The 228,974-nt window shown below is 62.1% G+C and carries 196 protein-coding genes, 1 tRNA gene, 5 pseudogenes and 1 riboswitch (2 of these 203 running past the window's edge); of the genes and pseudogenes, 117 read left to right on the top strand and 85 right to left on the bottom strand.

The genetic code is table 11. The features are described from left to right. The 4 genes from xerD to thrC all read left to right on the top strand — a co-directional run. Positions 1-24, top strand: the end of a protein-coding gene (gene xerD, locus VCJ09_RS18380; protein ID WP_079202954.1) for a site-specific tyrosine recombinase XerD. Its footprint begins 873 nt before the window's first position; the window shows 24 of its 897 coding nt (coding positions 874-897); the start codon falls outside the window, past its left edge; it ends in the stop codon at positions 22-24. A 92-nt stretch (positions 25-116) separates the two neighbouring features. After that, positions 117-842 (top strand): thioredoxin fold domain-containing protein, encoded by a 726-nt coding sequence (locus VCJ09_RS18375; RefSeq protein ID WP_324731536.1) that lies wholly within the window; start codon positions 117-119, stop codon positions 840-842. 119 nt (positions 843-961) lie between these two features. Continuing rightward, positions 962-2,266: a homoserine dehydrogenase gene (locus VCJ09_RS18370; RefSeq protein ID WP_324731535.1), complete on the top strand. Its 1,305-nt coding sequence runs from the start codon at positions 962-964 to the stop codon at positions 2,264-2,266. An 80-nt stretch (positions 2,267-2,346) separates the two neighbouring features. Beyond that, positions 2,347-3,771, top strand: a complete 1,425-nt coding sequence (thrC, locus tag VCJ09_RS18365) for a threonine synthase (protein ID WP_324731534.1) — start codon at positions 2,347-2,349, stop codon at positions 3,769-3,771. A gap of 82 nt (positions 3,772-3,853) precedes the next feature. Here thrC and VCJ09_RS18360 read toward each other — a convergent pair whose 3' ends face one another. Further along, positions 3,854-4,117, bottom strand: coding sequence for a hypothetical protein (locus tag VCJ09_RS18360; RefSeq protein ID WP_324731533.1), 264 nt, complete (start codon positions 4,115-4,117; stop codon positions 3,854-3,856). A gap of 20 nt (positions 4,118-4,137) precedes the next feature. Further along, the gene (locus tag VCJ09_RS18355; RefSeq protein ID WP_324731532.1) at positions 4,138-5,337 is read right to left on the bottom strand and encodes a CaiB/BaiF CoA transferase family protein; all 1,200 of its coding nucleotides are present in this window, start codon (positions 5,335-5,337) and stop codon (positions 4,138-4,140) included. Between the two features lie 97 nt (positions 5,338-5,434). On the opposite strand from VCJ09_RS18355, the gene VCJ09_RS18350 reads away from it, so the two are divergent. Next, positions 5,435-5,974, top strand: coding sequence for a YaeQ family protein (locus tag VCJ09_RS18350; protein ID WP_324731531.1), 540 nt, complete (start codon positions 5,435-5,437; stop codon positions 5,972-5,974). A 157-nt stretch (positions 5,975-6,131) separates the two neighbouring features. Then, complete coding sequence (gene recJ, locus VCJ09_RS18345) at positions 6,132-7,844, top strand: single-stranded-DNA-specific exonuclease RecJ (protein WP_324731530.1); 1,713 nt, start codon at positions 6,132-6,134, stop codon at positions 7,842-7,844. 3 nt (positions 7,845-7,847) lie between these two features. Here recJ and VCJ09_RS18340 read toward each other — a convergent pair whose 3' ends face one another. The 9 genes and pseudogenes from VCJ09_RS18340 to VCJ09_RS24980 all read right to left on the bottom strand — a co-directional run bounded on the left by VCJ09_RS18340 (position 7,848) and on the right by VCJ09_RS24980 (position 16,057). Continuing rightward, positions 7,848-8,519, bottom strand: a complete 672-nt coding sequence (locus tag VCJ09_RS18340) for a transglutaminase-like cysteine peptidase (RefSeq protein ID WP_324731529.1) — start codon at positions 8,517-8,519, stop codon at positions 7,848-7,850. Between the two features lie 235 nt (positions 8,520-8,754). Beyond that, positions 8,755-9,231: an ester cyclase gene (locus VCJ09_RS18335; RefSeq protein ID WP_324731528.1), complete on the bottom strand. Its 477-nt coding sequence runs from the start codon at positions 9,229-9,231 to the stop codon at positions 8,755-8,757. A gap of 62 nt (positions 9,232-9,293) precedes the next feature. Further along, complete coding sequence (locus VCJ09_RS18330; protein WP_324731527.1) at positions 9,294-10,718, bottom strand: gamma-aminobutyraldehyde dehydrogenase; 1,425 nt, start codon at positions 10,716-10,718, stop codon at positions 9,294-9,296. 46 nt (positions 10,719-10,764) lie between these two features. Further along, complete coding sequence (locus tag VCJ09_RS18325) at positions 10,765-11,589, bottom strand: ABC transporter permease (RefSeq protein ID WP_324731526.1); 825 nt, start codon at positions 11,587-11,589, stop codon at positions 10,765-10,767. Beyond that, a complete protein-coding gene (locus tag VCJ09_RS18320; RefSeq protein WP_407692980.1) occupies positions 11,579-12,517 on the bottom strand; it encodes an ABC transporter permease in 939 nt (312 codons plus the stop codon). Before VCJ09_RS18320 ends, VCJ09_RS18325 begins: the two co-directional genes overlap by 11 nt. Positions 12,518-12,530: 13 nt before the next feature. Beyond that, complete coding sequence (locus VCJ09_RS18315; RefSeq protein ID WP_324731524.1) at positions 12,531-13,574, bottom strand: ABC transporter ATP-binding protein; 1,044 nt, start codon at positions 13,572-13,574, stop codon at positions 12,531-12,533. 394 nt (positions 13,575-13,968) lie between these two features. Continuing rightward, positions 13,969-15,120, bottom strand: a complete 1,152-nt coding sequence (gene ydcS / locus VCJ09_RS18310) for a putative ABC transporter substrate-binding protein YdcS (protein WP_079202940.1) — start codon at positions 15,118-15,120, stop codon at positions 13,969-13,971. Positions 15,121-15,208: 88 nt separating this feature from the next. After that, positions 15,209-15,858 (bottom strand): annotated as a pseudogene (locus VCJ09_RS18305) (aldehyde dehydrogenase family protein); the annotation flags it as partial. Next, entirely contained in the window at positions 15,752-16,057 is a 306-nt protein-coding gene (locus VCJ09_RS24980; RefSeq protein ID WP_456107305.1) for an aldehyde dehydrogenase family protein, read from the bottom strand. The pseudogene VCJ09_RS18305 and the gene VCJ09_RS24980, both read right to left, overlap by 107 nt. A gap of 160 nt (positions 16,058-16,217) precedes the next feature. Here VCJ09_RS24980 and VCJ09_RS18300 point away from each other — a divergent pair, with 160 nt between their 5' ends. From VCJ09_RS18300 to VCJ09_RS18235, 14 genes and pseudogenes are all read left to right on the top strand, one after another. Continuing rightward, the gene (locus VCJ09_RS18300; RefSeq protein ID WP_324731523.1) at positions 16,218-16,946 is read left to right on the top strand and encodes a tellurite resistance TerB family protein; all 729 of its coding nucleotides are present in this window, start codon (positions 16,218-16,220) and stop codon (positions 16,944-16,946) included. Between the two features lie 301 nt (positions 16,947-17,247). Further along, positions 17,248-18,909 (top strand): GMC family oxidoreductase, encoded by a 1,662-nt coding sequence (locus VCJ09_RS18295; RefSeq protein ID WP_324731522.1) that lies wholly within the window; start codon positions 17,248-17,250, stop codon positions 18,907-18,909. A 116-nt stretch (positions 18,910-19,025) separates the two neighbouring features. Continuing rightward, a protein-coding gene (prfB, locus tag VCJ09_RS18290; protein ID WP_324731521.1) for a peptide chain release factor 2 occupies positions 19,026-20,121 on the top strand; the annotation gives its coding sequence in 2 pieces (ribosomal slippage) (positions 19,026-19,097 and positions 19,099-20,121; 1,095 coding nt in all). 136 nt (positions 20,122-20,257) lie between these two features. Continuing rightward, the gene (lysS, locus tag VCJ09_RS18285) at positions 20,258-21,760 is read left to right on the top strand and encodes a lysine--tRNA ligase (protein ID WP_324731520.1); all 1,503 of its coding nucleotides are present in this window, start codon (positions 20,258-20,260) and stop codon (positions 21,758-21,760) included. A gap of 112 nt (positions 21,761-21,872) precedes the next feature. Further along, a complete protein-coding gene (locus VCJ09_RS18280) occupies positions 21,873-22,586 on the top strand; it encodes a TetR/AcrR family transcriptional regulator (protein ID WP_324731519.1) in 714 nt (237 codons plus the stop codon). Positions 22,587-22,659: 73 nt separating this feature from the next. Further along, positions 22,660-23,211, top strand: a complete 552-nt coding sequence (locus VCJ09_RS18275) for a hypothetical protein (protein WP_324731518.1) — start codon at positions 22,660-22,662, stop codon at positions 23,209-23,211. A gap of 29 nt (positions 23,212-23,240) precedes the next feature. Then, complete coding sequence (locus VCJ09_RS18270; protein WP_324731517.1) at positions 23,241-24,536, top strand: flavohemoglobin expression-modulating QEGLA motif protein; 1,296 nt, start codon at positions 23,241-23,243, stop codon at positions 24,534-24,536. A 194-nt stretch (positions 24,537-24,730) separates the two neighbouring features. Next, positions 24,731-25,477 carry a TIGR00266 family protein gene (locus tag VCJ09_RS18265; protein ID WP_324731516.1) on the top strand — a complete coding sequence of 249 codons (747 nt, stop codon included), beginning with the start codon at positions 24,731-24,733 and terminating at the stop codon, positions 25,475-25,477. 145 nt (positions 25,478-25,622) lie between these two features. Beyond that, positions 25,623-25,943: a hypothetical protein gene (locus tag VCJ09_RS18260; protein ID WP_079202934.1), complete on the top strand. Its 321-nt coding sequence runs from the start codon at positions 25,623-25,625 to the stop codon at positions 25,941-25,943. An 88-nt stretch (positions 25,944-26,031) separates the two neighbouring features. Then, a complete protein-coding gene (locus VCJ09_RS18255; RefSeq protein WP_324731515.1) occupies positions 26,032-26,361 on the top strand; it encodes a transposase in 330 nt (109 codons plus the stop codon). A gap of 273 nt (positions 26,362-26,634) precedes the next feature. Continuing rightward, positions 26,635-27,420, top strand: a complete 786-nt coding sequence (locus VCJ09_RS18250) for a PP2C family protein-serine/threonine phosphatase (RefSeq protein ID WP_324731514.1) — start codon at positions 26,635-26,637, stop codon at positions 27,418-27,420. A gap of 23 nt (positions 27,421-27,443) precedes the next feature. Beyond that, positions 27,444-28,976 carry a serine/threonine-protein kinase gene (locus VCJ09_RS18245; RefSeq protein WP_324731513.1) on the top strand — a complete coding sequence of 511 codons (1,533 nt, stop codon included), beginning with the start codon at positions 27,444-27,446 and terminating at the stop codon, positions 28,974-28,976. 278 nt (positions 28,977-29,254) lie between these two features. Next, positions 29,255-30,106, top strand: coding sequence for an FHA domain-containing protein (locus VCJ09_RS18240; RefSeq protein ID WP_324731512.1), 852 nt, complete (start codon positions 29,255-29,257; stop codon positions 30,104-30,106). A gap of 120 nt (positions 30,107-30,226) precedes the next feature. Continuing rightward, positions 30,227-30,610: pseudogene (locus VCJ09_RS18235) on the top strand (transposase); the annotation flags it as partial. A gap of 297 nt (positions 30,611-30,907) precedes the next feature. On the opposite strand, the gene VCJ09_RS18230 reads toward VCJ09_RS18235, so the two are convergent. Then, complete coding sequence (locus VCJ09_RS18230; protein WP_324731511.1) at positions 30,908-31,111, bottom strand: hypothetical protein; 204 nt, start codon at positions 31,109-31,111, stop codon at positions 30,908-30,910. Positions 31,112-31,293: 182 nt separating this feature from the next. On the opposite strand from VCJ09_RS18230, the gene VCJ09_RS18225 reads away from it, so the two are divergent. The 4 genes from VCJ09_RS18225 (at position 31,294) to VCJ09_RS18210 (ending at position 38,862) form a co-directional block, all read left to right on the top strand. Further along, on the top strand, positions 31,294-31,938 hold the full coding sequence (locus VCJ09_RS18225) for an MBL fold metallo-hydrolase (protein WP_324731510.1): 645 nt from the start codon (positions 31,294-31,296) through the stop codon (positions 31,936-31,938). A 113-nt stretch (positions 31,939-32,051) separates the two neighbouring features. Beyond that, on the top strand, positions 32,052-32,708 hold the full coding sequence (locus VCJ09_RS18220) for an OmpA family protein (protein WP_324731509.1): 657 nt from the start codon (positions 32,052-32,054) through the stop codon (positions 32,706-32,708). A gap of 180 nt (positions 32,709-32,888) precedes the next feature. Continuing rightward, positions 32,889-36,659, top strand: coding sequence for a CHASE domain-containing protein (locus tag VCJ09_RS18215; protein WP_324731508.1), 3,771 nt, complete (start codon positions 32,889-32,891; stop codon positions 36,657-36,659). Positions 36,660-36,708: 49 nt separating this feature from the next. Beyond that, positions 36,709-38,862 carry an EAL domain-containing response regulator gene (locus tag VCJ09_RS18210; RefSeq protein WP_324731507.1) on the top strand — a complete coding sequence of 718 codons (2,154 nt, stop codon included), beginning with the start codon at positions 36,709-36,711 and terminating at the stop codon, positions 38,860-38,862. 21 nt (positions 38,863-38,883) lie between these two features. On the opposite strand, the gene VCJ09_RS18205 is transcribed toward VCJ09_RS18210, so the two are convergent. The 4 genes from VCJ09_RS18205 to VCJ09_RS18190 all read right to left on the bottom strand — a co-directional run bounded on the left by VCJ09_RS18205 (position 38,884) and on the right by VCJ09_RS18190 (position 43,801). After that, positions 38,884-39,792, bottom strand: coding sequence for an acyltransferase (locus VCJ09_RS18205; RefSeq protein ID WP_324731506.1), 909 nt, complete (start codon positions 39,790-39,792; stop codon positions 38,884-38,886). A gap of 248 nt (positions 39,793-40,040) precedes the next feature. Next, a complete protein-coding gene (gene pta, locus VCJ09_RS18200; RefSeq protein WP_324731505.1) occupies positions 40,041-42,134 on the bottom strand; it encodes a phosphate acetyltransferase in 2,094 nt (697 codons plus the stop codon). Between the two features lie 149 nt (positions 42,135-42,283). Continuing rightward, entirely contained in the window at positions 42,284-43,471 is a 1,188-nt protein-coding gene (locus VCJ09_RS18195; RefSeq protein WP_324731504.1) for an acetate kinase, read from the bottom strand. Beyond that, on the bottom strand, positions 43,472-43,801 hold the full coding sequence (locus VCJ09_RS18190; RefSeq protein WP_324731503.1) for a DUF3565 domain-containing protein: 330 nt from the start codon (positions 43,799-43,801) through the stop codon (positions 43,472-43,474). It abuts the gene before it with no gap. Between VCJ09_RS18190 and VCJ09_RS18185 the strand changes: the two genes are divergently transcribed. From VCJ09_RS18185 to VCJ09_RS18170, 4 genes are all read left to right on the top strand, one after another. Next, positions 43,800-44,285 carry an FKBP-type peptidyl-prolyl cis-trans isomerase gene (locus VCJ09_RS18185; RefSeq protein WP_079202919.1) on the top strand — a complete coding sequence of 162 codons (486 nt, stop codon included), beginning with the start codon at positions 43,800-43,802 and terminating at the stop codon, positions 44,283-44,285. The genes VCJ09_RS18190 and VCJ09_RS18185 overlap by 2 nt on opposite strands. A gap of 152 nt (positions 44,286-44,437) precedes the next feature. Further along, on the top strand, positions 44,438-44,920 hold the full coding sequence (locus VCJ09_RS18180; RefSeq protein WP_324731502.1) for a glutathione peroxidase: 483 nt from the start codon (positions 44,438-44,440) through the stop codon (positions 44,918-44,920). 181 nt (positions 44,921-45,101) lie between these two features. Beyond that, a complete protein-coding gene (locus VCJ09_RS18175) occupies positions 45,102-45,695 on the top strand; it encodes a TetR/AcrR family transcriptional regulator (protein WP_324731501.1) in 594 nt (197 codons plus the stop codon). 213 nt (positions 45,696-45,908) lie between these two features. Continuing rightward, a complete protein-coding gene (locus tag VCJ09_RS18170; RefSeq protein WP_324731500.1) occupies positions 45,909-47,018 on the top strand; it encodes an NADH:flavin oxidoreductase in 1,110 nt (369 codons plus the stop codon). A 430-nt stretch (positions 47,019-47,448) separates the two neighbouring features. On the opposite strand, the gene VCJ09_RS18165 is transcribed toward VCJ09_RS18170, so the two are convergent. Both VCJ09_RS18165 and bsrA read right to left on the bottom strand, forming a co-directional pair. Further along, positions 47,449-48,654: a glycosyltransferase family 4 protein gene (locus VCJ09_RS18165; protein WP_324734686.1), complete on the bottom strand. Its 1,206-nt coding sequence runs from the start codon at positions 48,652-48,654 to the stop codon at positions 47,449-47,451. A 160-nt stretch (positions 48,655-48,814) separates the two neighbouring features. Further along, on the bottom strand, positions 48,815-49,717 hold the full coding sequence (bsrA, locus tag VCJ09_RS18160) for a LysR family transcriptional regulator BsrA (RefSeq protein WP_324731499.1): 903 nt from the start codon (positions 49,715-49,717) through the stop codon (positions 48,815-48,817). Between the two features lie 83 nt (positions 49,718-49,800). On the opposite strand from bsrA, the gene VCJ09_RS18155 reads away from it, so the two are divergent. Beyond that, positions 49,801-50,919, top strand: a complete 1,119-nt coding sequence (locus VCJ09_RS18155; RefSeq protein ID WP_324731498.1) for a sterol desaturase/SRPBCC family protein — start codon at positions 49,801-49,803, stop codon at positions 50,917-50,919. Between the two features lie 7 nt (positions 50,920-50,926). On the opposite strand, the gene cysZ is transcribed toward VCJ09_RS18155, so the two are convergent. Further along, entirely contained in the window at positions 50,927-51,679 is a 753-nt protein-coding gene (cysZ, locus tag VCJ09_RS18150; RefSeq protein ID WP_324731497.1) for a sulfate transporter CysZ, read from the bottom strand. A 265-nt stretch (positions 51,680-51,944) separates the two neighbouring features. Here cysZ and trxB point away from each other — a divergent pair, with 265 nt between their 5' ends. Beyond that, on the top strand, positions 51,945-52,892 hold the full coding sequence (trxB, locus tag VCJ09_RS18145; protein ID WP_324731496.1) for a thioredoxin-disulfide reductase: 948 nt from the start codon (positions 51,945-51,947) through the stop codon (positions 52,890-52,892). A 158-nt stretch (positions 52,893-53,050) separates the two neighbouring features. Here the strand turns inward: trxB and VCJ09_RS18140 are convergent, their stop codons facing one another. The 5 genes from VCJ09_RS18140 to folM form a co-directional block, all read right to left on the bottom strand. Beyond that, positions 53,051-53,392, bottom strand: coding sequence for a HopJ type III effector protein (locus tag VCJ09_RS18140; RefSeq protein WP_324731495.1), 342 nt, complete (start codon positions 53,390-53,392; stop codon positions 53,051-53,053). After that, positions 53,389-53,694, bottom strand: a complete 306-nt coding sequence (locus tag VCJ09_RS18135) for a DUF1244 domain-containing protein (RefSeq protein WP_324731494.1) — start codon at positions 53,692-53,694, stop codon at positions 53,389-53,391. Before VCJ09_RS18135 ends, VCJ09_RS18140 begins: the two co-directional genes overlap by 4 nt. A 156-nt stretch (positions 53,695-53,850) precedes the next feature. Then, positions 53,851-54,222, bottom strand: coding sequence for a dihydroneopterin triphosphate 2'-epimerase (gene folX / locus VCJ09_RS18130; RefSeq protein ID WP_079202904.1), 372 nt, complete (start codon positions 54,220-54,222; stop codon positions 53,851-53,853). A 2-nt stretch (positions 54,223-54,224) separates the two neighbouring features. After that, the gene (gene folE, locus VCJ09_RS18125) at positions 54,225-54,785 is read right to left on the bottom strand and encodes a GTP cyclohydrolase I FolE (RefSeq protein WP_324731493.1); all 561 of its coding nucleotides are present in this window, start codon (positions 54,783-54,785) and stop codon (positions 54,225-54,227) included. Between the two features lie 23 nt (positions 54,786-54,808). Then, a complete protein-coding gene (gene folM, locus VCJ09_RS18120; RefSeq protein WP_324731491.1) occupies positions 54,809-55,519 on the bottom strand; it encodes a dihydromonapterin reductase in 711 nt (236 codons plus the stop codon). Positions 55,520-55,799: 280 nt separating this feature from the next. Between folM and VCJ09_RS18115 the strand changes: the two genes are divergently transcribed. Continuing rightward, entirely contained in the window at positions 55,800-55,979 is a 180-nt protein-coding gene (locus VCJ09_RS18115) for a hypothetical protein (protein WP_324731490.1), read from the top strand. 55 nt (positions 55,980-56,034) lie between these two features. On the opposite strand, the gene VCJ09_RS18110 is transcribed toward VCJ09_RS18115, so the two are convergent. Beyond that, positions 56,035-56,481: a thiol-disulfide oxidoreductase DCC family protein gene (locus VCJ09_RS18110; protein WP_324731489.1), complete on the bottom strand. Its 447-nt coding sequence runs from the start codon at positions 56,479-56,481 to the stop codon at positions 56,035-56,037. A gap of 90 nt (positions 56,482-56,571) precedes the next feature. Between VCJ09_RS18110 and VCJ09_RS18105 the strand changes: the two genes are divergently transcribed. Next, positions 56,572-57,525: a MerR family transcriptional regulator gene (locus VCJ09_RS18105; protein WP_324731488.1), complete on the top strand. Its 954-nt coding sequence runs from the start codon at positions 56,572-56,574 to the stop codon at positions 57,523-57,525. A gap of 253 nt (positions 57,526-57,778) precedes the next feature. Here the strand turns inward: VCJ09_RS18105 and VCJ09_RS18100 are convergent, their stop codons facing one another. Beyond that, a complete protein-coding gene (locus tag VCJ09_RS18100; RefSeq protein ID WP_324731487.1) occupies positions 57,779-58,393 on the bottom strand; it encodes a PilZ domain-containing protein in 615 nt (204 codons plus the stop codon). A gap of 56 nt (positions 58,394-58,449) precedes the next feature. Beyond that, positions 58,450-58,908, bottom strand: coding sequence for a PAS domain-containing protein (locus VCJ09_RS18095; RefSeq protein ID WP_324731486.1), 459 nt, complete (start codon positions 58,906-58,908; stop codon positions 58,450-58,452). Positions 58,909-59,020: 112 nt separating this feature from the next. Between VCJ09_RS18095 and VCJ09_RS18090 the strand changes: the two genes are divergently transcribed. From VCJ09_RS18090 to VCJ09_RS18065, 6 genes are all read left to right on the top strand, one after another. Then, a complete protein-coding gene (locus VCJ09_RS18090) occupies positions 59,021-59,473 on the top strand; it encodes a flavodoxin (RefSeq protein WP_324731485.1) in 453 nt (150 codons plus the stop codon). A 296-nt stretch (positions 59,474-59,769) separates the two neighbouring features. Further along, the gene (locus VCJ09_RS18085; RefSeq protein ID WP_324731484.1) at positions 59,770-60,552 is read left to right on the top strand and encodes a class II aldolase/adducin family protein; all 783 of its coding nucleotides are present in this window, start codon (positions 59,770-59,772) and stop codon (positions 60,550-60,552) included. After that, the gene (locus VCJ09_RS18080; protein ID WP_324731483.1) at positions 60,549-61,460 is read left to right on the top strand and encodes an alpha/beta fold hydrolase; all 912 of its coding nucleotides are present in this window, start codon (positions 60,549-60,551) and stop codon (positions 61,458-61,460) included. Before VCJ09_RS18085 ends, VCJ09_RS18080 begins: the two co-directional genes overlap by 4 nt. Next, positions 61,438-61,968: a DUF1569 domain-containing protein gene (locus VCJ09_RS18075; RefSeq protein ID WP_324731482.1), complete on the top strand. Its 531-nt coding sequence runs from the start codon at positions 61,438-61,440 to the stop codon at positions 61,966-61,968. Before VCJ09_RS18080 ends, VCJ09_RS18075 begins: the two co-directional genes overlap by 23 nt. A 109-nt stretch (positions 61,969-62,077) precedes the next feature. Beyond that, complete coding sequence (locus VCJ09_RS18070) at positions 62,078-62,989, top strand: SDR family oxidoreductase (RefSeq protein WP_324731481.1); 912 nt, start codon at positions 62,078-62,080, stop codon at positions 62,987-62,989. A gap of 206 nt (positions 62,990-63,195) precedes the next feature. Further along, on the top strand, positions 63,196-63,963 hold the full coding sequence (locus tag VCJ09_RS18065) for a crotonase/enoyl-CoA hydratase family protein (protein WP_324731480.1): 768 nt from the start codon (positions 63,196-63,198) through the stop codon (positions 63,961-63,963). 64 nt (positions 63,964-64,027) lie between these two features. On the opposite strand, the gene VCJ09_RS18060 is transcribed toward VCJ09_RS18065, so the two are convergent. From VCJ09_RS18060 to VCJ09_RS18050, 3 genes are all read right to left on the bottom strand, one after another. Continuing rightward, positions 64,028-65,566 carry a sigma-54-dependent transcriptional regulator gene (locus VCJ09_RS18060; protein WP_079202891.1) on the bottom strand — a complete coding sequence of 513 codons (1,539 nt, stop codon included), beginning with the start codon at positions 65,564-65,566 and terminating at the stop codon, positions 64,028-64,030. Between the two features lie 114 nt (positions 65,567-65,680). Next, positions 65,681-65,986: an I78 family peptidase inhibitor gene (locus VCJ09_RS18055; RefSeq protein WP_324731478.1), complete on the bottom strand. Its 306-nt coding sequence runs from the start codon at positions 65,984-65,986 to the stop codon at positions 65,681-65,683. 48 nt (positions 65,987-66,034) lie between these two features. Further along, positions 66,035-66,946 (bottom strand): EamA family transporter, encoded by a 912-nt coding sequence (locus tag VCJ09_RS18050; protein ID WP_324731477.1) that lies wholly within the window; start codon positions 66,944-66,946, stop codon positions 66,035-66,037. 259 nt (positions 66,947-67,205) lie between these two features. Between VCJ09_RS18050 and VCJ09_RS18045 the strand changes: the two genes are divergently transcribed. From VCJ09_RS18045 to VCJ09_RS18035, 3 genes are all read left to right on the top strand, one after another. Continuing rightward, entirely contained in the window at positions 67,206-67,865 is a 660-nt protein-coding gene (locus tag VCJ09_RS18045; protein WP_324731476.1) for a hypothetical protein, read from the top strand. Between the two features lie 697 nt (positions 67,866-68,562). Next, positions 68,563-69,906, top strand: a complete 1,344-nt coding sequence (locus tag VCJ09_RS18040) for a short-chain fatty acid transporter (RefSeq protein ID WP_324731475.1) — start codon at positions 68,563-68,565, stop codon at positions 69,904-69,906. A 221-nt stretch (positions 69,907-70,127) separates the two neighbouring features. Then, positions 70,128-70,475 carry a DOPA 4,5-dioxygenase family protein gene (locus VCJ09_RS18035; protein ID WP_324731474.1) on the top strand — a complete coding sequence of 116 codons (348 nt, stop codon included), beginning with the start codon at positions 70,128-70,130 and terminating at the stop codon, positions 70,473-70,475. Positions 70,476-70,686: 211 nt separating this feature from the next. Here the strand turns inward: VCJ09_RS18035 and VCJ09_RS18030 are convergent, their stop codons facing one another. The 6 genes from VCJ09_RS18030 to VCJ09_RS18005 all read right to left on the bottom strand — a co-directional run bounded on the left by VCJ09_RS18030 (position 70,687) and on the right by VCJ09_RS18005 (position 76,965). Then, entirely contained in the window at positions 70,687-72,393 is a 1,707-nt protein-coding gene (locus VCJ09_RS18030) for a phosphoethanolamine transferase (protein ID WP_324731473.1), read from the bottom strand. A 216-nt stretch (positions 72,394-72,609) separates the two neighbouring features. Continuing rightward, positions 72,610-73,368 (bottom strand): COG4705 family protein, encoded by a 759-nt coding sequence (locus VCJ09_RS18025; protein ID WP_324731472.1) that lies wholly within the window; start codon positions 73,366-73,368, stop codon positions 72,610-72,612. Between the two features lie 327 nt (positions 73,369-73,695). Continuing rightward, entirely contained in the window at positions 73,696-74,412 is a 717-nt protein-coding gene (locus VCJ09_RS18020) for an LrgB family protein (RefSeq protein WP_324734685.1), read from the bottom strand. Beyond that, positions 74,412-74,774, bottom strand: coding sequence for a CidA/LrgA family protein (locus VCJ09_RS18015; protein ID WP_324731471.1), 363 nt, complete (start codon positions 74,772-74,774; stop codon positions 74,412-74,414). The genes VCJ09_RS18020 and VCJ09_RS18015 overlap by 1 nt, the downstream gene beginning before the upstream one ends. Then, positions 74,771-75,298: a DUF934 domain-containing protein gene (locus tag VCJ09_RS18010; RefSeq protein ID WP_324731470.1), complete on the bottom strand. Its 528-nt coding sequence runs from the start codon at positions 75,296-75,298 to the stop codon at positions 74,771-74,773. Before VCJ09_RS18010 ends, VCJ09_RS18015 begins: the two co-directional genes overlap by 4 nt. Beyond that, the gene (locus VCJ09_RS18005) at positions 75,295-76,965 is read right to left on the bottom strand and encodes a nitrite/sulfite reductase (RefSeq protein WP_324731469.1); all 1,671 of its coding nucleotides are present in this window, start codon (positions 76,963-76,965) and stop codon (positions 75,295-75,297) included. The genes VCJ09_RS18010 and VCJ09_RS18005 overlap by 4 nt, the downstream gene beginning before the upstream one ends. Positions 76,966-77,273: 308 nt before the next feature. On the opposite strand from VCJ09_RS18005, the gene ccoG reads away from it, so the two are divergent. Together ccoG and mapR are read left to right on the top strand one after the other, a co-directional pair. Then, positions 77,274-78,680, top strand: coding sequence for a cytochrome c oxidase accessory protein CcoG (gene ccoG, locus VCJ09_RS18000; RefSeq protein ID WP_324731468.1), 1,407 nt, complete (start codon positions 77,274-77,276; stop codon positions 78,678-78,680). A gap of 71 nt (positions 78,681-78,751) precedes the next feature. Beyond that, positions 78,752-80,161, top strand: a complete 1,410-nt coding sequence (gene mapR, locus VCJ09_RS17995; RefSeq protein ID WP_324734684.1) for a GntR family transcriptional regulator MpaR — start codon at positions 78,752-78,754, stop codon at positions 80,159-80,161. Positions 80,162-80,388: 227 nt separating this feature from the next. Here mapR and VCJ09_RS17990 read toward each other — a convergent pair. The 5 genes from VCJ09_RS17990 to VCJ09_RS17970 all read right to left on the bottom strand — a co-directional run bounded on the left by VCJ09_RS17990 (position 80,389) and on the right by VCJ09_RS17970 (position 84,229). Beyond that, positions 80,389-80,462 (bottom strand) — tRNA-Gly (locus tag VCJ09_RS17990). A gap of 94 nt (positions 80,463-80,556) precedes the next feature. Then, entirely contained in the window at positions 80,557-81,441 is an 885-nt protein-coding gene (locus tag VCJ09_RS17985) for an alpha/beta fold hydrolase (RefSeq protein WP_324731467.1), read from the bottom strand. A 402-nt stretch (positions 81,442-81,843) separates the two neighbouring features. Beyond that, the gene (locus VCJ09_RS17980) at positions 81,844-82,545 is read right to left on the bottom strand and encodes a pseudouridine synthase (RefSeq protein ID WP_324731466.1); all 702 of its coding nucleotides are present in this window, start codon (positions 82,543-82,545) and stop codon (positions 81,844-81,846) included. Between the two features lie 2 nt (positions 82,546-82,547). Beyond that, on the bottom strand, positions 82,548-82,760 hold the full coding sequence (locus VCJ09_RS17975; protein WP_324731465.1) for a cysteine-rich CWC family protein: 213 nt from the start codon (positions 82,758-82,760) through the stop codon (positions 82,548-82,550). Next, positions 82,757-84,229 (bottom strand): sensor domain-containing diguanylate cyclase, encoded by a 1,473-nt coding sequence (locus VCJ09_RS17970; protein ID WP_324731464.1) that lies wholly within the window; start codon positions 84,227-84,229, stop codon positions 82,757-82,759. Before VCJ09_RS17970 ends, VCJ09_RS17975 begins: the two co-directional genes overlap by 4 nt. Positions 84,230-84,471: 242 nt before the next feature. Here VCJ09_RS17970 and VCJ09_RS17965 point away from each other — a divergent pair, with 242 nt between their 5' ends. Beyond that, complete coding sequence (locus tag VCJ09_RS17965) at positions 84,472-85,131, top strand: class I SAM-dependent methyltransferase (RefSeq protein WP_324731463.1); 660 nt, start codon at positions 84,472-84,474, stop codon at positions 85,129-85,131. On the opposite strand, the pseudogene VCJ09_RS24890 reads toward VCJ09_RS17965, so the two are convergent. Both VCJ09_RS24890 and VCJ09_RS24975 read right to left on the bottom strand, forming a co-directional pair. Further along, positions 85,131-85,286, bottom strand: a pseudogene (locus tag VCJ09_RS24890) (allophanate hydrolase-related protein); the annotation flags it as partial. The gene VCJ09_RS17965 and the pseudogene VCJ09_RS24890 sit on opposite strands and share 1 nt — an antisense overlap. Further along, a pseudogene (locus VCJ09_RS24975) lies at positions 85,281-85,421 on the bottom strand (putative urea ABC transporter substrate-binding protein); the annotation flags it as partial. The pseudogenes VCJ09_RS24975 and VCJ09_RS24890, both read right to left, overlap by 6 nt. Before the next feature lie 66 nt (positions 85,422-85,487). Then, positions 85,488-85,586: riboswitch (guanidine-I (ykkC/yxkD leader) on the bottom strand. Positions 85,587-86,253: 667 nt separating this feature from the next. On the opposite strand from VCJ09_RS24975, the gene VCJ09_RS17950 reads away from it, so the two are divergent. The 3 genes from VCJ09_RS17950 to lapD all read left to right on the top strand — a co-directional run bounded on the left by VCJ09_RS17950 (position 86,254) and on the right by lapD (position 89,722). Further along, positions 86,254-86,742 carry a hypothetical protein gene (locus tag VCJ09_RS17950; RefSeq protein ID WP_324731462.1) on the top strand — a complete coding sequence of 163 codons (489 nt, stop codon included), beginning with the start codon at positions 86,254-86,256 and terminating at the stop codon, positions 86,740-86,742. A 384-nt stretch (positions 86,743-87,126) separates the two neighbouring features. Continuing rightward, a complete protein-coding gene (gene lapG / locus VCJ09_RS17945) occupies positions 87,127-87,765 on the top strand; it encodes a cysteine protease LapG (protein WP_371915453.1) in 639 nt (212 codons plus the stop codon). A 22-nt stretch (positions 87,766-87,787) separates the two neighbouring features. Continuing rightward, entirely contained in the window at positions 87,788-89,722 is a 1,935-nt protein-coding gene (gene lapD / locus VCJ09_RS17940) for a cyclic di-GMP receptor LapD (RefSeq protein ID WP_324731461.1), read from the top strand. Positions 89,723-89,962: 240 nt separating this feature from the next. On the opposite strand, the gene VCJ09_RS17935 is transcribed toward lapD, so the two are convergent. From VCJ09_RS17935 to VCJ09_RS17920, 4 genes are all read right to left on the bottom strand, one after another. Next, positions 89,963-90,301: a tryptophan synthase subunit beta gene (locus VCJ09_RS17935; RefSeq protein WP_324731460.1), complete on the bottom strand. Its 339-nt coding sequence runs from the start codon at positions 90,299-90,301 to the stop codon at positions 89,963-89,965. A 72-nt stretch (positions 90,302-90,373) separates the two neighbouring features. Beyond that, positions 90,374-97,279: a Calx-beta domain-containing protein gene (locus VCJ09_RS17930; protein WP_324731459.1), complete on the bottom strand. Its 6,906-nt coding sequence runs from the start codon at positions 97,277-97,279 to the stop codon at positions 90,374-90,376. Positions 97,280-97,393: 114 nt separating this feature from the next. Next, positions 97,394-97,639: a hypothetical protein gene (locus tag VCJ09_RS17925; RefSeq protein WP_324731458.1), complete on the bottom strand. Its 246-nt coding sequence runs from the start codon at positions 97,637-97,639 to the stop codon at positions 97,394-97,396. Between the two features lie 90 nt (positions 97,640-97,729). Next, complete coding sequence (locus tag VCJ09_RS17920) at positions 97,730-107,989, bottom strand: Calx-beta domain-containing protein (RefSeq protein ID WP_324731457.1); 10,260 nt, start codon at positions 107,987-107,989, stop codon at positions 97,730-97,732. Between the two features lie 351 nt (positions 107,990-108,340). On the opposite strand from VCJ09_RS17920, the gene VCJ09_RS17915 reads away from it, so the two are divergent. Genes VCJ09_RS17915 through VCJ09_RS17905 form a run of 3 tightly spaced genes read left to right on the top strand, consistent with a single transcriptional unit; the run spans position 108,341 to position 113,237 of the window. Next, positions 108,341-109,684, top strand: coding sequence for a TolC family outer membrane protein (locus VCJ09_RS17915; protein WP_324731456.1), 1,344 nt, complete (start codon positions 108,341-108,343; stop codon positions 109,682-109,684). 33 nt (positions 109,685-109,717) lie between these two features. Then, on the top strand, positions 109,718-111,874 hold the full coding sequence (locus VCJ09_RS17910) for a type I secretion system permease/ATPase (protein ID WP_324731455.1): 2,157 nt from the start codon (positions 109,718-109,720) through the stop codon (positions 111,872-111,874). Between the two features lie 58 nt (positions 111,875-111,932). Continuing rightward, the gene (locus VCJ09_RS17905; RefSeq protein ID WP_324734683.1) at positions 111,933-113,237 is read left to right on the top strand and encodes an HlyD family type I secretion periplasmic adaptor subunit; all 1,305 of its coding nucleotides are present in this window, start codon (positions 111,933-111,935) and stop codon (positions 113,235-113,237) included. A gap of 206 nt (positions 113,238-113,443) precedes the next feature. Here the strand turns inward: VCJ09_RS17905 and mmsB are convergent, their stop codons facing one another. The 6 genes from mmsB to VCJ09_RS17875 form a co-directional block, all read right to left on the bottom strand. Next, positions 113,444-114,442 (bottom strand): 3-hydroxyisobutyrate dehydrogenase, encoded by a 999-nt coding sequence (gene mmsB, locus VCJ09_RS17900; RefSeq protein ID WP_324731454.1) that lies wholly within the window; start codon positions 114,440-114,442, stop codon positions 113,444-113,446. 84 nt (positions 114,443-114,526) lie between these two features. Beyond that, the gene (locus tag VCJ09_RS17895; RefSeq protein WP_324731453.1) at positions 114,527-115,630 is read right to left on the bottom strand and encodes an enoyl-CoA hydratase/isomerase family protein; all 1,104 of its coding nucleotides are present in this window, start codon (positions 115,628-115,630) and stop codon (positions 114,527-114,529) included. 45 nt (positions 115,631-115,675) lie between these two features. After that, positions 115,676-116,494, bottom strand: coding sequence for an enoyl-CoA hydratase (locus VCJ09_RS17890; protein ID WP_324731452.1), 819 nt, complete (start codon positions 116,492-116,494; stop codon positions 115,676-115,678). Positions 116,495-116,573: 79 nt separating this feature from the next. Continuing rightward, a complete protein-coding gene (locus tag VCJ09_RS17885; protein ID WP_324731450.1) occupies positions 116,574-117,740 on the bottom strand; it encodes an acyl-CoA dehydrogenase family protein in 1,167 nt (388 codons plus the stop codon). Positions 117,741-117,746: 6 nt separating this feature from the next. Continuing rightward, a complete protein-coding gene (locus VCJ09_RS17880) occupies positions 117,747-118,994 on the bottom strand; it encodes a substrate-binding protein (RefSeq protein WP_324731449.1) in 1,248 nt (415 codons plus the stop codon). A 101-nt stretch (positions 118,995-119,095) separates the two neighbouring features. Further along, entirely contained in the window at positions 119,096-120,589 is a 1,494-nt protein-coding gene (locus tag VCJ09_RS17875; protein WP_324731448.1) for a CoA-acylating methylmalonate-semialdehyde dehydrogenase, read from the bottom strand. 129 nt (positions 120,590-120,718) lie between these two features. Between VCJ09_RS17875 and VCJ09_RS17870 the strand changes: the two genes are divergently transcribed. Then, entirely contained in the window at positions 120,719-121,600 is an 882-nt protein-coding gene (locus VCJ09_RS17870) for an AraC family transcriptional regulator (protein WP_324731447.1), read from the top strand. 37 nt (positions 121,601-121,637) lie between these two features. Here VCJ09_RS17870 and VCJ09_RS17865 read toward each other — a convergent pair whose 3' ends face one another. Next, positions 121,638-122,051 carry a PaaI family thioesterase gene (locus VCJ09_RS17865; RefSeq protein ID WP_324731446.1) on the bottom strand — a complete coding sequence of 138 codons (414 nt, stop codon included), beginning with the start codon at positions 122,049-122,051 and terminating at the stop codon, positions 121,638-121,640. Positions 122,052-122,212: 161 nt separating this feature from the next. Between VCJ09_RS17865 and ung the strand changes: the two genes are divergently transcribed. Further along, positions 122,213-122,905 carry a uracil-DNA glycosylase gene (gene ung / locus VCJ09_RS17860; RefSeq protein WP_324731445.1) on the top strand — a complete coding sequence of 231 codons (693 nt, stop codon included), beginning with the start codon at positions 122,213-122,215 and terminating at the stop codon, positions 122,903-122,905. Here ung and VCJ09_RS17855 read toward each other — a convergent pair. The 6 genes from VCJ09_RS17855 to VCJ09_RS17830 form a co-directional block, all read right to left on the bottom strand. Next, positions 122,877-123,773, bottom strand: coding sequence for a DUF6279 family lipoprotein (locus VCJ09_RS17855; protein WP_324731444.1), 897 nt, complete (start codon positions 123,771-123,773; stop codon positions 122,877-122,879). The genes ung and VCJ09_RS17855 overlap by 29 nt on opposite strands. A gap of 177 nt (positions 123,774-123,950) precedes the next feature. Then, the gene (locus tag VCJ09_RS17850; protein ID WP_324731443.1) at positions 123,951-124,982 is read right to left on the bottom strand and encodes an AbrB family transcriptional regulator; all 1,032 of its coding nucleotides are present in this window, start codon (positions 124,980-124,982) and stop codon (positions 123,951-123,953) included. After that, positions 124,975-126,483: a tripartite tricarboxylate transporter permease gene (locus VCJ09_RS17845; protein WP_324731442.1), complete on the bottom strand. Its 1,509-nt coding sequence runs from the start codon at positions 126,481-126,483 to the stop codon at positions 124,975-124,977. The genes VCJ09_RS17850 and VCJ09_RS17845 overlap by 8 nt, the downstream gene beginning before the upstream one ends. Positions 126,484-126,485: 2 nt before the next feature. Further along, positions 126,486-126,929 (bottom strand): tripartite tricarboxylate transporter TctB family protein, encoded by a 444-nt coding sequence (locus VCJ09_RS17840; protein WP_324731441.1) that lies wholly within the window; start codon positions 126,927-126,929, stop codon positions 126,486-126,488. A 102-nt stretch (positions 126,930-127,031) separates the two neighbouring features. Next, positions 127,032-128,012 (bottom strand): Bug family tripartite tricarboxylate transporter substrate binding protein, encoded by a 981-nt coding sequence (locus tag VCJ09_RS17835; RefSeq protein WP_079202853.1) that lies wholly within the window; start codon positions 128,010-128,012, stop codon positions 127,032-127,034. A 29-nt stretch (positions 128,013-128,041) separates the two neighbouring features. Next, positions 128,042-129,310, bottom strand: coding sequence for an OprD family porin (locus VCJ09_RS17830; RefSeq protein ID WP_407692979.1), 1,269 nt, complete (start codon positions 129,308-129,310; stop codon positions 128,042-128,044). Positions 129,311-129,558: 248 nt separating this feature from the next. On the opposite strand from VCJ09_RS17830, the gene VCJ09_RS17825 reads away from it, so the two are divergent. Together VCJ09_RS17825 and VCJ09_RS17820 are read left to right on the top strand one after the other, a co-directional pair. After that, entirely contained in the window at positions 129,559-130,230 is a 672-nt protein-coding gene (locus VCJ09_RS17825; RefSeq protein WP_324731437.1) for a response regulator, read from the top strand. Positions 130,231-130,246: 16 nt separating this feature from the next. Next, entirely contained in the window at positions 130,247-131,638 is a 1,392-nt protein-coding gene (locus tag VCJ09_RS17820; protein WP_324731436.1) for a sensor histidine kinase, read from the top strand. A 69-nt stretch (positions 131,639-131,707) separates the two neighbouring features. Here VCJ09_RS17820 and VCJ09_RS17815 read toward each other — a convergent pair whose 3' ends face one another. Together VCJ09_RS17815 and ygfZ are read right to left on the bottom strand one after the other, a co-directional pair. After that, the gene (locus VCJ09_RS17815) at positions 131,708-132,544 is read right to left on the bottom strand and encodes an HDOD domain-containing protein (protein ID WP_079202851.1); all 837 of its coding nucleotides are present in this window, start codon (positions 132,542-132,544) and stop codon (positions 131,708-131,710) included. A gap of 41 nt (positions 132,545-132,585) precedes the next feature. Further along, a complete protein-coding gene (ygfZ, locus tag VCJ09_RS17810) occupies positions 132,586-133,527 on the bottom strand; it encodes a CAF17-like 4Fe-4S cluster assembly/insertion protein YgfZ (RefSeq protein ID WP_324731435.1) in 942 nt (313 codons plus the stop codon). A gap of 200 nt (positions 133,528-133,727) precedes the next feature. Here ygfZ and VCJ09_RS17805 point away from each other — a divergent pair, with 200 nt between their 5' ends. Both VCJ09_RS17805 and VCJ09_RS17800 read left to right on the top strand, forming a co-directional pair. Beyond that, entirely contained in the window at positions 133,728-133,982 is a 255-nt protein-coding gene (locus VCJ09_RS17805) for an FAD assembly factor SdhE (RefSeq protein WP_324731434.1), read from the top strand. Further along, a complete protein-coding gene (locus VCJ09_RS17800; RefSeq protein ID WP_079202848.1) occupies positions 133,966-134,418 on the top strand; it encodes a protein YgfX in 453 nt (150 codons plus the stop codon). The genes VCJ09_RS17805 and VCJ09_RS17800 overlap by 17 nt, the downstream gene beginning before the upstream one ends. Here the strand turns inward: VCJ09_RS17800 and nadB are convergent. After that, on the bottom strand, positions 134,387-136,003 hold the full coding sequence (gene nadB, locus VCJ09_RS17795; protein ID WP_324731433.1) for an L-aspartate oxidase: 1,617 nt from the start codon (positions 136,001-136,003) through the stop codon (positions 134,387-134,389). The genes VCJ09_RS17800 and nadB overlap by 32 nt on opposite strands. 379 nt (positions 136,004-136,382) lie before the next feature. On the opposite strand from nadB, the gene rpoE reads away from it, so the two are divergent. The 12 genes from rpoE (at position 136,383) to pdxJ (ending at position 146,888) form a co-directional block, all read left to right on the top strand. Further along, entirely contained in the window at positions 136,383-136,964 is a 582-nt protein-coding gene (rpoE, locus tag VCJ09_RS17790; RefSeq protein WP_079202846.1) for an RNA polymerase sigma factor RpoE, read from the top strand. Positions 136,965-136,994: 30 nt separating this feature from the next. After that, positions 136,995-137,588 carry a sigma-E factor negative regulatory protein gene (locus VCJ09_RS17785; RefSeq protein WP_324731432.1) on the top strand — a complete coding sequence of 198 codons (594 nt, stop codon included), beginning with the start codon at positions 136,995-136,997 and terminating at the stop codon, positions 137,586-137,588. Positions 137,589-137,596: 8 nt separating this feature from the next. Then, complete coding sequence (locus tag VCJ09_RS17780; RefSeq protein ID WP_324731431.1) at positions 137,597-138,550, top strand: MucB/RseB C-terminal domain-containing protein; 954 nt, start codon at positions 137,597-137,599, stop codon at positions 138,548-138,550. Continuing rightward, positions 138,547-139,002 carry a SoxR reducing system RseC family protein gene (locus VCJ09_RS17775; RefSeq protein ID WP_324731429.1) on the top strand — a complete coding sequence of 152 codons (456 nt, stop codon included), beginning with the start codon at positions 138,547-138,549 and terminating at the stop codon, positions 139,000-139,002. Before VCJ09_RS17780 ends, VCJ09_RS17775 begins: the two co-directional genes overlap by 4 nt. Positions 139,003-139,038: 36 nt before the next feature. Beyond that, the gene (locus tag VCJ09_RS17770) at positions 139,039-140,466 is read left to right on the top strand and encodes a DegQ family serine endoprotease (RefSeq protein WP_324731428.1); all 1,428 of its coding nucleotides are present in this window, start codon (positions 139,039-139,041) and stop codon (positions 140,464-140,466) included. Positions 140,467-140,686: 220 nt separating this feature from the next. Further along, positions 140,687-142,486 carry a translation elongation factor 4 gene (gene lepA, locus VCJ09_RS17765; RefSeq protein WP_324731427.1) on the top strand — a complete coding sequence of 600 codons (1,800 nt, stop codon included), beginning with the start codon at positions 140,687-140,689 and terminating at the stop codon, positions 142,484-142,486. 5 nt (positions 142,487-142,491) lie between these two features. After that, complete coding sequence (gene lepB, locus VCJ09_RS17760) at positions 142,492-143,346, top strand: signal peptidase I (RefSeq protein ID WP_324731426.1); 855 nt, start codon at positions 142,492-142,494, stop codon at positions 143,344-143,346. Between the two features lie 98 nt (positions 143,347-143,444). After that, complete coding sequence (locus tag VCJ09_RS17755) at positions 143,445-143,822, top strand: DUF4845 domain-containing protein (protein WP_324731425.1); 378 nt, start codon at positions 143,445-143,447, stop codon at positions 143,820-143,822. Continuing rightward, positions 143,819-144,508 (top strand): ribonuclease III, encoded by a 690-nt coding sequence (gene rnc / locus VCJ09_RS17750; protein ID WP_324731424.1) that lies wholly within the window; start codon positions 143,819-143,821, stop codon positions 144,506-144,508. Before VCJ09_RS17755 ends, rnc begins: the two co-directional genes overlap by 4 nt. Then, positions 144,501-145,403, top strand: coding sequence for a GTPase Era (gene era, locus VCJ09_RS17745; protein ID WP_324731423.1), 903 nt, complete (start codon positions 144,501-144,503; stop codon positions 145,401-145,403). Before rnc ends, era begins: the two co-directional genes overlap by 8 nt. Positions 145,404-145,453: 50 nt before the next feature. Continuing rightward, positions 145,454-146,152, top strand: coding sequence for a DNA repair protein RecO (recO, locus tag VCJ09_RS17740; RefSeq protein WP_324731422.1), 699 nt, complete (start codon positions 145,454-145,456; stop codon positions 146,150-146,152). Next, positions 146,145-146,888 carry a pyridoxine 5'-phosphate synthase gene (pdxJ, locus tag VCJ09_RS17735; protein ID WP_324731420.1) on the top strand — a complete coding sequence of 248 codons (744 nt, stop codon included), beginning with the start codon at positions 146,145-146,147 and terminating at the stop codon, positions 146,886-146,888. The genes recO and pdxJ overlap by 8 nt, the downstream gene beginning before the upstream one ends. Before the next feature lie 147 nt (positions 146,889-147,035). Here the strand turns inward: pdxJ and cmoB are convergent, their stop codons facing one another. Then, positions 147,036-148,004, bottom strand: coding sequence for a tRNA 5-methoxyuridine(34)/uridine 5-oxyacetic acid(34) synthase CmoB (gene cmoB / locus VCJ09_RS17730; protein ID WP_324731419.1), 969 nt, complete (start codon positions 148,002-148,004; stop codon positions 147,036-147,038). After that, the gene (gene cmoA, locus VCJ09_RS17725; protein ID WP_324731418.1) at positions 148,001-148,777 is read right to left on the bottom strand and encodes a carboxy-S-adenosyl-L-methionine synthase CmoA; all 777 of its coding nucleotides are present in this window, start codon (positions 148,775-148,777) and stop codon (positions 148,001-148,003) included. The genes cmoB and cmoA overlap by 4 nt, the downstream gene beginning before the upstream one ends. Positions 148,778-149,086: 309 nt before the next feature. Here cmoA and VCJ09_RS17720 point away from each other — a divergent pair, with 309 nt between their 5' ends. Both VCJ09_RS17720 and VCJ09_RS17715 read left to right on the top strand, forming a co-directional pair. After that, positions 149,087-149,431 carry a c-type cytochrome gene (locus VCJ09_RS17720; RefSeq protein WP_324731417.1) on the top strand — a complete coding sequence of 115 codons (345 nt, stop codon included), beginning with the start codon at positions 149,087-149,089 and terminating at the stop codon, positions 149,429-149,431. 28 nt (positions 149,432-149,459) lie between these two features. Continuing rightward, positions 149,460-150,722 (top strand): FAD/NAD(P)-binding oxidoreductase, encoded by a 1,263-nt coding sequence (locus tag VCJ09_RS17715; RefSeq protein ID WP_324731416.1) that lies wholly within the window; start codon positions 149,460-149,462, stop codon positions 150,720-150,722. Positions 150,723-150,857: 135 nt separating this feature from the next. Here VCJ09_RS17715 and VCJ09_RS17710 read toward each other — a convergent pair whose 3' ends face one another. The 4 genes from VCJ09_RS17710 to VCJ09_RS17695 all read right to left on the bottom strand — a co-directional run bounded on the left by VCJ09_RS17710 (position 150,858) and on the right by VCJ09_RS17695 (position 155,448). Continuing rightward, complete coding sequence (locus VCJ09_RS17710) at positions 150,858-151,430, bottom strand: hypothetical protein (RefSeq protein WP_324731415.1); 573 nt, start codon at positions 151,428-151,430, stop codon at positions 150,858-150,860. Positions 151,431-151,590: 160 nt separating this feature from the next. Continuing rightward, entirely contained in the window at positions 151,591-151,983 is a 393-nt protein-coding gene (locus VCJ09_RS17705) for a protease inhibitor I42 family protein (RefSeq protein ID WP_324731414.1), read from the bottom strand. 279 nt (positions 151,984-152,262) lie between these two features. Next, a complete protein-coding gene (gene lon, locus VCJ09_RS17700; protein ID WP_324731413.1) occupies positions 152,263-154,674 on the bottom strand; it encodes an endopeptidase La in 2,412 nt (803 codons plus the stop codon). A 57-nt stretch (positions 154,675-154,731) separates the two neighbouring features. Beyond that, complete coding sequence (locus tag VCJ09_RS17695; protein ID WP_324731412.1) at positions 154,732-155,448, bottom strand: hypothetical protein; 717 nt, start codon at positions 155,446-155,448, stop codon at positions 154,732-154,734. A gap of 292 nt (positions 155,449-155,740) precedes the next feature. Here VCJ09_RS17695 and VCJ09_RS17690 point away from each other — a divergent pair, with 292 nt between their 5' ends. The 7 genes from VCJ09_RS17690 (at position 155,741) to VCJ09_RS17660 (ending at position 163,549) form a co-directional block, all read left to right on the top strand. After that, positions 155,741-156,493 carry an AraC family transcriptional regulator gene (locus VCJ09_RS17690; RefSeq protein WP_079202826.1) on the top strand — a complete coding sequence of 251 codons (753 nt, stop codon included), beginning with the start codon at positions 155,741-155,743 and terminating at the stop codon, positions 156,491-156,493. A gap of 157 nt (positions 156,494-156,650) precedes the next feature. Then, entirely contained in the window at positions 156,651-157,343 is a 693-nt protein-coding gene (locus VCJ09_RS17685; protein WP_324731411.1) for a methylamine utilization protein, read from the top strand. Beyond that, positions 157,330-159,672 carry a bifunctional diguanylate cyclase/phosphodiesterase gene (locus VCJ09_RS17680; RefSeq protein ID WP_407693051.1) on the top strand — a complete coding sequence of 781 codons (2,343 nt, stop codon included), beginning with the start codon at positions 157,330-157,332 and terminating at the stop codon, positions 159,670-159,672. The genes VCJ09_RS17685 and VCJ09_RS17680 overlap by 14 nt, the downstream gene beginning before the upstream one ends. 4 nt (positions 159,673-159,676) lie before the next feature. Continuing rightward, positions 159,677-160,537, top strand: coding sequence for a DUF3034 family protein (locus VCJ09_RS17675; RefSeq protein ID WP_324731409.1), 861 nt, complete (start codon positions 159,677-159,679; stop codon positions 160,535-160,537). Between the two features lie 2 nt (positions 160,538-160,539). Beyond that, positions 160,540-160,959 carry a group I truncated hemoglobin gene (locus VCJ09_RS17670; RefSeq protein ID WP_324731408.1) on the top strand — a complete coding sequence of 140 codons (420 nt, stop codon included), beginning with the start codon at positions 160,540-160,542 and terminating at the stop codon, positions 160,957-160,959. Positions 160,960-161,193: 234 nt separating this feature from the next. Next, entirely contained in the window at positions 161,194-162,534 is a 1,341-nt protein-coding gene (gene gdhA / locus VCJ09_RS17665) for an NADP-specific glutamate dehydrogenase (protein ID WP_324731407.1), read from the top strand. 268 nt (positions 162,535-162,802) lie between these two features. Beyond that, positions 162,803-163,549, top strand: a complete 747-nt coding sequence (locus tag VCJ09_RS17660) for a Crp/Fnr family transcriptional regulator (protein WP_324731406.1) — start codon at positions 162,803-162,805, stop codon at positions 163,547-163,549. Positions 163,550-163,667: 118 nt separating this feature from the next. Here VCJ09_RS17660 and VCJ09_RS17655 read toward each other — a convergent pair whose 3' ends face one another. From VCJ09_RS17655 to VCJ09_RS17640, 4 genes are all read right to left on the bottom strand, one after another. Next, positions 163,668-164,945: an EAL domain-containing protein gene (locus VCJ09_RS17655; protein WP_324731405.1), complete on the bottom strand. Its 1,278-nt coding sequence runs from the start codon at positions 164,943-164,945 to the stop codon at positions 163,668-163,670. A gap of 10 nt (positions 164,946-164,955) precedes the next feature. After that, complete coding sequence (locus VCJ09_RS17650; protein ID WP_324731404.1) at positions 164,956-165,810, bottom strand: nitrate- and nitrite sensing domain-containing protein; 855 nt, start codon at positions 165,808-165,810, stop codon at positions 164,956-164,958. Continuing rightward, positions 165,807-166,862 carry a methyl-accepting chemotaxis protein gene (locus VCJ09_RS17645; protein WP_407693050.1) on the bottom strand — a complete coding sequence of 352 codons (1,056 nt, stop codon included), beginning with the start codon at positions 166,860-166,862 and terminating at the stop codon, positions 165,807-165,809. The genes VCJ09_RS17650 and VCJ09_RS17645 overlap by 4 nt, the downstream gene beginning before the upstream one ends. Positions 166,863-167,503: 641 nt before the next feature. Further along, positions 167,504-168,190 (bottom strand): TIGR04211 family SH3 domain-containing protein, encoded by a 687-nt coding sequence (locus VCJ09_RS17640; RefSeq protein WP_324731402.1) that lies wholly within the window; start codon positions 168,188-168,190, stop codon positions 167,504-167,506. 400 nt (positions 168,191-168,590) lie between these two features. Here VCJ09_RS17640 and VCJ09_RS24885 point away from each other — a divergent pair, with 400 nt between their 5' ends. The 11 genes from VCJ09_RS24885 (at position 168,591) to VCJ09_RS17585 (ending at position 176,559) form a co-directional block, all read left to right on the top strand. Continuing rightward, positions 168,591-168,860 carry a GGDEF domain-containing protein gene (locus VCJ09_RS24885; protein ID WP_407692978.1) on the top strand — a complete coding sequence of 90 codons (270 nt, stop codon included), beginning with the start codon at positions 168,591-168,593 and terminating at the stop codon, positions 168,858-168,860. Between the two features lie 225 nt (positions 168,861-169,085). Then, positions 169,086-169,445: a hypothetical protein gene (locus VCJ09_RS17630; protein WP_324731400.1), complete on the top strand. Its 360-nt coding sequence runs from the start codon at positions 169,086-169,088 to the stop codon at positions 169,443-169,445. A 119-nt stretch (positions 169,446-169,564) separates the two neighbouring features. Further along, the gene (locus tag VCJ09_RS17625; RefSeq protein WP_324731399.1) at positions 169,565-170,191 is read left to right on the top strand and encodes a hypothetical protein; all 627 of its coding nucleotides are present in this window, start codon (positions 169,565-169,567) and stop codon (positions 170,189-170,191) included. 79 nt (positions 170,192-170,270) lie between these two features. Next, positions 170,271-171,032: an abortive infection system antitoxin AbiGi family protein gene (locus VCJ09_RS17620; RefSeq protein ID WP_324731398.1), complete on the top strand. Its 762-nt coding sequence runs from the start codon at positions 170,271-170,273 to the stop codon at positions 171,030-171,032. Between the two features lie 120 nt (positions 171,033-171,152). Beyond that, the gene (locus tag VCJ09_RS17615; protein WP_324731397.1) at positions 171,153-171,461 is read left to right on the top strand and encodes a chorismate mutase; all 309 of its coding nucleotides are present in this window, start codon (positions 171,153-171,155) and stop codon (positions 171,459-171,461) included. A 172-nt stretch (positions 171,462-171,633) separates the two neighbouring features. Then, positions 171,634-172,905, top strand: a complete 1,272-nt coding sequence (locus tag VCJ09_RS17610; protein WP_324734620.1) for an IS4 family transposase — start codon at positions 171,634-171,636, stop codon at positions 172,903-172,905. Between the two features lie 277 nt (positions 172,906-173,182). Further along, positions 173,183-173,656, top strand: a complete 474-nt coding sequence (locus VCJ09_RS17605) for a P-loop NTPase family protein (protein ID WP_324731396.1) — start codon at positions 173,183-173,185, stop codon at positions 173,654-173,656. Between the two features lie 120 nt (positions 173,657-173,776). Then, positions 173,777-174,559 (top strand): class I SAM-dependent methyltransferase, encoded by a 783-nt coding sequence (locus tag VCJ09_RS17600; RefSeq protein WP_324731395.1) that lies wholly within the window; start codon positions 173,777-173,779, stop codon positions 174,557-174,559. Positions 174,560-174,870: 311 nt separating this feature from the next. Next, positions 174,871-175,443, top strand: coding sequence for a GNAT family N-acetyltransferase (locus VCJ09_RS17595; protein WP_324731393.1), 573 nt, complete (start codon positions 174,871-174,873; stop codon positions 175,441-175,443). Between the two features lie 124 nt (positions 175,444-175,567). Then, positions 175,568-176,011: a GNAT family N-acetyltransferase gene (locus VCJ09_RS17590; RefSeq protein ID WP_324731392.1), complete on the top strand. Its 444-nt coding sequence runs from the start codon at positions 175,568-175,570 to the stop codon at positions 176,009-176,011. Positions 176,012-176,142: 131 nt separating this feature from the next. Next, positions 176,143-176,559 carry a GFA family protein gene (locus tag VCJ09_RS17585; protein ID WP_324731391.1) on the top strand — a complete coding sequence of 139 codons (417 nt, stop codon included), beginning with the start codon at positions 176,143-176,145 and terminating at the stop codon, positions 176,557-176,559. Positions 176,560-176,881: 322 nt separating this feature from the next. On the opposite strand, the gene ampC is transcribed toward VCJ09_RS17585, so the two are convergent. Then, complete coding sequence (gene ampC, locus VCJ09_RS17580) at positions 176,882-178,033, bottom strand: class C beta-lactamase (RefSeq protein WP_324731390.1); 1,152 nt, start codon at positions 178,031-178,033, stop codon at positions 176,882-176,884. Positions 178,034-179,047: 1,014 nt separating this feature from the next. Here ampC and VCJ09_RS17575 point away from each other — a divergent pair. The 5 genes from VCJ09_RS17575 to putP all read left to right on the top strand — a co-directional run bounded on the left by VCJ09_RS17575 (position 179,048) and on the right by putP (position 187,501). Continuing rightward, positions 179,048-181,645 (top strand): putative bifunctional diguanylate cyclase/phosphodiesterase, encoded by a 2,598-nt coding sequence (locus VCJ09_RS17575; protein WP_324731389.1) that lies wholly within the window; start codon positions 179,048-179,050, stop codon positions 181,643-181,645. Between the two features lie 221 nt (positions 181,646-181,866). Next, positions 181,867-182,145, top strand: a complete 279-nt coding sequence (locus tag VCJ09_RS17570) for a hypothetical protein (RefSeq protein ID WP_324731388.1) — start codon at positions 181,867-181,869, stop codon at positions 182,143-182,145. A 61-nt stretch (positions 182,146-182,206) separates the two neighbouring features. Beyond that, positions 182,207-182,410, top strand: coding sequence for a DUF2905 family protein (locus VCJ09_RS17565; RefSeq protein WP_324731387.1), 204 nt, complete (start codon positions 182,207-182,209; stop codon positions 182,408-182,410). 272 nt (positions 182,411-182,682) lie between these two features. Continuing rightward, positions 182,683-185,862, top strand: a complete 3,180-nt coding sequence (gene putA / locus VCJ09_RS17560; RefSeq protein WP_324731386.1) for a bifunctional proline dehydrogenase/L-glutamate gamma-semialdehyde dehydrogenase PutA — start codon at positions 182,683-182,685, stop codon at positions 185,860-185,862. 154 nt (positions 185,863-186,016) lie between these two features. Continuing rightward, positions 186,017-187,501 (top strand): sodium/proline symporter PutP, encoded by a 1,485-nt coding sequence (putP, locus tag VCJ09_RS17555; RefSeq protein WP_324731385.1) that lies wholly within the window; start codon positions 186,017-186,019, stop codon positions 187,499-187,501. Between the two features lie 232 nt (positions 187,502-187,733). On the opposite strand, the gene VCJ09_RS17550 is transcribed toward putP, so the two are convergent. Then, positions 187,734-187,877: a hypothetical protein gene (locus tag VCJ09_RS17550; protein ID WP_324731384.1), complete on the bottom strand. Its 144-nt coding sequence runs from the start codon at positions 187,875-187,877 to the stop codon at positions 187,734-187,736. On the opposite strand from VCJ09_RS17550, the gene VCJ09_RS17545 reads away from it, so the two are divergent. From VCJ09_RS17545 to VCJ09_RS17475, 15 genes and pseudogenes are all read left to right on the top strand, one after another. Further along, positions 187,876-188,166, top strand: a complete 291-nt coding sequence (locus VCJ09_RS17545; protein ID WP_079202810.1) for a GYD domain-containing protein — start codon at positions 187,876-187,878, stop codon at positions 188,164-188,166. The genes VCJ09_RS17550 and VCJ09_RS17545 overlap by 2 nt on opposite strands. Positions 188,167-188,414: 248 nt before the next feature. Then, complete coding sequence (locus VCJ09_RS17540; RefSeq protein ID WP_324731383.1) at positions 188,415-189,554, top strand: 2OG-Fe(II) oxygenase; 1,140 nt, start codon at positions 188,415-188,417, stop codon at positions 189,552-189,554. A 115-nt stretch (positions 189,555-189,669) separates the two neighbouring features. Continuing rightward, the gene (locus tag VCJ09_RS17535) at positions 189,670-190,605 is read left to right on the top strand and encodes a LysR substrate-binding domain-containing protein (protein WP_324731382.1); all 936 of its coding nucleotides are present in this window, start codon (positions 189,670-189,672) and stop codon (positions 190,603-190,605) included. Positions 190,606-191,355: 750 nt separating this feature from the next. Then, positions 191,356-192,546 carry an aromatic ring-hydroxylating oxygenase subunit alpha gene (locus tag VCJ09_RS17530; protein WP_324731381.1) on the top strand — a complete coding sequence of 397 codons (1,191 nt, stop codon included), beginning with the start codon at positions 191,356-191,358 and terminating at the stop codon, positions 192,544-192,546. Between the two features lie 10 nt (positions 192,547-192,556). Further along, positions 192,557-194,002: an aldehyde dehydrogenase family protein gene (locus VCJ09_RS17525; RefSeq protein WP_324731380.1), complete on the top strand. Its 1,446-nt coding sequence runs from the start codon at positions 192,557-192,559 to the stop codon at positions 194,000-194,002. A 5-nt stretch (positions 194,003-194,007) separates the two neighbouring features. Then, positions 194,008-194,172, top strand: a pseudogene (locus VCJ09_RS17520) (rubredoxin); the annotation flags it as partial. Continuing rightward, positions 194,161-195,423, top strand: coding sequence for an FAD-dependent oxidoreductase (locus VCJ09_RS17515; RefSeq protein ID WP_324734682.1), 1,263 nt, complete (start codon positions 194,161-194,163; stop codon positions 195,421-195,423). The pseudogene VCJ09_RS17520 and the gene VCJ09_RS17515, both read left to right, overlap by 12 nt. Positions 195,424-195,433: 10 nt before the next feature. After that, positions 195,434-196,762, top strand: coding sequence for an NAD(P)/FAD-dependent oxidoreductase (locus VCJ09_RS17510; protein WP_324731379.1), 1,329 nt, complete (start codon positions 195,434-195,436; stop codon positions 196,760-196,762). Further along, on the top strand, positions 196,759-197,130 hold the full coding sequence (locus VCJ09_RS17505) for an ethanolamine utilization protein EutQ (protein WP_324731378.1): 372 nt from the start codon (positions 196,759-196,761) through the stop codon (positions 197,128-197,130). The genes VCJ09_RS17510 and VCJ09_RS17505 overlap by 4 nt, the downstream gene beginning before the upstream one ends. A gap of 242 nt (positions 197,131-197,372) precedes the next feature. Next, the gene (locus tag VCJ09_RS17500; protein ID WP_324731377.1) at positions 197,373-198,671 is read left to right on the top strand and encodes an MFS transporter; all 1,299 of its coding nucleotides are present in this window, start codon (positions 197,373-197,375) and stop codon (positions 198,669-198,671) included. A gap of 47 nt (positions 198,672-198,718) precedes the next feature. Continuing rightward, on the top strand, positions 198,719-199,966 hold the full coding sequence (locus VCJ09_RS17495) for a M24 family metallopeptidase (RefSeq protein WP_324731376.1): 1,248 nt from the start codon (positions 198,719-198,721) through the stop codon (positions 199,964-199,966). Positions 199,967-200,294: 328 nt separating this feature from the next. Beyond that, a complete protein-coding gene (locus VCJ09_RS17490; RefSeq protein WP_324731374.1) occupies positions 200,295-201,848 on the top strand; it encodes a BCCT family transporter in 1,554 nt (517 codons plus the stop codon). Positions 201,849-202,676: 828 nt separating this feature from the next. Continuing rightward, positions 202,677-204,311, top strand: a complete 1,635-nt coding sequence (locus VCJ09_RS17485; RefSeq protein WP_324731373.1) for a BCCT family transporter — start codon at positions 202,677-202,679, stop codon at positions 204,309-204,311. Positions 204,312-204,421: 110 nt separating this feature from the next. Beyond that, entirely contained in the window at positions 204,422-204,985 is a 564-nt protein-coding gene (locus VCJ09_RS17480) for a cysteine dioxygenase family protein (RefSeq protein WP_324731372.1), read from the top strand. A 138-nt stretch (positions 204,986-205,123) separates the two neighbouring features. Continuing rightward, positions 205,124-205,345, top strand: a complete 222-nt coding sequence (locus VCJ09_RS17475) for a VF530 family protein (protein ID WP_324731371.1) — start codon at positions 205,124-205,126, stop codon at positions 205,343-205,345. 163 nt (positions 205,346-205,508) lie between these two features. Here the strand turns inward: VCJ09_RS17475 and VCJ09_RS17470 are convergent, their stop codons facing one another. After that, positions 205,509-208,616: a transglycosylase domain-containing protein gene (locus VCJ09_RS17470; protein WP_324731370.1), complete on the bottom strand. Its 3,108-nt coding sequence runs from the start codon at positions 208,614-208,616 to the stop codon at positions 205,509-205,511. A gap of 207 nt (positions 208,617-208,823) precedes the next feature. Between VCJ09_RS17470 and VCJ09_RS17465 the strand changes: the two genes are divergently transcribed. From VCJ09_RS17465 to VCJ09_RS17450, 4 genes are all read left to right on the top strand, one after another. Next, positions 208,824-209,555, top strand: a complete 732-nt coding sequence (locus VCJ09_RS17465) for a class I SAM-dependent methyltransferase (RefSeq protein WP_324731369.1) — start codon at positions 208,824-208,826, stop codon at positions 209,553-209,555. A 248-nt stretch (positions 209,556-209,803) separates the two neighbouring features. Further along, the gene (locus VCJ09_RS17460; protein WP_324731368.1) at positions 209,804-210,634 is read left to right on the top strand and encodes an aldo/keto reductase; all 831 of its coding nucleotides are present in this window, start codon (positions 209,804-209,806) and stop codon (positions 210,632-210,634) included. 165 nt (positions 210,635-210,799) lie between these two features. Further along, a complete protein-coding gene (locus tag VCJ09_RS17455) occupies positions 210,800-211,285 on the top strand; it encodes a hypothetical protein (RefSeq protein WP_324731367.1) in 486 nt (161 codons plus the stop codon). After that, a complete protein-coding gene (locus VCJ09_RS17450) occupies positions 211,285-212,637 on the top strand; it encodes a GAF domain-containing protein (RefSeq protein WP_324731366.1) in 1,353 nt (450 codons plus the stop codon). Before VCJ09_RS17455 ends, VCJ09_RS17450 begins: the two co-directional genes overlap by 1 nt. Here VCJ09_RS17450 and VCJ09_RS17445 read toward each other — a convergent pair whose 3' ends face one another. The 6 genes from VCJ09_RS17445 to VCJ09_RS17420 form a co-directional block, all read right to left on the bottom strand. Beyond that, complete coding sequence (locus VCJ09_RS17445) at positions 212,638-213,009, bottom strand: hypothetical protein (protein ID WP_324731365.1); 372 nt, start codon at positions 213,007-213,009, stop codon at positions 212,638-212,640. Between the two features lie 204 nt (positions 213,010-213,213). After that, positions 213,214-213,543 (bottom strand): DHCW motif cupin fold protein, encoded by a 330-nt coding sequence (locus tag VCJ09_RS17440; RefSeq protein ID WP_324731364.1) that lies wholly within the window; start codon positions 213,541-213,543, stop codon positions 213,214-213,216. A gap of 22 nt (positions 213,544-213,565) precedes the next feature. Then, positions 213,566-216,709 (bottom strand): efflux RND transporter permease subunit, encoded by a 3,144-nt coding sequence (locus tag VCJ09_RS17435; RefSeq protein WP_324731363.1) that lies wholly within the window; start codon positions 216,707-216,709, stop codon positions 213,566-213,568. A gap of 1 nt (position 216,710) precedes the next feature. After that, positions 216,711-217,793 (bottom strand): efflux RND transporter periplasmic adaptor subunit, encoded by a 1,083-nt coding sequence (locus tag VCJ09_RS17430; RefSeq protein WP_324731362.1) that lies wholly within the window; start codon positions 217,791-217,793, stop codon positions 216,711-216,713. A gap of 6 nt (positions 217,794-217,799) precedes the next feature. Then, a complete protein-coding gene (locus tag VCJ09_RS17425) occupies positions 217,800-218,456 on the bottom strand; it encodes a TetR/AcrR family transcriptional regulator (RefSeq protein ID WP_324731361.1) in 657 nt (218 codons plus the stop codon). A gap of 294 nt (positions 218,457-218,750) precedes the next feature. After that, positions 218,751-219,404: a peroxiredoxin gene (locus VCJ09_RS17420; RefSeq protein WP_324731360.1), complete on the bottom strand. Its 654-nt coding sequence runs from the start codon at positions 219,402-219,404 to the stop codon at positions 218,751-218,753. Positions 219,405-219,649: 245 nt separating this feature from the next. Between VCJ09_RS17420 and VCJ09_RS17415 the strand changes: the two genes are divergently transcribed. The 5 genes from VCJ09_RS17415 (at position 219,650) to VCJ09_RS17395 (ending at position 226,953) form a co-directional block, all read left to right on the top strand. Continuing rightward, entirely contained in the window at positions 219,650-219,979 is a 330-nt protein-coding gene (locus VCJ09_RS17415) for a hypothetical protein (RefSeq protein ID WP_324731359.1), read from the top strand. Positions 219,980-220,074: 95 nt separating this feature from the next. Further along, on the top strand, positions 220,075-221,325 hold the full coding sequence (locus VCJ09_RS17410; RefSeq protein ID WP_324731358.1) for a TolC family protein: 1,251 nt from the start codon (positions 220,075-220,077) through the stop codon (positions 221,323-221,325). Next, a complete protein-coding gene (locus VCJ09_RS17405; RefSeq protein WP_324731357.1) occupies positions 221,322-222,860 on the top strand; it encodes an efflux RND transporter periplasmic adaptor subunit in 1,539 nt (512 codons plus the stop codon). Before VCJ09_RS17410 ends, VCJ09_RS17405 begins: the two co-directional genes overlap by 4 nt. Continuing rightward, positions 222,857-226,015 (top strand): efflux RND transporter permease subunit, encoded by a 3,159-nt coding sequence (locus VCJ09_RS17400; protein WP_324731356.1) that lies wholly within the window; start codon positions 222,857-222,859, stop codon positions 226,013-226,015. The genes VCJ09_RS17405 and VCJ09_RS17400 overlap by 4 nt, the downstream gene beginning before the upstream one ends. Continuing rightward, the gene (locus VCJ09_RS17395) at positions 226,012-226,953 is read left to right on the top strand and encodes a F510_1955 family glycosylhydrolase (protein ID WP_324731355.1); all 942 of its coding nucleotides are present in this window, start codon (positions 226,012-226,014) and stop codon (positions 226,951-226,953) included. Before VCJ09_RS17400 ends, VCJ09_RS17395 begins: the two co-directional genes overlap by 4 nt. Positions 226,954-227,231: 278 nt before the next feature. On the opposite strand, the gene VCJ09_RS17390 is transcribed toward VCJ09_RS17395, so the two are convergent. The 3 genes from VCJ09_RS17390 to metR all read right to left on the bottom strand — a co-directional run. Next, complete coding sequence (locus VCJ09_RS17390; protein WP_324731354.1) at positions 227,232-227,648, bottom strand: hypothetical protein; 417 nt, start codon at positions 227,646-227,648, stop codon at positions 227,232-227,234. A 218-nt stretch (positions 227,649-227,866) separates the two neighbouring features. Next, positions 227,867-228,265 carry a hypothetical protein gene (locus VCJ09_RS17385; protein WP_324731353.1) on the bottom strand — a complete coding sequence of 133 codons (399 nt, stop codon included), beginning with the start codon at positions 228,263-228,265 and terminating at the stop codon, positions 227,867-227,869. 331 nt (positions 228,266-228,596) lie between these two features. Continuing rightward, a protein-coding gene (gene metR, locus VCJ09_RS17380) for a transcriptional regulator MetR (protein ID WP_324731352.1) crosses the window boundary here: on the bottom strand, positions 228,597-228,974 show its 3' end. 540 nt of this gene lie beyond the right edge of the window; the window shows 378 of its 918 coding nt (coding positions 541-918); its start codon lies off the right edge, out of view; it ends in the stop codon at positions 228,597-228,599.

Here is a 228,974-nt window from a genome sequence, read left to right as displayed (position 1 = left end):
GCCCAACACCACCCAAGGGGCTGAGGTGGCCGTCCGACCTGCTGTGGTCTGCCTTTGCGGGCATCTATGGTAGGCTGTTGCAACCTTCGTTTGTCCTACGCTCGTTAGGAGTATCCATGCGCGTGACCCGTATTTTTGCAGCCGTGGCCCTCGGCTTGGCCAGCAGTTTGAGCTTGGCCGCCGACCCTGATCTGGTGATCCGCAAGAGCCTGCAGGCTATCCAGCCAGACCTGCCAATCGAAGCGATTGCCGAGAGTCAGATGCCCGGTCTGTATCAGATTCAGCTCAAGGGCGGCCGCCAGTTGTATGCCAGCGCCGACGGCCAGTTCCTCATGCAGGGCTATCTGTTCCAAATCAAGGGCGGCAAGGCGGTCAACCTGACCGAGCAGCATGAAACCCAGGCTATTGGTAAAGAAATAAACGGCATTCCGACCAAGGAAATGGTGATCTTCGCGGCGAAGCAGCCCAAGACCCACATCACCGTGTTCACCGACACCGATTGCGGTTACTGCCAGAAGCTGCACAGCGAAGTCCCGGAACTCAATCGCCTGGGCGTCGAGGTGCGTTACGTGGCGTTTCCGCGCCAGGGATTGGAGAGTCCGGCCTATAAGGAACTGGTCAGCGTCTGGTGTGCCAAGGACCGCCAGGCGGCGATGAACCTGGCCAAGACGCGCCAGGAGGTACCCGCTGCCGAATGTGACAATCCGGTGGCCAAGCAGTATGCCCTGGGGCAGATGATCGGGGTCAATGGCACACCGGCGATCGTCTTGGCCAATGGCAAGTTGATACCCGGTTACCAGCCAGCGGCGCAATTGTCCAAGCTGGCGCTCGAAGCCGAGTGATTGTGGGCCTCGGCCCGATTGACTAATAAACAGCCGCTTCGTAAGGTGCGGCTCTTTTTTCTTTTCTGCGGCCGGAGCTAGCTCCGGCCGTTTTACGCAGTGCAGATGGGGAGTTCAGTGTGAAACCGGTCAAAGTAGGCATCTGTGGGCTCGGTACCGTCGGTGGCGGTACCTTCAACGTGCTCAAGCGCAACGCCGAGGAAATCGCGCGGCGTGCCGGGCGTGATATTGAAGTGGCGCAAATTGCGCTGCGTTCGCAGAACCCGCAGTGCGACATTACCGGTACCCCCATTACCCACGATGTATTCGAGCTGGTCGACAATCCCGAGATCGAGATCGTCATCGAGCTGATCGGGGGCTATACGCTGGCCCGTGAGCTGGTGCTCAAGGCCATCGACAACGGCAAGCACGTGGTCACCGCAAACAAGGCGCTGATCGCCGTGCATGGCAATGAGATCTTCGCCCGGGCGCGCGAGAAGGGCGTGATAGTCGCGTTCGAGGCTGCGGTGGCGGGTGGCATCCCGGTGATCAAGGCGATTCGCGAGGGGCTGGCAGCCAATCGCATCAACTGGTTGGCCGGGATCATCAACGGCACCGGCAACTTCATCCTCAGCGAAATGCGCGAGAAAGGCCGGGCGTTCGACGACGTGCTCAAAGAGGCGCAGGCGCTCGGCTATGCCGAAGCCGATCCGACCTTCGACGTCGAAGGCATCGATGCGGCGCACAAGCTGACCATCCTCGCCTCCATCGCCTTCGGCATTCCGCTGCAATTCGACAAGGCCTACACCGAAGGCATCACCAAGCTGACCACGGCTGACGTGGGCTATGCCGAAGCCCTGGGTTATCGCATCAAGCACCTGGGCGTGGCGCGTCGTACCGACGCCGGTATCGAACTGCGGGTGCACCCGACATTGATCCCGGCCGATCGCCTGATCGCCAACGTCAATGGCGTGATGAACGCGGTGATGGTCAATGGCGACGCGGCGGGCTCGAGCCTGTATTACGGCGCTGGCGCCGGCATGGAGCCGACCGCTTCCTCGGTCATCGCCGACCTGGTCGACGTGGTGCGCGCCCTGACCACCGACCCGACCAATCGTGTGCCGCACCTGGCCTTCCAGCCGGATTCGTTGTCCGATCACCCGATTCTGCCGATCGCGGCGTGCGAGAGTGCCTACTACCTGCGCATTCAGGCCAAGGACCATCCCGGCGTGCTGGCTCAGGTGGCGAGCATCCTGTCGCAGCGTGGGATCAACATCGAGTCGATCATGCAGAAGGAAGTCGAAGAACACGACGGCCTGGTGCCGATGATTCTGGTGACCCATCGGGTGGTCGAGGCGCGTATCGATGAGGCGCTGGCCGCCTTGGAGGCGCTGGACGATGTCGTTGGCAAAGTCATGCGCATCCGCGTCGAACAGTTGAACTAACCCGCAGCAAGCCGCCCGCGCAGCAGGCGCGTGCGGCTTACCGCTTGAAGCTTGCAGCTCAAACCGAAGGTTTGCCAACCATGCGCTATATCAGTACCCGCGGCCAGGCACCGGCCCTGAATTTCGAAGACGTTCTGCTGGCTGGCCTGGCCAGTGATGGCGGTCTCTACGTACCGGAAAACCTGCCACGCTTTACCCAGGAAGAAATCGCCTCCTGGGCCGGCTTGCCCTACCACGAACTGGCCTTCCGGGTGATGCGTCCGTTCGTGACCGGCAGCATTCCGGATGCCGATTTCAAGAAGATTCTTGAAGAGACCTACGCGGCCGGCCCAGATGGCGTGTTCGCCCACGGCGCGGTGGCGCCACTGCGTCAGCTGAATGGCAACGAGTGGGTGCTCGAACTGTTCCACGGCCCGACCCTGGCGTTCAAGGACTTCGCCCTGCAGTTACTCGGTCGTTTGCTCGACTATGTGTTGGCCAAGCGCAACGAGCGCGTGGTGATCATGGGGGCTACCTCGGGTGACACCGGTTCGGCGGCCATCGAAGGCTGCAAGGCCTGCGACAACGTCGACATCTTCATCCTCCATCCGCATAACCGGGTGTCCGAAGTGCAGCGCCGGCAGATGACCACCACTCTCGGCGAGAACATCCACAACATCGCCGTGGAAGGCAACTTCGACGACTGCCAGGAGATGGTCAAGGATAGCTTCGCCGACCAGAGCTTCCTCAAGGGCACGCGTCTGGTGGCGGTCAACTCGATCAACTGGGCGCGGATCATGGCCCAGATCGTCTACTACTTTCACGCCGCCCTGCAGCTCGGCGGTCCGGCGCGCTCCATTGCGTTCTCGGTGCCGACTGGCAACTTCGGCGATATCTTCGCCGGCTACCTGGCGCGCAACATGGGCCTGCCGATCAGTCAGCTGATCGTCGCGACCAACCGCAACGACATTCTCCATCGCTTCATGAGCGGTAATCAGTACGTCAAGGGCGACCTGTACCCGACACTGTCGCCGTCCATGGACATCATGGTTTCGTCGAACTTCGAACGCCTGCTGTTCGACCTGCACGGGCGCAACGGTGCGGCGATTGCCGGGCTGATGAGCAACTTCAAGCAGGGTGGCGGTTTCAGCGTGGAAGAAGAGCGTTGGACCGAGGCGCGCAAGTTGTTCGACTCGTTGGCGGTAGACGACCGGACGACCTGCGAAACCATCGCCGACGTGTTCGCCGAGTGCGGTGAGCTGCTCGATCCGCACACCGCCATTGGCGTGCGTGCGGCCCGTGAATGTCGGCGCAGTCTGGCCACGCCCATGGTCATCCTGGGGACTGCACACCCGGTGAAGTTCCCCGAGGCGGTGGAGCAGGCCGGCGTCGGCCAGGCTCCGGCGTTGCCACCGCATCTGGCTGATCTGTTCGAGCGCGAAGAGCGCTGCACGGTGCTGGCCAATGACCTGAAAACGGTGCAGGGTTTTGTCACCCAGCACGGCAATCGCGGCAAGCCACTGTAACGGTGCGCGCGATTGGGCCAAGGCCGGTTACCGCAAGGTGCCGGCCTTTTTCGTGGGTGTGAGATCTGGGCGCGCTGCTGTCTCAGCCGGCCAGCAGCAAGTAGGTCAGCGCCATGAGCACGATCAGGCCCAGCCAGATCAGGGCGTTGAGCTTGCTGTGAATCAGTATTCCAGGGCCGCGCAGGCGGATCTGCGGGTTTTCCTCCAGGTAGCGGTGGATCCGTTTTTCGGCTTCTTGCGCGCTTATCCCCTGGCGTACCTGCAGCAGTTCGATGGCCTCCTCGCGCCTGTCCTGGCGCAAAACCAGCAGCACGTCCTCGGGCAGTGCGGGTTCATCGGCAAGCATGGCTCTGCTCCTGGGCTGATTCAGATGGCGCCGTTGCGGCGCAGTTCGGTAACAGCTGCATGGCTATAGCCTAGCGCAGCGAGGATCTGCTCGGTGTGTTCGCCCAGTTGCGGGCCTGTCCACTCGACGCCGCCCGGGGTGTCGGACAGCTTGGGCACTATGCCGGGCATCTTGAATGGCGTGCCGTCCGGCAGCTTGGCGCTGAGGAGCATCTCGCGGGCGAGGTATTGCGGGTCGTTGAACATGTCCTCGGCGCTGAAGATGCGACTGGCCGGTACTTCGGCCTGGTTCAGCGTGGCCAGTACCTGCTCCAGCGGCAGTCCGCCGACCCAGCGGTCGATGACCCCGTACAGCTCGTCGCGGCGGGCGTCGCGGCCGTCGTTGCTGGCCAGGCTCGGGTCTTCGGCCAGGTCATGGCGGTCGATGGCCTGCATGAAGCGTTTGAAGATCGCATCGCCGTTGGCGCCGATCTGGATGTGCTTGCCATCGCTGCTGGTGTGGATCGAGGACGGCGTGATGCCGGGCATGATATTGCCGCTGCGCTCGCGAATGAAGCCGAACACGTCGAACTCCGGCACCATCGACTCCATCATGGCGAAGATCGCTTCATACAGCGCCACATCCACCACCTGGCCCTGGCCGCCGTTGACCTCGCGGTGACGCAGGGCCATCAGCGCACCGATCACACCCCACAGGGCGGCAATCGAATCGCCGATGGAAATGCCGGTGCGCACCGGCGGCCGATCCTCGAAGCCGGTGATATAACGCAGCCCGCCCATGGCTTCGCCCACCGCGCCGAAGCCCGGCTGATCCTTCATCGGACCGCTCTGGCCAAAGCCGGACAGGCGCACCATCACCAGCTTGGGGTTGAGCGCATGCAACACCTCCCAGCCCAGGCCGAGTTTTTCCAGCACCCCGGGGCGAAAGTTCTCGATCAGGATGTCGGCCTCGCCGAGCAGCTTCTTCAGCACTTCCAGGCCTTGCTCGTGCTTGAGGTTGAGGGTGATCGAGCGCTTGTTGCGCGCCTGCACGAACCACCACAGCGATGTGCCTTCGTAGAGCTTGCGCCACTTGCGCAAGGGATCGCCGCCATCGGGCGACTCGACCTTGATCACCTCGGCACCGAATTCGGCGCAGATACGCGCGGCGAAGGGGCCAGCAATCAGGCTGCCGAGTTCGATCACTTTCAGGCCGGTGAGGGGTTTGCTGGGCAGTTGCATGGCGCTTCCATCTATCAGGCGGTGGTCGTGACTCTAACGTGAGCGGGCGGCATCGGGTAGACTTGCTGGCTTATTTGCCCAGCCAAGAAGCCCGCCAATGGCCCTGCCGTCAACCACCTACAAGATCGATCTGAACCTTACCGACATCGACCGCAGCGTCTATCAAAGCCTGCGCTTCACCGTGGCCAAGCACCCGTCGGAAACCGAAGAGCGCCTGGCCGCGCGGCTGATTGGCTATGCGTTGTTCTATGACGAGCAACTGGCTTTCGGCCGTGGCCTGTCGGACGTGGATGAGCCGGCGCTGTGGGAAAAGAGCCTGGACGACCGTGTGCTGCACTGGATCGAAGTCGGTCAACCCGATAGCGATCGCATCACCTGGTGTTCGCGACGCACCGAGAAGTTCAGCCTGGTGGCCTACGGCAACTTGCGCGTGTGGCAGGCCAAGGTGCTCGCGCCGGTGCGCAGCCTGAAGAACATCAACGTGGTGGCGCTGGATCAGGAGGCGCTGGCCAGCCTGGCGCTGGACATGCCGCGGGCGCTGAGCTGGAGCGTGATGATCAGCGACGGCGAGTTGTTCGTCACCGATGAGCGCGGTCAGCATGAAGTGCCGATCGAGTGGCTGATTGGCGAACGCTGAAGCGCTTGTATTGTTGCCGCGACCCTGACCGCGATGAGTGTGCCCACGCACCAGCGTGGGAACACAGCCGATGGCTCCGCGCCAGGCCGTAGGGCGGGTGCAACCCGCCACCTTTTGAATCCGGCGGGTTGCACCCGCCCTACAAGATAAAGCCACCATGCGTATCGAAGCCCGACCGTTACCCGCCATCTTGCCCGATCTGGGTAATCTGCCGCCGTTGTTGACCCGTTTGTATGCCGCTCGTGGCGTGCAATCGGTGGCCGAACTGGACAAGGGCCTGGCACGGCTGATCCCTTACCAGCAGTTGAAGGGCATCGAGGCGGCGGTCGAGTTGCTGGTGCAAGCCCTGGAGCAAGGCCAGCGGATGCTGATCGTCGGTGACTTCGATGCCGATGGTGCCACTGCCAGCACGGTTGGCATGCTTGGTTTGCGCATGCTCGGCGCGGCCCATGTCGACTACCTGGTGCCGAACCGCTTCGAGTACGGCTACGGCCTGACTCCGGAAATCGTTGCAGTGGCGCTGCAGCGCCAACCGCAGTTGTTGATTACCGTGGACAACGGCATTTCCAGCGTCGAGGGCGTGGCGGCGGCCAAGGCGGCGGGACTGATGGTGCTGGTCACCGATCATCACTTGCCCGGCGCCGAGCTGCCGGCAGCGGATGCGATCGTCAATCCCAACCAACTGGGCTGCGAGTTCCCGAGCAAGGCGATGGCCGGGGTCGGGGTGATTTTCTACGTGCTGCTGGCGCTGCGTGCGCGGTTGCGCGAGCTGAACTGGTTCAGTGCGCAGCGCCCGGAGCCGAATCTGGCCGAGCTGCTCGACCTGGTGGCGTTGGGCAGCGTCGCCGACGTGGTGCCGCTGGACGCCAATAACCGCATCCTCGTGCATCAGGGCCTGGCGCGGATTCGTGCCGGCCGCGCACGGCCGGGCTTGCGCGCAATTCTCGACGTGGCCGGGCGTCAAGCGGAGCGTATTACCTCCACGGATCTGGGGTTTATCATCGGCCCGCGCCTGAATGCAGCGGGACGGCTGGATGACATGAGCCTGGGGATCGAATGCCTGCTTTGTGAAGATGAAGCGCTGGCCCGCGACATGGCAGTGGAGCTGGATCAGCTCAACCAGGACCGCAAAGCCATCGAGCAGGGCATGCAGCGCGAGGCCTTGGCCCAGCTCAAGGATCTGCCGCTGGAAGACATGCCATTCGGTCTGTGCCTGTTCGACGCGGATTGGCACCAGGGTGTGATCGGTATCCTCGCCTCGCGCCTGAAAGAGCGTTACCACCGGCCGACCATTGCCTTTGCCGATGCCGGCGCCGGTGTACTCAAAGGGTCGGCGCGCTCAGTGGCGGGCTTTCATATCCGCGATGCCCTGGATGCCGTCGCGGCCAAGCATCCGCAGCTGATCAGCAAGTTCGGCGGGCACGCCATGGCGGCGGGTTTGTCGCTGCCTGAAGCCAACTTCGGTGCCTTTGCCGTGGCCTTCGATGCCGAGGTGCGGCGTCAGCTTGACGAAGACGACCTGACCGGGCGCCTGCTGTCCGATGGCGCCTTGTCAGTGGAAGAGTTTCATCTACCCCTGGCCAAGGAACTGCGCAATGCCGGGCCCTGGGGCCAGCATTTTCCCGAGCCGCTGTTCCACGGGGTGTTTCAGGTGGTCCAGCAGCGCCTGGTCGGTGACAAACACCTCAAGTTGGTGCTGAAGACCGAGTGCGGCGGCCAGACCCTGGATGGCATCGCCTTCAACATCGACCGCGAGGTCTGGCCCAATCCCACCGTGCGCTGGGTCGAGCTGGCCTACAAACTGGACGTCAACGAGTACCGTGGCCGGGAAAGCGTGCAGCTGATGGTGGCGCACCTGGCGCCGCGTTGACGATCAGCTCTGGTTTGCCCGCAGGCGCGCTTCATCGGCGATGACTCGCTCGCTGACATCGCTCCAGCGTGAGAGCGACTGCGGCGATTGCCCGGATTTTTGCTGCGGCGCCTTGGCCAGGAAGACCCCGTGGTTATTGAAGGCATACACCGGCAGCAGGTCGCGGCGTTCGTCGGCCAGCTTGATCTGCGGGTCGAGGTTGTCGAGGATCAGTGGCTGCGCCGTCTGACTCGGGTAGTAGGCCAGCACCATATGCGCCTGGTTGAGCGCCAGGGCCTTGACGAAGGTCAGGCGCAGTTTCTCGCTGGGCACGCCCATCTCTACCAGGCTGAAGTACTTGCCGATGGCGAAGTCTTCGCAGTCGCCGCGGCCGCGTGACAGGGTCTGCAGCGGCGTCGCCCAGTATTCGTCCGCGCCCCATATTTCGCGATCGGTCCCGTAGCTCACCGCGCGATTGATGAAGTCGTTGACCGTTTGCAGCTTGCTGCGCTCGTCCAAGACGCCGCCCTGCTCGATCAGGCTGCGCCAGCTGCTCAGCCGTGCCTGCTCGATGGCCTGAGTCAGGGCGCGGACTTCTGTCTGGTCAGCGCCAAGGCAGTGGCTGCCAGCCATGCTCAGCAGGGTTGTCAGGGCAATGGGCAACGTGCGGGCGAGGGTGACTGAAAGTCGGGGCATGGTTGGGGCTGTCTGCGCTGGACTGTTGAGCCATCCATAGCCTTAATCGAGGTTTACTCGATTTGGCCGCCATCCTACCGACGTCAATTAGTGAGCGCATAGAGGCAGTGTGTGATGGAAAACACTATTTGAGGATTTCCCCCAGATTAAGCGACGAACTGCATGGGGGTGGTGTTGGCGGGGGGAGGTCGTTGCGCAGGTGGCGCCGCCGGCTCGGGCCGGCGGCGCGGTGGCCTTACCAGCCCAACTGCTTGTTGAAACCGAGGGCGTCGTAGTAGTCGCCCTGGTAGGCGATCTTGCCGTCCTTGATACGGATGAAACTGACCCCCTCGAAGCTCAGCGGCTTGCCGGTGGCCGGGGTGTCGGGGCCCCAGGCGCCGCTGTTGGTGCCGCTGAAGAGCCACTGAAAGGCGATGCCATCGGCGCCGACGATCGGCGCGCTGGTCATCTTCCAGCTCAGGTCCGGCACCGCGCCGATGAATACCTTGATCACATTGTCGCGCGCCGCCGCTTTGCCGTTCTGCGGGGTGCCGACGGTGGCATCGAAGTACACCGCGTCCTCGGCCAGGAAAGTTGCGGCCAGGTCGGCGTCGTGGGCGTTCCAGGCGGCCATGTAGCTATCGACTATGGTCTTGGCGTCATCCGCTGCCTGAACCAGCCCGGCAGCGGCGAACAGCAGGAAGAAACTGATACTGCGCAGTACGGTTTTCATGGTTGGTGCTCCAGCTCAGGATGAGTGGCCCGGCATGGGCCGCCCGGTTTTTTTACCAACTGCTAATGCTTGAACATGATGTGACGCACGGCGGTGTAATCCTCCAGCCCGTACATCGACATGTCCTTGCCGTAGCCGGACAGCTTCATCCCGCCGTGGGGCATTTCGCTGACCAGCATGAAGTGCGTGTTGACCCAGGTGCAGCCGTACTGCAGGCGTGCGGCGAGGCGGTGGGCGCGGCCGACGTCCTGGGTCCAGACCGAGGAGGCCAGGCCATAGTCGGAATCGTTGGCCCAGGCCAGCGCCTGCACTTCGTCATCGAACGGGGTGACCGAGACCACCGGGCCGAACACTTCGCGGCGCACTATCTCGTCGTCCTGGCGGGCACCGGCGAGTACCGTGGGTTGATAGAAGAAGCCGGGGCCGGCGACCGCCTTGCCGCCGGTAACCACCTCGATATGGCCCAGCGCGGCCGCGCGTTCGACGAAGCCGCTGGCGCGGTCGCGGTGCTCGGCGGTGATCAGTGGGCCCAGCTCGGTGGCCGGGTCGTGCTGCAGGCCATGCCTGATACTGCCGACCGCGGCGCCCAGTTCGGCGACGAACTTGTCGTAGATGCCTTTCTGCGCATAGATGCGGCAGGCGGCGGTGCAGTCTTGCCCGGCGTTGTAGAAGCCGAAGGTGCGGATGCCTGCCACCGCGGCTGCGATATCGGCGTCGTCGAAGATCAGCACCGGCGCCTTGCCGCCCAGTTCCATGTGCAGGCGCTTCACCGAGCTGGCGGTGCTGGAGATGATGTTGGCACCGGTGGCTACCGAACCGGTCAGCGACACCATGCGCACCAGGGGATGGGTCACCAGTGGGCTGCCGACACTCTGGCCGCAGCCGAAGACGATGTTGACCACGCCGGCCGGGAAGATCTCGGCGAGAAACTCGGCCAGCTTCAGCGCAGTCAGCGGGGTCTGCTCGGACGGCTTGAGCACCACGGTGTTGCCGGCGGCCAGGGCCGGGGCGAGCTTCCAGGCGGCCATCATCAGCGGGTAGTTCCAGGGCGCGATGGACGCCACCACGCCGATCGGGTCGCGGCGGATCATCGAGGTGTGACCCGGTAGGTATTCGCCGGCGGCGCTGCCCTGGAGGCAACGGCTGGCGCCGGCGAAGAAGCGGAATACGTCGGCGATGGCCGGGATCTCGTCGTTCAGCGCGGCGGCATAGGGCTTGCCGCAGTTGTTCGATTCCAGTTCGGCCAGTTCCTCGGCATGCGCCTCGATCTTGTCGGCCAGGCGCAGCAGCAACCGCGCACGGTCTTTCGGTGTGGTCTGCGACCAGCCGTCGAAGGCGGCATCGGCGGCACGTACGGCGGCGTCCACCTGATCGCTGCTGGCCTCGTTGATCTGCAGCAGCGGAGCGCCGAGCGCCGGGTTGAGCACCGCCAGGCTGGCGCCTTCACCAGCGACCAGTCGGCCATTGATCAGCAGTTTGCTTTGCATTGCGCAATCCTCCGGTTGGGGCTTCTACGAATTAACGGCAGCGGGCTTACTTGCCGCCGCTGCCGGCCACGCTCTCACCGCCCTTGGTCAGGTAGTAAGCGCCAAGGATCGGCAGCATGGTCGCCAGCATCACCGACATCGCTACCACGTTGGTGACCGGTACATCGCGCGGGCGACTGAGCTGGTTGAGCAGCCACAGCGGCAGGGTGCGTTCGTGACCGGCGGTGAAAGTGGTGACGATGATCTCGTCGAACGACAGGGCGAACGCCAGCATGCCGCCAGCCAGCAGGGCCGAGCCGAGGTTGGGCAGGATGATGTAGCGGAAGGTCTGCCAGCCGTCGGCGCCGAGGTCCATCGAGGCCTCGATCAGGCTGTAGGAGGTGCGGCGAAAGCGCGCGATCACGTTGTTGTAGACGATCACCACGCAGAAAGTGGCGTGGCCGACGACGATGGTGAAGATCCCCGGCTGGATATCCAGGGTCTTGAACGCCGCCAGTAGGGCTAGGCCGGTGACGATGCCGGGCAGGGCGATCGGCAGGATTAGCAGCAGCGAGATGCCTTCCTTGCCGAAGAAGTCGCGGCGGTACAGCGCGGCGGCGGCCAGAGTGCCGAGCAGCAGGGCGATCAGGGTGGCCAGGCAGGCGATCTGCAACGACAGCTTGATCGACTCAAGCACATCGTCCCGGGCGAAGGCCACGCTGAACCAGTGCAGGGTGAAGCCCTGGGGCGGGAAGCTGAAGGCGGCCTCCTCGGTGTTGAAGGCGTAGATGAAGATGATCAGGATCGGGAAGTGCAGGAACAGCAATCCCGCCCAGGCCGCCAGCTTGAGGCCCCAGGAAGCCCGCTCTGACGAGGGAGTATTAGAGTGCATCGAAGGCCCCCAGGCGTTTGACGATGGACAGGTAGATGGCGATCAGCACGATCGGCACCAGGGTGAAGGCGGCGGCCATCGGCATGTTGCCGACCGCGCCCTGCTGCACATAGACCATGCTGCCGATGAAGAAGCCGGGCGGGCCGACCAGCTGCGGCACGATGAAGTCGCCCAGGGTCAGCGAGAAGGTGAAGATCGAACCGGCGGCGATGCCCGGGATCGACAGCGGCAGGATCACCTGCACGAAGGTCTGCCAGGGCCGTGCGCCGAGGTCGGCGGAGGCCTGCAGCAGCGACGGCGGCAGGCGTTCCAGGGCGGCCTGGATCGGCAGGATCATGAACGGCAGCCAGATATAGACGAACACCAGGAAGCGGCCCAGGTGCGAGGTCGACAGGGTGCTGCCGCCGACCCCGGGAATGTTCAGGATCAGCTGCAGCACCGGCGCCAGGCCGAGCTGGTCGACAAACCACTGGGCCACCCCGCCTTTGGCCAGCAGCAGGGTCCAGGCGTAAGCCTTGACGATGTAGCTGGCCCACATCGGCATCATCACCGCGATATAGAAGAACGCCTTGGTCTTGCCCGTGGTGTGACGCGCCATGTAGTAGGCGATGGGGAAAGCCAGCAGGGCGCTGGCCAGCGATACGGCGATGGCCATGCTCAGGGTGCGCAGGATGATGTCGTAGTTGGCTGGCCGGAACAGCGCGGTCAGGTTGTCCAGGGTCAGCTCCGGGGTCACCGTCATGCTGTAGTCGTCGAAGGTGTACAGGCCTTGCCAGAGCAGGGTCAGCAGCGAGCCGAAGTAGATCGCGCCGAACCATAGCAGCGGCGGCACCAGCAGCAGCGCCAGGTACAGGTTGGGCTTGCGGTACAGCAGGTTGGACAGGCGGTGCAGGGGGCCATGGGCCGGCTGCCGGGTCCGGGATTTCAACGACGCCTGCATCTCAGTGACCCTCACTCGTCGCGCCGTCCTGCAGGGCGACCATGGCCGCCCGGGCCCAGCGCGCGGTCACGGCCTGGCCCGGCTGGAAAGCCGAGGTGCCGGCCTGCCACTGATCGTTGGCCTGGCTGATGCTGAGGTTCTGGCCGTTATCCAGCTGGATTTCATAGCGGGTGGCCGCGCCCTGGTACTGGATGTCGAGCAGCAGGCCGCTGACTTCCACCTCGCCGCTGGTGGCCGCCTGGTCGTCGGCGAAGCGAATGTGCTCGGGGCGGATCGAGCAGGCCAGGGCCTGGCCGGTCAGGCGTTTGGCCAGCTCGCCGCGCAGCACGTTGGAGGTGCCGACGAACTCGGCGACGAACGCGGTCGCCGGCTTCATGTACAGGTTGCGCGGGCTGTCGACCTGCTCGATGCGACCCTGGTTGAACACCGCGACACGGTCGGACATCGACAGCGCCTCGGTCTGGTCGTGGGTGACGAAGATGAAGGTGATGCCGAGCTGGCGTTGCAGCTTCTTCAGTTCGCCCTGCATCTGCTCGCGCAGCTTGAGGTCGAGTGCGCCGAGCGGTTCATCCAGCAGCAGCACCCGTGGCCGGTTGACCAGGGCGCGGGCCAGGGCGACGCGCTGGCGCTGGCCGCCGGACAGTTGCGCCGGCTTGCGCGCGCCGTAGCCGTCCAGGGCGACCAGGGCCAGGGTCTCTTCGGCACGGGCGTAGCGCTCGCTCTTGCCCACGCCCTTGACCTTGAGGCCGTAGGCGACGTTGTCCAGCACGTTCATGTGCGGGAACAGTGCGTAGTCCTGGAACACCGTGTTGACGTCGCGCTGATAGGGCGCCAGGCCCACGGCCTCCTCGCCATGGATGCGGATGCTGCCGGTGCTGGGCTGCTCGAAACCGGCGATCAGGCGCAGGCAGGTGGTCTTGCCCGAGCCCGAGGGGCCGAGCAGGGAGAAAAACTCACCATCCTGGATGTCGATGGACACCCGGTCGACGGCCTTGACCTCGCCGAACACGCGCGACACACCGGTGAATTGCACTGCAAGGGTCATAGCAAAAGCTCCAGAAGAAAAAACCATCCATCCCGCCCTGGCTGCCGGGCTTTGCCGATACGACGGGGCAGGGTGGATGTGTCACGGTGAAATCAATTGCTCGGGATGCGCGGCTGGATAAGGCTTTAGCCAGCCGCCATCAGATCGCTCCCCGTGTGTGGCTCACGCCGAAGCTCCGTGAGCGAGCGGTTCGTGGGCAAGGTGTCCCGCAGTCGTAGGGTGGATGACGCTTTATCCATCCACCATTGCGTCGTCGATCCGCCGAAACCGCCGACTCTGCAGCTCGTAGGATGGCTGAGCCCGCGATACCCGTCGTCTTACGGGCGGCACTCAAGCACCGATGGGTATCGTTTCACTCAACCCATCCTACGAAGCCAGGCAATCACTGCCTGTCTTAGCGGCCGCCCATGATCGCAATGTAGTCCTGGGTCCAGCGGCTGTAGGGCACGTACTTGCCGCCCTCGGCCTGCGGGGTCTTCCAGAAGGCGATCTGCTCGAACTTGTCGAAGCCATTGGTCTTGCAGCCTTCGGCGCCGAGCAGTTCATTACCCTGGCAGGCGGCGGGTACCGCCGGCAGGGAGCCGAACCAGGAGGCCAGGTCGCCTTGCACCTTGGGCTCCAGCGACCAGTTCATCCACTTGTAGGCGCAGTTCGGGTGCTTGGCCTCGGCGTGCAGCATGGTGGTGTCGGCCCAGCCAGTGGCGCCCTCTACCGGCACCACTGAGGCGATTTGCTGGCTTTCCGCCTGCAGGGCGTTGACCTGGTACGGCCAGGAGCCGGAGGCGATCACCCCTTCGTTCTTGAAGTCGCTCATCTGCACCGTGGCGTCGTGCCAGTAACGGTGGATCAGCTCATGTTGCTGGCGCAGCAGGGCCAGGGTGGCGGCGTACTGCGCCTCGTTGAGCAGGTAGGGGTCGTCGATCCCCAGCTCGGGCTTGGTCGCCTTGAGGTAGAGCGCCGCGTCGGCGATGTAGATCGGGCCGTCATAGGCTTGGACCCGGCCCTCGTTGCTCTTGCCATCGGGCAGGGTCTGCTTCTCGAACACTACCTTCCAGCTGGTCGGCGCCTCTTTGAACACGCTGCTGTTGTACATCAGCACGTTCGGTCCCCATTGATAGGGGGTGCCGTAATGCTGGCCGGCGACGGTGTGCCAAGGTGCGTCCTTGAGGCGCTCGTCGAGCGACTTCCAGTTGGGAATCAGGTCGATATTGATCGGCTGTACGCGCTTGCCGGCGACCAGGCGCAGCGAGGCGTCGCCCGAGGCGGTGACTAGGTCGTAGCCGCCCTTGGCCATCAGGCTGACCATTTCGTCGGAGGTGGCGGCGGTCTTGACGTTGACCATGCAGCCGGTCTGCTGCTCGAAACCAGTGACCCAGTCGTAGCCCTTGTCGGTCTCGCCGCGCTCGATATAACCGGGCCAGGCGACGATATCCAGGCGCCCTTCGCCGGCACCGACCGCCATCAGCGGCTCGGCGGCTTGCAGGCTGGCGCTGGCCAGCAGTGCGCTGGTCAGCGCACTCAACAAAGCGGTTTTTTGCACGAACATTGGAATTCCCTCTTGTCTATTGTTGGGTTCGGGACAGTTGCACGTCGCGTTGCTCGCCCTTGCGGGGCTGGTTGTTGCTACTACCTGCTCAATCCAGTTGCTCGCCGTGGCGAGCCATGCTGTGGCGCACCACGCTGTAGTCCTGCCACGAATCGCTGAACAGACCCTTGCCGTGGCCGGAGCGCTTGAGGCCGCATGGGGCATCGCGCTGACCAGCATGAAGTGACTGATGATCCAGGTGCTGCCGTACTGCAGACGCGCGGCGACCTGCATGGCCTTGTCCAGATTGTCGGCCCACAGCGAAGTCGCCAGGCCGTATGCGGAGTCGTTGGCCCAGTCCACTGCGGTAACCAGTTCGTCGAAACGGGTGACGGTGACCACCGCGCGAACACCTCGCGCTGGCTGTCTGCAGCCGGCGAGCAGGGTCGGCTGGTAATAGAAATCGGGGCCGGAATACACGGCGGCGCCGGTGACGCGCTCGATATGCGGTTGACCAAGGGTGCGCTCGACGAAACGGGCCTCTCGCTCGCGCTGGCGCGCACTGATCAGCGGGCCGATCTCGTTGTCCGCGTCCGTCTGGCGGGCAAAGCGTACGTTGCTCACGGCATCACCCAGCTCCGCGACTAAACGGTCATGGATACTTGTTTGAGCATAGATGCGGCAGGCCGCAGTGCAATCCTGGCCAGCGTTGTAATAGCCATAGGTGCGCACGCCTTCGACCACCGCTTGCAGGCGGGCGGGCGAGTAGATCGGCGTGCTGTTCGATGGCGGCGGCGATGCCGAGGAGGATCAGCGAGCGCTGCTGCGCGGTGGTCCGCGACCCGCGGGGAAATGCCCGGTGTGCTGCAAGGATGGCGGCCTCGACCGGCTTGCTTGAGGCTTTGGCGATGCGGGCGAGGACTTCGCCGTTGGCCGGGTTGAGGATCGCTTCCCCCACGCCTACCGGCGAGCAGTTGGCCGTCGATCAATAATTCACGGAGTGCGGCTCGCAAGGTTGCGTTGCGGCAACATCTCGACGCAATCCGCCCGCCAGGGCCGGAATTTCCCGTTTAGTCTGGCGGTCTTATTTGCACCTTTGTTACCCAGGAGACTTGTCGATGAATACCCGTGGATTGCTCGATCAGCTACTCAAATCCGGTCAGGACCTGCTGCAAAACAAGGCTGGGCAAAACCCCGGCAAGGGTTCCGCCGCCGGTGGTTTGGGTGGTTTGTTGTCAGGTGGTGGTGCCGGCGGTCTGGGCAGTCTGCTATCCGGAGCGGGGGGCGGCGCATTGGCTGGCGGTGCCATGGGTTTGCTGCTGGGCAACAAGAGTGCGCGCAAGTTGGGCGGCAAGGCGCTGACCTATGGCGGCCTGGCCGCGCTCGGGGTGATCGCCTACAAGGCCTATGGCAATTGGCAGGCGCAGCAGGCGCAAGCGCTGCAAGGCGAACCGCAAACCCTCGATCGCTTGCCGGCGGCGCAGGCCGAGGTGCACAGCCAGGGCATTCTCAAGGCGCTGGTGGCCGCTGCCAAGGCGGATGGGCATGTCGATGCGCGTGAGCGCCAGCTCATCGAAGGCGAACTGGTCAAGTTGACCAATGACGCCGAGCTGCAGCGCTGGCTAGAGGCCGAGCTGAACAAGCCGCTGGATCCGGCCGACGTGGCGCGCGCGGCGACCAGCCCGGAAATGGCCGCCGAGATGTATATCGCCAGCGTACTGATGGTCGATGAGGAGCACTTCATGGAGCGCGCCTACCTGGAGGAGCTGGCCCGTCAGCTCAAGCTCGATCCGGCGCTGAAAAGCCAGTTGGAAGCCCAGGTGCGCGTGGAGCTGAACGCCGGCTGACGTTCGGCCTGCTGCCCGGTTGCAATCCGGGGCCGCGCATCGCCCAGGCGCTCCATCCCTGGATTGCATTCGGGTGACCAACGCTGGGCAGGGTGGATGACGCCTTTTTCATCCGCCCTCGCTGTTAGTGGATGGGTAACGCGTCGTCCGCCGCTGTCACAGAGCTTGCACAGGTGCATAGGATTTACCGGCCCGGTTGCCATTCACGCGTCTATCTCAGACCAAATGATCATTCTGCCGCGCGGCCCAAGCGGCTAGGCTGGTGCTCATTGGCATCTACACGAGCATGACGAGGGCAGCGATGCAGCAACTCGAGGACAGCTACGATTACCTGATCGTCGGGGCCGGCCCGGCCGGCTGCCTGTTGGCCAATCGCCTGTCTGCCGATCCTGCGGTACGGGTGTTGTTGCTGGAGGCCGGCGGGCGTGACAACTATCCGTGGATCCATATTCCGGTCGGTTACCTGTATTGCATCGGCAACCCGCGCACCGACTGGTGCTATTCCACCGAGGCCGAACCCGGCCTGAACGGCCGCGCGCTGAACTATCCGCGCGGCCGGGTGCTGGGCGGCAGCTCGTCGATCAACGGCATGATCTACATGCGCGGCCAGGCCCGCGACTACGATGCTTGGGCGGCGGCCGGCAATCCCGGCTGGGCCTGGGACGATGTCTTGCCGCTGTTCAAACGTACGGAGAACCATTTCGCCGGCAGCAGCGCGGTGCACGGCGCGGCAGGCGAGTGGCGGGTCGAACGCCAGCGCCTGTCCTGGCAGGTGCTGGAAGCCTTCCGTCAGGCCGCGGGGCAGAGCGGTATCGCCAGCATCGAAGATTTCAACGCGGGCGATAACGAAGGTTGCAGCTATTTCCAGGTCAATCAGCGCCGTGGCGTACGCTGGAACGCGGCGAAAGCCTTCCTCCGCGATATTCGTCAACGGCCCAATCTGCGCGTACTGACGGGTGCCGAGGTGCAGCGGGTGGTGCTCGCCGAGGGCCGCGCCGATGCATTGAGTCTGCGCTGGCAAGGGCACGAACGGCTGATCCGGGCGCGCCGCGAGATCATCCTGTGTGCCGGCTCGATCGGTACGCCGGCACTGCTGCAGCGTTCGGGTATCGGTCCGCGGCCGTTATTGCAGCGCCTGGGCATCGGCGTGCAGCACGAGCTGGCCGGCGTGGGCGAGAACCTGCAGGATCACCTGCAGTTACGCCTGATCTACCGGGTCAGCGGCGTGCCGACCCTCAATCAGATCGCCGGCAGCCTGTGGGGCAAGCTGGGCATGGGGCTGGAGTACTTGTTCAAGCGCAGCGGTCCGCTGGCCATGGCGCCGAGCCAGTTGGGCGCGTTTGCCCGGTCCAGTGCCGAGCAGGCGTCGGCCAACCTGGAATACCACGTGCAGCCGCTGTCGCTGGAGCGTTTCGGCGAGCCGCTGCATGACTTTCCGGCCTTCACCGCCTCGGTGTGCAACCTGCGTCCGCACAGCCGTGGCAAGGTCGAAATACGTTCGCTGGACGTCGCGCAGGCGCCGTTGATTCAACCCAACTACCTGAGTGACCAGCGTGACTTGCAGGTGGCGGCCGATGCCATCCGCCTGACTCGACGCATCGTCGCCGCGCCGGCGCTGGCGGCCTTCAAGCCCGAGGAATACAAGCCGGGGCCGAGTTACCAGAGCCAGGAGGATTTGCAGCGGGCTGCGGGGGAGATCGGTACCACGATTTTCCATCCGGTCGGCACCTGCAAGATGGGCTCGGGACGCGCTGCGGTGGTCGATGCGCAGCTGCGCGTGCATGGTGTGCCGGGGCTGCGTATCGCCGATGCCTCGATCATGCCGAACATCGTCTCGGGCAACACCTGTTCGCCGGTGCTGATGATCGCCGAGAAAGCCGCGCAGTTGATTCTCGAACCGCAATCTTGGCCGGGCCAGGAGGTTAGCCTGGCGCGGCCCGTGGGCGAGGGCGTTGCCGGCTGAGCGCCCGCTGGTCTGCCGCCTGGCCAATCCCGGCCGCGTGCGGGCTGCCAGAGCTAGTGCGACTACGGTATACTCGCCGGCTTTTCCGAAAGTTTTACCTGCGAGTGCCGCCAGCCATGGAAATCAACCCGATCCTGAATAGCCTCAAGGACCTGTCCGAGCGCACCCAGACTATTCGGGGGTATCTTTGACTACGATCAAAAGCATGATCGTCTAGTTGAAGTAAATCGCGAACTCGAAGACCCGAACGTCTGGAACAACCCCGAATACGCCCAGAATCTGGGGCGTGAGCGCGCCGCTCTGGCGTTGATCGTCGACACTATCGACGACCTCGACGGCAACCTGGTCGACTCCCGCGACCTGCTGCAGATGGCTGCCGAAGAAGAAGACCAGGGCGCCGTCGACGATGTCGCGGCCGAGGTCGAGCGCCTGCGCGGCATCCTCGAGAAGATGGAATTTCGCCGCATGTTCAGCGGCGAGATGGACGCCAACAACGCCTACCTGGACATCCAGGCCGGCTCCGGCGGCACCGAAGCCCAGGACTGGGCCAACATCTTGCTGCGCATGTACCTGCGCTGGGCCGACAAGCGCGGTTTCGACGCCACCATCATGGAACTGTCGGCCGGTGAAGTCGCCGGGATCAAGGGCGCCACCCTGCACATCAAGGGCGAGTACGCCTTCGGCTGGCTGCGCACCGAGATCGGTGTGCACCGCCTGGTGCGCAAGAGTCCGTTCGACTCCGGCAACCGTCGTCACACCTCGTTCTCGGCCGTGTTCGTCTCGCCGGAAATCGATGACAACATCGAAATCGACATCAACCCCTCGGACCTGCGCATCGACACCTACCGTTCTTCGGGCGCCGGCGGTCAGCACGTCAACACCACCGACTCGGCGGTGCGGATTACCCACGTGCCGAGCAATACCGTGGTCTGTTGCCAGAACGAACGCTCGCAGCACGCCAACAAAGACACCGCGATGAAGATGTTGCGGGCGCGTCTGTACGAGCAGGAAGTGCAGAAGCGCAATGCTGCCTCGCAAGCCCTGGAAGACACCAAGTCGGACATCGGCTGGGGGCATCAGATTCGCTCCTACGTGCTCGATCAGTCGCGGATCAAGGATCTGCGCACCAATATCGAGCGTAGCGACTGCGTCAACGTGCTCGACGGCGATATTGACGAGTACCTGGTGGCCAGCCTGAAACAGGGGCTTTAACCACACGTAATGTAGGTTGGGCCGGTCAGGCCCAACGAGCGGCGCTGCATTTGCGTAGGAGGCCGGCCCATTGGCCGGATGTTGAGCATCGCTGCGCTCAGCACCACCCTACGATTACCAGGAAAGACCAGAGACCATGAGCGACCAACAACTCGACCAGCACGAACTGCAACAGGAAGAAAACAAGCTGATTGCCCAGCGCAAGGAAAAGCTTGCCGCCGCGCGTGAGCAGGGCAACGCCTTCCCCAACGATTTCCGTCGCGACAGCTACTGCGCGGACTTGCAGAAACAGTACGTCGATAAGACCAAGGAAGAGCTGGCCGACGCCGCTATTCCGGTCAAAGTCGCTGGTCGCATCATGCTCAACCGCGGCTCCTTCATGGTCATTCAGGACATGAGCGGGCGCATCCAGGTGTACGTCAACCGCAAGACCCTGGCGGAAGAAAAACTGGCCGAGGTGAAAACCTGGGACCTGGGCGACATCATCGCCGCCGAAGGCACCCTGGCGCGTTCCGGCAAGGGTGACCTGTATGTCGAAATGACCCAGGTGCGTCTGCTGACCAAGTCGCTGCGCCCGCTGCCGGACAAGCACCACGGCCTGACCGATACCGAAACCCGCTATCGCCAGCGCTATGTCGACCTGATCGTCAACGAGGAGGTGCGCGACACCTTCCGCGTGCGCTCCCAGGTGATCGCCCATATCCGTACCTTCCTCATGCAGCGCGACTTCCTCGAAGTGGAAACGCCGATGCTGCAGACCATTCCGGGCGGCGCCGCGGCCAAGCCGTTTGAAACCCACCACAATGCCCTGGATCTGCAGATGTTCCTGCGCATCGCCCCGGAGCTGTACCTCAAGCGCCTGGTGGTTGGCGGTTTCGAGCGAGTGTTCGAGATCAACCGCAACTTCCGTAATGAAGGCGTTTCGACCCGGCACAACCCCGAGTTCACCATGCTCGAGTTCTACCAGGCCTACGCCGATTACGAAGACATGATGGACCTCACCGAGGAGCTGTTCCGCGAGTTGGCGCAGCTGGTGCTGGGTTCGACCGACGTGCCCTACGGCGAGAAGCTGTTCCATTTCGGCGAGCCGTTCGCACGCCTGTCGCTGTTCGACTCGATCCTCAAGTACAACCCGCAAATCAGTGCCGAAGATCTGCGCGATATCGACAAGGCGCGGGCCATCGCCGAGACCGTCGGCGCCGACGTGAAGGGCTACGAAGGCCTGGGCAAGCTGCAAACCATGATTTTCGAAGAGTTGGTCGAGCACAAGCTGGAGCAACCGACCTTTATCACCCAATACCCGTTCGAAGTGTCGCCGCTGGCCCGGCGCAACGATGCAGACCCCAGCGTCACCGACCGTTTCGAGCTGTTTATCGGCGGCCGTGAAATCGCCAACGCCTATTCCGAGTTGAACGACGCGGAAGACCAGGCCGAACGCTTCCAGGCCCAGGTGGCCGACAAGGACGCCGGCGACGACGAAGCCATGCACTACGATGCCGATTTCGTCCGCGCCCTGGAGTACGGCATGCCGCCGACCGCCGGTGAAGGTATCGGTATCGACCGCCTGGTGATGCTGCTGACCAATGCGCCGTCGATTCGCGATGTGATCCTCTTCCCGCACATGCGCCCGCAGGCGTGAAGCCAAGCCGCCCTCGGGCGGCTTTTTGTTGCCTGGCGCTGAAATTATTCTGCGCAATACTGCCTAACACGAGATGTCGCTGTTTCTTAGTGCGCGCGAGGACTGTCCAGCCGTGAGTTCCACCCCTGCCCAAGATAGCGCCACCCGTGTGGCCAATGCCGTTGCCCAGAGTGTGCAGTACCAGGGCCGCAAAACCAGCCGGCAGGGCAGCGAGCAGCGTCGTCAGGCGATTCTCGATGCCGCCATGGCCATCATCGTGCGCGATGGCGTGCGCGCCGTACGCCATCGCGCGGTCGCCGCCGAAGCCGGGGTGCCGCTGTCGGCCACCACCTATTACTTCAAGGATATCGATGACCTGATCACCGATACCTTCGCCCAGTTCGTTGAGCGCAGCGCTGCCTACATGGCCAAATTCTGGAGCAGCACCGAGGGTGTGTTGCAGGAGTTGCTCGGCGCGCTCGATGGCAGCGTGCAGGCACGCCAGCACCTGGCAGACGAGATTGCCCGCTTGGCGCTGGAGTACGTGCGCCATCAGCTGCTTAGCCGGCGCGACCATTTGCTCGCCGAGCAGGCCTTCAAGCAGGAAGCCTTGCTCAATCCGCGCTTGCACGAGTTGGTGCGTGCCCATCGGCAGATTCTCTTGCAGGGCGTCAGCCAATTTTGCCAGGTGTTGGGTTCAGCGCAGCCCGAGCAGGATGCCAAGCTGTTGACGGCGATTATTGGCTGGATGGAGTATCAGGGCCTGCTCGATGGGCTCGAGCAGTTGGATAATGAGGACATGTTGGCCATTCTTAAACGGTATATGCATGTAGTGTTGGCACTCTGAGTAGCGCCCTGCGGCCGGGGCTCTCAAGGATTATCTGCAGGCGTGGTCGAATTGTTTTCACAAGGAGAGCGAAATGAATGCCTGGCGCGTAGCGATTGCCTTGTCCTTGCTGCTGTTGAGCGGCTGTCTGGTGACCTTCAACGACCCGATTCCAGCCAACGAAGCGGCGCCCATCCCTCTGCTCGGCGAATGGTCGCGCAAGGACGAATGGGGTGAGCGCTACTATCTGGACATTACCCGTGCCGGCTCCAGCCTCTACGAGGCCAGAACCTACAAGGGCAGCCCGGACAACCTCGATAGCCTGGAAAAATACGGTTTCACCGTGGCCCATCATGGCCGGCGCTGGTATCTGTCGGCCGGTCTGCCGCAAAACTTGGGTGGCAACTTCGCCATCGCCGGTTTCGAACTGACCGTCGACAATGAGTTGGTGATCCACACCCTGGATGTCGAGCGCATTGTGCAGGAGCTTGAGGCAGGCACGTTGCAAGGCAAGTCAGTCGATACGCAGCAGGGTGAGGGGGTATTGATTACCAGCCCACTGGATGCCGTATTCGCCTATCTCGACGACCAGGCCAATTCGGATGTATTTATCGAGGTCGCGCGCTTTCAGCGCGTCGGTCCATAGTTAGTTAATGAGCAAATAATGAGGGAGCGATGAACAGTCTCACTGGGTTGGACGACTATCAGCTTACCGTGCGGGCGTTGTCCGACCGGATTGTCGAGGCGCAGACGCCGATTCGTGTGCTGGATGCGGTGAAGTGGGACGACAGCATTCGCGAGGGTTTTCTCAAGCACAAAGGCAAGAAACTGCCTGCGGTAGATCGTGCCTATTACGACAGCCGGCCGTTGGCCTTCGATGCAGCGGCGAAGAAGCTGGAGTTCCAGAATATCGAGCGCGACGTCACCCGCCAGTTGGGCCAATTCAACCCGGTCGGGCAGATCATGCGGCGCATGTGCCGCGAGTACCGCATGGTCATTCGCATGCTTGAGGCGCGCGGCACCGAGGACTTCGGCCTGATCTCGCAGGAACTCTACGGCGCGGCGTCGGATGCCTTCCATGCCGGTGACCCGACCCTGTCCGACCTGGGCCTGATGTTTTCCGGCTACCTGAATAACATCGACAAGCGTGGCGACCTCGAGGACGAGCCGAAAGACCTCACCGCCAAGCAGGCCGTCGACCTGCTGCAACATCGTCTGAACAAGGTGTTTGGCGAGGCAGAAGACACCATTCGGGTGTTCGAGTCCGATGGCATCCTCGCCGACGCCGCTGCCGGTGCCGATTACATCAAGATTCGCGCCGATGCGATGTTCAACCAGCGTGACGTCAAGGCCTTGGAGGTGCATGAAGGACTGGTGCATGTGGCGACCACCCTGAATGGCCTGAATCAGCCGGTGTGCACCTTCCTGGCCAAGGGCCCGCCATCCTCTACTGTGACCCAGGAAGGCCTGGCGATTCTGATGGAGGTGATTACCTTCGCCTCCTACCCGACCCGTCTGCGCAAGCTGACCAACCGCACGCGCGGCATCCACATGGCCGAGGAGGGTGCGGACTTTCTCCAGGTGTTCGAGTTCTACCGCGAACAGGGCTTCAGTCTGGAGGAGGGCTACAGCAATGCCAGTCGGGTGTTCCGTGGCTCGACCCCGACCGGGCTGCCGTTCACCAAGGATCTGTCCTATCTGAAGGGCTTCATCATGGTCTACAACTACATCCAGTTGGCCGTGCGCAAGGGCAAGCTGGAGCAGATACCGCTGTTGTTTTGCGGCAAGACCACCCTGGAAGACATGCGCACCCTGCGTAAGTTGGTCGACGAGGGCCTGGTGGTAGCACCGAAATACCTGCCCGAACAGTTCCGCGACCTCAACTCGCTGTCGGCCTGGATGTGCTTCTCCAACTTCCTCAATCACCTGAGTCTCGACCGGATTGAAGCCGACTACGCCAACATCCTCTGAAAGCTGCTGCGGGCTTCGCGCATCATGCTGCGTTGAAGATGCGGCCGGAAATGCTCATTTACAGCAGTAAACTCCGCTTTCCGGCCTCATCTTCGCCTTGCCTGCTCTTCGCTCGCGACGCTTTCAGGTCATGCGATAGGGTAGCCCGATTAACACCCAGGACAGCGCCTAAGCGAACTGCCAGGAGCCTTTGCATGCCCAGCCATCAACTCGACTACGAAATTCTCGGCGCCTCGGCGCAGAGTGTGGAAATCATCCTCGACCCCGGTGAGACAGTGATCGCCGAAGCCGGGGTGATGAACTACATGACTGACGGCGTGCGCTTCGAGACGCGCATGGGCGATGGCGCGGCGAGCGGGGTGCTGGGCAAGTTGTGGAGCGCCGGCAAGCGCATGCTCACCGGCGAATCGCTGTTCATGACGCATTTCTCCAATGCCGGCAAAACCCAGGCGCGGGTCGCCTTTGCTGCGCCATATCCGGGCACCGTGGTGCCGATCAAGTTGGCCGAGCACGGCGGCAGCCTGATCTGCCAGAAAGACGCCTTTCTCTGCGCCGCTTACGGCACCGCTGTCGGTATCAGTTTCAACAAGCGCCTGGGCGCCGGCTTCTTCGGCGGCGAGGGCTTCATCCTGCAAAAGCTCGAGGGCGACGGTCTGGCCTTCGTGCATGCCGGCGGCACGGTGATCCGTAAGGAGCTGAACAACCAGACCCTGCGCCTCGACACCGGTTGTCTGGTGGCCTTTACCAGTGGTATCGATTACGACATCGCCCTGGCCGGCGGGCTGAAAAGCATGTTGTTCGGCGGCGAGGGCATCGTCCTGGCGACTCTGAAAGGCACTGGCACGGTCTGGGTACAGAGCCTGCCATTCTCGCGCCTGGCCGAGCGCATCTACGAGGCGACCTTCAAAGCCCGTGAGCAAGTGCGCGCCGACGGTAAATGATCGCCACTTTGCAACGGCTTGGGTTTGTATCAAGCTGCGCCGCCTGTCGCTACTGTCAGTGTCACTTCGTAGCTCGCCTGTCAGCCAGCCATCTGGTTGGCTAGGCGATTATTTTTGCTGAAACGTCCAACCTCGAGAGTCTGTAATGAGTGAACTGAACCCCATCCCCCTGATCCTCACCGGTATCGGCAGCATCTGCGCCACGGTGGCGGTCCTCGGCTACTACGGCTACCTGCACTTCGCCCAGCCGGAGGATGCATTGCTGCTCTCCGACTACACCATGCTCAAGACCGTTCCCGGCGAGGACTACAAGGTCTCGCTCAAACCGGCCAACCAGGTGGCGCAGTGCGTAGATGGCGTCGTGGTGCTGTTCGACCTGGAACAGAAAGGCCTCAGTGGCGTGCTGGTCGATCAGCGCAAGCGGGCCGTACGCTGCGTGGCCGAAGATGCTCCGCTTGTGGAGTGAGCCTGCGCCGGTATGAAGGCGCTACGCACAGCCTGACAGCATCGACTTGCCGGACGAGATTAAGCGTCGGCAAGAACGATTGCTCGCCATGGACGCAGCGAAGGCCAAGATCGAGGCCCTGCCCGCGTGCGCTTGGAACAGGAGCATGCCGCCTACCGGGAGAAACTGGCTAAGCGTGCGGCGCGTACGGCACGCTTCGGCAAGAAACCTGGCGGCAAGCCGCCACTATGCCCTGCGCAAACAGACGGTTGAGCCGGTGTTTGGCATCATCAAGTTGGTCATGGGCTTTCGTCAGTTTCTGCTGCGGGGCAAGGGCAAGGTGAGCGGCGAATGGCGCCTGGTTTGCCTGGCCTGGAACCTGAAGCGCATGGCTGTTTGGCGCAAAAAAACACGTCACTTGTTGGCAAAAACTAGCTAAATTAACTTGTTTTAATGAGTTCACTGGCAATAAATACCTGTAACTATCCAAGTGGTTAGACGAATTATTTCGTCTTCGCTATTGATGCCCTGCCCATGAATTCAAGCCCGCCAGGCTGCTAGGCTTATGCTTAATCTGGGTGAATATCTGTTCATGGGGGAGTGGGGCGGTCGATGACTGCAGCGAACCCTGAGGGTATTGTGCGCACTGTCGCAAGCACCTCTACGCTGTATGTCACGCAGCCCTCCAGATTCTTAAGAAGTAGGCAGGTCGATGACGCAAATTGGAGAACCTCTGGTGTACGCGGCGCAGACTGTCGTTGGCCAGGTACGAGGGCACAATGAAGATGCGCTGTTGTGCTGTCCCGAGTTGGCTCTATGGGCGGTCGCCGATGGCATGGGTGGCCATCTACGCGGTGAAGTGGCCAGTGCTTTGGCGCTGCAAACGCTACGTACCGCCTGTGCCGAAGGGCAGGATTTGGTGACCGCCGTACATGCGGCGAATTGCGCCATCCTCGCCGCTGCCGAGGGCGATGCCGATTGCCGCGGAATGGGCACTACCCTGGTCGCCGTGCGCTTTTCGGGGGCCGATTTCGAGATTGTTTGGGTTGGCGACAGTCGCGCCTATCGCGTCGATGCCGACTGCATTCGCTACTTGAGCCGTGATCACAGCTGGGTGCAGTCGATGATCGATGCCGGCGAAATGAGCGTCGAAGAGGCACGCAGCCATCCTCAGCGTAATGTCATTTTCCAGTGCCTGGGGCGCGACCATCAGGTCATCGAAATCGGACAGGCGCGGGGCAGTCTAGGGCCGCATGAGCTGTTGTTGCTGTGCAGCGATGGGCTGACCGGGGAGTTGACCGACCCGCAAATCCAGCAAGTGTGTGCTAGCGCCAACAGTCTCGACGAACTGGTGGAGCAGCTGATTGCCCAGGCCAACCAAATGGGTGGGCGTGACAATATCTCTTGCATCGTACTCGGGCGCGCCTCGGTCGAACCGGTGGCTGCGGCACAGCCGCGCGGGTTTCTCAGTAAATTATTCAAACCCCTAACGAAGTAATCACTCGGTGTGCGTTGACCCAGATGAATGAAAACTTGATTGAGATTCCTGGCTATAGCATGCATGGCCGCCTGGGAAAGGGCGGAATGGCCGAGGTTTACCTGGCCACCCAGCTCTCGTTGCACCGCAAGGTCGCGGTGAAAGTGTTGCTCAGCGCCCACGACGAGGCGTTCAGTCAGCGCTTCATCAAGGAAGGCCACATAGTGGCCGGCCTGCATCACCCCTCAATCATCACCATCCATGACATCGACATGCTCGCCGATGGCCGTTACTACCTGGCGATGGAGTTCGTCTCCGGCGGCGACCTGGCGCAGCACAAGGGTGAAGTATTCGCGCCGTACCGTGCGTTGCAGATAGTCCGCCAGATCGCCAGCGGTCTGGCCGTGGTGCATGACCATGGCTTGGTGCACCGCGACATCAAACCGGCCAACATCCTCTTTCGTGATGACGGCACCGCGGTGATCAGCGACTTTGGCGTGGCCAAGGAAGTGACGCTGGATCACGACCTCACTCAGTTCGGTATCGCGGTCGGTAGCCCAGCGTACAGCAGCCCGGAACAGGCCCAGTGCTTGGCACTGGATGCCCGTAGTGACATTTACAGTCTTGGCGTAATCCTGCTGGAGATGCTCACTGGTACTAACCTTTATCGCGGCGCTAGCTACACCCAGACCGTGATGAATCACGTGCAGATGGAACTACCCAATCTACCGGTGCATCTGCAGAGTTATCAATGGTTGCTCGAACGCATGCTGGCCAAGAACCCGGACGAACGCTTTATGGACTGCCGGGTATTGCTCGCCAGTTTGGACGAGTTGCAGGAGTATGACCCGGATAGCACCCGCATTGGCCCTGGGCTCAAGTTGGATCAGGCCCATGCCCGCAAGGGTACGAGTGTACGACGCAACGTTCTGCCCTGGGCGCTGCTTGGCGTCCTATTGTTGAGTGGGGCTGGGTGGGCCGGTTACTACGGTTACCAACACATGCAAATCGCCGACTTTATCGCTCAAGCCGAACAGCGCTTGGGCGAAGGCAAGCTGCTCGAGCCGCCGCAGAATAACGCCGATTACTACTACCGCCAGGCGTTGTTGCTCGATCACGGCAACGTTCAAGCCCTTGAGGGCTTGAAGCGGGTGTTACAGGCGCGAATCGACGGTTACCTGGAGCGCGCTGAGCAGCGCCTTGTGGAAGACCGGCTATGGTTGCCAGAGGATGACAGTGCGACGTTCTATTTTCGCCAAGTGTTGGCTTGGCAGCCGGACAACCTATTGGCTCTGGCGGGTATTAATCGCATTGCGCAGCGCTTTATCGAGCAGAGCCAACGGGCCTATGGGCGACGCGAATACAGAATGGCCTTGGAATACATCAAACAAGGGCTGGAAGTGGAGCCGGCCAATGAAGCCCTGCTAAAACTCTATGATGCTCATGAGCGCCGCGTACAGTTGGCCCAGGCGCCGCGGGTGCCGGCCAGCAAGCCCGCAGCGCGAGCAACGAGTTCGCAAAAACAAACCACGCAGAACCCGATCAAGCGACTGTGGAACAATATCTTCAACAAGTGAATGTGGTGAGACTCATAGTCCGCTGACAGTGACTAGTGGCCTGTACGGTTAGGGGGTTAACTCGAGTTCGGAGGGTTGAGGTTCCGAGACCCAGCGCTGCGACGAGCCATAGTGGGCTATGGCGAGGAGCGGCAACGTAGTATTGGGGCCTCAAACGCCGACATAGACTCATTGAACTAGCCATACAGGCCACTAGCACCGGCCTTGGGCGACAGTGACATGCGTTAATGGGTTGCGTTTTTTGGCTTTGCGACACTTACACAAGGTAAGCGCCAAACATGCTCAGGATTCATTTCAGCGACAATCGCCAAGCGCCGATCTGGCTGGTCGACGAGCGTCTGACCATCGGTCAGGATGGTCGTAACAACCTGGTTCTGGCCGATGCCGGCATTAGCTCTTTCCATGCCGAGATTCGCCAGGACCACGGTTATTACTACCTCACCGACTGCGGCAGCCAGGCGGGCACCTTCGTCAACGACGAGCGTATTAGCGCCCGCTACCAGATTCGCACCAACGACTGCGTACGTCTGGGTACTGTGGAGCTGTTGTTCGTTGACCCGACCAAGAGCAAGGTGAAAACCGGTGTCAGTGCGCGCTGGTTCTTGCAGGTCGCCAAGGGTGAGCATGAGGGCAAGAAGTTTCACGTCAACGGCTCGATGACATTCGGCCGCTCGTCAAAGTGTGAGCTGTGCTTTAGCGACATGGAGCTGTCGCGTCGGCATTGTGAGTTCTTCCTCAAGGATGATGTGCTGGAGGTTAAGGATCTGGCCTCGGCCAACGGCGTACTGGTCAACCAGCAGAAGGTCGCTATGGCTGTCTTGCAGCCAGGCGATCAACTGAAAATGGGCTCGGTGACGCTGTTGGTCATCGGACCCAAGACCGCAGTCGCGCAAGCCGAGGATGAAGATGCCACGGTCTTTATGCGCGCCATTGACCTGCCCCAACCGGGTAACAGCAAACCCCAGGTCAGCCATGCGGGTGCCAGGAATCCGCTACGTGCTGCCGTCCCGCTCAGCCCAGGGCCGGCTGCGGTGCCGCGAAACCAAGGCTTTAGTCGGCGGTTGTTAGGTGTCGTGGCGGTTTTATTAGCCGGCGTGGTAGCGACGCTGGCACTCAAGACGTTGTTCTGATCACAGTCAAATCTGCGCATAGTTAGCCCGGATCTTTCATAGACAGAGGCGGGTCTCGTTTAACTTTTTGATATAAAAGGAGTTGTTCGAATAACGTTTCGTCCGAAGCTTAACCGAGACATGCGTGATTCTACCCCGGGCCAGCTGCGTTTTCCTGCCATCGCCAGTTTTGAAGGCGGCGCGCGCTCGAGTGATTTTGGCCCATTGCGGCTACGCGGCACCGAACCGCAGTGTGGGCTGATCGGCCGCCTGGCTGAAGCGATCCATGATGGCCGGTATCCGTCCTCCATCGAGCACAGCGTCGTCGACCTGCCGCGCCAACGGATCTATCAAAGTGCCTGCGGCTATGTCGATGGCAATGACGCCAACAGCCTGCGCCGCGACCCTGTGTTCAAGTTGGCGCTGGGGCGTGCGCCGTTGGACGAAGTCACTGCGCTGGCCTCGGGTGCGACCTTCTTGCGCCTGGAGAACAGCCTCAGCTGCCAGGGCATCTACCGGCTGGCCCCGGTAGAGTTCGAAACGCAACATTTATTGAGCTTGGAAAGTGTCTAGGAAATCGGGGGGGATTCAAGTCGTGGACGCGCAGGTCGAGCAGGACGCTGTCTTCTGCACGTTGCCGCTCAATGTTTTTTTGTGACACGCGCTTGACGCTTAGGTGTGCGCTCATGCCTTGTTCGTATGCAGCCCTGGCGTAGTCCACGGCATCGGCAAAACTCTTTACGAGCAATGGTTAATACGTGGGAGATCAGTGCTAGCTCGCGGCGGACGGTGGCGGCTGCCATGCCTTGTGCAAGGCCCTCGTCACGGTAAACCGGCATATCGGCTGCCTCGGCAGATGGCGAGTGCACGACAGGCCGGTGGGTGACGGAGCAGGGCAGTGAGGCGCGACAGCTCGGCGGCGTTGCTGCGCCTATTGCAGGTGATTTCGCGAGAGTAGCGTTCGCTGGCTTCGCCGAAGGTGGTGGTTTCGACTTCGCTGCGATTGACGAACGAGCCCTGATCCATTTCCCGCTCGATCATTGTCGCCCAGATTTTTCCCTCTGCCTGGGTATTGAATGTGCGGGTCTGTTGGGGCCACCCTTTACGCCTGATTTGGGCGTGCCACTGGTAAGGGCCTTTCTTCCTGAGCGTCGCCATCTTCAATCGCACTGTGCCAAAATTGTGCCATCAACCCTGCAGGAGTACCCATGGACGCCACAAAGACCGCGCTAATCCGCGAAACCTTCCCCGTCGGGCCTTTGCAGTGCAACTGCACGATCATCGGTGACCCCGTGACCAAGAAGGCGATCGTGGTCGATCCCGGTGGCAATCCCGAGCTGATCATGGCGCGTCTGGAGGCCCATGGCCTCAAAGTGGTGAGCATCATCCACACCCATGCTCATCTGGATCATTTCCTCGCCTCCGGGCAGATGAAGGAGAAGACCGGCGCGACCCTGCACCTGCATAAGGAAGATCAGTTCCTCTGGGATAGCCTGGAAATGCAATGCCGCATGTTCGGCGTGCCCTATGTGCCGGTGCCCGCGCCAGATCAGTGGTTGGTCGACGATCAGGCGCTGGACTGCGGTTGCGGTGTGGCGCTGCACACGCCGGGGCATACACCGGGGTCGATGAGTTTCTGGTTCCCCCAGGACAAGTTGCTGATCGCCGGTGATACCTTGTTCCGTCGGGGTATCGGTCGTACCGATCTGTGGGGCGGCGACTACGCCACGATCGAACGCTCGATCAAGCAGCGCCTGTACAGTCTTGACGAGGACGCCACCGTGATTACCGGACATGGGGCGCAGACCCGGTTGGGCGATGAAATGCGCGAGAACCCATTCGTGCGGGCATGATTGGCAATTCATCGTGGCAGATCTTGCTAAGCTGGTGAGGAACTTAAGGTCAGATCCGATTTCGAAAACTCCGATCAAGATCTGTCACAACACGCAATAACAAAGGAATAACCATGACTAAATGGCGCAATCTGGCATTTGCAGCAGCGGGCATTACCCTTCTGGCTGGCTGTACCACCAATCCTTACACCGGCGAACGTGAAGCCGGTAAAGCCGGGATCTACGGCGGTATAGGTGCTGTAACCGGCGCGGTAATTGGTGCCGCCACTTCGAGCAAGAAAGACCGGGGCAAAGGCGCGCTGATTGGCGCGGCAGTGGGTGGCGCCGCAGGCGGTGGCTATGGTTATTACGCCGACACGCAAGAAGCCAAGTTGCGCCAGACCCTGCAAGGCACTGGTGTGCAGGTGCAGCGCAATGGCGATGATCTGAAGTTGATCATGCCGGGCAATATCACCTTCGCCAGCAACTCGTCGGATGTTTCCAGCAGTTTCTACGCGACCCTCAATTCGCTGGTCACAGTCTTCAAGGAGTTCGACAAGAACGGCATCGACATCGTCGGCCACACCGACAGCACCGGTTCGCTAGAACTGAATCAGAATCTGTCGAATCGCCGCGCGCAAAGCGTCGCGTCGTACCTGACCAGTAACGGCGTGCCAGCACAGCGGATTTCGTCCTACGGTGCCGGGCCGAACCAGCCGATCGCCAGCAACGCCAGCGATGCCGGCCGCGCGCAGAATCGCCGCGTCGAGATCAATTTGCGCCCGCAGTAAGCCACTCTCGTCCCCAACAAGCCTGTTGCGCTGGTGGCTTGTTGGGGACGCCACCTAGTAAATCTCTGCTGGCACAAGGCCGGTTCTCCAATTTCTGACTACTATGCTCTCGAGGGCTTTGAAAGCCTCCGCGAGGGGCAGCGGTGTGGCTGCCCGTTATGGATATAACGTGGAACGCTCATGGATGACAGATCTAGTACTATTTCCCAAAAATACCGACTGCCGCTCGGGGTCACCCTGGCGTTATTGTTGGGGTTCGGCGCACTGAGCGTCTGGTTGTGGCAGAGTTTAGAAGCCCGTTACCAGGAGGGTGTTCAGCAACGATTTCAGCTCGAGGCGCAAGATATCGGGCAGCGGGTGGTTACCCGCATGCGTGGCTATGAAATGGTCTTGCGTGGCATGTCCGGTCTACTGCTCGGCAGTGAGAGTGTCTCGTATCAGGAGTGGGAGCGGGCAGTCGATCAGCTGCAGTTGCAGGATCGCTATCCCGGCATGCAGGCGCTGGGTTGGGCGCGCTACCTGAAGCAGGAGCAGCTCGACGATTTCCTGGCTGGCGTCCAGTCAGCCGGGCGTAGCGACTACCGGGTGTTTCCTCCCGATCCGCGTGATGAGTATGTGCTGATCAATTACATCAGTCCGCACGACTGGCGCAATCGTCGAGCCCTGGGCTATGACATGTTCAGCGAATCCGTGCGCCGGGCAGCGATTGAACAAGCTCTGAGTAGTGGTGCCGCGGCCCTGACAGCGCCGCTCACCCTCAAGCAGGAAACCGAGGCGGATGTGCAGGGCGGGGTGATGCTGTACCTGCCGGTGTTTCAGGCGGGTATGCCGTTGAGCAGCGTGGAGGAACGCCGCGCGGCATTACTTGGCTTTGTCTACGGGGCGTTTCGTAGCCACGACCTGATGGCGGGGATTCTCGGACCACAGAGTCGCCTATTCGATATCACGATCAAGGACTTGTCCGCGCTGGACACCGATCTGCTGAGTGCCAATCAGCCGGCCGCCGCGTTGCCGTCACGTCTGCGGCAGACCCTTGAGTTGCCACTGTTCGGGCGAACTTGGGTGCTGGAGGTAGGCAGCACCGCAGATTACGAAGCGGCCATGGGTAGTCGAAGCCGGACCTTCAGCTTGTGGATGGGGCTGATTGCCAGCGGCTTGTTGGCGCTATTGATCGGCGGTTACCTGTACCTGCGCGAGCGCGAGTTGAATGCTAACCGGTTGGCGACCCGACAATTAGGTGAGCGCGAAGAACGTTTCCGCCTGCTGATCGAGCAACTGCCGGTCGCGACCCTGCTCTGCAATGCCGAAGGGCGCATCGAAATGGCTAACCGCAGCGCCGCTGAGCTGCTTGAGTGCCCAGCCGCAGCCCTGATGGGTGAGCGAGTGCGGCGCTTCCTGCCAAAGCTGGATGACTTCGGCGAGCTGGCAGCTAAAGGCGATAGCCCGCTGTTGGGCAATGATTATGAGGCGCGTCGAGACAGTGGCATCAGTGTGCCCGTGACGCTGAGTTTGAGTGTGTTGGCAGAGTCGAAGGGGGCCACTTACGTACTCAATTTGATCGACTTGAGGGCACGTAAAAGTGCCGAAGAACGCTTTCGTCTAGTGGTTGAGGCGTCGCCCAACTCGATTGTCCTGATTGACAGTGCTGGGCAGATTGCCATGGTCAACCAGCAGACCGAGCAGATGTTCGGCTATACGCGTCAGGCGCTGCTTGGTCAGCCGGTGGAAAAACTTGTACCGCAAGAACAGCGCGAGGCGCATGTGGGGGTCCGCCGCGGCTACCAGGACGACCCCGAGCGGCGGCGCATGGGCAGCAACCGCGAGCTGTTCGGCCAACACCGCGATGGTCGTTTGATTCCTCTTGAGGTGAGACTTTCGCCGATCCGTAGTGGCGAGGAAGCGCTGGTGCAGGCGGTGATTATTGACATCAGTGAGCGCAAGGCCGCGGAGCAACGCCTACGCGACCAGGCCGAGCAGTTGACCCTGGCCAGCCGCTACAAGTCCGAATTTTTGGCCAACATGTCGCATGAATTGCGCACCCCACTCAACAGCATCCTGATCCTCAGCGATCAACTGCGTCTGAACCGCGGCGCCACTCTCACGGAGAAGCAGGTCAAGCACGCCGACATTGTCCACCGCGCCGGCAGCGATCTGCTGCAGTTGATCAACAGCATCCTCGATTTGGCCAAAGTCGAGTCCGGACACATCGACCTCAAGCTGGAGCCGCTGAATCTGCAGGAACTACTGGTAGAGCTGGATGCCAGCATGCGGCCTCTGGCCGAGCTCAAGGGCTTGCGCCTGCACTCCACGCTGGGGGCCGAGGTGCCACGGGTGGTGCACACAGACCGTGCGCGGTTGCAGCAGATTCTGCGTAATTTGCTGTCCAATGCCTTCAAGTTTACCGAGCAGGGTGAAGTGAACCTGACAGTCACCTGCGAGCCAGGCGGTGGTGACGAGCCGAGCATGCAGTTGCTCTTCAGCGTACGCGATACCGGTATCGGCATCGCAGCCGAACAGCATGAGCAGATTTTTCAGGCGTTTCAGCAAATCGACGGTTCCACCAGTCGCCGTTTTGGCGGTACCGGGCTGGGGCTGGCGATCACCCGGCAGTTGGTGCAGGCCATGGGCGGCGAGATGAGCCTGCAAAGTGCGCCCGCGCAAGGTTCCTGCTTCATCCTGCGTCTGCCGGTGCGCGTGGAGGCGCCGGTCGAGGGCGCTGGCGCTACTGAACCCGCGCAGCGAAGCGGCGTGGGGCCGGCGGTTCTCATCATCGAAGATGATCCCAACTTCGCTACGGTGATCATCGAGGCGGCGCATGCCCATGGTTTCACCAGCGTGCATTGCCGTACGGGCTTGCAAGCGCTCAAGTTGCTGGAGGAGGAGCCTTTCAGCGCAGTGATCCTGGATATCCTGCTCCCGGATATCAGTGGCTGGCAGCTGTTTCGCCGTTTGCGCGGCCAGGCCAGCAACCGCAGTACGCCGGTGAACATCATTTCCTGCGTGCCGCAGCCGGTCGGCTGGAATGATGACGGTACCCACTACCTGGTTAAACCCATCGATCGCGAGGACCTTGAGCAGGTCTTCATCGAGCTGCAGGGCAGCGCCCGACCCTTGGCCCAGACGCTGCTGCTGGTGGAGGACGTCGAGGTTGAGCGCGAGCATTACCGTGAGCACCTGCAACAGCTGGGGTTTGCCGTGATCACCTGCAGCACCGGCGAGGAAGCCTGCGCTGCCTATGCTGCAGGACAATTCGCGGCCCTGGTGATCGATCTCGACCTGCCCGATCAGGATGGTTTCGAGCTGTTGGATAGCCTGGACCGTCAGCGCCCGCTGAATGGTACTCGGGTGGTGATCAATACCGGTGTGGACGTTGCGCAACAGGCGCTGCAGCGGCTCAGGCGTTATTCCGCAGTGGTGGTGCGCAAGCACGGTGAGGATATGCGGGAGCTGGGACTGGCCGTGCAGGGCTTCCTTGGCAGTGTGCGCGATCCCGTCCAGGGCCCGCTTGTACAGTCGCTCAGCCAGCCGCTGGCGGGGCGGAGAGTGTTGCTGGTGGATGACGATGTACGCAATGTCTACGCCATGACTGCGTTGCTCGATGAGGTTGGGATCAAGAGCAGCTCGGCCAAGGATGGACTGGAGGCCATCGAGCGTTACCCGCAAGAGCCTTTCGACCTGATCCTGATGGATATGGCCATGCCTAATATGGACGGTTACACCGCAACTCGCCTGCTCAAGCAGGAGCATCACTGCAGCATCCCGATCATCGCCCTGACTGCCCATGCGATGAAGGGCGATCGGGACAAATGCATCGCCGCCGGCGCCGATGATTATCTGGCCAAGCCGATCAGCCGCGATGAGCTGCTCGGCACACTGCTGCACTGGCTAAGTAGCAGCGAAGTGCCGTTTAGAGCGTCCGCCGCTGCTGCATTGCTTGATGATCGGCCCTGATCGGCTGGGGCTCATGCAGGCACAGGTTGTTCACCCCAAGGAGTGGTACATGGCTCAGGCGCAGATTAAAGCCGCACGAAGAACTCAGGTCCTTCTGGTGGTGGATGATCGTCCGGAAAACCTCGTGGCAATGGAGGCGCTGCTGGAGGAGGGCGATTGGCAGTTACGTTGCGTCAGCTCCGGTGAGGCCGCCTTGCAATGCATGCTGGAGGAGCATGTCGGATTGGTGCTCCTGGATGTGCAGATGCCGTATATGGATGGCTTCGAAGTAGCGCGGTTGATGCGTGGCAACCCGCGGACACGCTTCACGCCGATTATCTTTGTCTCGGCCATCTCGCAAACCCAGGATGCCGTGCTCCAGGGCTACGCTACTGGTGCGGTGGATTTCATGCTGAAACCCTTCGAGCCGCAGGTGCTGCGTCAGAAGATTCACTCCCTGCTCGGCCTTGAGCGCAATCGCAGCGATCTCTTGCAGCTGACCCAGCAATTGGATAGTGCGCGGGCCTTCAATGCCTCGGTGCTGGATAATGCCGCAGAGGGTATCGTGGTGGTCGGCGAAACGGGCCTGATCAGTTTTGCCAACCCTGCAATGGCGCAGATGCTGCACTGCTCGGTGAGTGATCTGGAAGGCACTGCGATGCTGTCCTGGCTGCTGACCCCCGAGGTCGATTGCGCCTGGGGCGAGTCGGCGTTCTATCAGGCCTGGCGGCGCCAGGAAACCTACCGCCTGCACGACGCGAGCCTCCGCCTGCACACTGGTGAAGGCGTGCCGGTGGCCCTGTCCTGCTCTCCTTTACCTCGACTGCAGAAGGCCATGGTGATCATTGCCCTGGACATGTCGGTCGTGCGCAATCTGCATAATCAGCTGGAGTCATTGGCGATCACCGATGCCTTGACCGGGTTGATCAACCGACGTGGCTTTTACCTGGCCATGGAGTCAGCACTCTCACGCAGCAAACGCAGTGGTCGTGGTATGGCGGTGCTCTATCTCGATCTGGACGGTTTCAAGCGCATCAACGACTCGCTCGGTCATGACGCGGGCGACCAGGTGCTGCGGCTGGTCGGCGAGCAATTGAAAGTCAGCCTGCGGCCCTACGACACGCTGGCGCGCATGGGCGGTGATGAATTTACCGTGTTAATTGATGGTCTGGGCCACCCCGAAGATGCAGCACGGATAGCCGAGAAGTTGATCGAGCAGGTTTCGGTGCGACATAACCTGAATGGGGTTGAGTTCACCCTCGGTGCCAGCGTGGGGATTGCCTGCTTCCCCGAGTGCGGGCAGACCGTGGACGAATTATTGCAGGCTGCGGACATGGCGATGTACGAGGCCAAGCGTGCGGGGCGCCAACAGTACCGGTTTTTCCTGCCGGAAATGAATGGGCGGGCGCGTTCCCGGTTGATGCTCGAGGAGGGTTTGCGCACGGCGATCGAGCACGATGATTTTCGCTTGGTCTATCAACCGCAGGTGTATCTCGACAGCGGACGCTTGCGCGGCTTCGAGGGATTGCTGCGCTGGGAGCATCCGGTCGCCGGTACCGTGGGCCCCAGCGTGTTTATTCCGTTGCTGGAGGAAACCCGTCTGATCAACCGTCTGGGCGGCTGGATTTTTCGCCAGGGGGCCCAGCAGCGCAGCAGCATGAGCCAGTGTTTTGCCCATGAATTGGTGCTCAGCCTGAATGTCAGCCCCGTTCAGTTCGGCATGCCCCAGTTGGTCGATGACTTGCGTCGGGTGTTGCAAGAACATCACTTGGAACCGACGCAGCTGGAGGTCGAGGTCACCGAAAGCGCGTTGATGCAGGATGTGGCGGCCACCCAGAAGCAGCTGCAGCAGTTGCGCACGCTGGGCGTGAAGGTCGCCATCGACGACTTCGGTACCGGCTATTCATCCTTGGCCTACCTGCGCCACTTCGAGCTGGACACCCTGAAGATCGACCGGCTGTTTATCGCCAATATGCTCGACTCTCCGCGCGATGCGGCCGTGGTCAGCACCATCATCGATCTGGGCCGGCATCTGGGCCTGGAAGTCATCGCCGAGGGGGTGGAAACCATGGCCCAGCGCGACTGGCTGGTGGCTCACCAGTGCGCCATCATGCAGGGGTTCCTGGTTGCGCCAGGGTTGTCTGCCGCGCAAGCGCAGCAATTCCCCGAGCAACTGGACTGGTCAGCGCTGCCGTTACCATTCAGTCAACCGCCCGCTGCATAAGCGTGCCCTTGTACGGTTGAGCTACTGGGGCGTGGCGTACTGCCGATGCAAATCTGCCAGAGTGGCGTCTTTCTCCTGCCACAGCTGATTGATCCATTGCTGGAACGCCAGGCGGTAGGCCTCGTCGGAGAGGTAATCCTTGCCGAGGAACTCCTGGGGAATGTCCTGGCGCTGGTAACGAATCACCACCTTGGGCACTTCACCGCAGAGAAAGGCCCAAAAACCCGGGTTGCCGGCAGGGTAGTGGATGGTGATGTTCACTATGGACTTGAGCTGGCTGCCCATGGCGTCCAGGACGTAGGCGATTCCGCCAGCTTTAGGCTTGAGCAGGTAACGGAAAGGTGAGTTTTGCTGATCATGCTTGGCCTGGGTAAATCGGGTGCCTTCGAGGAAGTTGAACACGGCCACCGGTACGTCACGGAATTTTTCGCAGGCCTTGCGCGTGGTCAGGGTGTCCTGGCCTTTCTTCTCCGGATGTTTGGCCAGATAGGTTTTTGAGTAGCGCTTCATGAAAGGGAAATCCAGCGCCCACCAGCACAGACCAATCACCGGTACCCAGATCAACTCCTGCTTGAGGAAGAATTTGAAAAACGGCATGCGCCGGTTCAGCGTGTGTTGCAGTGCGAGGATATCGACCCAGCTCTGGTGATTGCTGGTGACCAGGTACCAGCCGTCATACTTCAGTTGCTCGCGGCCCTGCAGGTCCCACTGGGTTTTTTGGGTCAGCCACATCCAGCCGCTGTTGCAGGAAATCCAGGCTTCCGCCACCCAGTTGAGCACCCGATTACAGGTTTTGCGCACCGGCTTGAACGGTAAGCACAGCTTGACCAGTGCGGCGATAAACAGAAACCAGCACCAGATCAGGGTATTTACGAAGAGCAACAGGGCCGCAAGGGTGCCGCGTACGCGGCTAGGCAGAAAGGACAGCATGGGGGCGGGCGCCTTCGGCAAAGAGGCGATAGGATCGCCTCGAATCGGGGGGATACCCGCTTTTTTGATCGGCGCGGGCTTGTTTGGAGGCCGATGTTAACGATTGCCAGCTGAACTGCAAGGCCCGCTACCGCCGCATCGAACGGTGCTTTGCAGCGCATGGGCCCTTGGCACAACACCAATGGCCATGCCGGGTCTGGCGTTTTTGGGGATGCTGATCTCGCCTGTTACGATGACTAATCGGCGTGTTAATTGGCCAAATTCGCCGCCTGAATCGCCGTCAGAGCGATGGTGTAGACGATGTCGTCGACCAGCGCGCCGCGCGACAGGTCGTTGACCGGCTTGCGCAGCCCTTGCAGCATGGGGCCGACGCTGATGCAGTTGGCGCTGCGCTGCACCGCCTTGTAGGTGGTGTTGCCGGTATTCAGGTCGGGGAACACGAAGACCGTAGCACGACCGGCCACTGGGCTGTTGGGTGCCTTCTGCCGGCCAACGCTGTCGATCGCGGCGGCGTCGTACTGCAGGGGGCCGTCGAGCAGCAGGTCCGGGTTTAGCAGTCTGGCCAGACGCGTGGCCTCGCGGACTTTCTCGACTTCCTCGCCGGTGCCCGAGTCGCCGGTGGAGTAGCTGAGCATGGCCACCCGCGGTTCGATGCCGAAGGCTACGGCCGAAGCGGCGCTTTGCACGGCGATCTCCGCCAGCTGCGCCGCACTCGGGTCCGGGTTGACCGCGCAATCGCCGTAGACCAGCACCTGATCCGGCAGCAGCATGAAGAACACCGAAGACACCAGGTTGTAGCCCGGCGCGGTCTTGATCAGCTGCAAGGCCGGGCGAATGGTGTTGGCTGTGGTGTGGATGGCGCCCGAGACCAGGCCGTCGACCTCGTCCAGCGCCAGCATCATGGTGCCGAGCACCACGTTGTCCTCCAGTTGCGCCAAGGCCATGGGCGCATTGAGGCCCTTGCCCTTGCGCAGTTCGATCATGGACTCGACATAACGCTCGCGGATCAGGTCCGGGTCGAGGATTTCCAGTCCCGGCGGCAGCTCGATGCCTTGGGCCTGGGCCACGGCGTGCACGTCTTCCGGCTTGGCCAGCAGTACGCAGCGGGCGATGCCGCGCGCCTGACAGATGGCGGCCGCCTTGATCGTGCGCGGCTCGCTGCCCTCCGGCAGGACGATGCGCTTGTCCGCGGCCTTGGCGCGCTGCACCAGTTGATAGCGGAACGCCGATGGCGACAGGCGCAGCTCCCGTGGGGTGCCGCAGCGGGTGCGCAGCCAGTCGTGGTCGACATGGCTGGCGACGAAGTCGGCGACCTTCTGGGCGCGCTCCTTGTCGTCCACCGGGATTTCCTTGTTCAAGCGGTTGAGGTCGGTGGCGGTGTCGTAGGAACCGGTGCGTACCGTCATCACCGGCAGGCCGCTTTGCAGGGCGCCACGGCACAGTTCCATGATCCGCGGGTCGGGCGCGAAGTCGCTGCACAGCAGCAAGCCGGCCAGCGGCATACCGTTCATTGCCGCCAGGCTGGCGGCGAGGATGATGTCGTCGCGATCGCCAGGGGTCACCACCAGGGTGCCGGGCTTGAGCAGTTGCACGGTGTTGGCCACGGCGCGGGCGCAGAGCATGATCCTGAGCATGCGTCGTTGTTCATAGTCGCCGGCGTTGAGCACGCGGGCGCCGAGCAGGTCGGCGATGTCGCGGGTGCGCGGGGCGTTCAGCTCGTCGTGCCAGGGAATGCAGCCGAGCAGGCGGAAGTCGTCGCTCTTGAGCAACGGCGAGTGTTCCTTCAAGCGCTCGCAGAAGGCTTCGATGCCATCTTCGCTGCGCACCTTGTTGATGATGACTCCGAGCACTTTCGGGTCTCGCGGGCCACCGAACAGTTGCGCCTGAATTTCTACCCGGTCGCACAGTTCACTCAAGCTCTCCTGCTCCGGTGCCGAGACCAGAACCACCTCGGCATCCAGGCTCTTGGCCAAGTGAAAGTTGACCCGCGCCGCGTAGCTGGCCTGGCGGGTCGGCACCATGCCTTCGACGATGATCACATCTTTGCCGGCGGCGGCCTGGTGATACAGGCTGATGATTTCTTCGAGCAGTTCATCCAGTTGACCGTCGCCGAGCATGCGCTCGACATGCGCCAGGGCCAGCGGCTTGGGCGAGTGCAGACCGTGGGTGCGGGCGATCAGTTCGCTGGAACGCTCCGGGCCGGCATCGCCCTGGTGGGGCTGGGCGATCGGCTTGAAGAAGCCAACCTTGAGACCGGCGCGCTCCAGGCCACCAACCAGGCCGAGGCTGATCGAGGTGAGGCCGACGCCAAAGCCGGTGGGCGAGATAAAGAAGGTGTGCATGAAGTCTCCAATCGTGTTGGGCGAGCGCTTACAGATAGGTGGGCGCTGAGCAGCAGGCGCTGTTGGTCGTGGCCGGGGCGGGGCTGGGGAGGGCGCAGGTTGGGCTTCGTCGCTGCGCTCATCAATCCTACCTGCCCGGGCATAAGCATTCAGTTATCGAGCAGGGCCAGGGTGTCCAGGGCAATCTGCCGTTCTTCGTTGGTCGGCACCACCAGCACACGCGGGTGGCCATAGGCCTGGATCGAGCCCGCAGCGCCGCGGATGGTGCGGGCGTTGGCCTCCTTGTCCAGGGCCAGGTTGAACAGTTTGAGGTGGGCCACGGTCTTGCTGCGGATCAATGGCGAGTTCTCGCCGATGCCGCCGGTGAAGATCAGCCCGTCCAGCTGCGGCAGGGCGCAGCTCATGGCAGCGAGCGATTTGGCCAGGCGGTAGCAGAACACCTCGATGGCCAGGGTGGCGCCAGCATGGCCCTGTTCGCGGGCCTGCTCAAGGCTGCGCATGTCGTTAGACAGCCCGGAAAGGCCGAGCAGGCCGCTTTCCTTGTTCAGCAACTGGTCGATGCGCTCCAGGCTCCAGCCCAGGGTGCGAGCCAGGTGGCTGTGCAGGTTGGGGTCGACATCGCCGCTGCGCGTACCCATCACCAGGCCTTCCAACGGGGTCAAGCCCATGCTGGTGTCACGGCTCTGACCGTTGACGATGGCGCAGGTCGAGCAGCCGTTGCCCAGGTGGGCCACCAGCCAGCTGCTATCGCCGGCCATCAATCCGGCCAATTCGGCCGCGCGATGGCTGACGTAACGGTGGCTGGTGCCGTGGAAGCCATAACGGCGCACGCCGTGCTCATGGTAGAGGTTGTCCGGCAGGGCATAACGAAACGCATATTCGGGCAGGGTCTGGTGGAAGGCGGTGTCGAATACCGCGACCTGAGGCAGGCCGGGGAACAGACTGGTCGCCGCCTCAATGCCCAGCAGATTGGCCGGGTTGTGCAGCGGCGCCAGCGGCGCGGTGGCGCGGATGGCCTGCAGGACGGATTCGTCCAGACGGCTGGCGCGGGTGAAACGTTCGCCGCCATGCACCACCCGATGCCCGATACCGTGCAGCTTGCCGCCCGCGGCGTCCTGCGCCAGCGGCAGTAACTGGGCCAACGCGGCGCGGTGAAGGCCGTAGGGGATCGGCAGGCTGTCCTTCTCGCCGCCGCGCTGCCAGTGCAGCACCGCGTCATGGCTGCCGAGGCGTTCGGCCAAGCCGTTGAGGGTAAATTGCGAGTGGGCTTCATTGACCAGGGCGAACTTGATCGACGAGCTGCCGCAGTTGATTACCAGGATATTGCGTGCCGGCATTTACCGCTCCTTGTCTGTATCGCTCGGGTTGGCGGCGTCGGGTTTGACAGCTGCCGTGCACCAGCCGCAGGCAAACGGCTGGCCCAGGCGGGTAATACGTTGTTTGGCGTCGAGCACCCAAGCGCGATTTTGCCAGGGCGGCTGATGGCGTAGGTGCTGAGTATGGCCACACGACAAGATTGCCAGCCAATGACCATCGGCGTCCTGACCAAAGTCAATCAGTCGCACCAAGGCCGCGTCCATCCGTCCGTCAGGGCTGGGTTCGCTTTCGCGCGCACCCTTGGTTAAACTTGTCCGTTCTTTATTTCTATGCAAAAGGTCTCGCCCCATGCTGATCGCCCCCAATAAGGCTGTCTCTATCGACTATACCCTGACCAACGATGCCGGTGAGGTGATCGATAGCTCCGCTGGCGGCGCGCCGCTGGTTTACCTGCAAGGCGCCGGCAACATCATCGCCGGTCTGGAAAAAGCCCTGCTCGGCAAGCAGGCCGGTGACGAACTGGATGTCTCCGTCGAGCCGGAAGATGCCTATGGCGAGTACAGCGCCGAGCTGGTCGCGACCCTCAATCGCACCATGTTCGAAGGCGTCGACGAACTGGAAGTCGGCATGCAGTTCCATGCATCCGGCCCGGACGGCAGCATGCAGATCGTCACCGTCCGCGACTTGGACGGCGACGACGTGATCGTCGACGGCAACCACCCGCTGGCCGGTCAGCGCCTGAACTTCAAGGTCAAAGTGATCGAAGTGCGTGACGCCAGTGAAGAAGAAGTTGCGCATGGTCACGTGCATGGCGAAGGTGGTCATCAGCATTGATCCACGGCCGCAATGTCGAGCGCGCAATACGACTTATGGTCGTAGCAACTGCGCCACCGACTGCTAAGCTGAGTTAAAAAGAAAGGCGCCTTCTATAGAGGCGCCTTTTTTGTCCTTTGCCGGTAATTTGAAGCGTTCCCAAGGAGCTAGTCATGAGTGCTTTTCACGACCTCAAGCTGCGTGCGTTGGATGGCCAGGAACTGCCGCTGGCGCCATTCAAGGGGCAGCTTGTGCTGGTGGTCAACGTCGCCTCCAAGTGCGGCCTGACTCCGCAGTACGCCGGGCTGGAAAAACTCCACCGGCAATACCACGCGCAAGGTTTTACCGTGCTCGGCCTGCCGTGCAACCAGTTCGCCGAACAAGAGCCCGATAGTGAAGAGGCCATTCGCGAGTTTTGCAGCCTGAACTATGGGGTGACCTTCCCTCTGGGCAGCAAAATTGAAGTCAATGGTCATGATCGTCATCCGCTGTACCGACTGCTGGCGGGTGAGGGCGCGGAGTTCCCCGGTGACATCAGCTGGAATTTCGAGAAGTTCCTGGTTGGTCAGGACGGCCGGGTGCTGGCGCGCTTCTCGCCACGCACAGTGCCGGATGACCCCGCCTTGATCCAGGCCATCGAAAAAGCCCTGAGCTGAAAAGCCTCACGCTCCCTCGCTTGGATAAGCGCTAGCGCAATTCGGGAGCGCTTTCCCGGATTGCGCCGCGTCCAGTGGCTTATCCGGCTACAGACTGTCCCTTCTTCCTCCGTTGTAAGCACTTATCACGCCAATCAATAGTGCTGGGCGGGGCGAGACGACCGGTCATATCCTTGCCGGCATGAACGCAAACCAACGACTCGACAAGCGTGACCTGATCCTCGCCAAAGGCGCCGAGGTGATGACCCGTCGCGGTTATCACGGCGCTGGCGTGCAAGAAATCGTGCAGGCCGCCGGCGTGCCCAAGGGCTCTTTCTACCACTACTTCGCCAGCAAGGAAGAGTTCGCCCTGCAGGCCTTGCAGCAGGTGTATGGCCCGCGTTTGCAGCGTTATAGCCAGGCGTTGGCGAATTCGGCGTTGAGCCCGCGCGCGCGCATCGTCGGTTACTACAGTGAGTTGGTGGAGCACTTTGCCCAGCAGGAAAAGCTCGAATACCACTGCTTTATCGGCAGCCTGAGTTTCGAGATGGCCGAACTGTCGCCAGCCCTTGGGGCCGAGGTCGACGCCATTTTGCAGCGTTCTGCGGACATGTTGCAGGCCTGCCTGCAGCAGGCGCAGGGCGCGGGCGAGCTGGCCGCCAATGAGGATTGCCGCAGCCTGGCGAGCTTTATCACCAGCGCCTGGCAGGGCGCCCTGACGCGCCTGAAGGTAGCGAACAATACCTGTGCCCTCGAAGACTTCATGCAGCGCTTGCAATTGTTGTTGCGGGCCTGATTTTTTAAAAAACCGTAGAACCTATTCAAAGGCCCGCGAGCTAGAGCCAGGCAGGGCGAAATCGGGCGAGGAAGCGGATTGGACTCGCACGCGAGTTTACGACTGTAAATGAGCATTCCGAGCTCGGTTTCAACGCAGCATGGCCGACGCGCAGCAGGCTTTGAGCAGGTTCTTGATGAGACGACCGGTCGTTTGGCCGGCAGAGGAACGACGATGAACGATCCGGTAAAAGCCTTGTTTCAACCCTTCAGCCTGGGCGCGCTGGAGCTGCCGACCCGTGTGGTGATGGCGCCCATGACCCGTTCCTTTTCGCCGGGCGGCGTACCTGACAGCAAGGTAATCGAGTACTACCGTCGCCGCGCCGCCGGTGGTGTGGGCCTGATCGTCACCGAGGGCACCACCGTCGGCCACAAGGCCGCCAACGGTTACCCCAATGTGCCGCGTTTCTACGGCGACGACGCCTTGGCTGGCTGGCAGAAAGTAGTCGAAGCGGTGCATGCCGAAGGTGGCAAGATCGTGCCGCAGTTGTGGCACGTGGGGAGTGTGCGCAAGCTCGGCACCGAGCCGGACGCTGCCGTGCCGGGTTATGGCCCGAGTGAGAAAGTCAAGGACGGCAATGTCGTGGTGCACGGCATGACCCAGGACGATATCCAGGAAGTTATCGCCGCCTTCGCCCAGGCCGCCAAGGATGCCCAGCGCATCGGCATGGACGGCGTGGAAATCCACGGCGCCCACGGTTACCTGGTCGATCAGTTCTTCTGGGAAGGCAGTAACCAGCGTACCGACGAATACGGCGGCGACCTGGCGCAGCGCTCGCGCTTTGCCATCGAGCTGGTCCAGGCTGTACGTGCGGCAGTCGGTCCGGACTTCCCAATCATCTTTCGCTTCTCGCAGTGGAAGCAGCAGGATTACAGCGCGCGTCTGGTGGAAACTCCGGAGGCTCTGGAAGCCTTTCTCAAGCCACTCAGCGATGCTGGTGTGGATATCTTCCATTGTTCGACCCGGCGTTTCTGGGAGCCGGAGTTCGATGGTTCGCAGCTGAACCTGGCCGGCTGGACGCGCAAGCTCACCGGCAAGCCGACCATCACCGTCGGCAGCGTCGGCCTGGACGGCGAGTTCCTGCAGTTCATGGTCAACACCGACAAGATCGCCGAGCCGGCCAGCCTGGAAAACCTGCTGGAGCGCCTGAACAACCAGGAGTTCGACCTGGTTGCCGTGGGCCGCGCCCTGCTGGTCGACCCGGATTGGGCACTCAAGGTGCGCGAAGGCCGCGAGCAGGACATCCTGCCTTTCAGCCGCGCCGCCCTGACCACGCTGGCCTGATTCATGCTTTAGGTGTGCGCCGCACAACGGCGCAACGCTCTCTCAGCCCCGGCATATCGGGGCTTTTTTTCGCCTTGCAGAAAGTCAGGGGTAGCGGCGCAAGCTAGCCGCCACCTGGTGGCCTGATCGGGCACCCTTGTCGTAGGCGGGGGACGCTCAGTCATTCAACCGCGAACTGCTCGCGGCGCAGCCAAAGCTTCGCGCCTGAAGCGTAACGCCGCCCAGCCGCTCCTACGGTGCGGGTGCGCTCTGCTTGATCGTACCTACGCTCCGCGTGAGCATGCCGCCAGAGACGCCCCGCGTCTCAGGACGACGGACGTAGAGCGTCCAGAGCAGTGTTGCCACGCAGAGCGTGGCAACACTGGGGCTTTTAGTTTGATGAGGCTGCGGGGAAAGAGATGGGCGTGAGGGCTGGGGTGTGCCGGTGGCCTTATTCCCTCTCGTAACACTCGGCGGGCAATTCGACGGTCAGCCGCAGGGCGGCGCGCAGGTACTGCTCGAATAGCTCGACTCTGCTCTCCCAGCCTTGTCGCGAGGCGTGTTGCCGGGCATTCAGGCGCACCCGGCGCAGGCTTTCCGGTTCTTCCAGCAGCCAGCTGGCGGCTTCGATAAAGCCCTGCTCATCTCCCGCCACGGCCAGGGCCCCGTTATGGCCGTGGCGGATATGTTGCGCCGCCGCAGCCTGGTCGAATGCGACCACGGCAAGGCCCGAGGCGAGGGCTTCGAGCACCACGTTGCCGAAGGTTTCCGAGAGGCTGGGAAATACCAAAAGGTCGCCCGAGGCGTAGTGCGCAGCTAGTGCTTCGCCGCGCTGCAGGCCGCAGAACACCGCCTCTGGCAGCTGCTGTTGCAGACTGGCGCGCTGCGGTCCGTCGCCGACCAGAATCAGTTTCAGGCGTTGCTGCGGGTGGGCCTGTTGCAGGGCGCGAAAGCTTTTAACCAAGAGCGCCAGGTTCTTCTCTGCTGCCAGGCGGCCGACATGCAGGATGGCGATATCGCTCTCGGCCAGACCCCAGCTCATGCGCAGGCTATTGCAACGTTTGGCGGGGTGGAACAGCTGACCATCGACGCCGCGGGCGAGCAACTCCAGGCGCTCGAAACCGCGGCGTTGCAGCTCGATCAGCTGGCTGGTGCTGGGTACCAGGGTCATCTGCGAGCGGTTGTGGAACCAGCGCAGGTAGTTGGTCAGGGCGCGGGTCAGCAGGGCGATGCCGTAATGCCCGGTGTACTGCTGGAAGTTGCTGTGAAAACCGCTGACCACCGGAATCTGCAGGCGCCGTGCGGCGCGCAGGGCGGACAGTCCGAGCGGGCCTTCGGTGGCGATGTACAGCACATCCGGGCGCTGCCTTTTCCAGCGTCGCAGTAGCTTGTGCAGTGACGACTGGCCCCACTGCAAGCCGGGGTAGCCGGGCAGCGACCAGCCGCGGGTCAGCAGTAACTGGTCGTCGCTGTTGCGGCCGTCATCGCTGCTCTGCCGTGGGCGCACCAGTTGCAGGCGATGGCCGCGTGCGCGCAAGCCATCGACCAGGCGGTCGAGAATATTGGCTACGCCGTTGATTTCCGGGGTGAAGGTTTCCGTGATCAGTGCGATAGAGAGCGGTGGTGTGTTCATGGCAGCAGTCTCGGCTGTTGCCATGTAGTGCATGTGACAATCTGATTGCTGTTTTGTGACGGCGTTTTCGCCGCGATCAAGTAGGCGCTTACGACGTAATCCGTAGGATCATTGCCTTGCGCTGGTGCTGGGCAAGGCACACCTTTGTGCGCCGCCGGTGTGCAAGATTTCCACGGCTCAGCTGCTAGCTGAGCAGGTCACTCAATTGTTGCCGCAGCCAGCGCTGTGCCGGGTCGAGTTCCTGTTGCCGGTGCCAGATCAGACTGATCTGGACGGGCGGCATGTCGAAGGGCAGGGGCGCCATCTGCAAGGCGTATACGGGCGCGAATGCCTCGGCCAGCCGTTTCGGCACGGTGCCGAGCAGGTCTGTTCGGCCAATGATCGCCGGGATAGGCAGGTAGTTGGGCAGATGCAGCGCCGTCTGGCGACGCACCCTGGCTGAGCCGAGCACGATTTCCAGGGGCGAGCCGCGCCCGGCACGTGGTAGCACCGACACGTGTCGGGCGCTCTGGTAGTCATCCCGACTCAGTCCGCCGGCGAAGGCGGGGTGACCGACGCGGCCGATCACCACCAGCTGTTCTTCCTGTAGGGGGCTGTAGTTCAGATCGGGGGCATCGAAGTGCAGGTAGTCGATGGCCATGTCCAGCGTGCCGCTTTCCAGGCGCTGGATCAGCGTGTCCGCATCATCAGGCTGTACATGAATTTCCACGCGCGGCGCCAACTTGGCCAGGCGCTCGAGCAGCAGCGGCAGCAGGGCAGCCTGGGCATAGTCGTTCAGCGACAGGCTGAAGCTGTGCTCGCTCTGCGGGTCGAAACGCTCCTGGGGCCCCAAGCCACTTTGCAGCAGGCGCAGGGCCTGGCGCACCGGCACGTACAGCACCTGGGCGCGGGCGGTAGGCGTCATGCCTCGTGCGGTGCGCTGGAACAGCTCCTCGCCGAGCTGCTGGCGTAGGCGCGACAGGGCGTTGCTCACCGTTGACTGGCTCAGGTGCAGGCGCTGTGCGGCGCGGGTCAGATTCTGCTCCTGCATCAGGGCGTCGAACACCAGCAGCAGGTTGAGGTCGATCTGGCGTAAATTCGTAACCACGGATAATGCTCTTTTATAATATCCATTATAAAAATAATCAGGCGCCGCATAGACTCCTGTCAACCACCACCGGAGTTACTGCCATGAGCCACAACAACAATGCCCAGGCGTTCCGCATTCGCTACCGGAGCGATATTCATCCGCGGTACAACCCCTGGCTGCATGCCGTCTTCGTCCTCGTCTACGGCGCCGCCTGCCTGTCATTCCTGTGGCGCTCCCTGGATCAGGTGGCCGTCTGGCAATGGCTGCTGGTGCCGCTGACCCTGGTGTTCTTCAGTTGGGGCGAATATATGGTGCACAAGCACCTGGGGCATCACAAGACTCGCTTCGGCAAGCTCTTCTACAAGCGCCATACCGGCGACCACCACAGCTTTTTCGTCGAGGGCCAGATGCGCTACGAGACGCCGCGCGACTGGCGGGTAATCCTGTTTCCCGCCTGGCTGATCGTGCTCTACAGCCTGCCGCTGTTCGGCGCCTGGTGGTTGCTGGCGCGAATCGACGGCAACCTGGCCGCGCTGGTCGTTGGCAGCATGCTGTCCGGCTACCTGGCTTATGAGGTGATGCACGCGTGCGAACACCTGCCTGCCGAACATCCGCTCTCGCACCTGCCTGGGATTTCCCAGATGCGCCGGCTGCATGCGCTGCATCACCGCCGCGACCTGATGCATAGCCACAACTTCGGCATCGTCCATCCGCTGATGGACTGGCTGTACGGGACCTTGCATTGGCAGCCGCTACCCGTCTGCGAGCAGGTGCGCATGCAGCATGCGGTGTACATCGAACGGCCGGCCAATGCGGTGCTGGCTTATGCCGCCACGCCGACGCACTGGCCCGAATGGCATCCGTCGTCCCTGCGTATCGAGGGGCGTGACGGCGTGCTGGTGACCGGTGACGGTTTCGAGGAGGACATCCATGCAGGCCGCCGCTTCGGTCACCTGCGCTGGGAAGTGCTCGATCATCAGGCCGGCCGGCGCTGGCAGGCCAGGGCCTGGGGCGATCAGGGTTTGGAACTGCTGGTGACCTACGAGTGCCAAGCGGAGCACGGTGGCACCCGCTTCGTGCGGACTCTGGATTACGGCTTTCGTGGCCTCGGGATGCAGTTGGTCAATCGCCTGCTGCTACGCCGGCGCATCGAGCAGGAGTCTGAGCGCTCCCTGCAGGCGCTGCGCGAAGTGGTCGAGCGCCGCTTGCCCGCAAGTTGATGAGCGTTCAGCGGGCGGGCGTCAGTGCCCGTTCGCCACCTTCGCGCACCCAGAACAGGGTGGCGCCGGCCACCGCCGCCGGCATCATCAGGATATTGACTCCGGGAATCAGCAGCATCGCGTAGGTGATGCCACCGAACCCCAGGCTCTGCCAGCGCTTCTCGCGCAGCCAGGCGAGCATGTCCGGCCAGCTCATCTTGTTGTTATCCGCCGGGTAGTCGATGTATTGGATGGCCATCATCCACACGCCGAACAGCAGCCACAGCGGCGCGGCGACCAGGTTGACCACCGGGATGAAGGTGAGGATCAGCAGGCCGATGGCGCGCGGCAGGAAGTACCCCAATTTGCGCATCTCACGGCCCAGGGTGCGCGGCACCATGGCCAGCAGTTCGGCCCAACTGAAGGGCGGCAGGGTGTCTTCGCCGCGCACCACCACTTCGACCTTCTCGGCGAGAAAGCCGTTGAACGGTGCGGCGATGATATTGGCCAGCATGGTGAAGGTGAAGAACACCATCAGCAGCACCAGCACCACGAACAGTGGCCAGAGGATGTACTCGAGGAAGCTCAGCCAACTTGGCAGGCTTGGCATAAAGGCATCGACCCAACCGCTGAACTGCTGCACGGCAAAACCGACCAAGGCAACGAAGAGGATCAGGTTGATCGCCAACGGCAGCAACACGAACAGCCGCAAACCCGGGCTCAGCACCAGTTTCAGGCCATCTCTGAGGTATTGCGGGCCGGATAGTACAGGAGCAGGCATGGGGTTCTCCGCGAGGTGAAAGTCGCGCCGACCTTACCGGCTTTGTCCGGTAGGGGAAAGCCCGCCGCTGTCGGCGCGAGGCGCCATAGGGATTCACTATGCATGGAATTGGCAAAGGGTATTTCCTCGATTGCCAGCACCTGCGTAGCCTGCGCATCAGTTCAACGATTGGTTGATTTTGGGGCCTGTGCTTTAGAGCACTATTCAAGTGTCTGGAGCCCCCCTTTTTTCATTCGCCCGGCTCAGTGTCCGGCAGGAGTCTTCTATGTCTGCAACACGTCATGCTCGAGTGATCATCCTGGGTTCCGGTCCTGCCGGTTACAGCGCCGCCGTCTATGCCGCGCGGGCCAACCTCAAGCCGTTGCTGATCACCGGCATGCAGGCTGGTGGCCAGTTGACCACCACCACCGAGGTCGACAACTGGCCGGGCGACGTGCATGGCCTGACCGGCCCGGCGTTGATGCAACGCATGCAGGAGCACGCCGAGCGTTTCGAGACCGAGATTGTCTTCGACCACATCAACGCGGTGGACCTGGCTGGCAAACCGTTCACCCTGGTCGGCGACAGTGCCACCTACAGTTGCGATGCACTGATCATCGCCACCGGCGCCAGCGCCCGCTACCTCGGCCTGCCGAGCGAGGAAACGTTCATGGGCAAGGGCGTTTCGGCGTGCGCCACTTGCGATGGTTTCTTCTATCGCAACCGTGACGTCGCGGTGGTCGGCGGCGGCAATACCGCGGTGGAGGAGGCGCTGTACCTGGCCAATATCGCCAGCAAGGTAACCCTGGTGCATCGTCGCGAAACCTTCCGCGCCGAGAAGATCCTGCAGGACAAACTGCAGGCGCGGATCGCCGAGGGCAAGATCGTGCTCAAGCTCAACGCCGAGGTCGACGAAGTGCTGGGCGACAACATGGGCGTCACCGGCGTGCGCCTGAAGAACAACGACGGCAGCAGCACGGAGTTGAAGGTCGATGGTTTGTTCGTCGCCATCGGCCACACGCCCAACACCTCGCTGTTCGATAGCCAGTTGGCGCTGAAGGATGGATATCTGGTGGTCAGCGGCGGTCGCGACGGCAATGCCACCGCCACCAGCGTGCCGGGCGTATTCGCCGCCGGCGACGTCGCCGACCATGTCTACCGCCAGGCGATTACCTCGGCCGGCGCCGGCTGCATGGCGGCCCTGGATGTGGAACGTTTCCTCGACGGTCAGTAAGCGTCGCGGTCGCCCATAGCCCGACGCGGGCGCTGCACTAGCTGTAGGCGGGTCGCCCCGGCGCGATGCTTTTGGTTTTTGTGGCGGCCCGGCGATCCCCCGCATGGCCGCGGGGCGCGCCGCTTACAACGAGTCGTTGTGCTGCGGGGGGGCTCTGCTCAGGCCTTGCGCTTGAGTGGCGGCTGGTCGAAGCGCACGCCGGCGAGGCCGGTAGTCATCAGTGCGCGGATGTTGCCGTGGTCGTTGCCATCCGGGGTGGCGAGCACGCTGCGGTAGTGTTCGCCGAAGCAGCGCAGGGCATCTTCCAGGCTGAAGCCTTCGAGCAGGGCCATGCCGAGGGTCTTGCAGGAGCCTTCATTCTGTCCGGCTGGGTTTTCCATCGCGCCATTGCGGAAGGCGCTCGGCTGGTAATCATAGTGCTCAGCGATAAATGCCAGGGTCTCGGCAAAGGCGAACTCGTCGCCATGCAGGTGGGCGCGGAAATCGTGCAGGGCGCTCATGCATTGTTGCCTTTATCGCTGGCCTTTCTGAATGCAGCCTGCTGTTCGGCGCTGGCCTCCTGCTGGTATTTGTTTTTCCACTCGCTGTATGGCATGCCGTAGATTTCTTCGCGCGCCTGGTCCGGGTTGAGCGCAACGCCGATGTCATCAGCCGCGGCCTTGTACCATTTGGACAGGCAATTACGGCAGAAACCGGTGAGGTTCATCATGTCGATGTTCTGCACATCGGGGCGGCTGCGCAGGTGTTGCAGCAGGCTGCGGAAGGCGGCTGCTTCGAGTTCCAGGCGTTCTTGATCGGTCATGGTGATGTTCTCAGAGGCGGGCAGGGCTTCTGTCGGGCGCGGGCGGCGACGCCGACAGACTGGCTGACTAACGAGTCGGGGATGATAAAAGCCCCGCCGCCCTGCGGCAATGCCTGGGCGGCTGGTTGGTCGAGCCTTTGCAGGGTAATCCGCCGTTCAGCGGTGGCCGGCTAGGGTGATCGATACCGACTCGGCAAAGCGCAGGGCGTGGGGTTTGTCCACTTCCACTTCAGCGTAGCGCACGGCCGTCTGCTGCATCACCAGGTCGAGAATTTCCTGGGTCAGGCGTTCGAGCAGGGCGAAGCGATTGTCTTCGACGTGCTGGATGATCGCCTTGGTGATGGTGCGGTAGTTCAGAGCGTGATCGATATCGTTGTCGCGTACCGCCTCGTTTGCCGGGTAGAGGATGGTCAGGTTGATCAGCACATCCTGCTTGTTGTTGATTTCCTCTTCCTTGATTCCGATGAAGGTTCGCAGACGCAGATCCTTGACCCGAATTCGCGCCATTCCAGGCTCCAGTCGTGGCATAGCTAGTTGCTCCGTCCAATCAGTTGCAGGAACTCGTGGCGGGTATTGTATGACTCGCGGAAGGCGCCGAGCATCACCGAGGTGCTCATGACCGAGTTCTGCTTCTCGACGCCACGCATCATCATGCACATGTGCTTGGCTTCGATCACCACGGCGACGCCGGCGGCGTTGGTGACCTGTTGCACGGCGTCGGCGATCTGCCGGGTCAGGTTTTCCTGGATTTGCAGGCGCCGCGCGTACATGTCGACGATCCGCGCGACTTTCGACAGCCCCAGCACCTTGCCGGTGGGGATGTAGGCAACATGTGCCTTGCCGATAAACGGCAGCAGATGGTGCTCGCACAGGGAATAGAGCTCGACGTCCTTGACGATCACCATTTCGTCATTGTCGGAGGCGAACAGCGCGCCGTTGACCACCTCTTCCAGGCTTTTCTGGTAGCCGTTACACAGATATTGCATGGCCTTGGCCGCGCGTTTCGGGGTGTCCAGCAGACCTTCGCGCTCAGGGTCTTCACCTACGCCGAGGAGGATTTGGCGATAGTGATCAGGCAGTTCTTGGTTCATGGGTGCAATCCTCGAGGCGCGCCTCACTTGAGATGGCGGCCGCCGTTTACGGTAAGGGTGGTGCCAGTGACGTAGGGGTTGTCCAGCAGGTAGCGCAAACTTTGGTAGATCACCTGGGGACCGGGTTCGATGCCCAGTACCGATTTCTCCAGGGTTTTTGCCCGGTAGGCCGCGTCATCCTCGGGGTTGAACATGATCAGTGCCGGGGCGATGCCGTTGACCTTGATCTGGGGGGCGAGTTTGGCGGCGAACGAGAGCGTGAGGCTGTCCAGGCCGGCCTTGCTGGCGCAGTAGGCCGGGCGCTTGGCGCTGCCTTTGCGGGCCACATCGTCACTGATATGGATGATGTCGGCCGGGACCGAGCGCTGCAGCAATTCCGCGCAATGCAGGTTGATCAGATAGGGCGCCAGCATGTGCACGTTGAACAGCTGATGGAATATTGTCGCCTCTGCGCCGGGCGTTTCGACCAGCCAGTCGGAGGCGTTGTGGACGATGGCCCGCAGGCTGTCGGTGTGGCTTTTCAACTCGGCGATAAAGGCGAGAATCCCCGCTTCGCTGGAAAAGTCCGCCTGGATGGCCAGCGCTCCGCGCGCGCGCAGATGCTTGATGCCCTCGCGCTCACTGCGGTAGGTGGCGATCAGCTGATGACCGTCATCGAGCAGGCGCTCGGCACAATACAGACCGACTCGTTGACTGGCGCCAGTGATCAGGACGGGTGATGCGCTAGCGCTCATGATGGACTCAGCTGATGGGATAGTGGGTTCAGCGACGTGACGGCGGGATACCTGACCAGTAAGGCGCTTCGCGACTGAACCAGTGACAAAGTTATACCAGCTGCAAGTTTTGTACAACCATGCGGGCTGTATGGTTACTGTCGGCTTGATCGCTTTATACCTGTTCTGCTGGGCTGTGTCGCGCAGGTGCAAAAGTTTAAGCGTCGTAAAACTTGATTTTGTCCTGTACAGGATAAGTTTATATGTACAGGTTTTCGGGGTGATTTTGAGCCTGTGACAATTGCGTATTGCGCAGCTGTGGCGGCAGGCCGAGCGGGTCGAGGTATTTGCCGTGCGTTACAGTGGTTATGCCGTGCAGGTGATTGCGGCGGGTGGCCGCGTACAGGCTTCATTGCCGGTGTCCACCTCTGGCCTTGGTTGCCTGCGCTGCTGTGGTGTGCGGCGGGTTGCGCAGTCATGACGAGATCAGCGGCCGTCCTGGTCGGCAGGTGCCCGATATCGGCTTGCTCATTCAGTTATAGGCGTGCGCCGGGCGTGAGGTCCGGGCGCTGATCGGCGTTGCATTGCCCACGCTGACAGCGGTTGCCTGCCTGCGGATGCGGTAGCCAGGCCAATTGCGGGCGCAACACGCAGAATAGCCAGTAACCCAGCTCAAAAACGGGGCGCAGCGACCGCCAGGTCAGGGGTGTCGCCCAGCGGCCAAGTCCCGTCGCGCGCCAGCTCCAGAGCGTGGCGTCGAGGCCGGTAACCCACTGGCCATCGGCGAAGCGGGCGTGCAGCCTGTTTGTCAGGGTAGTGCTGTCAATGCCGACGCTGTCTGCTTGGAAGCCTGCGCTGCTGATATCGATCAACAGCAAGCGTTGCTCGTTGGCATGCCGGCTCAGTAACTGGATCTCCTGGGCGCACAGCGGGCAGTCGCCATCGTAGTAAAGGGTCAGTGGCCAGCGCGGAGCATGAGGCATGGTCAAGTTATCCGTGTAGGGCTCGTAAAATGTAGGTCGGTGTCAGCTGAGTTACAATGCCGGCAACATTGTTGCGGTGATACCTCTCTCATGTCCGATCTCGTTGGTGGCTTGTCCCTCGATTCGAGTGCCCTCAAGCAGGAAGAGCTGTTTCCTATCCGCGAGGTATCCCGCTTGACCGGAGTCAATCCGGTGACCTTGCGGGCCTGGGAGCGACGTTACGGATTGATCCAGCCGACGCGCACCGACAGCGGGCATCGCCTCTACTCGCAGGCGGACATCGAGTCTGTGCGCAGCATTCTGGCGTGGATCGAGCGCGGGGTGTCGGTCAGTAAGGTCGGCAAGATTCTGGCGAAAAACATTTCGACCCGATCGGCCAGCACACCGGTCTATGAAGAAGTCACCTGTGGCGAGTGGGCGGAATGGCAGGCTCAACTGCGCCGCGCGATCAGTGCCTTTGACGACGTCAGGCTCGATCGCTTGTACGGCCAGGTGTTTTCCAGCTACCCGCTGCCGGTGGTGTTCCAGGACATTCTGATGCCGCTCTGGCAGGAATTGCTGCTGAGCCAGGACGAGTTCGGGCAGGCCAGCGAGTGGTTGTTCTTCGATACCTTCCTGCGCGCGCGCACCTTGCAGCGCCTGCAGATCTTGCGCACCCAGGCCGAGGAGCGGGTCTTGCTGGCGGCCTTGCCGGGTCACTGCCGCGAATTGGAGTTGCTGGTCACCGGTCTGCTGCTGAGCGGTTCGCAGGTGTCGGTCAGTGTGCTGGGATTGGGTCAGCCGTTGGAAGAGCTGGCCCTGGTCTGTGAGCGCATGCAGCCGCAGGCGTTGGTGCTGTTCACCAATCTGCCCCCCAGTGACGACTTGCCACGCGTGCTGGCGCGCCTGGCGCTGGCGCTGGATTGTCCGCTGGTGTTGGCGGGGGATGGCGCCGAGCTCGCCGAAGATAGCCTGAGCGGCTCGCCGATAGCCTGCCTGGGTAACGAGGGTCGCCTGATGCAGCGCCGTTTGCAGCAGTTCCTCGCCGGGCATCTGGATACCTGACAACCACTTCACGTCCTGCATACCTGCATAGGCTGCCGTGCGCCGAGTGCTGGGGCTATGCCGGTCGCAACCTTACTGCTGAATGCCGTGTATGCGCTCAACCCGCGCGGCCCGACCTACCCGGCCCGACCTACGCGGCCCGGCCCATACACGCTTTGGCCGCGCGGATCAGCGTCAGCACGAATGGCTGACTTGCAGGCGAAGTTACTTACACCCTGGGCAGGGGGATAAGGCAAGGAGGCGCGATCGCCCGCTAGCCCTGGCTGACCTGGGGGTGGAGGGCGCGGTGCTGCTGGAAAATAAACTGCTGCAAGCGCTCGCTGCCGCGTTTGTCGAGCGGGTCGAGTTGATAGGCCAGCAGCCCGCCAGCGGTTTTACGTACCAGGCTGCCTTCAATGGCAATCGGTTTCTGGCCGGCCAGCGGCAGAATCAGGTTGAAGTGCTCGGGCGTGGCACGCTTGGCGCGAAGTTCGATCAGCAGCCCGTTGAGCGACAGTTCGTGTACCCACAGGTCGCTGGGTTTGGCATTGCGCTGGCGCAGTACAACGGGTGGGTCCAGCGGCAGGCGCCAGGCACGGTTGGCCGGGCCGTCTTCGAAAATCTGCGGAGTGCCCAGCTCAAGATGCTGAACCTGTTGCGCGTCTTCGACCAGGTGCGCGGTAAACGTCAGACGCTGATTGGCGACGTGTGCCTCAATGGTCAGTTGCTCCTTGGCTGCACAGTAGGCGAGCAACTCTTGGAGCTGAGCGCCGGCATCGACCAGCAAGCTTGGCGCGGGAGCGGGCTTGCGCTGGCTTGGCGCAGGCTTGGTATGTAGGTGCTGGATAAAGTCCAGTTCAGCCTGGGTGAGCAATGGCTGTTCTTGCATGGTCGAACTCTGCGCGAAGGCTTGAACCCTTTAAGACAGCATAGTTCGCTATTGGTTTATACCAGTGGTCGGTCTTTTAGCTGTGCCAGTGCCGCGCGCACAGTCGCCAGTTCGGTTTCCAGTTCCTTGACCCGTTCCTGGGTTTGTACTTGCTCGGTGACATTTTTCTGGATGCCGATGAAGTAGGTCAGCTGATCAGCTTCGTTGAACACCGGGGTGATCGACAGTTCGTTCCAGAAGGCGCTGCCGTCCTTGCGGTAATTGCGGATGATCTGCCGGCAGGGTTGGCGGGTGTTCACCGCTTCGCGGATGACGGCCAGACCAGGCTGGTCACGGTCGCTGGCCTGCAGGAAGCGGCAATCCTGATAGAGGATCTCTTCGCTGGCATAACCGGTGAGCCTTTCAAAGGCGGGGTTGGCATAGATGAGGATGTTGTCATCGCCCTCTTGCTCGGCAACCACAATGCCGTCGTTCGAGGCGTCGATCACCAGTTGCAGCAGTTTGGCGTTGATCATGAGGTGATTCCTGGGCTCTGTCTGCTGCATTCTAAAACATCCGGCCGCGCTGTCTACTTGCGGCATAATGCCCGCCGTTTCAGACTGTGTTCTGCATGTTTCGGAGTTATTTATGAAAGTCGCCATCCTTTCCGGTTCGGTCTATGGCACTGCCGAGGAAGTCGCCCGGCATGCCGAGCAACTGTTGAAAAATGCCGGTTTCGACGCCTGGCACAACCCGCGCGCCAGCCTGGCCGATGTCCAGGCGTTTGCCCCCGAAGCCTTTCTGGCGGTGACCTCGACCACCGGCATGGGCGAGCTGCCGGATAACCTGCAGCCTTTGTATTTCGCCATCCGCGATCATCTGCCCGCGTGGAGCGGCCTGCCCGGCGGGGTGATTGCCCTGGGTGACTCCAGCTACGGCGACACCTTCTGTGGTGGTGGCGAGCTGGTTCGCGAGTTGTACGCCGAACTGGGTATTCGCGAGGTGCAGCCGATGTTGCGTCTGGACAGCAGCGAAAGCGTCACTCCGGAAAGCGACGCCGAGCCTTGGCTGGCCGAGTTCATGGCAACGCTGCAGGCCTGATGCAGTCCGCGCGCATGCGTTGATCGGCTCTGCGCAAAAGCTGGCGGGTTGTCGCTTCGCTCCGAACGGATCGCCGCCCGAGCCGCCCTACCCGCAGGCAGTACGCCGTGGATAGTCGGCGCGGGGCGAAAAAAGCGGTGGATTGTCGCTGCGCTCTAAGCGGAACACCGCCTGGATCGCCCTGTAGCAAACAAGGCTCGCTCGGTCACTAAGCTGGCTGCCAGGGCAACTCACGTTTGCCGCATCTCTCGCTAGACTCCTTGGCACTGATAACAACAAGTGCCGAGGTGTATGCCATGACCGCTGCTCAAGTTCTGCCGACTCCGAACCTCAAGGACCAGGTGTCCGCCGCCGAATGGCAGACCCGCGTCGATCTGGCTGCCTGCTACCGGCTGATCGCCCTGTATGGCTGGGACGACCTGATATTCACCCACATCTCGGCCAAGGTGCCGGGCAGCGACGAGTTCCTGATCAACCCCTTCGGCCTGATGTTCCATGAGATCAGCGCCTCCAGCCTGGTGAAGATCGACCTGGCCGGCAACAAGCTGATGGACAGTCCCTTCAATATCAATCCGGCCGGCTACACCATCCATAGCGCCGTGCACGAGGTGCGCCACGACGTGGCCTGCGTGCTGCACATCCACACGGCCGCCGGGATCGCCGTGTCGGCACAGAAGCAAGGCCTGCTGCCGCTGTCGCAGCAGTCGTTGTTCGTTCTCTCCAGCCTGGCCTATCACGGCTACGAGGGGGTGGCGCTGAACCACGACGAGAAGGCCCGACTGCAGGCCGATCTGGGCGACAAGAACTTTATGATCCTGCCCAATCACGGCCTGCTCAGCGCCGCCGGCAGCATCGCCGATGCCTTCCTGATGATGTTCACCCTGCAGCGCGCCTGCGAAATCCAGGTGATGGCGCAGAGTGGCGGCGCCGAGTTGATCCACATCCCCCAGCAGATTCTCGATGGCGCCAAGGCGATGCTCGCCGGGGTGATGAGAAGTCCGCAGGGCATGGGCGGCGCGCTGCCCTGGCCGGCCCTGCTGCGCAAGCTCGACCAGCAGATGCCGGGCTATGCCGAATGACTGCACTGCCCGGCATTGCCCTGGCGGATTGGCGCGCCGAGGGCCTGCCCTTCGAGTTTCGCGGCCATGCCATGCGCTATTGGACGGCGGGCGCGGCAACCGCCGAGCCCTTGCTGCTGATCCATGGCTTTCCCACCGCCAGTTGGGATTGGCACTACCTGTGGACGCCGCTGAGCCAGGATTACCGCCTGATCGCCTGCGACATGCTCGGTTTCGGTGATTCGGCCAAACCGCGCGGGCATGCTTACAGCCTGCTGGAGCAGGCCGACCTGCAGCAGGCGCTGCTGGCGCACCTGGGCATTCAGGCGCCGGTGCATGTGCTGGCGCATGACTATGGCGACAGCGTCGCCCAGGAATTGCTCGCAAGGCACCATGAGAGCCGCCTACAGCTGGCCAGTTGCGTGTTCCTCAATGGTGGCCTGTTTCCGGAAACCCATCACCCGGTGCTGGTGCAGAAACTCCTGCTCAGCCCCATCGGGGCGTTGATCGGTCGGCTGTTCAGTCGGCAGAAGCTGGCGGCCAGTTTCGCCAAGGTGTTCGGTCCGCAGACCCAGCCGAGTGTCGATGAGTTGGATGACTTCTGGAGCCTGATCAGCCACAACGATGGGCCCGGTGTGATGCACCGGCTGATTCGCTATATGCCTGAGCGCCGGGTGCAGCGTGAGCGCTGGGTCAAGGCCATGCAGCGTGGCGGGGTGCCGTTGCGGTTGATCGACGGCGCTGCCGACCCGATCTCCGGGGCGCATATGCTGGCACGTTACCGCGAACTGATCCCGGCGCCCGACACTGTGTTGCTTGACGGCATCGGCCATTACCCGCAAACCGAGGCGCCGGCCTTGGTCTTGCAACACTATCTGGCCTTTCGCCAGGCTTTGGCTTGCCGTAATGAACAGACGACAGCTGGTTAAATTCGCGGCATTGACTGGCGTGGCGGGCGTCGGGGCAGGCTACTGGGCTTTGCCGGCCGGCGAAGCGCCAGGGCCGCTCAGCTTGCAAGGCGCGCAGCAGCTAGTGAGCGGTCTGCGGGATAAGCAGCTGGTCAGCCTCAAGGGCTGGAGCCCGGCCGAGGTGTTCAACCACTGCGCGCAAAGCATCGAGTCTTCCATCAGCGGTTACCCCGAACTTAAGCCCGCCTGGTTCCGCCATAGCGTCGGGCCGCTGGCGTTCAGTGTATTCGCCGCGCGTGGGGCCATGCGTCACCCACTGGATGAGGCCATTCCTGGCGCTGCGCCGCTGAGCGAACCGGCCACCCAGGTGCTGGCGCTGGAGCGGCTGCAGCAGGCGTTCGCCGACTTCGCCAGCTACCAGGGCGAGTTGCAGCCGCACTTTGCCTACGGCGTTCTGAGCCATGCCGACTATGCCCAGGCCCATGTGCTGCACCTATATAACCACCTGAGTTTGATCCGGAGGGCTTAATCATCCCGCAGCCTTATCGAGCACCATTCAGCTGTGGGCGTCTTTATTGTGACCAGCACGCGCCTGCTGGACACTTGGATCATTGCCAACCTGCCAAGGAGCTCACTTCATGAGCGAAGCCATTAGTTTTCAAGACCAAGTCGTGATCGTCACCGGTGCCGGTGGTGGCCTGGGTCGCGCCCATGCCCTGCTGTTTGCCAAACATGGCGCCAAGGTGGTGGTCAATGATCTCGGTGGTAGCACGCATGGCGAAGGCGCCAACGCATCGGCCGCCGCCAAGGTGGTCGAGGAAATCCGCGCCGCCGGCGGCACCGCGGTGGCCAATCATGACTCGGTGACCGATGGCGAGAAGATCGTTCAGCACGCCCTGGAGGCCTTTGGCCGTATCGATGTGGTGGTCAACAACGCCGGCATCCTGCGTGACAAGACCTTCCACAAGATGGACGACGCCGACTGGGATCTGGTCTACAAGGTCCACGTCGAGGGCGCCTACAAGGTGACCCGCGCCGCCTGGCCGCACATGCGCGAGCAGGGTTATGGCCGGGTGATCTTCACCGCCTCCACTTCCGGCATCTACGGCAACTTCGGCCAGGCCAACTACGGCATGGCCAAGCTCGGTCTGTATGGCCTGACCCGCACCCTGGCCATCGAAGGGCGCAAGAACAACATCCTGGTCAACGCCATCGCCCCCACTGGCGGTACGCGCATGACCGAAGGGCTGATCCCGCCGCAGATATTCGAGCAACTCAAGCCCGAACTGGTCAGCCCGCTGGTGGTTTACCTGGCTAGCCAGGCCTGCGCAGAAACCTCTGGCCTGTTCGAGGTCGGCGGCGGCTGGATCGGCAAGACGCGCTGGGAGCGCAGCCTGGGCACCGGATTCGACCCGCGTGCCGGCTTCAGCCCGGAAGACGTGGCCGATCATTGGCAGCAAATCTGCGACTTCGACGACGCGGTGCACCCGGCCGACACCATCGAGGCCTTGCAGGCGATGATGAAGCATTTGCAGCAATACACCTCCTGATCGCGGCAGCCTGGCGGGGGATTCGGCCAAAGGGCTGATTTTCCTCACGCGGAGTTCTAAGGTGAAGGCCGGCTAAATGCCGGCCTTTGGCATTTAGGAACGCGGGAGCGACGCCTCAGTCCCGTGCCCGCTAAAAGTGGCCATGGCTAAGCGCATCGCGGGCGTGGCCCGCGCCTATGGTTTTCCTTGAAAACGGAGATTTGTTCATGAGCGTTATCGTCGAGAACAACGGCCCGGTCACCACCCTGATCATCGACCGTGCGCCGGTGCGTAACGCCGTCGACCGGCCGACCGCCGAGGCCTTGGCCGCGGCGTTGCGTGCATTCGAGGCGGACCCGCAGGCGCGGGTCGCCGTGCTTACCGGCGCTGGTGGGACCTTCTGCGCCGGTGCCGATCTGGGCGCGGTGGCTGCAGGCGGCGCGCGCGCCAATCGCCTGGAGCCTGAGGGCGACGGCCCCATGGGCCCGAGCCGCATGCAACTGAGCAAACCGCTGATCGCCGCCATCGAAGGCCATGCGGTGGCCGGCGGCCTGGAACTGGCGCTGCTCGCCGACCTGCGGGTGATGGCCGATGACGCCGTGCTCGGGGTGTTCTGCCGACGCTTCGGCGTGCCGCTGATCGACGGCGGCACCGTGCGCCTGCCACGGATCATCGGCCAGGGCCGCGCGTTGGACCTGATCCTCACCGGCCGTGCGGTATTGGCCGAGGAAGCGCTGGCCATCGGCCTGGTCAACCGTGTCGTTCCGACCGGTACGGCATTGGCCGCCGCCCAGCAACTGGCCCTGCAGATCGCCGACTTCCCGCAGCACTGCCTGCTGGCCGACCGCGCCAGCGCCTATGCGCAGTGGAACCTGCCCTTCGAGGCAGCCATCGCCAACGAATTTCGCGGCGGCCTGGCCGTGGTCGACAGCGGCGAAATCCAGGCCGGCGCGCAGCGTTTCAAGGCGGGGCAGGGCCGTCACGGCGCGTTCTGATGCTCGTACCCGTGGGAGCGGCCGGGCGGCGCTCCGCTTTAGCCGCGAAGGGCTTACTCAACCCTCAACTCTTGCCGGAAATCCCGTACTTGCGCAGGCGCATGGCGATGGCACTGTGCGAGGTGTGCAGGCGCGCCGCCAGTTGTCGGCTGGAGGGGTGGCTGAGGTAGAGCTTTTCCAGCAGGGCTTTCTCGAAACCGGCCACGGCAGCTTCCAGGCTGACGATATCGCCTTCGAGCAGTTGGGGGGCTACGGCGGTGCTGGCGATGTCCAGATCGTCGATCTGCACCAGATTGCTTTCGCAGATGGCGGCGGCGCGGAAGATCACGTTCTGCAGCTGGCGCACGTTACCCGGCCAGCGGTTGCCAAGCAGTGCCGGGTAGGTGTCTGGCGCCAGACGGCAGGGCAGGCGTTGAATCTGCTTGCAGGCATGCTGCATGAAATGCCGGGCCAGCAGCAGGATGTCCTGGCCGCGTTCGCGCAGGGGTGGCACTTCCAGGTTGAGCACATTGAGGCGGTAGAACAGGTCTTCGCGGAAAGCGCCTTCGCTGACCATTTTTTCCAGGTCGCGGTGGGTCGCGCTGAGGATGCGTATATTGACCTTGACCTCACGCTCGCCACCGACCCGGCGGAAGGTGCCGTCACTGAGAAAACGCAGCAGTTTGGCCTGCAGGTAAGGCGACATCTCGCCGATTTCATCGAGAAACACCGTGCCCTGGTTGGCCAGTTCCAGTAGCCCCGGTTTGCCGCCGCGTTGGGCCCCGGTAAAGGCCCCGGGGGCATAGCCGAACAGCTCGCTTTCGGCGAGGTTTTCCGGCAAGGCCGCGCAGTTCAGCGCCAGGAAGGGCGCTGAACTGCGCGCGCTGATGGCGTGGCAGCCACGCGCCACCAGCTCCTTGCCGGTGCCGGTTTCGCCCTGGATCAACAGCGGCGCATCGAGGCTGGCGACGCGCAGGGCACGGGTCTTCAAGGTGCGGATCGGCAGCGACTCGCCGAGCAGTGAGTCGAAGCTTTCGACATGGTCGTGGTGCAGGGCCGCCAGCCGTGCACCGATGCGGCTTGGCTCATACAGGGTCAGCAAGGCGCCAGCGAGGCGGCGCTGCCCGCTATCGACGGCTTCACTGATCGGTGTGGCGTCCAGCAGCAGCGCCTGGCCGTTGAGGGTGACTTCGCGCAGCGGCAGGCGGAATTGCTGCTCCAGCAGGGCATGCAGCAAGGCCGGATCGACGAACAGTTCACCGAGCGACAGCCCTTCCACGTCACGTCCACACAGGGCGATCAGCGCCGGATTGGCCAGCAGCACACTGCCTGCGCCATCCACCGCCAGCACCGGGTCGGTCATCGCCGCGAGCAGTGCGTCGAGCTGCAGGCGCCGGCGCTGGCCGGGGAGGATGTCGACGATGGTCACCGCCTGCACGCCACGCACCTTGAACAGGGCCTCGCGCAGCTCGTCGAGCACCGCGGCGCTCAGGGTCGGCGCGTCGATGTAGACGTTCGGCGGCACCATTTCCACCGCATCCAGGTTGAGATTGCGTCCACCGAGCAGGGCCAGGACTTCCTGGGTGATACCAACGCGGTCGATAAAGCTGACGTGGATGCGCATACGGGCGGGGAACCGGCTCGATTACAGGTGCAGCAGTATGCCCGGTCTGGATGGCTTAGTTAACCGAGCGAAGGTTTCACGGTTGCGCGTGGCCGGCAGGCGCGGGTCAGCCGCTCAACCGCAGCGGATGTGCTGGATCACCTCGGCCTCGTCGATCTCGATGTTCAGCCGTTGCGGGTCATGCTCCATGCTCACGGCATCGCCGGGCGCCAGCACTCGCACGCGTTGCGCCCCGGTCTGTTGGCGCGCGCGCTCGATCCGCTCGGCGGTGGCCTGCTTGCCGAGCATGCCCGGCACCGCTTCGGCTTTGCAGCCGTGACTTGGCTTGCCGGACCCCGGCGCGTCGGGCGTAGCGGTGGAGCTGCAGCCGGTCAGGACTGCGAGCAAGGTCAGGCTGGCGGTGATCTGTTTGAACAGCATGCGGTGTTCCTCCGTGTCGGTGTGTGCCGCTGGCGCCGAGTCGAGCGCTTATCCGTGTTTACGATAGGTCAGCAGGACGATGCCGCCGACCACTATGGCGCCGCCAATGATCTGCGTCTGGTTGAGCATCTGGCCGAGGATCAGCCAGCCCAGCAGCAGGGTTGCCACCGGCTCGATATTCATCACCGGGGTGTTGCGCGCCATGTCCAGGCGCGGCATGTAGATGAACAGCAGAGAAAAACCGGTGCAGTAGAGCAGGGCCAGCACGCCCAGGGCGATCCAGCCGGTGGTGCTCGTGGGTGACTGAAAACCGCCAGGGATCAGGTCGGCGATGCCTGCCGTGAGCGTTGCGGCGAACACTACCAGCATGGTCAACATGCTGCGCAGCGAACCGCGTAGGCCCGACAGTTTGTGTTCGGTCACCCACAGCGCGCTGGCGAAGGCGCAGGCGGCAGAAAACGCCAGACCGATGCCGAGCAGCCAGTCGCTGCCGACCTTGTCATGGCTGCTCAAGCGGGCTGGCACGTCGAGGGCGAACAGCAGGCCGAAGAGGATCATGGCCATCAGCAGGGCCGTGCGTCTGGTCGGCGGCGAACCTCCGAGCGCCCAGGTGAGCAAGGCCAGGAGAATCGGGAAGATATTCGCCACCAGCAACGCCAGGGCCACCGGTATTCGCGCCACCGCCGAATACAGGCAGAGGCTCTGCACCGTAATCAGTAACCCTAGCAGCAACTGCCAAGGCCAGGTTCCGGGCCCCGGACGCAGGGTCTGCCGTTGCCACAGCACCAAGGCCGTGAGCGCCAGCAGTGTCACCCCGGAGCGGCAGAGCACCGCCAGCAGCACCCCGGCATCTTGGTCGAAGGCGATACGCGCGGCGATATGGTTGCCAGCGAGAATGCAGGCGAGAAAGGCCAGCAGCAGTACGGCGAGGTGGCGGGGAAACGGCGTAGGGGAAGACATAAGCGCGCGGACAGTTCCTGGGCAGATTCGGCGCGAAACTCCGCGCCCGGGACAGGGTACAGCAGCCGCCGAGCAGCCGGTCGGGGTTGTGCCGGGGTCTTCGCGCCAGTGAGCTAGCTCCGCACCAGAAGCCATGACCGCCAGCATGGGCCGACGGATGGTGGCGTGCGAGTTGAGCACCGTCATTTGTGCTCATCTAGGCTTCAGCCTGTTAACCACACCTTGGTTTGGGGGAACCGATTTCGCAGGAGACACGCACATGCACACGATGACTCGCACACTCGTCCTACCGGCGGCCCTGTTGGCCTTGGCCTGCAGCTTCGCTAGTCAGGCCGAGCAAGCCGACATGACCTTCTTCGTCACCAGCGAGGGATCGGGCCAGGGCGCCAACTTCGGCGGCCTGGAGGGTGCCGACGCGCACTGCCTGAAGCTGGCCGGTGTCGCCGGGGCCGGCCAGCACACCTGGCACGCCTACCTCAGCGCCAGCGCCAGCGAAGGGGCGGCGTCGGTCAACGCTCGTGATCGCATCGGCAGCGGCCCCTGGCAAAACGCCAAGGGGGTGGTCATCGCCAAGGATGTCGCACAACTGCATGGCGACAACCAGCTGACCAAGGACACCGCCCTGGACGAGCACGGCGCGCCGATCAAGGGGCGTGGTGACACGCCGAACATGCACGACATCCTCACCGGCTCCCAGGCCGACGGCACGGCGTTCGCCGCGGGCGAGGATAATACCTGCGGCAACTGGACCAGCAATGGCGAAGGCTCTGCCCAGGTCGGCCACCATGACCGCATGGGCTTGAGCGACGATGCGGCGTCGCGCTCATGGAACTCCTCGCACCCCTCGCGCGGCTGCAGCGACGAAGGCCTGAAGGGTACCGGCGGGGCGGGGCTGCTGTACTGCTTTGCCGTGGACTGAGGCGGATGCCAGCGGGCCGGCACTAGGGTGCTGGCCTGCTGGCATGTTGTGCTGCTGGCGGGACGAGCAGTGCAGCGTTGAGCAGAGGCGGATGTGCTGCGCTTGAATCGACCCAGGGCATGGGACGAAAAAGCGGGCACTCTGGCGCGTGTTGTCCACCCGGCGCTACTCGCACGTTCGGGTAGGGGAAACGCGGCGGCACGCTCTGGCCTATGCATAGTAGGGCTAATTGGCTAGGCCTTAGTTAAGGCCGCGTAACCCACCAAGCGGTTGTCGGCTTACCTCCTTTGGTGGGTTACGGCGCAACCGGCTACGCACCAGCCAATAGCCTGCAGTCATGCGCCTAACCCACCCTACGAATCATCGTCCCTCACGCAACGCCTAGCCGGCATGCACGTTTCAACACGTAACGGGGACATAGCCTTAGTCAAAGGGGCACGCCTGGATGCGTCTGTTAGGTACAGCCGGTCTAGGGTGATTCATTTGCATTCCAAATCAATGGCCAGAAAAAACAAACTAAAGGGATCAACCCGTCGGTGCGACACTCCGGCGCGAATACAGTGCCTGCCTAGCCTGACTCCGGCCGCACGCAACGTGTCGAGCACATCTCCATGGAGGAGCTGATCGTCAGTGTTCAGGCGTGCGTTTCGTCATCCGCCTCATGCCCATAAGCTCACAATAAGAATCGGAGTTGTTGATGTTCAATAAAGTGATAGGCCTTAGTGTGGGCCTGGTGCAACGCTATCTCCCTTCGCCCTTCGTGTTTTCAGCCATCTTGACCTTGATCGTGCTGGTGGCGGGGATGGTCTCCACTCAACAGACCTTGCCGGCCATGGTGCAGCACTGGAGTGGCGGTTTCTGGTCGCTGCTGGCGTTCGCCATGCAGATGAGCCTGATCTTCGTGACGGGCCACGCGCTGGCTAGCGCCCCCATCGTCAATCGGCAATTGGATCGCCTGGCCGGCCTGGCACGCACCCCTGGTCAGGCGGTGGTATTGGTGACCCTGGTTGCCCTGGTGGGCTGCTGGATCAACTGGGGCTTCGGCCTGGTGATCGGCGCCGTATTTGCCCGGGCCTTGGCGCGCAAGGTCGTCGGAGTCGACTACCCGCTGCTGGTGGCCTCGGCGTATTCAGGTTTTCTCATCTGGCATGGCGGCCTGTCGGGCTCGATTCCATTGTCGATGGCAACCGGTGGGGCCGATCTGGCCCGCATTACCGCAGGGGTTATCACCGAGCCCGTGGGGGTCATGCAAAGCCTGTTTATGCCGATCAACCTGACGATCATCGCCTTGCTGGTGATTGGTTTGCCGCTGCTCAATCGGGCCATGCACCCACGCAGCAATGCCAAAGTGGCCGACCCGGCCCTGCTGGTCGATACCAGCGACGAGCTGCCGCAGCGTGCTACTCCCGCGCAACGGTTGGATGACAGCCGCATTCTCGGTCTGGCCCTCGTGGCGATTGCCGGCGTGTATCTGTTCAACCACTTCAGTAGCAAGGGCTTTGTCCTGGGCCTGGATGTAGTCATCGCGATCTTCCTGTTCTGCGGCCTGCTGCTGCACGGAACGCCCGAGCGCTACATGCGCGCCGTGGAAAAGAGTGTGCGTGGCATCGGCGGTATCGTGCTGCTGTTTCCCTTCTACGCGGGGATCATGGGCATGATGATGGGCGTCAATGCCGAGGGGATTTCGCTCGGCCGGCAGATCACCGAACAGTTCATTGCCTGGGCATCGGCGGATACCCTGCCGGTGTTCGCCTTCCTCAGCGCCGGTGTGGTGAACGTGTTCGTGCCATCGGGTGGCGGCCAATGGGCCGTACAAGGACCGATCATGCTGCCGGCTGCTCAGGCGCTGGGCGTGTCGCCCTCGGTGACGGCCATGGCGATTGCCTGGGGTGATGCCTGGACCAACATGATCCAACCCTTCTGGGCACTGCCCCTGCTCGGTATCGTCGGCCTCGGCGCCCGCGACATCATGGGTTACTGCCTGATCACGCTGCTGTATTCCGGCATAGTGATCTCGGGGGTCTTTTACCTGATGGCCTAAGCGCAGACGGGTTGTGTTCTGAATACTGAAAAGCCCCGGATGTAAGTCCGGGGCTTTTCTTTGTGCAGGGTTTTGCAGTGCTGCCTGACGCAACCTCAATGCAGAGGAACGTCTTGTCGCTTATCGACAGGGCAGATGCCGGGATTAACCTGGAGCGCAGCAGAGAAGCCCGGCAGCCTGCTAGGCTGGCGGTTCGTTATGCGACCCGGCGAGACTCGACCATGACCAAGCGCCCCAGCAATAGCTACTCCCAGTACCATGCCCACGTTTACTTCGATGAACAGTCGCTGCCGTTGGCCACCTCGATCTGTGAGCAGGTTGGCGAGCTGTTCGCAGTCAAGGTCGGGCGTATTCATCAACGCCTGGTCGGCCCGCATCCGCGCTGGAGCTGCCAGCTGTCGTTCGACCATGTGCAGTTCGATCGACTGCTGCCTTGGCTGGAGGCCAACCGTCAGGGGTTGTCCGTCCTGGTGCATGGTGTAACCGGCGATGATCTGGCCGACCACACCCGCCACGCGGCGTGGCTGGGCGAAGAGTTGGCGCTGGACCTGACCATGTTCAAGACCTGAGTTAACCCGGTTCGCGGGACACTGCAGTGGCCGCCAGTCGAGATGTCGTAGCGCGCACCCATGCAGCCGCGTTAATCAATGGCGGCGCCTGTGAAGGCCCGCCCGGCCTGCGCCCCGAATATCACGCAGATTACTATGGCGGCTACTTTCGCGACCCCGATGGCAACAAACTCGGTGTGTGTTGCCATGAGCCCGCGCACGCGTAGCGCAGTCAATTTATGCTCTTGGTCAGCACACCACTGTCCACCGACGCGGTGTTCTGTGGCAGGCACTGGCGGAACAGGTCACGCTCGGGCTGGTACGCCGAGGTACGCACATCCATCAGGCCGAGGATCGAGTGGAACAGGTTGTCGTGCGAATAAGCGACGCCCTGATGCTTGGCCAGGCAGCTGGCTTGAATGCCCGAGCGTTGTTCCAGCCCAGCCGATAACCAGACAATCATCGGCACATGGGTTTGCTCGCTCGGCGCCATGGCGTAAGGCAAGCCATGCAAGTAGAGACCATTCTCGCCCAGCGACTCACCGTGATCGGACATATAGAGCATGGCCGTGTCGAAACGCGCGGCGTTGCCCTTGAGCAATTCGATGGTTTGCGCCAGCACATGGTCGGTGTAGGTCAGGGAGTTGTCGTAGGCATTGACGATGCTTTCGGCCGAGCAGCGGTCGAGCTGGTTGTCCTGGCACACCGGGGTGAATTTCTCGAACGCCGCCGGGTAACGCTTGAAGTACGCCGGGCCATGGCTGCCTTTCATGTGCAGCACCACCACGGCATCGTGATCGAGCGTGTCCAGGTAGGTTTGCAGGCCGCTGAGCAGCACCTCGTCGTGGCACTCATTGCCCTCGCACAGGTCGGGAATCTGCAGGTGCGAGACGTCGTCGGTCGGCACGCGGTCGCACGCCCCCTTGCAACCGGAATTGTTATCACGCCACAACACCGCGACCCCGGCGCGCTGCAACACATCCATCAGGCCCTCGCGGTTCTTGGCCATCGAGTCCTGATAGTTGTCGTGGCCGACATCGAGGAACATGCAGGGCACCGATATCGCGGTGGCGGTGCCGCAGGAGCTGGCATTGCTGAAGCTGATGACAGCCTGCTTGGCCAGCTCCGGGTTGGTCGGGCGGGCGTAACCATTGAGCGAGAAGTTCACCGCCCGCGCGGTTTCCCCGACGACCAGGATCGTCAGCTTGGGCTTAACGGCACCGCCCACCTGCTTGAGCTGGTGAGCATCGGCGCCGACCACCTGTAGCTTGGTCGGGGTCGCGAACTGACGTTTGCTATAGCCATGTACCGCCGCCGCCACGTTGGACGGGGTCAGCAACAGACGCAGCTCATGGTGATTGCGCAGCAGCGAGGCGTACGACTGATAGTTGCTCATCGCGATGCCGCCCAGGCAGGCCAAGGCCAGCACCATGCTCGCCAACTTGAAGCCCAGCTCACGCGCCCAGGGTCGGGTGAGCAGGCGTACCCGGCTGACGACCAGTGCGGGTACTACGCCAAGAACCAACACCCAGCCGAGCATGCCCCAGCTGAACAGGTCCATGGCCTCGGCACTGTCGGTCTGCAGCACGTTGGTCAGCATGTTGTAGTCGATGACGATGCCGTAGCTGCTCATGAAGAAACTGGCCGCCGCCGACACCAGCAGCAGCACCCCGAGGATGGCCTTGGTCAACCGCCCCCAAGTCAGCAGGCTGAGCAACAGGTACAGCCACAGCCAAACCAGCACGGGCAAGGTGATCAGGAACAGGCTGTTGTCATTGCTCCAGCCGCCAACACCGTGCCAGACATCCCGCCAGAAGGGGATGTTCATGCTCAGCATCAGCCACAGCGCCACCAACAGGGTCAGCACGTTGCGGCTGATGGCGAAGGTCCACGTGGCGGAGCCTTCGGGTTTTTCGGTTGACTGAGGGATTTTTCGCACAACGGCCTCTATAGCGTAGGTCGAGAGAATGTTGGGCAGCCTAAGGAGCGCGATGTGAAAGGCCTGTCGGGGCTATGTGAAGAATTCGTTGGCCAATTGCAGGGCCGCAGGCTCATACGCAAAACGCCGCCCTAGAGGGCGGCGTTCGATCGCGCGCAATGCGGCTGGAGCGGCCAGCGACTCAAATAGCGAGTCGCTCGGCCCTCACCTCTGGCGTCAGGCCGAGACGGGTTCGGCAATAGCGTTTGCGTTGCGGTTTTGACTGCGCATGGCGAAGACCACCAGCGCCAGCAGAACCGCCGCGAGAATCGCCGAGGAACCGACGGTGCCGAAATCCAGGCCACCCTGGTCATGGGTTTTGGTGAGGAAGTCGCCGAGGGTCGCGCCGAACGGGCGAGTCAACACGAAGGCGAGCCAGAACAGCGCCACCGCCGAAATTCGCGTGTAGTACCTGGCCAGCGCGACCACGGCGATCAAACCGCCGATCAACAAGGCGCCACCGGCAAAACCAAGGCCCGAATCATCGGCCAGGTAATCACCCAGGGCGGTGCCCAGGGTGTTGGAGAACAGAATCGCCATCCAATAGAACAGCTCGCCGCGCAGCCCCTGAATGTTGTCCACCGACAGCGACTTCTCGCTCATGCGCCAGGCGGCGAAGGTCACGATCAGAATGCCGATGAGGATGGCCGAGCCGGTGGCATAGCCGAGGCCCAGGGTGCGGTCCATGAAGTCCGACATGGTGGTGCCCGCCGTGCTGGTGGCGAGAATCACCGTCCAATACAACGCCGGTTTGTAGCTACGCGCCTTCAGCTGGGCAAACAGGCTGAGCAGAAACAGGCTGATGAGGATCAGCGAACTCATGGCGTAACCCACATTCAGGGTCATCGACAGCAGGTCGCCGGCGGTTTCCCCTAGCGTGGTCGCACAGATTTTCATCACCCAGAAGGCCAGGGTGATTTGAGGCAATTTGTTCATCCGAGAGTCCCCAACCGCAAGATAGAAGTGGAGCAGGCGCATTCGTCTCAACCTGCCGCGCACGCGGCAAAGGAGAAGTCGATGGCTGATCCAGCAAGCAGAACGCTGCCGGCGCGAGCAAGGTAGGTGAGCCCAGGTGAAAAATCGGTGAAGAATTCATCAAGCCGTCGTCACGCCCACGGCCCAGCGCGCAAGCGAACCAGCCGCGCGGTTATTTGCATTAGCAGGCCGTTGAAAAACGTAGGTAGTTTTTCAACGGCCGGCTAGGCGGCCATTGCGGTTTAGAGCGCCGAGCGACTGATACGCGGACGTGACCAGGCGGTGCTTTCAGAGCCAACTCATGGCCAATGGCAGCAAGACCGCCGTGAGCACCCCGAGCAGACTCATCGCCAGGGCCGCAAAAGCACCGGATTCCTCGCCTTCCTCCAATGCCCGAGCGGTGCCAATGGCGTGAGCGTTGATCCCAAAGCTCAGCCCACGGGCAGCGGGATGCTCGACCCCGGCCCAACGCAACAGCAGCGGACCAAGAGCCGTGCCGATCACGCCCGTGAGCATCACACATACCGCGGCCAGGGGCACGATGCCGTCCAGTTGTGCGGTCACCAGCATGGCGATGGGCATGGTCACCGACTTGGTCGACAGGGTCATCAGCACCGGCACGCGAGCGCCGAGACCATAGGCGATCAGCACGGTCAGCAGAACCGTTAGCGCACCACCTATCAGGACCGTCAGCAGGATCGGCAATAACAGCAGGCGAATGCGTTTCAGGTTGTGGTACAGCGGCACCGCCAAGGCCACAGTCGCAGGGCCGAGCAGCAAAGCGATGGGCGCGGCGCCCTGGCGATAGGTGGCGTAATCCAGGCCAGTGGCGCACAACGCCGCCACCACCAGCAGCATGGCGACCATCACCGGTTGCAGCAGCAACCAGCCGCTGCGCCGGTACAGCCAGAGGGCGAACTGGAAGGCCACCAGGGTCAAACCCAAGGCAAACAACGGATGGCTGATCAGGGCGCGCCACACCGTTTGCAGTTCAAGCAGGTTGATCAAGGTTCTGCCGCCTTACGCTCAATGCGCCTGGTCAGGTGTTGCATCAGCCAGCCGCAGAAGGGGATGGTCACCAGCAACGACAGCACCAGGGCCGCAGTAATTGCCAGGCCGTCTTCGCGCAAGGCATCGCCCGCCAGCATGATGCCGGCGGCCGGAACCACCAGCAGCAGCGGTAGGTAGTTGAGCAAGCCACTGGCCGCCTGGTTCAGCGGCTGATCAACCTTGCCGCGCATGAGCAAGTAACCGAACAACAACAGCATGCCGATCACGGCGCCCGGCAGCATGGGCAGGCACAAGGCGCTCAGCAGGTTGCCGGCCAACTGCAACGCCAGCAGCCAGGTCAGTCCTTTAAGCATCAATGGGCCTCACTCGCGCTGCGGCGACGGAACAACGGTCGTGGCTCGATGGCCGAGCGGCCATAGAGCACGCTCATGCCCGCCAGGCCCTTGAGAGCGTCCGCGGCGGATTTGTCTTCACGCACCGCAAAGGCATCGAAGCCGCACTGGCGCATATGACTAAGCTGGTCGCGCAGCACATCGCCGACCGCCCGTAGCTCGCCAGTCCAGCCCAGGCGAGTGCGCAGCAGGTAGGCCTGGCTGTAGGCGCGGCCATCGCGAAAGCTGGGGAATTCGATGGCGATCAGTGGCAGCACCGACAGGTAGTTTTGCAGACGCTCGACCTCATCCTCCGGGGCCAGGCAGATGCCGTCCAGGCTGAAGCGTTCGCCCTTGAGCGTTGCCTCATCCTGGCGCTGCAGCCAGGCCGTCAGCGGCAAGATCAAGGGGCCGGCGGGGCGGGGCTGGGCCGGCTCGCGCAACCACTGCCAGGGATCATCCGCAACCAGTCGGGCCTGGCCAGCGCACAGACGAATCAGATTGTTCATGCGGGCACCTGCGCCTGGCGATACACCTGCTGTTTGAACGGTTCGAGGCCGATGCGTTGCACGGTATCGACGAAGCGTTCGTCGACCTCGCGGTAGTCGCGGTAGGTCTTGACCAGGCCGTCGATGACCTCGGGGATTTGCGCCGCACTGAACGCGGGGCCAATGACCTTGCCCAGGGCGCTGGCCTTGCCCTGGGAGCCGCCGATGGTCACCTGGTACCACTCGCTGCCGTTCTTATCCACGCCGAGGATGCCGATGTTGCCGATATGGTGGTGGCCGCAGGCATTCATGCAGCCGGAGATATTCAGGCTCAGCTCACCGAGTTCGTGCAAGGCGTCGAGGTCGGCGAAGCGCTGCTGGATCGACTGGGCAATCGAGATCGACTTGGCATTGGCCAGGGCGCAGTAATCGCCGCCGGGACAAGCGATGATGTCGGTCAACAGGCCGATATTGGCGGTGCCCAGGTCATGACTCAGGGCCCGCTGATAGAGGGCGTGCAAGCTAGCCTTGGGTACATCCGGCAACACCACGTTCTGTTCGTGGGCGATGCGGATCTCGCCGAAACCGAAATCCTCGGCCAGGTCGGCGATGGCCTGCATCTGCGTCGAGGTCACGTCCCCAGGCGGCGAGCTGGCCCCGGGCTTGCTCGACAGCACCACCGAGGCGTAGCCCGCCACCTTGTGCGGGCGCACGTTGCGTGATGCCCAGCGGGCGAAGGAATCGTCACGCGCCAAGGCGCTACCGTAGTCGAGGTCGGCATCATCCAGGCTGGCGTAAGGCGGGGCGTCGAAGGCCGCCGCGACCCGCTGATACTCCGCCTCGGTCAACTCCGCCGGGCCGTCCTTGATGTGCTGCCACTCGGCCTCGACCTCTTTGCCGAAGGCGTCGATACCCAGGGCCTTGACCAGTATCTTGATCCGCGCCTTGTACTTGTTGTCACGTCGGCCGTGACGGTTGTAGACCCGCAACACCGCCTCGACATAGGACAACAGATGCTGCCACGGCAGGCCCTCGCGGATCTGCTGGCTGAGGATCGGCGTGCGGCCCAGGCCGCCGCCGACCATCACCCGCAGCAGCAGTTCGCCGGCCGGGTCGCGGTACAGGTACAGGCCGATGTCGTGCATCATCACGGCCGCGCGGTCTTCCTGCGCGGCGCACAGGGCGATCTTGAACTTGCGCGGCAGGTAGAGAAATTCCGGGTTGACCGTCGACCACTGGCGGAGGATTTCCGCCAACGGCCGCGGGTCGAGCAGCTCGTCCGCGGCGACCCCGGCAAAGGCCTCGGTGGTGATGTTGCGCACGCAGTTGCCGGAGGTCTGGATGGCGTGCATCTCGACCTCGGCCAGCCGTTCGAGGATGTCGCCGGCCTGCTCCAGCTCGATCCAATTGAACTGGATGTTCTGCCGGGTGGTGAAGTGCCCGTAATCGCGGTCGTAGTCCTTGGCGATGCCCGCCAGGGTGCGCAACTGCCGCGCGGACAAGGTGCCGTAGGGGATCGCCACGCGCAGCATGTAGGCATGCTTTTGCATATACAGACCGTTCTGCAGGCGCAGCGGCAGAAACTCCTCCTCGCTCAACTCGCCGCTGATGCGTCGCTCGATCTGGTCGCGAAACTGCGCCACGCGCTCGCGCACCAGGGCGCGGTCGTAGTCGTCGTATTGATACATGGGCCACCTCGTCAGAACTGATCGCCGGCCGCGCGCTGCCTGGAGCGGGCTGGCCCTGTGCCTGCAACTATGGCGGCCAGGCGCTCGACAAAACAGCCTCAGGTAAACCTGAAAAAACCGGATCAGATAAGCCGTAAATCCGTCGCCGCATTGGCTGCAGGCTGATCTTCTCCTGACAGAAGAGGGCTTGCAGCTGCGACAACCTGTCCAGCTGATCCGCTTTTTATTTGAAATTCTGAGCCTGTTATCAATACATGCCTGGGCCGATGATGCGTCGCACCTGATTGCAGCCAGACGAGGCTCAGCCCATGAGCGAACGTATCCCCGCCACGGTCATCGACCCGCGCCGCCCCATCCAGTTGACGCCGGCCAAAGCCGGCGGCCCTATCCATACCCGCAGCTTCACCGGTCTGTTCCGTTCGCTGCGCCTGTATGGCGCCGGCGCGCTGTTCCTGCTGTTTTTCGGCACCGCCTGGCTGAACTGGGGCGGGCGCCAGGCCGTGCTATGGGACCTGGGCAACAGCCAGTTCCATATCTTCGGCGCGACCTTCTGGCCGCAGGATTTCGTCCTGCTCTCGGCGCTGCTGATCATCGCCGCCTTCGGCCTGTTCTTTATCACCGTGTTCGCTGGCCGGGTCTGGTGCGGCTACACCTGCCCACAAAGCGTGTGGACCTGGGTCTTCATGTGGGTGGAAAAGCTTACCGAAGGCGAGCGCAACCAGCGGATCAAACTGGACGCCGCGCCCTGGTCGGTGGGCAAGCTGCTGCGCCGTAGCGCCAAGCACGGCCTGTGGCTGGCGGTCAGCCTGGTCACCGCGCTGGCCTTCGTCGGCTACTTCACCCCGGTGCGCGAGCTGGTGGCTGATCTGCTCACCTTCAACCTGGGCGCCACCACCGCCTTCTGGCTGTTGTTCTTCACCGTCGCCACCTACCTGAATGCCGGCTGGCTGCGCGAGCAGGTGTGCCTGCATATGTGTCCCTACTCGCGCTTCCAGAGCGTGATGTTCGACGACAACACCCTGATCGTCTCCTACGACGCGGCCCGTGGTGAGAGTCGCGGCCCGCGCAAGAAGGACAGCATGCCGCAGCTCGAAGGCCTCGGCGACTGCATCGATTGCACGATCTGCGTGCAGGTGTGTCCGACCGGCATCGACATCCGCGATGGCCTGCAACTGGACTGCATCAGCTGCGGTGCCTGCATCGACGCCTGCGACACCGTCATGGACAAGATGGGCTATGCCTCGGGCCTGATCCGCTACACCTCCGAGCGCGCCCTGGCCGGTGGCAAGACCCAGCTGCTGCGGCCACGTCTGATCGGCTACGCGGCCATGCTGCTGGTGATGATCGTCGCCTTCGTCTGGGCCCTGGACCAGCGCGCCCTGGTGTCGCTGGACGTGACCAAGGACCGCGGCCTGTACCGGGAAAACCTGCAGGGCCAGATCGAAAACATCTACCGTCTCAAGGTCATCAACAAGACCCAGCAGGCGCGCCACTACATCATCTCCCTGGCCGACAGCCAGGGCTTCGAGTTGCAGGGCCAACGCCAGCTGGCCCTGGCTCCCGGCGAGATCGTCGATGTGCCGGTCAGCGTCGCCCTGGTCGCCGAGCGCGCGAGCAGCGTGTCGCAGCCGCTGTATTTCGCGGTTACCGATAGCGCCGAGCCGACGCAGCGGGTCACCGCCAAGAGTGCGTTTGTCGCGCCGGTCAATCGCTAGGGAATCGCATGAACAGTCGCCAGGCCGTAGAGTATGAGGTTCCATTTACCGAGCGACTGGGCCACGACACGATGAAGCGCTACGAGAAGTTCGCCGCCGAAATCGCCGAACTGGTGCGCAGCGGCGTATTGGCCCCCGGGGAGAAAGTCCCCTCGGTGCGCCACGCCAGCCGCACCTATGGGATCAGCCCATCCACGGTATTCCAGGCCTACTACCTGCTGGAAAGCCGGGGCCTGATCGTCGCCCGGGCGCGCTCCGGCTACTTCGTCCGCGAACATGCGCAGCGCAGCCTGCCCGAGCCGGACATCGGCGTGACCCAGGCCCACACCACCGACGTGGATGTCAGCGAACTGGTGTTCTCGGTGCTCGGCTCGCTGAAGGACCCGAACACCGTGGCCTTCGGCTCGGCCTTTCCCAGCCCCGACCTGTTTCCCCTGCAGCGCCTGGCCCGCTCCATGGCGCAAAGCGTGCGCGACATGCCGCCCCACGCGGTTATCGCCGACATGACCGAAGGCAATCCCAACCTGCGCCGGCAGATCGCTCTGCGCTACATGGTCAGCGGCGTGATGCTGCCGCTGGAGGAGCTGGTGATCACCACCGGCGCCATGGAAGCGCTGAATCTGTGCCTGCAATGCGTGACCCAGCCCGGCGACCTGGTGGCCATCGAATCGCCGGCCTTCTACGCCACCCTGCAGGTGCTGGAACGGCTCAAGCTCAAGGCGGTGGAAATCCCCGTGCACCCGCGCGAAGGCATCGACCTGGACAGCCTGGCCCGCAGCCTGGAACAGCTGCCGATCAAGGCCTGCTGGTTTATGAGCAGCCTGCAGAACCCCCTGGGTGCGAGCATGAACGAGGCGAAGAAGCGTGGCCTCTATGACCTGCTGCAACACCATCAGGTGCCGCTGATCGAAGACGACGTCTACGCCGAGCTGTACTTCGGCACGCAGCCGCCCAAGCCGGTGAAGAGCTTCGACCGCGACGGCCTGGTGATGCACTGCGGTTCGTTCTCCAAGTGCCTGGCCCCGGGCTACCGGGTCGGCTGGGTGGCAGGCGGGCGCTATGCCGAGCAGATCAGCCGGCTCAAGCTGATGACCACCATCTCGCCCTCGGTACCGGCCCAGGCAGCGCTGGCCGACTATCTGCAGCACGGCGGCTACGACCGTCACCTGCGCAAGCTGCGCCATGCCCTGGAAACCCAACAGGCCTCGATGCTCGCTTCCGCCGCCCGACATTTCCCGGCCAGCACCCGGGTGACCCGGCCCAGCGGCGGCTACTTTCTCTGGTTCGAGTTCCCCGCGCAGGTCGACTCGCTGCAACTGTTCCAGCTGGCCCTGGCCCAGGGCATCAGCCTGGCCCCCGGGCCGATCTTCTCGGCCACCCGGCGTTTCGGCAACTGCGCACGCTTGAACTACGGCCACCCCTGGAGCGCCCAGAGCGAACAGGCGATGGCCGTGCTCGGGCGCATCATCGACTCCTTCTAAGCCGCGACAAGAGTCTGTTTTCACTCAGCGGCAATAACTCGTCCCCTTCGCTGCAACAGGAAGACAGGTGTCTCATGCAATACCTGGCTGGGCCCCAGCCTTTGCCGCCACGCAAATAGCCATAACCGAGAGGGATTAAAAGGGAACGTTCAAATGCAAGAAAACCGGCTCAAGGGCCGGTTTTCAGGGGCTTTCACTGCATGCGTGAGCATGTGGAAATAGAGGGCTGGAGCGGGCGAAGGGAATCGAACCCTCGTTATCAGCTTGGGAAGCTGGAGTAATGCCATTATACGACGCCCGCTTGGGGGAGCCTTTATACCGGAAGTCGCGGCTGAAATGAAGTCCGCATCGAGTCATTTTTACTGCGGCTCGATGCGGATGGGCCTGGGTGTGGCTCATACGGCCAGCGCATGCTGCATGTCTACTGGCGCACGGTAGCCGGTTTGGCGCAGCGGTTGGCTTTGCAGGAAGCCCAGCAGTACTTCGCTGCTTTGCTGCCACGCGGCCTTGTGTTCCATGTCGAGGAAGTGCCCGGCATTGTCGATGATGGCGAATTTGCAATCATTGAGGTGCTTGGCGAATACGCGCACGTCTTCGGCGGAGGTGTATTCGTCGTGCTCGCCATTGACGAACAGCACGGGAATCTCGATGCCGGCCAGGCATTCCATCTCGCAATGAGTTTCCAGGTGCACGACCTGGTCGATATGGGCGTGCATCTGGCGGTATTCGTGATCGTCCAGGCTGCTGATGTGGCGATGGTTGAAGCGCTTGAACAGCGACGGCAGGTGCTTGCCGATGGTGTTGTTGACCAGGTGGCCAAGACCTACGCCATCCACGGCCTGCAGAGTGGTCATGCCTTTTTGCAGGTAGTCGAGCATCGGCGCATTAATCAGTGGCGAGAACGAAGCGATCACTGCTTTTTCGATGCGCGGCGGACGCTGCGCCAGGGCCAGCATGGCGGCGACGCCACCCCAGGAGAACGACTGCAGGTAGTCGGCTTTGAAGTGCTCGATCAACTCCAGCAGGATGCGCGCTTCATCTTCCTTGGTCAGCGGCTGGTTGTGGCTGTTGTGCGGTTTCGATTTCCCGGAGTAAGGCTGATCGTAGAGCACCACATTGAATTGGGTGTTGAGGTATTTGACCGTCTGCGCGAATGCGGCAGTGGTCGACAGCGAGCCGTTGACCAGGATGATGGTCTTACGGGCGCTGGGGCTGGAGTAAAACTCGGTGTGAACCTTGTAAGTTCCGTGTATGTCGACGACAGCGATGGTTGGCTGCATGTTGTTTCTCCAGGCGCAAGTAGTACGTGGCAAGCGGCGGGGCAGGGCCGATTACCGGGCAAGTAGGACAGATAGCAAAGCGCCTGGACATGACAAGCGAATGTCAGGCTGGAGGATTTTTTATAAGAATTATTTTTCAATCGGTCAGGGCTGAAATAGAGCATCCGCACCAGCCTTAGCACAGGGCTGGAGAGATGTCGTGTTACCAGGCAGGAACCCTTTCGCGCAGAGCGCAAGTAACCAAAAGATCGCTTAGATGGCTTTGTGTGACTGTATGGTCACATCAAGACCTTATGGGTGGATTTAAGCAGTGGCCCCTGATGCTGGCAAGGGTTTATTTGGGTAGCGCACTACCGTTTATCGGTTAGCTTGCTAAGGGTGTGACTAATGGAGAAATTGGCGTCAGTTGCTGCCGAAACTGGCGATTTCTTCGGTCGTCAGGGCGCGGTACTGACCGGGGCAGAGTCGTTCATCAAGCTGGAGCGTGCCCATGCTGAGGCGGTGCAAACCGACGACCTTGTTCTGGAAGTGGCCGAACATACGCTTGACCTGATGGTAGCGACCTTCGTAGAGGGTCAGGCGTGCCTGGCGCGGGGCGAGGATCTGCAATTCGGCGGGCTGGGTGAGCAGATCCTCGAAGCGAAAGTACAGGCCGCGGGCGAAGACCTCGATGCAAGCCGGGTCGATCGGGTCTTCGGTATCGACCAGATAGACCTTGGGTTGTTTGCCGGTCGGCGTGGTTACCCGGCGCGACCATTGGCCGTCGTTGGTGAGCAGCAGCAGGCCACTGGTGTTGAGGTCGAGGCGCCCGGCCAGGTGCAACTCATGCTTGTCCGGCTCGTCGAGCAGATCGAGCACGGTGCGGTGCTCCGGGTGTTCGGTGGCGCTGACCACGCCAAGCGGTTTGTGCAGCATGAAGTAGCGTGCCGCTTTGCCGGCCTGCAACACCTGATCATCCAGTTCGACGCGACTGAAGACGCGCACTTCGTCGCGGCTGTCGCGCCTGACCTGGCCATCCACGCGCACGCGGCCACTGGCGAGCAGGTGGCGCACGTCCTGGCGGTTGAAACTCGGCAGGTTGCTGAGAAAGCGGTCGAGGCGCATGGCTAGTCGGCGGCTGGCGGCGTTGTACTCGGCAGCAACCCCTGGGCGCAGCGGGGGCACAGGCAGGCGCGGTTGCGCTGCTCGGGCGGCAGGCTGTCGAGCACCGCGGGGTCGATACCTGCGCTGAAACACCAGCAGTCGCTCACGGGCGTGGCGGACTCGGCTTGAGCGCACTGGTTGCGCTGACCACAGCGCGGACAGTGGGTGGTATTCATGTGCTGGCTTCGCAGGTGCGGTTACGCCCGGATTGTTTGGCGCGGTACAAAGCGCGGTCGGCACGGGCGAGCAGTTCGCTCAGCGAGTCATCCGCATGCAGTTCGGCCAGGCCAATGCTGGTGGTGATGTGCAGGCTGACACCTTTGTAGCTAAAGCTGCTTTGCTCGGTCTGCTGGCGGATTTTCTCGGCCAGCAGGCGCGCTTGCTCGAGCGAGGTGTCCTTGAGCAGCAGGATGAATTCTTCTCCGCCCCAGCGGCAGATGATGTCGGACTGGCGCAGGTTATCGCGCAGCTTGTTGGCGAATCCGCGCAGCACTTCGTCACCGGCCAGATGGCCGTGGCTGTCGTTGAGGTCCTTGAAGTTATCGAGGTCGAGCAACAGGGCGCAGAGAGAGTTGGGGTTGCGCCGCGCCTCCTGGATCGCCTGGTTGGCCAGCAGATCAAAGCCGCGGCGATTGAGCAACTGGGTGAGTTGGTCGGTGGTGGCCAGGGCGGCGATGCGTGCCTGATAGCGGCGCAGGGCAATGTTGACCAGGGTCAGGACGATGACGGTGACCACCAGGCAGATCAGCAGGTTGAGGTACAGCGATTGGCGAATGCCGGCTAGCGCACCGGTTTCGCGCTTGTCGACGAACAGGTACCAGTCCAGCTCGGGAATGAAGCGCACGTTGAGGAAGTGGCCGCGGCCGTGTTCCTGATACTCGAAGTCGCCGGTTTGCGGCTGTGGCAGTTTTGCCTGGAGTTCTTCCAGTCCCGCCACTTCACTGAGCGCTTGGCCGACCGTTGCGCCCATTGGCCCGCCTGTAGCGCCGGTGAGCACGATGCGGCCGTCGGTGTCGACGAAGTACACGCTGCGCTCGTAGCGCGCCTGGTAATCATCGATCAGCTTGATCACCGCGTCCACGGTCAGGCCGACGCCGGTGGCGCCGATAAAGCGCTGGTCGTAGTCGAACACCTTGTAGTTGATGAAGACGGTCAGGCGATCCTGGTTGGCCATGTCGACATCGACATTGATTTCGTAGGGTTCCTGCATGTCGCGCACGCGGAAGTACCAGCTGTCGCGCGGTTCCTGCGGTTCGACGCGCTTGAGTACGCCCTTGGCCTGGTAGTAAGTGCGGGTCTTGTCGGAGACGAAGAAGCTGGTGACGGTGCCGTAATGCTCCTGCACCTCGCGCAGGTAGCGGGTCATCTGGGCGACGTCCTGCTCGCCGCTCATTACCCAGTCGCGGACGAAGGTGTCGCGGGCCATCATCGAGGAGATCAACACCGGCGTGATCAGGTCCTTCTGGATCTCGGAGTAGACGTTGTCTGAGGTCAGCGGCAGTTCGGTGTTGACGATGTTGTCGCGGATCGAGTCGAGCGCGGCGTAGTAGCTGACCAGGGAGGTGGCGAGGAAGCCGCAGCCGAGCAATACCAGTAGCAGTAGGACCAGGGGACGTTGACTGATTGTCGAGGGCATGGACGGCATGCAAAGTTCTGCTCACGGAATAATGGCGCCATGCTAGCGTGCAATTGGCATGGCGTCATCGACTGGCGCTGCTTTGGCGGCATGTGAGCATGCCCCGCCGATCATCCGGGCTTGCCGGCATGGCGAGTAAAGGACTACCGTGCGCGCTTGGTGACTTGCAGTGTGCAATCGCGCTGCGTCTTGCTGATCTGTTCTGACTTCAACACATCCGTGCGTCGTTCTTTTCAGCACCCGAGCCGCCCATGCCTGGTTACCGCATCAAATACTCCACCCTCAGCATCGGTGCTGAGGATTTTCACCTGTGTTCCCTGCGCGATAAACAGCAGTTCGCCGATCCTGACGGCCTGGCCGAGCAGGCGGGGATCTCGTCGGCGACCTGGCCGCTGTTCGGCCAGATTTGGCCGGCCGGCCAAGTGTTGGCGCAGACCTTGAGTGGCATGGCCGTGCAGGGCCTGCGCATCCTCGAACTGGGCTGCGGCCTGGGGCTGACCAGCTTGTTGCTGCAACGCCTGGGCGCGGATATCACCGCCAGCGACTACCATCCGCTGGCCGGCGAATTTCTCCTGCGTAACTCCGTGCTCAATGAGTTGCCGCCGGTCACCTATCACAACTGCGACTGGGCCGAGCATTACCTGGGCCTGGGTCTGTTCGACCTGATCATCGGCAGCGACCTGCTTTATGAGCCCGTCCACCCAGCCCAGCTCGCCGACTTTATCGCCCGTCACGGCGCGCGCTGCTGCCGGGTGGTGATCGTCGATCCCGGCCGTGGCAATGGCGCGCGCTTCAGTCGGTTGATGCTGGGGCATGGCTATCAGCAGATGGCCGACACGGTGAACCTGCTGGATGACCCGGAGGCGCCTTTCAAGGGGCGTATTCTCCAATATCAGCGGCTACTGGCTTAGCCGCCTGCCAGCTGCACCTTGCCCAGAGCCAGTGGCGCCGGGATGCCGGTGAGGAAGGAGCCCAGCTCACTGCTCGGCCGCTCCCAGACTTCCACTGCGATGGCAACGCCGCCCTCGGTGACGCGGGCCATGCCGGGGCGAAACGGTGGGCCGCCGTATTTCCAGGGCATCCAGCCAGCGTAGATGGTCCAGCAGACGCTGAAGTCGGTTTTAGGGGCGGCGTGGCTAGTGAGGCTGATGGCGGCGGCAAGGCCGGCAGCGAGAATGGAGAACAGACGGGACTTACGCACAAGGAACCTCCAGTTCGAGAAAGGGCGGGCAGGAGTGCGCGGCGGTTTCCCCAATACACGGGCGCGTGTTCCCGGGCTTTTATCCCGCCGTGTAACCACTTCACAGGTCGCCAACTCTCGGACCAGTCACTCGCTAAGCGAGCCGGAACCCTAGTCGGCTATTGCACATTGTGGTGCTGCGATTCCGCCAACACGGACTATTCCTGCACAGCTGAGTACGGCGAACATCGTGCCAGATGCTCGCAATGCGCTAACGCCGGGCTCAATGCTTGGCTTGCACTATTTGTCGCGCCAGCGTGGTGCGTTATGAGCGCGCTGCGCTCCCTTGTAGGCGCTAACGTGCCTGGTCTTTCCAGTTAAAAACGCGCTGGCGGGCGTCAATGATGAATTATGGCTCCCTGAGCATTGTCCTATACGATGGAGTCGATCAAGCCCACAGTGAAGCCGTTGACTGCCTGCTGCTGATCAACGGCAAACAGTTGCACCAGTAGAGTGGGTTGTTCTGGTCTCCGGGCGTGTTTAAGCAGTAGCGGCAGTCAACTTTGCCTGCCGTGGCAACCTAGGATGGTAATGACTTATGAAAGCACTAATGGGATTAGTACTGGCTGGTATGCTGATGGTCACTTTGCCTGCATGTAGCCTGCGGCTGCCGGGTATAGGTGTCGATATTGGCGATGGCGGCGGCGGTTCGTCACATTGCCCTCCTGGTCAGGCCAAGAAGGGCCGCTGCTAATCGGGCACTTTCCTCGCAAAATCGTTGTCCAACTTCATGAGAGCACCCCGAAGGCCAGCAGTCGCTGGCTTTCTTCTTATTGTGCTCATGGAGGTCTCCATGCCCTATAAATTCATGCTTATTGCGCTGTTGGGGCTGTTTTTAACCGGTTGCGCGGTCTACGGCGACGGTTATGACCATCGCTCCTCAGGATATGACCGCCACTATTATTCGGGTGGCGATTATCGGGGGCAGCGTTACCCGGTATATGACGCGCCGCGGCATTACCGATACGACGACCGTCGCCACGTCCAGCGTCGTTATGACGCCCCCCGGCATGACCAGCGCCGCTATTTACCGGCACCGCAGCAACGTCATTTCAACAACGACCGTCGCGCCGAACAGCGCCATGACGGGCGCCGCGACCAGCGTCATGCGGGCCGTCGCGATCAGCGCGGCCAAGACTACCGCGCGGCGCAACAGCGTCAGGGTTGGAACGGCAAGCGGCTGGATCAGCATGAGCGGCAACAACGTTCGTCGAACCGGCAGCAGCGTGATCAAGACTCGCGCAGCGATAATCGGCGCGGGAGGGAAGGTCACCGCAACTAGCTGAGACCCGTTGCGGCGCACGCCAGCAGTCATGCTGGGCGTGCGTCGGGCATGCTCTGGGCGCGGCATGCTGGTTGAGCTTGCCTTAGCTGCGCCCGCAGAACTGATTTCGTCCATCCAACCTTTCTTTCGATAGCCATGGCGGCGGCAGCCCTGGCTCTCTGTCTGTCTCGCCACATCCTGAACTGACCGTTACGTTGCGTGCATCAGCTGCGCCGGCGACGGCTCCAGAACACCTCTCCTGTGTGTTTCCCACCATGATGGCAGTTGGCAATTGTGTTTTGCCTGCGTCGCCCGCAACATGGCGCAGGCCTGACGTGTGGAATCCTCAGTTTGCAGACCGGTCGTATCGAAGTTGTGCGCGCGTATCGTCGCTGGCCATGGGTGGCGGCCTGGCTGCTGGCCGTGTTGCTAATTTCCGGTGCGTTACAGGCCGACTGGGATTTCAACCTGATCAGCAAGCGTGCCGAGCAATTGTATGGGCCGCTTGGACAGGGCCGTGGCCGCATCGATGATTGGCAGCGACTGCTGCAGGAGCAGGCAGACGTCGGCGAAATGGCACAGCTGCAAGCGGTCAACCGCTTCTTCAACCTGCGCCTGCGCTTTCGCGATGATATCCAGATATGGAAGGTCAATGATTACTGGGCCACTCCAGTCGAGGCGCTGTTTCAGGGGGCCGCCGACTGCGAGGATTATGCCCTCGCCAAGTACTTCAGCCTGCGCCAGCTAGGTGTGCCGAGTGAGAAGCTGCGCATCACCTACGTCAAGGCGGTGCGTTTGAATCAGGCGCACATGGTGCTCACCTATTACGAACATCCTCTGGCCATGCCGCTGGTGCTGGATAACCTGATCGATGCTATCGAGCCGGCCAGTCAGCGCCGCGATCTGGTGCCTGTCTATGCTTTCAACGCCGAGGGGCTGTGGCTGCCCGGCGCTGGCGGCGGCAAGCAAGTAGGAGACAGCAAGCGCCTTTCGCGCTGGCAGGATCTATTGAAAAAAATGCGGGCCGAAGGCTTCCCTTGAGAGCGACCCGAAGGAGTGGTTGATGTCACTGTTCAAGCAGTTGTTTATTGCCATCTGCGTGCTGATGCTGGTGAACTTCACCGGTAGCTTTCTGGTTAGCGTGGAGAGTTCGCGCGAGCAGCAGGCCAACCAATTACGGGCGCATGCCCAGGATGCGGCGACCGCTTTGGGCCTGTCGTTGAGTCCGCATATCAACGATATGGCGATGATCGAGCTGATGGTCAGCTCAATTTTCGACAGCGGTTACTTCGAGAGCATCAGGGTGCTCGACTCGGAGAGTGGGCAGGTGATGGTCGAGCGCACGGGTGTGCCGGTCACCGCCGAGGCGCCGCAGTGGTTCGCCGATCTGGTCGACTTGGCGCCGGCCAGTGGCGATGCCATCGTCAGCGACGGCTGGCGCCAGGCCGCGCGGGTCGAGGTCACCAGCCATCCGCTGTTCGCTGTTGGCAAACTGTGGCAAAGCGCTCTCGGTGTGCTGCTCTGGTTGGCAGTCAGTGGCGTGGTCTGCATCGGTTTGGGTGTACTGCTGCTCAAGCGCCAGTTGCGGCCGCTGGATTACATGGTCGAGCAGTCCAATGCCATCGCCCGGCGTGAGTTTCTCAGCCTGCAAGAGTTGCCCAAGACTCCTGAGTTCCGTCGGGTGGTCAATGCCATGAACCAGATGGTCGAGAAGCTCAAGGCGCTATTCGCCGAGGAAGCTGCGCGCAGTGAGAAACTGCGTGCCGAGGCCTATCAGGACAGCCTCACCGGGCTGGCCAATCGGCGTTACTTCGATCTGCAATTGCAGGCGCGCGTGGGTGTCGATGAGCACGCCGGTAGCGGCTTCATGCTGCTGCTGCGGGTCAATGATCTGACCGGACTCAACCAGCGTCTGGGCGGCCAGCGTACCGACCAGTTGCTCAAGGCCATCGCCGTGCAGTTGCAGCAAATCAGCCAAGGCCACTACTTGTTGGCGCGCAACCGTGGCGGCGAATTTGCCGTGTTGGCTGCCGGCCTCGATCGCAGTGAAGCGGAGCAGTTGGCAGAGAGCCTGGACGGCGCCCTGGCCAGCCTACAGCAGACCGGCGCCAGCGATTGTTTACCGGTCGCGCATATCGGTATGACGGCCTTCGCTCCGGGCGATCAGCTTGCGGCTATTTATGCCGCGCTGGATGCGGCGCTGGCCCAGGCCAGCAGTCAGAGCCTGCAGAACTGGGCCTGCAGCGAGCACGACGCACAGCGGCCTGCCGCCGATGAACGGCAGAGCTGGCATAGCTTGTTGGATCAGGCGCTCAATCAGGGGCGTTTCCAGCTTTATGTGCAGCCGGTGGTGAGTGCGGCTGATCCGGCGCAGGTGTTGCACCTCAAGGTGCTGGCGCGTTTGCTCGATGAGCAGAACAACCCGGTACCGGCGGGGCGCTTTCTGCCCTGGCTGGAGCGTTTCGGCTGGGCCACCCGTCTCGACCTGGCCATGCTCGACTGGGTATTGGCGCAGCTGCAGACCAATAGTAGTTGTGTTGCGTTGAGCCTCTCCGGTAGCACCATTCGTGATCCGCAGGCACTGCAGCAACTCTATGAGCGGCTGCGTCAACATGTGCATCTGGGCGCACGCCTGACCCTGGAACTGGACGAAGATCAGTTGCCCGATGCCGCGGCTCTGGAGGCGCTGACCGTGCGTCTGCGTAGCCTCGGCTTCAGCCTGGGGCTGCAGCACTTCGGCGGACGCTTCAGCATGATCGGCAACCTGGCCAAACTCGGTCTCAGCTACCTCAAGGTGGATGGCAGCTATATCCGCGCCATCGACGCCGAGAACGACAAGCGTCTGTTCATTGAGGCCATGCAGCGCGCAGCCCACAGCATCGATCTGCCGCTGATTGCTGAGCGGGTCGAAACCGACGGTGAGTGGCAGGCATTGCGTGACCTGGGTATCGAGGGCGTTCAGGGCCGCTTGTTTGGCGAGCCGGGTCGCTGGGTTTGAGGTGATTTCCGTCAGGGATTACCCACAAGAGCTTGGTCTGCAGCACTTGTCGATGAGGAGGTCCGGTCATGAGCATGGCCCACACCGTACGGCGTACTCGCGAAGCAGTACGCCGTTGCTGGTGGGAATGCTGGACGGTACGTTGCGCTCATGAGCGGCTGGCGTTCCGGTTCAGCCTACGAACTGATGATGGAACCTGTGGCAGTGGCTTTAGCCGCGAAGCCTTGCTGTCACAGCCGCTCAGATCAATTCGGACTCATCGTCATTGATCAGCCGGTTCAACCCGCCCAGAGCATCACGGGCCTTGCTGCGCCCTACCAGCTTGGCCTGTGCCACCTCGGGCAAGTCGGTGATGCGTACAACCCCCTTGCGGATCAGCACGCTAATCAAGTCTTCCAGTACCCGGATCATATCCAGGTCGCTTTGCTTGAGTTGCAGTAGGCTGCTTTCCATATTCTGGTTGGCATACCAGGCCAGCGCCTCCTGATCATCAGCGGCAATCTCGCCATCCATGCCATCGAACGGCGCCGCCTCTACCTGCTGCAAATTGCCCCAGGCATCACGCTTCACATACAACATCGACCACTCCTTGCCCTATCGAATGCCCTGAATGAAAAACCCCGCTAGCGGATGGTAGCGGGGTTTTGTCCATCAGGTGTGGTCGATCTTGACCATCGGATCGGCGCCGGCGATCAGCGAGTTGACGATTTGCGAGGATGTCGAACCGTAGCTGGATAGATCGACGGGGTTGCCGCCGTTTTCCAGTTTTATGGTGACATCGGCACCCGTGCCGCTAAGGTCGCCGGAGGTACTGATCTCCAGGGTCGAAGTGGCAGTGTCGACGCGCAGGTATTGGGTGATATCAACAGCATTTTCCTCGCCCACCAATAGATCGCGCAGGTCGATGCGGTCGCCCTCGTTAGGTTTGAAGTCCTTGATCACGTCTTTGCCGATATTACCGACTTGCCAGACGAAGGTATCTGCGCCGCTGCCGCCCCAAAGGGTGTCATTGCCAGTGCCGCCTACAAGGATATCGTTGCCAGCACCACCAAAGATCACATCGTTGCCAGAACCTCCGAGTAATGTGTCATTGCCGTTACCGCCTTCAATGCGGTCATTACCACTGCCACCATTGAGGATGTCATTGCCTTCACCGCCGCGAATAATGTCGGCGCCATTACTGCCGTTGAGGGTGTCAGAGCCACTGGTACCGTTGCTCAATAGAGACTGGCCGTTTGCAATTGTCAGATAACTGGTGGTGCTGGCAGAGTCACCATTTGCGACGGTGTTGGTGGCGGTTATGGCCAGGGTGGCAGATGCCGTGCCGGTATTGCTGATCGATAGTGATGACAGGCTCCATCCGGTCAGATCAATGTTTTGCTGATCGCCTGATGCCGTGATCGAGTGGGCTCCGTCAGCAATTGTCATTCCCGCCTCAAGACCGGAGATAGTTAGGCTGGTGTAATTGCTTGGTGTCAGAGTGAACTTCAAGATCCCTCCATCATTTGCCAGCGCGGTGTCATGGAAGCCGCTTTCGATATTTCGAATGGCAGTTATTTGCGACTGGGTCAGTACGCCTGCATAGATCCGTAGATCATCGAGCTGCCCATTGAAGTAACGATTGTCTGCTAGGTCAGATGCAGAAGAGTTATTGCTGAAATTGTTATTAACGCCAATCGATACCAGCTTGTTAATGGTCGCAGTGAAGGCCGGGTCATTAGGGCTACCAGTTGCTTCGCGCACGCCATTCACATAAATCTCAACCAGCTTTGAGACTGCGTTGCGAGTGATGGCGACATGCTGCCAGTTACCGTCATTAATTGTGCTGGTGCTGTACACGCCTGCAACGTTACCAACGCCGAAACCAATCTTGCCCTGGTTATTGATCGCGCCCCATTGAATGTCGTTGCCGCCACCGTTATGTTCACTGCCAATCACAGTTGGCAGGTCCCAAGAGTTACCCGCTCCGCTGACTCCGCCCGCTTGAGTGGTCTTAACCCAGAAGGTGAGAGTAGCGGTACCCATTAACGGCTGAGTGACAGATGTATCAATGTTTACCCGGTCGCCAGCATCTTGAAAGTTCAGGTTATTGCCTGCAGTTGCATTGCGAGAGGTACTGGTGAAACTGGGCAAAGCACTGCCGCCACTACTGTTGTCATCGGCCAAACGTCCCGTCTGGTTTGCATATTGATTGTTAGTCGTGGCTGCGCCACTGGCTTCATTGAAGGTCCATTGACCAATGGTTGCGAGGCTCAGGGTCGGGCTGGTGGCGTCGTTGACTGGAGTGACGGATACCTGCACGGTCGCGGTTGACCTGTCGCCGTTGGCGTCTGTGAGCGTATAGGTGAAAGCGTCGGATCCGTTATAGTCGGCTGCCGGGGTATAGGTGAATGTACCGTCCGCATTGACCAGCGCTGTGCCGTGGCTGGCCTGTGTGCCCAGCGCCCAGATGTTGCCCCCGTCCAGTGAGAGCGTGTCATTTGTAGCTAGGTTGCCGCTGATGGAGGTGTCTTCCTCCGTGCGGATCGAATCGTCCCCTGCGCGCGGGACATGATTGGCAGTCAGCGTCACGTCAATCAGGCCGTTGGCCGTGTCGCCATCCGCGTCAGTCAGGGTGTAGCTCAAGTCCAGTGGAATATCGGTGAAGTAGTTGTTGGCCGTGACGTCCGAGAAGGCAATGCGGAAATCACCACTAGAGGAGCTGATATCCAGGTTGGTGAAATATAGGGCGCCGTTCTGCAACGGTATGCTGAACGGCATATCGCTGTTGCCCGAGCCTGACACGCTGCCCGAATAGGTCACGGTAGTGCCGTTGGCATCTATTGCCGCGGTTACCTTCCAGTTCACCGTGTAGGGGCTGTTGCCCTGTCCCTCCACCAGCATGTTCAAGTCGCGTACTTGCCCAGCCGCTCCGCTCGGGTCCGTGAAAGCCATGGACAGTTTTTCACCGGGATTGAACCAGTTACCGCCGACACCGATCCAGTTGTTATTGGTATTGACTGTCGATGTCGCTCCGCTGCCGTTCACCGCCGTCATGCTGTCGATCAGGTAGTCGCCAAAGCCCAGCTGAAGATGATTGATGTTGCCGCCACTGATCACCGTGTAGCTGCTTTCCGCTTCCAGAACGCCGAGGCGGCCAACGCTGTTGAGCAGCTCGAAGCTGTACTGTGGGCTGTTGTTGCCGTTCACCGTCGTTGGATCGATGGTCGCACGGAAAATCAATGTGCCGTCAGCCAACTGGCCGGTCAGCGTGCCATTGCCATGATCGACATAGAGAACAGGTTTGCCTTCAAACACCAGGCTCGGCAGCCCGGCGGTATTCCAGGTAATACCCGTGACGTCGTTGGACAGCGTCGCTTCAGTCAGGAAGCCCGACTCGCTGTAGTTGCCATCGTTGGCTGTAGTAATAACCTTGGTTCCGCTCACGCTCGGCGCGTCGTCCGCAACTGTGATGCTGAAGCCTGCGGTGGTCAGTTGATTGCCGGCACTATCCTTCGCCAGCAAGGTCAGGGGAATGTTCAGGCTATGTGCTTCACCGGCGATTACTGCATGGTCGATGCCCAGGAATTGCTTGAAGGCATAGCTATCGCCGCTGGCGCTGAGTGTGACGCTAAAGACCGTGCCGCTCGCAGTGCTCGCTGTTAGCGTCCGGCTGGCCGCACTCCAGGCATAGGTGATCGCCTGGTGGTTGGAGGTCAGCCCGGATGCGCCGCTTGCGTCTATGGACAGCGTGATGTCAGCCGCCACCGGGCTGATGGTGCCGGTGTGCTGGATATCGTTGGTAGAGATGTTGTCGCGGTTTTCGTTGACATCGTCGTCGTCGCCCGCGGTGTTCCCCACTGACAAGGTGTCATTGTTGAGGATTGTCGTGGTTACAGACGAACTCGCACCTATGGCTACGTGCTCGAAAGCTCCCGTATCTTTCACGCCGGCGATTGAGACCGAGAAGGTTTCGTCGGATTCGAAGAGCAGGTCATCGACTGTGCTCACCGGGAAACTTACGGATGAAGCGCCCGCGGCGATGGTGAATGTCGCTGTCACCCCATTGCCATATTGGTAGTCATTGTCCTCCGCGCTGCCGTTGGCGAACCGCACGGTGACGCTGGTGGCGCTGGCGACGGTGACCGGGTTACCGAACTGGTCGATCAGGCGCACGGTGTAGTCGCTGGTGGTGGCGCCTTCGGCGACAGTGGTCGGGCCTTCAATCACGGCATAGACGGTGTCGGCGGCGGTGATGGTCTCGGTTGGCGGGGTGCTACCGGTGTCGGTAATGGTGCCGACGCCGAGCAGGTCGTTGCCGCTGGCGGCGACGTTAGTCGACAAGCCGCTCAGGGTGACGTTGAAGGTTTCGTTGCCTTCCTTGATGAAGTCATCGGCGATGGCCACGGTGAAGGTGGCAGTGGTCGCACCGGCGGCGATGCTGCCGCTGTCGGTGGTGGCGGTGTAGTCGGTCCCTGCGGTGGCGGTGCCATTGCTGGTGGCGTAGTTGAAGGTCACCGGGGCAGTGGTGGCATTACCGAGGGTGACGGTGAAGGTCGCGGTACCCGCGTCTTCGTTGACGGTGACATCGTTGATGCTGATGGTCGGCGCGACGTCATTGTCGACGATGGTGGTGGTGGCGCTGGCGGTTTGGCCGGCGGCGCCACTGCTGATGTTGATGGCTTCGAACTCACCGTTGTCCTGCACGGCCTTGATGCTGGCGGTGAAGGTCTCGTTGTCGAAGTCGACGTCTTCGTTGGTGGCCACGGTCAGGGTGGCGCTGCTGCTACCCGCGGCAATGGTCACGGTCTGGTCAGCGGCGGCGTAGTCGCCGGCTTCGGCGGTGCCGTTAGCGAACTGCACAGTGACGTTGGTGGCGCTGGTGACGGTGACTGAGTTGCCGGCCTGGTCGACCAGTTTGACGGTGTAGGCACCGGTGGTGGCGCCTTCGGCGACAGTGGTCGGGCCTTCAATCACGGCATAGACGGTGTCGGCGGCGGTGATGGTCTCGGTTGGCGGGGTGCTACCGGTGTCGGTAATGGTGCCGACGCCGAGCAGGTCGTTGCCGCTGGCGGCGACGTTAGTCGACAAGCCGCTCAGGGTGACGTTGAAGGTTTCGTTGCCTTCCTTGATGAAGTCATCGGCGATGGCCACGGTGAAGGTGGCAGTGGTCGCACCGGCGGCGATGCTGCCGCTGCCGGTGGTGGCGGTGTAGTCGGTCCCTGCGGTGGCGGTGCCATTGCTGGTGGCGTAGTTGAAGGTCACCGGGGCAGTGGTGGCATTACCGAGGGTGACGGTGAAGGTCGCGGTACCCGCGTCTTCGTTGACGGTGACATCGTTGATGCTGATGGTCGGCGCGACGTCATTGTCGACGATGGTGGTGGTGGCGCTGGCGGTTTGGCCGGCGGCGCCACTGCTGATGTTGATGGCTTCGAACTCACCGTTGTCCTGCACGGCCTTGATGCTGGCGGTGAAGGTCTCGTTGTCGAAGTCGACGTCTTCGTTGGTGGCCACGGTCAGGGTGGCGCTGCTGCTACCCGCGGCAATGGTCACGGTCTGGTCAGCGGCGGCGTAGTCGCCGGCTTCGGCGGTGCCGTTAGCGAACTGCACAGTGACGTTGGTGGCGCTGGTGACGGTGACTGAGTTGCCGGCCTGGTCGACCAGTTTGACGGTGTAGGCACCGGTGGTGGCGCCTTCGGCGACAGTGGTCGGGCCTTCAATCACGGCATAGACGGTGTCGGCGGCGGTGATGGTCTCGGTTGGCGGGGTGCTACCGGTGTCGGTAATGGTGCCGACGCCGAGCAGGTCGTTGCCGCTGGCGGCGACGTTAGTCGACAAGCCGCTCAGGGTGACGTTGAAGGTTTCGTTGCCTTCCTTGATGAAGTCATCGGCGATGGCCACGGTGAAGGTGGCAGTGGTCGCACCGGCGGCGATGCTGCCGCTGCCGGTGGTGGCGGTGTAGTCGGTCCCTGCGGTGGCGGTGCCATTGCTGGTGGCGTAGTTGAAGGTCACCGGGGCAGTGGTGGCATTACCGAGGGTGACGGTGAAGGTCGCGGTACCCGCGTCTTCGTTGACGGTGACATCGTTGATGCTGATGGTCGGCGCGACGTCATTGTCGACGATGGTGGTGGTGGCGCTGGCGGTTTGGCCGGCGGCGCCACTGCTGATGTTGATGGCTTCGAACTCACCGTTGTCCTGCACGGCCTTGATGCTGGCGGTGAAGGTCTCGTTGTCGAAGTCGACGTCTTCGTTGGTGGCCACGGTCAGGGTGGCGCTGCTGCTACCCGCGGCAATGGTCACGGTCTGGTCAGCGGCGGCGTAGTCGCCGGCTTCGGCGGTGCCGTTAGCGAACTGCACAGTGACGTTGGTGGCGCTGGTGACGGTGACTGAGTTGCCGGCCTGGTCGACCAGTTTGACGGTGTAGGCACCGGTGGTGGCGCCTTCGGCGACAGTGGTCGGGCCTTCAATCACGGCATAGACGGTGTCGGCGGCGGTGATGGTCTCGGTTGGCGGGGTGCTACCGGTGTCGGTAATGGTGCCGACGCCGAGCAGGTCGTTGCCGCTGGCGGCGACGTTAGTCGACAAGCCGCTCAGGGTGACGTTGAAGGTTTCGTTGCCTTCCTTGATGAAGTCATCGGCGATGGCCACGGTGAAGGTGGCAGTGGTCGCACCGGCGGCGATGCTGCCGCTGCCGGTGGTGGCGGTGTAGTCGGTCCCTGCGGTGGCGGTGCCATTGCTGGTGGCGTAGTTGAAGGTCACCGGGGCAGTGGTGGCATTACCGAGGGTGACGGTGAAGGTCGCGGTACCCGCGTCTTCGTTGACGGTGACATCGTTGATGCTGATGGTCGGCGCGACGTCATTGTCGACGATGGTGGTGGTGGCGCTGGCGGTTTGGCCGGCGGCGCCACTGCTGATGTTGATGGCTTCGAACTCACCGTTGTCCTGCACGGCCTTGATGCTGGCGGTGAAGGTCTCGTTGTCGAAGTCGACGTCTTCGTTGGTGGCCACGGTCAGGGTGGCGCTGCTGCTACCCGCGGCAATGGTCACGGTCTGGTCAGCGGCGGCGTAGTCGCCGGCTTCGGCGGTGCCGTTAGCGAACTGCACAGTGACGTTGGTGGCGCTGGTGACGGTGACTGAGTTGCCGGCCTGGTCGACCAGTTTGACGGTGTAGGCACCGGTGGTGGCGCCTTCGGCGACAGTGGTCGGGCCTTCAATCACGGCATAGACGGTGTCGGCGGCGGTGATGGTCTCGGTTGGCGGGGTGCTACCGGTGTCGGTAATGGTGCCGACGCCGAGCAGGTCGTTGCCGCTGGCGGCGACGTTAGTCGACAAGCCGCTCAGGGTGACGTTGAAGGTTTCGTTGCCTTCCTTGATGAAGTCATCGGCGATGGCCACGGTGAAGGTGGCAGTGGTCGCACCGGCGGCGATGCTGCCGCTGCCGGTGGTGGCGGTGTAGTCGGTCCCTGCGGTGGCGGTGCCATTGCTGGTGGCGTAGTTGAAGGTCACCGGGGCAGTGGTGGCATTACCGAGGGTGACGGTGAAGGTCGCGGTTACCCGCGTCTTCGTTGACGGTGACATCGTTGATGCTGATGGTCGGCGCGACGTCATTGTCGACGATGGTGGTGGTGGCGCTGGCGGTTTTCAGGTCCGAATCGGCCGCCTATCTGCTGATGTTGATGGCTTCGTTAACCCTCACCGTTGTCCTGCACGGCCTTGATGCTGGCGGTGAAGGTCTCGTTGTCGAAGTCGACGTCCTTCGTTGCTGGCCACGGTCAGGGTGGCGCTGCTGCTACCCGCGGCAATGGTCACGGTCTGGTCAGCGGCGGCGTAGTCGCCGGCTTCGGCGGTGCCGTTAGCGAACTGCACAGTGACGTTGGTGGCGCTGGTGACGGTGACTGAGTTGCCGGCCTGGTCCGACCAGTTTGACGGTGTAGGCATCCGGTGGTGGCGCCTTCGGCGACAGTGGTCGGGCCTTCAATCACGGCATAGACGGTGTCGGCGGCGGTGATGGTCTCGGTTGGCGGGGTGCTACCGGTTGTCGGTAATGGTGCCGACGCCGAGCAGGTCGTTGCCGCTGGCGGCGACGTTAGTCGACAAGCCGCTCAGGGTGACGTTGAAGGTTTCGTTGCCTTCCTTGATGAAGTCATCGGCGATGGCCACGGTGAAGGTGGCAGTGGTCGCACCGGCGGCGATGCTGCCGCTGTCGGTGGTGGCGGTGTAGTCGGTCCCTGCGGTGGCGGTGCCATTGCTGGTGGCGTAGTTGAAGGTCACCGGGGCAGTGGTGGCATTACCGAGGGTGACGGTGAAGGTCGCGGTACCCGCGTCTTCGTTGACGGTGACATCGTTGATGCTGATGGTCGGCGCGACGTCATTGTCGACGATGGTGGTGGTGGCGCTGGCGGTTTGGCCGGCGGCGCCACTGCTGATGTTGATGGCTTCGAACTCACCGTTGTCCTGCACGGCCTTGATGCTGGCGGTGAAGGTCTCGTTGTCGAAGTCGACGTCTTCGTTGGTGGCCACGGTCAGGGTGGCGCTGCTGCTACCCGCGGCAATGGTCACGGTCTGGTCAGCGGCGGCGTAGTCGCCGGCTTCGGCGGTGCCGTTAGCGAACTGCACAGTGACGTTGGTGGCGCTGGTGACGGTGACTGAGTTGCCGGCCTGGTCGACCAGTTTGACGGTGTAGGCACCGGTGGTGGCGCCTTCGGCGACAGTGGTCGGGCCTTCAATCACGGCATAGACGGTGTCGGCGGCGGTGATGGTCTCGGTTGGCGGGGTGCTACCGGTGTCGGTAATGGTGCCGACGCCGAGCAGGTCGTTGCCGCTGGCGGCGACGTTAGTCGACAAGCCGCTCAGGGTGACGTTGAAGGTTTCGTTGCCTTCCTTGATGAAGTCATCGGCGATGGCCACGGTGAAGGTGGCAGTGGTCGCACCGGCGGCGATGCTGCCGCTGCCGGTGGTGGCGGTGTAGTCGGTCCCTGCGGTGGCGGTGCCATTGCTGGTGGCGTAGTTGAAGGTCACCGGGGCAGTGGTGGCATTACCGAGGGTGACGGTGAAGGTCGCGGTACCCGCGTCTTCGTTGACGGTGACATCGTTGATGCTGATGGTCGGCGCGACGTCATTGTCGACGATGGTGGTGGTGGCGCTGGCGGTTTGGCCGGCGGCGCCACTGCTGATGTTGATGGCTTCGAACTCACCGTTGTCCTGCACGGCCTTGATGCTGGCGGTGAAGGTCTCGTTGTCGAAGTCGACGTCTTCGTTGGTGGCCACGGTCAGGGTGGCGCTGCTGCTACCCGCGGCAATGGTCACGGTCTGGTCAGCGGCGGCGTAGTCGCCGGCTTCGGCGGTGCCGTTAGCGAACTGCACAGTGACGTTGGTGGCGCTGGTGACGGTGACTGAGTTGCCGGCCTGGTCGACCAGTTTGACGGTGTAGGCACCGGTGGTGGCGCCTTCGGCGACAGTGGTCGGGCCTTCAATCACGGCATAGACGGTGTCGGCGGCGGTGATGGTCTCGGTTGGCGGGGTGCTACCGGTGTCGGTAATGGTGCCGACGCCGAGCAGGTCGTTGCCGCTGGCGGCGACGTTAGTCGACAAGCCGCTCAGGGTGACGTTGAAGGTTTCGTTGCCTTCCTTGATGAAGTCATCGGCGATGGCCACGGTGAAGGTGGCAGTGGTCGCACCGGCGGCGATGCTGCCGCTGCCGGTGGTGGCGGTGTAGTCGGTCCCTGCGGTGGCGGTGCCATTGCTGGTGGCGTAGTTGAAGGTCACCGGGGCAGTGGTGGCATTACCGAGGGTGACGGTGAAGGTCGCGGTACCCGCGTCTTCGTTGACGGTGACATCGTTGATGCTGATGGTCGGCGCGACGTCATTGTCGACGATGGTGGTGGTGGCGCTGGCGGTTTGGCCGGCGGCGCCACTGCTGATGTTGATGGCTTCGAACTCACCGTTGTCCTGCACGGCCTTGATGCTGGCGGTGAAGGTCTCGTTGTCGAAGTCGACGTCTTCGTTGGTGGCCACGGTCAGGGTGGCGCTGCTGCTACCCGCGGCAATGGTCACGGTCTGGTCAGCGGCGGCGTAGTCGCCGGCTTCGGCGGTGCCGTTAGCGAACTGCACAGTGACGTTGGTGGCGCTGGTGACGGTGACTGAGTTGCCGGCCTGGTCGACCAGTTTGACGGTGTAGGCACCGGTGGTGGCGCCTTCGGCGACAGTGGTCGGGCCTTCAATCACGGCATAGACGGTGTCGGCGGCGGTGATGGTCTCGGTTGGCGGGGTGCTACCGGTGTCGGTAATGGTGCCGACGCCGAGCAGGTCGTTGCCGCTGGCGGCGACGTTAGTCGACAAGCCGCTCAGGGTGACGTTGAAGGTTTCGTTGCCTTCCTTGATGAAGTCATCGGCGATGGCCACGGTGAAGGTGGCAGTGGTCGCACCGGCGGCGATGCTGCCGCTGCCGGTGGTGGCGGTGTAGTCGGTCCCTGCGGTGGCGGTGCCATTGCTGGTGGCGTAGTTGAAGGTCACCGGGGCAGTGGTGGCATTACCGAGGGTGACGGTGAAGGTCGCGGTACCCGCGTCTTCGTTGACGGTGACATCGTTGATGCTGATGGTCGGCGCGACGTCATTGTCGACGATGGTGGTGGTGGCGCTGGCGGTTTGGCCGGCGGCGCCACTGCTGATGTTGATGGCTTCGAACTCACCGTTGTCCTGCACGGCCTTGATGCTGGCGGTGAAGGTCTCGTTGTCGAAGTCGACGTCTTCGTTGGTGGCCACGGTCAGGGTGGCGCTGCTGCTACCCGCGGCAATGGTCACGGTCTGGTCAGCGGCGGCGTAGTCGCCGGCTTCGGCGGTGCCGTTAGCGAACTGCACAGTGACGTTGGTGGCGCTGGTGACGGTGACTGAGTTGCCGGCCTGGTCGACCAGTTTGACGGTGTAGGCACCGGTGGTGGCGCCTTCGGCGACAGTGGTCGGGCCTTCAATCACGGCATAGACGGTGTCGGCGGCGGTGATGGTCTCGGTTGGCGGGGTGCTACCGGTGTCGGTAATGGTGCCGACGCCGAGCAGGTCGTTGCCGCTGGCGGCGACGTTAGTCGACAAGCCGCTCAGGGTGACGTTGAAGGTTTCGTTGCCTTCCTTGATGAAGTCATCGGCGATGGCCACGGTGAAGGTGGCAGTGGTCGCACCGGCGGCGATGCTGCCGCTGTCGGTGGTGGCGGTGTAGTCGGTCCCTGCGGTGGCGGTGCCATTGCTGGTGGCGTAGTTGAAGGTCACCGGGGCAGTGGTGGCATTACCGAGGGTGACGGTGAAGGTCGCGGTACCCGCGTCTTCGTTGACGGTGACATCGTTGATGCTGATGGTCGGCGCGACGTCATTGTCGACGATGGTGGTGGTGGCGCTGGCGGTTTGGCCGGCGGCGCCACTGCTGATGTTGATGGCTTCGAACTCACCGTTGTCCTGCACGGCCTTGATGCTGGCGGTGAAGGTCTCGTTGTCGAAGTCGACGTCTTCGTTGGTGGCCACGGTCAGGGTGGCGCTGCTGCTACCCGCGGCAATGGTCACGGTCTGGTCAGCGGCGGCGTAGTCGCCGGCTTCGGCGGTGCCGTTAGCGAACTGCACAGTGACGTTGGTGGCGCTGGTGACGGTGACTGAGTTGCCGGCCTGGTCGACCAGTTTGACGGTGTAGGCACCGGTGGTGGCGCCTTCGGCGACAGTGGTCGGGCCTTCAATCACGGCATAGACGGTGTCGGCGGCGGTGATGGTCTCGGTTGGCGGGGTGCTACCGGTGTCGGTAATGGTGCCGACGCCGAGCAGGTCGTTGCCGCTGGCGGCGACGTTAGTCGACAAGCCGCTCAGGGTGACGTTGAAGGTTTCGTTGCCTTCCTTGATGAAGTCATCGGCGATGGCCACGGTGAAGGTGGCAGTGGTCGCACCGGCGGCGATGCTGCCGCTGTCGGTGGTGGCGGTGTAGTCGGTCCCTGCGGTGGCGGTGCCATTGCTGGTGGCGTAGTTGAAGGTCACCGGGGCAGTGGTGGCATTACCGAGGGTGACGGTGAAGGTCGCGGTACCCGCGTCTTCGTTGACGGTGACATCGTTGATGCTGATGGTCGGCGCGACGTCATTGTCGACGATGGTGGTGGTGGCGCTGGCGGTTTGGCCGGCGGCGCCACTGCTGATGTTGATGGCTTCGAACTCACCGTTGTCCTGCACGGCCTTGATGCTGGCGGTGAAGGTCTCGTTGTCGAAGTCGACGTCTTCGTTGGTGGCCACGGTCAGGGTGGCGCTGCTGCTACCCGCGGCAATGGTCACGGTCTGGTCAGCGGCGGCGTAGTCGCCGGCTTCGGCGGTGCCGTTAGCGAACTGCACAGTGACGTTGGTGGCGCTGGTGACGGTGACTGAGTTGCCGGCCTGGTCGACCAGTTTGACGGTGTAGGCACCGGTGGTGGCGCCTTCGGCGACAGTGGTCGGGCCTTCAATCACGGCATAGACGGTGTCGGCGGCGGTGATGGTCTCGGTTGGCGGGGTGCTACCGGTGTCGGTAATGGTGCCGACGCCGAGCAGGTCGTTGCCGCTGGCGGCGACGTTAGTCGACAAGCCGCTCAGGGTGACGTTGAAGGTTTCGTTGCCTTCCTTGATGAAGTCATCGGCGATGGCCACGGTGAAGGTGGCAGTGGTCGCACCGGCGGCGATGCTGCCGCTGCCGGTGGTGGCGGTGTAGTCGGTCCCTGCGGTGGCGGTGCCATTGCTGGTGGCGTAGTTGAAGGTCACCGGGGCAGTGGTGGCATTACCGAGGGTGACGGTGAAGGTCGCGGTACCCGCGTCTTCGTTGACGGTGACATCGTTGATGCTGATGGTCGGCGCGACGTCATTGTCGACGATGGTGGTGGTGGCGCTGGCGGTTTGGCCGGCGGCGCCACTGCTGATGTTGATGGCTTCGAACTCACCGTTGTCCTGCACGGCCTTGATGCTGGCGGTGAAGGTCTCGTTGTCGAAGTCGACGTCTTCGTTGGTGGCCACGGTCAGGGTGGCGCTGCTGCTACCCGCGGCAATGGTCACGGTCTGGTCAGCGGCGGCGTAGTCGCCGGCTTCGGCGGTGCCGTTAGCGAACTGCACAGTGACGTTGGTGGCGCTGGTGACGGTGACTGAGTTGCCGGCCTGGTCGACCAGTTTGACGGTGTAGGCACCGGTGGTGGCGCCTTCGGCGACAGTGGTCGGGCCTTCAATCACGGCATAGACGGTGTCGGCGGCGGTGATGGTCTCGGTTGGCGGGGTGCTACCGGTGTCGGTAATGGTGCCGACGCCGAGCAGGTCGTTGCCGCTGGCGGCGACGTTAGTCGACAAGCCGCTCAGGGTGACGTTGAAGGTTTCGTTGCCTTCCTTGATGAAGTCATCGGCGATGGCCACGGTGAAGGTGGCAGTGGTCGCACCGGCGGCGATGCTGCCGCTGTCGGTGGTGGCGGTGTAGTCGGTCCCTGCGGTGGCGGTGCCATTGCTGGTGGCGTAGTTGAAGGTCACCGGGGCAGTGGTGGCATTACCGAGGGTGACGGTGAAGGTCGCGGTACCCGCGTCTTCGTTGACGGTGACATCGTTGATGCTGATGGTCGGCGCGACGTCATTGTCGACGATGGTGGTGGTGGCGCTGGCGGTTTGGCCGGCGGCGCCACTGCTGATGTTGATGGCTTCGAACTCACCGTTGTCCTGCACGGCCTTGATGCTGGCGGTGAAGGTCTCGTTGTCGAAGTCGACGTCTTCGTTGGTGGCCACGGTCAGGGTGGCGCTGCTGCTACCCGCGGCAATGGTCACGGTCTGGTCAGCGGCGGCGTAGTCGCCGGCTTCGGCGGTGCCGTTAGCGAACTGCACAGTGACGTTGGTGGCGCTGGTGACGGTGACTGAGTTGCCGGCCTGGTCGACCAGTTTGACGGTGTAGGCACCGGTGGTGGCGCCTTCGGCGACAGTGGTCGGGCCTTCAATCACGGCATAGACGGTGTCGGCGGCGGTGATGGTCTCGGTTGGCGGGGTGCTACCGGTGTCGGTAATGGTGCCGACGCCGAGCAGGTCGTTGCCGCTGGCGGCGACGTTAGTCGACAAGCCGCTCAGGGTGACGTTGAAGGTTTCGTTGCCTTCCTTGATGAAGTCATCGGCGATGGCCACGGTGAAGGTGGCAGTGGTCGCACCGGCGGCGATGCTGCCGCTGTCGGTGGTGGCGGTGTAGTCGGTCCCTGCGGTGGCGGTGCCATTGCTGGTGGCGTAGTTGAAGGTCACCGGGGCAGTGGTGGCATTACCGAGGGTGACGGTGAAGGTCGCGGTACCCGCGTCTTCGTTGACGGTGACATCGTTGATGCTGATGGTCGGCGCGACGTCATTGTCGACGATGGTGGTGGTGGCGCTGGCGGTTTGGCCGGCGGCGCCACTGCTGATGTTGATGGCTTCGAACTCACCGTTGTCCTGCACGGCCTTGATGCTGGCGGTGAAGGTCTCGTTGTCGAAGTCGACGTCTTCGTTGGTGGCCACGGTCAGGGTGGCGCTGCTGCTACCCGCGGCAATGGTCACGGTCTGGTCAGCGGCGGCGTAGTCGCCGGCTTCGGCGGTGCCGTTAGCGAACTGCACAGTGACGTTGGTGGCGCTGGTGACGGTGACTGAGTTGCCGGCCTGGTCGACCAGTTTGACGGTGTAGGCACCGGTGGTGGCGCCTTCGGCGACAGTGGTCGGGCCTTCAATCACGGCATAGACGGTGTCGGCGGCGGTGATGGTCTCGGTTGGCGGGGTGCTACCGGTGTCGGTAATGGTGCCGACGCCGAGCAGGTCGTTGCCGCTGGCGGCGACGTTAGTCGACAAGCCGCTCAGGGTGACGTTGAAGGTTTCGTTGCCTTCCTTGATGAAGTCATCGGCGATGGCCACGGTGAAGGTGGCAGTGGTCGCACCGGCGGCGATGCTGCCGCTGCCGGTGGTGGCGGTGTAGTCGGTCCCTGCGGTGGCGGTGCCATTGCTGGTGGCGTAGTTGAAGGTCACCGGGGCAGTGGTGGCATTACCGAGGGTGACGGTGAAGGTCGCGGTACCCGCGTCTTCGTTGACGGTGACATCGTTGATGCTGATGGTCGGCGCGACGTCATTGTCGACGATGGTGGTGGTGGCGCTGGCGGTTTGGCCGGCGGCGCCACTGCTGATGTTGATGGCTTCGAACTCACCGTTGTCCTGCACGGCCTTGATGCTGGCGGTGAAGGTCTCGTTGTCGAAGTCGACGTCTTCGTTGGTGGCCACGGTCAGGGTGGCGCTGCTGCTACCCGCGGCAATGGTCACGGTCTGGTCAGCGGCGGCGTAGTCGCCGGCTTCGGCGGTGCCGTTAGCGAACTGCACAGTGACGTTGGTGGCGCTGGTGACGGTGACTGAGTTGCCGGCCTGGTCGACCAGTTTGACGGTGTAGGCACCGGTGGTGGCGCCTTCGGCGACAGTGGTCGGGCCTTCAATCACGGCATAGACGGTGTCGGCGGCGGTGATGGTCTCGGTTGGCGGGGTGCTACCGGTGTCGGTAATGGTGCCGACGCCGAGCAGGTCGTTGCCGCTGGCGGCGACGTTAGTCGACAAGCCGCTCAGGGTGACGTTGAAGGTTTCGTTGCCTTCCTTGATGAAGTCATCGGCGATGGCCACGGTGAAGGTGGCAGTGGTCGCACCGGCGGCGATGCTGCCGCTGCCGGTGGTGGCGGTGTAGTCGGTCCCTGCGGTGGCGGTGCCATTGCTGGTGGCGTAGTTGAAGGTCACCGGGGCAGTGGTGGCATTACCGAGGGTGACGGTGAAGGTCGCGGTACCCGCGTCTTCGTTGACGGTGACATCGTTGATGCTGATGGTCGGCGCGACGTCATTGTCGACGATGGTGGTGGTGGCGCTGGCGGTTTGGCCGGCGGCGCCACTGCTGATGTTGATGGCTTCGAACTCACCGTTGTCCTGCACGGCCTTGATGCTGGCGGTGAAGGTCTCGTTGTCGAAGTCGACGTCTTCGTTGGTGGCCACGGTCAGGGTGGCGCTGCTGCTACCCGCGGCAATGGTCACGGTCTGGTCAGCGGCGGCGTAGTCGCCGGCTTCGGCGGTGCCGTTAGCGAACTGCACAGTGACGTTGGTGGCGCTGGTGACGGTGACTGAGTTGCCGGCCTGGTCGACCAGTTTGACGGTGTAGGCACCGGTGGTGGCGCCTTCGGCGACAGTGGTCGGGCCTTCAATCACGGCATAGACGGTGTCGGCGGCGGTGATGGTCTCGGTTGGCGGGGTGCTACCGGTGTCGGTAATGGTGCCGACGCCGAGCAGGTCGTTGCCGCTGGCGGCGACGTTAGTCGACAAGCCGCTCAGGGTGACGTTGAAGGTTTCGTTGCCTTCCTTGATGAAGTCATCGGCGATGGCCACGGTGAAGGTGGCAGTGGTCGCACCGGCGGCGATGCTGCCGCTGTCGGTGGTGGCGGTGTAGTCGGTCCCTGCGGTGGCGGTGCCATTGCTGGTGGCGTAGTTGAAGGTCACCGGGGCAGTGGTGGCATTACCGAGGGTGACGGTGAAGGTCGCGGTACCCGCGTCTTCGTTGACGGTGACATCGTTGATGCTGATGGTCGGCGCGACGTCATTGTCGACGATGGTGGTGGTGGCGCTGGCGGTTTGGCCGGCGGCGCCACTGCTGATGTTGATGGCTTCGAACTCACCGTTGTCCTGCACGGCCTTGATGCTGGCGGTGAAGGTCTCGTTGTCGAAGTCGACGTCTTCGTTGGTGGCCACGGTCAGGGTGGCGCTGCTGCTACCCGCGGCAATGGTCACGGTCTGGTCAGCGGCGGCGTAGTCGCCGGCTTCGGCGGTGCCGTTAGCGAACTGCACAGTGACGTTGGTGGCGCTGGTGACGGTGACTGAGTTGCCGGCCTGGTCGACCAGTTTGACGGTGTAGGCACCGGTGGTGGCGCCTTCGGCGACAGTGGTCGGGCCTTCAATCACGGCATAGACGGTGTCTTCCGGACCTGCGGTGCCCGGCGGGTTGCTTGGGCCGGCGTCATCGGTGATGGCGCTGGTGGCGGCATTGTTAGTGCCGATGGCCACAGCCTCGAACAGGCTGTTGCTGTCGGTGACGCTGCTGATGGTGGCGACCAGCGGCTCGCTGCCTTCGTTGAGGAAGTCATCGGTGGCGCTGACGTCAAAGGTAGCCGAGCTGCTGCCGCCAACAATGTTGACGCTGCTTAGCAGGACGCTGGTGTCGGCACCGCCGGCGGCCGCGCCGCTCCAGTTGAGGGCCACGCTGACGGTGCTGCCAGTTGGAACGTTGACCGGGCTGCCGGCACTGTCTTTGAGGGTGACGGTGTAAGTCAGGCTGCCGCCCTCGGCGACGCTGGCGGCATTGACGCTGATTTCGGCGTAGACGGTGTCTTCCGGACCTGGAGTGCCTGGCGGGTTGCTTGGGCCGGCGTCATCGGTGATGGCGCTGTTGGCGACATTGTTGCTGCCGATGGCCACAGCCTCGAACAGGCTGTTGCTGTCGGTGACGCCACTGATGGTGGCGACCAGTGGCTCGCTGCCTTCGTTGAGGTAGTCATCGTTGGCGCTGACGTCAAAGGTAGCCGAGCTGCTGCCGCCAGCAATGCTGACGCTGCTTGGCAGGGCGCTGGTGTCGGCGCCGCCGGCGGCCGCGCCGCTCCAGTTGAGGGCCACGCTGACGGTGCTGCCAGTTGGAACGCTGACCAGGTTGCCGGCACTGTCCTTGAGAGTGACGGTGTAAGTCAGGCTACCGCCTTCGGCGACGCTGGCGGCGTTAACGCTGATCTCGGCGTAGATAGTGGGTGCGCTGCGCTCCACCGGCCCTTCGTCAATTATGGCCGCCACTTCTTCATCAAGATTATCGAAAGCGAAAGCCAGCCCTTGTGTCTCAAATCCCACAGTCGGATCAAGTTGCTGGCCTGTTTCATCCAGCATCACAAAACTATGACCACCACCTGCCGCGCCACCTGCGCCACCTGCCGCGCCCGGGCCTGCGGCGGTAGGTTCGAGATCTGCTGTCGGGTCGAAGCCGGCGGCGATGGCTTGTTCAAGCTCGGAGGCTGGCTCTGGCGCGGCCTGCGCTGATTCTGACGCCTGATTTCCGCCAGCCTGCCAATTGCCATTGGCAGCAATGTCAATCACATCGCCATTGGCGAGTTCGAGGGTTGCCGAGCCTCCCGATGCGGTCACCACCTGGTCGCCCTGGAACATGCGCTCGCCTTCGAACACTTGCCGCTTGAGGCCGTCAAGGGAAACAACAAATACCTGACCCACAAGACTTTTAATAACAGCGACAAAATTGCTCATGCTTAAGCTCCAGACGCCCAGGGCGTGGGGTGATCCTTGGATTGATGTGGCAGAGGCCAGAATAAAGAATAAATACAATTCGCCATTTAATTGGCGATAATAAGCTGGCGTTTCTTTAAATAAGTCTGCCGCGGTGCCAAACTATTGACCGCTCTTTCGCGATCATACACACTCGCTATCGTTGATGTCACTTTGATATTGATCTAGTTGTTCATGTCACCTCAGCGGTTGGAAAGATCCATGAGCGACCTCGTTAGCTGGGTCGTTTCGCAATGATCCGCCCTTTGATGTTGTATGCCCTTTGCTCCTTTGCTCCTTTGCTCCTCTGCCTGAAAGGAATCTAACCTCCCAATGCGTTTCTTAGCCCTACTTCCCCTTGCTCTGGCAATCTCCCTGTCGGCCAACGGCCAGACCCTTAACGAAGCCATGCAGAGCGCTCTTGAGGTGCATCCGGAAATCCAGGCGGGGATCAATGCACGCCTGTCGGTTGAGGAGCAGATGAAAGCCGCCAAGGGCGGCTATCTGCCTAGGGTCGACCTGCTTGCTGGCTATGGTCGTGAGGGCACCGACAGCCCGGGCACGCGTGGAACTACCCATAACACCGAGACCCTGACTCGTGGCGAGTCGAGCCTGCGTCTGCAGCAGATGTTGTTCGACGGTTTTGCCACCAGCAGTGAAGTCGGCCGTCAACGGGCTACGGTCAATGCCCGTGCCTATGAGCTGCTGGGCACGTCAGAACGCACCGCGCTGACCGTCGCGCAGGTCTATCTGGAAGTGCTCAAGCGCCAGGACATGGTGCGGCTGGCGACTGACAACCTGCGTAGCCACGAGCGCATCTACGACCAGATCTCGCTGCGCAGCGAGCGCGGAGTAGGGCGTATGGCCGATCTCGATCAGGCCGAGGCCCGTCTGGCGCAAGCGCGGAACAACCTGATCACCGAGCAGACCAATCTGGCCGACGCGCAGGTCAATTATTACAGCGTGGTTGGCAGCGATCCCAGCGAACTGAGCATGCCGCAAGGGTTACCAGGCCGTTTGCCAGAAAACCTGCAAGCCGCGCGTGAGGAAATGCTGGCGAATAATCCGTTTTTGAGTTCGGCCGAGTCCGATGTTCAGGCCAGTGAGCAGCAGTACGAAGCGGCCAAGTCGACGTTCTATCCGCGTTTCGACGCCGAACTGTCGCAGGGTGTCGACAGCAATATCGATGGCGTGCCCGGCCATAGCAATGAATGGCAGGCGATGCTGCGCATGCGCTACAACCTGTTCGCCGGTGGCAGCAACAAGGCCGACCTGCAGTCCAAGTCGTATCAGGTCAACCAAGCGATGGATATCCGCAACAATGCGTTGCGCGTACTGCTCGAGGACCTCGGTCTGGCCTGGAATGCCCTGGAGAATTCGCGTCAGCAATTGCCGATCGCTCAGCAATATGTCGACTACAGCAGCCGGGTGCGCGATTCCTACCAGAAGCAGTTCGGCCTGGGCGAGCGGACCCTGCTGGACTTGCTCGACAGCGAGAACGAACTGTTCACTGCTGCGCGTCGCCTGGAAGAGGTGCGCTTCACTGAACTGTTTACTCAATACCGGATCAAGGCGACCATGGGCTCCCTGCTGCAAAGCCAAGGTGTAGTTGCACCCATGGCTGCGGCGCCGCTGGACGTAGTCAAGGCCAAGGTGACACTGCCGGGACTGAACTGACAGCGACTCTCCTCCGTGCATGAGTAAATCTTTGTGGCAGTAGACCTCAGCCAGGCCCCGACCCGTAGCGATCCGCGCGATCGCTACGATGATCCACTGCTCGACAGCCTGCTGTCACTTTGCAGTCTGCACCAGAAGCCGGTCAGTCGGGCCATGCTCACGGCCGGCTTGCCACTGCCCGAACAACGCCTGAGTGTCGAGTTGCTGCCCCGTGCAGCGGCTCGCGCCGGCCTGCAAGGGCGTTGGTTGCGCCGCAGTCTGCACAAGATCCCGACGTTGGCCATGCCTGCGCTGCTGTTGCTGCGTGAAGGTCGCAGCGCGGTCTTGCTCGGTTGGGACGAGCAGGGTCGTGCGCGGGTCATGCCCAGCGAGAGTGAGGGTGGTGAGGTTCTCCTCAGTGCCGAGATGTTGGACGAGGATTACAGTGGCCAGGTGTTCTTTGCCCAGCCGCTGCACAAGTTCGACTTCAATCGCGGCGAGCTGATTCCACGGGCGACTTCCTGGTTTCGCGACACGCTCAAGCGCTCCCGCTGGCTCTATATAGACGCAATCGCGGCCAGTTTCCTGATCAGTCTGATCGGCCTGGCCACGCCGCTGTTCGTCATGAATGTTTACGATCGGGTGGTGCCCAACCAGGCAGAGGCCACGCTCTGGGTGCTGGCGATCGGTATCTGTGGCGTGTATCTGTTCGATCTGCTGCTGAAAACCTTGCGCGGTCTGTGCCTGGATCTTGCGGGCAAGAAGACCGACCTGATTATTTCGGCGACGCTGTTCGAGCGTGTCGTCGGCATGGCCATCAAGTATCGTCCGGCGCGAGTTGGTAGTTTCGCCCAGAACATCCACGAATTTCAGAGTCTGCGCGATTTCCTCGCCTCACTGACCCTGGCCAGTGTCATCGATCTGCCATTTACCCTGTTGATTTTGGCGGTCATCGCGATGATCGGCGGCCACCTGGTGTGGATCCCGGTATTGGCCTTTCCGCTGGTCGCCCTGATCGGCTGGGCGTTGCAGCGACCCCTGGCGGAAACCATGGAGCGCACCATGGCGCTGGCCGCCGAGCGCCAGTCGAGCCTGATCGAAAGCCTCGCCGGACTGGATGCGGTCAAGGTCAATAATGCCGAGAGCGAGCGCCAGTATCTGTGGGAACAGACCATCGGCACCCTCAGTCGCCTGGAGTTACGCGCGCGCATGCTCTCCAGTCTGGCGATGAATGCGACGATGCTGCTGCAGCAACTGGCCGGCGTAATCGTGATCGTCTTCGGTGTTTACCAGATCATCGACGGCCAACTGAGCATGGGTGGCCTGATTGCCTGCTACATGCTCAGCAGTCGTGCACTCGGCCCGCTGACCCAATTATCTGGCCTGCTGACCCGCTACCAGCAGGCTCGTGTCACCCTCGAGTCAGTCAATCATATGATGACCCTGCCGCAGGAGCGTCAGGAAGAGGAGCGTCCGCTCAAGCGTCAGTCATTGCAGGGTGCCATCGAGTTCCGCCAGCTGGATTTCCATTATCCGGACCAGCAGCAGGCCGCCCTGCAGAACATCAACCTGGTGGTGCGACCCGGCGAGAAGATCGGCATCATCGGTCGCAGCGGCTCTGGCAAGAGTTCGCTGGCCAAGCTGATTGTCGGCTTGTACCAACCGGATGCCGGCAGCCTGTTGGTCGACGGCGTCGATGTGCGCCAGCTGGATGTCAGCGATCTGCGCCACAACATCGGCTACGTGCCCCAGGATATCCAGCTGTTTTCCGGCACGCTGCGCGACAACCTGATGGTGGGTGCGCGCTACGTGGAGGATGAGCTGGTCTTGCAGGCATCCGAGTTGGCTGGCGTGCATGAGTTCGTGCGTCTGCATCCCAAAGGCTACGAACTGCAGGTCGGCGAGCGTGGGCAGAACCTTTCTGGGGGACAGCGGCAGAACGTTGCCCTGGCCCGGGCGTTGTTGCTCGACCCGCAAATCCTGCTGTTCGACGAGCCGACCAGCGCCATGGACAACACCGGCGAAGAGCGGCTCAAGCAGCGCCTGGCTGCCGTTATCGGCAGCAAGACCCTGCTGCTGGTTACCCACCGTGCCTCCATGCTCAGTCTGGTCGACCGGCTGATCATCGTCGACCGTGGGCAGATCATCGCCGACGGCCCTAAAGGCAGTGTCATGGAAGCGCTGAAAAAGGGGCAGATCAGTGTCAGTTAAACCACCGTCAAAAGGTCTGCGTCAGGCTCTTGCGTCTTACTTCGGCAGTCATGACGCCATGGGCGACGAGCCGCTGCCGGAAGTCAGCAAGGCGCTGATCGAGGATGCGCCCAGGATCATTCGCCTGACCATCTGGGGCTTGATCGCCTTCGTTGCCTTCTGTTTGCTGTGGGCGCATTTCGCCGTGGTCGACGAGGTCACCCGTGGCGATGGCAAGGCGATTCCATTCTCACGGCTGCAGAAAATCCAGAACTTGGAAGGCGGTATCGTTTCCGAACTGTTTGTCCGCGAGGGGCAGATTGTCAATGTCGGCGATCCGCTGCTGCGTCTGGATGACACGCGTTTTGCCTCCAACGTCGGTGAGACCGAGGCCGACCGCCTGGCCCTGCTGCTGCGGGTCGAACGCCTCAGTGCGGAAATACAGGATCGCGAACTGGTAATTGTCGCCGAAGTACGCGAGAAGGTGCCGCGTCAGGCCGAGAACGAGGAGCAGTTGTTCAACAGCCGGCGCCAGCAGCTGCTGGACGAGGTCGCCGGGCTGGAGCAGCAGTTGCTTCAGCGCCGCCAGGAATTGCGCGAGTTTGCTTCCAAGCAGAACCAGTTTCGCAACAGCCTGGAGCTGTTGCGCCAGGAAATTCGCATGTCCGAGCCACTGGTGGCCGAGGGCGCGATTTCCCCGGTTGAAGTGCTGCGTTTGAAGCGTGCCGAGGTGGAGAGTCGCGGCCAGCTGCAGGCCACCACCCTGGCGATGCCGCGTGCCGAGGCCGCGATCAAGGAAGCCGAGCGCAAGATCGACGAGACCCGCGGGCGTTTTCGCAGCGATGCGCTGACCCAGTTAAATGAGGCGCGCACCGATCTGAGCAAGATCCAGTCGACCGGCAAGGCGCTGGAAGATCGGGTCAATCGCACCCTGGTTACCTCACCCGTGCGCGGTATCGTCAAGCTGCTGCTGGTCAACACCATCGGTGGAGTGATTCAGCCGGGCAGCGACCTGGTGGAGATCGTGCCGCTGGGCGAGAACCTGCTGGTGGAGGCGCGCATCCGTCCGCAAGATATTGCCTTCCTCCATCCGGGGCAGGAGGCCATGGTCAAGTTCACCGCCTATGACTACACCATCTACGGTGGGCTCAAGGCCGAGCTGGAGCAGATTGGCGCGGACACCGTGACCGACGACGATGGCAACAGCTTCTACGTGATCAAATTGCGCACCAACAGGAGCCACCTGGGCAGCGAAGAGCATCCGTTGCTGATCATTCCCGGCATGGTCGCCTCGGTAGACATCATCACCGGCAAGAAAAGCGTGCTCAGCTACCTGCTCAAACCGATCATCCGTGCCCGCGCGGAGGCGTTGCGCGAGCGCTGATCGGAGCTATGGGTAGATGAAAAAGCCGCAGGAATCTGCGGCTTTTTGCTATCTGCAGATCGTAGCCTGGATGCAATCCGGGAACGGTGTAGTAGGCGCGAACCTCTCCCCGGATTACATCCGGGCTACACGAGCTGCGATCCGCAGCCCTGCGTTACTCGACAAATAGCCAGTAGGGCGGGTGCAACCCGCCGTTGGCTTTGCGCTTATTCGACGAACAACTGCTGCACCACCGAAAAATCCTGCTGGCCCTTGCCTTGCTTGAGCAACAGGCGATACAGCTGCAGGGCCAGGGCGCCCATCGGTGTGCTGCTGCCGCTGTGTTGCGCGGCTTCCTGGGCCAGGCCGAGATCCTTGGCCATCAATTCGGCCATGAATCCACCGGAATAGCCTTTGGATGCCGGGGCGTTTTCCATTACGCCGGGCCAGGGGTTGTATTTTTCCAGGGTCCAGTTGCCGCCGGAGCTCTGGCGCATGATCTCGGCCAGCACGGCCGGCTCCAGGCCGTTGGCCACGCCCAGGGCCATGGCTTCGGCGGTAGCGATCATCTGCACCGCCAGGACCTGGTTGTTGCACACCTTGGCCACCTGGCCGGCGCCATCGGGACCGGCGTGGAAGATGTTGCTGCCCATGGCAGTGAAGACTGGACGGGCTTTTTCCAGGGTGCTGGCCTGGCCGCCGATCATGAAGGTCAGGGTGCCGGCGGCGGCGCCGGCGGTACCGCCGGAAACCGGTGCGTCGAGCATCTCCAAGCCACGCTCGGCCGCCGCCTTATGCACCTGGCGCGCAGACTCCGGGGCGATGGTCGAGCACTCCAGGACCAGGGTGCCGGGCTTGAGCGCCTTGAGCAGGCCGCCGTCGCCCAAGTACAGGCTTTCGACATGCCGGCTGGCCGGCAGCATGCTGATCACCACGTCGGCGCCTTGTACGGCGTCGCTGGCACTGCTCGCGGCTTGCGCCCCTTCCTTGGCCAGTTCGTCGATGGCCGCTTGCACCAGGTCGAAGACGTTGAGCGTGAAGCCGGCCTTGAGCAGGTTGCGGGCCATGGGCAGGCCCATATGGCCGAGGCCGATAAAGGCGATCGTTGTCATGGTTATGCTCCTTATCTGGAACGCCCGTTTGGTTGTGCTGCGGGGCGTAGGATGGGTTGAGCATAGCGATACCCATGCTGTCGGGTTGGGTTGCGCTGGTGGGTTACGGCGCAATCAATAAGCGTATGTGACCGATGCAGCGTGCCATGCGCCTAACCCACCCTACGATCCGATGCGCACGGCGCCCCCTAAAGCTGGTTACAGATCCGCCAGCGGATGCTCGCCTTCCCATGTGGCCTCGAAGTGCGAGTCGATCACCTCTGCGGGGATGCTGGCCACATCCGGCCAGTGCCAGCGGGGTGTTTGGTCCTTGTCGATCAGGCGCGCGCGTACACCTTCGGGGAGTTCCGGGTGGCGGCAGCAATTCAGGCTCATGGCGTACTCCATCTGGAATACCTGGGCCACTGACAGGTGGCGGGCGCGAGCGATTTGCTGCCAGACCAGATGCGCGCTCAGCGGGCAGCCGCCGGCCAGGGTCTTGGCTGCGCGCGCCAGCAGCAGGTCGCTGTTGTTGTGCAGGGCGGTGAGGGCGCGCCAGGCGGTGGGCAGATCAGCCTGGTCGAGCACCTCGTCGATGCGTTCGCGGCGCGGTAGCCATTGGGCTTCCGGCAGTTCGCCGAGGGCCTCGTGCTGCAGGGCCTTGAGCAGGCTGTGCAGTTGCAATTGTGGTTGTTCCAGCCAGTTCAGTTGCACCAGCCCTTCGATCAGGGCGTCTTGTTGCTCGTCGAGCAGGAAACGGTCAGCCAGGTCCAGGTCCAGGGCGTCGCGGGCGTTGATGCTGCTGGCGGTGAGGCCGAGGAACAGGCCGAGCTTGCCCGGCAGGCGGGCGAGGAACCAACTGCCGCCGACATCCGGATACAGGCCGATATTGATTTCCGGCATACCCAGGCGACTGCTCGGGGTGACGATGCGCACCCCGGCGCCCTGCATCAGGCCCATGCCGCCACCCAGCACATGGCCGTGGGCCCAGCAGATCAAGGGTTTCGGGTAGGTATGAAGACGATGGTCGAGACGGTATTCGTCGGCGAAGAAGCGCCGCGCCAGAGGCGGTACTTCGCCGGGGTGTTCGCGGCACTGCTGCGCCAGTTGCACCACGTCACCGCCGGCGCAGAAGGCTTTGGCACCGTTGCCACGCAGCAGCACGCAGGCGATGGTCGGGTCATCGGCCCAGGCCGCGAGTTTTGCATCCAATGCCTCGATCATCGGCAAGGTCAGGGCGTTCAGGCTTTTTTCTGCATCCAGGCTGGCGATGCCGATCCGAAAGCCATGCAGGCTGTGGTGTTCTTCGAAAATCACGTTCATGTCGCGGGTTCCTGGTGCGCACGGCGCACGCTCGGGGAATGGGCTTTATTTATTGCGCCACTGTGGCGCGCGTTTTTCCAGGAAGGCGTTCACCCCTTCGCGGGTATCGTCGGCGTCGAACAGGTCGATGAAGCGCTCGCGTTCTTCGCTCAACCAGGTGCTCGGGCTGCGTGCGCGGGCGCCCTGGATCAGCGGTTTGATGGTGCGTACCGCCACCGGGCTCTGCCGCGCGACTTTGGCCGCCAGCAGCAGGGCATGGCCGCGCGCTTCGCCGCTGTCGACCAGTTGTTCGACCAGGCCGATGCGCAGGGCGGTTTCGGCGTCGATGCGCTCGCCACAGAGGATCATGCGCTTGGCCCAGCCTTCACCGACCAGCCAGGCCAGGTGTTGGGTGCCGCCGGCGCAGGGCAGCAGGCCTACCGCGGCTTCCGGCAGGGCCATCTGCGCCTGGCGTTCGGCGATGCGCAGGTCGCAGGCCAGCGCGCACTCCAGGCCGCCACCCATGGCGTAGCCGTTGATCGCGGCGATCGACACACCGCGAAAATCGCGCAGTGCCTCGAAGGCTTCGCCGAAGCGCCGGGCCATTTCCCGCGCGCGGGCCTTGTCGCCATCGGCGAACAGGTTGAGATCGGCGCCGGCGCTGAAGAACTTGCCGCCCTGGCCGGTCACCACCAGGGCGTAGATGTCGTCGTCGTGGTTGAGGTGCTCGATCAGTTGCTTGAGGCCGATCAGCGAGTCGCGGTCCCAGGTGTTGGCCGGCGGATGGTTGATGGTGATCAGCGCGGTGTGGCCGTGCTTTTCCACGGTGATCTTGTGGGTCAGGTCGAATAGACCGGGGTGGTAGGGTTCGATGGCGTGGCTCATAAAAATCCTCATGTCGGTCATGTAGGGCGGGTGCAACCCGCATAGCAAATGGCGGGTTGCACCCGCCCTACGAAAAGGGTCACAGCAGACGATCGAGCATGCCGCCCTGGTCGAGCAGGCGGCGGGCGATGATCACCCGCATGATTTCGTTGGTGCCCTCGAGGATCTGGTGCACGCGGCTGTCGCGGACCCAGCGTTCCAGCGGGTAGTCGTTTAGATAACCGTAGCCGCCATGCAGCTGCAACGCATCGTTGCACAGGGTAAAGCACTGATCGGTGGCGAAGCGCTTGGCCATGGCGCAGTACAGGCTGGCCTCGCCGTGCTGCCGATCCAGCTTGTGCGCAGCCAGGCGCACCATCTGCCGGCTGGCCGTGAGATCGGTGAACATGTCGGCCAGCTTGAATTGCAGGGCCTGGAACTCGCTCAGCGGTTTGCCGAACTGTTTGCGTTGTTCCACGTAGCGCAGCGATTGTTCCAGCGCCGCCTGGGCCGCGCCGAGCGAGCAACTGGCGATGTTGATACGGCCGCCGTCCAAGCCCTGCATGGCGTAGACGAAGCCCTGGCCCTCGGGGCCGATGCGGTTGCCGGCGGGGATGCGCACGTCCTCGAAGCTGATGGTGCGGGTCGGCTGGGCGCGCCAGCCCATCTTCAGTTCGTTGCGGCCGTATTTCACCCCGGCGGCATCGGCCGGCACCAGGAAGCAGGAAATTCCCTTGGCGCCGCTGTCTTCACCACTACGTGCCATGACGATCAGCACGTCGGTCGAACCAGCGCCGGAGATAAAGCACTTGCTGCCGTCGATCAGGTAGGCATCACCGTCACGTCTGGCGCGGGTACGCAGGTGGGCGGCGTCGGAACCGGCATCCGGCTCGGTCAGGCAGTAGGAGGCGAGCAGTTCGCCGCTGACCAGGCGCGCGAGCCAGGTGTCTTTCAGCGCCTGGTCGGCAAAGGAGGCGAGCATCCAGGTCGCCATGTTGTGGATGGTGAGGAAGGCCGTGGTGGCGACGCAGCCGGCGGCCAGTTGCTCGAAAATCAGCGCGGCGGACAGCCGTGATAGGCCCAGGCCGCCGTCGTCTTCCTTGATGTACAGGGCCAGGTAGCCCTGCTCGGCGGCCTGCTTGATAACGTCCACCGGGAAGTGGTGGTCGCGGTCCCAGTCGGCGGCATGGGGCGCCAGTTCGCGGCTGGCAAAAGCGCGGGCGCTGTCGACCAGCAGGCGTTGTTCATCGCTGAGTTCGAAATCCATAAGTCCTCATTGCAGGGTCAGGGGTTGCCCGGTGGCGCGTCTTTCAGCCTGCCATTCGGCCAGGCTGGGCGCCACCTGGTCGGCGTCGAGACGGTCGACGATTTCAAAGTAATCCTGTTTCAGCGGATCCTTGAGCACTTCGGCGCGGGCTTTGACTTTGACGGCATACACCGTCTGCAAGTTCTGGTGATCGAAGGCGCGCCACTCTTGCGGGCCCTTGAGTAGCTGGTAACGGTGACCTTCCAGGGCCTTGATCAAGGCCTCGCTGTCCAGGCTCTTGGCCCGCTGCGCGGCGTCGGCCCACTGATAGACGATGCTGTAGGCCGAGGCAGCGGAGCTGGACGGGTACATCGCATAACGCTGGCTGAAGGCGTTGACGAAGGCTTCGCCCTGGGCGGACTTCTCCAGTTTAGGCACGCGCCAGGTCCACGGCTCGGTGCCGAGCACGCCTTGCATCAGGCCGGGGCCGGCTTGCTCGATGATGCTCTGGGTCAGGTTGGGCGCGACTATCTGCATGCGTTCGGTCAGGCCGAGATCCTTGGCGATGCGCATGGCCCGCACCAGATCCTCGCCGAACAGCACCAGTGTCAGTACCTCGGCATCGCTCGCCGCAGCCTGGTTCAGCACATCCATGTAATCGGCCAGGCGCGCGCCGGGGAAGGGCACCTTGAGCCCTGGGTGTTTGCCGGTATCTTCGCTGCCGGTGGTCTGGCGTAGCGAGCTTTCCGTGGTATGGCCCCAGGTGTAGTCGGAGGTCACGTAGAAATAGCGCTTGTCCGGCAGGTGCTTGCTCAGGTACTGGCCGAGCACCCGCGCGCTCATCCAGGCGTTGTTGCACTCGCGGAACAGGTAACGGTGGGCATCTTTGCCGGTGGTGTCGTTGGAATAGGTGAGGGTGCCGAAATACAGCAGGCCATGGGTCGCCGCGCGCTGGCCGGAAGCGATGGCCACCGCGCTGGAGGAGCCGCCGAACAGCATGGCCGCGCCCTCACTGGCCAGCTTGTCGACATTGCGCACGGCTTTCGCCGGGCGCGAGGCGGTATCGCGGCTGGACAGGCGCAACGAGCGCCCGAGCACGCCGCCCTTGGCGTTGAGCTCGTCGATGGCCAGCAAGGCGCCGCGCATCTGGGCCAATCCTTCTTCCTTATAGGGGCCGGTGCGCGGGTAATTGAGGCCGAGGGTGATCGGCTCGGCGGCCTGCGCACAGGCGGTTAATCCAGCCCAAAGGGCCAGGGCGGCAGTCAGTCGTTGCATGGCAGCTTTCCTTGTTCTTGTTGTCGGAACCAGGAGGACTTTTTACGCCCTTAGACTAATTGCCGAGATCGTCTATTGGTCTAACAGACCCTACGCCGTTCTCATTTCAACTGAATAGTCATGTTCGCTCCCGCCACGGCGTCTTCATCGAACCAGCGGCTGGTGACCGTCTTGGTCTCGCTGTAGAAACGTACGGCCTGTTTGCCGTAGGCGTGCAGGTCGCCGTAGAACGAGCCTTTCCAGCCGGTGAAGGAGAAGAACGGCAGCGGCACCGGCACCGGAACGTTGATCCCGACCTGGCCGACTTCCACCGCGTGCTGGTAATGCCGCGCCGCGCCACCGGAACGGGTGAAGATCGAGGTGCCATTGCCATAGGGGCTGGCGTTGACCAGTTCGATTGCCTGCTCCAGGGAGTCGACTGCCATGCACACCAGCACCGGGCCGAAGATTTCCTCGCGGTACAGGCCCATCTTGGTTGTCACCCCACGGAACAGGGTCGGGCCCAGCCAGTTGCCGTTGGGGTAGCCCTCGACCGCACAGTGCGAACCGTCGAGCAGGCACTCGGCGCCTTCCGCCTTGCCCTCGGCGATCAGGCGCAGCACCCGTTGCTTGGCCTGCTGGCTGATCAGCGGACCAAAAGCCGCATGGCCGTCGGTCCAGTAGCCGGGTTGCAGGTCGGCCATCTGCGCCTGCAGCTCATCGATCCACTGCTGCGACTCACCGACGAACACCGCCACGCTGATCGCCATGCAGCGCTGCCCGGCCGCGCCGCAACTGGCGCCGACCAGGTTGCTCAGCACCTGCTGCTTATTGGCGTCGGGCATGATCACCATATGGTTCTTGGCCCCGGCGAAGGCCTGCACGCGCTTGAGGTGGGCGGTGCCGGTGCGGTAGATGTGCTGGCCGACCGACACCGAGCCGACGAAGGAAATGGCACGGATATCCGGGTGAGTGAGCAGGCTGTCGACCACCTCGCGCCCACCATGTAGCACCTGCAACACGCCCTTGGGCGCACCGGCCTCGATAAACAGCTCGGCCAGGCGGTTGGGGGTCATGGGGTCCTGTTCGGACGGCTTGAGGATAAAGGTGTTGCCGGCGGCGATGGCCAGGGGAAACATCCACAGCGGAATCATGGCCGGGAAGTTGAACGGGGTGATGCCGACGCAGACGCCGAGCGGCTGAATCCAGCTGGCGGTATCGATGTCACTGGCCACGTTCTCCATGGTCTCGCCCATCATCAGGCTGGCGATATTGGCCGCCTGTTCGACCACCTCGATGCCGCGCCAGATATCGCCCTTGGCATCGGCCAGGGTCTTGCCGGTTTCCTTGGCGAGGATTTCCGCCAGTTCGTCGTGGTGTTCCTTGAGCAGGTGCTGATAACGCAGCATCAGCCGTGCGCGCTCGGACACCGGCACTTCGCGCCAATTCAGAAAGGCCGCCTTGGCACTGGCGATCGCTGCTTCGATTTCCTCGGCGGTGGCCTTGGGCGCCAGGGCCAGCACTTGCTGGGTCGCCGGGTCAGTGACTTCGATGAATTCGCGGGTACGGCTTTCGCGCCATTCGCCTTCGATCAACTGCGGGAGTGCCTTGCTCATCACGTTCTCCACCTTGGCTCAGCGACAGATCCTAGTGCTCTTAGTGTTATAGCCGGGGAAAGCGCGCTTGTGGATTGACGATCTTGGGCAATGGATGGACGATCTTGGCATTGAGTTGTTGGAGGGAAGATGAACGCTCGGATTGAAACATCGAACTGGCCATTGCCGGCCAACGGCGTGCGCTTTATCACGCCGCCGCGCCTGCGGCGCATCCTGAGTCACCATCCACTGGCCTCTAGCTGCTATCCGCTGGCCCTGGGGTTCTATCCAGACGCGGGCGGACACCGCATGAAGCGGCCGCTTCCGGACGATCACCTGCTGATCTATTGCCGTGCCGGGCAGGGCTGGCTGGAGTCTGGGGATGGACGAATCGCTGTCGCTGGTGGCGATCTGCTGCTGTTGCCCAAGGGTATTCCCCACGCCTATGGCGCGGATCCCGGCAAACCCTGGACGCTGTACTGGGTGCACTTCGATGGCGAGCTGGTGGCGGAGTTCTTGCGCCCATTGGGCAAGGGGCCGATCTGGCGCATCGGCGTGCAACCGCGCCTGCTCGCCGACTTCGATGCACTGCTCAATCTGCGCAAGCAGGGCCTGAACCTGGCGCACTTCATCTATGCTGCCCACCAGTTGCAGGCGCTGCTGGCCTCCCTGGCGGTACTGCCGGCGCGGGCCAAGTTGAAATCGGGGCGGGTGCTGGACGTCGATGCGGTGCAGGCGGTGATGCGCGCCCACCTGCACGGCTCGCTCAACCTCGATGAACTGGCGGCGCAGTTCAAGTTGTCGCGGTTTCACTTCGCCAAGACCTACCGCGCGCTGACCGGCCATGCGCCTATCCAGGCGTTCATCCAGCTGAAAATGGCCCACGCCTGCCGCCTGCTCGACGAAGGCCAGCAGGGCATCCGCCAGGTCGCCGAGCAGTTGGGCTACGAGGACGTCTACTACTTCTCGCGGCTGTTTCGCAAAGTGGTGGGTATGGCGCCCAGTCATTACCGGGCGTTGCATCAGGGCTGAGAGCTTGTGCGGCGGCCGACCGCGAACGCAGCGTCTTCTACACCCGGGCGATGGTCGCCAGGCCGGTGGCGATGATCTTCTCCTCGCCGTGGTTGACGGCAAACACATCGGCGCGGCATACCGCCTGGCGCTTGCCGGCCTTGATCACCTCGCTGCGGCAGATCAGCTTGTCGCCGACGGCTGGGGCCAGCAGGTTGACCTTGTACTCGCTGGTGACTACGTCGCCCACCAGTGAGGCGGCCGCCCAGGCGCAACCGCTGTCGATCATAAAACCGACCACCGCGCCATGGGTGTAACCGTGGTGCTGGCTGAGTTCCGGGCGACTGTGCAGCTGCAGGCTGACCTTGCCGGGGGCGAAGTCCAGCAGTTCGGCGCCGAGCAACTTGGCAAAGGCGGAGTGTTCTAAGGCCTGCTCCAGGCGCTCACGGCTGATGCCGATGGGGTTGTCCATCTGGGGGGCTCCTCTGGGTTGGTTGTCCCAGTTTCGACTGCCTGCCGGGCTGTCGCCATCTGCATCCAGGCGGATGATAAGGGTCTATTCGTCTGCGCCTTGACTTGCCTGTGAGGCTTCTCTAGCGTGCCGGCTTCAATTCGTTGACTCGGGAATCAGGCATGACCTCCGCCGATAACATCAAGCTCGAAGCGGGCTGGAAAGAGGCCCTGCGCGAGGAGTTCGCCAAGCCCTATATGCAGGAGCTGGCCGACTTCCTGCGCCAGGAGAAAACCGCCGGCAAGGAGGTCTATCCGCCCGGTGCGCTGATCTTCAATGCGCTCAACTCCACTCCGCTGGAGCGGGTCAAGGTGGTGATCATCGGCCAGGATCCCTATCACGGCCCGGAGCAGGCCCATGGCCTGTGCTTCTCGGTGCAGCCGGGGGTAGCCACGCCGCCGTCGCTGTTGAATATCTACAAGGAATTGAAGCGCGACCTGAATATCGACATCGCCGGCCATGGCTGCTTGCAGCATTGGGCTGAGCAGGGCGTGCTGTTGCTCAACACCTCGCTGACGGTCGAGCGCGGCATTGCCGGTTCCCATGCGGACAAGGGTTGGGGGGTATTTACCGACCGGGTGATCGAGGTGGTCAGTGAGCAATCTCCACATCTGGTGTTTCTGTTGTGGGGCAAGCATGCGCAGAGCAAGACGCGCCTGATCGACCCGAGCAAACACCTGGTGCTGTGTTCGCCGCATCCCTCGCCGCTGTCGGCCCACCGCGGGTTTATTGGCAACGGTCACTTCAGTCGCTGCAACAAGTTCCTCGTGCAGCACGGCATGCCGCCTATCGACTGGCGCCTGCCTGAACTGTAACCGGAGCGGCACAAAGCTGCCGGGCAAGGTCGTGACGCAGCTCGTGCAGGCGCGCCGTCAGGTGTTCGCGCTGTTTGCGGTCGGCGCTAGCGAGCAGGTCGCTGAACAACTCGGCCAGCGCTTGCCGTGAGCGCGAGTAGGCCGCGCGGTAGCGGGAGTCATGGAACGACTCGCGTTGCTGCAGCAAGCGTGTCAGGCGTGCGGGGAAGTCGGCACTGCGCCGTGCATCGACAGCGGCGCGAAATTCGGTTTGCCAGTGCAGGCGGTTGTCCAGCCACAGCCGATTTTGCTCGCCCGCCGCCTGCGCCCACTGAGCGATACGCGCCTGTTGCGCGTCATTCAGCCGGCCAAACCAGGGGCGCAGGCGCTTGTGCATGCGCGTGGCGCGTTGGCTGATCTGGGTCGCCAGCGGCGGCTCGAGAAATTCCTGACGATCCTCGCGGTTGTCTGCATCGAGCGCGGCATACAGGTCGGCGACTTGGCTGGGGTTGAGACTTCGCAGCAGCGCAATGGCGGTCGGCGTGATTTCGCCCGTGATGCGCTTGAGCGCCAGATCCAACTCGGCGAACTGCTCGCTCAGTTGGGTGGCGCTGGGGTGCGCCTGTGCGAGCAGACCTTCAGTGCCTTGCAGCCAATCGATATACAGCGCTAGCTCGCTGCTGCAGTGCCACTCCAGATGGGCCTGCAGGCGCGGCATGAACCAGGTTTTCTGTGCATGGTTCAGGTTCAGGTAAGCGTTCAGCTGCCAGGGGATCAGCCAGTCGAGGTTGCGATAGGCCAGGTCGACCCGGCTACAGGCGGCCAGCAGCACGCTGAGGGCGATCAGCAGGAGCGGGCTTTTCAGGTGGGGCCAGCGCGGCAGAGTCATGCGGTTTGCCTCGGCGGGGGTGATCTATCGGCGCTTGCGCAGCAATGCCTGGCAACTGCCGCGCGATGGCTTGCACATACGCGAAGGTTAGCGCGCTCGGGCAGGTATTGGGGCGATTGCAATATTCGCTATAAAAAGAGCCCGCGCGAGGCGGGCTAAACGTGGTCGAAATATTCGCTAGCGACGTTGCCACAGCCGGAACAACGGCTCGGCCAGGAACATCACCAGAAACAGACGCAGCACTTGCAACGCGGTGACCAGCGCTACCGACAGGTGCAGGGCTTCGGCGGTCAGACACAGCTCGGTAATACCGCCGGGCATCATGCCGAGCATCAGCGAGTCCTGGTCTTCGCTGGCCAGCCAGCCGAGGCCGTTGGCCAGCAGCGCGGCGCTGAGCATGGCGAGCAGGCTGAACAGCAGAATGCGGGCGAGAAAACCCGGTGCGCTGCGAAAGAAGGCGCGGTCGAAGTGGCAGCCCAGGGCGCAGCCGATCAGCCACTGACCGACTTGGCCGAGTCCGTTCGGCAAGCCGATGTGCAGGTCGAAGCTGACGCTGGCGACGGCGCACACCGTCAGCGGCCCGAGCATCCAGGGGTTGGGTTGTTTGAGCCTTTTCCACAGCAAGGCCAGCAGCGCGCCGGCGGGTAACAGTGCGGCCAGCCAGGGCCAGCTCACCGGCGCAGCCGCTGGCGGTTCGATGGGTGGCAGGCTCCAGGTGAAGATGGCCGGAATCAGCAGCACCACCAGCAACAGGCGCAGGCTGTGCGCCGCCGCAACGCGGGCGACCTGGGCATCATGGCGTTGCGCCAGGTTGACCATTTCGCTGGCACCACCCGGCATGCTGGAAAAGAACGCGGTGGCGCGGTCGACCCCGGAGCGGCGTAACAGCGCGATACCGATCAGGCTGAGCAGCAGGGTCGCCAGGGCGCCAATCAGGATTACGCCGAAATGACCGAGCAACTCGCCCATCACCTCGCTGGTGAAGTGCAGGCCCATGGCGCTGGCGACCAGCCATTGTCCGGTTTGTCGGCCGCCGGGGATTTCCGTGACCAGCCAGCCGCTGCAGCGTGCCGCGATGACCGCCAGCAACGAGCCGATGATCCACGGCAAAGGCCAGCCGATCAGGCTGGCCAGGTAGCCGCCGATCAGACCGATCAGCGGGGTGGCCCAGTAGCGACGCCACTGGGCCAGGGCGCAGAGATCAAGCATTGGCTAGCTGAGAGACGCGCCGCGTACGCCACCAGCGCAGGGCGGGCATCACCAGCATCAGCGCGGTGAGCGCCCACAGGCACAGGCTGATCGGGCTGCTCCAGAGGATGTTGAGGTCGCCGGCCGAAATCGACAGGGCGCGGCGCAGGTTGTCTTCCATCAATTCACCGAGGACGAAGCCGAGGATCAGCGACGACAGCGGGAAATCCAATTTGCGCAAAATATAGCCGAACACGCCGAGGCCAATCATCAGCACCAGGTCGAAAGTGGTGCTGTGTACTGCATAGACACCGACCATGCTGATCGCGGTGATCGCCGGCACCAGCACCCAGTTGGGTACGCTGAGCATGCGCGCGAACAGGCCGACCAGGGGGATGTTCATCACCAGCAGGAGCACGTTGCAGATGAACAGCGAGGCGATCAGGCCCCACACCACATCCGGTTGCTGTTCGAACAACAGCGGGCCGGGCGTGATGTTGTACAGGGTCAGGGCGCCGATCATCACTGCGGTGGTGCCCGAACCCGGGACGCCGAGGGTCAGCATGGGGATCAGCGAGCCGCAGGCCGAGGCGTTGTTGGCCGCTTCCGGCGCGGCCAGGCCGCGCAGGTCGCCTTCGCCGAATGTGCCGCTGGCGCCGGCCATACGCTTCTCGCTCATGTAGGTCATGGCGCTGGCGATAGTCGCGCCGGCGCCCGGCAGCACGCCGATGACAAAGCCGGCAACCGAGCTGCGCACCATGGTCCAGAAGGTGAAGCAGAACTCCTTGAAGTTGAACAATAGGCGGCCGCTGGTCTTCACCGCCTTCTGCCCGCTGTGGGTTTTTTCCAGCATCAACAGCACTTCGCTGACGCTGAAGAAGCCGATCACCACGATGACGAACTGGATGCCGTCGGACAGGCTGACGCTGCCGAAGGTGAACCGGTACACCCCGGTGGTCGAGTCCACGCCGACGGTGGCCAGGGCCAGGCCGATCAGTGCCGCCATCAGGGTCTTCACCGGTTTGTCGCCGACCATGCCGCCGAGGCAGGCGATGGCGAAGATCATCAGCACGAAATACTCGGCCGGGCCGAAGGCCACCGCCCATTTCGCCAGCAGCGGGGCGAACAGCACCACGCCGCAGGTGGCGATGATGCTGCCGACAAAGGAGCTGACCGCCGACAGTGACAAGGCGATCCCGGCCTTGCCCTGGCGCGCTAGCGGGTAGCCGTCGAGGGTGGTCATCACCGCGGCGGCGTCGCCCGGCACGTTGAGCAGGATGGCCGAGATACGTCCGCCGTATTCACAACCGAGGTACACGGCCGCCAGCAGGATCAGGGCGGTTTCCGGCGGCAGGCCGAGGGCGAAGGCCAGCGGCAGCAGCAGGGCCACGCCGTTGATCGGGCCCAGGCCCGGCAGCAGGCCGACAATGGTGCCGACGAAGGCGCCGAACAGCGCCACCAGCAGGTTTTCCGGCCGGGTGGCGACCTCGAAGCCCTGCATCAAGAAATTCAGCGTTTCCATTTTCAGTTCTCCACAAAGGCTTCGAACAGGCCCAGCGGCAGCGGCACGTCCAGCAGGTAATCGAATAAACCGTAGAGCAGCGCGCCCATCAGCACGCCACTGATGGCGCAGGGCAGCAGGCGGCCGGTGAACAGCAGGCCGAGGGCGAAGGTGCACAGGGTGGTGCTAATGATGAACCCCAGGGGTTCGAACAGCAGGGCGTAGGCCAATAGCGTCAGCATGCACAGCAGCGAGCGCAAGGCGCTGGAGCTGTCCAGCTTCTGCTCGAGTACACCGGGCTTGACCAGCAGCCACAGCGAACCGGCAGCCATCAAGGCCAGCAGCAGTAGGGGGTAGGCGCGGGGGCCGACCGGGTCGTAGGCGAAGGGCGCCTGGAAACCCCAGGCAATGACGGCGAGCACGGCGCAGAAAAGCAGCCAGATCGCAGCGAACAGGCGGACGTACATGGCGGTAGTCTCGTGAAAAGGTACAGAGTTGAACGCAGCAAGCGCGATTGCGGGCGCCGGTCAGAGCAGCCCCAGGGCTGCCTGACCGAGCGCGCCGGCGCGTTACTCGCGCATCAGACCGAAGGCATCGGCCAGCACCTTGTAGTCTTCAACCTGCTTGAAGACCAGGGCTTGCAGTTCGTCGCCAGTCACCGACAGCGGCAGCAGGTCGCGTTGCTCACGCAGCTTGGCGAAGTCCTCGCTGGCAAGCAGGGTGTCGAACTGCTGTTTCCACCAGTCGTACTGCTCGTCGCTGACCTCTGGGCCGACATAGAAGCCGCGGATCACCGGCCAGCTGATGTCGTAGCCCTGTTCCTTGGCCGTGGGGATATCGGCCAGCTTGCCTGGCAGGCGCTCGTCGGCGAGTACCGCGAGGATACGTACCTTCTTCGCTTCCAGTTGCGGGGTGACTTCGCCCAGACCGCTGCTGGTCACCTGCACGTGGCCGCCGAGCATGGCGGTAAGGGTTTCGCCGCCGCCTTCGAAGGCGACGTAGCGCAGGTTCTTCGGATCGATGCCGGCCAGGCGGGCGATCAATGCGGTCTGCATCCAGTCCTGGCCACCGATGGTGGCGCCCGCGCCGAAGACGATGCTCGATGGGTCTTTCTTCAGCGCTTCGACCAGGTCGTTGAGCGTCTGGTAGGGCGAGTCGGCGCGCACGGTGATGGCGCCGTAGTCGGTGCCCACCGCCGCCAGCCAGCGCACGCCGGTTTCGTCGTAACGGCCGAACTTGCCCTGGGCCAGGTTGAGCAGGGAGCCGCTGGAGAAGGCGACAATCGTGCCTGGGTCATCGGCGCGCTGGGCGATCACCGCGTTGTAAGCCACCGCGCCGACTCCGCCGGGCATGTAGGTGACACGCATCGGTGCTTTCAGCAGGCCGCTGTCTTTCAGGCCGCTCTGCGCCAGCTTGCAGGTCAGGTCGAAGCCGCCGCCGGGCTTGGCCGGGGCGATGCACTCGGGGCGCTTGGGTTCTGCGGCCAACAGTTGGCCGGCGAAAGCCAGGCAGGCGGTGGCCAGGGCGAGGCGGGTAAAGGCAGTTTTCATGGTTGGTTCCTCTCGATTGTTATTGTGGGTTACCAGATCGGCAGTGTGTAGCCGACGATCACGCGGTTTTCGGTTGCATCGCGGGCGAAGTCGGAACGGAAGTTGGCGTTGCGCAGGCGCACATAGAGGTTCTTCGCCGGGCCGCTCTGCACCACGTACTTGAGTTCGATGTCGCGTTCCCATTCGCTACCGGTGGCAGTGCTGCCAGCGATGCGTGCATCGTCGCCGCTGACGTAACGGGTGAGAAAGCTCAGACCGGGCAACCCAAGTGCGGCGAAGTTGTAGTCGTAGCGGGCCTGCCAGGAGCGTTCGTCGGCGTTGGCGAAGTCGTTGATCTGGACGAAGTTGACCAAGTAGGGATCGCTGCCGTCGAGATAGGCATAGCCGGTGTCACCGCTCATTTTCTGGTAGGCCAGGCTGAGCTTGTGGCCGCTGTGGGCGTAGCTGAGCACGCCGTTGAGTGCGCGGTTATCGACCTTACCGGCGTTGGCCGCGCCCGTGTCGTCGCTGAGCATCAGGCGCAGATCGGCGGCCAGGGTGCCGCCAGCCATGGGATAGCTGGCGAGCAGGTTGAAGAAATTCTGCCGGTAGATGTCGTCCAGCTCGGCATGGAAATAGCGTCCGCTCAATCCCTTGGCGAACTGGTAATCGAGACCGGCCAGGTCCAGGTGATCGGCAGTAATGCCGCCGGGGAAACGGCGGTTCTTGCTGTTGAGCACCAGATCCTCGGAGTTGGTCGAAGCACGGTCGATGACCTTGTCCAGGCGCCCGCCGGTGAAGGTCAGGCCCTCAAACTCAGAAGACGTCAGCAGGCCGCCTTCGAACACCTGGGGCAACAGGCGGCTGTCGCTGGCCTTGACCACCGGTAGTTCGGGCACATGCGAGCCGTAGCGCAGTTCGGTGCTGGAGGCCTTGACCTTGGCGGTCAGGCCCAGGCGGCTGAACTGGTCCGGGGTGCCGCCGTCGTCCTGCACCGGCAACAGGTCGGTGCCGGTACGCCCGCCGCCGGAGTCGAGCTTGACGCCGAGCATGCCCAGGGCGTCGAGGCCAAAGCCGACAGTACCTTCGGTGTAGCCGGACTGGATGTCGAGGAGAAAGCCCTGGCCCCATTCTTCGCGCTTGTTCTGGCCAGTGCCTTCGCGGAAATCACGGTTCAGGTAGATATTGGTCATGCTCAGGCTGGCTTTGCTGTCGTCGACAAACGCGGCCTGGGCGGCAGGAGCGAGCAGTGCGGCGGTTACGGCTAGGCTAAGCAGATGCGCAGGCAGCAGGGCCTGACGGGATGCGAACGGCATCATGTGGTCTCCATTGTTGTTTTTGTCACGGCTGCACACCACTGTGCGGTCCGTTCAGGTAGGTGGATCGAGCCACCTGGGACTGATCCTATGAGGTCAAGCTTTCACCAAGCTTTCAGCTCTGAAAGTTTTTTTGCGGCGGCTGTTCGCCAGCATTTAGACCATTCACAGGGCGCCTCGCGTCTGTAAACTGCGCCACGGACGGCGTGGTCGGTAGCGATTGTCTGACTCGATTCTGGAGGGAGGTGGCGGTGCGAATTCTGCTGGTCGAAGACCATCCGCAACTGGCGGCGAGCGTGGCCCAGGCCCTGAAAAGCGGCGGCTGGACGGTGGATGTGCTGCACGACGGAGTGGCCGCCGACCTGGCCCTGGCCAGCGAGGAGTACGCCCTGGCGATTCTCGATATCGGCTTGCCGCGCCTCGATGGTTTCCAGGTGCTGGCGCGTCTGCGCGCACGCGGCAAAACCTTGCCGGTGCTGATGCTGACCGCCCGTGGTGAGGTTAAGGATCGGGTGCACGGGCTCAACCTCGGTGCCGACGATTACCTGGCCAAACCCTTCGAACTGAGCGAACTGGAGGCGCGGGTCAAGGCGCTGCTACGGCGCAGTGTGCTGGGCGGCGAGCAGCAGCAACGCTGTGGCGAACTGGTCTACGACCTGGCGACCCGGCGCTTCAGTGCGCGGGGAGCAAGCCTCAGCCTGACCGCCCGTGAGCAGGCGGTGCTGGAGGCCATGATCGCCCGGCCAGGGCGGGTGATGAGCAAGGAACAACTGGCCGCCCAGGTGTTTGGCCTGGACGAGGAGGCCAGCGCCGACTCCATCGAGATCTACGTCCATCGCCTGCGCAAGAAGCTCGAGGGCAGTGGCGTGCGCATCGTTACTTTCCGTGGGCTGGGATATTTGTTGGAGGCGGTCGGTGACTGAGGGCTGGAGGCGCGGAATGGCTGAGGTCGGTAGCCTGCGCGGGCGGCTGCTACGGCGTCTGGCGCTGCTGCTGGCACTGATTCTGCTGGTCAGCAGCTTGAGTGCCTATTGGAGTGCCCGGCGCGCCGCCGACACCGCCTATGACCGCACCTTGCTGGCGTCGGCGCGGGCGATTGCCCAGGGCCTGTACACCGACGATGGCAGGCTCAAGGCCAACGTGCCCTATGTCGCCCTGGATACCTTCGCCTACGACAGCGCCGGACGCATCTACTACCAAGTGCTGGATCTGCGCGGGGAGTTGGTCTCCGGTTACGAAGATCTGCCGGCTGCGCCTCCCGGCACACCGCGCACCGACGATTACCCGGCACTGGCGCATTTCTACGATGGCACCTACCGCAACCAGGGCGTACGCATGGTCAGCCTGCTGCAACCGGTCAGCGAGCCACTGCTCAATGGCATCGCCGAGATCCGGGTGGCCGAGACCCTGGGGGCGCGCGAGCGCATGATCCGTGAATTGCTGGTCGGCACGCTGTGGCGCATGGGCTTGCTGGCGTTCAGCGCATTGCTGCTGGTGTGGCTGGCGGTGAGTGCCGCGTTGCGCCCCCTGGAGCTGTTGCGGCGCACCGTGGCCGCGCGCGCCAGTGACGATCTGCGCCCGCTGGCGGATGCCGAACTGCCGCGTGAGCTACGCCCGTTGGTGAATGCCTTGAACCAGTTCAATGACCGTCTGCGCGGCCTGTTCGAGCGCCAGTCGCAATTTATCGCCGATGCCGCTCATGAATTGCGCACGCCCTTGGCGGCGCTCAAGGCGCGGGTCGAACTGGGTCTGCGCGCGCAGGAGCCGGCCGCCTGGCGCAGCACCCTGGAAGAGGCCGCGCAGAACACCGACCGCCTGACCCAGTTGGCCAACCAACTGCTCTCGCTGGCGCGCATCGAAAGCGGGGCGCGGGCGATTGCCGAGGGCGGCGCGCACCGTCTCGATCTCAGCCAGTTGGCCCGTGAGCTGGGCCTGGCGCTGGCGCCCCTGGCCCATGCGCGCGGTATCGCCCTGGCGCTGGAGGCCGAGCAGCCGCTGTGGCTGCGCGGCGAGCCGACCCTGCTCAACGAGCTGTTGTGCAACCTGGTGGATAACGCCCTGGCGCATACCCCGGCCGGTGGCAACGTGATCCTGCGGGTGCTGGCGCCAGGCATCCTCGAGGTCCAGGACGATGGCCCGGGGATCCCTGAGGACGATCACGAACGGGTCTTCGAACGCTTCTATCGGCGCAGTGCACAGGGGGTTGGCAGCGGCTTGGGCCTGGCCATCGTTGGCGAGATTTGCCGCGCCCATCAGGCGCGCATCAGCCTGCATCAGGTACAGCCGCAGGGGTTGCTGGTGCGGGTGGAATTTCTGCTCGAGGACGCCTGATCAATTCGCTATCGCTCTGCTATCGCAAGCCTATGCGGCGGCGAGCAGGCCGCCGCATAGGCTTGCGCTTTACTGCAGCATGCCCATGGCCGCTTCCATGGCCGCGGAGAGATCTTCGTCGTCATTCATGTTCTGGTTCGGGTCCAGGCCGAGCTTGCTGAATGCCGGGATTTGGCTCCAGTCCAGCTGGGTGTAGGGATGTTGGCTGCCCAGGTAGCTCTGCAGGATGGCGACCTGGACGATGTCGACGTAGTCGACCTTGGCGCTGTCGCGGGTGAAGTCCAGGTGCTGGCTCGGCACCATGGCGATCAGTTCCGGGAAGTCCCAGGTGCGCAGAATCTTGTCCCCGATAATTGGATGAATTTGCTCGATCACATGGTTGAGGCTGATTGAATCGGACAGCAGTTCGTTGTGGTCTTCGGCGTAAGTGAGGATCGGCAGTACGCCAATCTGGTGCACCAGGCCGGCCAGGGTCGCCTGGTCCGGCATCAAGCGGGTGTAGTGCTTGCACAGCACGTGACAGATTCCGGCGATTTCCGTGCTTTTGTTCCAGACTTCACGCATTTTGCGGTCGACCACGTCCGAGGTGGCCTGGAACATCTGTTCCATCGCCAAGCCGGTGGCCAGGTTGCAGGTGTAGTTGATGCCCAGGCGGCTGACGGCCATCTGCAGGTCGGTGATTGCCTTGGTGGTGCGCAGCAATGGGCTGTTCACCACCTTGATGATGCGGGCGGTCAGCGCCGCATCGTTGCCGATTACCTTGCTGATCTGCGGAATGCCGATGTCCGGGTTTTCTGCCGCTTCACGGACTTTCAATGCGACTTCCGGCAAGGTAGGCAGTACCAAATCATCGTTGTCGATGGCCTTGATCAGTTCCTGTTGGACTTTTTCGGCAAGTTTGCTCATGGGGCAGATCTCTTCGGTAATCGGCTGCAGGTGCAGTGTGGTTAGCGCTGGATTTCGAGGTTGCTGTCCAGGGTGTAGGGCAGGTCTAGCAGTCTGAGCGGCAGGCCGTGCGGCGTACCGAGGTGAATGCGTCCGTCGCTGACCGCGTCCTCCAACAATACGGCGAGCAGCTCGAAGCCGCTGTCGCTTTGCGCGGCCAGCACCACTTCACCGACGCTGCCGTTGCGCTCGGGGGTAAACAGTTCGAGTGCCGGCGCGGGTAGGTGCTCGCCGTCCACTGCCAGGCGATACAGGCGGCGCTTGAGTTTGCCGAGGTACTGCATGCGTGCGACGATTTCCTGGCCGGTGTAGCAGCCCTTCTTGAAACTGACAGCGCCCAATGCCTGCAGATTGAGCATTTGCGGGATGAACAGCTCGCGAGTGGGGCCGAGCACCTGGCCGATGCCGGCGCGCACCTGGGCCAGCAGCCATTGATTCAGTGGGGCGTGCGCCAGCTGTGCAGCCAGGTGGGCGTGCAGGCTGTCGTGCTGGGCCGCTGGTGCCCAGAGTTCGGCGCGGCCGTCGCTCAGGCGCAGCGCCAGCAGGTCGTTGGCCCGCGCCACGCTGTCGGCGTGGCGGGGCAGGTCGAGGCCGAGGCTGGCCAGCGCGGCGTCGCCGTCATGCAGGCCGAAACGTACCCAGGCAGCGCTTTCGTCGATCAGCTTGGACTTGCTGAATGCCGCGTATTTCTGCAAGTCGAGTAGTTGCGACTCGACCAGCTCGCTGGCCATTGCCAGCAGGAAGCCGTCGGCCACGCTGACAATCCGGAAGCTCGACAGCATGCGGCCTTTCGGGGTGCAGCGCGCACCGAGGCTGGAGCTGACATCGCTCAGGTAGTTGAGGTTGCAGGTCAGTTGGCCCTGGAGGAGTTTGCTCGCATCAGGACCGCGAACGGCGAGAATGCCTTCGTGGCTGAGAGTGGAGAAAAACGCGGAATCGGCCATAGGGATAAACAATCGCTGGATGAAAGTGAGGGCATCATCATAAAAGCAGCCACAAGTCTCAAGCTACAGGCTTTGCGTAAAAGCCGAGAAATAGCTTGAGTAGGGCTGGGTTCGAACCGTCCAGGATTGGCTTGTAGCTTGTGGCTGACTGTTATACTGCGCCGCTTTATCCCTGCCAGGCTCTATCAAGGAACCGCCCCATGGTCGATTCGACAGAACTCAATCGCCTTTACTGGCACAGCCGTCGCGGCATGCTGGAGCTGGATGTACTGCTGGTGCCATTCGTCAAGGAGGTTTATCCAACCCTCGATGCCGAAGATCGCGAGCGTTACCGCAAGCTGCTCGAGTGTGAAGATCAGGATATGTTCGGTTGGTTCATGCAGCGGGCCGAGTCTGAAGATGCCGACCTGCAGCGCATGGTTCGCATGATTCTGGACCGTGTCCAGCCCAAGTGACAGCTTCGAGTGCCGCTGGCAGCCGTCGCGGCGCTTGCTGCTGCTCTACGGGTTGGTTCAGGCGCTAGCGCTGCTCAGCTTGTCGCTTGTCGCGATGCCGCTGTGGGCGCTGTCGCTGGGCGTCGTCCTGTGTCTGGGGCATGCCGCCTGGGTATTGCCGCGGCATATCCTGCTGAGTGCGCCGCAGGCGTTCGGCGGGCTGCGTTGCACGGCCGATGGTTGGCAGCTGTGGAGTACTGCTGGCGGCTGGCAGGCAATCCAGTTGCGCCCCGACAGTCTGGCGTTGCCGTTGGTCGTGGTGCTGCGCTTTAGTCTGGCGGGCGAGCGCCGGGTGCGCGGCCTGTGTATCCCGCATGATGGCATGCCGCGAGATATGCACAGGCGCTTGCGTGTGCGCCTGAAATTCAGTCGGCGTAGATGGGTGGCTGCAGAATAGTGTCTTTGGCCACGGGCAACTGCTGCGGGTAGTCCAGGGTGTAGTGCAGGCCGCGAGACTCCTTGCGCTGCATGGCCGAACGGATCATCAGTTCGGCCACCTGCGCCAGGTTTCTGAGTTCGATCAGGTCGCGGCTGACCTTGTAGTTACTGTAGAACTCGTCGATCTCATCCAGTAACAAGCGCACCCGATGTTCGGCGCGTTGCAGGCGCTTGTTGGTGCGCACGATGCCGACGTAGTCCCACATGAAGCGCCGCAGTTCATCCCAGTTGTGCGCGATGATCACGTCTTCATCCGAGTCGGTCACCTGGCTGGCATCCCAGGTCGGCAGGTTGGTCGGCGCACTCACCTCATCCAGTTTCTGCATGATGTCGGCCGCCGCCGAGCGGGCGTAGACGAAGCACTCCAGCAGCGAGTTGCTGGCCATGCGGTTGGCACCGTGCAAACCGGTAAAACTGGTTTCACCAATGGCGTACAGGCCCGGTACATCGGTGTGTCCGCTCTGGTCGACGACTACGCCGCCGCAGGTGTAGTGCGCGGCTGGCACGACCGGAATCGGCTCGCGGGTGATGTCGATGCCGAAGTCGAGGCAGCGTTCATAGACGGTGGGGAAGTGCGTTTTGATGAAATCGGCCGGCTTGTGGCTGATGTCCAGGTACACGCAATCCACGCCGAGGCGCTTCATTTCGTGGTCGATGGCGCGGGCCACGATGTCGCGTGGGGCCAGTTCGGCGCGGGCATCGAAGCGCTGCATGAAACGTTGACCATTGGGCAGTTTGAGCAGCGCACCTTCGCCGCGCAGGGCTTCGGTGACCAGAAAGCTTTTGGCCTGCGGGTGGTACAGGCAGGTCGGGTGGAACTGGTTGAACTCCAGGTTGCCGACCCGGCAGCCGGCGCGCCAGGCCATGGCGATGCCGTCGCCGCAGGCGCCATCCGGGTTGCTGGTGTACAGATATACCTTGGCCGCGCCGCCGGTGGCGAGGATGACGAAGCGCGCGCCATAGGTGTCAACCTCGCCGCTGGCACGATTGAGCACATAGGCGCCCAGACAGCGTTCGCCAGCCAGATCGAGTTTGCGGGCGGTTATCAGGTCAACCGCCACGTGCTGCTCGAGCATTTCGATGTTGGACCGCAGCTTGGCCTGCTCGAGCAGGGTCTTGAAGATCGCCGCGCCGGTTGCGTCGGCGGCGTGGATGATGCGTCGATGGCTGTGACCGCCTTCGCGGGTCAGGTGAAACTCGAAGCCGCCGTCTTCGCGGGCAGTCTGATCGTCGCGGGTGAAGGGCACACCCTGGTCGATCAGCCATTGAATCGCTTCGCGGCTGTGCTCCACGGTGAAGCGCACCGCCTCTTCGCGGCACAGGCCGGCACCGGAATTGAGGGTGTCGTCGACATGTGACTCGACGGTATCCATGTCGTCCAGCACTGCTGCCACGCCACCTTGGGCCCAGTAAGTCGAGCCATTGGCCAGATTGCCCTTGCTCAGCACGGCAATACGCAGGTGCTCGGGCAGGGTCAGCGCCAGGGTCAGGCCGGCGGCCCCGCTGCCGATGACCAGAACGTCGTGTTGGTAGTGTTGGCTCATGTCGTGATTCCGCAAGTAAGCGGCCCCTAGTATATAGAGGGGGCGGGCGGCACAATAGCCGGCTTATGACCTACTGTGGCACTGGGGAACTTTCTTAGTCTTTCAGGTTCCATAAAGGGTCGCCCGTAGAGGACAGTGCTTATTTGACGGGGGTGCGTTGAAGGCTTTCAACAGCTTTCAATCGCCGGCAGATGAGTGGTCTAAGACTATTTGCGCAGCAGGGCTTACAGGCCGTTGCTGCGTCACTCCGTGCAGGACATAAAGCGTTCTGCAGGAAGCTTGTTTGGAGGGGAGAACTTTTGCGCAACGTCCGGGTCTATCTTGGCAAGTCGATTGATTGGTTGGCGGCGCACTCCTTCGGACTCAATGAGGAGTGTTGATGCTAGCTCAGGAAGAAGATCAGCAGTTGGTCGAGCGCGTGCAGCGTGGTGACAAGCGTGCATTTGATTTGTTGGTGTTGAAATACCAGCACAAGATTCTTGGGTTAATCGTGCGTTTCGTGCATGACACCCATGAAGCGCAAGACGTGGCGCAGGAAGCTTTCATCAAGGCTTACCGAGCGCTGGGGAATTTTCGCGGTGACAGTGCGTTCTATACGTGGCTGTACCGCATTGCCATCAATACGGCGAAGAATCATCTGGTGTCGCGCGGTCGGCGGCCGCCAGAGAGCGATGTCAGTGCTGAGGATGCGGAGTTCTATGATGGCGATCACGCCCTCAAGGATATCGAGTCGCCAGAGCGAGCGTTGCTGCGGGATGAAATCGAAGCCACCGTGCATCGGGCCATCCAGCAATTACCAGAAGATTTGCGCACCGCCCTAACCTTGCGCGAATTTGATGGTCTGAGTTACGAGGACATTGCGAGCGTCATGCAGTGTCCGGTCGGTACTGTGCGATCGCGAATTTTTCGGGCTCGTGAGGCCGTAGATAAATCCTTGCAACCTCTGTTGCAGGAAAGTTAAGACAGCGGCGACAGCCAAGAGAGGAACGCCATGAGTCGTGAAGCCCTGCAGGAATCGCTGTCCGCAGTGATGGATAACGAAGCGGACGAAATGGAACTGCGGCGCGTGCTCAGTGCGAGCGACGATGCCGAATTGCGTGCAACTTGGTCGCGGTATCAGATTGCTCGTGCAGTGATGCACAAAGAGCTGCTGGAGCCGCGTCTGGATATTGCTGCTGCTGTGTCTGCGGCGCTGGCCGACGAAGCCTTGCCGGTGCAGAGCAAGACCGTCGTTCGCGGCCCGTGGCGTTCAGTTGGTCGTTTCGCCGTAGCCGCTTCTGTTACGGTTGCCGTCCTGGCTGGTGTGCGCTTGTATAATCAGGATGAAGTTGCCAGTACACAATTGGCGCAGCAGGCTGCTCAGCCGGCCATGAGCGCTCCTCAAGCGCAGGGCCCAGCCATGCTGGCGGGTTTCAGTACTGCGGGAGAGCAACAAGGTGTGGCTGAACCTGCCAGTGAGGGCGCGCCCGGCTGGCATGACAAGCGTCTGTCGGATTATTTGCGCCAGCATGCTCAGCAAGCGGCCATGAATGCCAATGAAAGCGCGCTGCCTTATGCTCGCGCTGCAAGTCTGGAAAGCCGCTAAGGAGGCGCATGCGCTTTATTCCCGTCATCTCTTTGTTGTTCGGTAGTTGGCTTGCATTACCTGCTGTCGCTGCCGAGACGCAAGATTGGCTTGAGCGAATGGCTGATGCTGGCCAAAGCCAAAGCTTTCAAGGCACATTCGTTTATGAGCGTAACGGCAGCTTCTCTACCCACCGTATTTGGCATCGGGTGGATGAGGCTGGCGTGGTGCGTGAGCGATTATTGCAGTTGGATGGGGCGGAGCAGGAAGTGCTGCGTGTCGATGGCCGCACCCAGTGCGTCAGCGGTGCCTTGGTCGGCCAGGTCGATGACTATCAGGCGTGGTCGGCGCACGACCTGAGTAGCCAGCGACTGCTTGAGTCTTATGATCTGCGGGTCATCGGCAAGTCGCGTGTGGCGGGGCGTGCGGCTGTGGTGCTGGCACTGTCGCCGCGCGACCAGCACCGCTATGGCGTTGAGTTGCACCTGGATCGGGAAAGCGCTCTGCCGTTGAAGTCCCTGTTACTGAATGACAAGGGACAGTTGCTCGAACGCTTTCAGTTCACCCAACTCGATGTTGCCACGTTGCCTACTGACCAGGAGCTGCAGTCTGGAGCGGGTTGTCAGCCGGTAACCGCCAGCAAGGCGGCGGCTGAGGTTGTCGAGGCCTGGCGTTCCGACTGGCTGCCGCCAGGTTTCACCTTGAGTCGGGTGGCCGAACGTCGCAACGAAACTACCAATGAGCAAGTCGCCAGCCTGGTTTATTTCGACGGCTTGGCGCGTTTTTCGGTGTTCGTTGAGCCCTTGCATGGCGTCATGGCCGAAGATGCGCGCAGTCAGATTGGCCCGACTGCAGCGGTTTCGCGGCGTCTGACGACCGCTGATGGCGATGTGATGGTGACGGTGGTCGGTGAAATTCCGCTGGGCACGGCGGAGCGCGTCGCCTTGTCGATGCGCGCCATAGAGGGGCAGGCTATACAATGATCGAGGAGCAGGGGCGAGTCGTGGCTGTCGAGCCGGGCGCTGTCTGGGTCGAGACCCTGCGTAAAAGCACCTGTTCCAGCTGCTCGGTGAGCGCTGGTTGCGGTCATGGTGTGCTCGACAAGTTGGGCGCCAGTGGGCGTCTGGGCTATGTTCGAGCACTCTGTGAGCTGCAGTTGAACGTGGGTGATGCGGTGGTGATTGGCGTGCGCGAGGAATTGCTGGTGCGCGGTTCGTTACTGGTTTATCTGCTGCCTTTGATCGGCTTGTTCAGCGCGGCATTGCTGGCCGACCAGCTGACCTTGAGTGAGCCTTTGGTGATCCTGTCTGCCTTTGTCGGTTTGTTCGTGGCCTGGTTGACGGTGCGCTGGCACAGCAGTCGCACGGCCGATGATCCGGCATTGCAGCCGGTTGTCATGCGTGCTTTGCTCGCCGGATCTGCTGCAGCGTTTTGAGCTTTTTGCTCGTTTTCGATGGGGAGTTGTATATCGATGCCTAGCCTGAAATCGTCTTTCTCTGCCTTGCTCGCTTTACTGCTCTTGGGGCAGGCGGTGGTTGCACAGGCAAGCTTGCCGGACTTTACCGAGTTGGTCGAAGAGGCTGCGCCAGCGGTAGTCAATATCAGCACTCGGCAGAAAATACCGGAGCGTGTGGCCGGCGCTGGCGAATTGGCGATCCCCGATCTTGAAGGCCTGCCTCCGATCTTTCGCGAGTTCTTCGAGCGCAATATCCCTCGGGTTCCGCGCACGCCAAACGGTGGTCGCCAGCGTGAGGCGCAATCGCTGGGTTCCGGCTTCATTATCTCCGCCGATGGTTATGTGCTGACCAATAATCATGTGATCGCCGGTGCCGATGAAATCATCGTGCGCCTGCCTGATCGCAGTGAGCTGGAAGCCAAGCTGATTGGTGCCGATCCGCGTAGTGATGTGGCCCTGCTCAAGATCGAGGGCGAGAATCTGCCGACGGTCAGGCTGGGCAAGTCCGAGGATCTGAAAGTCGGCGAATGGGTGCTGGCCATCGGCTCGCCCTTCGGCTTCGATCATTCGGTGACCGCCGGTATCGTCAGCGCCAAGGGCCGCAGTCTGCCGAATGAAAGCTATGTGCCGTTCATCCAGACCGATGTGGCGATCAATCCGGGTAACTCTGGTGGCCCGCTGTTCAACCTGGCGGGTGAAGTGGTGGGTATCAATTCGCAGATATTCACCCGTTCCGGGGGCTTCATGGGCTTGTCCTTCGCCATTCCAATGAGCGTTGCCCTGGAAGTGGTCGAGCAGCTGAAGGTCGATGGCAAGGTCAGTCGCGGCTGGTTGGGCGTGGTGATTCAGGAAGTGAACAAGGACCTGGCCGAGTCATTCGGCCTGGATAAACCGGCAGGTGCGCTGGTTGCCCAGGTGCTGGAAGGTGGTCCTGCAGCCAAGGGCGGCTTGCAGGTTGGTGATGTAATTCTCAGCATAAATGACGCGCCGATCGTCATGTCGGGGGATCTGCCGCATCTGGTGGGGCGCCTGAAGCCAGGTAGCCAGGCTGAGCTGGATGTGGTGCGTGACGGCGCGCGGCAGAAGCTCAAGTTGACTATTGGTGCTTTGCCGGAAGACGGCGAGACCTTGGGCGGCGCGGCTGGGCCTGGGGTGGAGCGCAGCAGTAATCGACTCGGCGTCAAGGTGGTCGAGTTGACGGTCGAACAGCAGAAAGGCCTCGATTTGAAAGGCGGTGTGGTGATCACCGAAGTGCTTGACGGCCCCGCGGCTCTGATTGGCCTGCGTCCGGGTGATGTGATCACCCATTTGAATAATCAGGCCATCGACTCGGCGAAAACCTTTACCCGGGTGGCCAAGGCGCTGCCGAAAAACCGCTCTGTCTCAATGCGCGTGCTGCGCCAGGGGCGCGCCAGCTTCATTACCTTCAAGTTGGCGGAGTGAGTTCGGTACGGATTGCCGGCTGCCTCTGCGCCGCGAATGGGCTGCCCCGGACTTGATACAACGCTGGGTGCGACAGGCAGACATGAACAAGGGCGATTTCGATCGCCCTTGTTCATGTCTGCCGATTGGTGCCTGGGCGTGACGGCTGCGGCGCCAATCGGGTACACTTCACGGCTATTTTCGGCGGGCTGCCGCCTGCGACCTTTTCGAGTGTTGTCCTGTGAGTGACCTAAGTCATATCCGCAATTTCTCCATCATCGCCCACATCGATCATGGCAAGTCCACCCTGGCCGATCGTTTTATCCAGATGTGTGGCGGCCTGGCCGATCGTGAAATGGAAGCCCAGGTCCTGGATTCCATGGACCTTGAACGTGAGCGCGGGATTACCATCAAGGCTCATAGCGTGACCCTGTATTACAAGGCTCGCGACGGCAAGACCTACCAGTTGAACTTCATCGACACGCCCGGTCACGTCGACTTTACCTATGAGGTCAGTCGTTCCCTGGCGGCCTGTGAAGGCGCGCTGCTGGTGGTCGATGCCGGTCAGGGTGTCGAGGCGCAATCGGTCGCCAACTGCTACACCGCCATCGAGCAAGGCCTCGAAGTCATGCCGGTGTTGAACAAGATCGACCTGCCGCAGGCCGACCCGGATCGGGTCAAGGAAGAAATCGAGAAAATCATCGGCATCGACGCCACCGATGCCGTGACCTGCAGTGCCAAGACCGGCCTGGGTGTCGACGAAGTGCTCGAGCGTCTGGTGCACACCATTCCCGCGCCGACCGGTGATATCGAGGCGCCCTTGCAGGCGTTGATCATCGACTCCTGGTTCGACAACTACCTGGGGGTGGTTTCCCTGGTGCGCGTGCGTCATGGGCGGATCAAGAAAGGTGACAAGGTGCTGGTGAAGTCCACCGGCAAGATTCACCTGGTCGACAGCGTTGGCGTATTCAACCCCAAGCACAGCGCCACGGCTGACCTCAAGGCCGGTGAAGTGGGCTTCATCATTGCCGGTATCAAGGACATTTTCGGTGCGCCCGTGGGCGATACCCTGACTTTGAGTTCTACCCCCGACGTCGACATGTTGCCCGGCTTCAAGCGCATACAACCGCAGGTCTATGCCGGCCTGTTCCCGGTTAGCTCCGATGACTTCGAGGATTTTCGCGAAGCCCTGCAAAAACTCACGCTGAACGACTCGTCCTTGCAGTACACCCCGGAAAGCTCCGATGCCCTGGGCTTCGGTTTCCGCTGCGGTTTCCTCGGTATGTTGCATATGGAAATCATCCAGGAGCGCCTGGAGCGCGAGTACGACCTGGATCTGATTACCACTGCCCCGACGGTTATTTTCGAGTTGCTGCTCAAGACGGGTGAAACGGTTTACATCGATAACCCGTCCAAGCTGCCCGATCCGTCGACTATCGAAGACATGCGTGAGCCGATCGTGCGGGCCAATATCCTGGTGCCGCAGGAACATCTGGGTAACGTCATCACCCTGTGCATCGAGAAGCGTGGCATACAGCACGACATGCTGTTTCTCGGTTCCCAGGTACAAGTGACCTATGACCTGCCGATGAACGAAGTGGTCCTGGATTTCTTCGACCGCCTGAAGTCGACCAGTCGTGGCTATGCTTCGCTGGACTACCACTTCGATCGTTATCAGTCGGCTAATCTGGTCAAACTTGACGTATTGATCAACACTGAAAAAGTCGACGCCCTAGCGTTGATCGTGCACCGTGACAACGCGCACTACAAAGGTCGTGCGTTGACCGAGAAGATGAAAGAGCTGATTCCTCGGCAGATGTTCGATGTGGCAATCCAGGCCGCCATTGGCGGGCAGATTGTCGCGCGAACTACTGTAAAGGCGCTCAGAAAGAACGTGCTGGCCAAGTGTTACGGTGGTGACGTGAGCCGTAAACGCAAATTGCTGGAAAAGCAGAAGGCCGGTAAGAAAAGGATGAAGCAGGTCGGTAACGTGGAAATTCCACAAGAAGCCTTCCTTGCTGTGCTCAGGTTGGATAGTTAGATCCTATGTCGCTAAATTTCCCGCTGTTGCTGGTAATCGCTGTCGCCGTTTGTGGTGCGCTGGCACTCTTCGATTTGATCTTTCTGGCCCCGCGCCGCCGTACGGCTATTGGTAATTACCAGGGTCAGGTCAACCAGCCTGACGAGGCCGTAGTCGAACGCCTGAACAAAGAGCCATTGCTGGTGGAGTACGGTAAATCGTTCTTCCCGGTGCTGGCGATCGTGCTGGTGCTGCGTTCCTTTCTGGTCGAGCCGTTCCAGATCCCGTCCGGCTCGATGAAACCAACCCTGGAAGTGGGTGATTTCATTCTGGTCAACAAGTTCGCCTACGGCATTCGCCTGCCGGTGCTGGATATCAAGGTCATTGACGTGGATGACCCGCAGCGCGGCGATGTCATGGTGTTTCGTTACCCGAGCGACCCGAACATCAATTACATCAAGCGCGTGGTGGGTTTGGCTGGCGATCGTATTCGTTACACCACTGACAAGCGCCTGTTCCTCAACGATCAGCTGGTAGCCCAGCAATTGCTCGGCGAAGAGCCAGGCAGTCTCGGTAGCGTGGCCCTCTATGAGGAGCAGCTGGGTGAGGCCGAGCACCTGATTCGCAAGGAAATGAATCGTTATCGGGCCGAGCCAGGGCGCGAGTGGGTGGTGCCGCAAGGGTATTACTTCATGATGGGCGACAACCGCGACAACTCCAATGACAGCCGTTACTGGAACGATCCGGCCATTCCCCAACCATTACTGGGCATGGTGCCCGATCAGAATATCGTCGGCAAAGCGTTCGCCATCTGGATGAGCTGGCCTGACCCGAAGCTACACAACCTGCCGAATTTCTCTCGCGTCGGTTTGATTCACTGACGTTTCGCGTTTTTTGCGGCGCTGTTCAATACGGCGTCGCCGGCTATATATAGTCTTAGCTCGCTGAGCACTCACATTGGTCGAACTTGGGGGCAAACATGACATTTGCACGTTCGCAGAAAGGCTTGTCGATACTGAGCTGGTTGATGGTACTGGCGGTTGTGGCGTTCTTCGCCAGCACGGCATTCAAGATGCTGCCGCATTACCTCGACTATATGTCGATGGAAAAAATCATCACCTCGGTGGAAACGGATCAAACCATGGATATCCGCACGGTCGGCGCTTTCTATGGCCATGTTAGCAAGGGCATGGAGATCAACAGCATTCGCGACCTGGATCTGAAAGAAGCCTTGAAAGTGAAAATCGAGAACAACGAGTTTCGGGCGCATCTGAAGTATGAAAAGCGCGAGCCACTGATCGAGAATCTCGATCTGGTGGTGCGGTTCGACAAAGAATATCGCGTGCGCATGCCGTGAGTGCTTCGTTAGCTCGTCTCGAGCGTCAGCTCGGCTATACCTTCAAAGATCAGGACCTGATGGTGCTGGCGCTGACCCACCGCAGTTTTGCCGGGCTCAACAATGAGCGCCTGGAGTTCCTCGGTGATGCCATCCTCAACTTCGTCGCCGGCGAGGTGCTGTTCCAGCGCTTCCCCCTGGCACGCGAAGGTCAGTTGTCGCGTTTGCGCGCGCGCCTGGTCAAGGGCGAGACCCTGGCCATCCTGGCCCGCGGTTTTAATCTGGGTGATTACCTGCGGCTCGGCTCGGGCGAGTTGAAAAGTGGCGGCTTCCGCCGTGAATCGATTCTCGCCGATGCCCTCGAAGCGCTGATCGGCGCCATCTACCTGGATGCGGGGATGGACGCCGCGCGCGAGCGCGTGGTCGCCTGGCTGACCAATGAACTGGAAAGTTTGACTCTGGTCGATACCAACAAGGATCCGAAAACCCGTTTGCAGGAGTTTCTGCAATCGCGTGCCTGCGAGTTGCCGCGCTATGACGTGGTGGATATCCAGGGCGATCCGCATTGCCGGACATTCGTTGTCGAATGCCAGATTTCCTTACTGAATGACAAAACCCTGGGTCAGGGTGCCAGCCGTCGCATCGCCGAACAGGTCGCTGCAGCCGCCGCCTTGATTGCCCTGGGTGTGGAGAATGGTCATGACTGATACACCCGTTACACGCTGTGGCTATGTCGCCATTGTTGGCCGGCCCAACGTGGGTAAGTCGACCCTGCTCAACCACATCCTCGGACAGAAGCTGGCGATCACCTCGCGCAAGCCGCAGACCACCCGGCACAACATGCTCGGGATCAAGACCGAAGGCGCTGTGCAGGCGATCTATGTGGATACCCCTGGCCTGCACAAGAACAACGAGAAAGCCCTCAATCGGTACATGAACAAGAATGCCTCGTCGGCGTTGAAAGATGTCGACGTGGTGATTTTCGTGGTCGACCGTACCCGTTGGACCGACGAGGACCAGCTGGTTCTGGAGCGTATACAGTACGTGCAGGGGCCGGTGATCCTGGCGATCAATAAGACCGACCGCCTCGAAGACAAGGCCGATCTGATGCCGCATCTCGAGTGGCTGGCGACCCAGTTGCCTAACGCCGAGATAGTCCCGGTCTCCGCCCAGCACGGGCATAACCTCGAGACCCTGGAAAAACTGGTGGGTGAGCGCCTGCCCGAGGGCGTGCACTTCTTCCCGGAAGACCAGGTCACCGACCGCTCCAGCCGTTTCTTCGCCGCCGAACTGGTGCGCGAGAAGATCATGCGCCAGCTGGGCGCCGAGCTGCCGTACCAGATCACCGTGGAAATCGAAGAGTTCAAGCGCGACGGGCGGATTCTGCATATCCATGCGCTGATTCTGGTCGAGCGTGACGGTCAGAAGAAAATCATCATTGGCGACAAGGGCGAGCGGATCAAACGCATCGGCCAGGATGCGCGCAAGGACATGGAGGTGATGTTCGACTCCAAGGTCATGCTCAACCTCTGGGTCAAAGTCAAAGGTGGTTGGTCGGACGATGAGCGCGCCTTGCGTTCGCTGGGTTACGACAACATTTAAGCTGCGCGCGGGCGCAGCCTAGCGCCCGCCATGCCGAGTAAACACCCGCCATGCTCCCGGTCAGCCAGCCAGCCTATGTTTTGCACAGCCGTGCTTACCGCGAGAGCAGTGCGCTGGTGGACTTCCTCACCCCGCAAGGCCGCCTGCGTGCGGTATTGCGGGGCGCGCGGGGCAAGGCCGGTACCCTAGCGCGTCCTTTCGTGCCGCTGGAAGTGGAGTTGCGCGGGCGCGGTGAGCTGAAGAACGTCAGCCGTCTCGAAGCCGCCGGTATCCCCAATCTGTTGCACGGCCAGGCCCTGTTCAGTGGTCTCTATCTGAATGAACTGCTGATCCGCCTGCTGCCGGAGCAAGACCCACACCCGGCGACTTTCGAACACTACGCCATGACCGTTCTGGCGCTGGCCCAGGGCCGTGCGCTGGAGCCCTTGCTGCGTTCTTTTGAATGGCGTTTGCTCGACGAGCTGGGCTATGGTTTCGCCCTCAATGAGGACCGGCTTGGCCAGCCAATCGTCGCGACGGGCCTCTATCGCCTGCAGGCCGATGCTGGCCTGGAAGCAGTCGGCCAGTTGCAGCCAGGCGTGTTCCATGGCTGTGAGTTACTGGCCATGGCCGAGGCCGACTGGACCGCTCCGGGCGCTCTGGCTGCGGCCAAGCGCCTGATGCGCCAAGCCCTGGCGCCCCATCTAGGCGGTCGACCACTGGTCAGCCGCGAACTCTTCATGACGCTCAAGGAGCCACCACGTGACTGACGCTAACCGTATTCTGCTGGGTGTGAACATCGACCATGTGGCGACCCTGCGCCAGGCCCGGGGTACCCGTTACCCGGATCCGGTCAAGGCCGCGCTGGACGCCGAAGAGGCGGGTGCAGATGGCATCACCGTGCACCTGCGCGAAGACCGTCGGCACATCCAGGAGCGTGACGTGCGTGTGCTCAAGGAGGTCATGCAGACGCGCATGAACTTCGAAATGGGCGTCACCGAAGAAATGCTCGCGTTCGCCGAAAGCATTCGTCCCGAGCACGTCTGCCTGGTGCCGGAAACCCGCCAGGAGCTGACCACAGAGGGTGGCCTGGACGTAGCCGGGCAAGAAGCGCGGATTCGCGCCGCGATTGAGCGCCTGAGCAGGATCGGCTGCGAAGTCTCGCTGTTCATCGACCCGGACCCACGGCAGATCGACGCCTCGAAGCGCGTCGGAGCCCCAGCGATCGAGTTGCATACCGGGCGTTATGCCGATGCCAGTACGCCGGCCGAAACGGCCAAGGAGTTGGCGCGGATTCGCGACGGCGTTGCCTGCGGCCTGGCCCATGGCCTGATCGTCAATGCCGGCCACGGCCTGCATTACCACAACGTCGAGGCGGTGGCGGCGATTGCCGGAATCAACGAACTGAACATCGGCCATGCCCTGGTCGCGCATGCCCTGTTCGTCGGTTTCAAGCAGGCTGTAGCGGAGATGAAGCAGTTGATCGTTGCGGCAGCCAATCGCTAGCTCATGGATGTGGACTGACGCGTTCGCGCGTACTCGCGAAGCAGTACACCGTTGCTGCTGGTAAGGGTGGACTGTTCGCTGCGCTCCTGAGTCCACCCTACGACTTGAATGATTCAGCCCACCCCCGGCACGAATGAACGCCGCCAATCACGGCTTACGAGCGATCAGCACGGCGCGGGTCGGTGCCGGCAGGCCTTCGAGGGTGCGGCTGTGGTCGGCTGGGTCGAGGAACTCCGGCAGCGACTGGAAGCGCATCCACTCGGTCGCACGCTGCTCCTGCACCGAGGTGGTGTTGACGTCCACGCAGCGCACATCGACGAAGCCGGCGCGGCGCAACCACAGTTCCAGGGCCGGTACCGAGGGCAGGAACCAGACGTTGCGCATCTGCGCGTAACGGTCTTCGGGTATCAGCACCTGCTGGGCATCACCTTCCACCACCAGGGTTTCCAGCACCAGTTCGCCGCCCTTGACCAGGCAGTCCTTCAAGTCCAGCAAGTGATCGATCGGCGAGCGCCGGTGATAGAGCACGCCCATGGAAAACACCGTGTCGAAACCTTGCAGCTTGCCCGGCAGTTCTTCGAAGGCCAGCGGCAGGTGCCAGGCTGCCAGCTCGGGCAGGTAGTGCTTGATCGCCAGGAACTGGCAGAGGAACAGCCAGTTGGGGTCGATGCCGACCACGCTGTCGGCGCCGGCACCGAGCATGCGCCACATGTAGTAGCCGTTACCGCAACCGACATCCAGCACACGCTTGCCGGCCAGGTCGAGGTAGGGCGCCACGCGCTGCCACTTCCAGTCCGAGCGCCATTCGGTATCGACATGCACGCCGAACAGCTCGAATGGGCCTTTGCGCCAGGGGATCAACCCTTGCAGCGCGGTTTGCAGTTCGGCGCGGGCGCTGTCATCACAGGCGCCGCCGAAGGTGAAGGCAGTCAACAGCTCCAATTGTTCGACGTTCAGCGCAGGCAAGGCCTGAACGGCGCCGTACCAGCGCTGCAGGTCGCCATGGCCGATGGCCAGTTTGGCGTCGATCTGTCCGGGCAGGCCGGCTGCCCAGTCTTGCAGTGGGGTTCCCGCCAGCGCAGCTTGCAGGGCGTCGAGGTCGAGGCGGTTGATCATGGCAGGGCAATCAATGAAGTGAAGTTGAGGCACTGGAACCAGGGCACCACCTTGCTGAAACCGGCGGCCAGCAGGCGTTCGCGGTGTTGCTCCAGGCTGTCTGGCAGCATGACCTTTTCGATGGCGCTGCGTTTCTGGGCTATTTCCAGTTCGCTGTAGCCGTTGGCGCGCTTGAAGGCGATGTGCAGGTCGCCGAGCAGCTGATGTTGCTCGGCATCTTCGAAGCGCAGTTTCTCCGAGAGGATCAGGGCGCCGCCGGGCAGCAGGGCCTGGCGAATCCGGCCAAGCAGGGTCAGGCGCTGTTCTGGCTGGACGAATTGCAGGGTGAAATTCAGCGCCACCAGCGAGGTTGGTTGGAACTCCAGGCTGAGAATATCGGCCTCGATCACCTCGACAGGCAATAGCTCCTGGAACATCGAGTCCTGGGCATGCAGGTATTCGCGGCAGCGCTCGACCATGGCGCTGGAGTTGTCCACCGCGATGACCCGGCAGTCTTCGACCTGTACGTGGCGACGCAGGGCCTGGGTCACCGCGCCGAGGGAGCTGCCGAGGTCGTAGAGCACGCTGTGTGGCTGGGCGAACTGGCCGGCGAGTACGCCGATGTTCTCGACGATGGTTGGGTAACCGGGCACCGAGCGCTTGATCATGTCGGGAAACACCCGCACCACGTCCTCGTTGAAGGCGAAGTCTGGTACCTGGGCAAGGGGCTGGGCGAAGAGACGGTCGGGGGGCTGGCGCACGGAGATTCCAAGGAGGGGCAGGACGGGCTGCATTTTACCCAAGACTAGGCCTTGACCAAAGCCTAAGGCCGTTACGTGTAGCGAGTAGGGCGGCGGTTCTGCTGGTTTGCTGTTGAGCCGAGTTGAGAATAAGACTTTGGTCTTATTGTAATTCAGACGAAAGGCCCATTTTGCGCGACTAATTTACAAACAATTGAATGCCTCTAGCGGTCAAACCCTCTGTGCAGTATCCCCACCAAGGAACGACGCACCCAATCCGTAGCGCATCACCCGATGCGTGGGTTTCGCTTGCGCCAAGGTTCACCGTAATTCAAGCAGATCAACTCTTAGGAGGGTCAGCCGGTGAAACACTTAGCCACTCCACTTCTAGCCTTCACCCTGTTCGCGGCGAGCAGTGCCCCTGCACTGGCCGCCGAACACACCGATCCATCGGCCGGGCGCCTGCTGGCGACGCAATGCTTCCAGTGCCACGGCACCAACGGCAAGTCACAGAGCGAAATCGACAGCATCAATGATGAAAGCGCGGAGGATCTGCTCGAGGAACTGTTGGAGATGAAAGCCTCGCGCAAGGTCACGGTGATGAATCAGCAAGCCAAGGCCTACAGCGACGCCGAGTTGCGCCTGATCGCCGATTATCTCGGTCGTACGGGAGGCAATGATGACGATGACGATCGTGATGATGACTGATCCGCAACCAGTGACTGGAGGATAAATCATGAATAGCTTCAATCGTCGTAAGTTTATCCAGGTCTGCGGAGGCGGCTTGGCGCTCGCAACTTTACCTTTCTCATTGCATGCGGCCAGCGGCGCGCGCGTCGTGGTAATCGGCGGCGGCTTCGCCGGTGCCACGGCGGCCAAGTACCTGCGCCTGTTCGGTCATGACCTGCAGGTGACCCTGGTCGATCCGGCGACTGCCCATGTCTCCTGTGTCGGCAGCAACCTGGTGCTCACCGGTGAGACGCCTATCGGCGAGCTGACCAAGCCATTCGCCGCGCTGCGTGACAGGTATGGTGTGGAACTGGTACCCGAGTCGGCCGTTTCAATCGAGGCGGACATCAAACGGGTCAATCTGGCCAGCGGTGCAACGCTGGATTACGAGCATGTGATCCTGGCGCCGGGGATCGACTTCGATCCGATACCCGGCCACGATTTCAACGTGATGCCGCATGCCTGGATCGCCGGGGCGCAGACCACCCTGTTGCAAGAGCAGTTGATGGCCATGGCAAATGACGGCACCTTTGTGATCGCGATTCCGAAGACCCCGTTTCGTGCGCATACCGCCCCTTATGAGCGGGCTACCGTGGTCGCCGACTACTTCCGGCGCAATAAGCCCGGCGCGAAGATCCTGATTCTCGACGCCAATGCGGCCATTGCCGGCATGAGCCGTACGTTCACTGCGGCCTTCACCGGGGTCTACCGCGACATCGTCGAGTATGTGCCCAACGTAACGGTGACCGCGGCAGATGCCCTCAACCGACGGCTCGACTTCACCCGCGACGGAGCGGCCAGCTCGGTGACGGCTGGGGTGATCAACCTGATTCCGGCACAAAAAGCCGGCAAGTTGTTGTTCGACAGCGGCCTGGTGCCAGACGGCAACAAGTTCGCCCCGGTCAATCCGCTGAACTACGAGAGTACGCTGGCCGGGTTCTCCAAGGTGCACATCATCGGCGACTCGCAATCGACGGGGCAGGCCAAGTCCGGGCACATGGCCAACTCGCAGGCCAAGGTCTGCGTGGACGCCATTTTGCGCGATCTCGCCGGCCTAGCACCGGACCCTGCGCCGAAAACCACCGCGGCGGCGTTCCCGCCGATAACCCGCAGGACCGCGAGTTGGACCACCGTCACCTATTCGTTCGACGCCGCCAGCATGAGCATGGTCGCGAGTTCATCGGCCGAAGCGCCCGAGCCAACCAAGGATGTTCGTGAGGAGGAAGGGCCGGGTTGGCTGATCAACTTGCTCAGCGACAGCTTCGCCTAGCCTGTTGCTTGCTTGTGTAACGGGCCCGAGGTTATGTGGGCCCGTTCGCCTGCTGAGATTTGCAGCGCTCCAGGTACGGCTCGGCGTGTATGACGCTGGTGGGACACTTGTAGCGTGCGAGCCAACGCAGGTGTGTCACTTCAATTGATCGGAAAAGTACTCGCCGGCGCCCTGCAACGGGCCCAGTGGGTTGCGCTTGACCTCGAGGCGGCGAATGTTCGGTTCGCCATTGCTGACCTTGTGCACCAGGGTGTCGTCGACCAGCACGAACACCGCGCGGAACGACCAGCCCTGCAACGCCCGCTGCTTGCGGAAGTTGAACACGTCGGCCCAGAAACTGCCGACCCGCTGGGTGTCGGTCTTGGTGAATTCGAAGGAATAGCCGATGCAGCGATCCTTGGCTTCCAGGCAGTGCACCAGGCCGTCCGGCAAGTAGGTGATGGGGATGTTCGGCTGCACGAACATCAACCGCACATCGATGAACGAGAGCATTCTGCCGTTGCCCTGGGCCAGCGGGTCAAACCCCAGTGAGAACAGCTCGGCGCGACTGGTCATACCGTTGATGGCCTGGGAGTAGCGCATTTCCGCATCGAGGTAATCGATGAAAGGTGACTGCACCTCGGCTCGTTCGCTGGGTAAAAGGCTGCCGCATCCACTCAGGCCGAGTAGCGTTACGACCACTACTGCTTCACGCCAGAACCGCGTCATGTGGTTTCCCTCGCAATTAGAACCCGTCTATTGGCTATAGCCGATTAAACCGGGTTCTGCTTGCGCCGCACGCGCAACATCCACTGCATGGCGCTTACCGCCAATCTTGTCGAGGACCGGTGGCTAGGGCGTTACGACTTGGCAGGACAGTGGCGTGGATTTATTTGACTCTGATCGAACAATCGAAGGTTTTTGCCGGGGCGACTTCTGTTTCCCAGGGCCGCTGATAGGTCAGCAGCAGGTGGCCTTCGCCTGCCTGTTTGGCCTGGAAGCGCCAGGTCGATTGACCGGCACTGCCGACCAGCCCGGCGTCTTCCGGGTTGCTGTAGACCTCCGGGCCGAGGCTGTCGAGCTGGTTGCTGGCAGCGTCACGCAGGACCCAGCGAAAACCGGTGGTGGGGTTGCTCGGTAGGGTCAGGATTACATACTGGCCGCTGTGCAGGCGCAGCGGACACTGGCTTTGCTGTTGCACAGTCTGGCTGCTGGGTTGGCTGGCGCAGGCGCTCAACAGGGCGAGGCCGAGCGGCAGTAGCAGGCGGTGGACGGTGGGCATGGTGAACTCCTGTGGTCGGCAAACGCCTGCCAGCATAGCCGCTGTGCTGTGCAGGGCAAGGCGTAAGCCGTCGAGGGTTTTTGTCGCCCGCCTGGATTGATCGAGCAAGCGCAGGGCAATCCGCAGTCAGCGCCATTGGGTTGCGCCGGGGCTTATCCGTATAGGGGAATTGGCTAGGGAGGATGACGCCGTATTCATCCACCGCCGCAGGAGGATGGATACAGCGCCATCCTCCTGATGTCGCAGACCTCGCCTGTGAACCTAGGGTCTACAGGTGCGCTAGTCGAACAACACCTTGGCCACATCGCTGTAGCGTTTGGCGAAGTGCACGGTCAGGCCTTGTTTGAGGTAATCCGGCAGTTCCTCGTAGGAGCCACGGTTGGCTTCCGGCAGGATCAGCTCGAAGATCTTCTGCCGGCGCGCGGCGATGACTTTTTCGCGCACCCCGCCAATCGGCAAGACCTGGCCGGTGAGGGTCAGTTCGCCGGTCATCGCCACGCCTTTTTTCGGCGCCTGGTTGCGTGCGATCGAGAGCAGGGCGCTGGCCATGGTCACCCCGGCGCTGGGGCCATCCTTGGGTGTGGCGCCTTCGGGGACATGCAGGTGGACGAAGGCCTGGTCGAAGAAGCTCGGGTCGCCGCCGAACTGCTTGAGGTGCGAGCTGATGTAGCTGTGAGCGATTTCCGCCGACTCCTTCATCACCTCGCCGAGCTGGCCGGTGAGTTTGAAGCCGCGATTGAGGGTATGGATACGCGTCGCCTCGATGGGGAGGGTCACGCCGCCCATGCTGGTCCAGGCCAGGCCGGTGAGCACGCCGACGCCGGAAAGCACCTGTTCGCGGCGGAACAGGGGCATGCCGAGGGAGGCCTCGAGGTCTTTGGGCGCGATCTTGATCCTGCGCTCGGGGTCGTCGAGCAATTTGACCACCGCCTTGCGCACCAGTTTGCCGAGTTGCTTTTCCAGCTGGCGTACGCCGGCTTCCCGGGCGTAGCCCTCGATCACTGCCTTCAAGGCGGCATCGCTGATGGCCAGGCGATTCTTTGGCACGCCAGCCTTGGCCAACTGCTTGGGCCACAGGTGGCGCTTGGCAATGGCCAGCTTCTCCTCGGTGATGTAGCCGGACAGGCGGATGACCTCCATGCGGTCGAGCAGGGGGCCGGGAATCGAGTCGAGGGTGTTGGCGGTGCAGATGAACAGCACCTTGGACAGGTCCAGACGCAGGTCCAGGTAATGGTCGAGGAATTCGACGTTCTGCTCCGGGTCGAGGGTCTCCAGCAGTGCCGAACCCGGATCGCCCTGGTAGCTGCTGCTGAGCTTGTCGATCTCGTCGAGCATGATCACCGGGTTCATCACCTCGACCTCTTTCAGCGCCTGCACCAGTTTGCCGGGTAGGGCGCCGATGTAGGTGCGGCGGTGGCCCTTGATCTCGGCTTCGTCGCGCATGCCGCCGACGCTGAAGCGATAGAACGGTCGGCCGAGGGATTCGGCGATGGACTTGCCAATGCTGGTCTTGCCCACGCCGGGCGGGCCGACCAGCAACACGATGGAGCCGGCGATCTCGCCCTTGAAGGCGCCGACGGCCAGAAACTCGGTGATCCGTTCCTTGATGTCGTCCATCCCGGCGTGGTGCTGGTCGAGCACCTGGCGCGCGCGCTTGAGGTCGAGCTTGTCCTTGCCGAAAACGCCCCAGGGCAGCACGGTGGCCCAGTCCAGGTAGTTACGGGTGACCGCGTACTCCGGTGAGCCGGTTTCCAGAATCGACAACTTGTGGAGTTCTTCGTCGATACGTTTGCGGGCCTGCTCGGGCAGGGTCTTGCCTGCCAGGCGCTGCTCGAACTGTTCGACGTCGGCGCTGCGGTCGTCCTTGCTCAGGCCCAGTTCCTGCTGGATGATTTTCAACTGTTCCTTGAGGAAGAACTCGCGCTGGTGATGGCCGATCTTGCGATTGACCTCCGCCGACAGTTCTTTCTGCAAACGGCCGACTTCCACTTCCTTGCGCAGCAGTGGCAGGACCTTCTCCATGCGCTTGAGCATCGGCACGGTATCCAGCACTTCCTGCAACTCGTTGCCGGGTGCACTGGTCAGGGCGGCGGCGAAATCGGTCAGCGGCGAGGGGTCGTTAGGGCTGAAGCGGTTCAGGTAGTTCTTCAGTTCTTCGCTGTACAGCGGGTTGAGTGGCAACAGCTCCTTGATCGCATTGATCAGCGCCATGCCGTAGGCCTTGACCTCGTCGCGTGGGTCGGGCGAGCTTTTTGGGTATTCGACTTCCGCCAGGTAAGGCGGCTTGCGGCTAAGCCAGCCGCGGATGCGCACGCGGGTCATGCCCTGAGCGACGAACTGCAGTTTGCCGCCTTCCTCGGTGGTGTGGTGTACGCGCACCAGGGTGCCGTGCTCGGGCAAGTTGTCGGGATCGAAGCTGGCGCCCTCAGTCGGCGGGTTGTCCATGTAGAACAGCGCCAGGCACTTGTGCGCGGTATTGGCTACGCGCTCCAGGGTCTTGCCCCACGGGTCCTGGTTGACGATTACCGGCAGCACCTGGGCGGGGAAGAACGGGCGGTTGTGAATCGGGATCACATACAACTTGTCCGGTAATTGCTGATCGGGCAACGCCAGGCTATGGCTGCTCTGACTGTCCTGGTCGGTTTCGCGGGCTTGTTCTGCGAGGATTTCAATGTCCTGTGGCTCGTTCATGCGGCACCTGTAGTTGCACGTTAAGTGCTACATGGGGCAACGCCTGGCGCATTTCAATCAGGTTGCTGCAATGCGGCGCTCGAGAGCATGGCGCAAGTCCCCCAGGCGAGCGTCGATCAGCGGGGTGAGCAGGGCAAAGTAGTCGTTGGGCGTCAGGCCAACCTGGGTGGCGTCTATCAGCTCCCGCTGCAGGCGTTGCAGCAGGCTGTGCAGGGGTTCCGGGTGGGCGGGGTCGTCGAGGTGCTGGCAGAGCAGGCGGATCTGCATGTGCAGACCCTCTGGGCAGCGGCTGTAGTTGGCCGCGCGCATCGCCAGGCCGCGCAGGCGCGCCAGGTCTTCCAGGTGGCGCAATGCCGGTCCCAGGCCATGCAGTACGGGCACGTCGTGCAGGCTCAGGCGCTCCTCGAGTTGCGCGATGACCGTCAGCAGGGCTTCGATCATGCGGCTGTGGGCTTCGAAGTCGGCTGGATTGCGCCGCAGTTGCGGCCAGTCCTGCTGCAGTGGCGCCAGTTGCAGGCTGGGGCCTGGCCAGTTCAGCCAGAGCTGGTCGAGCTGACGGGCCAGGGCATTGCGCTGGCTGACGCTGACGATGTCCTGCTGCGCCCCCAGGCCGCGATGCTTCTGCAAGGTCTGCAGCAGTTCAAGCGTGCGCAGCAGGGTGGCGCTTTGCAGTTGGCCAAGGGCCTGCCGGTGGCGTCGAGAGGCGCACTGGCTGAGCCACTGACCGAGCAGAAACAGGCCTGCGGCCAAGGCCAGGGCAATGCTGAGTTCCATTGGGCGAATCCTGGATGGGCACAAAGTGCATCAGGGGAGTGCTAGCAACTCTCCTGCCAGTTGATGCAAGCCTGCCCTGGCGCTGGTTTTGCGCGGCCGTCGGCGTCGAGTGCTGCCCCATTGTTGTGCGTGCGCCGATCTGCCTGGCTGTTTTGGTGCGTCGGCCGGCCGGTGCTGCTGGCTTGCTCCTGGGGGGCTGGCTGGATACTTCCCTGCCGCCGGTCGCTGGGGATGACGGCAACCCGCACAACTGGTTAAAGTGCCAGTACTCCTCTGCGGAATTGTCGTTGTAATGCTCAAAGCGCGCCTGCTGCGCCTGGATGACCAGGCCCATGAACACACCCACGATCACCACCAGTTGGTGCTGTCGCTGACCGGCCGTGCGGAGTTCGAGGTCAACGGCCGGGGCGGTGAGGTGTGCCGCATGCGCGCCTGCCTGGTGCCGGGCGATGCCGATCACCAGTTCGCCGGCATGGGTGACAACCGCATGCTGATCATCGACCTGGATGAGCAGGGCACCTCCAGTGAAGACCTGGCCCTGCTTACCCATCTGTTCGAGACGCCGCGTTACCCGCAACTGGATGCCGACTTCCAGAACTTGCTGAGCTACGCCGGGGCCGAATTGGAACGTTACGGCAGCGACCCACTGCTGGCGCGCGCCCTCGGTGGCGTGCTGCTACGTGCGCTGCACCTGCGTCTGTTCGGCGAACAATCTGCTCGGGTGCCGGGCGCGCTTAATCTGGAGCGGCTGGACGGTTACATCCTCGAGCACCTGGCGCGGCGCATCAGCGTCGCCGAGCTGGCCCAGGTTGCCTGCCTCAGTCCGAGCCATTTCCATGCGCAGTTCAAGGACAGCGTCGGCCTGACGCCCCATCAATACCTGCTGAAAACCCGTCTCGACAGTGCCTCCCGGCTGTTGCGCGAGAGCGCTCTGCCGTTGATCCGCATCGCCGAAGAGTGCGGCTTCTCCAGCCAGAGCGCGTTGACCACGGCCATGCGCCGCTATCTCGGGCTGACCCCCAAGCGTCTGCGTGGCGCCCAATAATCGCTTAGTTCGATAGCGCTCCCCAGGGTTTATCCAACGCTAACGCGTGATCTTCTGCGCGCGCCCGGCTAGTCTTGTCAACATTCAAACTATGGAGTTGCCAGGGCGGCGAGTATTCCTATCGAGGTGCGGATTGCACCGAACATGAGCGAGCTGAATGAGCAAATTTTTCTTCGAGCTATCACGCGTTGCCTTGCTTGGCCTGCTCTGCTCTATAAGCCCAGCGCTCTGGGCCGCCAGCCTGAACGCCGAGTTGGTCGATGCCCAGGGCCAGCCGTTGGCGGGTGCGGTGTTGACCTTGCGCGGGCCCTTGGGCGCGGAGGCCGAGCCGGTGCCGGCGCTGATGGATCAACAGGCCAAGCAGTTCGTGCCAAACGTGCTGGTGGTGCGTAGCGGTACCGAGGTGGCCTTCCCCAACAGCGACAATATTCGCCACCACGTCTATTCCTTCTCGCCAGCCAAAAAGTTCGAGCTGCGCCTATACCAGGGCACACCCAGCGAACCGGTGCTGTTCGATAAGCCCGGTGCGGTGGTGCTCGGCTGCAATATCCATGACTGGATGGTTGGCTATGTCTATGTCACCGACGACCCCTGGTTCGCGGTGAGCGACGTCCAGGGCAGGGTGCAGTTCGATGGCTTGCCGGTTGGCAGTTACGCCATCAGCTTGTGGCACCCGCAGGCCCCCGACAGGCTGCCGCAAGCTGCAGGCACGCTGGTGCTCGGCGAACAGCAAACCCAGCAGCGCTTTACCCTGGCCATGCAGGCGTCCGCCGTTGTCGCTTCGCCGCAGGCGCCAGCGAGTGCCTTTGGCGATGCCTTCAAGAAAGCGCAGCGTGATGCTGCCCCGTAGTTTTCAGGCGCGCATCGCCAGTGTGTTGATCCTGCTGATGCTGGTGGTGGTCGGCGCGCTGTACTTTGCCGTGCAGGCCGCCACCAATGTGGCCGTGCGCAGCCAGGCCCGCGAGCAGTTGGATGTCGGTACGCGGGTCTTCGAACAACTACTGGATGTGCGCGGTCGGCAATTGCGCGACGCGGTGCAGGTGCTGGCCGCCGACTTTGGCTTCAAGGCGGCAGTGGCCAGCGGCGATAGCGAAACCATTCGCTCGGCGCTGGCCAACCATGGCGCACGGATCAATGCCAGCGCGGTGATGATGCTCGGCCTCGATGGCAACCTTGAAGTAAGCACCGACCGGCGCATCAGCGGGCAGACCGCCGCACGTCTGAGTGCCCAGGCGATGGCGCAGCAGCGCGCAGGCGTGCAGATTTACCTGATGCCGATCGGCGACAGCATCTACCTGTTGGTGCAAGCCACGGTCAATGCCCCTCTACCGATCGCGCGAGTGATGATGGGCTTCGAGGTGGACGAGGCATTCGCTCGCGAGCTGCGCGAACTGACCCTGCTCGAGCTGACCCTGATTGCCAATCAGGAGGGTCTGCCGGCGATCTGGATCAGTACCTTGCCAGCCTCGACGCAGGCGTTGCTGAGGAACGACATGGCGATTGAGCCAGCCGCTGCTAACGATCCGATGATGATCGGCGAAGAGCGCTACCTCGATCAACGTCTGGTGCTTGCCAGTGGCGATGGCTTTGAGGTCCAGGCCCTGCTGCATAAATCCATGACCCAGGCACAACAGGCCTTTGCCCCACTCGATCGCAATATTCTGTTGATCGCCATGGCCGCACTGCTGGCCGCGCTGGGTGGTGCCTTGTTGCTGGCGCGCAATATATCAAAGCCGGTACAGCGCCTGGCGGCTGTGGCCGAGCGGGTGGGCCAGGGTGATTACCAGATGCCCCTCGAACTGCACCGCAACGATGAGCTGGGCAGCTTGGCCAAGGCGTTTCATACCATGCAGCTGGGCATTGCCGAGCGTGAGCGACAACTGGCGCATAACGCCCTGCATGATGCGCTGACCGGTCTGCCCAACCGCACCCTGGCGCAGGAGCGGCTCGGCAGTGCGATTGCCGCCGGACGGCCAACGGCGCTGCTGTATGTGGGCGTAGGCAACTTGCGTGCGGTCAACGACAGCTGTGGTCCGGGTGCCAGCGATCTGGCCCTGCAGCAACTCAGCCAGCGTCTGCAAGACAGCCTGCGCCCCGGCGACAGCCTGGCTCAGTTGATGACCAGCGAGTTACTGCTGTTGCTGGAAAACAGCGACGGCGACAGTGCAATTGTGGTCGGCGACCGCTTGCAGCAATTACTCAGCCAGCCCTTGCGCATCGGCAATCAGGAGGTCGTCCTGGATTGCTGTGTCGGCATCGCCGCCTACCCGGCCGATGGCGAAACCGCGGATGACCTGTTGCGCCGCGCCAGTATCGCCATGCAGGACGCCGCGCAGCTGCCTGGCCGCCTGCTGATGTACGAGCGCGGCCGCGACGCCGTACACCAGCGGCAGATTCGCCTGATCCGCGACCTGCGCCTGGCCCCCGACAACGCCGAATTGCTGCTGCATTACCAACCCAAGCTGGATATCGCTACCGGCACGGTGCGCCAGGCCGAAGCCCTGCTGCGCTGGCAGCATCCGCAGCTGGGGATGATTTCGCCAGGCGAGTTCATTCCCCTGGCCGAGCGTACCGGCAGTATCCAGAGCCTTACCGCCTGGGTGATTGAAGAAGCTCTGCGGCAGTTGCAGGCGTGGAACGGCCGCGGCCTGCGCGTGCAGCTATCGCTGAATATCTCCACCGAGGACCTGGTCAACCCCAAGCTGCCTGCGCGCGTCGGCCAGTTGTTGCGGCGCTACCAGGTGCCGGCCGAACAACTGATTTTCGAGATTACCGAAAGCGGGGTGATGCTCAACCCCACGCTGGCGCTGCAAGTGCTGCACGGTTTGCGCGACCTCGGCATCAGCCTATCGGTGGACGATTTCGGCACGGGCTATTCCTCGCTGGCCCAGCTCAAACGCATGCCGGTGCAGGAGTTGAAAATCGACCAGTCCTTCATCCTTGACCTGGATGAGGCCAGCGAAGACGCCGTGATTGTTCGCTCGACCATCGAAATGAGCCACAGCCTGGGCCTCAAGGTGGTTGCTGAGGGCGTCGAGTTGGCCTGCAGCCTGCGCTTGCTCGAACGCTGGAAATGTGACTCCGCCCAGGGCTACCTGATCAGCCGGCCGCTGCCGGCCGAGGCCTTCGAGGCCTGGATCGCTCTGCCGTTGCCGACTGCCGCGTTGAAGGTGTCTTGAGACTATGCAGTACTCACAATGGCTTGGCGTGGCGTTATTCAGTCTGTGTTCAAGCCTGGCGGTTGCCGACCAGGGCCGCCTGCTGGCCACTGGCGGGGCGAGCAGCCTGGAAGGTGCGGCGGGTGGCGGCATCACCCCGTGGGCGGTGCTATCCGGTTATGGCGAACGGGGTGAGTGGGGCGCCGATGTGTTCGCCACCCGAGTGGAAACAGCTGACTACCGCCTGGATGTAGCGGGTGTGGCAGCGTCGTTCGACAACCGTGTGGAATTATCCTATGCGCGCCAGCGCTTCGACCTGGGCAACCTGGCACGTGGTCTCAATTTGCCGCAGAACAGCCTGAGCCAGGACATCTTCGGGGTGAAGTTGCGGCTGTTCGGCGACCTGATCTACGGGCAATTGCCCCAGCTATCGTTCGGTGTCCAGCACAAGCGGCAGAAGGATTTTCTCATCCCCAGGCTGGTCGGCGCCCAGCGCAGCGCAGACACCGAAGGCTACCTCAGCGCCAGTCGGCTGATTCTCGGCGGTGCCTTCGGCTACAACCTGCTGCTCAACGGCGGTCTGCGCTACAGCCGAGCCAACGAACTGGGCCTGCTCGGCTTCGGCGGCGACCGCCGTGACCAGCACTCGCTGCTCAAGGAAGGCTCGGTCGCCGTACTGTTCGACCGTCACTGGGCGCTCGGTGTCGAATACCGCGAGAAACCGGACAACCTCAGCTTCGCGGGTGAAAGCGATTGGGCCGACCTGTTCCTCGGCTACTTTCCCAACAAACACCTGGCGCTGGTGCTGGCCTACGCGCGCCTCGGCGAGATCGCCAGTCTGGATAACCAGAACGCTACTTACCTGTCCGTGCAGGGGAGCTTCTAGCGATGCGCATTGTGCTGCTGGTCCTGGTGTTGAGCCTGGCCGCCTGCGCTCAGCGCGCGCCAACCGATGACAGCCTGTACCGCGCCTTGGGCGAACAGCCGGGCATCACCCGTATCGTCGAAGGCATGCTGCTCAATATCGCCAGGGACCAGCGCATCGTCCACCACTTCGAGAATATCGACATCGTGCGTCTGCGCGACAAGCTGGTCGAACAGCTTTGCGTCGAGGCCGGCGGCCCCTGCATCTACACCGGTGACAGCATGCAAGACAGCCACAAGGGGCAGAATCTCACCCGCAGCGACTTCAATGCCCTGGTGGAAAACCTGCAGGACGCCATGGACGCCGAAGGCATCGCCACGCCGGCGCAGAACCGCCTGTTGGCGCGCCTGGCACCCATGCGCGGCCAGGTGATCGAGCGCTAGCGGGCATCGGTTCTGCAAACCTGACCCTGCTCCGGCGCCGAGCAGGATAAACCCCCCAGCCAAACGATGATTTGTCCTGAGTCGTGCTTATGGCTCAACGCACAATTTATGTCTTCGTACCATAAAGGTTCATAAAGGCGACATTTCGCTCTATTGCGGTGCGTTTGCTGCTGCTAGAGTGCTGCCAAATTTCAGTGAGTGACCGTATGAGCACGGTCAATCGAGGGCAGTCCCATGAGCGAATCCGCAGACCATTTTCTGGCCCGCCTCAAGCAGCGCGATCCCGACCAGCCGGAATTCCACCAGGCCGTAGAGGAAGTGTTGCGCAGCCTCTGGCCGTTTCTCCAAGCCAACCCGCGCTACCTGCAGAGCGGTATCGTCGAGCGCATGGTCGAACCCGAGCGGGCCATCCTGTTCCGGGTGCCGTGGGTCGACGATCAGGGGCGGGTGCAGGTCAACCGTGGCTATCGGGTGCAGATGAGCAGCGCCATCGGCCCATACAAGGGTGGCCTGCGTTTCCACCCCTCGGTGAACCTGGGCGTGCTCAAGTTTCTCGCCTTCGAGCAGGTGTTCAAGAACTCGCTGACTTCGCTGCCGATGGGCGGCGGCAAGGGCGGCTCGGACTTCGACCCCAAGGGCAAGAGCGACAACGAAGTGATGCGCTTCTGCCAGTCGTTCATGAGCGAGTTGTATCGTCATATCGGTGCCGACCTCGACGTGCCGGCTGGTGACATCGGTGTGGGGGCGCGCGAGATCGGCTATATGTACGGCCAGTACAAGCGCCTGGCCAACCAGTTCAGCTCGGTGCTGACCGGCAAGGGCATCGCCTACGGCGGCAGCCTGATCCGCCCGGAAGCTACTGGCTTCGGCTGTGTGTATTTCGCCGAGGAAATGCTCAAGGGCCGTGGCCGGACCATCGATGACCTGCGTGTGGCTATTTCCGGTTCCGGCAACGTGGCGCAGTACGCCGCGCGCAAGGTGATGGATCTGGGTGGCAAGGTGATCTCGCTGTCCGACTCCGAAGGCACTCTGTACGCAGAGGCCGGCCTCAGCGAAGAACAGTGGCAACACCTGATGGAACTGAAGAACCTGCGTCGCGGGCGGCTCAGCGAGATGGCTGAGCAGTCTGGCTTGCAGTTCATCGCCGGCCAGCGCCCGTGGCACCTGCCATGCGATGTTGCGCTGCCATGCGCCACGCAGAACGAACTGAACGCTGAAGACGCCCGCAGCCTGCTGAGGAACGGCTGCTTCTGCGTGGCCGAAGGTGCCAACATGCCCTCGACCCTGGACGCCGTGGACCTGTTCATCGACGCCGAGATTCTCTACGCCCCAGGCAAGGCGTCCAACGCCGGCGGTGTAGCGGTCAGTGGCCTGGAAATGAGCCAGAACGCCATGCGCCTGCACTGGACGGCCGGCGAGGTCGACGAGCGCCTGCACGGCATCATGCAGTCGATCCACCATGCTTGCATTGGCTATGGCACCGAGCCAAACGGCTTTGTCAATTACGTCAAGGGCGCCAACATCGCCGGCTTCGTCAAAGTCGCCGATGCCATGCTGGCGCAAGGCGTGGTGTGAACCGAGTGGGGCCATTCACCGTCGGCTGACAGTACAGGGATGGGCGGTCACGATCTTCGCGGCAGTACGGCGCGGATAAATCGTGGTCGCCTGCCATTGATCAGGTTTTTCCTGCGGGCAGCCGAACCTCGGCGCCTGGACGCGGGCATTCGCCAGTGCCCCCAGTGCTCCTTTCTGTGCGTAAACGTACGCAGGCAGGACGACCTGGGGCTATCCTGTGTGGTGGGGAAGGGTATTTCCCATGGTCTTCAATCGAACGGTGGCAGCTATGTCCACGATGCCCACGCCGCAACAGAACCACCTTCTGGCGGCCTTGCCAGCCGACGTGCAGCAACGCCTGCTGGTGAATCTCGAGTTGATCCCCCTGCCGCTCGGCAAGGTCTTGTATGAATCCGGGGACGCCTTGCACCACGTCTATTTTCCGATCGACGCCATCGTGTCGTTGCTCTATGTGATGGAAAACGGCGCGTCGGCGGAGATTTCTGTGGTGGGCAATGAAGGCCTGATCGGCGTCGCCGTGTTCATGGGCGGCGAAAGCACCCCGAGCAGGGCGATCGTGCAGAGCGCCGGCTATGCCTTCCGCTTGCAAGGCAAGCAGTTCAAGGATGAGGTCAACCGCCATGGCGAGATGTTGCACCTCATGTTGCGCTATACCCAGGCGCTGCTGACGCAAATGGCGCAGACGGCCGTGTGCAACCGACACCATTCGATTGACCAGCAACTGTGCCGCTGGCTGCTGTTGTCGCTGGATCGCCTGCCAGGCGACCAGTTGAGCATGACCCAGGAACTGATCGCCAACATGCTTGGCGTACGCCGCGAAGGGGTTACCGAGGCCGCCGGCAAGTTGCAGAAGCTTGGCGTGATCGAATACAGCCGCGGGCATATCAGGGTGCTGGATCGGGGCAAACTCGAGCAGCTGAGTTGCGAGTGTTACGCCGTGGTCAAGAAAGAAACCGATCGCCTGCTGTTCTATGTTCCCGCCGAAGCGCGGCGAGGGCATCCAGCCCTGAGCTGACGAAGCGAGCAGGGGGCTTGCAGGTCAATGCGGGCTCGTCACGTGAATCACCGATTCGCTCAGGTTATCAAGCACGCTCAGATCATCCGATCTCGACTCGCCCTCGAGGCGGATCTCCTCATTGTTCCTGCCAATCCAGGTCGCAGCAGAAGACATAGAGCGTGCCGCCCACCTTGACGGTCTGCGAGACGGTGATGCACATGCGTGAATCGGCGACCGACAGATAGGGCCGGCTGATCTGAATGACCCCAGGTTGCTTCAGCGCCCGGTAGTGGTAGTGCTTGTGCGACCAGTTGGCGTTGTCGCCACATAACAGCGGCGCAAATCGCGCATTCATCTGCTGCTGGTAGTGCGGCGCATAGACATTGCGCGACACCTGATAACCGGCCTCATTGAGCAGATAACAGCGCACCGTGCGCGGGTCGCGGAAGAGTACGCCGCAGCTGTGGTCAAACTGCTGGTTGGCGGCAAAATGCGCCATGGCCTGGTGAAACAGGCCTTCTATTTCGCGCACATAGTGCTGCAAGTCGGCGCTGCGTTTGACGGTTTGCCACTGCTGGCCGCGCAGCAGGCTGTCGAAGGTAGTCACAAAGCTCTGCTCGGCGTTGATGCGGGCCTGTGGCTTGGCGAAATAGAAGCCCTGGATCATGTCGGCATTGGCCGCAATGGCCACCAGGGCCTCGTGTTCGCTTTCCACGCCTTCCACTACCACCAGGCTGCCAGCCTCATGCAGCAAGCTGACCATGCCAGTGAGAATCCGCTCCACCCGGCGCGAATGACCGGCGTCCTGGATCAGCCGGCGGTCGATCTTGACGATGTCGGGTTCCAGGTCCCAGATGCGGTCGAAGTTGGAATGCCCGGCGCCGAAGTCATCGATGGCGATCAGGCAACCCAGTTGGCGGAAATGGCTGATGAAGCGCTTCAGTTGGACATGATCGCTGACCTCACTTTCAATGATTTCGATCACCAGCCGATGCGCTGCAATGCCGCTTGCCTGCAGCAGGTTGCGGGTAAAGCCAATGTCCGGCTGTTCGCTGACCAGGTATTGCGAGTTCAAGTTGAGAAACAGCCAGGCCTGTCCCGTGACCTGGCGCGCAAAGTTGTGCACATGCAGGGTTCGGCAGGTGCGGTCCAGCTCCAGGCTTTCCCGGCCATTGTTCGGCATCGCCAGCAGGGTTGCTGGCGGCTCGGCGGTGCCATCGGCATGCTGGGCCCGAATCAGCCCTTCGTAGCCCACCGCTCGGCCGTGCGCGATACTGAAAATGGGCTGGAAATGGCTGCTCAGTGACAGGCCGCGATAGCGGCTGGAAATCATCGGCTCAGCCGGCCGGCCAGGGGCTGCCGGGCGGGCGGGTGCTGGCTGGTCGTAGCGCAACGGTTGGACGATATTGAGCATCTGCAGTTCCTTAGCGGCGCTGTAGCTGAGCCAGCGCCGCATCGACCAGGGCCAGTAGTTCGTCGATGGCTTGGCTGGCGCGTTGGAAGTAGGTCTTGGCGGCAATCACGGGTTGTTCCTGGCCGAGCAGTTCCTGTTTTATGCAGCGTAGAAAATCCGCCACCACCTGTTCGCGATGCTCCAGGCGCAACCCGCTGGCTTGCGGGTACTCAGTGGCATGACGCTGCAGGGTGGCAAAGGCCGTGCCGGCCAGTAGCTCGATCTTCTGGTAGAGAAAACGCATCCGCACGCGCTGCTCGGCACTGCTGTGGCCGGCCGCCGCGATGCCGGTGCCCAAGGCGCGCGCCTGGCCAGCCCATTCAGCGGCCTGAACCACCTCGCGCCAGATGCAGGGCAGGTAGTCCAGCTCGGCACGGCCCTCACTCAGATCGATTTCGCTTGCCACATCCTCCATCAGAAAGATGCTGTTGCGAATGATCAGGTGGTGTTGCGTCAGGTTGTTCGCCTGGTCGCGACTGCGCCCTACGCGCATGCGCGACCAGTGATCGATCAGGCTGTTCCAGGCGTCCCGGTGCGTGCTGTCGAGCTCCTGGGCGGCGCGGATATGCTGGTCCAGCCCCTGGCGCGCGATGGCAAGATCCTGGCTCAGGCTGGCATCGCCACAGAGCACACCGTTGCTCAGGCCGCGATGACGCTGAAAACCGGAGATCAGCGCGCGTAACAGAGCCAGCTGAGCAATGTTCAACTGCCTATGCTGGCGCCTTTGCCGCTGCAGGCGGCGGTGCAGGCCGTAGAACAGCAGGGTCGTTATGACCAGGGCGGTGGCGCCAGCGAGCAGGAGGGGGAATCCGGGCAATCCATTCATGCTGATTGTCCTGTCAGATGAGCCAGATGGTGGGCGATGGTGCGCGCCTGATCGGCGGCCAGCAGGTTGTCGGCATTGCCCTGACGGACGCGGTCGGCCAGTTCGGCGATTTCCGCGACGGCCTTGCCCTGTTGTTCGGTACTGACCGCCACTTGGTCGACCTGCTCGGTCAATTGCAGGGTGCGCTGCTGCACCTGATCGAGCAGGGTGCGCACCGCTGCGGAGCTGTGAGCGCTGTGATGCGCCAGATTAGTCAGGTCGGACACCTGGATCGTGGCGTCCTTGATGTGCTGTTGCACCGATTCGATGTTGCGGCTGATTTCGCTCGCCGACTCCTGGCTGTGCAAGGCCAGACGGCGTACTTCATCGGCCACCACGGCGAAACCGCGCCCGCTCTCACCGGCGCGGGCCGCTTCGATAGCGGCATTCAGGGCGAGCAAATTGGTTTGCGAGGCAATCCCGCGGATGGTGCCGGACATTTCATTGATGGTGCGTGAGTTGCTGTTCAGTTGCTGGATCAGTTCGTTGGTGCTGATGGCTTGCTGCGCCATCTCGGACACCTGCTGCACCAAATTGGTGAGCTGAGCGATGCCATCGGCCAGCTGCTCGCTGGCCACCACGCTGGTTTGCCGCGACTCATCCGCCAGCGCCGCCACCTGCACAATACTCACATTCAGTTGCTCCACCGCCGCTGCCGCGACAGTGGCCGATTGGCTTTGCCCTTCGGCATTGCGGGTCACCAGTGCCGCGCTTTGCTCGAGCTCGTGTGAGGAGTGGGATATTTCATCCAGGCGTTGCTGCAACAGCTGTTGTTGCCGTTGCGCGCGGTTCAGCCACTGCTGAAACCCTCGGCTAACGGGCTGCAGCAGCACCCACGCGGTCGCGCTGACTGACTCCTGGGCGCCATGCTGGGCGGCGTCTTCGCAGTAGCGTTGCAACTGCCCGATCTCCTGCTGCAGCAGCCACAGGCTGGCAATGGCCAGGTAGGCCAGTACTGTCCACAGTGGCCCTGTTGGCAGCGTCGGCGCAGCCAGTGTGCTGGCGCCGCCCATCAGGGTAATCGCCAGCAGCGTGCGGATCATGCCGACGATGCCCAGTTCGCGCAGTAGCAAGAACGCAGGGTAGGTAAGCCACTTCATGTGCCTGAATCTCCAACGCGGTAGCCAAAAAAAGCGCCTGAAGCCTCTGCGAAATAACCGCAGCGAGTTCAGGCGCCTTTGCCTTGCAGGAGCGAATCCTGCGGATGTGCTTGGTTAGAGAGCAAGAGTGATGCCAGTGACTACCGGTGTTGATCAAGGTGGCGGTCGGCGGCCCATGAAGGCAACAGATCACTCGTCGTGCTTGCGAGTGACAAGGCGGCTTCGGTAGCCCGACAGTGCGTTGATTAGCCGGGCAGCCGGCAGTGGGTGGCGGGCGCGCACAAGGCAGGGCGCGCCATGTGCACCAGTCAATCAGCGCTCTCTGCCGCTAGTGTCGCGCCAACGATGATATGTCGGTTAAACGCCAGGCTTGCGTGGGAGGGGCCGGGCGGCGTTCCGCTTTAGCCGTGATTGACCTTGAAGGTGCTGAAAGCATCGCGGCGAAAGCGGCCCGCAGGGCTGGCCAAGCTCGAAGCGAAAAGCTTCGCCCCGAGGTCGGGCCGCCTACTGCGAGGGCGCTCGATATTTTCACAACGTCTGAGCTCTGCAGCGGTTCAGAACCAGCGGTCGTTGCGTTTGCGCCCGCGGGTCATGGCCGGCAGGATCAGCCCGAGGAGCAGGCCAGCACCGGCGATGCCGGCGCCGTAGATCAGGTAGCGCATCAATAGCTGATTGTTCTCATCGCCCAGGCGCGCTTGCGCGGTGCGAAGCTCCGATTGGCTCTCGGTCAGCTCGACGTCGAGGCTCTTGCGGTGCTCTTGCAGTTCTTCAATCAACGCCTTGCGTGAGTCCAGGGTCTCCTGCAGGCCCTGGGTCCGGGTCTTCCAGCTGTCGTCGATGGTCTTGAGCTGGTCGCTGAGTTCGGCCACTTGCTGCTCCAGTTGCGGCAAGCGCTCGGCCTGGCCGGGCATCTCCTGCAGATCCCTACTGGGAATCCAGACGGTGGTGCCGGCCTCGCTGCGGATCTGGCTGTAGTCGCCCTGGGTGCTGATCAGCTCGACCTTCTGCCCGGATTGGAGGGTGCCGACTATGCGATAGCCGTCAGTCGGGCCGCTGCGTACATAGGTGTTCAGACTGTCGCTGACCCAGCGCTGATTGCCGGCGGTCTCCTGTGCATGAACGGGGCCGCAGACGGCGAGCAGGGCGCCGAGCAGACTGGCGCCAAAGGCTCGACGCTGCGCGCTGACCTCAAGGCAGGCAAGACGGGAGACAAGGGCAAAAAAATGACGAGATAGGGACATGATGACTTCACATAAAAAAGGAAAAGATAAAGGCTGCGATGGCCGCTCGATAAGCGCTGCGGCAAGAACCTGATAAGGCCCTGCCACCAAGCGACAGCGACGGCTTTGTCACGACTGCTGCGCAGATCGCGGCTTGCTGGGGAGAAACCGTTCTCCCGGGAGGGGCGCATGGCCCGTTGTGTCATCCCAAGATGACAGACACTCTAAGTTGCCTCGGGTTCACTCGCGGACCCGAGGCATCGTGAATGCTAGGCTTGGCGTAATTTGCCAGGGGCCCAGAACCTGGTCTGTGACCGGCTGCAAAGGGGGCTGCAAGGCACGGAAGGAAAAACCGACGTGAAGCGTGCGGTTTGTCCTATAAATAAATCCGTCCCCTTTTGATGGGGGCGGCGAAGAGTTCGTGCTGCTGTTACCCGAAACTAACTTGAAGCAGGCCTGCGCTCTAGCCGAGCGCCTGCGTGAGAAAATCTCGACGCTGCGCTGCGATACCGAACCGCTTGAACATCCGCTCACCGCCAGCCTCGGTGTAGCGCAGCATCGCCAGCAAAGGCTGCTGAACGAGGTCATCGCCGAAGCCGACAGCTGTCTCTACCGGGCCAAACAACAAGGCCGCAACCGCGTCTGCAGCACCGAGCAAGAGGGTATGCTGCAGCAGGTCGACAGTCACTGAGTACGATCAATGGGGTCCGATCAATGGGGCCAGAGTGATTGATTTTGCAGTCCAAGAGAATCAATGACACTGACCCCATTGATCCGCCATTGATCCCTACTACCGTTAAGCGCGCAGCGCGTCGACGACGCTGCGCGCGCTAGAAAAGCCGCGAAGACTTGAGCTGCCGAACAATGGCGGGCACACTGCCAGCACATAGGACATTCCCACCAACGGGGCGCAATCATGGACGTTGTGAAAACCCTCCAGCCGGGCAAGAACGGCACCAAACGCTTTGTCGAACGTTACGGCAACGACCTCGTAGCCGTGCGCTACCGCCGGGATGCCGAAAGCCATATCAGCTTCACCACCGTCGAACTGATCGTCGAGCGCAAGGAAAAGCCGCGAAAGACATTCACCGACACAATCACCCAGCGACAGTACAACCAGCAGACCGTGGCCGTACGCGTATTCTTCCGCGAGGAAGAGTTGCGACTTATGGTCAAACAAGCGGGCGGCATATGGCACCCGAAGAAAAAGGCTTGGCTGATACCTTACGAAGACGCCATCAAGCTCGGCCTACAAGAACGGATCATCCCAATATGATGATCAGATATGGATATGCGATGGCCACATCTGGACACTTATTCCTAGAAATGGATAGAGTGGCAGATATAGGCATGTCGCCTAATTGTAGTTAGCAGAACCCACCACAGGACTCAGTCGTGAATAAGAAAGGGATTTTTGAATCGTTAATTTATCTTGATAAAGATTATATTTCTGCAAAACATGAAGAGATTTCCGGCTTTAGCCCCATCACATCAATAACTAAAACCGAAGGGCTCAATGCAGGGGTTAGAATCCCGTTGTTAAGTGCAGGCGCAAGCTCAATAGAGAGTAAAACCTACGCAATATCTACAAATGCAATGCTTTCAAACTTAATCGAAGACCTAAGTCTGATCGATGAGTTCTCCAAATTTAACCATGCAATTGGACAGAAATCTAAAATTGCGTGGATTTCAGGTAGTCTTTCGGTCGCAAAAGTAAAACTGAGCCAAACTAAACAAACGTACACGCTTATCGGTGAACCCAAGAAAAGCGATACTCCTGTAACGGAACATCTAGCAGAGGAGCGCTTTTTCAAAATAAATGGAACAGGCAATGTTAATTTCGCACTAATAACATCGCCTGATTACTTTTTCTCCGGCATTGATTCCTTTCAATCTTTACTTGGAACGGTTGTACACCAAGTTGATATTCCAGTCCGAGCACTAATACGAGTTTTTTCATCAAAAAGCGCATTCGATGAATGGATTGCTACGCCACTCGTAATTATCGAGAGCGACTGCTAACAAGGCGCTCAAATCGCTCGCTTCGCTCACTGGGACTTGCTAAAGCAAGCCCCTTAGCTTAATCGTTAGCAGGTAAATAATGAAGCCGAAATCGCACACACTATTTCACTTTACAAAAAGCAGAGACACTCTAAAGAATGTGTTGAAGAGTGGTTTTTGGCCAAGATACTGCTTGGAAGATATACGTTGGATGAGCGAGGAGGATCACGAATATATCTCTTATCCAATTGTGTGTTTTTGTGATATTCCTTTATCTAGAATTAATGAGCATGTTGGCTTCTATGGCGAGTTTGGTTTAGGGCTAACCAAAAAATGGGCAGAGTCAAATGGTTTAAATCCAATAATGTACATCTCCCCAGGAAATCAAGTTTCTAAGGCATTCGGGGAAGTTAATGACCATGCAAACAAACTTCATCGTGAAGGAGATGGCGATGAAGAGGAGGCTAATGTAGAGCTTGCAAAAGTTACTATGCGCTATTTATTGGCACACACAAAGCCGCTTGAGGGTTCAATGGTCGTAGATGGATCGCCCGTACAAAAAGCCTTTTATCAAGAGTCAGAATGGCGCTACGTTCCTAGAAACGAAAAAATAAAAGAATATCTAAGAAGATCGGATTTTGAAGACTTTGAGCTATTGAGAGCGGAAAATGACAAAACAAAGGAGCATTGCCTTCTACGGTTCTCACCTCAGGACATTAAATATATTTTTGTAAAATCTGACGCGGACATTCCCGACATAATAAATTTCATTCAAACTGAACTGGATGCCTACCCAAGTGCTGACCTTAAGGTTTTGATGTCCAGGGTCACATCACTAGAAAGTATTTCACATGATGTATAGAGTTTCTCGCCGCCTCTGCTAACAAGGCGCTCAAATCGCTCGCTTCGCTCACTGGGACGGGCTAAAGCCCGCCCCTTAACCAAACGTTAGGGTCAGAGCAAAAATAGGAGTACGGCGCACATGGATGTCAGGTGTAATTCACTAAACGAAGTCCGCGAAAACATCGACAACATAGATCGCGAAATCGTGGCATTACTCGCAACACGCGGTAATTTTGTCACCCAAGCAGCATCTTTCAAAAAGACAACAAGCGAAGTAAAAGCACCCAACCGGGTAGAGCAAGTAATTTCAAAAGTCATATCACTTGCACAAGAGCAAGGAGCTAACCCTGCGGTAGTAGAAAGCGTCTACCGCGCCATGATTTCGGCTTTTATTGAGGCAGAGCTTAAAGAGCACTCGCGGCTTAACGAAAATCGTGGGAAACCCTAACAAATGGTTCAAGTCGTTCGCTTCGCTCACTCGGGACGGGCTAAAGCCCAATGTCATCAACTTAAGCAGTTTCTCTATAAATATCATATAATTAGCGCTCAAATTAGCGCATAGGAAAACTCCTTATGGCCTCTCATTCCACACCGTTTGACACCGCCCAGCAAACCCTGGCCTGAAAATTGTACAAAAAATAACCAGCCAGCTTGATTGTCCCGCCTTCATCGATACCCACCGCCAGCACCCTCAAGACTTTACCCGCCGACGTCAGCTGACCTTCAAGAACCTCGTCCTGTTCTTGCTCAATCAGCCGCGCACCGCCTTGCAGACCGAACTCGATCAGTTCTATCGCGTGCTAAATCAGGCCTCGGCCGAGACCCAGGTGGTTACCGCGCAAGCCTTCAGCAAGGCTCGCAGCAAGCTCAAGCCCGAGGTCTTCGAGAGCCTTAACCAAGTCCTTCAGCACCAGATCGACAGCCTCGGGCTGCGCCAGACGTGGTGCGGGCTACGCGTACTCGCCGTGGATGGCTCCACCGTACATTTACCGCTGGAGCCGGCCATGACGCGCTTCTTTGGCAGCCACAGCGAGTTTCCCGTTGCCCGCCTGTCCATGCTCTACGACGTCGCCGACGGCCAAACGCTGCACAGCCTGATCGTGCCATTCGAAGTCGGCGAGCGTGATTGCACCCACTTGCATCTCGCGCATCTGCCCCCTGACAGCCTGACGCTGTTTGATCGCGGCTACCCTGGGCACTGGTTGTTCGCGCTGTTCGAGCAGCAACGGCGGCATTTCCTGATGCGCCTGCCTTGTGGCTACAACGCGCAGGTCAAACAGTTTCTCCGGTCGGGTCAGGTCGAGGACACGCTGTTCTTCGCGGCCAGTCATCCAGAAGCGCGCTTGTTTTGTACCGAGGCCGGCGTCGATCCCACGGGCCAGGTCGAATTACGCTTGGTTCGGGTCGAGCTGGCGAGCGGTGAAAGCGAAGTGTTGCTGACCTCTCTGCTGGACCGGCAGGCCTTCCCGGCCGAGGTGTTTGCGGATCTCTACCACCGCCGATGGGGCATCGAGACGGACTACCGCCGCGTCAAGCAGACCCTGAGTCTGGACAACTTCAGCGGTCGCAGCGTGGTAGCGGTGAAGCAGGACTTTCATGCCGGGCAACTGCTGAAGAATCTGGGGCTGCTGATGAACTACCTGCTGCAACCGGTCATCGAGCAGCGCCACAAAGGCCGCAAGTTGCGCTGGAAGGTCAACTTCACCCAAGGGGTGTCGCGCCTCAAGAACACCTTGGTTGAGCTGCTGGTGCGCCCCTGTGCTCAGGGGCTGGCCAACGTGCTGGCGCTGATGACCAACAGTCTCAGCGCCGTGCGTCCAGGGCGCAGCTTCCCGCGTAAGCGCAAGCGCCCGGCCAGCCGCGGCTGCGAGGGGGCCAAACCGACGCGCTGAGAACCCGCACTACCGCCAAAAACGCCGTGCAAAAAAGCTGGCCAGAAGCGGTCGGTACGCGCTCGCCCGGAAAAAGAGAAACCCGCTCGCTAAGGCGAATTGGCGCCCATTAAGCTGCCGCCAAGGTTACACATGCGCTGAATCGGGGAGCAAAACCGGTGGCGGTGCTGCTGCAACCGAGCGCTCAAGCCCTGGATTTGCTTGCTCCAGGCAGGGCTGGGAGCTTAAGTTGATGACATTGGGCTAAAGCCCGCCCCTTAACCAAACGTTAGGCCTAATGAAAATTCTTATCTTTGGCAACTCCGGCTCGGGAAAATCCACGCTTGCTCAGTGCCTAGTTCAAGATCACGGATTGGCCCATCTCGATCTTGATTCAATCGTATGGGAACCCGGCAAAATTGCTGTTCCACGGGCACCAGAAGCTGTAAGCGAATCACTTCGAGCATTTCTTACCACCCATAAAAATTGGGTTATTGAGGGCTGCTACGGCGAACTCATTGAAGCAACTACAAATTATTGCTCTGAGTTGATCTTTCTTAACCCTGGGCTTGAGGTCTGTCTTGAGCACAACCGACATCGCCCATGGGAACCTCATAAGTATTCGTCTCAGCAAGCTCAAGATGAAATGCTAGAGAACCTACAAACTTGGGTTGCCGGCTACTATGAACGTCAAGATCAATGGTCGTACCACGCACACCGTCAGATTTTTGATACTTTTTCAGGCCACAAATGCGAACGATCTGCAGGCTAATCAGCGGTTGCCTAACAGCACTCAAATCGTTCGCTTCGCTCACTGGGACTGGCTAAAGCCAGCCCCTTAACCAAACGTTATGCACTCCGAAAGACATTAATTACCTACCAGGTTTAATACATGGATGATTTTTACATAGATAAAAAAGGCTTAGCTGCTTACTTTGAAATGCAGTGGCTAGATAAGTTACGAGATGACGGAGTACATGAAGTCCTAAAAAGCAAATCTAAGTCAGTACCCGATTATTTTATTTTATCAGATCACACTAGTAATGTGGCTCGCTTTATAAGCAGCGCTCTTGAGAGTGACTCTATTTCTCCGGAAACTGTTCTTGAAGTAGGACCTGCTCTTGGCAGGAATTGCTACGAGCTAGTAAAAAAATATGCTGATATAAAGTCCGTTACTGTAGTTGAACCATCTCAACGACTGCTCTCAAATTTCAAACGAATACTAATTGACGGCAGTGGCTGTGAATTTCCCTATATCAAGAGCGCAAACGAATTAGAGAGTTTATATTTTCAAACTGAGTCTATAACAAAAGATTGTAGTCATATTAATTTTTCTCTAATCAAAGCACCCTTTGAACGCGGATTAGTTGCAGGGAAGTTTGATTTAGTAATTTGCTTAAACGTTCTAGACCAATGTGAATCACCACAGAGCATGGTTGATGCTTTAAAGGAGGCAACTGCTATCAATGGTGTTATGGTTTTGTCATGCACCTATCAATGGAATAAGAAGCATCTAATTAATAAGTGTGAAGCTGTCGACAACATCAACGAGTATTTCGGCGATGGCTGGGTGAAGCTATCAGAGGATGAAAACGAGTACAAAATCAGGTTTAACGAAAGGTACTGTAAACTATTTCTTGCTCACATAGTTTCATACCGAAAAATTGGAATGTAGTTCTCAGGCCTATGCGTAACGAATCAATTCAACAAATCCTACAGCGCCGCCCATGTTTTACAAAAAAAATCGTAAAAGCTGGCACATTGCTAGGCTGCTGACTGGGGCGTTATGCACTAACCTCTACTGAAATTAGAAATACCGTCAATACGGTGAGGTTTTAATATAATCAGCCAAGGCTACAAACCAAGACGAGTAAAACCAATGGCTCAAGTGAAGCACATAACTAGCGGTTCAAATCGTTCGCTTCGCTCACTGGGACGGGCTAAAGTCAGCCCCTTAACCAAACGTTATGCAACACGGCCCTGACCATGAGTGAATTCGAGATAAAAATATTAACCGCGAAAAACTGGGAGTTATACAAATCCGCAAGATTGAGTTCTCTTAGGGATTCACCTGACTCTTTTGGCTCAACTTACGATCAGGAAACCACATTATCGGATGCTGAATGGCAGTCACGCTTAGATCTTAAATTCCGGGATATTGATGCTCTGCCATTAGTTGCAGAGCTAGATGGCAAGCCCGTCGGTGTTGCTTGGGGCTTTATACATAAGCCAGATTTGCGAATCGCCCACATCTATCAAATGTGGGTTTCGCCAGAGCTGAGAGGAAAAGGCATAGCGAAGTCACTGCTACGTGAAATTGAAGCATGGGCTATCAGCAGAGGGTGTGGCCTTATGGCACTTGCAGTCACAACAAGCAATGAAGCAGCAGTTAACTTGTATAGATCGTTTGGTTTTATCGCTGCTGGGCAGCTTGAAGAGCTAAGAATTGGTTCAGAGCGTATGGTTCAGCCAATGGTTATGAAGTTGAATAGTGCCGCCCAGCATTCAAACCGTTCGCTACGCTCACTGGGACGGGCTAAAGCCCGCGCCTTAACATAAGCGTTATACGCTACTAATTCCAGCATTGGAGTAAATAAAAATTATAGACAACATTAAATCTAATCGTATTGAATTGATTTCATCGTCAGCAACGCATATTCGCATAGAACTTGAAACGCCACATTTGCTTGCTGAGAAATTGAATTCAGTTGTTTCAAAGGACTGGCCGTCTGGTGAATACGACCGAAATGCAATGGTGTTTTTTTTATCTTGTTTCGAAAGCGGCGGTACAGCTGTCCAAGGGTGGTATGGATGGTATGCAATCAATATTGATGCTGTTTCAGGAGAACGGTCTCTAGTTGGTTCAGGTGGTTATTTCGGGCCTCCAGATAGTAACGGTGTAGTTGAGATCGGTTATTCTGTGTTGCCTGAGTGGCAGCGTCGTGGCTTTGCAAAAGAAATAGTAAGTGCGTTAGTTGCTCATGCATTGTCTTTTGAAAAAACAAACAGTATTATTGCTCGCACTTCACCGGTAAATGAAGCGTCTAAAAGAGTATTGATTTCTAGTGGCTTCAGGGAGACTGGAATTAATGAAAGCAATCTATGTTTCGAGTATGTAAGTAGCTAATGCTGCTTTTTTTATAATGAAGTGGTTGCGTATCACAAACGGTTCGAGTCGTTCGCTCCGCTTACTGGGGCGGGCTAAAATTCGCCCCATGACCTAAACGTTATATGTCTATCAATTAAGGTGTTATCAAAATGTCTCATTCAGAAGCAAAGTGTCTTTGTGGTGCTGTAAAAATTATCGCGGAAGAAATTAACCCTAAATTCACAGTGTGCCATTGCCAATCATGTAGAACTTGGGGAGGCGCACCATTCTTTGCTGTTAAGTGCGGTACTAAAGTTAAAATTGAAGGCGATGATAAAGTTAAAATGTATGAATCATCGTCTTGGGCCTCTCGCGGGTTTTGCACAGAGTGTGGGACTCATTTATTTTATAAATTCAAAGAAAGCGGCGAATATAATATGCCAGTAGGCATGTTTCCAAACTTGAAAGGTTTGGAAATGGATATGCAATATTTTAGTGACATGCGACCTGGTTATTATTGCTTTTCAAATGAAACAAAAGAAATGACAACAGCTGAAATAATGGCTCATTTCGCAGCAGAAATGTAATCGCACATATAACAAGTTAATCAACTTGGCTAACGCGAAAAGGGGGCGGATTTATTTATAGGCCAGACTGGCCGCTCCTGGTCGCTCTCAGCCCATCACGAAGGGCCGCTATGGGTCGAGGCTGTGTGGATACGCAGAAACAAACCGGATCAGGAAATATCGACCCGCCAGAACGCTGGGCATGCAATTTTCTCGTACTCGGGAATGGTAAGAGCACCCTTGAACATTAGCTATGGCCGCGTTTTCACACAGCCTCGAACCATTGCGGACATATGACAGGTCGCCAGTTCTGCTGCGCTCTCTGCTGGGAGCGCCCCCTAGTCTATTTCGAAAGTAGTGCCTTAATCAGGGCGTAGGTTGCGGTAATCCGCGCTTCATTGGGATAGTTGCGGTTCGCAAGGACCACGATGCCAAGGTTCTCGCTCGGAAGCACAGCAACATAGCCACCAAAGCCATTTGTCGATCCCGTTTTGTTGAGGATGACGTTTTTCTGCGGCGGGAGCGCGGGTTGGATCTTATTGACCTTCTGCGGGTGCAGGATGAAGTCGTAACCGTTCGCTGACTTCATCGTTTCAATATCTGCCGGCCATGTGTACTGCTCCCAGATCATGTCCTGCGTGAATTTTGCAGTGCTGAACTGGCCTTCTTGGGTGCGGCGCACTGCTGCCTCGAGTTGCGGCGATACTTTCCCGTATCCGAGCTCCACATCCAGGAGCTTGAGCATGTCACTGGCGGTCGTCTTCACCCCGTAAGCTTCAGCGTCAAGCACGCCGGGCGTTACGCGGATAGGCTTGTCGGTCTTTCGGTCGTAGCCGAAGGCATACCTATGCATCTCTTTCGCGGGAACATCGATCCAGGTGTTCTTCAAACCGAGCTCAGGGAACAGCACGGTCTGTACCGCCTGTGTATAGCTCATGCCCATCGCGTCAGCGGTAATGTGGCCGAGAAGGCCGACGCTAATGTTGGAGTAGCTACGTGCGCCGGGCTGGGGCGGCTTCCAGCCTTTCAGCCAGTTCACGAGTTGCTTGGTGTCGGTGATGTTATCGGGAACCTGCAGAGGCAACCCGCCCGAGTGATGGGTCGCCAAGTCCATCAGTGTCATATCGTTGCCGATCGAACAGGCATCCGCGCACAGATAATGGGCCACCTTGTCGTTAAGGGAGAGCTGGCCGCGTTGTTCGGCCAGAGCTGCCAGCGTCACGTTGAAGACCTTGCTGATCGACCCGAGCTCGAAAAGGGTGTCAGGGGTGACGGGACGGTTGTCGGCACGCGATGCCAGACCCGTGGCATAAAAGCGGTGTTGACCGTTCCTTGTTACACCCACAATAAGACCGGGGATTTTGTATTCCTCAATAGCCTGTGCGTAGGCGGCCCGGGCCTGCGCTTGAAACGTGTCGCCGCTTGCGAAGGCGGGTATCAAGGCAGACGTTGAGGCAATCAGAGCAATGGCTATCAATGATCTATGGCAGGTCATCTGAAGTCCTTCGGTATGCGATAAAAAATAACTGCGGGTGGGGCAACATGCCGAAAGGCAAACTGAGGGCGTCGTCTTCAACGGAAGACCGGCGGAATTATGTCGATGCGCCCGTAACATTGCCAACCGGCGGTGCTCGGTGTGGTCGAGGTCAGCAGGCTGTCGGCAGTTTGACCAGATGAACAGTTGGGGCAGACCACGATATCGATGCTGCTGGGAGTCCGTTTCGGCCGGTTTCTTGCGTTCCTGAACGGCAAAATTGAGGCGATCACTGCCTGTCGTGTCTCTGCCGCCTGCTGGTCAAGCATGATGCAAGCGGTGATCAGCCCCAACGCAATTTGGCTGCTCAGATGCGTAAGTTGCGCAGGCCCGACTAAAAATCTCTCGACGAATGCCGCAGGCTGGGGCGTGCCTAGCCATTGGGTTCCCCGATCCATTTCGAGTTGAACCGATCTATCCCCTTCATAACCTCTTAGGCGTCGCGGGATGATGAGGGCGAAGCGGCTCAGAATCCGCCTATTTGGGCTGCGAAAGTCGAACAATGTAATTCTAAAAATATATATAAATATCAGTAAGCTATGGACTGTATCGGGTGCGAAAGACAAATCGAGGTGATAGAGGTAGTCCGTATCCTTTCGGGTCCTTTTTTGTATGAAAAATCCGGGCTAGACGTGCGTCACAGCGGATGCCCGCCAGGTGTGGACGTTTAACCCTGGTTACAGCGCAAACCCCCGTCATGATATCGTTTCGACATTACAGGGCCGCGATGCTCGCCAAACAGCTATGCAGCCGCTGTCTTGCGGAGCAGTTGTCGCTAAAATTTCCCTCGCGGCTAGGCTAAGCAAAAACAGGTTCCATTGCCGGGCGGCTGGAGACGCTCGCGAGAGCAGGTCGGCATACACCTTTAGCGTCGGTAACTCGATTAGTTCAACAAGCGGGTAGTTGCGGGGAGTCGCCAGGCTTATGACGAGTAAACCGAGCAGAGCAATTCTGGGGACATCCACCCAGTGGCGCATGAATGGATGGGGCAAATACGTCATTCTTGCCGGTTTCATGCTGCTGTGGATAATCGCTGCGCTGGCCATTTACCGTGACGCCCAGCAGATAGCCGCCAATACCCAACAGAAGATCCGCAACGAGATGCGGCTTGAAGCGCAAACCATGGCTGAAAAGCTGGCCGGGGTGCTGGAGCGAACCTACGTCACTATCAAAACCATCTCGTTATTGCCGGCAGTGCGTAGTGCGGCCCCGCGCAATCGCCGCAGCATCCATGACGACGTCGTCAAGCTGGGGCACTTCGGCGATGGTGACGCCAATACCATCCAGCAACTGTATAACCACGTTTCCACCGATGTCGCGGTATCTGAGGTGTATCTGGTATATGACAGCTTCGCCCCCGAACGGGGTGAAGTGCCTTTCCTGATGTTTGACCAGGTGCTGCTGGAGCGTATCGCCAACGCGCAAGAAGCAGACAACACTCACGAACAGGACGAGCCCGAAGAGTACGAAGCTGCCGAGTATGCCGAATATGTGCGGCAACTCAGCTACTTGCGGCAATACCATGCCCAATTGCCTCGCGACGCCCCCGAAGGCATTGCGGCGGTGACTTCATCGCTGCTGCGAACCTGCGATAACTCCCAGTACACCTCGATTGCCAACGGCGACGAGCGCGATACCTTGGGTATTCTGCTGTCCGTGCCTATCTACGATCAGGCCAACAAACAGTTCAAAGGGCTGGTGACCGCCGTGCTGCGGGCCAATGCACTGGAGGCCGTCCTGAACGGCTGGCCCAGGCTGCCCATCACCGCTGCGGACAAAGCGTTTCTGGCCCAGCAGCAGATTGACCTCGCCACTCCGGCCGCCGAATACCTGCTGGAGAATCGCCAGACCGGCGTGCGCATCATGGATAGACGCAACCTAGACCTGCCGGATTTCCTCACGGGTAAGCAGCAAGCGGCCATTCATCTCGAGCAAACCATCCGGTTGCCCTTCTCCGAGGCGTGGCAGTTGCATCGGTATAAGTCGGTGGCCGACCTCAACGTGGCAATTGATCCAATCCGCAGAGACATGTGGCAGCGACTGGCGCTGTTAAGCCTGCTGATTGCCGGGTTCGCGCTAGCGGTGGAACGTGTCTTCGCCATGCAGCGTCGGTCTACCCGTGAGCTGTCGCAAATGGCCAACTACGACGCCCTGACCGGCTTACCCAATCGGCGCCTGGTCGCCGAACACTTGTCAAATTCGTTGAGCCGGAAACTGACCCTGGATCATCAGTACGCCGTGCTGATGATCGATCTCGATGACTTCAAGGAAATTAACGACACGCTCGGCCACCAGGTCGGCGACAGTCTGCTGATCGAGGTATCGCGGCGCTTCGTCCACAGCCTGCGCGCCTCAGACCAGCTGTTGCAGCTGCATAATCACAACCCCTTGGGCAATCCAGGCGGCAGTCCCCTGAATGAGAACGAGTCGATGGTCGGCCGCCTGGGGGGCGATGAGTTTCTGGTGTTGCTGCCCAATCTTCCCGACCTCGAACAGGTCATGGGCGTGGCCGAACGCCTGCACGCGAGCCTGAGCGAGCCCATCGCCTTGGGCCCGGACAAGATTTACGTGCATGCCAGTATCGGCATCGCCGCTTACCCGGACCATGGCCAAACGGGTGCTTCGTTGTTACGCAGCGCCGATACGGCAATGTACCTGGCGAAGCGCCAGGGACGTGGGCAGACGGTGGTGTTTCAGCAGGAATTCGACGACAAATCCCGGCAGCGCCTGCAGTTGCTCACCGACTTGCACTCGGCCCTAACGGAACAACAATTCGTCCTCCACTACCAGCCGGAACTGAACCTGGCCACCGGCGACATCGACTCGGTCGAGGCCTTGATACGCTGGCAACACCCGCTCCTGGGGCTGGTGCACCCGGCAGATTTTATCCATCTGTTGGAGCAGTCCGGCTTGATCACAGACGTCGGGCGGTGGGTGTTGGAAACGGCCTGCCGGCAACTGAAAGAATGGCAGGACCAGGGCTCACCGATTAAGCACATGTGCGTCAACGTATCGATCAAGCAACTGGCGCATCCGGCATTTGCCGACTCGCTGCTCAACACCTTAGATCAAGCTGGCATAGCGCCTGATGCACTCTGTCTTGAGCTGACCGAATCGATGCTGATGCAGCAGCCGGAGGCCAACATTCAACTCCTGCGCAGCATACGCATGACCGGGGTGAAGATTGCCCTGGATGACTTCGGCACCGGCTACTCGTCACTCAGCCACCTGCGCCAACTGCCATTGGACGTGCTGAAGATCGACCGCAGTTTCGTCATCGACATGCAAACCGACGAAGGCCTCGCCATCTGCGAAACCCTGATGACCTTGGCCCAGCGCTTGGGGCTCAAGGTCATTGCCGAAGGCATAGAGACAGCCGAGCAATACTGCACCATGAATAGAGTCGGCAGTGACTGGATGCAGGGCTACTTGATTGCCCGCCCGCTGCCGGCGGAGCAAGCCGATCAATTCGCGCAGACTTTCGACTGGAGAAAATTCAAGGCTGCTAATGGCCTGCAACAACATCCGCCCGGATGGACGCCATTAAGGGGCTACTCCCGCGAGTCACCTTAACTGTCTCGGGCGCACTGAGACGTATTTTTAGGGTACGCCTAGCCGGCGCTAGGAGCCCTAGGCCATAACCGCAAAGCGCTTATCCACCATGCCCCCGCTCTTGTGCATCTTGAGCGGCAGCGGTTTGCTGCCGGCGCCGGCCATTACCCCTGGATTCATGAAGCACAACTGTGCACTCCGCTATCCTAGCAATAGCCGAGCAGTCGATATGAGGTCGAGCCATGAGCCACAAACACCAGAGTCTCCTGCACTCGATTTGCCAGGGGCCGTTGCCCAGCAACGTCCACTGGCGCGAGGTCGAGTCTTTGCTGCATCACCTCGGTGCAACTATCGACCCTATTCTCGGCGCGCGTTTTCGCGTGGTCTTGAACCAGTACGAGTTCTTTCTGCACCATCCGCACCACAGCAATGAGTGCAGCAGGCAGGAAATCAAGCACCTGCGTGAATGCCTGGCCAGCGCCGGCATGACCTCTAGGGTGTATGACGAGAAGTTTGGCTGAGTGTGGCGGCAGGCGGCAGGCGGCAGGCTGCAGATTGCAGCGGTGGCGGTGGGAAGCAAGCATGGCGCGTTGGTTGATGATGATTGGTGCGGCGCTGTTGCTGCTCGGCGCCGTACTGCACTTCGCGCCCTGGCTGCCGCACTGGTTTGGCCGCTTGCCGGGCGATACCCGTATCGAATCGCCCGGCAAGTTATTCATTGCGCTGAGGTCGATGTTGCTGGTCAGCATCGGTTTGACCCTGCTGATCAACCTGCTCAGGCGCTAGCGGGCCTGTTCCAGCGGTAAAGCCGTGCGGTATGCGTCTGCTCAAATAGGCTGAAACTCGAACGCCCGTTCGCCATTAGTTCCAGGCTCTGGAGTTTTTCGCAAAAACTCCAGAGCTTTCTGCAAGAAGCTGTCATGACGATGCAACTAAATTCCATCATCCACTCTTTGCCGTGTGTGTTTGGCAGGTCGCAATGGTCAGACCAGTGCATCTGAGCTAAACCCATTAGCAGTAGGTCCTACAACAACAGTCTCCATAAGAGGATGGGCGTGATGTTTAAAGCCAGTCACGTCTTGCAGGACGAGTTCCTTAACCGGATCTCGGCCGCCAAGGCCGCCGATTTTTTCCCTGTCATCAGCGCCAACTACAGCGTTGACGAGGCAGCCTATCTCACTGAGCTCCTGCAGCTCGCCGACCCCGGTGATAATGGCATCGAGGCTATCAGCCACGGTGCCCGTACCCTGATTCATGATGTACGTGGCCGGGACAATGCCGTCGATACCCTCGACGCACTGCTTCGTCAGTACAGCCTCGATACCCAGGAAGGGCTGATGCTCATGTGCCTGGCCGAGGCTCTGCTGCGCGTCCCTGACGCTGCCACCGCCGATGCGCTGATCCGCGACAAGCTGAGCGCCGCCGAGTGGGAACGCCACCTCGGCAAGAGCGACAATGTACTGGTCAACTTCGCCGCCTGGGGTCTGGTCATGACCGGTAAGGTGGTTGATCCGTCCGCCGCCGATGGCCGGCCGAAGAACGTGATCGGGCGTCTGGTCAAGCGCTCCGGCGAGCCGGTCATTCGTGCGGCGATGAACCAGGCGATGAAGATGATGGGCAAGCAGTTCGTGCTTGGTCGCAACATCGCCGAAGCGCTGAAGAACGGTCGTCCCGAGCGCGAAAAAGGCTACAGCTACTCCTTCGACATGCTCGGCGAGGCGGCATTGACTGCCGACGACGCCGAGAAGTACATGGCCGACTACCGCAAGGCCATCGACACCGTCGGTGCCGAGGCGCAGGTGGGCAAGGGGCCGAAGCCGTCGATTTCGATCAAGTTGTCCGCCCTGCATCCACGTTACGAAGTGGCCCAGCGCGAGCGCGTGCTCACCGAGCTGTTCGCCAATGTGCTGGAACTGGCCGTGCGTGCACGCAAGCTGGGCGTTGGCATCTCGGTGGATGCCGAGGAAGCCGACCGCCTGGAGTTGTCGCTGGAACTGTATGAAAAGCTGATGCGCGACCCGGGCCTCAAAGGCTGGGGCGAGTTCGGCCTGGTGGTCCAGGCCTACTCCAAGCGCTGCCTGCCGGTGCTGGTGTGGCTGGCCCTGTTGGGCAAGGAGCTCGGTGCCAAGATGCCGTTGCGTCTGGTCAAGGGCGCCTACTGGGACACCGAGATCAAGCAGTGTCAGGTCCAGGGCCTGGACGGCTACCCGGTGTTCACCCGCAAGGAAGGCACCGATACGTCCTACCTGGCCTGTGCGCGCTTCCTGCTGTCGGAGTTCACCCGTGATGTGATCTACCCACAGTTCGCCAGCCATAACGCGCATACCGTCAGCTGCATCTTGTCGATGGCCGCCGAGTACCAGCAGCCTCGCGAGTTCGAGTTCCAGCGCCTGCATGGCATGGGCGATGCGCTGTACGACACCGTGTTGGAAAAGCATGGCAAGACCGTGCGCATCTATGCGCCGGTCGGTGCACACAAGGATCTGCTGCCGTACCTGGTCCGCCGCTTGCTGGAAAACGGCGCGAATTCCTCGTTCGTCCACCAGCTGGTTGACCCGAGCACACCGATTGAGTCACTTCTTGATCATCCGGTGACGCAACTGCGCAAGTTCAAAACGCTCGGTAATGACAAAATTCCCCTTCCGCCTGCTCAGTTCGGTGCCGCGCGGAAAAATTCCCAAGGCATCAATATGAACATCCAGCACTCTTTGGCTGAGCTTGAACTCGCCTACCAGCCGCACCTCAGCCGTCAATGGCACGCTACGCCGGTGATCAACGGGCAGTCGCTGCCTGGCGCCGCGCAGGATGTGTATTGCCCCTATGAGTTGAGCAAGGTCGTCGGCACCGCCCAGTTCGCCAGCGCTGCCCAGGCGGCTCAGGCGCTGGACGGGTTGAGCGCTGCCTGGCCGCGCTGGAATGCCACCGCCATCGACAGCCGCGCGAGTATCTTCGAGCGTCTGGCCGATCTGCTCGAGAGCAACCGTGCCGAGTTGATGGCGCTGTGCACCGTGGAAGCCGGCAAGTCCATGCAGGACGGCATCGACGAAGTGCGCGAGGCGGTGGATTTCTGCCGTTACTACGCCCAGCAGGCGCGTCTGCGTCTGGGTCGCGAAGAGCTGAAAGGCCCGACCGGCGAGCGCAACGAGCTGTTCCACGAGGGTCGCGGCATCTTCGTCTGCGTCAGCCCGTGGAACTTCCCGCTGGCCATCTACCTCGGCCAGATCGCCGCCGCCCTGGTCGCGGGTAACTGTGTGCTGGCCAAACCGGCCGAGCAGACCAGCCTGATCGCCGCGCGTGCCCTGGAACTGATGTTCGAAGCCGGCCTGCCGATGGATGTGATCGCCTTCCTGCCGGGCGATGGCGCCACCCTGGGTGGCGTGTTCTGCCGCGATGCCCGCGTCGCTGGCGTGTGCTTCACCGGCTCCACCGACACCGCGCGGATCATCAACCGTCAGCTGGCCGAGAAAGCCGGCCCGATCGCCGCACTGATCGCCGAAACCGGCGGACAGAACGCGATGATCGTCGACTCCACCGCGCTACCGGAACAAGTGGTCAAGGATGCCGTGCAGTCGGCCTTCACCAGCGCCGGCCAGCGTTGCTCGGCCTTGCGTGTGCTCTATGTGCAGGCCGATATCGCCGAGCGCGTGCTGGATCTGCTCAAGGGCGCGATGGCCGAACTGAAAGTCGGCCCGACGCACCTGCGCGAAAGCGATGTGGGTCCGGTGATCGACGCCGAAGCCAAGGCCGGCCTGGATGCGCATATTGCCCAGCTCAAGGGCGAGGGCAAGCTGATTGCCGAAACCCCGCTGCCGGCTGGTCTGCACGGTCATTTCGTCGCCCCGGTGGCGTTCGAAATCGGCGGCATCGCCGAACTGAAGAAAGAGAACTTCGGCCCTATCCTGCACATCGTGCGTTTCCAGGCGGCCGATCTTGAGAACGTGGTCGCGGCGATCAATGGCACGGGTTATGGCCTGACCCTCGGCGTGCATACCCGCAACGAGGAAACCGCAGATCGCATCGAGGCGCTGGCGCGCGTCGGCAACCTCTACGTCAACCGCAACCAGATTGGTGCCGTGGTCGGGGTGCAGCCGTTCGGTGGTTGCGGTCTGTCGGGTACCGGGCCAAAAGCCGGCGGTCCGAGCTACCTGTTGCGCTTCGTCAACGAACGCACCACGTCGGTCAACACCACCGCGGTGGGCGGCAACGCCTCCCTGCTGTCGCTGGGCGACGAGGACTGAGTTTATCCAGGGACAGGCCCACAAGGCCTGCCCCGCCTCCGACCGGATGTTCAGGCGTGCGCCGGGTCGGTGGTTTCAACGCAGTGACCGCCTATAGCAGTCGCTTAAAAACTAGAACCACGGCTTGAGCCGTGCCAAATAAGAGAACAACAAGATGAACGAGCAGAACGTTTTTGTTGTAGGGGTGACCTTCGTGGTCTACCTGGCGCTGATGTTGTGGTTGGGCCTGGTGGCCTACAAACGTACCAGCAATCTGTCCGATTACATCCTCGGCGGCCGCTCCATCGGTCCGACCACGGCGGCGCTGTCGGCTGGTGCTTCCGATATGAGTGGCTGGCTGCTGCTCGGTCTGCCGGGTTATGCCCTGGTGGCCGGTTTCGAAGCCACCTGGATCGCGGGTGGCCTGCTGGCGGGTACCTGGCTGAACTGGCTGTTCGTAGCCCAGCGTCTGCGCGTGTACTCGCACACGGCTAATGACTCGGTGACCATGCCGTCCTACTTCGAGAATCGCTTCAACGACAAATCCCGCGCCCTGCGTGTGGTGTCGGCGCTGATCATCCTGACCTTCTTCCTGTTCTACACCAGCTCTGGCCTGGTGGCATCCGGCAAGCTGTTCGAGACCGTGTTCGGTTTCGACTACCAGATAGCCGTGATCGTCGGCACCCTGGCGGTGGTTTCCTACACCCTGTTCGGCGGCTTCCTCGCCGTGGCCTGGACCGACGTGGTGCAAGGCCTGCTGATGGCGGCCGCACTGGTATTGGTGCCGGTATTCGCCCTTAACGCAGTAGGCGGTGTCGACGCCGCACACCTGGCAATTGCCGCGAAGAACCCCGAGTTGCTGACCTTTTTCAACGATGCCAAAGGCCAACCGCTGGGCATTATCGCGATTCTCTCGCTGGTCGGTTGGGGCCTGGGCTACTTTGGCCAGCCGCACATCCTCGCGCGTTTCAAGGCGATTTCCGATGACAAAGACATTCCGACTGCCCGTCGCATTGCGGTGAGCTGGACGGCCCTGACCCTGGTTGCTGCCCTGTCCATCGGCTGGGTAGCCTTGGGTTATCTGGACACCGATCTGGCCGACGCCGAAACCGTCTTCATGGTGCTGGTCAACAGCCTGTTCCACCCGGTAGTGGCCGGCATCCTGATGGCCGCCGTGCTGGCAGCGATCATGTCCACCGCCGACTCGCAACTGCTGGTTAGCTCCTCGGCCCTGGCCGAAGACTTCTACAAGGCCATCCTGAAGAAAGATGCCGGCGATACCGAGTTGGTATGGATCGGCCGTGGCGCCGTGGTCCTGATTGCGATCATCGCCCTGGTGCTGGCATTGAACCCGGACAATACCGTGCTGGGCCTGGTGTCCTACGCCTGGGCTGGCTTCGGCGCCGCCTTCGGCCCGGCCATCCTGCTGTCGCTGTACTGGAAGCGCATGAACCGCAATGGCGCCCTGTCTGGCATCATCCTCGGTGGTCTGACCGTGGTGATCTGGAAGCAACTGTCCGGCGGGATCTTCGATCTGTACGAGATCATTCCCGGCTTCATCCTGGCGACCGTTGCCATCATCGTAGTCAGCCTGCTGACCGAAGAGCCGGAAGCCGCAGTGCAAGCCCAGTTCGACGATGTCGAGCGCAAGCTGGCCTGAGGAAACGAGTTTCATCCCCGCCCGCAGCCGGTCGTCTGCAGGCGGGGCGCCCGAGTCAGGATTTCAATGCTGATGCCCGGCTCGGGCTCCACGACGACCCGATAGTGCTTTACCGGCCCACACCTCGTTGTGTTGGGCCGGTTTTTTTTGCCTGTGCGGATCAGTGGTCATGCGTGTGCTGCAGTAGCCTGCTATGCCTGACAAGACGCACCGGTGGAGTGGGGCAGTGACCTCAGCCCGTCCAGTGCTGCGCCAGCAACAGGCGCAAGTAATCGATGGTCGGACTCGCGGGTTTGGAAGAATGGCGGCCCTCTTCCAGGTAATCGCTGCCGGCTCTGTGACCGCCATTGGGCAACCCTACAAGGGGTGTAATCATGGCAACCTTCATTTCGCTGGTTAACTTCACCGATCAGGGCATTCGATCGGTCAAAGACTCACCGGATCGTTTTCAGGCATTCAAGGCGCTGGGTGAAAAGGCGGGCGTAGCGGTCAAGGCGGTCTACTGGACCGTCGGCAGTTACGACCTGGTGCTGATCGTCGAGGGGGACGAGGAGGCCGCCACCTCCCTGCTGTTGAAAGTCGGCTCGCTCGGCAATACGCGTACGCAGACACTGCGCGGCTTCTCGGAGCAAGAGATACGCAAGATCATCGGCAACATGCCTTAGAGCCTGGCCTTGCCTGCGTGGTTTGTCCTAGCCGCAGGCGCAACGCTCGTGTTTAGCGGCCCATTGCCTTGGTGATGGGCCGTTTTCTATAGCGGATCTGTTGGCCGCAGAGCTTCGCGCCGCATGGCTGCAGTTCGCCCACACATAGCGGCGCTATGGCGGGGGTTGAATGCGTCAGGCCAGCTATTCTTGTTAACGATCCGTGGCTAAATCGGTAGGCGGTTACGCCTTCATGGAGGTTGTACATAATGCGCACTGCACTGCTGGGCTTAGGCGAGCCTGCCCCCTGGTTCACCTGCCGAACCGAAACCCGCGAACGCTTCGTCTTCGACACGGTCGCCGGTCGCTATCTGCTGCTGAGTTTCCTCGATTCCGCCGCCGACCCCATCAGTGCCCAGGTGTTGGCGCTGCTGGCCGTCAATCGAGCGCGTTTCGATGATTACAACCTGTCGTTGTTTGGCGTCACGGTTGATCCCGAGGACGAGCGGCAGCGGCGGGTTGTCACCGAGTTGCCGGGGATACGTTACTTCTGGGATTTCGATCGCCAGATCAGTGGGCTATACGGCGCACTGCAGGAGGATGGTAGTTACCGCAAGGTGACCTACCTGCTCGATCCGATGTTGCGGGTGATGGCCGTGCTGCCGTTCGCAGCTACCGCGCAGGCGCACGTAACGGCTGTGCTGGCGCTGCTGGATCGCTTGCCGGCGATCGGCCCGGCGTACCCGGCCAGGTCGCAGGCGCCGGTGCTGGTGCTGCCACGGGTATTCGAGCCGAGTTTATGCCAGGCGTTGATGGACTATTACCGCACCCAGGGTGGCGAACCTTCAGGCTTCATGCAGGACATCAATGGCAAGACGGTGATGGTGCTTGGTCAGGACCACAAGAGTCGGCGCGACTGCACGCTTGAGGACGAGGCTCTGCGCCAGGCCTGTCGGCGGCGGATTTATGAACGGGTAGTGCCGGAAATCCTCAAGGCCTTCCAGTTTCGCGTCACGCGCATGGAGCGCTATCTGGTCGGCTGCTACGACGCCAGTGAGGGAGGGCATTTTCGCGCGCACCGCGACAACACCACCAAGGGCACGGCGCATCGACGGTTTGCGATATCGCTGTTCCTCAACAGTGGCGAGTACGACGGTGGTTTTCTGCGCTTCCCCGAATTTGGCCCGGGCCTGTATACCGCGCCGCCAGGCGGCGCGGTGGTGTTCTCCTGCGGGTTGCTGCATGAAGCCATGCCTGTGACGCGCGGTCAGCGTTACATGTTTCTGCCGTTTCTCTACGACGAGCAGGCGCGGCGCATTCGCGAGGAAAACCAGGCGTACCTCGACGTTGGGCCTGACCCTGCGGCTCCCGCAGCGGAGGAGGAGGTCGGGGCGGCCGGGGCCGGTTAGTCCGCGGCACTGATTACGCCTATCTGGCACGATTGCTTCTTCGCGCGCTGTGTTTAGCGCAAGCATGGTTCTAAACTGCGGGGACATAACTAAAACACTGCGTGATCTTGCCTGCATGAAAATCCATCCCCTGCCTCCACTCAACAGCCTGGTGGCTTTCGAAGCGGCTGCGCGCCACCTGAGTTTTACCCTGGCCGCGCACGAACTGAACGTCACCCAGGGCGCGATCAGCCGCCAGGTGCGCCTGCTCGAGGACTACCTGGGCAAGACTCTGTTCGAACGCACTACACGGGCGATCAACTTGAGCCCGACCGGTGGCCAGTACTATGAGACGGTGCGAACCGCGTTGATGCAACTGGCCCATGCCACCGGTGAGATTCGCCACTGGCAGGGCGCCCAGCAGGTGACCGTGGTCACCAGTACGGCGATGGCCTCGTTGTGGCTGCTGCCCAAGGTGGCGGAGTTTCAGCGCGATAACGAAGAGATCGACCTGCGCATCATCGCCTATGACCAGGTCAAGGATTTCTCCCGCCTGGATTGCGACCTGGCGCTGTACTACTGCCGCACCCCGCCGAAGGACATGCAGGTGACGCCGCTGTTTGCCGAGGAAGTGTTCCCGGTGTGCAGCCCGGGCTATCTGGCCAAGAACCCGACGCTGAGCACCCCGCAGCAGCTGGCCGACTGCACCTGGCTGTGGCTGGAAGATCCGCAGCGCGACTGGATCGGCTGGTCCGAGTGGTTCCAGCGCCTGGGTCTTAAAGGCATCGAACCCAGGCGGCGGATCAATATCAACAGTTACTCGATGCTGATTCAATCGGCGCTCAGTGGCCAGGGCATCGCGCTGGCCTGGTCGAACCTGGTCGACAACCACCTGCAGACCGGCGCCCTGGTTAGGCCGATCGATACCGTGTTGCAGTCGGATGCGCAGTTCTGCCTGCTCGAGCCGCTCGGGCGGGGTGCGATGCGTCAGAGCGTTAAGTGCTTCCGCGCCTGGTTACTTGAGCAGTTGCCGCCTGCGCTGGACGACGCAACGCTCGGTGCTGGCGCATAACTAGCGGGCCGAAACGAACGCTGCCGCAGGCTTGTGGCCTGCGGCAGCGTTGCATGGAGCAGTCGCGGCGCTAGTTTTGGACTATGCGCGGCTATTCCTCAGCAGGCCTTTCGCGCGGGTAGCGCGAGGGGAGTGGCCCCGCCCAGCACGACCCTAGGCGCAATGCCGGGGTCGTCCTGGGAGTGTTCCTGCGTTAGCGACTGGTATCCCGGTGATGGCGTGGGAAGGCCAGCGGAGCTGCCTGACGCAAGCAACGCGTCGTGACAAAACTCAGGTGCAGGATGAATTCGCTGATCGATGGCTGTTGGATGCTTTCCAGCCTGCCGGCATCACCAATAGCACCCGATAAATCCGTTCAAATCTATCGACCTGCGCCAGGGCAGGCAAACCCGTGTGGGCGTCTGTCGCGCGCAGTCGGGTGCTGCAGCGGTCCGCTGATGTAGGCCTCCTGTTGATTCCGCGTGGCTGGTTTGGTGGTGGCTACAGTTGCGTTTCCCCGGCCCCTCGAGCAAGCCATTTATTGTCATGGATTGATGATCGTTGCGCATATGCAAGTCCCCGTTACTGGGCTGGCAGCGGCCAATCAAGCCGCTGAACATGTACTGCTGAACGGATGATTAAAAGTCATAAATCCAGCTGTTAAAAATCGTTTGTCGAACTATCCCCAGATTCTCGAAACTCGCTGCCAACGGACCTGGCCAGCGAGCCTGCCGATCAATCAGTCACCGTGCCCAGCAGGGGAGAACAACAATGACCAACTCCATCGCTCAACATATTCCGGTGCAACAACTGGAAACTGTCCTCAACCCGATCCATGAGGCCACTGGCCTGGCTAACGAGTTTTATATCGAGCAGCGTCATTTCGAGCTGGAGCGCGATCAGGTGATGGGCAAGACCTGGGCCTGTGTTGGTTTCGCCAGCGACCTGACCCAGAACGGCTCGGTCAAGCCGGTCGACTTCATGGGCCTGCCGCTGCTGCTGATGCGCAATCGCGAGGGTCTGGTGCAGGTGTTCCACAACGTCTGCAGCCACCGCGGCATGAAGCTGGTGCAGGAAGAAGGCACCGTGCAGGGCGTGATCCGTTGCCCCTACCACTCCTGGACTTACGACCTGAATGGCGGCCTGCGCGGCACGCCGCACGTCGGCGGCATCGACGTGCACAAGGACGAGCGCTTCGCCTGCGAAAAGCACGGCTTGAAGGCCATCCGCAGTGCCATCTGGATGGACATGGTGTTCGTCAACCTGTCCGGCGATGCCGAGGCCTTGGAAGACATGCTCGCGCCGCTGACTGCGCGCTGGAGCCAGTTCCTCGGTGACGACGGCATGGGCCTGCTGCGCCGCCGCGCGCACATGGACGCCACCACCCTGGACATCAACTGCAACTGGAAGCTGGCAGTGGAGAACTACTGCGAGGCCTACCACCTGCCGTGGGTGCACCCGAGCCTGAACGCCTATTCGCGCCTGGAAGACCACTACAACATCCTGTTCGACGAGCGTTTCGCCGGTCAGGGCAGCTACGCCTACAACCTGTCTGACGTCGCCGGCACCCACCTGCCGAAGTTCCCGAGCTGGCCGCAGGACCGTCTGCGCAACGCCGAGTACGTGGCCATCTTCCCCAACGTGCTGCTCGGCATCCAGGCCGACCACGCCTTCGCCATGCAGCTGGAGCCGGTCGCGCCGGGTCGCACCATCGAGCACCTGCGCCTGTTCTACGTCGGCGACGAGGCCCTGGGCGACGAGTACGCGGCTTGCCGTAACGCCATTCTGGAATCCTGGAAGGTGGTGTTCGCCGAGGACATCAGCTCGGTAGAGGGCATGCAGAAAGGTCGTCATTCGCCGGGCTACAAGGGCGGCGCCTTCTCCCCGGAGATGGATGTACCGACCCACTTCTTCCATCAGTGGGCTGCGCGTCAGCTGCTGGCCACCGTACCGTCCGCCTGAGGAGGCCAGCATGTATCCGATTGCCAAACATTGGCTGAACTACGTCGACGGTGAGTGGCTCGATAGCGAGTCGCGCCTGACGGTGAACAATCCCGGCACCGCCGAGCCCGTGGCGACTATCGCTCAGGCCTCTGTCGCCGATGCCGAGCGTGCCGTGCAGGCGGCCCGACGTTGCGCCGACAGTGGCGCGCTGAGCAGCGTGCGTCCGGCGCAGCGGGTCACCTGGCTGCTGCGCATCGCCGAAGAAATTCGCGCGGTGGCCGACGAGGGCGCCTGGGTCTTGTGCCAGGAAAACGGCAAGAGCCTGAATGACGCCAAGGACGAGTTCACCGAGGCGGCGCGCTACTTCGAGTACTACGCCGGCATGGCCGACAAGATCGAGGGCACCTCGATCCCGCTGGGCAACGGTTACATGGACTTCACCCTCTATGACCCGATGGGCGTCTCGGCGCAGATCGTACCCTGGAACTTCCCGGTGTCGATCTGTGCCCGCTCGCTGGCTCCGGCCCTGGCCGCCGGTAATGCGGTGGTGATCAAGTCGCCGGAACTGTCGCCGCTGGGCATGTGCGTACTGATTCGCGCCATCGCCAAGGCTGGCCTGCCGCAGGGCGCGGTCAACCTGATCTGCGGCCGTGGCCGTGAGGTCGGCAGCCATCTGGTTGGCCATGCGGATATCGATCAGATTGTCTTCACTGGCTCGGTACCGACTGGCCAGACCATCCTGCGTGACGCCGCCGAGCACGCCATTCCTAGCGTCATGGAGCTGGGCGGCAAGTCGGCGGCGATTGCCTTCGCCGACGCCGATCGTCAGCAGCTGCTGGCCAGCGTCAAGGGCGGCATTTTCTTCAACGCCGGCCAGGTTTGCTCGGCCATGTCGCGCCTGCTGGTGCAACGCGAGATTTATGAAGAAATCGTCGAGTCCGTCGTCGCCCTGGCCGAAGGCCTCAGTGTCGGCCTCGGCCAGGACAACCCTGACCTCACCCCGGTGGTCAGCGCCGGGCAACTGGCCGGCATCGAAACCCTGTGCCGACGCGCCATCGAGGAGGGCGCGGTAGCGGCCACCGGTGGTGAGGCTTTCAGCGACAGGGCCGGGCATTTCATGCGCCCGACCGTGTTCCGCGACGTTAGCCCCGAGATGTGCATCGCCCAGGAAGAGGTGTTCGGCCCGGTCCTGGCGATCATCCCCTTCGATACCGAGGAACAGGCCCTGGCGATTGCCAATGGCACCGAGTTCGGCCTGGTCGCCGGCGTGTTCACCCAGGACATTAGCCGCGCCATGCGCTGCGCGCGCCGCCTCAAGGCCGGCCAGGTGTTCGTCAACGAGTGGTATGCCGGCGGCATCGAGACGCCGTTCGGCGGCGTCGGTTTGTCCGGTTTTGGCCGGGAAAAGGGCCAGGAAGCCTTGTACAGCTACGTGCGTACCAAGAACGTGGCAATCCGCATCGCGGGGGAGTAAGCGACATGTTCAAGACCTGGCTCTGTGTAGTGTGCGGTTTGATCTATGACGAGGCCCTCGGCTGGCCGGATGACGGCATCGTTGCCGGCACCCGCTGGGACGATGTGCCGCAGGACTGGAAGTGCCCCGAGTGCGGCGTCGGCAAGGACGATTTCGAGATGCTCGATATCAGCCCTGTGGTTGTCGCCGCCGTCAGTGTGCCGGTTACCGCTCCCGTGTCGGCGCAGGCGCTGACAGCAACGGCAAAACCGGCCGCCTCCCAGCTGCGTCAGCCGATCGTGATCATCGGCAGCGGTTACGCCGGCTATGGCCTGGCTCAGGCCTTGCGCCGGGCCGATCCGCTGGTCGAGATCCGCGTACTGACCCAGGAGTCGGGTCATCTGTATTCCAAGCCGGCGCTGTCCATCGGCCTGGCCCAGGGCAAGAGCGCCGCAGCGTTGTCGGGCGAGTCGGCCCTGGCGATCGAGAAGCGCCTGAAGATCCGCGTCTACCCGTATTGCACGGTCGAGCGCATCGACGCCGTGGCGCGGCGCCTGCACACCAACATCGGCGAGATGGACTACGGCCAGTTGGTGCTGGCCAGCGGTGCGGCGCCGATTCGTCTGCCGATCGAGGGCGACACTGGCGCGCTGCTCAGCGTCAACAATCTGCACGACTATCAGAGCTTCCGTGAGCGCCTGGTCGGCGTGCAGCGGGTGGCGATCCTCGGTGACGGCCTGATCGGCTGCGAGTTTGCCAACGATCTGGCCAGCAGCGGCTTCCAAGTCAGCGTCATCGGCCTCGGTCAGTGGCCGATGGAGCGTCTGCTGCCGGTCGAGGCCGGTCAGCAGTTACAGGCCGCCCTGGGCGAGATGGGCGTGAGCTGGCACCTGCAAAACACCGTGCAGCGCATCGACTCGGCCGAGCAGGGCTATCGCCTGACACTCGCCGATGGCCAGAGCCTGGACGCCGACCTGGTGCTGTCCGCCGTCGGTCTGCGGCCCAACCTGGGCCTGGCCGAGACGGCCGGCGTCGCCGTGGGTCGGGGCATTCAGGTGGACGCCCAGTTGCAGTGCTCGCAGCCGGGGATCTTCGCCCTCGGTGATTGCATCGAGATCAACGGTCAGCTGCTGCCCTACCTGGCGCCGATCAACCAGGGCATCCAGGCCCTGAGCAAGACCCTGCTCGGCCAGCCGACGCCGGTCAGCTATCCGCTGATGCCGGTGACGGTGAAGACCCCGGCCGCGCCGCTGTGCCTGTTGCCGCCTGCTGTTGGCGTAACCGGCGAATGGCGCTGCACGGCTACCGACGATGGCCTGAGCGCCGGTTATTACGATGCCGAGGGGGCGTTGCACGGCTTCGTCCTGCTCGGTCGCCAAGCACAATTGCAGCGCAACAGCTGGCTGCAATCCTGTCAGAACGCGCAACGGGCCGTGGCCTGAGGGCGGTAGCATGAAAAATACCATCAAGTTGCCTTACGACGACGCCAGCTGCGGCTGGTATGCGGCTCTGCCCGAGCAACCGGCCTGCACCCGCCTGCAGGGCGAGCAGCGCGCCGACTACACGGTGATCGGCGCCGGCTTCGCCGGCTTGGCTGCCGCGCGGCGCCTGGCCGAGCACCATCCAGAGGCGCGCATCCTGCTGGTCGACGCTCAGCGCGTGGCCTATGGCGCCTCCGGGCGTAACTCCGGCTTCGTCATCGACCTGCCGCACAAGTTCGCCCTGGAGCATCCAGACCCGGCGCACAAGCAGCGCCTGCTGGCGCTAAATCGCGCCGCCATCGCCCAGTTGCAGGGGCTGATCCAGAGCCACAAGATCGACTGCCAGTGGTCGCATGCCGGCAAGTACCAGGGCGCGGTGGGCCCGCGTGGTCTGGCCTACCTCGATCATTTCGAGAAGCTGATGAGCGACCTCGGCGAGCCGTTCCACCGGGTCGAGCGTGCCGAGCTGGCCAAGGTGCTTGGCACCGGCCATTACAGCGGGGCGATCTACACCCCGGGTTGCTACCTAATGCAGCCGGCGGCGCTGGTCACCGGCCTTGGCCGCTCGCTGCCGGGCAACGTCGAGTTGCTGGAAGAGTCGCCGATCCAGCGCCTGGAGCGTGACGGTCAGGGCGGCTGGATTCTGCACGGCAATAACGGCCGCATCCGCACCCCGCAGCTGTTGCTCGGCACCAGCATCTTCACCCAGGAGTTCGGCTACCTGCGCAACCGCCTGCTGCCGGTGATGACCTTCGCCAGCTGGACCCGGCCGCTGACCGACAGCGAACTGCAGGTGTATGGCGGCCAGCTCGACTGGGGCCTGACCCCAGCCGACCACGCCGGCACCACGGTGCGCATGACTCAGGATCGCCGTCTGATCATTCGCAACACCTATAAGCACGTGCCCAAGTACGGTCAGAGCACCAGCGATGCCATGCGCGCCAGTGTGCGCGAGGATCACCGCAAGGCCTTCCTGGCGCGTTTCCCGCAACTGACCAACGTACCGTTCAGCCACACCTGGGGCGGCGTCTACGCCATCTCGCGCAACTTCACCAACTTCTTCGGCGAGCTGGAGCAGGGCGTCTATGCCTCGGCCTGCGACAACGGCGTCGGCGCAGCCTGGGGCACCATCTCCGGCACCCTGCTGGCCGATCTGGCGGTGGGTGCCGATTCGGCGCAGTTGCGCGACATCCAGGCAGTTACCGGCATGCCGTCGCTGAATCCGCCGGAACCCTTCCTCGGTCTCGGCGTGCGCTCGCGCATTCGCCTGGCGGCCTGGAACAGTCGGAGTGAGTTATGAGTCAGGTCGTTTCTGGAAAAGGTCCGGTGCTGCTGGTCGATCACCATGACCTGGAGTTCATCCCGCGTGGCGGTCCGCCCGGCGCCGCCTTTGTCGCCCGCGCCATCAGCAATGAAGTGTCGCCGAATATCGGTATCGGCTTTGCCCGCTGGGAGGGCGCCGAGGTCCACTGGACCCTGCTGTATGACGAGGTGATCTTCGTCATCGAAGGCTGTTTCGAGCTGCAGGCCAACGGTGAGCTGTACCGGGTCAAGCCGGGCCAGCTGCTGTGGATACCGGAAGGCACCGAGCTGGTCTACGGCGGCCATGCGCTGTTCGGTTACGTGGTCCATCCGGGCGACTGGAAGCAGCGTCACGGTTTGGCCTGACAGGCCTTCGCCCTAGTGGCCTGTACGGTTAGTTGGCTAACTCAAGTTCGGATGACTGGGGGCTTGAGGCAAGGCGCTGCGACGAGTCATAGCTGGCTATGGTGAGGAGCGGCAACGCAGCCTCGGGACCTCAGGCGCCGAACTTGACTAAGTGAACTAGCCACACAGGCCACTATCTGTTCGCCGCCGCATTCCCCTAACCGGGAGCGGCGGCTTTCTTCGTTCTGGCCAAGGAGCCACGCATGCTCGGACTGACTAAGACCTTCGGCGCCCTGTACCTGGCCAGCCTGTTGATGCAGCTGGGCTCGACCCTGCTGATGACCTACCTGGCGCTGCGCCTGAGCGCCGACGGGGTGGCCGAGTTCTGGGGTGGCGCGCTGATGGCCGCCAACGCCCTGGGCATGGTGGCCGGCGGTAAGGTCGGGCGCGTGCTGATCCAGCGGGTCGGGCATATCCGCACCTATGTCGCCTGTGGCGGGGTGATTTCCGCGGCCGTATTGGCCCACGAATTCAGCAGTGCCTTGCCGTTCTGGCTATTCCTGCGCGCGTTGGTCGGTCTGGCGATGATGTGCCAGCTGATGGTGCTGGAAAGCTGGCTCAACGACCGCGCCCGCAGCGACCAGCGTGGCAAGGTGCTGGGCATCTACATGGTGGCGATATACGTCGGCATGGTGCTCGGCCAGCTGGCCCTGAGCTGGAAGGGCGATTTGGGCATCCACGCGCTGCTCGGCGTGGCCATGGCCTTTGCCCTGTGCCTGGTGCCGGTGGCCCTGACTCGCAGCATGCACCCGGCCGCGCTGCAGCCGGCGCCTGTCGATATCAAGCTGTTTATCCAGCGGGTGCCGCAGTCGCTGGTCACCGTGCTGATGGCCGGGATGATCTACAGCGCCTTCTTCGGCCTGGCGGCCATCTATGCCAGTCGCCAGGGTCTGGATACCACCGAGGTCGGCCAGTTCATGGCGATGATCATCGGCGCCGGCCTGCTCGCCCAACTGCCCCTGGGCTGGCTGTCCGATCGCTTGCCGCGAGCCAGCCTGATCCGTGGCGTGGCGGTGCTGCTGGTCCTCGCCTGCCTGCCGTTGGGTTTCTCTCAGCAACCGTCCTTCGGCGTCCTGCTGCTGGTCGGCGCCTGCATCGGCTTTCTGCAGTTCTGCCTGTATCCGCTGGGCGTGGCCCTGGCCAACGACAATATCGAAGCCGAACTGCGCGTGTCCCTGGCCGGCTTGTTGCTGGTGACCTACGGCGTCGGCGCCGCTATCGGCCCGTTGCTGGCCGGCGCGCTGATGGAGTGGTTCGGCGCCTCCAGCCTGTACTACTTTTCCGCCGCCTGCGCTGCGCTACTGGCCCTATCGGTCGGCCAGGGCAAGGTCAGCGGCGCGCACCTGCAGGAGGATGCGCCGCTGCATCACCAGGCCACGCCAGTCGGCTTGGCCAGCGCCACCCTGGCCGCTGCGATCGAGCCGGCCAGCCCGAGCGAAGCAGAGCCGCAATCAGCAGCCCAGCCGGCGATGACTGCACTGCCCGAGCGATCGGGCGTTTGACCTAACAGCGTCCCTTTAATCCGAGTCTGTTCACTGGAATCCAGCGCATGTTCGACAACAAGAATAAGTACCCGAGCGGCGAGTCCGCCAACCAGCCGTTGCGCAACCCGGTCAGCGCCCAGACCCTGGAGGCGGCGCGGGCCTATCGCCTGCAGCGGGTGCGCGAGCAGCTGTTGGCCGCCGATTGTGCGGCGATCCTGCTGTACGACCCGGTGAACATCCGCTACGCCACCGACACCTCGAACATGCAGGTGTGGACGCTGCACAACTTCGCCCGCTACGCCCTGGTGTTTGCCACGGGCCCGGTGATCCTCTTCGAGTTCCACAACTGCGAGCACCTGCACGAGGGCAACGGCCTGCTCGACGAGATCCGTCATGCGGTGAGCTGGAGCTACTTCGGCGCCGGTTCGCGGATTTCCGAGAAGGCCAAGCTGTGGGCGTCGGAAATCGTCGAGCTGCTGCGTCAGCACGCCGGCGCAGGCGCCCGGCTGGCGGTGGACAAGGCCGACTTCGAGGGGCTCGAACTGCTGCAGGCGCAGGGTCTGACCCTGGTCGAGGGCCACAGCCTGATGGAGGAGGCGCGCAAGATTAAGTCCGCCGCCGAACTGCAGCTGATGCGCTGGACCATCGCCGTGTGCGAGAAAGGCATCCAGCGCATGCACGACGAGCAGCGTCCGGGCATGAGCGAAAACCAGCTGTGGGCCTGGCTGCACTACGAGAACATCCGCCACGGCGGCGAGTGGATCGAGACTCGCCTGCTGGCCTCCGGGCCGCGCACCAACCCGTGGATGCAGGAGTCCAGCGAGCGGCTGATGCAGCAGGGTGAAATCGTCTCGTTCGACACCGACCTGATCGGCCCCTACGGCTACTGCGCAGACATCTCGCGGGCCTGGACCGTCGGCCATGTGGCGCCGACGGCCGAGCAACGCAAGCTGTATGCCCTGGCCTTCGAGCAGGTGCATCACAACATGGACCTGCTGCGCCCCGGCATCAGCCACCGCGAGTTCGTCCAGCGTGCCTGGGACATTCCCCAGCCCTATCAGCACAACCGTTATTGCTGCGTGGTGCATGGCGTCGGCCTGGCCGACGAGTACCCGGCCCTGGCGCATAAGGGGGCGGACTGGGACAGCAGCGGCTACGACGGGATCATCGAGGAAAACATGGTGCTCTGCGTCGAGAGTTATATCGGCGAGCGCGGCGGCAAAGAGGGCATCAAGCTCGAACAACAGGTGCTGATCACCCGCGATGGCTGCCAGGCACTGTCGCAATACCCCTGGCAGGACGATTGGTTATGAACGGTCGTGCCAAGTACGCGTCCTGAGTCAGGGCCTATGTGCCAATAAACAATAGCCGGAACGCGGGTTCAGGAGGCTGATTAACCGGCGCTAATGGCGGCAGGTCTGACCTGCGCCAGTGTCTGCGATTGATGCTGTGATTGGTTACGCGCATGGATGATCAAAAGTCATTAATTGCGCACATAAAATGATTTGTGGCGAGCGCGTAGCTACCCGACCATCACTTATCTGTTCAATTCGGCGGGTGTGTTTTTATTGGCGGTTAACGCCATTAAAACGCTGTTCGGTATTGGCATGACTACAAAAACAATACAGTGAGGATCCTTGCGTGAAAGACATTGCTGCCGATGCTTCAGTGCCCCGGAATTTCAATATCCAGATACTGGGTTTGAACTTCCATCGGGTTATTTTTCCTGCTTCATTTTCTATCGTGCTGGCTCTGGTGTTGCTGGCCCTGAATGACCCTGCGGCCTTTGGCGAGGCCCTGGAGGGAACCAAGGGCTGGATCCTGAAGAACTGCGACTGGTTCATCATGATCATGGGCAATCTGGCCGTGCTGTTCTGCGCCGGCCTGGCGCTGTCGCCGTTCGGCAAGATCCGCCTGGGCGGTAAACACGCCAAGCCTGAGTTCAGCACCCTGTCCTGGTTCTCCATGCTGTTCGCCGCCGGGATGGGCGTCGGCCTGCTGTATTGGGGCGTGGCTGAACCGGTGGCGCAATACACCGAGTGGTGGAAGACCCCGCTCAACGTACCCAAACAGACCCCTGAAGCGCTGCATGCGGCCATGGGTTCGACCATCTTCCACTGGGGTTTTCATCCCTGGGCGATCTACCTGACCAGTGCGCTGGTGGTGGGTTTCTTTGCCTATAACAAGGGTCTGCCGTTTTCCCTCAGTTCCGGCCTGCAGCCGCTGATTGGCAAGGCGCACAGGGGGCTGCCCGGGCAACTGGTGGATACCTTCACCGTGGTGCTGACGGTGTTCGGCCTTGCCACCTCTTTGGGCCTCGGCGCCATGCAGGCGACCGCCGGGATCTCGCACGTGCTGGGCATCCCCAACTCCTTCGGCCTGCAGTTGCTGTTCATCCTGGTGGTGACCGGCGTGGCCGGATTCTCGCTGTGGCGCGGTATGGATGCCGGGGTCAAGCTACTCAGCAACATCAACATGCTGCTGGCGCTGGGCCTGTTCCTGTTGGTGGTCGCGGGTATTGGCGTGCTGAGCTTCTTCTCGGGCGTGCTGGATACGACCGTCGACTTTGTCGAGTTCTTCCTGCCGTTGGCCAACTGGGTCGATCGTCCGGATCAGGACTGGTTCCAGGGCTGGACGGTGTTCTATTGGGCCTGGTGGTGCACCTGGGGTCCGCTGGTCGGGGTGTTCGTCGCCCGCGTCTCCCGGGGCCGCACGCTGCGGCAGATGGTCGGGGTGGTCATGGTGGTGCCGACCATAGTGGCGATCTTCTGGTTCAGCGCCTTCGGTGGCGGTGCAATTGCCCAGGTAATTGACGGCAGTGGCGCGCTGGCCGCCGGTTTGACGGACGTCAACATGGCGATCTTCCAGTTCCTCGAAGTGCTGCCGCTGGCGGCCATCACCTCGGTGCTGGTGGTGGTCCTGCTGGTCATCTTCATGGTCACCTCCATGGACTCCGGTGCCCTGGTGGTCGACAACCTGGCGGCGGGTGGCGATCCGGGTACCTCGCCGGTGCAGCGCGTGCTGTGGCTGGTGATGATTGCCCTGGTGACCATCACGCTATTTGTGATTGGCGGTGATACGGCGCTCAAAGGCATTCAGGCTGGGGCCGTGGCCATGGGCCTGCCGTTCATGGTGCTGATGCTGTTCCTGATGATCGGCTTTCTCAAGGCGCTGAGTCAGGAGCCGCGCGGCTGACCTCCGGCTTCGCCGCATGGTCGAGGAGGCAGGCTGCTCGTGGCCTGTGTGGCTAGTTCAATTAGTCAATTTCGGCGCCTGAGGCCCTGATACTGCGTTGCTGCTCCTCGCCATAGCCAGCTATGACTCGTCGCAGCGCCTTGTCTCAGAACCTCAGTCATCCGAACTTGAGTTAACCAACTAGCCGTACAGGCCACTAGCCTGCCTCTAGCGTCCGCTGAACCGCCGGATTTGGCGCGAATGGATCGGCGGAGGACGTGGATAGAATACTTTTGGGTTGCCCCATGACCCTATAGTCAGCCGCGAAATAATCATCCGCTCGTTATGTTTCGGCGTGGCGTGCGGATTCACTTAGCAAACTTATGAAGAGTGATATTGCCCCGGTCAGGGTGGTTTCCGCGTGCAAACTCGAGTGCTTTTTCGTGCGGCGGAAACACGCGATGTTGCGCGTCGATTAATGACTAAAACGCATTAATTGCACGTATAAAAATCATGTGTCAGAAATTGTTTTTTATCGAATTATCGGGGCTGATAAAACAGCCTGGAGGCAGCCGCACAGATTCATCAACAGGCCGTTTAAAAATGTAGCGAGCGAAGGCTAGGCAAGGCGAAATCGGCCGCAACGCAGCGAAGCGGAGTAACAGCCAAAGGCTGGCCCGCAGGGCGAGCGTAGTGAGTCAAAAGCGCAGTTTACGTGATGTAAATGAGCATTTTTAGGCCGATTTCAACGCCGCATAACCGAGCGCAGTAGTTTTTCAACGGCCTGTTAGCTCGCCCTGAGCCCAGCGTGCCCAGAGGCATACCGACAATAACAATGGAGCACATGCTATGAGTAATTCCAGCGGGGTTTTTCGCGGCGTCGATGCCGGGATAACCTTGATCTCGATCCTGATAATTGCGGCCTTCGTCGGCTTTTGCGCCGTTATGGGTGAGCAAGCCGGGGCACTATTCGGCGAGCTTTCCACGACTATCCTGCAGAATTTCAAGTGGTTCTATTTGGCCATGGCCTCGGCCGTGCTGGTTTACCTGTTGTATCTGATGACCAGCCGTTACGGCAATGTCACCCTCGGCCAGGACGGCGAAAAACCCGAGTTCAGTACGATTTCCTGGTTGTCCATGTTGTTCAGTGCCGGCATGGGCATCGGCCTGTTGTTCTGGTCGGTGGCCGAGCCGATGTGGCATTACGCCGGCAACCCCTTCAGCGTCACCACGCTGAGTGCCGAGTCGGCCGAGTCGGCGATGCGCGTGACCTTCTTCCACTGGGGCATGCACGCCTGGGCGCTGTACCTGCTGCCGGCGCTGTGCCTGGCCTACTTCTCCTTCCGCAAGGGCAAGCCACTGTCGATCCGTTCGACCCTGACCCCGCTGTTCGGCGAGGCGCGGATGAACGGCTGGCTGGGTAGCATGTTCGACATCCTGATCGTGGTCGTCACCGCGTTCGGCATCGCCACCTCCTTCGGCCTCGGCGTCGAGCAGCTGGCGACCGGGATCAAGACCCTGAGCGGCTTCGAGCTGGGCATCGGCCTGAAGATGGGCCTGATCCTGGCGATTTCCCTGGTTGCGATCATGTCGGTCGTGTCCGGCGTCGACCGCGGCATCAAACTGCTGTCGCTGTGGAACATGCTGTTGTCGCTGGTCATCCTGGTCGCTGTGATGGCGTTCGGACCGACTCGTTACATTCTCAACACCATTCTCGAAGGCACCTCCGGTTACGCCCAGAGCGTGATCGGCATGAGCCTGTGGAGCGACACCCAGAACGATGCCGGCTGGCAGAACTGGTGGACCGCCTTCTATTGGGCCTGGTGGCTGACCTGGGCGCCCTTCGTCGGCACCTTCATCGCGCGGATTTCCCGTGGCCGCACCATTCGCCAGTTGGTGATGGGGTCGTTGATTATTCCGGTGCTGTTCAGCTTCGTCTGGATCGGTACCTTCGGCGGCGCCGCGCTGTATTACGAGAAGGCCGATCGCCTGGCTCACCAGGAACAGGTCGCGAGTCAGGCGCTGAGCGGTGAAGCCGCCGAGTTCAGCGGCGGTGCCATCCTGCTGGCGACCAAGGCCGATGCCACCTCCTCGCTATTTACCCTGTTCGACAAGATCGAGCAGAGCGCCGGTGCCAGCCTTGGCACGCTGCTCGGGGCGCTGGCTTCGCTGCTGATCGTGACTTACTTCGTCACCTCGGCCGACTCCGGAACCCTGGTGGTGAGTACCCTGGCCGCGCGCGGCAATATGCATCCGCCGACCTGGAGTCGCGTGGCCTGGGGGCTGATGGTGGGTGCCATCGCCGCAGCCCTGCTGTGGTCGGGCGGACTCAAGAGCGTGCAGACCGCGAGTATCTGCGCTGCCTTGCCGATCGCGGTGATCCTGATGCTGATGGCCATGGCCCTGCATCGCGCGCTGCTGAGCGAACCTGCGGCCAGCCTGCAATTGACCACCGCTGACGACCCGCGCGCCTCGGCCAGCTGAGCCTCGCGAGTGGGGTGAAACCAGGGCCTGCCTCCTTCTCGGAGGCGGGCCTTTTTTATAACGGCTGCCTAGCAGCCGGTCGGACTTGCGACTGGGCTGGAGAAAAGTGGATGACCATCGATAGTTACAACCTGGAACGCTTTATCGACGATCTGCGGCGCATCGTCGCGACCGCCGCCGATGAAGCCAGCTTGCTGGCGCAAGTCGCACCGCTGGCCAAGCGGGTCGTCGCCGAACGCGGTTGGTTGCGGGCGGACATGTACAGCGCCGATCCGGCCCTGGGCTTTGGCACCAGTCTGCTGCACGTCGAGGCCGATCAGTCGCTGTTCGTGGTGGTCGATAGCTGGCTGCCCGGACGCGGCGTGCCGCCCCATGACCACGACACCTGGGCGGTGGTGGTGGGCGTCGAGGGCAATGAGCGCAATATTTTCTGGCAACGCCTGGACGATGCCACGCGCCCCGGTTATGCCGAACTGCAGCGCCTTGACGAGCAGTGCATTTCAGCAGGGCAGGTGCTGGCGATGCCCAGCGGTAGCATCCATAGCGTGATCAATGAAACCTCGCACACCAGCCTGTCGTTCCATGTCTACGGCCGTCACCTGAACCATACCGCTCGCCGCCAGTTCGACCCGGAACACAACCTCGAGCTGCCGTTCATCATCGATGCTCGTTGAGGCTGGTTGGGGCCGCCGAGCCCGGGGCGGTGCTTTTGCGCTGGAGCTGGCTGGTGAGTCAGGTCAGAATATCCCCCCTACGCGTGCCACAAGTTTGTCAGCCGGTGCGCCTCGCCACGCTGTCGACACAGGTTCCGCATGACTCAATCGCCGAAAGATCCGCTGCATGGTGTCACCCTGGAAGCCATCCTCACCGAGCTGGTGGCGAAACTGGGTTGGGATGGCCTGGCAGCGCGCATCGATATCCGCTGTTTCAAGAGCGATCCGAGCATCAAGTCCAGCCTGACCTTCCTGCGCAAAACCCCCTGGGCGCGGGAGAAGGTCGAGACGCTGTATATCCAGCAGCAGAAGAAGCGCTAAACAGCGCCACTGTTTCTGCCCGGATGCAATCCGGGGCTTGGCTTTATTGCCGCTGCCGTACTGCGGATTGCGCCTGGGCTGATCCGGACGACAAGAGCCGGGTGGACGCTGCCTTTTCATCCACCATGGTTATCGCTGGATGGTTAATGCCTCATCCAAATGCCTACTTCCAGCTGGCCTGCACCGCTGCCAGCGGGGGGACGCATTGGCTGTGGCTGCCCGGCTCCAGGTAAGGCGCGAGGATCGGTGCCATGCCTTTGAGCACCTGCACCGGCAGCGCCGAGGTGAAGGTGAATTTCTCCGCGGCGCGACCGGGCACGAAGGCGGTGAGGGTGCCGTAATGGCGCGCGCCGATGAAGAAGACGAAGGTGGCGGTGCGGTTCATCGCCCGTGAGCTGAGTACGCGCCCGCCGCGGCCGACGGTTTCGACCCGGTTGTCGCCGGTGCCGGTCTTGCCGCCGAGAGTCAGCAGGCGGCCATCGGGCAGGCTGAAGCTGCCCTGCAGGCGCCGTGCGGTACCGCCTTCAACCACTTGCGAGAGTGCGCCACGCAGGGCCGCGGCCACTTCGCTGGGCATCACCCGCTTGGCGTTCAGGGCGTTACGCTCGACCTGAGTGTCGTAGGGCGTAGCCGCGGCGAAATGCAGGCTGTCGATACGCACCGTGGGTTGGCGGATACCATCGTTCTGGATGATGCCCATCAGCTCCGCCAGTGCCGCCGGGCGGTCGCCGGAACTGCCGATGGCGGTGGCTAGCGACGGAACCAGGTACTCGAAGGGGTAGCCGTGTTTCTGCCAGCGGCGGTGAATATCGAGGAAGGCTTCAACCTCAAGCATGATGCGGATCCGGCTGTCGCGGGCGCTCTTGTGGCGGCTGCGGAACAGCCAGCCGTAGACTTCCTGGCGCTGGTCGCGGCTGGCGACCACCGCATCGCCGAAGCGGGCTTCGGGGTTTTCCAGCAGGTAGCCGAGCAGCCACAGCTCCAGCGGATGCACGCGGGCGATATAGCCCTGGTCGGGCAGGCTGTAGGCGCCGGGCCCATAGTTCAGGTAGAGCTGGGTGATGCGCTTGTCGGTCAGCTTGGCCTGGGGCTGGTGGGCGCGCAGGAAGGCGGTGAAGGTTGCTTGATCGGCTTCCGGCATCAGGTAACGGTGTACGGCGGCCAGGCGTACCGGGGTAGGGCGAAGGCTGCTCAAGAAGGTATCGAGGCGCTGCTGGGACGGCTGGCCCTGGTATTTGCGCCAGAAGCGCAGGAGGAAAGTCTTGCCTTCGCGGTCGGCGAAGCGGCTGAGGTAGGCCTGGCGGCGCGGGTCCTTGTCGTCCTTGAGCAGCTCGGCGCTGTTGCCCGGTGCCTGGTAGGTGCTGTAGCGCACCAGGTCGCGCATCAGGCGAATGAACGGCAGGTTGATCGACTCGCGCAGCGCATCGCGCAGGGTCGGGTTGCGGCCGTTGTCTTCGCGGCGGAAGTTGGCAAAGGTATGCAGGCCGCCGCCGGTGAAGAAGCGCTCAAAGGGACTGGCGGAATACTTGCGTTCGAGGGCGGCGTCGAGCATGGCCGGCAGCTCGGCAGCGGGATTTTGCCGCAGGTAGTCGAGGGCCCAGCGGGTCAGGTAGTCCTGGTCGGCGACCTCCACGGCGCGCAGCTCGGCCACGCTCTGCCCGACATGACGCTGGTGCAATTCGGCGATGATTTCCAGGTAGGTGGCCAGCACGCGCAGTTTGGCGGTGGAGCCGAGTTCCAGTTTGCTGCCTTCGTTGATGTCGAAGGGTTGGTCGGTGTTGTCGGTCTGCACGCGCACCCGGCTGCCATTGGCGGTGCGTTCGAACAGGGTGAAGCTGTAGCGCACTTCGCCGGTTTTTTCGGCAGACAGCAGGCGCTCACCGAACAGGCCGATCTGCTCGGCAAAGACAGGGTCGGCGAGTTGCTCGAGGTAGTCGCTGACCGCTTGTTGCAGTTCGTTGTTGAGGGTGGTGCTGGCGGAGAGATCCAGGCGGTCGAGGTCATACAGCGGCATGTTGAGCAGGCTGGAGAGGCGCGTGCGGGCCACGCTGATGCCCTTGTTGCCGTCCACCGTTTGCAGGTTTGGCTGCAGCTCCCAGTTGCGATAGCGCAGTTGGCTGGCCAGGGCTGCGTCGCGCAGTGGCATATCGATCAAACCGTCGCCCGCCAGTAGGCGGATATGACTGTCGATCAGCTCGTCCAGCTCATGTCGGCCCTGGGCCAGGTAATACGAGGGTCGCCGTTGGGCAATCATAAATGACAGCACCTGACGCAGGGCCAGGCCGCGTTCGGCATTGCTCGCCTTGGGTGAGCGGCTGGGGTCGAGCAGGCGGTTGACCTCGGCGAAGTCGGCGCCGTACCAGATGCGCAAGCCATCGGCCAGGCCATTCACTTCGCCATGTCCCGGCGCGGCGGAGAGCGGCACGCTGTTGAGGTAGTCGCGCACGACGTTTTCCCGCGCGCTCTGAGTGAGTGGGCCGCCTTGGTAGGCGCGCACGCTGGCGGAAACCATCTGCCGCAGTTTTTCCGAGGCGGAAGAGGTTAAGCCGCCCGGTGAGTGGCGGTATTTCTCCAGCTGAGTGGCCAGCGTGCTGCCGCCAGCGGACTGATCCTGGACGTCCAGCACCTTGCCGACCTGCGACCAGGCGGCCTTGGCGAAGCGCGGCCAGTCCACCGCCGGGTTGGCCTGTGCCGGTTCGGGGTCGAGCAGGTGGCGGTTCTCGATGAACAGCAGGCTACCCACCACCAGCGGCGGTATGGCGCTGAAACTTGGGTAGTGCTGCTGCGGGTAGCGGAACTGGTAGAAGGGCGTGCCACGGCAGTCGCTGATGTTCAGGCCGGCCTGGATTTTTTCCGGGTAGGGGGTGAAAAAGCCGCGTTGCGTGTAGTCGAGCAACGCCGGGGAGAACTGTGCCTGTTGGGTAATCTGGAAACCGCGCTGTTGCAGGCGCTCCAGCATCAGCGGCAGATAGCTGTAGCCCTGGCGTTTATCGAAGGGGCCGTCCTGCGGGAAGATGATCGCCGGGCTGGGGCCAGGTTGCACGCGGTAGCTCAGGCTATCGCTGTAGCGGCTGAAGTAGTGGGCCTGGAAATACGCGGTACGCATCTCGAAAATGACCAGCAGCGCAGCCGCCACCACTAGCAGTAACAGCATCAACCAGATGGCGATGCGCAGCTTGCTGGTGCGTTTGACCGGCTTCAGCTGGTACGCCGGTTGTTTGTTCGTCGGAAGCGCCTTTTCTGACGCGTCGGATTTCGAGAATACGCCCATAATTGCTTGGTCTGCCCTCAAGTAGCACTTCACAACAGCTTAGTCGCTGCTTGATGAGTTAGACGCCAGTGTCCTTGGTCAAGTCGCAAAGATTTCATCTGGGCCTGCATGCGCTGGCGAAGTTAGCGATCGAGCGACACTGGGCCGAGACGGTGCCACAAGGGCGCTGGCACGGCTACTACAATAAATTTCATCGGCGAGTGACTTATGCCGCGCGATTATCGTGAGCAGCTTGCCCTCAGTTGGCAGGCCAATGCCGATGCCTGGACCGCTGCGGTGCGCGAGCAGCGCAGCGAAAACCGGCGCCTGGTCACCGATGCGGCGATTCTGCAGGCGGTGCTGGCACTGACGCCTTCGCGGGTGTTGGATGTCGGCTGTGGCGAGGGGTGGTTGTGCCGAGGCCTGGCCGCGCGGGGCATTGAGGTGGTGGGGGTGGACTCTTCGGCGCCATTGATCGAGGTGGCGCGGGCGGCAGACGATCCGCGCGCCCGTTACCGTGTCTGCGGCTATGCCGAGCTGGCAAGCCAGGCCAGCGAGCTGGGCCGCTTCGATGTGCTGGTGTGCAATTTCGCCCTGCTCGAAGAGTCGCTGACACCGACCCTGGATGCCCTGCATGGGGTGTTGGCGCCGGGTGGCCGTTTGTTGATCCAGACCCTGCACCCCTGGCGCGCCTGCGACGATGCGAGCTACCGCGATGGGTGGCGGGTGGAAACCTTCGCCGGCTTCGGCGCGGGCTTCGAGCAGCCGATGCCCTGGTTCTTTCGCACCCTGGAGTCCTGGCTGAGCCTGCTCAACGCCAGCGGCTGGCGCCTGCAAAGGCTGCAGGAACCGCTGCACCCGGAGAGCGAACAGCCGGTGTCGTTGTTGCTGCTGTTGAGCTCCGCGCACAACGGCGCTGCATCGCCCACGGCCAGCTCAGCGGCGGCAACGGCATGCTGATGCTCGGTTCGCTGGCCGAGTCGGCCTATGGCCGGCTGATGCGCCTGACGGCTGCACCCAGAGCCTCTAACTAGTGGTCGAGGATGCCGATGTGTTGGGTGCCTAGGCCGCGGGCACCGAGATCCTTAACGAACTCAAGGACGAAGACTACGGTGGCCGCGCTTTCAGCTGTCGCGACCTGTAAGGGCATCTGTGGACGTTCGGCAGCTATGATTCCTGGCGAGCGGATTGAACGAGGAGACGAGACGATGGGTACGCTTGAACTGGCCGGTGTGTCGGTGCCGGTGATCGGACAGGGCACCTGGCACATGGGCGAGGTGGCCAGCCAGCGGCGCGCGGAAGTGGCGGCGCTGCGCGAGGGCATCGAGTTGGGCCTGCGCCTGATCGACACGGCCGAGATGTACGGCGAAGGCGGCGCCGAACTGGTGGTGGGCGAGGCGCTTGCGGGCTTGCGCGAGCAGGTATTTCTGCTCAGCAAGGTCTATCCGCACAACGCCAGCCGCCAAGGTATGGCGCAGGCTTGCGTGCGTAGCCTGAAACGGCTGAGAACCGAGCGGATCGACCTCTATCTGTTGCACTGGCGTGGTCAGTACCCGCTGGCGGAAACCGTCGAGGCCTTCGAGCGTCTGCGCGAGGAGGGCAAGATCGGCAGTTGGGGCGTGTCCAACTTCGACCTGGACGATTTGCAGGAATTGCACAATCTGGGCGTCGCTGGCTGCGCCACCAACCAGGTGCTGTACAACCCCGAGGCGCGCGGCATCGAGTTCGACCTGCTGCCCTGGCAACAACGCCAGGGCATGCCGCTGATGGCCTACTGCCCGCTGGGTCAGGCTGGGCAACTGCTGCGCCATCCGGCGTTGCGCCAGGTGGCCGAGACGCACGGCGTCACCCCGGCGCAGGTCGCGCTGGCCTGGCTGTTGCGCCAGCCGGGGGTGATTGCCATCCCCAAGGCGGTCGAGCCGGCGCATCTGCGCTTGAACGCCGCCGCGGCGTCCTTGCAACTGAGTGGCGCAGACCTGGCCCTGATCGATGCCGCTTACCCGGCGCCGACCTGCAAACAGTCTCTGCAGATGGTGTAGGCGCCGGCCTGCTGTGGTCCGACATTTCAGCCGATCCTCCGTTAGTAGCCCGGATGCAATCGGGGGCGTGCTATCGGCGAACTGCCCCGGCGGCCTGGGGATTTCGGGTTTTCAGCCGGGCAAGGATGCGCAGGATTAGCTTCTTGTCAGCGAGGGTTGAACAACATGTCCGGCGCCACCCTGAACGACGAGCAAGTCCGCTTTATCGAGAGCGGCGTATCCATCAGTGCGGCTTCGCGCGATGTGCGCCGGGTGCCCTCGGTGAGCAAGGTGGTGGGTTGCCGGGTGGCGACGGACCGGCAGCAGATTACGGTCCTGGTCGACGCTGCGCAGGCGGGTCAGTTGCTGGAGGACGTCGAGGCGAGCAAGGCACTGGCCGTCGTCTTCTGTCTGCCCAGCAGCCACCGCACCTTGCAGCTCAAGGGTCGCGATGCCTGTCAGGTAGCGCTGGCGCCGGGCGATGCCGCGTTGGCGGCGCGTCACCGTGATGCGTTTGCCGAGGATTTACTGCCCTTGGGCTACGCCTTGCCCTTCGCGCGCGCCACCCACGAGTTCCAGGCGCAGCAGTTGCGGGCGCTGTGTTTCACCCTGAGCGACCTGTTCGAGCAAACTCCCGGGCCCAATGCCGGCTCGCGCCTGGAGCAGGGGTGATGAAGTCCGGCCGGAGTCTGGATGCCATTCGGCCCTGCCTGGAGGGCGCGGTGCCGGCGACGGTCGCCACCTGCGGGGCGGACGGCACACCCAACGTCACCCTGGTCTCCCAGGTGCACTACGTGGACGCCAGCCATGTCGCGCTGTCCTTCCAGTTTTTCAACAAGACTCGCGAGAACATCCTGGTCAATCCGCAGGTCACGGTCTTCCTCCTGCATCCGCAGACCAGCGCGCGCTACCGCTTGGCGCTGCTCTACCGGCGCACCGAAGTCGAGGGTCCGCTGTTCGAGAGCATGAAGGCCAAGCTCGCTGGAATCGCCTCGAATGCGGGGATGAGCGAGGTGTTCCGCCTGCGTGGCGCGGATGTCTATCAGGTGCTGGATGTCGAGCATGTGCCTGGCGTCGAGGTGCCGCCAGCGCAGTGCGCGCCTTGCCACATCGCCCGCTTGCGCCAGCTGAGCCAGCGCCTGTCCGGTTGCAGCGATCTGGCCAGCCTGCTGGAGCAGTGCCTGGAGGGCTTGGCCAGCCAGCTCGAGATAGCGCAGGCCATGGTTTTACTACTCGATAGCCAGGGGCAGAAACTCTACACCGTGGCCAGCCACGGCTACCCGCTGTCGGGGGTCGGCTCGGAGTTTCCCCTGGGACGCGGCATCATCGGCGTGGCGGCGCAATTCCGCACGCCGATTCGCATCGCCCATTTGGCCTCGGAATACGCCTACAGCCGGGCCATTCACGAGCACCTGGCTGCGGCCGGGCTTGGCAACCGGCTGGAGACCGAGATCGCCTTTCCCGGGTTGGCCGAACCGCATAGCCAGCTGTCGGTGCCGATCCTCGCTGCCGGGCGCCTGCTCGGCGTGCTGCATGTCGAAAGCGCCGAACCACACCGTTTCGGCTACGACGAGGAAGACAGCCTGATGAGCCTGGCCAGCCTGCTCGGCGCCTCGATCCTGGCGCTGCAGCAGGTGGCCGATTGCCCAGGCGAGGAGGGCGCCGCGCTGCCGCTCGCGCCACCCTTGCCGGGAGCGCCGCTGACGGTGCGCTACTACCTGGCCAACAGCAGCGTGTTCCTCGGTGAGGACTACCTGATCAAGGGCGTGGCTGGCGCCATCTTCTGGCGCCTGCTGAGCCTGCATGTCGAGGAGCAGCGCAGCGAGTTCAGCAACCGCGAACTGCGTATCGATCCGGCGTTGAAGCTGCCGGAGCTCGACGACAACCTCGAGGCGCGGCTGATTCTGCTGCAGCGCCGGCTGGCGGAACGCAGTCACGACATCCTGCTGGAGAAGATCGGGCGTGGGCGTCTGCGCCTGCTGCTCAAACGCCCGGTACTGCTGCAGCAGATCGCTGCCCGCTGATCAGGCGCGGCGCCAGAGGACATTGCCGGCGAACAGCAGCACCGCCAGCAACATCACCACTGCGGCGCCACCAAGCACCGGTCCAGCCTGCGACTTGCCGTTGATCACCAGGGTCAGCGCCACCATCATTACCGGCAGGCACAGGTTGTGCAGCCAGAACTGCAGGCTGGCCAGGCGGCTGGCGGCGGCCTTGGGGAAGTAGTGGTAGATAATCCCGACCAGGGTCAGGCTTACCCAACCGAGCAGGTTCAGGTGGGCATGCACGCTCATCAGGCGGTGATCACCGCTGGTGCCCATGAACACGCCCAGGCTGACGGCCAGGCAGAAATAAACGATGGCGACATAGATCCAGCGACGCGAAACGGGACTCATCGGGGTACTCCTTTGGGGTGTTTGGAGGAGCTCCATGCTAGAGCGTGCCGCGCCGGGCCATTGCGAAATAGACCCTATGTAATCCCTAAAACTTTCCTAAATACCTGTCGGCCTGGCGCAGCTGCGCCGACGATGCCGCGATCACCCGTCGGGCCGAATAGGATGTGCCGTGCGCACGTTGCGGTCTGGTGGCGTCGGCGCGAGTCAGTCGACGATAAACAGGCGTGCGCCGGTGGTCGTCGAGGAGCGGTGCGCTTCGGCCTGGTCGGCGACCTGATAGCTCATGCCCGCGGTCATGACGAAGCGCCGGCCGTCTGCCAGTTCGGTGTGCAGCTCGCCTTCCAGACACAGCAGGATATGGCCCTTCTGGCACCAGTGGTCGGCCAGGTAGCCTGGCGTGTAGTCGACCATGCGCACGCGCAGCGAGCCGAACAGCTGGGTGCGCCAGTAGGCGCTGCCGGTTGTGCCGGCATGTTCGCTGCGCTCGATCTGCTCCCAGTCGGTGACGCCGAAGGGGATGTCACGGATGTCCATCCATTGCTCCTTTTGGTTGCGGCTAGTCGCTGCGCAGACGGGCTTTGCCCGGCCGCGGTGCGAGCAAGTGTTCCGGTAAATCGAGCAGGTCGTCGTCGTAGGTTTCCAGCGGCGGTGGGCGGCGCTCGAAACGTGAGCCGAGCACCAGCAGGCAGGGGGTCAGCAGCAGAGTCAGCACGGTGGCGAAGCTCAGGCCGCCGGCGATGGCGCTGGACAGCTGGGTCCACCATTGGGTCGAGGGCGCGCCTACGCCCAGGCTTGGCGTCAACAGATCGACGTTAACGCTCAGCACCATGGGCATTAAACCGAGAATGGTGGTGACCGCGGTCAGCAATACCGGACGCAGGCGCAGGCTGCCGGTTTCCAGGGCCGCCTCGCGTGGTTCCAGACCCTGGCGACGTAGCTGGTTATAAGTATCGATGAGGATGATGTTGTTGTTGACCACGATCCCGGCGAGGGCGATCAGGCCCATGCCTACCATGACGATACCGAACGACTGACCGTTGACCAGCAGGCCCATCAGTACTCCTGCGGTGGACAGGACGATGGCGGACAGCACCAGCAGGGCCTGGTAGATGCTGTTGAACTGGGTCACCAGGATCAGGGCCATGAGGAAGATCGCCACGCCGAAGGCGGTGGCCAGGAAGATTGCGGCCTCGCGCTGGTCGGCATCCTCACCGGCGAATTTCAGCTGGATGTCCGTCGGCAGTTCGCCCATGGCTTCGCGCAAGGCTTGCAGGCGTTCATCCAGGCGCGCGTCGTCGGCCAGATCGGCCTGCAGGGTGATGGTGCGACTGCCGTCGACCCGGTGCAGGGTGCCGACCTTGGGCGCGGGTTGGAGTGTGACGAAGTTCGCCAGCGGCACCTGACCACTTGGCGTGTTCAGGGTCAGGCGGCCCAGCTGGTCGAGGGAACGCCAGTTGCCGGGCAGGCGGACGCGGATGTCGACCTCGTCGGTGGCGTCTTCCGGCCGGTAGGTCGCCAGTTTCAGGCCATTGGTGATCATCTGCACGGCGTTACCGACGCTCAATACGTCGGCGCCGAAGCGCGCAGCGGCCTCGCGATCGACCTTGACCCGCCACTCGATGCCGGGCAGGGCGCGGTCATCTTCGATGTCCTTGAAACCGCCGATGGTGAGCATGTTGGCGCGCAGCTTATCGACAAACTGGTCGGCCTTGGCCGGGTCGAGGGCGCTGATCTGCAGCTTGACCGGCTTGCCGCCACTGGGGCCTTGGTCCTGCTCGCGGAACTCCAGGACCACGCCAGGAATGTCGGCACTGCGCTGGCGCATGTCGGCGAGAATCTGCCGGGCTGGACGGCGCTCATGCCAGTCGACGAACTGGAACTGCAGGGTACCGATCACGTCGACCCCGAGCTGGCCGTCCGGCTGAGCCAGGGAGCGGGCGTACAGTGCCTTGACCTCGCTCATGCCAAGCAGGCGGCGTTCGACCTGTTGCAGCAGGGCGTCCTTTTCCTGCACCGACAGGTCGCCGCGGGCGCGCAGCCATATCTGCGCATTTTCCGGCTCGACCTCGGGGAAGAACTCCACCCCATGGTTGAAACGGCCGTAGCCGACATAGATCAGGGCAACCAGCGCGAGTATGCCGAGCAGGGTCAGGCCCGGCCGGTGCAGGAGTTTGTCGAGCAGTTTGCGGTAGGCCTGGGCGCCACGGCTGGGCGTGCTCGGCAGTGGTTGCGGGCGCCCGCCGGTCACCGCGCCAAGCACCGGCAGGAACACCAGGGCCATGGCCAGGGAGGCGAGCAGGCAGACGATCACCGTGGCCGGCAGGTATTTCATGAACTGGCCGACCACCCCGGGCCAGAACAACAGCGGCAGGAATACCACCAGGGTAGTGGCGGTGGAGGCGATCACCGGCCAGGCCATTCGCGTTGCCGCATTAGCCCAGGCCTGGCGCGGGTTCTGGCCCTGGTGCAGGTTACGGTCGGCCAGTTCGGAGACCACGATGGCGCCATCCACCAGCATGCCGGCGACCAGGATCAGGCTGAACAGCACCACGATATTGAGGGTGAAACCGAGCGTCCAGATCAGCAGGATGCCAGTCAGGAAGGCGCCGGGAATGGTCAGGCCGACCAGCAGCGCCGAGCGCAGGCCCATGCTGGCGATCACCAGAATCAGCACCAGGACGATGGCGGTCATCACGTTGTTGAGCAGGTCGCCAAGTAGGCTTTCGACTTGTTGCGACTGATCCATGATGTAGCTGACGTGCAGGCTTTCGGGCAGCAACGGCTGGGCCTGGGCCATCAGCAACTTGACCTGTTCGATGGTGGCGATGATGTTGGCGCCGCTGCGCTTGGCCACTTCGAGGACGATGGCCGGCTGGCCGTTGATCCGGGCGAAGCCGGTTGGATCCTTGAAGGTGCGGTGGATGGTCGCGACATCGCCAAAGGTCACCACGCTGTCGCCGACCACCTTGATCGGCATGGACAGCACATCCTGCAGGTCCTCGATGACCCCGGGCACCTTCATGCTCATGCGCCCGGCGCCGGTATCCAGGCTGCCGGCGGCAACCAGGCGATTGTTGCGGCTGACCAGGCTGAACAGCTCGGTGTAGTCGATGCCGTAGCTGTCGAGTACCTGCGGATCGACGACGATTTCCAGCAGGTCTTCGCGGTCGCCGCCGATCTCCACCGAGAGCACCTCGGCGATGCCTTCGATGTTTTCCTTTAATTGGCGGGCGACATACACCAGTTGCGCTTCGGCGATCGGCCCGGACAGGCCGATCGACAGTACCGGAAACAGCGCCACGTTGACTTCGGTGACTATTGGTTCATCGGCTTCTTCCGGCAGTTTGCTGCGCGCGGTATCGACTTTTTCGCGCACATCGACCAGAGCCGCCTTGGCGTCGAAGCCGGCATCGAACTCCAGGGTCACCGAGGCCCGGCCTTCGTTGGCGATCGAGCGCATTTCCTTGACCGCTTCGAGACTGCGCAACTCCTGCTCCAGCGGGCGCACCAGCAGGCGTTCGGCGTCTTCCGGGCTGATGCCTTCCAATGCCACCGAGACATAGATGATCGGGATGCTGACGTCCGGGTTGGCTTCCTTGGGGATGGCGACATAGGCGGCCAGGCCGCCGATGATCAGGAAGGCCAGCAGCAGCAGGCTGGTGCGGCTGCGGTCCAGCGCCGCGGCGATCAGGGCGTGCATTTCAGCTGCCCTCTTTGGCGAGTTGGCTGAGCACTTCTTGGCCGGGCTCGACAAAGCCCTGGCCGAGGGTGATCAGCGCGACCCGCGGCGGCAGGCCACTGACCCAGGCGCCTTGGTTGTCGACGCTGATCAGCGATACCCGGGTGAACTCGACCCGTTGCTGCTGGTTGACCCACTTCACCCCTTGGCGGCCGTCCTCATCGAGACTGAGCAACGCCGGCGAAAGACGATGGGCCATGGCCTCGCCGGTCTGGATGTGCAGCGTGGCGCTGGCTCCGGCCAGACGCAGCAGCTTGGGATTGTCGACCCGTACCTCGATGCGGAAGCTGCGTGAGTCGGGGTCGGCGGCGGCGGCGATGAAGTGCAGCTCACCGTTCAGTTCGCGGCCGTCGAGCAGTTGCACTGCGACCTGCTGGCCGAGGGTCAGCTGGGTCACTTGCTGCTGGGCAATCTGTGCACTGACCTTGAGCTGGCTGATATCGACCAGGGTCAGCAGGCTTTGACCGGGCTGGACGAAGTCGCCCAGTTCGACCTGGCGCGCGTCGTAGACCCCGGCGAAGGGTGCCTCGATCCGGGTGTTGCGCAGGTGCAGGCGGGCCGTTGCCAGTTCGGCCCGGGCCTTGGCCAGCTCGCTGTCCAGGCGCAGCAGTTCGTTGGCGGAAAACAGGTTGCGTTCGCGCAGGCGTTTGGCTGAGCTGACGTCGGTCTCGCGCTGGCGCACCTCGGCTTCGCTACGCGCCACCTGGGCGGTGCGGTCGTCCGGCGACAGGCTGAGGAGTAACTGACCCTGTTCGACCGGCTGGCCCTTGTCCCGATCCAGGCGCGCCACGCTGGCGCTGATCCGCGCGCGCAACTCGACCCGGCGCCAGGCTTCGACCTGGCCCTGGACCACATGCTGGCGCTGCATCGGCTGGGCCTCCAGCCACTGGATCTCGACTTTCGCCAGACCTTGCTCTGCGACGGGTTGATCGGCGCTGGCGACTTTCTGCGCCTTGAACAGCGAGCCGCTGAGCAACCAGAGCAGCAGCAAGACGCTGATGGCGACGGCGATCAACCACGGACGTTTAGGCACTTGACTGAACATGAGCGGTTACTCGTGGTTGGCGGGTAGGGCACAAAGGCTGGCGGCCTGACCACGCAGGCCGGCAATGATGAAATCGGTGACGCGGTCGAAGTAGTCGCCCAGGGCAATGGGTTCGGCCCAGTGCTCGAAGCCGCCGGAGGCGATACGTGCCATCACCCCGTTGACGCAGGCCTCCACGCCCCACAACAGGTACTGGCAGTCGGCGGGGCAGAGCGCGCGATCATCGAAGGTGTCGTGCAGCAACTGGCCGAAGAAGTCTATGTAGTCGCGTTCCAGCTGCAGGAACTGCTCGCGGCAGGGCGCATCCAGCCGCTCCTGAAAGGCCGGGCGGTCGCAGTGCTGGCACAGCTGCGCCAGGATCGGGTCGGCGAGCATCTGCTCGAAGGCGCGGCGGATCACCTGGCGCATCGCCAGGTGCGGCGGCTGTGTGGCATGCAACGCGCGCAGTTCAGCGAGATTTGCCCGGCTCATGTCCAGCGCCAGGCGCGCATAGAGCGCCTCCTTGCTGGGGAAGTGCTTGTACACCGTGCCCTTGCCGATACCGGCCTGGGTCGCCACTTCGGCGATGGTCACCCGATCCCAGGGTTGCTGGCGAAACAGCAGGCGCGCGGCGTCGAGGAGGACGCTTTCACGCTGCAGGAAGAGTTGGTCTTGAAGGCGCATGGGCAGGAACTTGTCTGGCTGTGACTGACGGTCATGCTATGACTGTCGGTCACGGCGAGCAAGCGCGCAGTTGTAACAGCGCTTGGCGACGGCTGGATCATTGCTGAGGGCTGCGACAGCGGACGCTCCATCCATCCACCAGGTCGCGCTGGTGGATGAACCAAGCGTCATCCAGCCGACCCAGCGCTCGTCAGCCAATACCAGCCGGGGAATTGCACCGCCGCACCGCTTGTGCCCGGCTGCGCCCGCTGCTAGCGGAAAACCCCAGCGGGTTTTCCGCCTCGGCAACCGCCGTTACTTGGGTTGCGCCACTACCCGCAGGTAGGGCTTGAGGGTCTTGAAGCCCTGCGGGTACTTGCGTTTGGCCTCTTCGTCGGATACCGAGGTGGGGATGATCACATCGTCGCCTGGTTTCCAGTTCACCGGCGTGGCCACCGCGTGCTTGGCGTTGAGTTGCAGCGAGTCAAGCAGGCGTAGCACCTCGTCGAAATTGCGCCCGGCACTCATGGGGTAGATCAGCATGGCCTTGACCTTCTTGTCCGGGCCGATGATGAACACCGAGCGTACCGTGGCGTTGTCCACCGCGGTGCGCGGGCCGCCGCTGGCGTTGGGGTGGATCATGTCGTAGAGCTTGGCCACCTTGAGGTCGTGGTCGCCGATCATCGGGTAGTTGACCGCATGGCCCTGGGTTTCCTCGATGTCGCCGGCCCAGGCTCGGTGGTCGCTGACCGGGTCGATGCTGAGACCGACGATCTTGGTGTTGCGTTTGTCGAATTCGGGTTTGAGCCTGGCCATGTAGCCCAGTTCGGTGGTGCACACCGGGGTGAAGTCCTTGGGATGGGAAAACAGGATGGCCCAACTGTCACCGATCCACCGGTGGAAGTGGATAGGGCCTTCGGTGGTTTCGGCGCTGAAGTTGGGGGCTTCGTCGCCAATGCGGATACTCATGGTCTGCTCCTCTTGCGGGTGCGCGGCCGACTTGCCAACACTGCAGCTCGCCAGTCCGGGTTGCTGGAGAAAAAAGTATAGGCCCGCTGCCAGCCTCGGCCCGGTTCTGTTGACGTAAGGTCGCGGGCCGCAGCCCTTGGGCGCGCGCGGCGCAACCTTATGCAGGTCAATGCAGATACAACAAACTCTGCTCAATTGATCCTTATCAATTGTCCGCGGCCTGGCGCGGGGCTAGACTGCTCGGCATGAATGCCTTCCGTCGTCTCTGTCTAGTGCTGCTCCTGGCCTTGGTTCTGCCCTTGCAGAGCCTTGCGGGTTCGCTGCTGGCCGGTGAACCCTGCCCGATGGGCCAGAAGGCTGCACAGCTGACTGACTGCTGTGACGAGACGACGATGCAGGCTGACGGTCAGTTGTGCCCGGATATGGCTAAATGCCCGACTGCCGGCCTGCCGTTGGCTGACAGTCAGCGGCTGAAGCTCAAACTGCTGCCGGTCTCCTCTCATTCCCTGCTGCATGCCCAGGCCGTACTTCCGTCGCGGCCGCTTACCTCCCCCTGGCGCCCCCCGCGCGCCTGATTCCTGCTCCGTTGTAAACCCCACTGTGCGGCCCCGGCTGCCCGCTGGCCATTGCGCGTCCCATGGGGCGCGGGATATCGACAGGAATCACGTGCATGTCCAACATTTCCCCCCTCCTTGGGCGCCTGGCGGCCGGGGTACTGGCGACTGCCTTGCTCAGCCAGCCGGCTGCCGCCCTGACTCTCGACGAAGCCCTGCGCCAGGCTGAACGTGAAGCGCCCTCGCTGACGGCACAAGCCGCGCAAGTCGAGGCGGCGCGCAGTTCGGCGATACCCGCCGGCGAGTTGCCCGATCCCAAGCTGTTACTGGGGCTGCAGAACGTGCCGATCGAGGGTGACAACCGTGGTCGCTTCGACCGCGAGCCCATGACCATGCAGATGGTCGGAGTCATGCAAGAGGTACCCAACCGCGCCAAACGCCGGGCGCGGGTGGAGGTGGCCCAGGCCGGGATCGAGCGCGCTACGCTGGAGCAGCGGGTCGAACTGCTCAAGGTCCGCCGGGAAACTGCGCTGGCCTGGATTTCGGCGCTCGCCGTCGAGGAGAAGCTGGCGCTGTTCCAGACCCTCTATGGCGAAAACGAGCTGCTGGTCAAAGCCGTGCGCGCCCGCCTCGCCGGTGGCCGCGGCCAGGCGGCCGACAGCGTCGGACCGAGGCAGGAAGCGGCGCTGCTGGCCGAGCAGGAAGACCAATTGCTGCAAAGCCGGACGCAGCAGCGCGCCGCCCTGCGGCGCTGGATCGGCCCGCGTGCCGATGAACCTTTGGCGGGTCGCCTGCCAAACTGGCCGGTGGATGCCCAGCATTATCAGCACAACCTGCAACGCCATCCTGAGCTGGCGCTATTCGAGCCCATGACCGATGAGGCGCAAGCCGAGGTGCGCCAGGCCGTGGCGGACAAGAAATCCGACTGGAGCTGGCAGCTGGCCTACCAGAAGCGTGACCCGGCCTTTGGCGACATGATGAGCGTGCAGTTCAGCTTCGATCTGCCGCTGTTTCCTGGCTCCCGGCAGAACCCCAGAATCGCCGCCAAACAGGCCAAGCTGAGTCAGCTGGAGGCCGAGCGCGAAGCCAGCGAACGCGAGCATGCGCAGCAGCTGGCCGATGATCTGGCCGAGTACCAGAGGCTCGAACGTGCGCTGCGCCGCAGCCAGGACAGCCTGGTGCCGCTGGCCGAGGAAAAGGTCGCGCTGACCCTGGCCGACTATCGCTCCGGTGCCGGTGAGCTGGCCGGCGTGATCGCCGCCCGGCGTGAACTGATCGAGACACGCCTGAAACACATCGACTTTGCCCAAGCGCGCGCGCTGACCAGCGCCCGCCTGTATTTCGCTTACGAAGGGATTAGCCAATGAGTGCTCGAATCGCAAAAGGTGCGCTGCTGGCCACCCTGGTGCTGGGTATCGGCGCGGCCGGCGGCTACTGGCTCGCCCAACAGTCGATGAGCGTCGGCCACAACTCGACCACCGCCGAGGCTGCCCCGGCTGCCCAGGAGGTAGACAAGGGCGAGGTGCTCTATTGGTACGACCCGATGATGCCGCAGCAAAAATTCGACCAGCCGGGCAAGTCGCCGTTTATGGACATGCAATTGGTGCCGCGCTATGCCGAGGAGGGCGGCGACAACGCCGCCGTCAGCATCGATGCGAGCATCACCCAGAACCTCGGCATGCGCCTGGCGCCAGTGACCCGCGGGGCGCTGTCCAACAGCCTGCAGGTGGTCGGCAACCTGACCTTCAATAGCCGCGATATCGCCGTGGTCCAGGCGCGCAGTAACGGCTTCGTCGAGCGGGTCTACGCCCGTGCCCCGGAAGATCTGCTCGCCGTCGGCGCGCCACTGGCCGACCTGCTGGTGCCTGCGTGGGTCAGCGCCCAGGAAGACTATCTGGCCCTGCGTGGTGCCGGCGATCCTGGCCTGCTGGCGGCGGCGCGTCAGCGCCTGCGTCTGGCCGGCATGCCGGCGGCGCTGATCGCCCAGTTCGAGCGCAGCGGCAAGGTACAGGCGCTGTGGACCGTGACCAGCCCCATCTCCGGCGTGCTGCAAGAACTTAACGTGCGCGAGGGCATGAGCCTGATGGCGGGTGACACCCTGGCGACCATCAATGGCCTGCGCAGTGTGTGGCTGGACGTGGCGGTGCCCGAGGCCGAGGCCCTGGGCCTGCACAAAGGTCAGGTGGTCGAAGCGCGTTTGCCGGCATTTCCTGGCGAAGTGCTCAGCGGCAGCATCGACGCCATTCTGCCCCAGGCCAATCTCGACAGTCGCACCCTGCGCGTGCGGGTCGAACTGGCCAACCCAGATGGCCGGCTGCGTCCAGGCCTGACCGCGCAGGTGCGCCTGACCCGCCCGGCCGAGCGCGATGCCTTGTTGGTGCCAAGCGAGGCGGTGATCCGCAGCGGTCGTCGCGCTCTGGTGATGCTGGCCGAAGGCGAGGGGCGTTACCGCCCGGTGGAAGTGCGCCTGGGTCACGAGGCCGAGGGCAATACCCAGATCCTCGAGGGGCTGGAAGAGGGCCAGCAGGTGGTCGCTTCCGGGCAGTTCCTGCTCGACTCCGAGGCCAGCCTGCGCGGCATCATGGTTCAGGAACTGGGCGCGCCGGCGACTGAGGTCAAGCTGGAAGCGGCGCTGCATGAAGCCGAAGGGCAGATCGACGCCATCGAAGCGGACGGCGTGATGCTCACCCATGGCCCGTTCAAGACCCTGGGCATGCCGGGTATGAGCATGCTGTTTCCGGTCGCCGATAAGGCGCTGCTGGAGGGCTTCGCGGCCGGTGATCGGGTACGGGTCGGCGTGCGCGCCAATGACGATGGCATGTTGATCGAACGCATCGAGCACCTGGCGGCCACGCCCCAGGAAAATAACACGCATGACGGACACCAGGAGATGCAGCCATGATTGCTGCCCTGATCCGCTGGTCGGTGGCCAACCGTTTCTTGGTGGTGCTGGCGACCCTGTTCGCCACCGCCTGGGGCGTCTGGTCGGTGCAAAACACGCCGATCGATGCCTTGCCGGACCTGTCCGACGTGCAGGTGATCATCCGCACGCCCTATCCGGGCCAGGCGCCGCAGATCGTCGAGAATCAGGTGACCTATCCGCTGGCCACCACCATGCTCTCGGTACCAGGGGCGAAGACGGTGCGCGGTTATTCGTTCTTCGGCGACAGCTTTGTCTATGTGTTGTTCGATGACGACACCGACCTGTATTGGGCGCGCTCGCGGGTGCTGGAATACCTCAGCCAGGTCCAGAGTCGCCTGCCGGACAGCGCCAAACCGTCGCTGGGACCGGATGCTACCGGGGTTGGCTGGATCTACCAGTACGCCCTGGTCGACCGCACGGGCAAGCATGACCTGGCGCAGTTGCGTGCGCTGCAGGACTGGTTCCTCAAATTCGAGTTGAAAACCCTGGCCAACGTCGCCGAAGTGGCGACCATCGGCGGCATGGTCAAGCAATATCAGGTGCAACTCGACCCGATCAAGCTGGCCAGCCTGGGCATCACCCAGGCCGAGGTGACGGCGGCCATCGGCCAGGCCAACCAGGAAACCGGCGGCGCGGTGCTGGAATTGGCAGAAACCGAGTTCATGGTGCGCGCCTCGGGTTATCTGCAAAGCCTCAACGACTTTCGCGCCATCCCGCTGCGCCTGGATGCCGGCGGCGTGCCGGTAACGCTCGGCGAGGTGGCGCATATACAGCTGGGACCGGAGATGCGCCGCGGCATCGCCGAACTGGATGGCGAGGGCGAGGTGGTCGGCGGCGTGGTGATCCTGCGCAGCGGCAAGAACGCACGCAGCACCATCGCCGCGGTCAAGGCCAAGCTCGACGAGCTGAAAAGCAGCCTGCCGGAGGGGGTGGAGATCGTCACCACCTACGACCGCAGCAAATTGATCGACCGTGCGGTGCGCAATTTGGGTGAGAAACTGGTGGAGGAATTCATCGTCGTGGCGCTGGTCTGCGCGGCCTTCCTCTGGCATCTGCGTTCTTCGCTGGTGGCGATTGTGTCCTTGCCGGTCGGTGTACTGATCGCCTTCGCGGTGATGCAGCAGCAGGGCATCAACGCCAACATCATGTCGCTCGGCGGCATCGCCATTGCGATCGGCGCCATGGTCGATGCGGCGGTGGTGATGATCGAAAACGCGCACAAGAAGATCGAGGCCTGGCGTGAGCAACATCCGGGCGAGGAGCTCAAGGGCGAACAGCATTGGCGGGTGATTACCGACGCGGCGGTGGAAGTCGGCCCGGCGCTGTTCTTCTGCCTGCTGATCATCACCCTGTCGTTCATTCCGGTGTTCACCCTGCAGGCCCAGGAAGGCCGGCTGTTCGGCCCGCTGGCTTTCACCAAGACCTATGCCATGGCGGCGGCGGCGGGGCTGTCGGTGACCCTGGTGCCGGTGTTGATGGGCTACTGGATTCGCGGACGGATTCCCGACGAGGCGAGTAACCCGCTGAACCGCTGGTTGATCAGGATCTATCAGCCGGCACTGGATGCGGTATTGCGTTGGCCCAAGGCCACCCTGCTGGTCGCGCTGCTGGTATTTCTCAGCACGCTGTGGCCGCTGTCGCAGTTGGGCGGCGAGTTCCTGCCGCCGCTGGATGAAGGTGATCTGCTCTACATGCCTTCGGCCTTGCCCGGCTTGTCCGCGCAAAAAGCCGCGCAGCTGTTGCAGCAGACCGACCGGATGATCAAGACGATACCGGAAGTCGCCCACGTGTTCGGCAAGGCCGGGCGCGCCGAGACCGCCACCGATCCGGCGCCGCTGGAGATGTTCGAGACCACCATCCAGTTCAAGCCGCGTGAGCAGTGGCGTGCCGGCATGACCGCGGACAAATTGGTGGAGGAACTGGACCGAGTGGTGCAGGTGCCCGGCCTGACCAATATCTGGATTCCGCCGATCCGCAATCGCATCGACATGCTCGCCACCGGGATCAAGAGCCCGATCGGGGTCAAGGTCGCCGGCACCAACCTGGCGCAGATCGACGAGGCCACCCTGGCCATCGAAAAAGTCGCCAAGAACGTGCCCGGCGTGAGTTCGGCCCTGGCCGAACGCTTGACCGGCGGGCGCTATATCGACGTCGATATCGACCGGGCGGCGGCGGCGCGTTATGGCCTGAACATCGCCGATGTGCAGTCGATCGTGTCCAGCGCGATTGGCGGCGAGAATGTTGGCGAGACCATCGAAGGGCTGGCGCGTTTCCCGATCAGCGTGCGTTACCCGCGTGAATGGCGCGACTCCTTGAGTCGCCTCGAACAGCTGCCGATCTACACCCCGCAGGGCAGCCAGATCACCCTAGGCACGGTGGCGCGGATCAAGGTCAGCGACGGCCCGCCGATGCTCAAGAGCGAGAATGCGCGGCCCACGGGCTGGGTCTATGTGGATGTGCGCGGCCGCGACCTGGCCTCGGTGGTGGCCGACCTGCGCACTGCGATCGATGCCCAGGTGAAGTTGCAGCCAGGCATCAGCCTGAGCTACTCGGGGCAGTTCGAATTCCTCGAGCGCGCCAATGCGCGGCTCAAACTGGTGGTGCCGGCCACGCTGCTGATCATCTTCGTGCTGCTCTACCTGTGCTTCGCCCGCTTCAGCGAGGCCGCGTTGATCATGGCCACCCTGCCGTTCGCCCTGACCGGCGGGGTCTGGTTCCTCTACCTGCTCGGCTATCACATGTCGGTGGCCACCGGCGTCGGTTTCATCGCCCTGGCCGGGGTGGCGGCGGAATTCGGCGTGATCATGCTGCTCTACCTGAAGAACGCCTGGGCCGAACGCGAGGAAGCCGGCGACAGCAGCGAGCTGGGGCTGATAGAGGCGATCCGCGAAGGCGCGGTGCAACGGGTACGGCCCAAGGCCATGACGGTGGCGGTGATCATCGCCGGCCTGTTGCCGATTCTCCTCGGCAGCGGCACCGGCAGCGAAGTGATGAGCCGCATCGCCGCGCCTATGGTCGGCGGCATGCTCAGCGCGCCGCTGCTGTCGCTGTTCGTCTTGCCGGCGGCCTATCGGCTGATGCGTCGGCGGCGTCTCCCCGCCGCAGCAACCATCCCTTTGGGAGAAATAACATGAAGAAAATCCTCAATGCTCGGGGAGATTCGACCTCGTACCTCAGGCAGACTCTACGGCGTGTGGCGGCGCTCGGCTTGCTGGCTGCTTTCGCCATCCTCGCCGCCTGTGGCGACCCGGCAATAACCCTCACCCATGTGCACGGGTTGGCGTTCAGCCCGGATGGTCAGCGCTTGTTAATTCCCAGTCACCACGGGCTGGCCGTCTACGCTGAGGGGCGCTGGCGCAAGGCCGCCGGAGCGGAACACGACTACATGGGCTATGCGGTGACGCGTCGGGCGATCTATAGCAGTGGCCACCCGGCCCCTGACAGCCGCCTCGCCAACCCCTTGGGCCTGATCAAGAGCAGCGATGACGGACGCAGCTGGCAGCCGCTGGGTTTGCAGGGCGAGGCGGACTTTCACCTGCTGGCCAGCGGCTTCGACAGCGCAACGTTGTATGTCTACAACGGGCAGCCGAACTCGCGGATGAGCGCTCCCGGCCTGTATTACAGCCGCAACGACGGCGCCGACTGGCGGCGCGCTGCCGCGCAGGGAATTAGCCAGGCGCCGACCGCCCTGGCGGTGCACCCGCGCGACGAGCGCATGGTTGCAGTGGTGACAGGTGCCGGCCTGTACCTGTCGCGCGATGCGGGCCAGCGCTTTGTACCGCTCAGTCAGGGCGAACAGGTGGTGAGTGCCACCTTCAGCCTCGACGGTAACAGCCTATGGTTCGGCAGTTACGGCAGCGCGGCAAAACTATCCAGGCTGGATTTGCAGACACGCCAGATCACCGCGCTCGGCGTGCCCGAACTGCGCGAGGATGCCGTCGCCTACCTCGCGCAGAATCCGGCCAAATTGCAGGAGTGGGCAATGGCCACCTTCAAGCGCGACCTCTACCTGTCGCAGGACGCCGGCGCGACCTGGCGCGCGATCGCCAAGGCCGGTCAGCCATTAGAGTGAGCGCTGGTGAAAAACACAGACCTACTGCGGCCGTCCCCAAACACCCGCGCTCGATATGTTTGCAACCATTGATCCCGGCTGAAGGATCGCCGACCTTGGAGCCTACTCCCGTGCCATAGGCAACATGCTCGGGTTCCGGCCCAAGGCCGGTTGCGCCCAAAAGGGGGGCGGCAGTGAGACCATGAGCCACATCGCCGCGCCAAGGCAGAGGGTAGATCAACCCGCCAAGGCAACGCTTGCGGCGCGTGAACATGGCGGGGCTGGGCGCTACACCAGGCTTATTGGCCGTTTGGCATGGATTGGCTTTCCAGCATCTGTTCCATCATCTGCAGCATGTTCTGCATGTTCTCGTGCATATCTCGCATGCATTGCTGCTGCATGGGCGCATCTTTGGCCATAGGGCACTGGCTCTGCTGCATGCGGTTGCGCATCATGCCCATCTGCGACTGCATGGCCTGGCGATGCTCACCACGAATCTTCTGACGCTCCTGCGGAGTCTTGGCGGCGTGCATCTGCGCCATCATCTTCTGCATCTTGGACATGTCCATCATGCCCATGCCTTGTCCCATGGGCATGCTTTGCTCGTTCTGCGCCAGTGGTGCGGGATGGTGCTCCTCGGCGGCGAAAGAGGGTGTGGCCAATAGCGCGCCGGTGAGGGCGATAGCCGTCAGGGTCTTGTAGGTGAAAGTGCTCATGGTGGTTCTCCTGCTTGGTTTAATGAGTCTTGCGGGTGGTGTTCAGGGTGACTCTCTTCAGTAGTAGGGAATTGACGACCGCAGCAGCACTGCGCGCTTGGCCCCGGTGTCAGCATCTTGTCGATAGCCTGGGAGGCGCGGCCCTTGGCGCGGGCTTCCAGGTAGCAGCCGATGTGGCTGTCGCAGTAAGGCTGCGGATTTCAGCGGGGCAGAGTGCGCTATTCGTTATAGCGATGTAGGTGCTTGCGCACGGGCGTGGGCAGGCCGGGGCTGAGCCGCGGCACGGGCAGCAAGTTGCTGCACTGGCGGTTCAAGTCGCTGAGCAGGCCGGCGCTGCTGGCCAGGCCGAACAGGGCAGTGAATGCCAGGATCACCAGCAGTTGTTGGTTGAACGGGGCGTTCTGCAAGGAGCAGCCGGTATCCGCTGCTCCTTGGTCATGCTGGGAATCGCCCTGGTCGCTGTGTGCTGGGCTGAGCAAACTGAGCGAGGCTGCAGCCATCGCGCTGCTGGCCGCGGCCTGCATGTGAGAGAAGGCGCAGGCGAAAAGCAGCACGAGCCAGAGCGCCAGCAGATTCCTGGCGAACCCTCTATGGTGGCTACGCATCACTTGGATCATGAAGTTGGCTTCCGCAACTGTTTCGCGCTGTTGTGCTGATTAAAGCTCGGCGACGGCCAGGCGCTATTGATCCAGGTCATGAGCGTGGGTGGGCAAAGCCCTGGGGGCGCCGAGCGTGACGCCGGTGGCGTGCGCGGGCAGTCGGGCTATGGTCGGGATGCCGGCGGCCTACCTCTTGATGCGCCGGCGCACGCTTGGGCGAGCGCGTGAGCTGTAGCCCGGATGCAATCCGGGGAAATGGTATGTCCGTCCGGAGCCTAGCTGGCTACGGTCGTAGGGCGGGTGAAACCCGCCAGGGCAGGGGCACGTGCAAGACCCTGCGGCTGCTGGCTCAGCGCGCCACGCTGACCCCTTCCAGGTTTGCGAAGGAGGTGTCCTTGGCGGTGAGCAGGAAGTCGCGCATAAACGGCGAGTCGAGCATATCGGTGCGGATGCCGGCGTAGAGGGTGGCGAACAGGCCTTTGTCGCCCAGGCGTTTTGCTGTCACGTAGCCGCGCGAGCTGTATTCGTGCAGCGCCCAGTTGGGCAGGCCGCAGACGCCGCGGCCGCTGGCCACCAGTTGCATCATCATTACCGTCAGTTCTGAGGTGCGCACCTGGGCCGGCTCGACGTCGGCCGGTTCGAGGAAGCGGGTGAAGATGTCCAAGCGGTCGCGCTCGACCGGGTAGGTGATCAGGGTTTCCGTGGCCAGGTCTTCGGGCTGGATACA

The organism is Pseudomonas paeninsulae (assembly GCF_035621475.1).
Lineage (GTDB): Bacteria > Pseudomonadota > Gammaproteobacteria > Pseudomonadales > Pseudomonadaceae > Aquipseudomonas > Aquipseudomonas paeninsulae.
This window is presented reverse-complemented; position numbering and strand designations above follow the sequence as displayed.

Excerpts from the sequence above, each read along its gene's own strand:
- VCJ09_RS18375 (WP_324731536.1), top strand. The coding sequence starts at position 117 with ATGCGCGTGACCCGTATTTTTGCAGCCGTGGCCCTCGGCTTGGCCAGC.
- thrC (WP_324731534.1), top strand. The coding sequence starts at position 2,347 with ATGCGCTATATCAGTACCCGCGGCCAGGCACCGGCCCTGAATTTCGAA.
- VCJ09_RS18360 (WP_324731533.1), bottom strand. The coding sequence starts at position 4,117 with ATGCTTGCCGATGAACCCGCACTGCCCGAGGACGTGCTGCTGGTTTTG.
- VCJ09_RS18355 (WP_324731532.1), bottom strand. The coding sequence starts at position 5,337 with ATGCAACTGCCCAGCAAACCCCTCACCGGCCTGAAAGTGATCGAACTC.
- VCJ09_RS18350 (WP_324731531.1), top strand. The coding sequence starts at position 5,435 with ATGGCCCTGCCGTCAACCACCTACAAGATCGATCTGAACCTTACCGAC.
- recJ (WP_324731530.1), top strand. The coding sequence starts at position 6,132 with ATGCGTATCGAAGCCCGACCGTTACCCGCCATCTTGCCCGATCTGGGT.
- VCJ09_RS18340 (WP_324731529.1), bottom strand. The coding sequence starts at position 8,519 with ATGCCCCGACTTTCAGTCACCCTCGCCCGCACGTTGCCCATTGCCCTG.
- VCJ09_RS18335 (WP_324731528.1), bottom strand. The coding sequence starts at position 9,231 with ATGAAAACCGTACTGCGCAGTATCAGTTTCTTCCTGCTGTTCGCCGCT.
- VCJ09_RS18330 (WP_324731527.1), bottom strand. The coding sequence starts at position 10,718 with ATGCAAAGCAAACTGCTGATCAATGGCCGACTGGTCGCTGGTGAAGGC.
- VCJ09_RS18325 (WP_324731526.1), bottom strand. The coding sequence starts at position 11,589 with ATGCACTCTAATACTCCCTCGTCAGAGCGGGCTTCCTGGGGCCTCAAG.
- VCJ09_RS18315 (WP_324731524.1), bottom strand. The coding sequence starts at position 13,574 with ATGACCCTTGCAGTGCAATTCACCGGTGTGTCGCGCGTGTTCGGCGAG.
- ydcS (WP_079202940.1), bottom strand. The coding sequence starts at position 15,120 with ATGTTCGTGCAAAAAACCGCTTTGTTGAGTGCGCTGACCAGCGCACTG.
- VCJ09_RS18300 (WP_324731523.1), top strand. The coding sequence starts at position 16,218 with ATGAATACCCGTGGATTGCTCGATCAGCTACTCAAATCCGGTCAGGAC.
- VCJ09_RS18295 (WP_324731522.1), top strand. The coding sequence starts at position 17,248 with ATGCAGCAACTCGAGGACAGCTACGATTACCTGATCGTCGGGGCCGGC.
- lysS (WP_324731520.1), top strand. The coding sequence starts at position 20,258 with ATGAGCGACCAACAACTCGACCAGCACGAACTGCAACAGGAAGAAAAC.
- VCJ09_RS18275 (WP_324731518.1), top strand. The coding sequence starts at position 22,660 with ATGAATGCCTGGCGCGTAGCGATTGCCTTGTCCTTGCTGCTGTTGAGC.
- VCJ09_RS18270 (WP_324731517.1), top strand. The coding sequence starts at position 23,241 with ATGAACAGTCTCACTGGGTTGGACGACTATCAGCTTACCGTGCGGGCG.
- VCJ09_RS18265 (WP_324731516.1), top strand. The coding sequence starts at position 24,731 with ATGCCCAGCCATCAACTCGACTACGAAATTCTCGGCGCCTCGGCGCAG.
- VCJ09_RS18260 (WP_079202934.1), top strand. The coding sequence starts at position 25,623 with ATGAGTGAACTGAACCCCATCCCCCTGATCCTCACCGGTATCGGCAGC.
- VCJ09_RS18255 (WP_324731515.1), top strand. The coding sequence starts at position 26,032 with ATGGACGCAGCGAAGGCCAAGATCGAGGCCCTGCCCGCGTGCGCTTGG.
- VCJ09_RS18250 (WP_324731514.1), top strand. The coding sequence starts at position 26,635 with ATGACGCAAATTGGAGAACCTCTGGTGTACGCGGCGCAGACTGTCGTT.
- VCJ09_RS18245 (WP_324731513.1), top strand. The coding sequence starts at position 27,444 with ATGAATGAAAACTTGATTGAGATTCCTGGCTATAGCATGCATGGCCGC.
- VCJ09_RS18240 (WP_324731512.1), top strand. The coding sequence starts at position 29,255 with ATGCTCAGGATTCATTTCAGCGACAATCGCCAAGCGCCGATCTGGCTG.
- VCJ09_RS18230 (WP_324731511.1), bottom strand. The coding sequence starts at position 31,111 with ATGGATCAGGGCTCGTTCGTCAATCGCAGCGAAGTCGAAACCACCACC.
- VCJ09_RS18225 (WP_324731510.1), top strand. The coding sequence starts at position 31,294 with ATGGACGCCACAAAGACCGCGCTAATCCGCGAAACCTTCCCCGTCGGG.
- VCJ09_RS18220 (WP_324731509.1), top strand. The coding sequence starts at position 32,052 with ATGACTAAATGGCGCAATCTGGCATTTGCAGCAGCGGGCATTACCCTT.
- VCJ09_RS18215 (WP_324731508.1), top strand. The coding sequence starts at position 32,889 with ATGGATGACAGATCTAGTACTATTTCCCAAAAATACCGACTGCCGCTC.
- VCJ09_RS18210 (WP_324731507.1), top strand. The coding sequence starts at position 36,709 with ATGGCTCAGGCGCAGATTAAAGCCGCACGAAGAACTCAGGTCCTTCTG.
- VCJ09_RS18205 (WP_324731506.1), bottom strand. The coding sequence starts at position 39,792 with ATGCTGTCCTTTCTGCCTAGCCGCGTACGCGGCACCCTTGCGGCCCTG.
- pta (WP_324731505.1), bottom strand. The coding sequence starts at position 42,134 with ATGCACACCTTCTTTATCTCGCCCACCGGCTTTGGCGTCGGCCTCACC.
- VCJ09_RS18195 (WP_324731504.1), bottom strand. The coding sequence starts at position 43,471 with ATGCCGGCACGCAATATCCTGGTAATCAACTGCGGCAGCTCGTCGATC.
- VCJ09_RS18185 (WP_079202919.1), top strand. The coding sequence starts at position 43,800 with ATGCTGATCGCCCCCAATAAGGCTGTCTCTATCGACTATACCCTGACC.
- VCJ09_RS18190 (WP_324731503.1), bottom strand. The coding sequence starts at position 43,801 with ATGGGGCGAGACCTTTTGCATAGAAATAAAGAACGGACAAGTTTAACC.
- VCJ09_RS18180 (WP_324731502.1), top strand. The coding sequence starts at position 44,438 with ATGAGTGCTTTTCACGACCTCAAGCTGCGTGCGTTGGATGGCCAGGAA.
- VCJ09_RS18175 (WP_324731501.1), top strand. The coding sequence starts at position 45,102 with ATGAACGCAAACCAACGACTCGACAAGCGTGACCTGATCCTCGCCAAA.
- VCJ09_RS18170 (WP_324731500.1), top strand. The coding sequence starts at position 45,909 with ATGAACGATCCGGTAAAAGCCTTGTTTCAACCCTTCAGCCTGGGCGCG.
- VCJ09_RS18165 (WP_324734686.1), bottom strand. The coding sequence starts at position 48,654 with ATGGCAACAGCCGAGACTGCTGCCATGAACACACCACCGCTCTCTATC.
- VCJ09_RS18155 (WP_324731498.1), top strand. The coding sequence starts at position 49,801 with ATGAGCCACAACAACAATGCCCAGGCGTTCCGCATTCGCTACCGGAGC.
- cysZ (WP_324731497.1), bottom strand. The coding sequence starts at position 51,679 with ATGCCTGCTCCTGTACTATCCGGCCCGCAATACCTCAGAGATGGCCTG.
- trxB (WP_324731496.1), top strand. The coding sequence starts at position 51,945 with ATGTCTGCAACACGTCATGCTCGAGTGATCATCCTGGGTTCCGGTCCT.
- VCJ09_RS18140 (WP_324731495.1), bottom strand. The coding sequence starts at position 53,392 with ATGAGCGCCCTGCACGATTTCCGCGCCCACCTGCATGGCGACGAGTTC.
- VCJ09_RS18135 (WP_324731494.1), bottom strand. The coding sequence starts at position 53,694 with ATGACCGATCAAGAACGCCTGGAACTCGAAGCAGCCGCCTTCCGCAGC.
- folX (WP_079202904.1), bottom strand. The coding sequence starts at position 54,222 with ATGCCACGACTGGAGCCTGGAATGGCGCGAATTCGGGTCAAGGATCTG.
- folE (WP_324731493.1), bottom strand. The coding sequence starts at position 54,785 with ATGAACCAAGAACTGCCTGATCACTATCGCCAAATCCTCCTCGGCGTA.
- folM (WP_324731491.1), bottom strand. The coding sequence starts at position 55,519 with ATGAGCGCTAGCGCATCACCCGTCCTGATCACTGGCGCCAGTCAACGA.
- VCJ09_RS18110 (WP_324731489.1), bottom strand. The coding sequence starts at position 56,481 with ATGCCTCATGCTCCGCGCTGGCCACTGACCCTTTACTACGATGGCGAC.
- VCJ09_RS18105 (WP_324731488.1), top strand. The coding sequence starts at position 56,572 with ATGTCCGATCTCGTTGGTGGCTTGTCCCTCGATTCGAGTGCCCTCAAG.
- VCJ09_RS18100 (WP_324731487.1), bottom strand. The coding sequence starts at position 58,393 with ATGCAAGAACAGCCATTGCTCACCCAGGCTGAACTGGACTTTATCCAG.
- VCJ09_RS18095 (WP_324731486.1), bottom strand. The coding sequence starts at position 58,908 with ATGATCAACGCCAAACTGCTGCAACTGGTGATCGACGCCTCGAACGAC.
- VCJ09_RS18090 (WP_324731485.1), top strand. The coding sequence starts at position 59,021 with ATGAAAGTCGCCATCCTTTCCGGTTCGGTCTATGGCACTGCCGAGGAA.
- VCJ09_RS18085 (WP_324731484.1), top strand. The coding sequence starts at position 59,770 with ATGACCGCTGCTCAAGTTCTGCCGACTCCGAACCTCAAGGACCAGGTG.
- VCJ09_RS18080 (WP_324731483.1), top strand. The coding sequence starts at position 60,549 with ATGACTGCACTGCCCGGCATTGCCCTGGCGGATTGGCGCGCCGAGGGC.
- VCJ09_RS18075 (WP_324731482.1), top strand. The coding sequence starts at position 61,438 with ATGAACAGACGACAGCTGGTTAAATTCGCGGCATTGACTGGCGTGGCG.
- VCJ09_RS18070 (WP_324731481.1), top strand. The coding sequence starts at position 62,078 with ATGAGCGAAGCCATTAGTTTTCAAGACCAAGTCGTGATCGTCACCGGT.
- VCJ09_RS18065 (WP_324731480.1), top strand. The coding sequence starts at position 63,196 with ATGAGCGTTATCGTCGAGAACAACGGCCCGGTCACCACCCTGATCATC.
- VCJ09_RS18060 (WP_079202891.1), bottom strand. The coding sequence starts at position 65,566 with ATGCGCATCCACGTCAGCTTTATCGACCGCGTTGGTATCACCCAGGAA.
- VCJ09_RS18055 (WP_324731478.1), bottom strand. The coding sequence starts at position 65,986 with ATGCTGTTCAAACAGATCACCGCCAGCCTGACCTTGCTCGCAGTCCTG.
- VCJ09_RS18050 (WP_324731477.1), bottom strand. The coding sequence starts at position 66,946 with ATGTCTTCCCCTACGCCGTTTCCCCGCCACCTCGCCGTACTGCTGCTG.
- VCJ09_RS18045 (WP_324731476.1), top strand. The coding sequence starts at position 67,206 with ATGCACACGATGACTCGCACACTCGTCCTACCGGCGGCCCTGTTGGCC.
- VCJ09_RS18040 (WP_324731475.1), top strand. The coding sequence starts at position 68,563 with ATGTTCAATAAAGTGATAGGCCTTAGTGTGGGCCTGGTGCAACGCTAT.
- VCJ09_RS18035 (WP_324731474.1), top strand. The coding sequence starts at position 70,128 with ATGACCAAGCGCCCCAGCAATAGCTACTCCCAGTACCATGCCCACGTT.
- VCJ09_RS18025 (WP_324731472.1), bottom strand. The coding sequence starts at position 73,368 with ATGAACAAATTGCCTCAAATCACCCTGGCCTTCTGGGTGATGAAAATC.
- VCJ09_RS18010 (WP_324731470.1), bottom strand. The coding sequence starts at position 75,298 with ATGAACAATCTGATTCGTCTGTGCGCTGGCCAGGCCCGACTGGTTGCG.
- VCJ09_RS18005 (WP_324731469.1), bottom strand. The coding sequence starts at position 76,965 with ATGTATCAATACGACGACTACGACCGCGCCCTGGTGCGCGAGCGCGTG.
- ccoG (WP_324731468.1), top strand. The coding sequence starts at position 77,274 with ATGAGCGAACGTATCCCCGCCACGGTCATCGACCCGCGCCGCCCCATC.
- mapR (WP_324734684.1), top strand. The coding sequence starts at position 78,752 with ATGAAGCGCTACGAGAAGTTCGCCGCCGAAATCGCCGAACTGGTGCGC.
- VCJ09_RS17985 (WP_324731467.1), bottom strand. The coding sequence starts at position 81,441 with ATGCAGCCAACCATCGCTGTCGTCGACATACACGGAACTTACAAGGTT.
- VCJ09_RS17980 (WP_324731466.1), bottom strand. The coding sequence starts at position 82,545 with ATGCGCCTCGACCGCTTTCTCAGCAACCTGCCGAGTTTCAACCGCCAG.
- VCJ09_RS17975 (WP_324731465.1), bottom strand. The coding sequence starts at position 82,760 with ATGAATACCACCCACTGTCCGCGCTGTGGTCAGCGCAACCAGTGCGCT.
- VCJ09_RS17970 (WP_324731464.1), bottom strand. The coding sequence starts at position 84,229 with ATGCCGTCCATGCCCTCGACAATCAGTCAACGTCCCCTGGTCCTACTG.
- VCJ09_RS17965 (WP_324731463.1), top strand. The coding sequence starts at position 84,472 with ATGCCTGGTTACCGCATCAAATACTCCACCCTCAGCATCGGTGCTGAG.
- VCJ09_RS17950 (WP_324731462.1), top strand. The coding sequence starts at position 86,254 with ATGCCCTATAAATTCATGCTTATTGCGCTGTTGGGGCTGTTTTTAACC.
- lapD (WP_324731461.1), top strand. The coding sequence starts at position 87,788 with ATGTCACTGTTCAAGCAGTTGTTTATTGCCATCTGCGTGCTGATGCTG.
- VCJ09_RS17935 (WP_324731460.1), bottom strand. The coding sequence starts at position 90,301 with ATGTTGTATGTGAAGCGTGATGCCTGGGGCAATTTGCAGCAGGTAGAG.
- VCJ09_RS17930 (WP_324731459.1), bottom strand. The coding sequence starts at position 97,279 with ATGTCACCGTCAACGAAGACGCGGGTAACCGCGACCTTCACCGTCACC.
- VCJ09_RS17925 (WP_324731458.1), bottom strand. The coding sequence starts at position 97,639 with ATGCCTACACCGTCAAACTGGTCGGACCAGGCCGGCAACTCAGTCACC.
- VCJ09_RS17920 (WP_324731457.1), bottom strand. The coding sequence starts at position 107,989 with ATGAGCAATTTTGTCGCTGTTATTAAAAGTCTTGTGGGTCAGGTATTT.
- VCJ09_RS17915 (WP_324731456.1), top strand. The coding sequence starts at position 108,341 with ATGCGTTTCTTAGCCCTACTTCCCCTTGCTCTGGCAATCTCCCTGTCG.
- VCJ09_RS17905 (WP_324734683.1), top strand. The coding sequence starts at position 111,933 with ATGGGCGACGAGCCGCTGCCGGAAGTCAGCAAGGCGCTGATCGAGGAT.
- VCJ09_RS17895 (WP_324731453.1), bottom strand. The coding sequence starts at position 115,630 with ATGAACGTGATTTTCGAAGAACACCACAGCCTGCATGGCTTTCGGATC.
- VCJ09_RS17890 (WP_324731452.1), bottom strand. The coding sequence starts at position 116,494 with ATGAGCCACGCCATCGAACCCTACCACCCCGGTCTATTCGACCTGACC.
- VCJ09_RS17885 (WP_324731450.1), bottom strand. The coding sequence starts at position 117,740 with ATGGATTTCGAACTCAGCGATGAACAACGCCTGCTGGTCGACAGCGCC.
- VCJ09_RS17880 (WP_324731449.1), bottom strand. The coding sequence starts at position 118,994 with ATGCAACGACTGACTGCCGCCCTGGCCCTTTGGGCTGGATTAACCGCC.
- VCJ09_RS17875 (WP_324731448.1), bottom strand. The coding sequence starts at position 120,589 with ATGAGCAAGGCACTCCCGCAGTTGATCGAAGGCGAATGGCGCGAAAGC.
- VCJ09_RS17870 (WP_324731447.1), top strand. The coding sequence starts at position 120,719 with ATGAACGCTCGGATTGAAACATCGAACTGGCCATTGCCGGCCAACGGC.
- VCJ09_RS17865 (WP_324731446.1), bottom strand. The coding sequence starts at position 122,051 with ATGGACAACCCCATCGGCATCAGCCGTGAGCGCCTGGAGCAGGCCTTA.
- ung (WP_324731445.1), top strand. The coding sequence starts at position 122,213 with ATGACCTCCGCCGATAACATCAAGCTCGAAGCGGGCTGGAAAGAGGCC.
- VCJ09_RS17855 (WP_324731444.1), bottom strand. The coding sequence starts at position 123,773 with ATGACTCTGCCGCGCTGGCCCCACCTGAAAAGCCCGCTCCTGCTGATC.
- VCJ09_RS17850 (WP_324731443.1), bottom strand. The coding sequence starts at position 124,982 with ATGCTTGATCTCTGCGCCCTGGCCCAGTGGCGTCGCTACTGGGCCACC.
- VCJ09_RS17845 (WP_324731442.1), bottom strand. The coding sequence starts at position 126,483 with ATGGAAACGCTGAATTTCTTGATGCAGGGCTTCGAGGTCGCCACCCGG.
- VCJ09_RS17840 (WP_324731441.1), bottom strand. The coding sequence starts at position 126,929 with ATGTACGTCCGCCTGTTCGCTGCGATCTGGCTGCTTTTCTGCGCCGTG.
- VCJ09_RS17835 (WP_079202853.1), bottom strand. The coding sequence starts at position 128,012 with ATGAAAACTGCCTTTACCCGCCTCGCCCTGGCCACCGCCTGCCTGGCT.
- VCJ09_RS17830 (WP_407692979.1), bottom strand. The coding sequence starts at position 129,310 with ATGATGCCGTTCGCATCCCGTCAGGCCCTGCTGCCTGCGCATCTGCTT.
- VCJ09_RS17820 (WP_324731436.1), top strand. The coding sequence starts at position 130,247 with ATGGCTGAGGTCGGTAGCCTGCGCGGGCGGCTGCTACGGCGTCTGGCG.
- VCJ09_RS17815 (WP_079202851.1), bottom strand. The coding sequence starts at position 132,544 with ATGAGCAAACTTGCCGAAAAAGTCCAACAGGAACTGATCAAGGCCATC.
- ygfZ (WP_324731435.1), bottom strand. The coding sequence starts at position 133,527 with ATGGCCGATTCCGCGTTTTTCTCCACTCTCAGCCACGAAGGCATTCTC.
- VCJ09_RS17805 (WP_324731434.1), top strand. The coding sequence starts at position 133,728 with ATGGTCGATTCGACAGAACTCAATCGCCTTTACTGGCACAGCCGTCGC.
- nadB (WP_324731433.1), bottom strand. The coding sequence starts at position 136,003 with ATGAGCCAACACTACCAACACGACGTTCTGGTCATCGGCAGCGGGGCC.
- rpoE (WP_079202846.1), top strand. The coding sequence starts at position 136,383 with ATGCTAGCTCAGGAAGAAGATCAGCAGTTGGTCGAGCGCGTGCAGCGT.
- VCJ09_RS17785 (WP_324731432.1), top strand. The coding sequence starts at position 136,995 with ATGAGTCGTGAAGCCCTGCAGGAATCGCTGTCCGCAGTGATGGATAAC.
- VCJ09_RS17780 (WP_324731431.1), top strand. The coding sequence starts at position 137,597 with ATGCGCTTTATTCCCGTCATCTCTTTGTTGTTCGGTAGTTGGCTTGCA.
- VCJ09_RS17775 (WP_324731429.1), top strand. The coding sequence starts at position 138,547 with ATGATCGAGGAGCAGGGGCGAGTCGTGGCTGTCGAGCCGGGCGCTGTC.
- VCJ09_RS17770 (WP_324731428.1), top strand. The coding sequence starts at position 139,039 with ATGCCTAGCCTGAAATCGTCTTTCTCTGCCTTGCTCGCTTTACTGCTC.
- lepB (WP_324731426.1), top strand. The coding sequence starts at position 142,492 with ATGTCGCTAAATTTCCCGCTGTTGCTGGTAATCGCTGTCGCCGTTTGT.
- VCJ09_RS17755 (WP_324731425.1), top strand. The coding sequence starts at position 143,445 with ATGACATTTGCACGTTCGCAGAAAGGCTTGTCGATACTGAGCTGGTTG.
- era (WP_324731423.1), top strand. The coding sequence starts at position 144,501 with ATGACTGATACACCCGTTACACGCTGTGGCTATGTCGCCATTGTTGGC.
- recO (WP_324731422.1), top strand. The coding sequence starts at position 145,454 with ATGCTCCCGGTCAGCCAGCCAGCCTATGTTTTGCACAGCCGTGCTTAC.
- cmoB (WP_324731419.1), bottom strand. The coding sequence starts at position 148,004 with ATGATCAACCGCCTCGACCTCGACGCCCTGCAAGCTGCGCTGGCGGGA.
- cmoA (WP_324731418.1), bottom strand. The coding sequence starts at position 148,777 with ATGCAGCCCGTCCTGCCCCTCCTTGGAATCTCCGTGCGCCAGCCCCCC.
- VCJ09_RS17715 (WP_324731416.1), top strand. The coding sequence starts at position 149,460 with ATGAATAGCTTCAATCGTCGTAAGTTTATCCAGGTCTGCGGAGGCGGC.
- VCJ09_RS17710 (WP_324731415.1), bottom strand. The coding sequence starts at position 151,430 with ATGACGCGGTTCTGGCGTGAAGCAGTAGTGGTCGTAACGCTACTCGGC.
- VCJ09_RS17705 (WP_324731414.1), bottom strand. The coding sequence starts at position 151,983 with ATGCCCACCGTCCACCGCCTGCTACTGCCGCTCGGCCTCGCCCTGTTG.
- lon (WP_324731413.1), bottom strand. The coding sequence starts at position 154,674 with ATGAACGAGCCACAGGACATTGAAATCCTCGCAGAACAAGCCCGCGAA.
- VCJ09_RS17695 (WP_324731412.1), bottom strand. The coding sequence starts at position 155,448 with ATGGAACTCAGCATTGCCCTGGCCTTGGCCGCAGGCCTGTTTCTGCTC.
- VCJ09_RS17690 (WP_079202826.1), top strand. The coding sequence starts at position 155,741 with ATGCTCAAAGCGCGCCTGCTGCGCCTGGATGACCAGGCCCATGAACAC.
- VCJ09_RS17685 (WP_324731411.1), top strand. The coding sequence starts at position 156,651 with ATGAGCAAATTTTTCTTCGAGCTATCACGCGTTGCCTTGCTTGGCCTG.
- VCJ09_RS17680 (WP_407693051.1), top strand. The coding sequence starts at position 157,330 with ATGCTGCCCCGTAGTTTTCAGGCGCGCATCGCCAGTGTGTTGATCCTG.
- VCJ09_RS17675 (WP_324731409.1), top strand. The coding sequence starts at position 159,677 with ATGCAGTACTCACAATGGCTTGGCGTGGCGTTATTCAGTCTGTGTTCA.
- VCJ09_RS17670 (WP_324731408.1), top strand. The coding sequence starts at position 160,540 with ATGCGCATTGTGCTGCTGGTCCTGGTGTTGAGCCTGGCCGCCTGCGCT.
- gdhA (WP_324731407.1), top strand. The coding sequence starts at position 161,194 with ATGAGCGAATCCGCAGACCATTTTCTGGCCCGCCTCAAGCAGCGCGAT.
- VCJ09_RS17660 (WP_324731406.1), top strand. The coding sequence starts at position 162,803 with ATGTCCACGATGCCCACGCCGCAACAGAACCACCTTCTGGCGGCCTTG.
- VCJ09_RS17655 (WP_324731405.1), bottom strand. The coding sequence starts at position 164,945 with ATGCTCAATATCGTCCAACCGTTGCGCTACGACCAGCCAGCACCCGCC.
- VCJ09_RS17650 (WP_324731404.1), bottom strand. The coding sequence starts at position 165,810 with ATGAATGGATTGCCCGGATTCCCCCTCCTGCTCGCTGGCGCCACCGCC.
- VCJ09_RS17645 (WP_407693050.1), bottom strand. The coding sequence starts at position 166,862 with ATGGGCGGCGCCAGCACACTGGCTGCGCCGACGCTGCCAACAGGGCCA.
- VCJ09_RS17640 (WP_324731402.1), bottom strand. The coding sequence starts at position 168,190 with ATGTCCCTATCTCGTCATTTTTTTGCCCTTGTCTCCCGTCTTGCCTGC.
- VCJ09_RS17630 (WP_324731400.1), top strand. The coding sequence starts at position 169,086 with ATGGACGTTGTGAAAACCCTCCAGCCGGGCAAGAACGGCACCAAACGC.
- VCJ09_RS17620 (WP_324731398.1), top strand. The coding sequence starts at position 170,271 with ATGAAGCCGAAATCGCACACACTATTTCACTTTACAAAAAGCAGAGAC.
- VCJ09_RS17615 (WP_324731397.1), top strand. The coding sequence starts at position 171,153 with ATGGATGTCAGGTGTAATTCACTAAACGAAGTCCGCGAAAACATCGAC.
- VCJ09_RS17605 (WP_324731396.1), top strand. The coding sequence starts at position 173,183 with ATGAAAATTCTTATCTTTGGCAACTCCGGCTCGGGAAAATCCACGCTT.
- VCJ09_RS17600 (WP_324731395.1), top strand. The coding sequence starts at position 173,777 with ATGGATGATTTTTACATAGATAAAAAAGGCTTAGCTGCTTACTTTGAA.
- VCJ09_RS17595 (WP_324731393.1), top strand. The coding sequence starts at position 174,871 with ATGAGTGAATTCGAGATAAAAATATTAACCGCGAAAAACTGGGAGTTA.
- VCJ09_RS17585 (WP_324731391.1), top strand. The coding sequence starts at position 176,143 with ATGTCTCATTCAGAAGCAAAGTGTCTTTGTGGTGCTGTAAAAATTATC.
- ampC (WP_324731390.1), bottom strand. The coding sequence starts at position 178,033 with ATGACCTGCCATAGATCATTGATAGCCATTGCTCTGATTGCCTCAACG.
- VCJ09_RS17575 (WP_324731389.1), top strand. The coding sequence starts at position 179,048 with ATGAATGGATGGGGCAAATACGTCATTCTTGCCGGTTTCATGCTGCTG.
- VCJ09_RS17570 (WP_324731388.1), top strand. The coding sequence starts at position 181,867 with ATGAGCCACAAACACCAGAGTCTCCTGCACTCGATTTGCCAGGGGCCG.
- VCJ09_RS17565 (WP_324731387.1), top strand. The coding sequence starts at position 182,207 with ATGGCGCGTTGGTTGATGATGATTGGTGCGGCGCTGTTGCTGCTCGGC.
- putA (WP_324731386.1), top strand. The coding sequence starts at position 182,683 with ATGTTTAAAGCCAGTCACGTCTTGCAGGACGAGTTCCTTAACCGGATC.
- putP (WP_324731385.1), top strand. The coding sequence starts at position 186,017 with ATGAACGAGCAGAACGTTTTTGTTGTAGGGGTGACCTTCGTGGTCTAC.
- VCJ09_RS17545 (WP_079202810.1), top strand. The coding sequence starts at position 187,876 with ATGGCAACCTTCATTTCGCTGGTTAACTTCACCGATCAGGGCATTCGA.
- VCJ09_RS17550 (WP_324731384.1), bottom strand. The coding sequence starts at position 187,877 with ATGATTACACCCCTTGTAGGGTTGCCCAATGGCGGTCACAGAGCCGGC.
- VCJ09_RS17540 (WP_324731383.1), top strand. The coding sequence starts at position 188,415 with ATGCGCACTGCACTGCTGGGCTTAGGCGAGCCTGCCCCCTGGTTCACC.
- VCJ09_RS17535 (WP_324731382.1), top strand. The coding sequence starts at position 189,670 with ATGAAAATCCATCCCCTGCCTCCACTCAACAGCCTGGTGGCTTTCGAA.
- VCJ09_RS17530 (WP_324731381.1), top strand. The coding sequence starts at position 191,356 with ATGACCAACTCCATCGCTCAACATATTCCGGTGCAACAACTGGAAACT.
- VCJ09_RS17525 (WP_324731380.1), top strand. The coding sequence starts at position 192,557 with ATGTATCCGATTGCCAAACATTGGCTGAACTACGTCGACGGTGAGTGG.
- VCJ09_RS17515 (WP_324734682.1), top strand. The coding sequence starts at position 194,161 with ATGCTCGATATCAGCCCTGTGGTTGTCGCCGCCGTCAGTGTGCCGGTT.
- VCJ09_RS17510 (WP_324731379.1), top strand. The coding sequence starts at position 195,434 with ATGAAAAATACCATCAAGTTGCCTTACGACGACGCCAGCTGCGGCTGG.
- VCJ09_RS17505 (WP_324731378.1), top strand. The coding sequence starts at position 196,759 with ATGAGTCAGGTCGTTTCTGGAAAAGGTCCGGTGCTGCTGGTCGATCAC.
- VCJ09_RS17500 (WP_324731377.1), top strand. The coding sequence starts at position 197,373 with ATGCTCGGACTGACTAAGACCTTCGGCGCCCTGTACCTGGCCAGCCTG.
- VCJ09_RS17495 (WP_324731376.1), top strand. The coding sequence starts at position 198,719 with ATGTTCGACAACAAGAATAAGTACCCGAGCGGCGAGTCCGCCAACCAG.
- VCJ09_RS17485 (WP_324731373.1), top strand. The coding sequence starts at position 202,677 with ATGAGTAATTCCAGCGGGGTTTTTCGCGGCGTCGATGCCGGGATAACC.
- VCJ09_RS17480 (WP_324731372.1), top strand. The coding sequence starts at position 204,422 with ATGACCATCGATAGTTACAACCTGGAACGCTTTATCGACGATCTGCGG.
- VCJ09_RS17475 (WP_324731371.1), top strand. The coding sequence starts at position 205,124 with ATGACTCAATCGCCGAAAGATCCGCTGCATGGTGTCACCCTGGAAGCC.
- VCJ09_RS17470 (WP_324731370.1), bottom strand. The coding sequence starts at position 208,616 with ATGGGCGTATTCTCGAAATCCGACGCGTCAGAAAAGGCGCTTCCGACG.
- VCJ09_RS17465 (WP_324731369.1), top strand. The coding sequence starts at position 208,824 with ATGCCGCGCGATTATCGTGAGCAGCTTGCCCTCAGTTGGCAGGCCAAT.
- VCJ09_RS17460 (WP_324731368.1), top strand. The coding sequence starts at position 209,804 with ATGGGTACGCTTGAACTGGCCGGTGTGTCGGTGCCGGTGATCGGACAG.
- VCJ09_RS17455 (WP_324731367.1), top strand. The coding sequence starts at position 210,800 with ATGTCCGGCGCCACCCTGAACGACGAGCAAGTCCGCTTTATCGAGAGC.
- VCJ09_RS17450 (WP_324731366.1), top strand. The coding sequence starts at position 211,285 with ATGAAGTCCGGCCGGAGTCTGGATGCCATTCGGCCCTGCCTGGAGGGC.
- VCJ09_RS17445 (WP_324731365.1), bottom strand. The coding sequence starts at position 213,009 with ATGAGTCCCGTTTCGCGTCGCTGGATCTATGTCGCCATCGTTTATTTC.
- VCJ09_RS17440 (WP_324731364.1), bottom strand. The coding sequence starts at position 213,543 with ATGGACATCCGTGACATCCCCTTCGGCGTCACCGACTGGGAGCAGATC.
- VCJ09_RS17435 (WP_324731363.1), bottom strand. The coding sequence starts at position 216,709 with ATGCACGCCCTGATCGCCGCGGCGCTGGACCGCAGCCGCACCAGCCTG.
- VCJ09_RS17430 (WP_324731362.1), bottom strand. The coding sequence starts at position 217,793 with ATGTTCAGTCAAGTGCCTAAACGTCCGTGGTTGATCGCCGTCGCCATC.
- VCJ09_RS17425 (WP_324731361.1), bottom strand. The coding sequence starts at position 218,456 with ATGCGCCTTCAAGACCAACTCTTCCTGCAGCGTGAAAGCGTCCTCCTC.
- VCJ09_RS17420 (WP_324731360.1), bottom strand. The coding sequence starts at position 219,404 with ATGAGTATCCGCATTGGCGACGAAGCCCCCAACTTCAGCGCCGAAACC.
- VCJ09_RS17415 (WP_324731359.1), top strand. The coding sequence starts at position 219,650 with ATGAATGCCTTCCGTCGTCTCTGTCTAGTGCTGCTCCTGGCCTTGGTT.
- VCJ09_RS17410 (WP_324731358.1), top strand. The coding sequence starts at position 220,075 with ATGTCCAACATTTCCCCCCTCCTTGGGCGCCTGGCGGCCGGGGTACTG.
- VCJ09_RS17405 (WP_324731357.1), top strand. The coding sequence starts at position 221,322 with ATGAGTGCTCGAATCGCAAAAGGTGCGCTGCTGGCCACCCTGGTGCTG.
- VCJ09_RS17400 (WP_324731356.1), top strand. The coding sequence starts at position 222,857 with ATGATTGCTGCCCTGATCCGCTGGTCGGTGGCCAACCGTTTCTTGGTG.
- VCJ09_RS17395 (WP_324731355.1), top strand. The coding sequence starts at position 226,012 with ATGAAGAAAATCCTCAATGCTCGGGGAGATTCGACCTCGTACCTCAGG.
- VCJ09_RS17390 (WP_324731354.1), bottom strand. The coding sequence starts at position 227,648 with ATGAGCACTTTCACCTACAAGACCCTGACGGCTATCGCCCTCACCGGC.
- VCJ09_RS17385 (WP_324731353.1), bottom strand. The coding sequence starts at position 228,265 with ATGATCCAAGTGATGCGTAGCCACCATAGAGGGTTCGCCAGGAATCTG.